The organism is Acinetobacter indicus (assembly GCF_009914475.1).
Classification (GTDB): domain Bacteria; phylum Pseudomonadota; class Gammaproteobacteria; order Pseudomonadales; family Moraxellaceae; genus Acinetobacter; species Acinetobacter indicus.
Genome location: NZ_CP045198.1, coordinates 1902060 through 2132745 on the forward strand (window position 1 = coordinate 1902060; position 230686 = coordinate 2132745).

At 46.2% G+C, this 230686-nt stretch carries 215 protein-coding genes, 5 tRNA genes, 7 pseudogenes and 1 other annotated feature (2 of these 228 only partly in view); of the genes and pseudogenes, 106 read left to right on the top strand and 121 right to left on the bottom strand.

The window, feature by feature from the left end; genetic code table 11:
* Window positions 1–794, bottom strand: the 5' portion of a protein-coding gene (locus GA693_RS09455; RefSeq protein ID WP_104484481.1) for a glycosyltransferase family 25 protein. Its footprint begins 19 nt before the window's first position; only the first 794 of its 813 coding nucleotides appear in the window; the start codon lies at window positions 792–794; the stop codon falls past the left edge of the window.
* Between the two features lie 87 nt (window positions 795–881).
* On the bottom strand, window positions 882–1652 hold the full coding sequence (locus tag GA693_RS09460) for a glycosyltransferase (RefSeq protein ID WP_075174841.1): 771 nt from the start codon (window positions 1650–1652) through the stop codon (window positions 882–884).
* Window positions 1653–1814: 162 nt separating this feature from the next.
* Between GA693_RS09460 and GA693_RS09465 the strand changes: the two genes are divergently transcribed.
* Entirely contained in the window at window positions 1815–2984 is a 1170-nt protein-coding gene (locus tag GA693_RS09465; protein WP_160240997.1) for a nucleotide sugar dehydrogenase, read from the top strand.
* A 58-nt stretch (window positions 2985–3042) separates the two neighbouring features.
* Here the strand turns inward: GA693_RS09465 and GA693_RS09470 are convergent, their stop codons facing one another.
* The 3 genes from GA693_RS09470 to GA693_RS09480 all read right to left on the bottom strand — a co-directional run bounded on the left by GA693_RS09470 (window position 3043) and on the right by GA693_RS09480 (window position 8094).
* Complete coding sequence (locus tag GA693_RS09470; protein ID WP_075174843.1) at window positions 3043–3969, bottom strand: branched-chain amino acid transaminase; 927 nt, start codon at window positions 3967–3969, stop codon at window positions 3043–3045.
* 24 nt (window positions 3970–3993) lie between these two features.
* Window positions 3994–6744 (bottom strand): bifunctional [glutamate--ammonia ligase]-adenylyl-L-tyrosine phosphorylase/[glutamate--ammonia-ligase] adenylyltransferase, encoded by a 2751-nt coding sequence (glnE, locus tag GA693_RS09475; protein ID WP_160240996.1) that lies wholly within the window; start codon window positions 6742–6744, stop codon window positions 3994–3996.
* A gap of 75 nt (window positions 6745–6819) precedes the next feature.
* Window positions 6820–8094, bottom strand: a complete 1275-nt coding sequence (locus GA693_RS09480) for a GAF domain-containing sensor histidine kinase (RefSeq protein WP_160240995.1) — start codon at window positions 8092–8094, stop codon at window positions 6820–6822.
* A gap of 778 nt (window positions 8095–8872) precedes the next feature.
* Between GA693_RS09480 and GA693_RS09485 the strand changes: the two genes are divergently transcribed.
* Complete coding sequence (locus GA693_RS09485; RefSeq protein ID WP_005180056.1) at window positions 8873–11110, top strand: NADP-dependent isocitrate dehydrogenase; 2238 nt, start codon at window positions 8873–8875, stop codon at window positions 11108–11110.
* 532 nt (window positions 11111–11642) lie between these two features.
* Here GA693_RS09485 and GA693_RS09490 read toward each other — a convergent pair.
* A tRNA-Leu gene (locus GA693_RS09490) sits at window positions 11643–11729 on the bottom strand.
* A gap of 179 nt (window positions 11730–11908) precedes the next feature.
* On the opposite strand from GA693_RS09490, the gene queA reads away from it, so the two are divergent.
* Genes queA through GA693_RS09505 form a run of 3 tightly spaced genes read left to right on the top strand, consistent with a single transcriptional unit; the run spans window position 11909 to window position 14589 of the window.
* Window positions 11909–12946 carry a tRNA preQ1(34) S-adenosylmethionine ribosyltransferase-isomerase QueA gene (gene queA, locus GA693_RS09495; RefSeq protein WP_160240994.1) on the top strand — a complete coding sequence of 346 codons (1038 nt, stop codon included), beginning with the start codon at window positions 11909–11911 and terminating at the stop codon, window positions 12944–12946.
* A 25-nt stretch (window positions 12947–12971) separates the two neighbouring features.
* Window positions 12972–14000 carry a hypothetical protein gene (locus GA693_RS09500; RefSeq protein WP_160240993.1) on the top strand — a complete coding sequence of 343 codons (1029 nt, stop codon included), beginning with the start codon at window positions 12972–12974 and terminating at the stop codon, window positions 13998–14000.
* Window positions 14001–14022: 22 nt separating this feature from the next.
* Window positions 14023–14589 (top strand): LemA family protein, encoded by a 567-nt coding sequence (locus tag GA693_RS09505; RefSeq protein ID WP_075174849.1) that lies wholly within the window; start codon window positions 14023–14025, stop codon window positions 14587–14589.
* Between the two features lie 62 nt (window positions 14590–14651).
* Here GA693_RS09505 and GA693_RS09510 read toward each other — a convergent pair whose 3' ends face one another.
* Entirely contained in the window at window positions 14652–15602 is a 951-nt protein-coding gene (locus GA693_RS09510; RefSeq protein WP_160240992.1) for a sensor domain-containing diguanylate cyclase, read from the bottom strand.
* 363 nt (window positions 15603–15965) lie between these two features.
* On the opposite strand from GA693_RS09510, the gene tgt reads away from it, so the two are divergent.
* The 4 genes from tgt (at window position 15966) to secF (ending at window position 20463) form a co-directional block, all read left to right on the top strand.
* Window positions 15966–17096: a tRNA guanosine(34) transglycosylase Tgt gene (gene tgt, locus GA693_RS09515; RefSeq protein WP_160240991.1), complete on the top strand. Its 1131-nt coding sequence runs from the start codon at window positions 15966–15968 to the stop codon at window positions 17094–17096.
* A gap of 102 nt (window positions 17097–17198) precedes the next feature.
* Window positions 17199–17528, top strand: coding sequence for a preprotein translocase subunit YajC (gene yajC / locus GA693_RS09520; protein ID WP_005180065.1), 330 nt, complete (start codon window positions 17199–17201; stop codon window positions 17526–17528).
* A gap of 53 nt (window positions 17529–17581) precedes the next feature.
* Window positions 17582–19483, top strand: coding sequence for a protein translocase subunit SecD (gene secD / locus GA693_RS09525; protein ID WP_016658621.1), 1902 nt, complete (start codon window positions 17582–17584; stop codon window positions 19481–19483).
* Window positions 19484–19491: 8 nt separating this feature from the next.
* Window positions 19492–20463 (top strand): protein translocase subunit SecF, encoded by a 972-nt coding sequence (gene secF / locus GA693_RS09530; RefSeq protein ID WP_171502396.1) that lies wholly within the window; start codon window positions 19492–19494, stop codon window positions 20461–20463.
* Window positions 20464–20511: 48 nt separating this feature from the next.
* Here the strand turns inward: secF and GA693_RS09535 are convergent, their stop codons facing one another.
* From GA693_RS09535 to cysM, 5 genes are all read right to left on the bottom strand, one after another.
* Window positions 20512–21156: a 4'-phosphopantetheinyl transferase family protein gene (locus GA693_RS09535; RefSeq protein ID WP_034597905.1), complete on the bottom strand. Its 645-nt coding sequence runs from the start codon at window positions 21154–21156 to the stop codon at window positions 20512–20514.
* A 75-nt stretch (window positions 21157–21231) separates the two neighbouring features.
* Window positions 21232–23538: a RelA/SpoT family protein gene (locus tag GA693_RS09540; protein WP_045796610.1), complete on the bottom strand. Its 2307-nt coding sequence runs from the start codon at window positions 23536–23538 to the stop codon at window positions 21232–21234.
* Window positions 23539–23569: 31 nt separating this feature from the next.
* Window positions 23570–24961, bottom strand: a complete 1392-nt coding sequence (rlmD, locus tag GA693_RS09545; RefSeq protein ID WP_160240988.1) for a 23S rRNA (uracil(1939)-C(5))-methyltransferase RlmD — start codon at window positions 24959–24961, stop codon at window positions 23570–23572.
* Window positions 24962–24967: 6 nt separating this feature from the next.
* Window positions 24968–25789: a 3'-5' exonuclease gene (locus tag GA693_RS09550; protein ID WP_160240987.1), complete on the bottom strand. Its 822-nt coding sequence runs from the start codon at window positions 25787–25789 to the stop codon at window positions 24968–24970.
* A 26-nt stretch (window positions 25790–25815) separates the two neighbouring features.
* Window positions 25816–26745 (bottom strand): cysteine synthase CysM, encoded by a 930-nt coding sequence (gene cysM / locus GA693_RS09555; protein WP_160240986.1) that lies wholly within the window; start codon window positions 26743–26745, stop codon window positions 25816–25818.
* Between the two features lie 154 nt (window positions 26746–26899).
* Between cysM and GA693_RS09560 the strand changes: the two genes are divergently transcribed.
* The 5 genes from GA693_RS09560 (at window position 26900) to rsfS (ending at window position 32819) form a co-directional block, all read left to right on the top strand.
* Window positions 26900–29710 (top strand): GacS-like sensor histidine kinase, encoded by a 2811-nt coding sequence (locus GA693_RS09560; protein ID WP_160240985.1) that lies wholly within the window; start codon window positions 26900–26902, stop codon window positions 29708–29710.
* 108 nt (window positions 29711–29818) lie between these two features.
* On the top strand, window positions 29819–30607 hold the full coding sequence (locus tag GA693_RS09565; protein WP_016658615.1) for a crotonase/enoyl-CoA hydratase family protein: 789 nt from the start codon (window positions 29819–29821) through the stop codon (window positions 30605–30607).
* 30 nt (window positions 30608–30637) lie between these two features.
* Window positions 30638–31510 carry an NAD(P)-dependent oxidoreductase gene (locus GA693_RS09570; RefSeq protein WP_005180090.1) on the top strand — a complete coding sequence of 291 codons (873 nt, stop codon included), beginning with the start codon at window positions 30638–30640 and terminating at the stop codon, window positions 31508–31510.
* Between the two features lie 36 nt (window positions 31511–31546).
* Window positions 31547–32335: a hydroxypyruvate isomerase family protein gene (locus GA693_RS09575; protein WP_075167476.1), complete on the top strand. Its 789-nt coding sequence runs from the start codon at window positions 31547–31549 to the stop codon at window positions 32333–32335.
* Window positions 32336–32417: 82 nt separating this feature from the next.
* Window positions 32418–32819, top strand: coding sequence for a ribosome silencing factor (rsfS, locus tag GA693_RS09580; protein ID WP_005180097.1), 402 nt, complete (start codon window positions 32418–32420; stop codon window positions 32817–32819).
* Window positions 32820–33066: 247 nt separating this feature from the next.
* Here the strand turns inward: rsfS and GA693_RS09585 are convergent, their stop codons facing one another.
* Genes GA693_RS09585 through GA693_RS09595 form a run of 3 tightly spaced genes read right to left on the bottom strand, consistent with a single transcriptional unit; the run spans window position 33067 to window position 35978 of the window.
* Window positions 33067–34512 (bottom strand): NAD(P)(+) transhydrogenase (Re/Si-specific) subunit beta, encoded by a 1446-nt coding sequence (locus tag GA693_RS09585; protein ID WP_005180098.1) that lies wholly within the window; start codon window positions 34510–34512, stop codon window positions 33067–33069.
* A gap of 3 nt (window positions 34513–34515) precedes the next feature.
* Window positions 34516–34839, bottom strand: coding sequence for a proton-translocating transhydrogenase family protein (locus tag GA693_RS09590; protein ID WP_005180100.1), 324 nt, complete (start codon window positions 34837–34839; stop codon window positions 34516–34518).
* A gap of 11 nt (window positions 34840–34850) precedes the next feature.
* The gene (locus tag GA693_RS09595; protein WP_160240984.1) at window positions 34851–35978 is read right to left on the bottom strand and encodes a Re/Si-specific NAD(P)(+) transhydrogenase subunit alpha; all 1128 of its coding nucleotides are present in this window, start codon (window positions 35976–35978) and stop codon (window positions 34851–34853) included.
* Window positions 35979–36823: 845 nt separating this feature from the next.
* Between GA693_RS09595 and GA693_RS09600 the strand changes: the two genes are divergently transcribed.
* Together GA693_RS09600 and GA693_RS09605 are read left to right on the top strand one after the other, a co-directional pair.
* Window positions 36824–37750, top strand: coding sequence for a DMT family transporter (locus GA693_RS09600; protein WP_005180104.1), 927 nt, complete (start codon window positions 36824–36826; stop codon window positions 37748–37750).
* Between the two features lie 147 nt (window positions 37751–37897).
* Window positions 37898–39085, top strand: a complete 1188-nt coding sequence (locus GA693_RS09605; protein ID WP_075167480.1) for an MFS transporter — start codon at window positions 37898–37900, stop codon at window positions 39083–39085.
* Window positions 39086–39110: 25 nt separating this feature from the next.
* Here the strand turns inward: GA693_RS09605 and GA693_RS09610 are convergent, their stop codons facing one another.
* Window positions 39111–39752: a hypothetical protein gene (locus GA693_RS09610; protein ID WP_160240983.1), complete on the bottom strand. Its 642-nt coding sequence runs from the start codon at window positions 39750–39752 to the stop codon at window positions 39111–39113.
* Between the two features lie 456 nt (window positions 39753–40208).
* Between GA693_RS09610 and GA693_RS09615 the strand changes: the two genes are divergently transcribed.
* On the top strand, window positions 40209–40586 hold the full coding sequence (locus GA693_RS09615) for a hypothetical protein (protein ID WP_005180110.1): 378 nt from the start codon (window positions 40209–40211) through the stop codon (window positions 40584–40586).
* A gap of 54 nt (window positions 40587–40640) precedes the next feature.
* Window positions 40641–40925, top strand: a complete 285-nt coding sequence (locus tag GA693_RS09620; protein WP_005180111.1) for a hypothetical protein — start codon at window positions 40641–40643, stop codon at window positions 40923–40925.
* 130 nt (window positions 40926–41055) lie between these two features.
* Here GA693_RS09620 and GA693_RS09625 read toward each other — a convergent pair whose 3' ends face one another.
* The gene (locus GA693_RS09625; protein WP_156189452.1) at window positions 41056–41523 is read right to left on the bottom strand and encodes a CinA family protein; all 468 of its coding nucleotides are present in this window, start codon (window positions 41521–41523) and stop codon (window positions 41056–41058) included.
* 236 nt (window positions 41524–41759) lie between these two features.
* Between GA693_RS09625 and GA693_RS09630 the strand changes: the two genes are divergently transcribed.
* Complete coding sequence (locus GA693_RS09630; protein WP_160240982.1) at window positions 41760–43175, top strand: hypothetical protein; 1416 nt, start codon at window positions 41760–41762, stop codon at window positions 43173–43175.
* A gap of 18 nt (window positions 43176–43193) precedes the next feature.
* Window positions 43194–45320, top strand: coding sequence for a catalase HPII (katE, locus tag GA693_RS09635; RefSeq protein ID WP_016658604.1), 2127 nt, complete (start codon window positions 43194–43196; stop codon window positions 45318–45320).
* Between the two features lie 118 nt (window positions 45321–45438).
* Here the strand turns inward: katE and GA693_RS09640 are convergent, their stop codons facing one another.
* From GA693_RS09640 to GA693_RS09675, 8 genes are all read right to left on the bottom strand, one after another.
* Window positions 45439–45870, bottom strand: a complete 432-nt coding sequence (locus tag GA693_RS09640) for a hypothetical protein (RefSeq protein ID WP_127801928.1) — start codon at window positions 45868–45870, stop codon at window positions 45439–45441.
* Window positions 45871–46872: 1002 nt separating this feature from the next.
* On the bottom strand, window positions 46873–48216 hold the full coding sequence (locus GA693_RS09645) for a DcaP family trimeric outer membrane transporter (protein ID WP_160240981.1): 1344 nt from the start codon (window positions 48214–48216) through the stop codon (window positions 46873–46875).
* A gap of 146 nt (window positions 48217–48362) precedes the next feature.
* A complete protein-coding gene (gene aliA, locus GA693_RS09650; protein WP_160240980.1) occupies window positions 48363–50000 on the bottom strand; it encodes a cyclohexanecarboxylate-CoA ligase in 1638 nt (545 codons plus the stop codon).
* 162 nt (window positions 50001–50162) lie between these two features.
* On the bottom strand, window positions 50163–51320 hold the full coding sequence (gene aliB / locus GA693_RS09655; protein ID WP_160240979.1) for a cyclohexanecarboxyl-CoA dehydrogenase: 1158 nt from the start codon (window positions 51318–51320) through the stop codon (window positions 50163–50165).
* Window positions 51321–51333: 13 nt separating this feature from the next.
* Window positions 51334–52116 carry a 2-ketocyclohexanecarboxyl-CoA hydrolase gene (gene badI, locus GA693_RS09660; RefSeq protein ID WP_160240978.1) on the bottom strand — a complete coding sequence of 261 codons (783 nt, stop codon included), beginning with the start codon at window positions 52114–52116 and terminating at the stop codon, window positions 51334–51336.
* A 116-nt stretch (window positions 52117–52232) separates the two neighbouring features.
* Window positions 52233–53000, bottom strand: a complete 768-nt coding sequence (badH, locus tag GA693_RS09665; RefSeq protein WP_160240977.1) for a 2-hydroxycyclohexanecarboxyl-CoA dehydrogenase — start codon at window positions 52998–53000, stop codon at window positions 52233–52235.
* 485 nt (window positions 53001–53485) lie between these two features.
* The gene (locus GA693_RS09670) at window positions 53486–54682 is read right to left on the bottom strand and encodes an acyl-CoA dehydrogenase (RefSeq protein WP_160240976.1); all 1197 of its coding nucleotides are present in this window, start codon (window positions 54680–54682) and stop codon (window positions 53486–53488) included.
* Between the two features lie 24 nt (window positions 54683–54706).
* On the bottom strand, window positions 54707–55861 hold the full coding sequence (locus GA693_RS09675; protein WP_160240975.1) for an acyl-CoA dehydrogenase family protein: 1155 nt from the start codon (window positions 55859–55861) through the stop codon (window positions 54707–54709).
* A 252-nt stretch (window positions 55862–56113) separates the two neighbouring features.
* Between GA693_RS09675 and GA693_RS09680 the strand changes: the two genes are divergently transcribed.
* The 4 genes from GA693_RS09680 to GA693_RS09695 all read left to right on the top strand — a co-directional run bounded on the left by GA693_RS09680 (window position 56114) and on the right by GA693_RS09695 (window position 60694).
* Window positions 56114–56893 carry an enoyl-CoA hydratase gene (locus GA693_RS09680; protein ID WP_407646720.1) on the top strand — a complete coding sequence of 260 codons (780 nt, stop codon included), beginning with the start codon at window positions 56114–56116 and terminating at the stop codon, window positions 56891–56893.
* Between the two features lie 42 nt (window positions 56894–56935).
* Window positions 56936–58456, top strand: a complete 1521-nt coding sequence (locus tag GA693_RS09685; RefSeq protein WP_160240974.1) for a 3-hydroxyacyl-CoA dehydrogenase — start codon at window positions 56936–56938, stop codon at window positions 58454–58456.
* 33 nt (window positions 58457–58489) lie between these two features.
* Window positions 58490–59698 carry a 3-oxoadipyl-CoA thiolase gene (locus tag GA693_RS09690; protein WP_160240973.1) on the top strand — a complete coding sequence of 403 codons (1209 nt, stop codon included), beginning with the start codon at window positions 58490–58492 and terminating at the stop codon, window positions 59696–59698.
* 141 nt (window positions 59699–59839) lie between these two features.
* The gene (locus GA693_RS09695) at window positions 59840–60694 is read left to right on the top strand and encodes an IclR family transcriptional regulator (RefSeq protein ID WP_160240972.1); all 855 of its coding nucleotides are present in this window, start codon (window positions 59840–59842) and stop codon (window positions 60692–60694) included.
* Between the two features lie 172 nt (window positions 60695–60866).
* Here GA693_RS09695 and GA693_RS09700 read toward each other — a convergent pair whose 3' ends face one another.
* The 3 genes from GA693_RS09700 to GA693_RS09710 are packed head-to-tail and all read right to left on the bottom strand — an operon-like array spanning window position 60867 to window position 63928.
* On the bottom strand, window positions 60867–61799 hold the full coding sequence (locus GA693_RS09700) for an FAD-binding protein (RefSeq protein ID WP_104498205.1): 933 nt from the start codon (window positions 61797–61799) through the stop codon (window positions 60867–60869).
* Between the two features lie 19 nt (window positions 61800–61818).
* Entirely contained in the window at window positions 61819–62571 is a 753-nt protein-coding gene (locus GA693_RS09705; RefSeq protein WP_160240971.1) for an electron transfer flavoprotein subunit beta/FixA family protein, read from the bottom strand.
* A gap of 1 nt (window position 62572) precedes the next feature.
* On the bottom strand, window positions 62573–63928 hold the full coding sequence (locus GA693_RS09710) for an MFS transporter (RefSeq protein ID WP_160240970.1): 1356 nt from the start codon (window positions 63926–63928) through the stop codon (window positions 62573–62575).
* Window positions 63929–64224: 296 nt separating this feature from the next.
* On the opposite strand from GA693_RS09710, the gene GA693_RS09715 reads away from it, so the two are divergent.
* The 3 genes from GA693_RS09715 (at window position 64225) to GA693_RS09725 (ending at window position 66349) form a co-directional block, all read left to right on the top strand.
* Window positions 64225–64992: an enoyl-CoA hydratase/isomerase family protein gene (locus GA693_RS09715; protein ID WP_104488002.1), complete on the top strand. Its 768-nt coding sequence runs from the start codon at window positions 64225–64227 to the stop codon at window positions 64990–64992.
* 64 nt (window positions 64993–65056) lie between these two features.
* Entirely contained in the window at window positions 65057–65557 is a 501-nt protein-coding gene (locus tag GA693_RS09720; protein ID WP_104499856.1) for a MarR family winged helix-turn-helix transcriptional regulator, read from the top strand.
* 93 nt (window positions 65558–65650) lie between these two features.
* Window positions 65651–66349, top strand: coding sequence for a nitroreductase (locus GA693_RS09725; RefSeq protein ID WP_160240969.1), 699 nt, complete (start codon window positions 65651–65653; stop codon window positions 66347–66349).
* 38 nt (window positions 66350–66387) lie between these two features.
* On the opposite strand, the pseudogene GA693_RS09730 reads toward GA693_RS09725, so the two are convergent.
* Window positions 66388–66907 (bottom strand): annotated as a pseudogene (locus GA693_RS09730) (CoA transferase); the annotation flags it as partial.
* A gap of 38 nt (window positions 66908–66945) precedes the next feature.
* Here GA693_RS09730 and GA693_RS09740 point away from each other — a divergent pair.
* Window positions 66946–68189, top strand: a protein-coding gene (locus GA693_RS09740; RefSeq protein ID WP_171502394.1) for an IS3 family transposase whose coding sequence is annotated in 2 segments (ribosomal slippage) — window positions 66946–67222 and window positions 67222–68189 — 1245 coding nt in all. Because the reading frame shifts where the segments join, the coding sequence is not laid out codon by codon here.
* Window positions 67221–67337, top strand: a sequence feature (AL1L pseudoknot). (Overlaps the previous gene by 117 nt.)
* 75 nt (window positions 68190–68264) lie before the next feature.
* On the opposite strand, the gene GA693_RS09745 is transcribed toward GA693_RS09740, so the two are convergent.
* Entirely contained in the window at window positions 68265–69413 is a 1149-nt protein-coding gene (locus GA693_RS09745; RefSeq protein WP_160240968.1) for a tyrosine-type recombinase/integrase, read from the bottom strand.
* A gap of 133 nt (window positions 69414–69546) precedes the next feature.
* Between GA693_RS09745 and dusA the strand changes: the two genes are divergently transcribed.
* On the top strand, window positions 69547–70569 hold the full coding sequence (dusA, locus tag GA693_RS09750; RefSeq protein WP_160240967.1) for a tRNA dihydrouridine(20/20a) synthase DusA: 1023 nt from the start codon (window positions 69547–69549) through the stop codon (window positions 70567–70569).
* A gap of 57 nt (window positions 70570–70626) precedes the next feature.
* On the opposite strand, the gene GA693_RS09755 is transcribed toward dusA, so the two are convergent.
* From GA693_RS09755 to GA693_RS09775, 5 genes are all read right to left on the bottom strand, one after another.
* Window positions 70627–71400: a tRNA threonylcarbamoyladenosine dehydratase gene (locus GA693_RS09755; RefSeq protein WP_160240966.1), complete on the bottom strand. Its 774-nt coding sequence runs from the start codon at window positions 71398–71400 to the stop codon at window positions 70627–70629.
* Between the two features lie 107 nt (window positions 71401–71507).
* Window positions 71508–72326: a TatD family hydrolase gene (locus tag GA693_RS09760; protein WP_160240965.1), complete on the bottom strand. Its 819-nt coding sequence runs from the start codon at window positions 72324–72326 to the stop codon at window positions 71508–71510.
* Window positions 72326–73300 (bottom strand): RsiV family protein, encoded by a 975-nt coding sequence (locus tag GA693_RS09765; protein ID WP_160240964.1) that lies wholly within the window; start codon window positions 73298–73300, stop codon window positions 72326–72328. Before GA693_RS09765 ends, GA693_RS09760 begins: the two co-directional genes overlap by 1 nt.
* Before the next feature lie 56 nt (window positions 73301–73356).
* Window positions 73357–74181, bottom strand: a complete 825-nt coding sequence (locus tag GA693_RS09770; RefSeq protein WP_160240963.1) for a hypothetical protein — start codon at window positions 74179–74181, stop codon at window positions 73357–73359.
* A 79-nt stretch (window positions 74182–74260) separates the two neighbouring features.
* On the bottom strand, window positions 74261–75850 hold the full coding sequence (locus GA693_RS09775) for a peptide chain release factor 3 (RefSeq protein WP_160240962.1): 1590 nt from the start codon (window positions 75848–75850) through the stop codon (window positions 74261–74263).
* A gap of 505 nt (window positions 75851–76355) precedes the next feature.
* Here GA693_RS09775 and GA693_RS09780 point away from each other — a divergent pair.
* A pseudogene (locus tag GA693_RS09780) lies at window positions 76356–78310 on the top strand (TonB-dependent receptor); the annotation flags it as partial.
* 103 nt (window positions 78311–78413) lie between these two features.
* Here the strand turns inward: GA693_RS09780 and GA693_RS09785 are convergent.
* Both GA693_RS09785 and GA693_RS09790 read right to left on the bottom strand, forming a co-directional pair.
* Window positions 78414–80498, bottom strand: coding sequence for a putative bifunctional diguanylate cyclase/phosphodiesterase (locus GA693_RS09785; protein WP_160240961.1), 2085 nt, complete (start codon window positions 80496–80498; stop codon window positions 78414–78416).
* 279 nt (window positions 80499–80777) lie between these two features.
* Complete coding sequence (locus tag GA693_RS09790) at window positions 80778–82970, bottom strand: carboxy terminal-processing peptidase (RefSeq protein ID WP_160240960.1); 2193 nt, start codon at window positions 82968–82970, stop codon at window positions 80778–80780.
* Between the two features lie 195 nt (window positions 82971–83165).
* On the opposite strand from GA693_RS09790, the gene nagZ reads away from it, so the two are divergent.
* Both nagZ and GA693_RS09800 read left to right on the top strand, forming a co-directional pair.
* Window positions 83166–84188: a beta-N-acetylhexosaminidase gene (gene nagZ, locus GA693_RS09795; RefSeq protein WP_075174639.1), complete on the top strand. Its 1023-nt coding sequence runs from the start codon at window positions 83166–83168 to the stop codon at window positions 84186–84188.
* A 97-nt stretch (window positions 84189–84285) separates the two neighbouring features.
* Complete coding sequence (locus GA693_RS09800) at window positions 84286–85140, top strand: class I SAM-dependent methyltransferase (RefSeq protein WP_075167439.1); 855 nt, start codon at window positions 84286–84288, stop codon at window positions 85138–85140.
* A 73-nt stretch (window positions 85141–85213) separates the two neighbouring features.
* Here GA693_RS09800 and GA693_RS09805 read toward each other — a convergent pair whose 3' ends face one another.
* Window positions 85214–86536 (bottom strand): alpha/beta fold hydrolase, encoded by a 1323-nt coding sequence (locus GA693_RS09805; protein ID WP_160240959.1) that lies wholly within the window; start codon window positions 86534–86536, stop codon window positions 85214–85216.
* 307 nt (window positions 86537–86843) lie between these two features.
* Between GA693_RS09805 and GA693_RS09810 the strand changes: the two genes are divergently transcribed.
* The 6 genes from GA693_RS09810 (at window position 86844) to GA693_RS09835 (ending at window position 95132) form a co-directional block, all read left to right on the top strand.
* Window positions 86844–88109 carry a glutamate-5-semialdehyde dehydrogenase gene (locus tag GA693_RS09810; protein ID WP_016658571.1) on the top strand — a complete coding sequence of 422 codons (1266 nt, stop codon included), beginning with the start codon at window positions 86844–86846 and terminating at the stop codon, window positions 88107–88109.
* A 115-nt stretch (window positions 88110–88224) separates the two neighbouring features.
* Window positions 88225–88629, top strand: coding sequence for a hypothetical protein (locus GA693_RS09815; RefSeq protein WP_005180148.1), 405 nt, complete (start codon window positions 88225–88227; stop codon window positions 88627–88629).
* 314 nt (window positions 88630–88943) lie between these two features.
* Window positions 88944–90164 (top strand): acetate/propionate family kinase, encoded by a 1221-nt coding sequence (locus GA693_RS09820; protein ID WP_005180151.1) that lies wholly within the window; start codon window positions 88944–88946, stop codon window positions 90162–90164.
* A gap of 50 nt (window positions 90165–90214) precedes the next feature.
* The gene (gene pta, locus GA693_RS09825) at window positions 90215–92353 is read left to right on the top strand and encodes a phosphate acetyltransferase (RefSeq protein ID WP_160240958.1); all 2139 of its coding nucleotides are present in this window, start codon (window positions 90215–90217) and stop codon (window positions 92351–92353) included.
* A 118-nt stretch (window positions 92354–92471) separates the two neighbouring features.
* Window positions 92472–93053, top strand: coding sequence for a hypothetical protein (locus GA693_RS09830; RefSeq protein ID WP_005180155.1), 582 nt, complete (start codon window positions 92472–92474; stop codon window positions 93051–93053).
* A 552-nt stretch (window positions 93054–93605) separates the two neighbouring features.
* A complete protein-coding gene (locus GA693_RS09835) occupies window positions 93606–95132 on the top strand; it encodes a fumarate hydratase (protein ID WP_005180157.1) in 1527 nt (508 codons plus the stop codon).
* 72 nt (window positions 95133–95204) lie between these two features.
* Here GA693_RS09835 and GA693_RS09840 read toward each other — a convergent pair whose 3' ends face one another.
* The 4 genes from GA693_RS09840 to tig all read right to left on the bottom strand — a co-directional run bounded on the left by GA693_RS09840 (window position 95205) and on the right by tig (window position 99554).
* Window positions 95205–95918, bottom strand: a complete 714-nt coding sequence (locus GA693_RS09840; protein WP_160240957.1) for a DUF2846 domain-containing protein — start codon at window positions 95916–95918, stop codon at window positions 95205–95207.
* Window positions 95919–96087: 169 nt separating this feature from the next.
* A complete protein-coding gene (gene clpX / locus GA693_RS09845) occupies window positions 96088–97398 on the bottom strand; it encodes an ATP-dependent protease ATP-binding subunit ClpX (protein WP_160240956.1) in 1311 nt (436 codons plus the stop codon).
* 27 nt (window positions 97399–97425) lie between these two features.
* Complete coding sequence (clpP, locus tag GA693_RS09850; RefSeq protein ID WP_005180162.1) at window positions 97426–98031, bottom strand: ATP-dependent Clp endopeptidase proteolytic subunit ClpP; 606 nt, start codon at window positions 98029–98031, stop codon at window positions 97426–97428.
* Between the two features lie 191 nt (window positions 98032–98222).
* Window positions 98223–99554, bottom strand: a complete 1332-nt coding sequence (gene tig / locus GA693_RS09855) for a trigger factor (protein ID WP_075167430.1) — start codon at window positions 99552–99554, stop codon at window positions 98223–98225.
* Between the two features lie 245 nt (window positions 99555–99799).
* Between tig and GA693_RS09860 the strand changes: the two genes are divergently transcribed.
* The 9 genes from GA693_RS09860 to rdgB all read left to right on the top strand — a co-directional run bounded on the left by GA693_RS09860 (window position 99800) and on the right by rdgB (window position 111571).
* Window positions 99800–101998, top strand: coding sequence for a TonB-dependent receptor domain-containing protein (locus tag GA693_RS09860; RefSeq protein WP_160240955.1), 2199 nt, complete (start codon window positions 99800–99802; stop codon window positions 101996–101998).
* A 328-nt stretch (window positions 101999–102326) separates the two neighbouring features.
* Window positions 102327–104561 (top strand): catecholate siderophore receptor Fiu, encoded by a 2235-nt coding sequence (locus GA693_RS09865; RefSeq protein WP_160240954.1) that lies wholly within the window; start codon window positions 102327–102329, stop codon window positions 104559–104561.
* A 107-nt stretch (window positions 104562–104668) separates the two neighbouring features.
* The gene (locus GA693_RS09870; protein WP_005180172.1) at window positions 104669–105352 is read left to right on the top strand and encodes a Fe2+-dependent dioxygenase; all 684 of its coding nucleotides are present in this window, start codon (window positions 104669–104671) and stop codon (window positions 105350–105352) included.
* Window positions 105349–106461: an alpha-hydroxy acid oxidase gene (locus GA693_RS09875; RefSeq protein ID WP_160240953.1), complete on the top strand. Its 1113-nt coding sequence runs from the start codon at window positions 105349–105351 to the stop codon at window positions 106459–106461. Before GA693_RS09870 ends, GA693_RS09875 begins: the two co-directional genes overlap by 4 nt.
* Window positions 106462–106716: 255 nt before the next feature.
* Window positions 106717–108414, top strand: coding sequence for a 2-isopropylmalate synthase (gene leuA / locus GA693_RS09880; protein ID WP_104471597.1), 1698 nt, complete (start codon window positions 106717–106719; stop codon window positions 108412–108414).
* Between the two features lie 84 nt (window positions 108415–108498).
* Entirely contained in the window at window positions 108499–109659 is a 1161-nt protein-coding gene (gene metX, locus GA693_RS09885; protein WP_005180176.1) for a homoserine O-succinyltransferase MetX, read from the top strand.
* Window positions 109659–110252 carry a methionine biosynthesis protein MetW gene (gene metW, locus GA693_RS09890; protein WP_160240952.1) on the top strand — a complete coding sequence of 198 codons (594 nt, stop codon included), beginning with the start codon at window positions 109659–109661 and terminating at the stop codon, window positions 110250–110252. Before metX ends, metW begins: the two co-directional genes overlap by 1 nt.
* Window positions 110249–110839, top strand: coding sequence for a tetratricopeptide repeat protein (locus GA693_RS09895; RefSeq protein WP_005180179.1), 591 nt, complete (start codon window positions 110249–110251; stop codon window positions 110837–110839). Before metW ends, GA693_RS09895 begins: the two co-directional genes overlap by 4 nt.
* Before the next feature lie 105 nt (window positions 110840–110944).
* Complete coding sequence (gene rdgB / locus GA693_RS09900) at window positions 110945–111571, top strand: RdgB/HAM1 family non-canonical purine NTP pyrophosphatase (protein ID WP_160240951.1); 627 nt, start codon at window positions 110945–110947, stop codon at window positions 111569–111571.
* Between the two features lie 195 nt (window positions 111572–111766).
* On the opposite strand, the gene GA693_RS09905 is transcribed toward rdgB, so the two are convergent.
* Window positions 111767–112648, bottom strand: coding sequence for an AEC family transporter (locus GA693_RS09905; RefSeq protein ID WP_160240950.1), 882 nt, complete (start codon window positions 112646–112648; stop codon window positions 111767–111769).
* Window positions 112649–112809: 161 nt separating this feature from the next.
* Between GA693_RS09905 and tatA the strand changes: the two genes are divergently transcribed.
* The 4 genes from tatA to GA693_RS09925 all read left to right on the top strand — a co-directional run bounded on the left by tatA (window position 112810) and on the right by GA693_RS09925 (window position 116685).
* Window positions 112810–113034 (top strand): Sec-independent protein translocase subunit TatA, encoded by a 225-nt coding sequence (tatA, locus tag GA693_RS09910; protein ID WP_005180185.1) that lies wholly within the window; start codon window positions 112810–112812, stop codon window positions 113032–113034.
* A 19-nt stretch (window positions 113035–113053) separates the two neighbouring features.
* Window positions 113054–113500 carry a Sec-independent protein translocase protein TatB gene (tatB, locus tag GA693_RS09915; protein WP_160240949.1) on the top strand — a complete coding sequence of 149 codons (447 nt, stop codon included), beginning with the start codon at window positions 113054–113056 and terminating at the stop codon, window positions 113498–113500.
* On the top strand, window positions 113497–114279 hold the full coding sequence (tatC, locus tag GA693_RS09920) for a twin-arginine translocase subunit TatC (RefSeq protein WP_005180188.1): 783 nt from the start codon (window positions 113497–113499) through the stop codon (window positions 114277–114279). Before tatB ends, tatC begins: the two co-directional genes overlap by 4 nt.
* 171 nt (window positions 114280–114450) lie before the next feature.
* Window positions 114451–116685, top strand: coding sequence for a PhoX family protein (locus GA693_RS09925; RefSeq protein ID WP_160240948.1), 2235 nt, complete (start codon window positions 114451–114453; stop codon window positions 116683–116685).
* Window positions 116686–116727: 42 nt separating this feature from the next.
* Here the strand turns inward: GA693_RS09925 and GA693_RS09930 are convergent, their stop codons facing one another.
* Window positions 116728–117510, bottom strand: coding sequence for an NRDE family protein (locus tag GA693_RS09930; RefSeq protein ID WP_160241788.1), 783 nt, complete (start codon window positions 117508–117510; stop codon window positions 116728–116730).
* A gap of 94 nt (window positions 117511–117604) precedes the next feature.
* Between GA693_RS09930 and lgt the strand changes: the two genes are divergently transcribed.
* The 9 genes from lgt (at window position 117605) to msrA (ending at window position 123807) form a co-directional block, all read left to right on the top strand.
* Window positions 117605–118414 carry a prolipoprotein diacylglyceryl transferase gene (gene lgt / locus GA693_RS09935; RefSeq protein ID WP_005180193.1) on the top strand — a complete coding sequence of 270 codons (810 nt, stop codon included), beginning with the start codon at window positions 117605–117607 and terminating at the stop codon, window positions 118412–118414.
* 83 nt (window positions 118415–118497) lie between these two features.
* Complete coding sequence (locus tag GA693_RS09940; protein WP_160232309.1) at window positions 118498–118875, top strand: hypothetical protein; 378 nt, start codon at window positions 118498–118500, stop codon at window positions 118873–118875.
* A complete protein-coding gene (locus GA693_RS09945; protein WP_160232308.1) occupies window positions 118876–119250 on the top strand; it encodes a hypothetical protein in 375 nt (124 codons plus the stop codon).
* A gap of 184 nt (window positions 119251–119434) precedes the next feature.
* Entirely contained in the window at window positions 119435–119926 is a 492-nt protein-coding gene (locus GA693_RS09950) for a lipocalin family protein (protein ID WP_005180198.1), read from the top strand.
* Window positions 119927–120127: 201 nt separating this feature from the next.
* Complete coding sequence (gene thyA / locus GA693_RS09955; RefSeq protein WP_005180203.1) at window positions 120128–120970, top strand: thymidylate synthase; 843 nt, start codon at window positions 120128–120130, stop codon at window positions 120968–120970.
* A gap of 100 nt (window positions 120971–121070) precedes the next feature.
* Window positions 121071–121583 (top strand): dihydrofolate reductase, encoded by a 513-nt coding sequence (locus GA693_RS09960; protein WP_016658548.1) that lies wholly within the window; start codon window positions 121071–121073, stop codon window positions 121581–121583.
* Window positions 121584–121612: 29 nt separating this feature from the next.
* Window positions 121613–122683: an Lnb N-terminal periplasmic domain-containing protein gene (locus GA693_RS09965; protein ID WP_160240947.1), complete on the top strand. Its 1071-nt coding sequence runs from the start codon at window positions 121613–121615 to the stop codon at window positions 122681–122683.
* A 75-nt stretch (window positions 122684–122758) separates the two neighbouring features.
* A complete protein-coding gene (locus GA693_RS09970; protein WP_005180208.1) occupies window positions 122759–123220 on the top strand; it encodes an META domain-containing protein in 462 nt (153 codons plus the stop codon).
* Between the two features lie 65 nt (window positions 123221–123285).
* Window positions 123286–123807 (top strand): peptide-methionine (S)-S-oxide reductase MsrA, encoded by a 522-nt coding sequence (gene msrA / locus GA693_RS09975; RefSeq protein WP_005180210.1) that lies wholly within the window; start codon window positions 123286–123288, stop codon window positions 123805–123807.
* A 69-nt stretch (window positions 123808–123876) separates the two neighbouring features.
* Here the strand turns inward: msrA and GA693_RS09980 are convergent, their stop codons facing one another.
* Both GA693_RS09980 and GA693_RS09985 read right to left on the bottom strand, forming a co-directional pair.
* A complete protein-coding gene (locus GA693_RS09980; RefSeq protein WP_016658545.1) occupies window positions 123877–124518 on the bottom strand; it encodes a fumarylacetoacetate hydrolase family protein in 642 nt (213 codons plus the stop codon).
* A gap of 36 nt (window positions 124519–124554) precedes the next feature.
* Entirely contained in the window at window positions 124555–125052 is a 498-nt protein-coding gene (locus GA693_RS09985) for a YcxB family protein (RefSeq protein WP_005180217.1), read from the bottom strand.
* Between the two features lie 172 nt (window positions 125053–125224).
* Here GA693_RS09985 and GA693_RS09990 point away from each other — a divergent pair, with 172 nt between their 5' ends.
* On the top strand, window positions 125225–126523 hold the full coding sequence (locus GA693_RS09990) for an SRPBCC family protein (protein ID WP_160240946.1): 1299 nt from the start codon (window positions 125225–125227) through the stop codon (window positions 126521–126523).
* 77 nt (window positions 126524–126600) lie between these two features.
* Here the strand turns inward: GA693_RS09990 and GA693_RS09995 are convergent.
* The 4 genes from GA693_RS09995 to GA693_RS10010 form a co-directional block, all read right to left on the bottom strand.
* Window positions 126601–126677: transfer RNA gene (locus GA693_RS09995), tRNA-Arg, on the bottom strand.
* A 231-nt stretch (window positions 126678–126908) separates the two neighbouring features.
* Window positions 126909–126985, bottom strand: a tRNA-Arg gene (locus GA693_RS10000).
* A 49-nt stretch (window positions 126986–127034) separates the two neighbouring features.
* Window positions 127035–127111: transfer RNA gene (locus GA693_RS10005), tRNA-Arg, on the bottom strand.
* A gap of 13 nt (window positions 127112–127124) precedes the next feature.
* A tRNA-Ser gene (locus GA693_RS10010) sits at window positions 127125–127214 on the bottom strand.
* A gap of 265 nt (window positions 127215–127479) precedes the next feature.
* Between GA693_RS10010 and rnr the strand changes: the two genes are divergently transcribed.
* The 5 genes from rnr to GA693_RS10035 all read left to right on the top strand — a co-directional run bounded on the left by rnr (window position 127480) and on the right by GA693_RS10035 (window position 133778).
* The gene (gene rnr, locus GA693_RS10015; RefSeq protein WP_104483961.1) at window positions 127480–129912 is read left to right on the top strand and encodes a ribonuclease R; all 2433 of its coding nucleotides are present in this window, start codon (window positions 127480–127482) and stop codon (window positions 129910–129912) included.
* A gap of 135 nt (window positions 129913–130047) precedes the next feature.
* The gene (locus GA693_RS10020) at window positions 130048–132087 is read left to right on the top strand and encodes a M3 family metallopeptidase (protein ID WP_160241787.1); all 2040 of its coding nucleotides are present in this window, start codon (window positions 130048–130050) and stop codon (window positions 132085–132087) included.
* Window positions 132088–132127: 40 nt separating this feature from the next.
* On the top strand, window positions 132128–132337 hold the full coding sequence (locus tag GA693_RS10025) for a YheV family putative zinc ribbon protein (protein WP_171065117.1): 210 nt from the start codon (window positions 132128–132130) through the stop codon (window positions 132335–132337).
* Between the two features lie 22 nt (window positions 132338–132359).
* Complete coding sequence (locus tag GA693_RS10030; protein ID WP_075167410.1) at window positions 132360–132776, top strand: hypothetical protein; 417 nt, start codon at window positions 132360–132362, stop codon at window positions 132774–132776.
* A gap of 63 nt (window positions 132777–132839) precedes the next feature.
* Window positions 132840–133778 (top strand): DMT family transporter, encoded by a 939-nt coding sequence (locus GA693_RS10035; RefSeq protein ID WP_160240945.1) that lies wholly within the window; start codon window positions 132840–132842, stop codon window positions 133776–133778.
* A gap of 9 nt (window positions 133779–133787) precedes the next feature.
* Here the strand turns inward: GA693_RS10035 and GA693_RS10040 are convergent, their stop codons facing one another.
* The 3 genes from GA693_RS10040 to GA693_RS10050 form a co-directional block, all read right to left on the bottom strand.
* On the bottom strand, window positions 133788–136064 hold the full coding sequence (locus GA693_RS10040; RefSeq protein WP_160240944.1) for a TRAP transporter large permease subunit: 2277 nt from the start codon (window positions 136062–136064) through the stop codon (window positions 133788–133790).
* 180 nt (window positions 136065–136244) lie between these two features.
* Window positions 136245–136817 (bottom strand): rhombosortase, encoded by a 573-nt coding sequence (rrtA, locus tag GA693_RS10045; RefSeq protein ID WP_160240943.1) that lies wholly within the window; start codon window positions 136815–136817, stop codon window positions 136245–136247.
* A gap of 55 nt (window positions 136818–136872) precedes the next feature.
* Window positions 136873–137946, bottom strand: coding sequence for a hypothetical protein (locus GA693_RS10050; RefSeq protein WP_005180236.1), 1074 nt, complete (start codon window positions 137944–137946; stop codon window positions 136873–136875).
* Window positions 137947–138135: 189 nt separating this feature from the next.
* Between GA693_RS10050 and GA693_RS10055 the strand changes: the two genes are divergently transcribed.
* Window positions 138136–138315 (top strand): hypothetical protein, encoded by a 180-nt coding sequence (locus GA693_RS10055; protein WP_127801044.1) that lies wholly within the window; start codon window positions 138136–138138, stop codon window positions 138313–138315.
* 147 nt (window positions 138316–138462) lie between these two features.
* Here the strand turns inward: GA693_RS10055 and GA693_RS10060 are convergent, their stop codons facing one another.
* Entirely contained in the window at window positions 138463–138855 is a 393-nt protein-coding gene (locus GA693_RS10060; protein ID WP_005180237.1) for a hypothetical protein, read from the bottom strand.
* On the bottom strand, window positions 138842–139099 hold the full coding sequence (locus tag GA693_RS10065) for an FAD assembly factor SdhE (RefSeq protein WP_005180238.1): 258 nt from the start codon (window positions 139097–139099) through the stop codon (window positions 138842–138844). Before GA693_RS10065 ends, GA693_RS10060 begins: the two co-directional genes overlap by 14 nt.
* 183 nt (window positions 139100–139282) lie before the next feature.
* On the opposite strand from GA693_RS10065, the gene GA693_RS10070 reads away from it, so the two are divergent.
* Window positions 139283–140455: an acyl-CoA dehydrogenase family protein gene (locus GA693_RS10070; RefSeq protein WP_005180239.1), complete on the top strand. Its 1173-nt coding sequence runs from the start codon at window positions 139283–139285 to the stop codon at window positions 140453–140455.
* Window positions 140456–140542: 87 nt separating this feature from the next.
* Here the strand turns inward: GA693_RS10070 and GA693_RS10075 are convergent, their stop codons facing one another.
* From GA693_RS10075 to GA693_RS10220, 30 genes and pseudogenes are all read right to left on the bottom strand, one after another.
* Window positions 140543–142033, bottom strand: coding sequence for a flavin-containing monooxygenase (locus GA693_RS10075; protein WP_104470060.1), 1491 nt, complete (start codon window positions 142031–142033; stop codon window positions 140543–140545).
* Between the two features lie 198 nt (window positions 142034–142231).
* Window positions 142232–142597 (bottom strand): 50S ribosomal protein L17, encoded by a 366-nt coding sequence (rplQ, locus tag GA693_RS10080; RefSeq protein ID WP_004754212.1) that lies wholly within the window; start codon window positions 142595–142597, stop codon window positions 142232–142234.
* Between the two features lie 19 nt (window positions 142598–142616).
* Window positions 142617–143624 carry a DNA-directed RNA polymerase subunit alpha gene (locus GA693_RS10085; RefSeq protein WP_005180245.1) on the bottom strand — a complete coding sequence of 336 codons (1008 nt, stop codon included), beginning with the start codon at window positions 143622–143624 and terminating at the stop codon, window positions 142617–142619.
* Window positions 143625–143641: 17 nt separating this feature from the next.
* Window positions 143642–144265: a 30S ribosomal protein S4 gene (rpsD, locus tag GA693_RS10090; RefSeq protein ID WP_016658534.1), complete on the bottom strand. Its 624-nt coding sequence runs from the start codon at window positions 144263–144265 to the stop codon at window positions 143642–143644.
* A 12-nt stretch (window positions 144266–144277) separates the two neighbouring features.
* Window positions 144278–144664 (bottom strand): 30S ribosomal protein S11, encoded by a 387-nt coding sequence (gene rpsK, locus GA693_RS10095; RefSeq protein ID WP_001040166.1) that lies wholly within the window; start codon window positions 144662–144664, stop codon window positions 144278–144280.
* A gap of 19 nt (window positions 144665–144683) precedes the next feature.
* Window positions 144684–145040: a 30S ribosomal protein S13 gene (gene rpsM / locus GA693_RS10100; RefSeq protein WP_005012957.1), complete on the bottom strand. Its 357-nt coding sequence runs from the start codon at window positions 145038–145040 to the stop codon at window positions 144684–144686.
* Window positions 145041–145147: 107 nt separating this feature from the next.
* Window positions 145148–145264: a 50S ribosomal protein L36 gene (rpmJ, locus tag GA693_RS10105; protein WP_000867907.1), complete on the bottom strand. Its 117-nt coding sequence runs from the start codon at window positions 145262–145264 to the stop codon at window positions 145148–145150.
* Between the two features lie 20 nt (window positions 145265–145284).
* Window positions 145285–146604 (bottom strand): preprotein translocase subunit SecY, encoded by a 1320-nt coding sequence (gene secY / locus GA693_RS10110; protein ID WP_171065119.1) that lies wholly within the window; start codon window positions 146602–146604, stop codon window positions 145285–145287.
* Window positions 146605–146649: 45 nt separating this feature from the next.
* Window positions 146650–147090: a 50S ribosomal protein L15 gene (gene rplO, locus GA693_RS10115; RefSeq protein WP_005180254.1), complete on the bottom strand. Its 441-nt coding sequence runs from the start codon at window positions 147088–147090 to the stop codon at window positions 146650–146652.
* 3 nt (window positions 147091–147093) lie between these two features.
* Window positions 147094–147270: a 50S ribosomal protein L30 gene (gene rpmD / locus GA693_RS10120; protein WP_005180256.1), complete on the bottom strand. Its 177-nt coding sequence runs from the start codon at window positions 147268–147270 to the stop codon at window positions 147094–147096.
* Between the two features lie 6 nt (window positions 147271–147276).
* Window positions 147277–147774 (bottom strand): 30S ribosomal protein S5, encoded by a 498-nt coding sequence (rpsE, locus tag GA693_RS10125; protein ID WP_005180258.1) that lies wholly within the window; start codon window positions 147772–147774, stop codon window positions 147277–147279.
* Between the two features lie 2 nt (window positions 147775–147776).
* Window positions 147777–148127, bottom strand: coding sequence for a 50S ribosomal protein L18 (gene rplR / locus GA693_RS10130; protein WP_005180260.1), 351 nt, complete (start codon window positions 148125–148127; stop codon window positions 147777–147779).
* Between the two features lie 14 nt (window positions 148128–148141).
* Window positions 148142–148675, bottom strand: coding sequence for a 50S ribosomal protein L6 (rplF, locus tag GA693_RS10135; protein ID WP_005180261.1), 534 nt, complete (start codon window positions 148673–148675; stop codon window positions 148142–148144).
* A gap of 13 nt (window positions 148676–148688) precedes the next feature.
* Window positions 148689–149084: a 30S ribosomal protein S8 gene (gene rpsH, locus GA693_RS10140; protein WP_005180264.1), complete on the bottom strand. Its 396-nt coding sequence runs from the start codon at window positions 149082–149084 to the stop codon at window positions 148689–148691.
* A 12-nt stretch (window positions 149085–149096) separates the two neighbouring features.
* Complete coding sequence (gene rpsN, locus GA693_RS10145; protein WP_005180266.1) at window positions 149097–149402, bottom strand: 30S ribosomal protein S14; 306 nt, start codon at window positions 149400–149402, stop codon at window positions 149097–149099.
* Between the two features lie 9 nt (window positions 149403–149411).
* Window positions 149412–149948 (bottom strand): 50S ribosomal protein L5, encoded by a 537-nt coding sequence (gene rplE / locus GA693_RS10150; RefSeq protein ID WP_005180272.1) that lies wholly within the window; start codon window positions 149946–149948, stop codon window positions 149412–149414.
* A gap of 16 nt (window positions 149949–149964) precedes the next feature.
* A complete protein-coding gene (rplX, locus tag GA693_RS10155) occupies window positions 149965–150282 on the bottom strand; it encodes a 50S ribosomal protein L24 (protein WP_005180274.1) in 318 nt (105 codons plus the stop codon).
* A 9-nt stretch (window positions 150283–150291) separates the two neighbouring features.
* Window positions 150292–150660, bottom strand: coding sequence for a 50S ribosomal protein L14 (gene rplN / locus GA693_RS10160; protein WP_001982634.1), 369 nt, complete (start codon window positions 150658–150660; stop codon window positions 150292–150294).
* 91 nt (window positions 150661–150751) lie between these two features.
* Window positions 150752–151009 carry a 30S ribosomal protein S17 gene (gene rpsQ / locus GA693_RS10165; RefSeq protein WP_005180277.1) on the bottom strand — a complete coding sequence of 86 codons (258 nt, stop codon included), beginning with the start codon at window positions 151007–151009 and terminating at the stop codon, window positions 150752–150754.
* A complete protein-coding gene (gene rpmC, locus GA693_RS10170; RefSeq protein ID WP_000849928.1) occupies window positions 151006–151203 on the bottom strand; it encodes a 50S ribosomal protein L29 in 198 nt (65 codons plus the stop codon). Before rpmC ends, rpsQ begins: the two co-directional genes overlap by 4 nt.
* Complete coding sequence (rplP, locus tag GA693_RS10175) at window positions 151203–151616, bottom strand: 50S ribosomal protein L16 (protein ID WP_005180280.1); 414 nt, start codon at window positions 151614–151616, stop codon at window positions 151203–151205. The genes rpmC and rplP overlap by 1 nt, the downstream gene beginning before the upstream one ends.
* Window positions 151556–152372: pseudogene (gene rpsC / locus GA693_RS10180) on the bottom strand (30S ribosomal protein S3). Before rpsC ends, rplP begins: the two are co-directional and overlap by 61 nt.
* 1 nt (window position 152373) lies before the next feature.
* The gene (rplV, locus tag GA693_RS10185) at window positions 152374–152703 is read right to left on the bottom strand and encodes a 50S ribosomal protein L22 (protein ID WP_001982638.1); all 330 of its coding nucleotides are present in this window, start codon (window positions 152701–152703) and stop codon (window positions 152374–152376) included.
* Window positions 152704–152714: 11 nt separating this feature from the next.
* Window positions 152715–152990, bottom strand: coding sequence for a 30S ribosomal protein S19 (gene rpsS, locus GA693_RS10190; RefSeq protein WP_001138119.1), 276 nt, complete (start codon window positions 152988–152990; stop codon window positions 152715–152717).
* A 20-nt stretch (window positions 152991–153010) separates the two neighbouring features.
* Entirely contained in the window at window positions 153011–153835 is an 825-nt protein-coding gene (gene rplB, locus GA693_RS10195; RefSeq protein WP_127801047.1) for a 50S ribosomal protein L2, read from the bottom strand.
* 11 nt (window positions 153836–153846) lie between these two features.
* Window positions 153847–154167: a 50S ribosomal protein L23 gene (gene rplW, locus GA693_RS10200; protein WP_005180285.1), complete on the bottom strand. Its 321-nt coding sequence runs from the start codon at window positions 154165–154167 to the stop codon at window positions 153847–153849.
* Window positions 154164–154766 carry a 50S ribosomal protein L4 gene (gene rplD / locus GA693_RS10205; protein ID WP_005180287.1) on the bottom strand — a complete coding sequence of 201 codons (603 nt, stop codon included), beginning with the start codon at window positions 154764–154766 and terminating at the stop codon, window positions 154164–154166. The genes rplW and rplD overlap by 4 nt, the downstream gene beginning before the upstream one ends.
* Before the next feature lie 11 nt (window positions 154767–154777).
* Window positions 154778–155416: a 50S ribosomal protein L3 gene (gene rplC, locus GA693_RS10210; RefSeq protein ID WP_005180289.1), complete on the bottom strand. Its 639-nt coding sequence runs from the start codon at window positions 155414–155416 to the stop codon at window positions 154778–154780.
* A 59-nt stretch (window positions 155417–155475) separates the two neighbouring features.
* Window positions 155476–155787, bottom strand: coding sequence for a 30S ribosomal protein S10 (gene rpsJ / locus GA693_RS10215; protein WP_005180291.1), 312 nt, complete (start codon window positions 155785–155787; stop codon window positions 155476–155478).
* 266 nt (window positions 155788–156053) lie between these two features.
* Window positions 156054–156806 (bottom strand): type 1 glutamine amidotransferase, encoded by a 753-nt coding sequence (locus GA693_RS10220; RefSeq protein WP_160240942.1) that lies wholly within the window; start codon window positions 156804–156806, stop codon window positions 156054–156056.
* 161 nt (window positions 156807–156967) lie between these two features.
* Here GA693_RS10220 and GA693_RS10225 point away from each other — a divergent pair, with 161 nt between their 5' ends.
* From GA693_RS10225 to GA693_RS10255, 7 genes are all read left to right on the top strand, one after another.
* Window positions 156968–158170 carry a PLP-dependent transferase gene (locus GA693_RS10225; RefSeq protein ID WP_160240941.1) on the top strand — a complete coding sequence of 401 codons (1203 nt, stop codon included), beginning with the start codon at window positions 156968–156970 and terminating at the stop codon, window positions 158168–158170.
* Window positions 158171–158189: 19 nt separating this feature from the next.
* Window positions 158190–159773 carry a helicase HerA-like domain-containing protein gene (locus tag GA693_RS10230; RefSeq protein WP_160240940.1) on the top strand — a complete coding sequence of 528 codons (1584 nt, stop codon included), beginning with the start codon at window positions 158190–158192 and terminating at the stop codon, window positions 159771–159773.
* 148 nt (window positions 159774–159921) lie between these two features.
* Window positions 159922–161133 (top strand): NO-inducible flavohemoprotein, encoded by a 1212-nt coding sequence (hmpA, locus tag GA693_RS10235; RefSeq protein ID WP_160240939.1) that lies wholly within the window; start codon window positions 159922–159924, stop codon window positions 161131–161133.
* 91 nt (window positions 161134–161224) lie between these two features.
* Entirely contained in the window at window positions 161225–161668 is a 444-nt protein-coding gene (locus GA693_RS10240; protein ID WP_160240938.1) for an RrF2 family transcriptional regulator, read from the top strand.
* 96 nt (window positions 161669–161764) lie between these two features.
* Entirely contained in the window at window positions 161765–162604 is an 840-nt protein-coding gene (yihA, locus tag GA693_RS10245; protein ID WP_005180304.1) for a ribosome biogenesis GTP-binding protein YihA/YsxC, read from the top strand.
* A gap of 149 nt (window positions 162605–162753) precedes the next feature.
* A complete protein-coding gene (locus GA693_RS10250; RefSeq protein WP_127801050.1) occupies window positions 162754–163701 on the top strand; it encodes a metal-dependent hydrolase in 948 nt (315 codons plus the stop codon).
* 113 nt (window positions 163702–163814) lie between these two features.
* Window positions 163815–164240, top strand: coding sequence for a VOC family protein (locus GA693_RS10255; protein ID WP_160240937.1), 426 nt, complete (start codon window positions 163815–163817; stop codon window positions 164238–164240).
* On the opposite strand, the gene GA693_RS10260 is transcribed toward GA693_RS10255, so the two are convergent.
* Both GA693_RS10260 and GA693_RS10265 read right to left on the bottom strand, forming a co-directional pair.
* On the bottom strand, window positions 164231–165475 hold the full coding sequence (locus GA693_RS10260; protein WP_160241786.1) for a dicarboxylate/amino acid:cation symporter: 1245 nt from the start codon (window positions 165473–165475) through the stop codon (window positions 164231–164233). The two genes, GA693_RS10255 and GA693_RS10260, sit on opposite strands and share 10 nt — an antisense overlap.
* 363 nt (window positions 165476–165838) lie before the next feature.
* Window positions 165839–166711: an acyl-CoA thioesterase gene (locus GA693_RS10265; RefSeq protein WP_075167392.1), complete on the bottom strand. Its 873-nt coding sequence runs from the start codon at window positions 166709–166711 to the stop codon at window positions 165839–165841.
* Window positions 166712–166997: 286 nt separating this feature from the next.
* Here GA693_RS10265 and plsB point away from each other — a divergent pair, with 286 nt between their 5' ends.
* The gene (plsB, locus tag GA693_RS10270; RefSeq protein ID WP_160240936.1) at window positions 166998–169562 is read left to right on the top strand and encodes a glycerol-3-phosphate 1-O-acyltransferase PlsB; all 2565 of its coding nucleotides are present in this window, start codon (window positions 166998–167000) and stop codon (window positions 169560–169562) included.
* 80 nt (window positions 169563–169642) lie between these two features.
* On the opposite strand, the gene GA693_RS10275 is transcribed toward plsB, so the two are convergent.
* A complete protein-coding gene (locus tag GA693_RS10275; protein ID WP_104488169.1) occupies window positions 169643–170458 on the bottom strand; it encodes an NAD(P)H-binding protein in 816 nt (271 codons plus the stop codon).
* Between the two features lie 33 nt (window positions 170459–170491).
* Between GA693_RS10275 and recG the strand changes: the two genes are divergently transcribed.
* Together recG and GA693_RS10285 are read left to right on the top strand one after the other, a co-directional pair.
* Window positions 170492–172537, top strand: a complete 2046-nt coding sequence (recG, locus tag GA693_RS10280; RefSeq protein WP_160240935.1) for an ATP-dependent DNA helicase RecG — start codon at window positions 170492–170494, stop codon at window positions 172535–172537.
* Window positions 172524–173159 carry a ComF family protein gene (locus GA693_RS10285; RefSeq protein WP_160232300.1) on the top strand — a complete coding sequence of 212 codons (636 nt, stop codon included), beginning with the start codon at window positions 172524–172526 and terminating at the stop codon, window positions 173157–173159. Before recG ends, GA693_RS10285 begins: the two co-directional genes overlap by 14 nt.
* Window positions 173160–173181: 22 nt before the next feature.
* Here GA693_RS10285 and GA693_RS10290 read toward each other — a convergent pair whose 3' ends face one another.
* The gene (locus GA693_RS10290; protein WP_171502392.1) at window positions 173182–173583 is read right to left on the bottom strand and encodes an NUDIX hydrolase; all 402 of its coding nucleotides are present in this window, start codon (window positions 173581–173583) and stop codon (window positions 173182–173184) included.
* A 2-nt stretch (window positions 173584–173585) separates the two neighbouring features.
* Window positions 173586–174179, bottom strand: coding sequence for an LOG family protein (locus GA693_RS10295; protein WP_160240933.1), 594 nt, complete (start codon window positions 174177–174179; stop codon window positions 173586–173588).
* 152 nt (window positions 174180–174331) lie between these two features.
* Here GA693_RS10295 and GA693_RS10300 point away from each other — a divergent pair, with 152 nt between their 5' ends.
* Window positions 174332–175345, top strand: a complete 1014-nt coding sequence (locus GA693_RS10300; RefSeq protein ID WP_005180320.1) for a CorA family divalent cation transporter — start codon at window positions 174332–174334, stop codon at window positions 175343–175345.
* A gap of 140 nt (window positions 175346–175485) precedes the next feature.
* On the opposite strand, the gene GA693_RS10305 is transcribed toward GA693_RS10300, so the two are convergent.
* The 8 genes from GA693_RS10305 to dxs all read right to left on the bottom strand — a co-directional run bounded on the left by GA693_RS10305 (window position 175486) and on the right by dxs (window position 184190).
* Window positions 175486–175773 carry an STAS domain-containing protein gene (locus tag GA693_RS10305; protein ID WP_045795311.1) on the bottom strand — a complete coding sequence of 96 codons (288 nt, stop codon included), beginning with the start codon at window positions 175771–175773 and terminating at the stop codon, window positions 175486–175488.
* 11 nt (window positions 175774–175784) lie between these two features.
* Window positions 175785–176417, bottom strand: a complete 633-nt coding sequence (locus GA693_RS10310) for an MlaC/ttg2D family ABC transporter substrate-binding protein (protein WP_005180322.1) — start codon at window positions 176415–176417, stop codon at window positions 175785–175787.
* Between the two features lie 18 nt (window positions 176418–176435).
* Window positions 176436–177107 carry an outer membrane lipid asymmetry maintenance protein MlaD gene (gene mlaD, locus GA693_RS10315; protein ID WP_075168244.1) on the bottom strand — a complete coding sequence of 224 codons (672 nt, stop codon included), beginning with the start codon at window positions 177105–177107 and terminating at the stop codon, window positions 176436–176438.
* The gene (mlaE, locus tag GA693_RS10320) at window positions 177107–177886 is read right to left on the bottom strand and encodes a lipid asymmetry maintenance ABC transporter permease subunit MlaE (RefSeq protein ID WP_005180328.1); all 780 of its coding nucleotides are present in this window, start codon (window positions 177884–177886) and stop codon (window positions 177107–177109) included. The genes mlaD and mlaE overlap by 1 nt, the downstream gene beginning before the upstream one ends.
* Window positions 177883–178704: an ABC transporter ATP-binding protein gene (locus GA693_RS10325; protein ID WP_160240932.1), complete on the bottom strand. Its 822-nt coding sequence runs from the start codon at window positions 178702–178704 to the stop codon at window positions 177883–177885. Before GA693_RS10325 ends, mlaE begins: the two co-directional genes overlap by 4 nt.
* A 390-nt stretch (window positions 178705–179094) precedes the next feature.
* Window positions 179095–180879, bottom strand: a complete 1785-nt coding sequence (locus GA693_RS10330) for a DEAD/DEAH box helicase (RefSeq protein ID WP_005180331.1) — start codon at window positions 180877–180879, stop codon at window positions 179095–179097.
* Window positions 180880–181336: 457 nt separating this feature from the next.
* A complete protein-coding gene (locus GA693_RS10335) occupies window positions 181337–182167 on the bottom strand; it encodes an inositol monophosphatase family protein (protein WP_034597976.1) in 831 nt (276 codons plus the stop codon).
* A 112-nt stretch (window positions 182168–182279) separates the two neighbouring features.
* On the bottom strand, window positions 182280–184190 hold the full coding sequence (gene dxs / locus GA693_RS10340; protein ID WP_005180334.1) for a 1-deoxy-D-xylulose-5-phosphate synthase: 1911 nt from the start codon (window positions 184188–184190) through the stop codon (window positions 182280–182282).
* Between the two features lie 310 nt (window positions 184191–184500).
* On the opposite strand from dxs, the gene ribA reads away from it, so the two are divergent.
* Complete coding sequence (gene ribA / locus GA693_RS10345) at window positions 184501–185103, top strand: GTP cyclohydrolase II (protein ID WP_034598236.1); 603 nt, start codon at window positions 184501–184503, stop codon at window positions 185101–185103.
* A gap of 320 nt (window positions 185104–185423) precedes the next feature.
* Here ribA and hemN read toward each other — a convergent pair whose 3' ends face one another.
* Window positions 185424–186797 (bottom strand): oxygen-independent coproporphyrinogen III oxidase, encoded by a 1374-nt coding sequence (hemN, locus tag GA693_RS10350; RefSeq protein ID WP_160240931.1) that lies wholly within the window; start codon window positions 186795–186797, stop codon window positions 185424–185426.
* A gap of 236 nt (window positions 186798–187033) precedes the next feature.
* Between hemN and hemF the strand changes: the two genes are divergently transcribed.
* The 4 genes from hemF to GA693_RS10370 all read left to right on the top strand — a co-directional run bounded on the left by hemF (window position 187034) and on the right by GA693_RS10370 (window position 191630).
* The gene (gene hemF, locus GA693_RS10355) at window positions 187034–187975 is read left to right on the top strand and encodes an oxygen-dependent coproporphyrinogen oxidase (protein ID WP_104470047.1); all 942 of its coding nucleotides are present in this window, start codon (window positions 187034–187036) and stop codon (window positions 187973–187975) included.
* 204 nt (window positions 187976–188179) lie between these two features.
* Entirely contained in the window at window positions 188180–188389 is a 210-nt protein-coding gene (locus tag GA693_RS10360; RefSeq protein ID WP_104473167.1) for a hypothetical protein, read from the top strand.
* Window positions 188390–188609: 220 nt separating this feature from the next.
* Window positions 188610–189398, top strand: coding sequence for a shikimate dehydrogenase (gene aroE / locus GA693_RS10365; protein ID WP_160240930.1), 789 nt, complete (start codon window positions 188610–188612; stop codon window positions 189396–189398).
* A gap of 408 nt (window positions 189399–189806) precedes the next feature.
* Window positions 189807–191630 carry an acyl-CoA dehydrogenase C-terminal domain-containing protein gene (locus GA693_RS10370; RefSeq protein ID WP_016658512.1) on the top strand — a complete coding sequence of 608 codons (1824 nt, stop codon included), beginning with the start codon at window positions 189807–189809 and terminating at the stop codon, window positions 191628–191630.
* A 91-nt stretch (window positions 191631–191721) separates the two neighbouring features.
* On the opposite strand, the gene hemW is transcribed toward GA693_RS10370, so the two are convergent.
* Window positions 191722–192876, bottom strand: a complete 1155-nt coding sequence (gene hemW, locus GA693_RS10375) for a radical SAM family heme chaperone HemW (protein ID WP_160240929.1) — start codon at window positions 192874–192876, stop codon at window positions 191722–191724.
* 127 nt (window positions 192877–193003) lie between these two features.
* Between hemW and GA693_RS10380 the strand changes: the two genes are divergently transcribed.
* The 4 genes from GA693_RS10380 (at window position 193004) to GA693_RS10395 (ending at window position 196673) form a co-directional block, all read left to right on the top strand.
* A complete protein-coding gene (locus GA693_RS10380; protein WP_016658510.1) occupies window positions 193004–193462 on the top strand; it encodes a DMT family transporter in 459 nt (152 codons plus the stop codon).
* 91 nt (window positions 193463–193553) lie between these two features.
* Window positions 193554–194852: an MATE family efflux transporter gene (locus GA693_RS10385; RefSeq protein ID WP_160241785.1), complete on the top strand. Its 1299-nt coding sequence runs from the start codon at window positions 193554–193556 to the stop codon at window positions 194850–194852.
* 156 nt (window positions 194853–195008) lie between these two features.
* On the top strand, window positions 195009–196307 hold the full coding sequence (locus tag GA693_RS10390) for an ABC1 kinase family protein (RefSeq protein ID WP_016658508.1): 1299 nt from the start codon (window positions 195009–195011) through the stop codon (window positions 196305–196307).
* A gap of 108 nt (window positions 196308–196415) precedes the next feature.
* Window positions 196416–196673 (top strand): type B 50S ribosomal protein L31, encoded by a 258-nt coding sequence (locus GA693_RS10395; RefSeq protein WP_005180368.1) that lies wholly within the window; start codon window positions 196416–196418, stop codon window positions 196671–196673.
* A gap of 105 nt (window positions 196674–196778) precedes the next feature.
* Here GA693_RS10395 and crcB read toward each other — a convergent pair whose 3' ends face one another.
* A complete protein-coding gene (crcB, locus tag GA693_RS10400) occupies window positions 196779–197159 on the bottom strand; it encodes a fluoride efflux transporter CrcB (RefSeq protein ID WP_160240928.1) in 381 nt (126 codons plus the stop codon).
* A 173-nt stretch (window positions 197160–197332) separates the two neighbouring features.
* On the opposite strand from crcB, the gene GA693_RS10405 reads away from it, so the two are divergent.
* Complete coding sequence (locus GA693_RS10405; protein WP_035363454.1) at window positions 197333–197665, top strand: HopJ type III effector protein; 333 nt, start codon at window positions 197333–197335, stop codon at window positions 197663–197665.
* A gap of 57 nt (window positions 197666–197722) precedes the next feature.
* Here GA693_RS10405 and GA693_RS10410 read toward each other — a convergent pair whose 3' ends face one another.
* Together GA693_RS10410 and GA693_RS10415 are read right to left on the bottom strand one after the other, a co-directional pair.
* On the bottom strand, window positions 197723–198142 hold the full coding sequence (locus tag GA693_RS10410; RefSeq protein WP_075175564.1) for a protease inhibitor I42 family protein: 420 nt from the start codon (window positions 198140–198142) through the stop codon (window positions 197723–197725).
* A 55-nt stretch (window positions 198143–198197) separates the two neighbouring features.
* Window positions 198198–198731, bottom strand: a complete 534-nt coding sequence (locus tag GA693_RS10415) for a hypothetical protein (protein WP_370459245.1) — start codon at window positions 198729–198731, stop codon at window positions 198198–198200.
* A 200-nt stretch (window positions 198732–198931) separates the two neighbouring features.
* On the opposite strand from GA693_RS10415, the gene GA693_RS10420 reads away from it, so the two are divergent.
* Window positions 198932–199480 carry a class I SAM-dependent methyltransferase gene (locus GA693_RS10420; RefSeq protein WP_160240926.1) on the top strand — a complete coding sequence of 183 codons (549 nt, stop codon included), beginning with the start codon at window positions 198932–198934 and terminating at the stop codon, window positions 199478–199480.
* A gap of 29 nt (window positions 199481–199509) precedes the next feature.
* Here GA693_RS10420 and tnpA read toward each other — a convergent pair whose 3' ends face one another.
* On the bottom strand, window positions 199510–199959 hold the full coding sequence (gene tnpA / locus GA693_RS10425; RefSeq protein WP_023274418.1) for an IS200/IS605 family transposase: 450 nt from the start codon (window positions 199957–199959) through the stop codon (window positions 199510–199512).
* 72 nt (window positions 199960–200031) lie between these two features.
* Here tnpA and GA693_RS10430 point away from each other — a divergent pair, with 72 nt between their 5' ends.
* Both GA693_RS10430 and GA693_RS10435 read left to right on the top strand, forming a co-directional pair.
* Window positions 200032–200871: a helix-turn-helix domain-containing protein gene (locus GA693_RS10430; protein WP_228718977.1), complete on the top strand. Its 840-nt coding sequence runs from the start codon at window positions 200032–200034 to the stop codon at window positions 200869–200871.
* 37 nt (window positions 200872–200908) lie between these two features.
* A pseudogene (locus GA693_RS10435) lies at window positions 200909–201369 on the top strand (IS3-like element ISAba14 family transposase); the annotation flags it as partial.
* Window positions 201370–201430: 61 nt separating this feature from the next.
* Here GA693_RS10435 and GA693_RS10440 read toward each other — a convergent pair.
* Window positions 201431–202563, bottom strand: a protein-coding gene (locus tag GA693_RS10440) for an IS3-like element ISAba14 family transposase (RefSeq protein WP_223155595.1) whose coding sequence is annotated in 2 segments (ribosomal slippage) — window positions 201431–202311 and window positions 202311–202563 — 1134 coding nt in all. Because the reading frame shifts where the segments join, the coding sequence is not laid out codon by codon here.
* A gap of 89 nt (window positions 202564–202652) precedes the next feature.
* Here GA693_RS10440 and GA693_RS10445 point away from each other — a divergent pair.
* A pseudogene (locus GA693_RS10445) lies at window positions 202653–203339 on the top strand (IS3-like element ISAba14 family transposase); the annotation flags it as partial.
* A 79-nt stretch (window positions 203340–203418) separates the two neighbouring features.
* Entirely contained in the window at window positions 203419–203994 is a 576-nt protein-coding gene (locus GA693_RS10450; protein ID WP_267313203.1) for an RNA-guided endonuclease InsQ/TnpB family protein, read from the top strand.
* A gap of 6 nt (window positions 203995–204000) precedes the next feature.
* Here the strand turns inward: GA693_RS10450 and GA693_RS10455 are convergent, their stop codons facing one another.
* Window positions 204001–204612: a hypothetical protein gene (locus tag GA693_RS10455; RefSeq protein ID WP_228718913.1), complete on the bottom strand. Its 612-nt coding sequence runs from the start codon at window positions 204610–204612 to the stop codon at window positions 204001–204003.
* A 23-nt stretch (window positions 204613–204635) separates the two neighbouring features.
* The gene (locus GA693_RS10460) at window positions 204636–205103 is read right to left on the bottom strand and encodes a Holliday junction resolvase-like protein (RefSeq protein ID WP_005180383.1); all 468 of its coding nucleotides are present in this window, start codon (window positions 205101–205103) and stop codon (window positions 204636–204638) included.
* A 119-nt stretch (window positions 205104–205222) separates the two neighbouring features.
* Here GA693_RS10460 and GA693_RS10465 point away from each other — a divergent pair, with 119 nt between their 5' ends.
* The 4 genes from GA693_RS10465 to GA693_RS10480 all read left to right on the top strand — a co-directional run bounded on the left by GA693_RS10465 (window position 205223) and on the right by GA693_RS10480 (window position 208369).
* Entirely contained in the window at window positions 205223–205867 is a 645-nt protein-coding gene (locus GA693_RS10465; protein WP_005180385.1) for a ParA family protein, read from the top strand.
* A 136-nt stretch (window positions 205868–206003) separates the two neighbouring features.
* Window positions 206004–207131: an AI-2E family transporter gene (locus GA693_RS10470; protein ID WP_162182848.1), complete on the top strand. Its 1128-nt coding sequence runs from the start codon at window positions 206004–206006 to the stop codon at window positions 207129–207131.
* A 105-nt stretch (window positions 207132–207236) separates the two neighbouring features.
* On the top strand, window positions 207237–207782 hold the full coding sequence (gene sodC, locus GA693_RS10475) for a superoxide dismutase family protein (protein ID WP_075168261.1): 546 nt from the start codon (window positions 207237–207239) through the stop codon (window positions 207780–207782).
* Window positions 207783–208069: 287 nt separating this feature from the next.
* Window positions 208070–208369: a DUF3817 domain-containing protein gene (locus GA693_RS10480; protein WP_045795347.1), complete on the top strand. Its 300-nt coding sequence runs from the start codon at window positions 208070–208072 to the stop codon at window positions 208367–208369.
* Window positions 208370–208483: 114 nt separating this feature from the next.
* On the opposite strand, the gene craA is transcribed toward GA693_RS10480, so the two are convergent.
* The 3 genes from craA to GA693_RS10495 all read right to left on the bottom strand — a co-directional run bounded on the left by craA (window position 208484) and on the right by GA693_RS10495 (window position 211879).
* Window positions 208484–209713, bottom strand: coding sequence for a chloramphenicol efflux MFS transporter CraA (craA, locus tag GA693_RS10485; RefSeq protein ID WP_160240925.1), 1230 nt, complete (start codon window positions 209711–209713; stop codon window positions 208484–208486).
* Window positions 209714–209945: 232 nt separating this feature from the next.
* Window positions 209946–210317, bottom strand: a complete 372-nt coding sequence (locus GA693_RS10490) for a hypothetical protein (protein WP_016658494.1) — start codon at window positions 210315–210317, stop codon at window positions 209946–209948.
* 152 nt (window positions 210318–210469) lie between these two features.
* On the bottom strand, window positions 210470–211879 hold the full coding sequence (locus tag GA693_RS10495) for an FAD-binding oxidoreductase (protein WP_160240924.1): 1410 nt from the start codon (window positions 211877–211879) through the stop codon (window positions 210470–210472).
* Window positions 211880–212233: 354 nt separating this feature from the next.
* On the opposite strand from GA693_RS10495, the gene serA reads away from it, so the two are divergent.
* The 3 genes from serA (at window position 212234) to GA693_RS10510 (ending at window position 215595) form a co-directional block, all read left to right on the top strand.
* Window positions 212234–213466 (top strand): phosphoglycerate dehydrogenase, encoded by a 1233-nt coding sequence (gene serA, locus GA693_RS10500; protein ID WP_005180397.1) that lies wholly within the window; start codon window positions 212234–212236, stop codon window positions 213464–213466.
* A gap of 234 nt (window positions 213467–213700) precedes the next feature.
* Complete coding sequence (locus tag GA693_RS10505; protein WP_160240923.1) at window positions 213701–214576, top strand: EamA family transporter; 876 nt, start codon at window positions 213701–213703, stop codon at window positions 214574–214576.
* Window positions 214577–214722: 146 nt separating this feature from the next.
* On the top strand, window positions 214723–215595 hold the full coding sequence (locus GA693_RS10510) for an EamA family transporter (RefSeq protein ID WP_104505691.1): 873 nt from the start codon (window positions 214723–214725) through the stop codon (window positions 215593–215595).
* Window positions 215596–215666: 71 nt separating this feature from the next.
* Here GA693_RS10510 and GA693_RS10515 read toward each other — a convergent pair whose 3' ends face one another.
* The 3 genes from GA693_RS10515 to truB form a co-directional block, all read right to left on the bottom strand.
* Window positions 215667–216125 carry a hemerythrin domain-containing protein gene (locus tag GA693_RS10515; RefSeq protein ID WP_075168265.1) on the bottom strand — a complete coding sequence of 153 codons (459 nt, stop codon included), beginning with the start codon at window positions 216123–216125 and terminating at the stop codon, window positions 215667–215669.
* 159 nt (window positions 216126–216284) lie between these two features.
* Complete coding sequence (locus GA693_RS10520; RefSeq protein ID WP_104473447.1) at window positions 216285–217052, bottom strand: sulfite exporter TauE/SafE family protein; 768 nt, start codon at window positions 217050–217052, stop codon at window positions 216285–216287.
* Window positions 217053–217088: 36 nt separating this feature from the next.
* Window positions 217089–217994 (bottom strand): tRNA pseudouridine(55) synthase TruB, encoded by a 906-nt coding sequence (truB, locus tag GA693_RS10525; protein WP_104473448.1) that lies wholly within the window; start codon window positions 217992–217994, stop codon window positions 217089–217091.
* A gap of 149 nt (window positions 217995–218143) precedes the next feature.
* On the opposite strand from truB, the gene GA693_RS10530 reads away from it, so the two are divergent.
* From GA693_RS10530 to GA693_RS10540, 3 genes and pseudogenes are all read left to right on the top strand, one after another.
* Window positions 218144–219172, top strand: coding sequence for a lipase secretion chaperone (locus tag GA693_RS10530; protein WP_160240922.1), 1029 nt, complete (start codon window positions 218144–218146; stop codon window positions 219170–219172).
* 313 nt (window positions 219173–219485) lie between these two features.
* Window positions 219486–220487: an esterase/lipase family protein gene (locus GA693_RS10535; RefSeq protein WP_160240921.1), complete on the top strand. Its 1002-nt coding sequence runs from the start codon at window positions 219486–219488 to the stop codon at window positions 220485–220487.
* Window positions 220488–220711: 224 nt separating this feature from the next.
* A pseudogene (locus GA693_RS10540) lies at window positions 220712–221164 on the top strand (esterase/lipase family protein); the annotation flags it as partial.
* A gap of 126 nt (window positions 221165–221290) precedes the next feature.
* On the opposite strand, the gene GA693_RS10545 reads toward GA693_RS10540, so the two are convergent.
* A protein-coding gene (locus GA693_RS10545) for an IS3-like element ISAba14 family transposase (RefSeq protein ID WP_223155595.1) occupies window positions 221291–222423 on the bottom strand; the annotation gives its coding sequence in 2 pieces (ribosomal slippage) (window positions 221291–222171 and window positions 222171–222423; 1134 coding nt in all).
* A gap of 118 nt (window positions 222424–222541) precedes the next feature.
* Here GA693_RS10545 and GA693_RS10550 point away from each other — a divergent pair.
* Both GA693_RS10550 and GA693_RS10555 read left to right on the top strand, forming a co-directional pair.
* Entirely contained in the window at window positions 222542–223513 is a 972-nt protein-coding gene (locus GA693_RS10550; protein WP_160240920.1) for an esterase/lipase family protein, read from the top strand.
* A gap of 63 nt (window positions 223514–223576) precedes the next feature.
* Window positions 223577–224553: pseudogene (locus tag GA693_RS10555) on the top strand (esterase/lipase family protein).
* A gap of 62 nt (window positions 224554–224615) precedes the next feature.
* On the opposite strand, the gene rplS reads toward GA693_RS10555, so the two are convergent.
* From rplS to GA693_RS10590, 7 genes are all read right to left on the bottom strand, one after another.
* Window positions 224616–224990 carry a 50S ribosomal protein L19 gene (gene rplS / locus GA693_RS10560; RefSeq protein WP_003792460.1) on the bottom strand — a complete coding sequence of 125 codons (375 nt, stop codon included), beginning with the start codon at window positions 224988–224990 and terminating at the stop codon, window positions 224616–224618.
* Between the two features lie 173 nt (window positions 224991–225163).
* Complete coding sequence (gene trmD, locus GA693_RS10565) at window positions 225164–225913, bottom strand: tRNA (guanosine(37)-N1)-methyltransferase TrmD (protein ID WP_104500704.1); 750 nt, start codon at window positions 225911–225913, stop codon at window positions 225164–225166.
* A 26-nt stretch (window positions 225914–225939) separates the two neighbouring features.
* Complete coding sequence (gene rimM / locus GA693_RS10570; protein WP_016658481.1) at window positions 225940–226488, bottom strand: ribosome maturation factor RimM; 549 nt, start codon at window positions 226486–226488, stop codon at window positions 225940–225942.
* A gap of 28 nt (window positions 226489–226516) precedes the next feature.
* Window positions 226517–226774 (bottom strand): 30S ribosomal protein S16, encoded by a 258-nt coding sequence (gene rpsP, locus GA693_RS10575; protein WP_004809941.1) that lies wholly within the window; start codon window positions 226772–226774, stop codon window positions 226517–226519.
* Between the two features lie 138 nt (window positions 226775–226912).
* Window positions 226913–227365 (bottom strand): type IV pilin protein, encoded by a 453-nt coding sequence (locus GA693_RS10580; RefSeq protein ID WP_104472458.1) that lies wholly within the window; start codon window positions 227363–227365, stop codon window positions 226913–226915.
* A complete protein-coding gene (locus GA693_RS10585) occupies window positions 227359–227886 on the bottom strand; it encodes a type IV pilin protein (protein ID WP_160240919.1) in 528 nt (175 codons plus the stop codon). Before GA693_RS10585 ends, GA693_RS10580 begins: the two co-directional genes overlap by 7 nt.
* A 4-nt stretch (window positions 227887–227890) precedes the next feature.
* Window positions 227891–230686, bottom strand: partial view of a PilC/PilY family type IV pilus protein gene (locus GA693_RS10590; RefSeq protein WP_160240918.1) — the 3' portion only. It continues 1074 nt past the right edge of the window; the window shows 2796 of its 3870 coding nt (coding positions 1075–3870); its start codon lies off the right edge, out of view — the gene reads right to left on this strand; its stop codon occupies window positions 227891–227893.

Genomic DNA, 230686 nt, shown 5'->3' on the forward strand with positions numbered 1-230686 from the left:
GCTTTATCAAGTGCCACATAACGCTTAGTCGCCTTCAAAATCACGGACAAATAGCGATATGCCATTTTAAACTGCCCAATCATCCGCCTACTTTTAAAGCCAATTTTATCTGCAGTCGACCTATATTCAGGTTTAAAGTGCTCCGACCGGCCAATCGTTGACACAAAACCTTTATTCCCCCCCAAACCATAGGCCTCCAGTTGATCCTCTTGAATCAAGGCTGCTGGTTCAACTTGAAAAGCCTTTAATTGGTAGGTACTAAAAATAAATGCATCTGCAGTAGCAGCAGGATGAGATTGTGCTTTATCTAATAATTTACGCGCACCAGCGGGAAATAAGATATACCCGCCAGTTCCCGTACGCTCTTGAAATAACGATAATAATTGATAACCATTATTAAGCTTAAACAATGGTCTTTTGCTTAAAATTTTTTTTCGGCTCCGTACTTCTAAGTTAATCAGTTCTGGATCTAAACTTAAAAATTGTCGCTCAATATCATGTAAAAGTGTTGCAATGTCTTCTACCAACACTGCATCATCTTCAATAATTAAAGCAGGTTCATTACTGTTCCATACCATATTCCAAGCTTTTACATGACTGAGAAAACAGGCCAACTCTACTTTTTTTAATGGACGCTGCCAACCAAATGCCTCTTTACCGTATTGATCTTCAGAAATATCATGAACAGATACTGCATCAAGCACTTGATAAGGCAAGTTCAATCGTTCTAGCTGCTGCTGTTGGAATACACGACGGTCTTCTGACTGAGGTAGATTAATTACAAAAACACGCATCTATTAAAACCTTAAAACAATGAATATCATTTTATAAAATTGAACGCGTCAAACACGTGACACTTCGCTATTTTCAGTCATGTGTACTTACTGCCAAGCCTCTTTAATCCAATCCGACGGCAACACATAGCGATACCATTTTCCCCCACCGCCATGAATTGCATCTGGTGGATTAATTTCGCCATGGAAAATAATAATTTTGGCACCTTCCGGTTTCACTGGCGGCTTAAAATAGGCCATCGGAATCTTTTGCAGACAATGATATTTATAACTTTTACACCAGCTCTCTGGCCAGTAGCTTAATTTTTTCTCCTGATCGACATACCAAGACAAATACGCCTGCTCATTACGGAACTTCTGACGGATCTCATCAAAATGCTCACGGAAATACGGCAATAATCCCGGGAAAGCTCCCAGTTTAAAACGATAAACCGAACTGTTGCCGGTAATTCGCCATGGACGTTTCCAGTCATGAATAATCAGAAAATCACCCGGATGGGTAAAAAATGCGTCGATATTGTCGACAATGACCACATCTAAATCCAGGAATAGCGCATTGCCTGTCAAGCCATATAAATCTGGCTCAAACGTCGACAGCTTGTTCCAGCCACGCTCAGGCGCCCCTTCTGGTAAAGCTAAAGGCGGGATCGGAAAACATTCTACTTCCGGATTAATGCCTTCAGTACGGTCAGTCAGGCAGACCATTTTAAAGTCGACTGTGGTATGGCGTTTGACCATATTGTACAAACGGTTAACGTATTCCGAACCGTATTTGGTTCCCCATTTCATGCACAGAACAACATTCTGTTCCTGCATTAAAGAAGATTGAGAGTTCATCTCTGTTTCATGTAAAGCCATGCCGCATGATCCACCTGAGCAATGGCGCCATCATATCACAGAGTTACAAATTAGCAGAATGGCTGCAAAGAAAAGCCACTGCAAAATAACTGTCAGAAAAGCGTCATCGAACTTGCACATTCAAGATGCAGATTAGAACTCATCGCAGAACAACAATAGATTATGAAAATTAGTATTGTCGGTACCGGCTATGTTGGCCTTTCCAATGCCATGATTTTTGCGCAGCAGCATGAAGTGGTGGCGCTCGATATCATTCCTGAAAAAGTCGAACTGCTGAATTATGGCATTTCTCCCCTACAAGACCCTGAAATTAGTGACTTCCTGAAAAATAAAGACCTGAATTTTAAAGCCACCCTGCATCAGGCCGATGCCTATCAGGATGCTGATTATGTGATTATCGCCACGCCTACCGATTACGACCCGCAGACCAATTATTTTAATACCGACAGTGTTGAAAGCGTGATTCAGGATGTACTGTCAATTAATCCCTGCGCCACCATGATCATCAAATCCACCGTTCCGGTCGGATTTACTGAAAAAATCAAACAGAAATATCGCAGCGGCAACATCATTTTTTCACCGGAGTTTTTACGTGAAGGCAAAGCCCTACACGACAACCTGTATCCCTCACGGATTATTGTCGGAGAACAGTCGGAGCGTGCCCGACTGTTTGCCGATATGCTACTCGAAGGCGCCATCAAAAAAGACTGCCCGGTACTTTTTACCGGTTCCACCGAAGCCGAAGCCATCAAGCTGTTTGCCAACACCTATCTGGCTATGCGCGTGGCCTATTTCAATGAACTGGACACCTATGCACAGCTGTTTCAGCTGGATACCCGACAGATTATTGACGGCGTCTGTCTGGATCAGCGGATTGGCAAATATTATAACAATCCGTCCTTTGGCTACGGCGGCTACTGCCTACCCAAGGACACCAAACAGTTGCTGGCCAACTATCACAATGTACCGAGCAATTTAATTCAGGCCATTGTCGATGCCAATGCCACCCGTAAAGATTTTATTGCCCAGTCCGTCCTGCAACGCAACCCGAAAGTGGTCGGTATTTACCGTCTGGTCATGAAAAGTGGTTCCGATAACTTTAGAGCATCGGCCATTCAGGGGGTGATGAAACGCATCAAAGGCCGTGGCGTGGAAGTGGTGATTTACGAGCCGACCTTGCAGGAAGATGAATTCTTTCACTCCAAAGTTATGCAGGATCTGAATGAATTTAAACACTATAGCGATGTGATTGTTGCCAACCGTCAATCCGATGAGCTGGCGGATGTGCTGGAAAAAGTCTATAGCCGCGATATTTTTGGTATGGATGATTAAGAACATTTTCCCAGCCAATAAAAAAGGACTCAGCTGAGTCCTTTTTTACAGTTTGCACTTATTTTACATAAGTTAACCAGTGTGCATATTTCGGATCTTTGCCCTGCACTGCATCAAAGTAGGCTTTCTGGATTTGCGTGGTGATTGGACCACGGACACCTTCACCAATCTGACGGTCATCGTATTCACGGATAGGCGTTACTTCTGCAGCCGTACCCGTAAAGAAGGCTTCATCGGCAATATAGAATTCATCACGAGTAATACGGCGCTCAACCACCTCATAACCCAAGTCTTTAGCAATGGTAATAATCGATTGACGGGTAATCCCATCCAGCGCACCACCAGCGATATCTGGGGTATGAATCACACCATCTTTAACCAGGAATACGTTTTCGCCCGAACCTTGACACACATAACCTTGTGGATCCAGCAGCATCGCTTCGTCATAACCTGAATGCGCCACTTCCTGATGGGCCAGAATCGACAGCGTATAGTTACCAGACGCTTTGGCTTTACACATGGTCACGTTTGGATGATGGTGGGTAAATGATGAGGTTTTTACGCGAATACCCTTCGCCATTGCCTCTTCACCCAGGTAAGCACCCCAGCTCCACGCTGCAACCACGGCATGAATAGTGTTGTCTGTTGCCGCAATACCGAGTTTTTCAGAACCAATAAAGATGATTGGACGTAAATAGCAAGATGCCAGTTTATTTTCACGCACCACATCAATTTGTGCTTGCTCTAAAGTTGCCTGATCAAACGGCACTTTCATTTGATAAATTTTTGCAGAATTTAACAAACGCTTTGTGTGCTCTTTTAGACGGAAAATAGCCGTTCCATTCGGGGTTTCATAGGCACGGACACCTTCAAACACACCCATGCTGTAATGCAGGGTATGGGTCAACACGTGAGTTTTGGCCTCACGCCAGTCAACCAGTTGTCCATCTTGCCAAATAAAACCATCACGATCAGCCAAATTCATGCCATAAACTCCAATTTTTCACAATTATTCACTCTCCAGCGCAAATGCTGCAGCTGGATCAATCAGTCTTTGCCATAACTTGCAAACGGTCATTCGGGTATCGTGCCAGTCGCTTGCAGACACTTGCATGGATTGATTTGCAAGGGCTAAGCGGTGGCTCTCTGCGCGTTCACGGAGATAAGCTTGAATCAGAGCAGTCGCATCGTTGCTGGATAAGCAACCTGTCTTTGCGGCATCCTCAAGGATTCGTACATTGTCGGAGTAATGGGCGAGATCTTTATTCGTCCCACTCCACGCTAACACCGCATACTGTGCCATAAATTCGATATCAACGATACCACCTGCATCCTGTTTTAAATGAAAAATTCCATCTTTTTTTTGCTCATTTGATGAACCGAGATGGTCTTTCATCTTCTGGCGCATTTTCAGCACTTCGGCACGCACATGCGCCTGTTCACGCGGCTGGGTCAAAATCCGGCAGCGTAGCTGTTCAAACTTGTCCCGAAGGCAGCGTTCACCGGCAATACTGCGCGCGCGTACCAGCGCCTGATGCTCCCACAGCCAGGCACTTTTTAGCTGATAATGCTCAAAGGCTTTCAGGCTGGTGACCAGTAATCCTGCTTCCCCAGACGGACGTAACCGGGTATCGACTTCATAAACGCGGCCATCTAAAGTCTGAGTGGTCATCAATGACACAAACTTTTGCCCCACCCGCATCGCAAACTCAAAACCGCTGATGGGTTTGAGCCCGTCGGTATCGGCCTGCTCATCCATATAATGAATAAAGACCAGATCCAGATCTGAGCCATAACCGAGTTCAATCCCGCCTACCTTGCCATAACCAATCACGGTAAAAGCCATATGATCCAGCGTACAGCGCTGGCCTTCAGCATCCAGCGGGAAGCCATGCTTTTTCGCGGTAATCTGATAAGCCAGATGCAAGGCAGCATTGACTGACACTTCAGCAATATCGGTGAGCGCATCAGAGACTTTCATCAGCGGACTTTCGGCCAGTACATCACTGGCTGCCACTGCCAGTACATTGGATTTTTTAAACAGGCGCAGTACCCGCATCTGGTCTTCGACCTGATCGACCTCAATCCGCAGCAATTGCTGACGCAAGGAATCTTCCAGATCCTGACGTTTCGGCAATTCAAAATCCATCGACAGAAATTCATCTAGCAACACCGGATAATGGGTCAGCTCTTCACAAATCCATGGACTGACGGTGGCCATTTTTACCAGACGTTGCAATGCGCCTTTGCTTTCAATCAGCATCACCAGATACACGGTACGGCGCATTACCGATTCCACCAGCGGCATCAGTCGCACCAGCGCGACTTGTGGCATATCTGACTGCAACACCGCTTCAACCAGATGCGGCCAGAAGGTTTTCAGACGCTGCACCGCTTTGGCCGGTAATTTTTTCAGCGCATGTCCATACCAGAATTCATGCACCAGATTTTTAGCCTGATCATCCAGCACCTCATTCAGGCGCTGTTCCAACTGGCTAAAGCTTTCGACCAGCGGGTCTGGTTCTTTTTCTTTAATTAAATGCTCAAACTGGTAGATAACCTTGGCACGCTTTTCATCCAGAAAAGCCATAAAATCCGGCCAGCTCGCAAAGCCTAAAGTACTAATCAAACGCTGACGCAATTCTGGCTCGGTCGGTAAGGACTGGGTTTGCTGGTCATTCAGCGCCTGAATCGCATGTTCAACCCGGCGCAGAAATAAATAGGCATCTTCCAGTTCGGCCACAGCTTTGCTGTCCAGCAATTCAGCTTCATCCAGATGATTCAGGCTGACCAGACATTGCCGGTCTTGTAGCTCCAGCTTGGACCCGCCATAAATCAACTGAAACACCTGCACAATAAATTCGACTTCACGAATTCCGCCAGCACCAAGTTTAATATCATCTTCCAGATGACGGCGCTGCACTTCGCGCTCAATCATGGCCTTCATTTCACGCATGGCTTCAAAGGCGGTGTAATCGACATATTTGCGGAATACGAACGGCCGGGTCATCTCCAGCAGTTCATCCCCTTCTTTGCCTCCGGTGACAATGCGTGCCTTGATCCAGGCATAGCGTTCCCATTCACGGCCGTGCTGGCTTAAATATTTTTCCAGCGCCACATGGCTAATCGCTAGGGCCGAACCATCGCCCCAGGGACGCAGGCGCATATCGACCCGGAACACAAAGCCATCGGCGGTGATATGGTCGAGCAGATAAATCAGTTTCTGTCCCCATAAAATACAGAACTGCTGCACATCAATACATTTACGGCCGTTGGTTTCGCCCTGCTCATCGAAGGCAAAAATCAGGTCAATATCGCTGGATAAATTCAGTTCCTGCGCACCATGTTTACCCATGGCAATTACGATCAAGTCCTGCACCTTGCCATTATAGCCTACCGGCTCGCCATGCTTGGCCACCAAGGGAGCCCGGGCAAAATCTTTTGCTGCTGTTACACAGACATCAGCAAAATCGGACAGTTCACGGGTCAGGGTGACCACATCGGTTAACTGGTTGGCATCTTGCCAGATCCAGCGAAACATCAGCCGGGCACGTAAAATCCGCAGACTACGCATCCACTCGGCTTCATCCTGAATATCCTGCAAGGTTATTTGCACGGTGTGCTGAATCTGCTGGGTGCTTAAAGGGGTTAAAAACCGGTCAACTGCATAATCTTGTTCTAAGAGGGGTTGGTGCTTGGCCAATACCTGTTCTGCATATTGACTGGCACCTAAGGTTTTGCGCAATTGTTCCGTATTCATTCACACACCCAAAGCTGACTATTTTTTCTAGTTATATCAGGAGTCTGGCTAGAGGGGAAAAGAAAATTGCGTTTTCTACATTTTTACTTTTTCGAACTGTATATCTTCCGGCATTAAAGCCTGATGCGCGCTGGTGGCCTGCGGCAAGGTCACAATAAAGGTGGTTCCTTCGCCTTCATTGGATTCCACCACAATTTCGCCTTTGTTCAGGTCGACAAAACGTTTACACAATACTAAGCCCAGACCAGTACCTTTTTCACCGGCTGTACCTTTGCTACTGGCTGTAACCGCTGCCTGGAACAGCTGTTCCATTTGCGACTGGCTCATGCCCAGACCAGTATCCTGAATATAGATGTGTACGCCATCATCTGCCTGTTCGGCGCGTAAAGTCACCTTGCCGGTACCATCTATCGGGGTGAATTTCAGCGCATTCGACACCAGGTTCTGGATAACCGAAGTAATCATATTAATGTCGGCATAGACTTTAATATCATCATCAATCTGGTTAATCAGCTGAATATTCTTTTTCACCGCCAGACTGTTCAGCACATCGCAGACAATTTTCGATGACTGTTGCAGCTTGAAGTTAATTGGATGATAGATAAAGCGGCCGCCCTCTGCCATGGCCCAATTCAACAGGCTTTCCAGCAGGTTATAGGTCGATTGCGCAGTATCATATAAATAGTCGGCAATATTCTGCACACTGGAATCATCTAGCGTTTCGCGTTCTTGTGCCAGAACTTCGGAAAAACCGAGCAAGCCATGAAACGGCGCTCTTAAGTCATGCGCAATAATCTGGAAAAATTTGGTTTTACTGAAATTCAGCGCGGCCTGCTGCTCATACATTTCTTTTAGCTCGGCATGGTCGGCTTTTAACTCCAGATAATTCACCAAATTGGTGGCCAGATCACTGAGAATTTCAATCGCCTGCAGCGAAAAAGGCTGCTCGTTCTGGTCGAAAAACAGGATCTGTCCAATAGAGCGACCATCGGACATTTTCAGATCAAAGGCCATAAAGCGTTTTGCTTCTACACCTAAAGAGCTAATACGCTCAACCAGTTGTATATAGTGAGGATGCTCGGTATGAATGCAGTCCTGACCATCAAACAGTTCGACAATCTGGATATGATCGGGTGCAATAAAGGCTTTAAAACAGTCCTGATGGGCATACCATAAATAGGGTTCGCCCTCGAAGGCCAGTGCGGAACGCTCTACCCCTAAAATTTTACGGGCAGATGATAAAAAACGCTCAATCTGATTGGTGGCAGTAAATACCCCCAATAACAGAGACAACCTGCATGCACTCAGCTGTTCAGTTTCTGAACCTATTTCAAGCAACTGCAACTTCATATCTGCTCATCCGAGATCCATTCTTATAGAATATTTAGGCCATTTTTAAAGCCGATTGCTCAGCCCGGTTAACAAACTTTAACAGAGAATATAACACCAAACCCAAAAGAATAAACCAAACTCCTTCATTAATTTGTAACCTGAAAAAATTTTAAAAAAAGGTATGTTTTCATTACATTTATTAAATAAATTCACTACTTTTTGTTTATCTCTTTTTAAACAGCAAGCTATTAACTGATTTTGGTTAAAAATAAATTGGCACATTTTATACACTTTTTTCAGTGTTATGATAGGTATGATTTCTGTAAATTCATCGGATTTTTAAGGGAATTTCCGGGTCAATTTTCACCGGATAATGGGTTTACCCCGTTACTTTAGTTTTACATCTTCTGTTCATGTTTTTGGACGATAATATATCCGCCTGATCAGTGAATCATCATCACATGATCAATCTGTCTTATTGGTATTGAAAAAATCAGGTTAATCATTCAAATCTAATACGCAGATGTGCTGGATGGAATGATCGAGTTTGAAGGAAAAAAGGCGGCTCTTTGAGTGTTTTTCTTCCCCAAACAGGCAAGTGTGGATTCAAATCAGGCACAAATATCACGAATTAAAATGCATCATTTTTCAGCGAAATGTCGTTATCACGGATATTACGTTGACTGAAAAGGCTTGAGGGTCGATACTCTCAAGGTTTTACTTAAGCAAACCGGTTCGCAGGGGCTGATTCATCACTTTCACCCCCTCAAAACTCAATCAACGCAAGGGGCTATATATGGCTGGTGGAAAGTCAACCATCATTTACACACTGACTGACGAGGCGCCATTACTGGCGACTTATTCGCTGCTGCCGATTATTGAGACCTTTACTAAGCCGGCCGGCGTAGAGATCGTTAAAAGTGACATCTCCGTGGCCGCACGCGTGCTCGCAGAATTTTCTGACTACCTCACCGACGAGCAAAAGGTCACTGACAACCTCGCAGAGCTAGGTCGTCTTACACAAGATCCAGATACGAACATCATCAAACTTCCAAACATCAGTGCTTCTGTTGCTCAGTTGACTGCATGTATCAAAGAACTTCAGTCTAAAGGCTATGCGGTTCCTGATTACCCTGAAAACCCGACCACTGAGGAAGAAAAGGCAATCAAGACCCGTTATGGCAAATGCCTGGGCTCTGCAGTAAACCCGGTATTACGTGAAGGTAACTCTGACCGTCGCGCACCAACTGCAGTAAAGAACTACGCGAAGAAAAACCCGCACTCAATGAGCGAGTGGAAACAGTGGTCACAAACTCACGTTTCTCACATGGACGAAGGCGACTTCTACCATGGCGAAAAGTCCATGACTTTAGACCGCGCGCGTAACGTGAAAATGGAACTGATCACCAAGTCAGGTGAAACCATTGTTCTGAAGCCAAAAGTTGCGCTGCAAGACGGTGAAATCATCGACTCGATGTTCATGAGCAAAAAAGCGCTTTGCGACTTCTATGAAAAAGAATTGGATGACTGTAAAGAAGCCGGCATCCTGTTCTCTTTACACGTAAAAGCGACCATGATGAAAGTTTCACACCCGATCGTATTCGGTCACTGTGTGAAAATTTACTACAAAGATGCTTTCGAAAAACATGGCAAACTGTTCGACGAGTTAGGCATTAATGTCAATAATGGTATGGCCGGTCTTTACGAGAAGATCGAAACCCTGCCAACTTCTTTACGTGAAGAAATCATCGAAGACCTGCACGCGTGTCAAGAACACCGTCCTGCACTGGCGATGGTGGATTCTGCAAAAGGCATCACTAACTTCCACTCTCCGAACGACGTAATTGTTGACGCATCTATGCCAGCAATGATCCGTTCTGGCGGTAAAATGTGGGGTGCTGACGGCAAGCCTTACGACTGTAAAGCAGTAATGCCAGAATCGACTTTCGCGCGTATTTACCAGGAAATGATCAACTTCTGTAAATGGAATGGTAACTTCGACCCACGTACCATGGGTACTGTGCCTAACGTTGGTCTGATGGCGCAAAAAGCGGAAGAATACGGTTCACACGACAAGACTTTCGAAATTCCTGAAGCGGGTGTTGCCAACATCACGGATCTGGAAACAGGTGAAGTGTTGATGTCTCAAAACGTGGAAGAAGGCGACATCTGGCGTATGTGTCAGGTGAAAGACGCACCAATCCGCGACTGGGTGAAACTGGCTGTTACACGTGCACGTAACTCTGGTATGCCAGCCATCTTCTGGTTAGACCCGTACCGTCCACACGAAAATGAACTGATCAAGAAAGTACAAAAATACCTGAAAGATCACGATACAGACGGTTTAGACATCCAGATCATGTCACAAGTCCGTGCAATGCGTTATACGCTTGAGCGCGTTGCTCGTGGCCTGGATACCATTTCTGTAACCGGTAACATCTTACGTGACTACCTGACTGACCTGTTCCCAATTATGGAACTAGGTACATCTGCGAAAATGCTGTCAATCGTACCGTTAATGGCTGGTGGCGGTATGTACGAAACAGGTGCCGGTGGTTCTGCACCAAAACACGTACAACAGCTAGTTGAAGAAAACCACTTACGTTGGGATTCTTTAGGTGAGTTCCTGGCACTGGCGGTATCTCTAGAAGAGCTTGGCATTAAAGAAGACAACGCGAAAGCGAAACTTCTGGCGAAGACTTTAGATGCTGCAACAGGCAAACTGCTGGACAACGACAAATCTCCATCACGTCGTACTGGCGAGCTGGACAACCGTGGCAGCCACTTCTACCTGGCAAAATTCTGGGCAGAAGAACTTGCTGCACAAGACGAAGATGCTGAACTGAAAGCGAAATTTGCTCCACTTGCACAAGCTTTAGCTGCAAATGAAGAGAAAATCGTGGCTGAACTTGCAGAAGTCCAAGGCAAATCAGTAGATATCGGCGGTTACTACGCGGTAGATCAAGCGAAAGTAAATGCCGTGATGCGTCCAAGCGAAACCTTGAATGCAACGCTGGCTTCATTACAAGCTTAAACTGGATTTGACTGACCTTTGTTAGTCAACTCATAAAAAAACCGGTGCTAAGGCGCCGGTTTTTTTATCTCACTACTCATTACAAGCTGAACCAATACCTATTTTCCCTCTTTAAATATTTCATGCGTACGTACGTGAACTCATTGGTATTCAATAACCTACAATAGAAATTACAATTTTAAATTATGCTTATTACTCGTTTTGAACAAGCACCTGTTATATGCAAAAAATTGAAATTAATATTGGCAAAAGCAAACAAGTATCTGTCACCATGGACTACGCAGAATATCTTCAACTAAAAGAGGACTCACATCAAACAGGGAAAACACATCGACAAATTTTCCTAGAGTCTTACCGGCTATGGAGGAAACTTAAAATATGCAATCAGGATTGATCAAAATACTCGATTAGTCATTTATTTTTTGATTGTAAATACAGTATCGAATAACAAAGCGATATGAGATAGCTATCCATAAATTTGAGGCAATAAAAAACCCCAAGTCTGAATATGCTTGGGGTTCTTTAAAATCTGTGGTCCCGAGGGTCGGACTCGAACCGACACGTCATCTCTGACAGCGGATTTTGAGTCCGCCGCGTCTACCAATTTCACCACCTCGGGAAGGTGTTGATGCGTATAATAAACTTTTTCACCCGCTTGTCAACGCTCGTCCCCCATATTTGTTTAAAAATAAATCAACCCGATTTTTTTTGTCTTATAATTAGGCAATTTCAGCGATAAAACCGAAAAACGCATATACTACGCCCAATCCTGTTATTGTTTTGCGCATTTATTTAACCATGCAACTTTCTGATTTTAATTTCGATCTCCCTGATGAACTGATTGCCCGTTACCCGCTGGAACAGCGCAGCGCCTCGCGTCTGCTGCATGTCAATGCCGAAGGTCAGTATCAAGACCATCAATTTACCGATATTGTCAATTTACTTGAAGCTGGCGACGTGCTGGTCTTAAATGACACCAAAGTCATGAAAGCCCGCCTGAAAGGTAAACGTGCTACCGGCGGCGCTGTGGAAGTGCTGGTTGAACGCATGCAAGATCAGTTTATTGCGCATTGCCATATTAAAGCCAGCAATTCACCAAAAGCCGGTGCTGAACTCTTCATTGGTCCAGATGAAGTAAAAGTCACGGTACAAGGCCGGCATGAGAACCTGTTTATTGTCGAGTTTTCCCAGCCTATTCTAGAAGTACTGGATCGCTACGGTGCCCTACCTATTCCACCCTACTTTAACCGTGAAGCAGAAGCGATTGATACCGAGCGCTATCAAACCGTATTTAATGATCCGACCAAACTGGCCAGTGTCGCTGCCCCGACTGCCAGCCTGCATTTTGATGCCGAACTGCTGGCCAAGCTTGAAGCCAAAGGCATTCAAAAAACCTTTGTAACCTTGCACGTCGGTGCTGGAACCTTCCTGCCGGTACGTACTACTGATATTGAAAACCATATCATGCACAGCGAATGGTGTGATGTACCAGCCGCCGCTGTGGAGATGATCCAGCAGGCCAAAGCACGTGGCAATAAAGTCATTTCAGTTGGCACCACGGCCACCCGTGCAGTCGAAAGTGCAGCACAGGCACACGGCGGCACACTGGCGGCCTGGACCGGTGATACTCAGATTTTCATTTATCCGGGCTATAAATTTAAAGTGGTAGACCGTCTAATCACCAACTTCCACCTGCCTGAATCAACCCTGCTGATGCTGGTGTCGGCCCTATCGAGTCGTGAAAATGTCATGCGGGCGTATCAACATGCTGTGGCTGAACGCTATCGTTTCTTTAGTTATGGCGATGCCATGCTGATTGATCAAGCTCAGTCTTAATTTTCAAACTGTAAAAGATATCGCCATGCCGCTCGATACCGTGAAACACTCCATTCATATTCGACGTAAGAAGAATCAGCGGGTATTTCGCAATATCGCTCGGTTATGGGATATAGGAAAAAAAGCGCAAAGCCATCAAGAAATTTTGGATGGTTTGCACCCTTGGCAAGATGACATCACCCTCAAGTTTGAAAATGTTTTGCCTATTTTGCTTGGTATTATAGGGGTGTTGTTCTGCTTATTGCTCTTGATTCAACCGAGCAATATTTGGCTGCAATTTTGTTTACTGATTGGTGTAGTCTGTATTTTTTGGGCATTTATTACCTATGAGCAAGACGACCCCATTGAAGAAGTTATCACTTTTTTAGAACAGGAAAGCATTGCGCAACGCTATCAACTGGCATGGCAGCAACCGCCGCAACATCTTTCCCGCACCTTACAACCCGTTTATTTGATTGCTCATTTAAAAAGTCTGTTTCCCTTATTTAATTTAGGGAATCTGTCTAATGAAATTCGCCGTTACGCCAGTACTGTTTGGCAAGATGAACAAGGCAAGCAGCATCAGGTTTTGGTGTTTGAATATCGCTATGTCAGCGAAACCCGCATTAAAGATCAAAATGGCAATGACTACAAAGTTCGTGAAGTCGTGCGCTATTTATCGGGCGTATTTGTCTTTGATGTGCAACTACAAGGTTTAGCAGTGACCTCAAACAATAAATCCTTTGGTGCGCCTTATCATGTGCCGTGGCATACCAGTGATATTTGTCTAAATCAAAAACTCAATTTTTTTGGTAGTGATGCAATTCAACTGGCGCGTACGCTCAGCCCTGCAATGGTGTTAAAACTAGATGATTTTTTTCAGCATCAACAAGGTGATTTGTTATTTCACCCTGAGCGTAACACGCTGTGTTTTTTAGGCAATCGCAACCTGTTTGAAATTTCCAGTAGAGCAAAAAATATTCAAGATATTTCCGCATTGCGTGGACACTTACGCACTTTTAAATTACCTTATTTAGAACAATTACAGACAGATCTGGTCGATTTTCTAGACTAAGAAAATCATCTTGGGGCAAAGCATGGGTATCGCAATTTTTCTTTTGGTTGTTATCATATTGGTGATTCTAGGTATCATGATTCGTAACAATATCGTACGCCACCACAACGCTACTATCCGCGCTTGGGCAGATGTGACAAGTTTTGAACGACAGAAATTAAAAACACTCGAAGAACTTGCGCCAGTGGTCGAACAATATGCAGGCATGGAAAAAGGTACTTTAGAAAAAGTGACTGAACTGCGTCAAAATATTATGAACCTAAACATCACCAATGCTGATGTTCATCAATTACAACGTGTTGAAGCCTTAAGCAAAGAATTGATGCGCAGCTTGAATGTGGTGGTCGAAAATTATCCTGAGTTAAAAGCCGATCAACTGTATTTAAAAATGATGCATGAAATTGATGAGCAGAATGAAAATGTCGGTGCTGCAATTACTATTTATAACCGCAATGTCGAACTATTTAATAATTATATTCAGGTCTTTCCTAACAACATGATCAATACGGCAACCACAGCCAAAAAACCAGTGCGCGCTTTTCGTGATAACAGTGCAGCGCAAAGTTTTGATTATCGTCCAAACTTTTAAGTTATTTTTGATAGGTCAATAAAACAGCAAGCACGAAGCTTGCTGTTTTTTTCAGATTTCAACTAAACACTTGACTGTGTCAGATACTGCACCTGATTACGCCCCTTATTTTTTGCCAAATACAATAATTCATCGGCTGAATGCAGAAAATCGACCACATTGTGATACTGCTGATTTTGATGATAGCTATTTGCGCCAATACTCACAGTGACTTGGGTGATTTCCCCCGTCTTGGTATGTGGAATTTCCAGTGCATATACTGCCTGCCTAAAGTTTTCAGCAAGTTGCACGGCATCTGCCAGCGGCGTTTCAGGCAATAGCACCACGAATTCTTCACCACCAAAGCGAGCCACAAAGTCAGATGCACGCGCAAAGTGTTGTTTAAGCAACTGCGCCACGCTAATCAAACAGTGATCACCCTGCAAATGCCCATAATTGTCGTTATAAGGCTTAAAATGGTCGATGTCGATAAACAGCATAGACAAGGCATGTTGATGACGTGAAGCTCGTTTAAATTCATTCTCTATACACTCGCTGAGCGCCTTTCGATTAGCAACCAAGGTCAGCGGGTCTTGTAAGCTCAAAGCCAGATTTTTACGACTCAATGCTTCGAGTTCCAACTCCATCTGTTTACGTGCAGAAATATCAAACATAAACCCGATAATCGCTACAGTTTCATCATTTTCACGAATCACATGCACCACATCACGAATCCAGACATAATCTCCTGTAGCGGTTAAGGCACGATAATCAGCTTCGTGGTCTGTACCTTGATCAGACAAACTCACACACATATTTACGGTCTTATCTCGATCTTCAGGATGCATCCGATCAATCCAATCTTGTGCAGTTTTCCAACTGTCTTGCGTCCAACCCAGTAAAAGCTCAATTTGTGGACCGATGTAGCTAAAAGCTTTGGTTTTCCAGTTAATCTGCCAGGGAATTGCATTCGTGGTTTCCAAAAGCGTTTTATAGAATTGGGCTTCTTTTAATGCACTGTTTATTTCACTCATAGCCCACCCTATGAATTTATTTTAATTACAATGTAACAACTTAAGTGAGCTTTGACTACAATTTGTTCTGTCTTATTGACATTTTCTTCTTCAGCTTTGACACAACCATGTAGTTGAGCAAAAATAAATAAAACTTACTCACAATATAAAATCAAAATAAAGTAAACCAATAAAGAAGAAATTACCCGCATATTCAGAAATTTACGCCATATAAGCACAATGAATTTGAGCAAAAGATTCACTCGTAATTTTTACCAAGGAAAACGTATCTCAACTGGTAATTCCGTGCATAATCTAGGAAAATAGTCCACTTTTAGCATGAACAATCAGCGAACTGTTTTTTCGCCTTGATTTGGAACATATATGAAGTTTGAGAAATTAGGTCAGTCGGGGCGCGCCCGTCGTGGTCGTTTAACTCTTGAACATGGTGTGGTGGAAACCCCTGTGTTTATGCCTGTCGGCACCTATGGCACCGTTAAGGGCATGCTCCCGCGTGATATTGAAGACATTCAAGCACAAATTATTTTAGGCAACACCTTCCATCTGTATTTGCGTCCGGGTCTGGATGTCATTAAAGAACATGGTGGCCTGCACGAATTCATGAAATGGGACAAGCCGATTCTGACCGATTCTGGCGGTTTCCAGGTCTTTAGTCTGGGTGCCATGCGCAAGATTAAAGAAGAAGGCGTTACTTTCCGTTCACCGATTGACGGCTCCAAAGTATTCCTTTCTCCAGAAATTTCCATGGAAATCCAGAAGGTTCTGAACTCAGACATCGTCATGATTTTTGATGAATGTACGCCGTATCCAGCGACCCATGAAGAAGCACAGAAATCTTTACAGCTGTCGTTACGCTGGGCCAAACGCTGTAAAGAACATCATCACAATGTCCTTGCAAATAAAAATGCCCTGTTCGGGATTATTCAGGGCGGGATGTATGAAGATTTACGTGATGAGTCTTTAAATGGTCTGCTAGAAGTCGGTTTTGATGGTTATGCCATTGGCGGTCTGTCAGTCGGTGAACCAAAAGAAGAAATGATCAAGGTACTGGATTATCTGCCGAACAAAATGCCGGAAGATAAACCACGTTACCTGATGGGTGTCGGCAAACCGGAAGATATCGTGGAAGGGATTCGCCGCGGTGTCGATATGTTTGACTGCGTAATGCCAACCCGTAATGCCCGTAATGGTCATTATTTCGTGACCGATGGTCTGGTACGGATTCGTAACAGTAAATACCGTCATGACCAGAGCCCGCTCGATCCGCACTGTGACTGCTATACCTGCAAGAACTTTACCCGCGCCTACCTGTTCCATCTGGAAAAATGCGGCGAGATGCTCGGTTCAATGCTCGGTACCATCCATAACCTGCGCTATTACCAACGCTTTACCCAAGATATCCGTAATGCCTTGGACAATGGCACTTTTGATGACTTTGTACAGGACTTTTACGCCCGTCGCGGTCTGGATGTGCCGCCTTGTCCGCAAGATTAATCTTTTCAGTATTTGCGCTGAAGAAAAAGACAGGGTAAATTGCAGAACAAGTCAATTTATTATCAATGTTATTGATTCCAGTTTTTAGTTTAGGAAAATGAAATGAGCCTTTTTATTTCTACTGCTCACGCAGCAGGTGAAGCTGCACAACAACCAAGCATGGTTGCTAACCTTTTGATGATTGCAGTATTTATTGCAATTTTCTACTTCCTGATTTGGCGCCCGCAATCAAAACGTGCCAAAGAACACCGCGCCCTGATCGACAGCCTGGGCGTAGGCAGCGAAGTGGTGTTTGCTGGTGGCCTGATGGGTAAAATCACCAAACTTGAAGGTGATTTTGCAGTGGTTGAACTGAACCGCGGCGTAGAAGTAAAAATTCAGCGTGCCAGTGTGATTTCAGTTCTGCCTGAAGGCACATTAAACAACCTTTAATCAAAAATTAGTCGTGCGCCCGCACGACTTTTTCATTTTAAGAAGAAAATTAAATGCGTTACCCAGCATGGAAATATCTACTCATCCTTGTGGTTCTGGTGGTGAGTACATTATATGCCCTGCCAAGTTTGTATCCAGATGAACCTGCGGTTCAGATTTCTGGGGCCAAAGCCGGTACCCAAATTGACCAAAGCATCGTACAAAAAGCAGAGCAAATTCTAAAATCAGAAAATATTGCCAGCCATGACAACAGCTTTACCAATAACGCAGCCCTGTTGCGTCTGGACTCAAGCGAAGCACAGCTTAAAGCCAAAGATGCATTACGTCAGGGCTTGGGTGATGATTATGTCGTGGCCCTCAACCTGGCGCCAACCACTCCTGAATGGCTACAGAAAATTGGCGCCAAGCCAATGAAACTGGGTCTGGACTTGCGTGGTGGTGTTCACTTCCTGCTGGAAGTGGATATGGACAAGGCCATCAGCCAGCGCATGGAAACCTCTGCGACTGACCTGCGTCGCCAACTGCGCGACAACAAGCTGAAATTCAACAGCCTGTCTTTGAATAACAACACCATTACCGTGCAGTTCGCCAACAATGATGACCGCTCAGCCGTAATGGACTTCTTGCGCCGTAACGGCAACGAGTTTAACCAGCAGGCACTGGCCACCACAGATGGTGCCATGTTGCGCCTGACCTATACCGACACGCGCAAGCAGGAAATTGAATCCTATGCCGTGAACCAGAACTTGACCACGCTACGTAACCGTATTAACGAGTTAGGTGTGGCCGAAGCGCTGGTCCAAACCCAAGGCAGCAACCGTATTGTGGTGGAATTGCCGGGTGTACAGGATACCGCTGAAGCCAAGCGTGTTCTGGGTCGTACTGCGAACCTGGAATTCCGTCTGGTCTCTGATCTGAATGATCAGCATATTGACCCGTATACCGGTCAGCTCAGCAGCCAGACCTTACCACCGGGCACTGAAGCCTTTGCCTTTGAATCGCTCGACAGTGGCCGTCAGTTGCTGCTGAACCGTAGCCGTATTTTAACCGGTGAGCGCGTACAGAATGCATCGAGTGGCTTTAGTCAGGATACTGGCGGTGCCGAGGTAAATATTACCCTCGACTCTGCAGGCGGTAAGCTGATGGCAGACGCGACCCGTAATGCGGTCGGTAAACGTATGGCGGTTCTGTTCATTGAGAACAAGCAGCGCATCAGCTATGTGACCGATCCGGAAACCGGCGTCCAGACTGAAGTGCGTACCCCATATACAGAATCTGTAGTGATCAACGCCGCGACCATTCAGGCAGTGTTGGGTTCACAGTTCCGGATTACCGGTCTGGATTCACCGCAAGAAGCGGCTGAACTGGCATTAATGCTACGTGCCGGTGCCCTGGCTGCGCCAATGTACTTCGTTGAAGAACGTGTGATTGGTCCTAGTCTGGGTCAGGAAAATATCGACAAGGGCGTAACCTCGACCCAGATCGGTTTTATTCTGGTTGCGATCTGGATGGTGGTGTTCTTCCGTCTGTTTGGTGTGATTGCCAACTTCGCGCTGGTGTTTAACCTGGCGATGATCCTGACAGTGATGTCATGGATTGGTGCTTCTTTAACCTTACCGGGTATTGCCGGTATCGTGATTACCATTGGTATGGCGGTCGATGCCAACGTCCTGATCTGTGAGCGAATACGGGAAGAAATCAAATGGGGAGCCTCACCAAAACAGGCCATTGTAGCCGGTTATGACCGGGCCTATAACACCATTTTCGACTCGAACTTAACCACCTTCCTGGTGGCGTTTATTCTGTTCGCAATTGGTACCGGCCCGATTAAAGGCTTCGCCGTGACCTTAATGATTGGTATTGTCTGCTCGATGTTTACGGCCATTACCGTAACCCGTGCGATTGTACAGATCATTTATGGCAAACGCCGTAACCTGAAAAAGTTGAGCATTTAAGGAGATCGATGATGACTGAGAATACTCAACTGAATCCGAAAAAATACGGCCGTCCGGATGATGAGCGCGTCATTCCGTTTATGAAGATTGCGTTGCCGGCGGCATTGCTTTCGATCATTTTAACCGCGGCCAGCATCTTCTTTATTGCCACCAAAGGCTTAAATCTGGGTCTGGACTTTACCGGCGGTATTGCCGCAGAGCTGAACTACAGCAATCCGGTGAAAGCCAGCGATGTCTCTTCTGCCCTGACGCAGGCCGGTTTCCGTGATCCGGTGGTACAGACCCTGGGTTCTGAACGTGACCTGATGGTGCGTATGCCGGTGCAGGACGAGATTGAAGTCGAAGACCTGACCCAGACCATTACCGCAGCGGCACAATTGCCGGGCAACAGCGCCGATGTGACCAAGGTTGATGTGGTCGGCGGTCAGGTCGGTAACGAGCTGTATGTGCGTTCTGCAGGTGCCGTGGCACTGGCACTGATCCTGATGCTGATTTACGTCACCATCCGCTTCGAGTTTAAACTGGCGATGGGTGCGGTGCTGTCCCTGTTCCACGATATTATCGTGACTGTGGGTATTTTTGCGATGATGCAATGGCCGTTTGACCTGACCGTATTGGCAGCCCTGCTGGCAATTATCGGCTTCTCGCTCAACGATAACATTGTAGTCTCGGACCGTATTCGTGAAAACTTCCGTAAAATTCGTGGCGCTTCGCCGCTGGAAGTGGTCAATATTGCCTTAACCGAAACCTTACGTCGTACCATCCACACCTCGATGACGCTGTTACTGGTGGTGGTGGCGATGATGCTGATGGGTGGTGATGGCCTGAAATGGTTCTCGATTGCCATGTTTGTCGGTGTCTTTGTCGGAACCTATTCTTCGATTTATATTGGTACCGCCTTTGCACTGTGGCGTGGTCTGAACCGTCAAGACTTTATTGTGCAGGTGAAGCCGGAATTTGAAGAGGAAGAAATTCCTTAATTCTTTTCCTTTCTGTACCCATAAAAGCCCATCTCCGGATGGGCTTTTTTAATGGCGAATCAGTTGCAGCTTAGGAAACTGAAATCCCTTACAGGAACGTTCAGAACGCCAGGCCACGGTCAGCATACAACCACCAATCTTCAGATGCTGATAGGCAAACGTACCCAAGCCCTCATGATGGCAGAATCCACCCTGCTGATGCGGATGAACCCCGCTATTCAGCTGGTTCAGGCTCATGCGAATACCCAGCCCTGACGCTTTCAGAACAGCCTCCTTGGTGGTCCAGACCTTAAACCAGTAATCTGTCTCCTGGCCATAAGCCTGCCACAATTCCCATTCAGCCGGATGAAACATGTGCCTGGCCAGACTCTCAAAGCGCACCTTGCGATCCAGATCTTCAACATCCACCCCAACATCTTGAAGCTGCTCGCTATAGGCCAGTGCATAATGCTGACGGCTGTGACTATGATTCAGGGCCAACTGCGGATACGCAGGCAAAAACGGCTTGCCATACGCAGTACGGTCAAAATCTTCCGAGCAGATTGGCGCGTTTAAATAGGCCGATAGGCGCTGGTTACGAAAAGCATAAATGGCCTGCTTCTGCTGCTGGATGTACGCTTTACGCTCCAGCGCCGGCTGCTGCGGTGCAATCTGTGCCAGACGGGCCAATTCTAAAATGATCTGTGCGCTCATATGTGCACGCATTCCATGCATAAACAAAAACCAGCGATCAAGATCACTGTTTTTTTCAAAGATAAGAAAGAAAGTTTAATTGCCCTGTACCAAACGACGTGCGCTGATAATCCCCGGCTGCTGCTCCAAACGTGCCAGCAGACGTGACAGTTGCGCCAGCCCTTTGACTTCAATTAACAGCTTCATATTGGCAATACCATCATTTTCGGAAATGGTATTCACCTGACGAATATTAATCTGATCGGAGAAAATCACTTGGGTCAGGTCTTTCAACAGACCACGGCGATCATAGGCTTCCACCACAATCTGCACGCTTTGACCACGGGTTGGCTGCATTTCCCAGTCGGCTTCCACCGCACGTTCCGGCTCCTGGCTGATCATGCGTACATAATCCGGACAGGCCACCTTATGGATGCTGACACCGCGATTCAGGGTAATATAACCAGCAATGGATTCACCATGTACCGGCTGACAGCACTGGGCAATATGCAGCTCGACGTTATCCAGACCATCAATCAGAATGCCATGCGCCGACAAGGTATGGCTGGCACGCGGATTCAGGGTCGGTTTTAATACCAGTTCCGGTTCATCCTGATCCAGATGCATATGCCGGTTAACCTGGTTAATCAGCGCATGCAGGCTGATTTCACCATTGACCAGACCAATCAGAATGTCTTCACCGAGTTTGACATTAAAGTGATTGCAGTAATCATTCAGGTCGATACTTTTCGGGTGAATCGCCAGACGCGACAATTCCTTATTCAGAATATCACGGCCAATTTCCAGATTCTTGCTGCGGTCCTGCTGTCTGAACCAGTGGCGTAACTTGTCACGCGCCCGCGCAGTCTTGATATAACCAAGTGAGTTCACCAGCCAGTCACGGTTTGGTTCACGGTCTTTCTTGGTCAGAATTTCGACCTGTTCACCGGTTTTTAAGGTATAGGTCAGCGGCACATAACGCTGATTGACCCGCGCGGCATAACACTTGTTACCGACTTCGGTATGTACATGGTAGGCAAAGTCCAGCACGGTCGAGCCACGCGGTAATTCTTTAATATCCCCATCGCGGCTAAACACATAAATCTTTTCAAAATCTTCAAACTCTTGCAGCTGCTCGAAGTTTTCAGTTTCATCATCGGACTTATGCGCACTGGCATCATTACGTTCCTGATAATGTTCCAGCACCGCACGCAAAGAATGCAAACGATGATTGAAGGAATGATCGGTGGTTTTGCTGCCTTCTTTATAGTTAAAGTGCGAACACACGCCAAGTTCCGCTTCTTCATGCATTTCCATGGTACGGATTTGCACTTCCAGCGACTTGTTTTCAGCAATCACTGCAGTATGCAGCGAGCGATAACCATTGGCTTTCGGATTGGTAATGTAGTCATCAAACTGATGCGGAATATGCCGCCACAGCTGATGTACGATACCGAGCGAGTGATAACATTCCGGAATGGTTTTGACCAGTACCCGCACCGCACGAATGTCATAGAGCTGGTCGAAGCTCAGGTCTTTACTCTTCATTTTTCGATAAATCGAATAAATGTGTTTAACCCGGCCGGTAATTTCCGACTCAATGCCATGCGCCGCCAGTTCACTCTTGAGCTTATCAATTACAAACTGGATATATTGCTCACGTTCCAGCCGTTTTTCATTCAGTAAAGACGCAATTTCTTTATAACGGTCCGGCGCCAGATAACGGAAAGCCAGATCTTCCAGCTCCCATTTTAACTGGGCGATGCCCAGACGGTGCGCCAGCGGCGAGTAAATGGTCAGAATTTCACGCGCGACCCGTTCCTGACGCTCTTTGGACGCAGTGGTCAGTTCACGTAAGGCATAGGTACGCTCGGCCAGCTTGATCAGCACCACACGCACATCTTCAGTGACTGAAATCAGCATTTTATAAATGCCGGTCAGATGCTCGCGCTGGTTGTTATTGAAGTGATCTTCCAGCCGTTTATTCTTTTCAATCAGCTCGGACAGCTTACCCATCGACAGGGTACCTTTGACCAGGGTATGTACGCTGTCACCGAAATGCTCACGCACTTCTTCCAGGGTCATCACCCCTTCACGCACACTGCGGTACAGCATGGCAGCCGACAAGGTATCTTCATCGACATGCAAATGCGCCAGAATATCGGCCATTTCAATTCCGGTATACAAGGTATTGGACCGGTGCTTGACTGTCGTTTCCAGCTCTTTTTGTAACGTATAGGTGGCAACTTCTTCGAGTTTTGCTAATGCTGCCCCATCTAAGATGTCACGAACCCGGTCCAGCCATTCTGCCAGATCCTGTCGTGCTTGCTCGGCATGTTCTACAGTCGTTTCCTCAGACAATTCGTTTAATCGTCCAGGAAGTTGTTCACGTACTGTGACCATACCCTACTCCTACCTCTATATACTTCATTTTCTATAAATCGTTTATTGATTTTTCTTGCTCAAATAAGGCAATCGATTCTACATGACCGGTATGGCTAAACATATCCATCACCCCGGCTTTGCTTAAACGATAGCCCTGTTGCACCAGCATCCCCGCATCCCTTGCAAGTGTAGCCGGATTACATGACACATAAACGATTCTTGCCGCACCAAATTTGGGCACATAATGCATGACTTCCTCGGCACCGGAGCGCGGAGGGTCAATCAATAATGCATCAAATCCTTGATTTGCCCAAGAATGATGCGAAAAATCTTTTGTTAAATCTTGTGAAAAGAATTTCACCTGAGTTAACCCGTTCAGCTGGGCATTTTCCGCACCACGATGCACCATTTCATCTGAACCTTCCACGCCAACCACCGTACCGTTTTCGCCGACACAGCGCGCCAAAGGTAAAGAGAAATTGCCTAATCCACAAAACAGATCCAGCACACGCTCACCTGCCTGCAACTGAAGCAAATCACATGCCAGCTTGACCATTTGCGGATTCACGGTGGAATTTACCTGGGTAAAATCCAGCGGATGGAAAGCAAATTTCAGCTCAAATTCCGGCAGTGCATAATGCAGACGCATGGCCTGATCAGGTTGATCTACACGTTGCACACTGTCTGGTCCCGCAGGCTGCAGATACAGTTGCCATTGTTTCTGTAACGCAAATTTGAGCAGTTGGTTGACATCTGACTCAGATAATTTTTCCGTATGCCGGACCAACAGGGCAATTTCCGTGTCACCCATTGCCAATTCTACATGACCAATGTCGGCTTTGCCTTTTAGACTTTGGAGTAGTTGTTTCAGGCGGGTGATTGAACCGAGTTCACGGTCCAGAATCAGACAGCGGTCAATTGAGGTCAGCCGGTTGCTCTGGCGTTCCCGGAAACCGACCACCAGTTTGTCTTTATTCGGGAAATAACGCACCCCGATCCGGGCACGGCGGCGATAATCCTCCCGGGTTGAACGTAACGGTGTCAGCCATTCATCCGGTTGAATGCCGGCAAAATGCTGCAGGTGCGACTTGAGTACATCCTGTTTTAAACGAATCTGCTCATCCAGCTGGATATGCTGCATATTGCAGCCGCCACAGACACCAAAATACGGACACGGCGGCTCGACCCGCATCTCGGCAGGTGCAGATAACAGTTCGATACAGTCGGCTTCTTCTAACCGTTTGGTGACATGATGAATCCGTGCTTTGACTGTTTCACCCGGCAAGGCGCCTTGAATAAACACCTTCTTGCCGTGTTTATCCTGCGGATGCTCAGGCTGTGAACCATAGTGTGCAATCCCGCGCCCTTCATGGGACAGCGACTCAACCTGAAAGGTATGGATCAGGGGTTGAGCTGGACGAGCGGATGGACGATGTTTCATGAGCACCTAAAGTGTGGAAGATGGGAAATCTGCAACAGTAAAGTCTGTGGCTTGTGCATTCTGGCGCCAGGCTGCAAGGAACTCGCCATGCTGTGGCAGGCTGGATAAATACTGGATGGTGGTCTGAACCCACAGGCGATGATCATCCAGCTGCAACTGCCCTTTCAGCAAGAGCCAGCGCAGATAGATCAGCCAGGTATTCAGCACATCACCTTCACAATAGCTGGTGAGTTTGAGCCATTCACCGGCGCGAATATATTCCGGCACATGATAACCGGCTTCACCGCGTTTACCCGGAAAACCCAGCAGATGCGCCATATCATCCAGTTTCTGGAAATTCCGGCCATTAAACATGGCCATCACATCCATCAAGTCAATATGCCGCTGATGATAGCGGTTCTGGTAGTTATTATAGCGCTTTTGCGTGTCAATTTCGCCCTGATCAAACAGACTTGGCGCAGACAGGCCATGATACATGGCACGATATAAAATCACCGGCAAATCAAACTGCGAACCGTTCCAGCTCACCAGGGTCGGATGACGCTTGTCAAAAATCGACAGGAATTTTTTCAGGATTTCGGCTTCGGTATACTGTTCCCGGCTAAAAGAAAACAGGGTCATTAAGCCGGTTTCATCAATCCACAGGCCGGAAATACAGACAATTTCATGCAGCGGCAAACGCTGAAAATCCATACCTGATTCCTGACGGCGCAGCTTCATCAGTGCCTGCTCCAGATCTGCCTCAGGCAAATCCAGACCATACAGATGCGCCCCCGACTTCAGGTCGGTCCATGTTTCAATATCAAATACCAACACAGGTAGACGCATAATTTTCTCTACAGCTTGACGGCGGTTTATTCAGGATCTTGAACGGAAAATAAACCGGTCGATAAATAACGGTCACCCCGGTCGCAGATAATACAGACAATCACCGCACCCGGGTTTTCTTCTGCCAGTTTCAGCGAAGCCCAGACCGCACCACCCGATGACGTCCCGGCACTGATACCTTCTTTTTGTGCCAGTTTACGCATGGTCCGCTCGGCTTCAATTTGCGGAATATCAATAATCCGGTCGACACGACTGCGGTCAAAAATGGTTGGTAAGTATTCTTCCGGCCAGCGGCGAATACCGGCAATGCTGGAACCATCTGAAGGCTGTAAACCGACAATCTGAATATCCGGATTCATTTCTTTCAGGTATTTGGATACCCCCATAATGGTGCCGGTGGTCCCCATCGAGCTGACAAAGTGGGTAATTTTACCGCCAGTTTGCTGCCAGATTTCCGGCCCGGTGGTCAAGTAATGCGCTTCGACATTGTCCGGGTTGCCAAACTGGTTCAGTACCAGACCTTTACCTTCGGCCTGCATTTGCAGGGCCAGGTCACGTGCTCCTTCCATGCCCTGTTCTTTGGTCACTTCAATCAGTTCGGCGCCATAGGCACGCATGGCATCTTTACGTTCCTGACTCATGTTATTCGGCATGATCAGTTTCATCTGATAACCACGCATGGCAGCCACCATGGCCAGTGCAATCCCCGTATTTCCGCTGGTGGCTTCAATCAAGGTATCACCCGGTTTGATCTGACCGCGCTTTTCCGCCTGCATAATCATGTTATACGCTGGGCGGTCTTTGACTGAACCTGCCGGATTGTTGCCTTCCAATTTGGCCAACACCGTGGCTTGGGTATGACTTGCAAGACGCTGCAAGCGTACCAATGGTGTTTTGCCCACATAATGATCTAATAGAAATTCATCGGCTTGGAAATCAGGGGTGGTATTACTCATTATTTGCACCTTTCTCTAGGTACGCATATTGTATGAAAAAAACCACCCGCCTGCACTCTTTTCACCAGCTTTTTCGTGAAAGTGCTTAAAGCACAGTCAGTTTTAAAATAAAGCGTGCTAAACTGCTCGGCAGAACGAATAAACTGCTTTAACCATGTCAAATATCAATAAAAAGTTATTTAAGCGCCTACATTTAAATCATGCTTATGGGCAACTGATTGCCCTGATATTTGTGCCCATTATGGTGCTGGCGGCGGTCGGTGCAGGGCTGGTTCTGACCGAAACCTCGAATGCAGCGCGCGCCCAGCAAAAGCAGATGGCGATTGCGATTTTAACCCGCTATGAAATGCCATCTGAAGTGGCCTTACAGCAGCTCAACACCTTTCCTTGGCAATATGAACAGGCACGCAGCTATATGCAGGACCTGCTCAATGAAAAGCATTTACTTCGGACTGCCATTATTGATTCCCAAGGCCGTAGCCGCCTGAGTATGGGCTATCAGGATCAGGCCGGCTGGCCCAGTTTTCCGCGCGATGCCGCCTTCTTTGGCCCCATTCAGCATAAAGACAGCCATGTCTATGGTTTACGTATTGATGAAAGCCAGAGCCAGTATGCCTGGCTGCTAATCGAGCTGGACAATCAGCCTCTGGAAATTGCCCGTTATCGGGTCATGACCGTGCTGATTGCCACTGGCCTGTTGACCCTGATGCTGCTGTTGCTGTGCCTGAATTTCTATTCGCGTCGCTGGATTGCGCCAATGTACGAAATCCGTATGCAACTGCAACGCCTGAATGCCGACACACTGGATCAACACATGGTAATTAACAGCACCGGCGAGCTGCGTTTATTGCAGCGTGATATTGCCAATGTGGTCAAGCGTCTACATTTCAGCTTTCTGGAACTAAAAGAACATACCGAACAGACCGAAGATGACTTGCGCCGCACCCTAGATACCTTGGAAGTCCAGAACATTACTTACCGTCAGGCACGTGACCAGGCGATTTCAGCCAACCAGTCCAAATCGGTCTTCCTGGCCAATATCAGCCATGAATTACGTACTCCGCTGAACAGTATTGATGGCTTTATCCATTTATTACTGCGCCAGGGTAATCTCAGCAATGAGCAGAACCTGTATCTGCAAACCATTCGCAAATCCTCGGCGCATCTGCTGGCGCTGATTAACGATGTACTGGATTTCTCGAAAATTGATGCCGGCAAACTGGAACTGGAAACCGCACCTTTTGATCTGGAAGAAGCCATTTATGATGTAATGGACATGCTGTCGCCGCTGGCCGCGCAGAAGCAGATTGCGATGGCCTTTTATTATGCTGACAACGTGCCAAAGCATGTGATTGGCGATGCCCTGCGCTTTAAGCAGGTGCTGACCAACCTGATTTCCAATGCCATTAAATTCACCCCGGATGGTGAAATTATTGTACGTGCGCGCATTGAACATGAAGATATCGGTCAGAGCATGATTCATTTTAGCGTGCAGGACAGCGGTATTGGTTTAAGCGGCACCGACCGGAAAAAACTGTTTGAATCCTTCTCGCAAGGCGATGCTTCTGTGACCCGTCAGTTTGGCGGGACCGGTCTGGGTCTGGCGATTTCCAAGCAGCTGGTACATTTAATGCGGGGCCAGATTGGCTTTGAAGACAACCAGGAACGCGCACCGACTGAAAAAGGCTCGACCTTCTGGTTTACTGCCGTATTCAGCATTGATGAGGATGAAATTATTGTGCACCCACGCTTTGCCAACAAGCATGTGGTGTCCTATCTGGCGCATCCGGCAACCGCCAATGTGCTGCGTCACTATCTGGAAAATTATCAGGTCCAGCATACCGAAACCACTTCGATTCTGGACTTATTCAGCCGACTCAATCACCTGTCTACACCGGAAGAAGACACCTGGTTAATTGTCGATCATAGCGGTGACACCGAAGCCTTACTGAAAGAAATTCGCAGCCGCTATCAGGGCAATCTGGCCATTTACGGCTACCAGATGGCGCTTGATCCAAGCATGCTGAATGAATATCGCACCCGCCCGCTGTATCAGCCTTTAAGCCGTGGCGCGCTAATCCAGTTACTAAACAATGAAAATCCGTTTGAAGATACAGGCACCGAAGTCTTTGATGGACAGGGGCTGCATGTGCTGGCGGTAGATGACCACTTGCCAAACCTGATTGTTTTAGAAGCCTTGTTAGGTGAACTGAATGTCACCACCACCAAAGCGCTGAGCGGTCAGGAAGCCCTGAATATCCTGCAAGAGCGGATTGAACAGGATGCCAAACCGTTTGATCTGGTGTTTATGGATATTCAGATGCCGGTGATGTCCGGGATTGATACCACCCGCGCCATCCGCTCGCTGGAGTCCACCCTCGACAAGCATAAACGCCTGCCAATTATCGCCCTGACCGCGCATGCGCTGGCCGATGAAAAACAGAACCTGCTGAAAGTCGGCATGGATGATTACGTCACCAAGCCAATCCAGATTGAACAGATCATCCAGATTCTGACCCACTGGACCACTGAAAACTTTAACAAGGTGCCGGCAGTGGAAAAAGCCGTGGTAATTGAAGCGCTTGATCCGCTGGTTCTTGACTGGCAGCAAAGCCTGATGCTGGCCGCCAACAAGGAAGATCTGGCACTGGATCTGCTGCGTATGCTGCTCGACAGCTTTGCCACCGAACTGCATGAAATGCAGCAGCTGATTGAACTGGAAGATTTCCCGCAACTGGAGCATGTGCTGCATCGCCTGTATGGCGCCACCCGTTATGTCGGCACCCCAAGCCTGCAGGAAGCCACCGGTTCTTTTGAGCAGTTTGTTTCGACCTTACGTAAAGAACGCCGTAAAGCCGATGATGCCTTTATTCAGGAAGTGCTAAGACGCTTTGATGAATTACAAGCCGTGATTGCTCAGGTTGAACATGCCGCCGAGCAGATTCTAAACAAGCACACGCAGTAGTCTGACTCGACTAAAGTCAGGGTCTTGAAAGATGGATGTGACTGCCCTGTCATGTATCATGCGTATCTGCATGCTATGCTCAACAGAGGAAAAATAAGAGTTTAGACCATGACCATAGTACAGGTAGAAAAAAATAACGGCATTGCCATTGTGCGACTGAATCGCCCGGAAAAACGCAATGCCATGAGCTTTGCATTATTAAAACAGCTGGTCAAAACTGCCAGGCAGCTAAAAAAAGACCGTAGCTTGCGCTGCGTCATTCTGACTGGTGAAGCCGAAGTGTTTAGTGCCGGTATTGATCTGGCCGATTTAAACAATCCGCAAAATCGTGCCTTTGCCGCCTGGGAATTACTCAAACCCGGCCAGAGCCTGTTTCAAAAAGCCTTTCTGATCTGGCAGGAATTGCCCGTCCCTGTGATTGCTGCGATTGAAGGTTACTGTTTTGGAGCCGGGATGCAACTGGCACTGGCAGCAGATATTCGTATTGCCCATCCTAAAACCCAGATGTCAATTATGGAAAGCCGCTGGGGGCTGGTACCGGATATGGGTCTGAGCCGCTCTTTAAAAGGCCTGATTGGCCTGGACCTGGCCAAAGAACTGACCCTCACCGCCCGTATTTTTGAAGCGCAATATGCCAAAGAAATTGGCTTAGTCACCCACTTAAGTGACACACCACTGGATCATGCCCAGATTCTGGCGCAGGAACTGGCGCAGCGTTCTCCGGATGCGCTGGCTGCGGCCAAACAGGTGCTAGATGCCATGGAACATAATCCACAAAAATCCTTACGTCTGGAAAAAATCTGGCAGCTGAAATTACTGCTTGGCAAAAACAGTCAACTGGCGCGTAAAAAAGACAAGCAACCTGACACCAGTTTTTTACCGCGTCAATTTAACTAAGCACAGAGCATCAAGATCGGGAAGAGAAGCATGAGTTTTGATCGCAATACGCCCATCGCCTTTCTGGGTATGGGCTTAATGGGCACACGCATGGCAGCACGTCTGATTCATGCCGGTTTTCGGGTCGCGGTCTGGAACCGCACTGCTGCTGCCTGTGAGGAACTGCTGGACATGGGTGCTGAAGCACTGGCCCTAGAAAAGATTGGTCAATATCCGGTAATTTTAAGCTGCCTGGCCGATGACAATGCAGTCCAAGCCGTTTTTGAGCAGATTCAGCCGCATTTACAGGCCAAGCAAGTGATTGTGGATTTCTCCAGCCTGTCTGTGGATAAAACCCTGACACTGGCTGAACAGGCAGCCCGTCAGCAGGTGAAGTGGATTGATTCACCAGTGTCGGGCGGCACAGCGGGCGCAGAACAAGGCACCCTGGTTATCTTTGCCGGCGGTGATGCCGCCACCATTGAAAAACTGACCCTGATTTATAATGTGCTCTCACAGCGCGTGACCCGTATGGGCGCCAGTGGCACCGGACAGGCCACCAAAATCTGTAATCAGCTGATTGTCGCGGCCAACAGTACCCTGATTGCCGAAGCTGTCGCGCTTGCAGCTCAAGCTGGGGTAGACACCACTTTACTGGCACCTGCACTGGCTGGTGGATTTGCTGACTCCAAACCATTTCAGATTCTAACCCCGCGCATGGCCAGTCATAGCTTTGAACCGGTGCAGTGGAAAGTCCAGACCCTGTCTAAAGACCTGAACAATGCCCTGACCCTGGCCGCGCATTATCAGCTGAATATTCCGGTGGCACAGCAGGCTTTGCAACAACTGCAAGCGCATCAGGCCAAAGGCTTTGCGGAAGCAGATTTATCCACGGTCATTCAACAGGTGGAACAGACCACTTAATTTCACCCTTTGCACAGGGAATGCAGGACATTGTTTATGACGAAACTTGCCGTAAATCTTTCTATGATTTTTACTGAAGTGCCGCTACTTGAGCGCTTTGCACTGGCCAGACAACACGGCTTCCAGCATGTTGAAATCCAGTTTCCGTATGAACTGAGCATTGCGCAGATTCAAAGCCAGCTAACCTTGCATGAACTGACGCTGTGCCTGATTAATGTTCCGGCCGGAGATTTAATGCAAGGCGGCAACGGGCTGGCCGGTGTGCCGGGCAAGGAAATCGAGTTTCGTCATGCCGTTGAACAGGCCATTGAATACGCGGTTGCACTCAAAGTGCCAAGTGTCAATATTCTGGCCGGCAAACAGCCCCAGGATGCCGATCTGCTGCCTTGCCTCAGAACACTGGCCGAGAACCTGAAAATGGCCAGCCATATGCTTAGCAGCCAGCAGATCCAGCCGGTAATGGAAATGATTAATGGCACCGACATGCCGCGCTTTTTAGTACAGAACATTGCCCAGGCCCAAGAGATGCTTGAAGCGGTGCAACATCCGGCGCTAAAAATGCAGTATGACTGCTATCACATGGCCATGATGGGTGAAAACGTACTGGAAGGACTGATCGAGAATATCCAACAGATTGGCCATATCCAGTTTGCCGACTGCCCGGGTCGTCATGAACCGGATACCGGCGATATTGCCTTTGCGGAAGTGTTTGACTGGCTCAAACACAGTGACTATGCAGGCTATGTGGCGGCGGAATATCGACCGAGCAAAGATTCAGCAAATTCCTTTGCGTGGAAAAACAAATACTTTGCCGAATATCAATAATTCGGCACTGTCATAGATTTGAAATTTAGGCTCAAAGCCGCTATATTAGACAATGAATAATTGTCAGGAAATTATACCCTTTATGAATTTAGAACCATCGCCCGGCGCTTCTAATTCTCACGATCTCGCAATGACTTCCCCAAACAATGACGTACACGCTTGCCTGCAAGTTGTGCGCGATGCCCTTGAAGATGTAAAAGCCAAAGAAATTGTTGAGCTTGATGTTAGCAGCATCAGCAATGTTGCAGATGCTATTGTGATTGCTAGCGGCACCTCAACCCGTCATGTTAAATCTCTTGCTGATAACGTTGCTGAAGAAGCACGTAAAGCAGGCTTCCGCCCGATTGGTATGGAAGGTGAACGCGATGCTGAATGGATCTTGATTGATCTGGGTATCGTGGTGGTACATGTCATGCTTCCAACTGCCCGTAAGTTCTACGACCTAGAAAGCTTATGGCGTACAGCACCTGAATCTGTAAACTAAGATTTCCCAAAAAGCGACCTGAAGGTCGCTTTTTTATTGAGCTAAAATCAGGACTGATCACAGCTGAATCCAGACACCGACTGATTTTTCCACTTCCCAATAGCTGAACTTAAACCTCTCGGCAGTGCTTCTCGATCTTCCCCCAACCCAAAGATTGAATCGTATGTAATAAAAGATTCTATTTAGTCACAGATATTAAAAAATCCCCCTCAATCGAGGGGGATTTTGAACGCGGGTATCGGACGTCTTAGTGACCCGTACCGTTAATCGCTTTGGTCATGTCTTCAACCACTTTCTTGGCATCACCGAAGACCATCATAGTCTTGTCGTTATAGAACAGGTCATTGTCCAGACCTGCATAACCAGTCGCCATTGAGCGCTTGATCACCATAATGGTACGTGCTTTATGTGCTTCCAGAATTGGCATACCGTAAATTGGCGAGTTTGGATCGTCTTTGGCTGCCGGGTTGACTACGTCGTTGGCACCTATCACCAATACCACATCCGTTGCCGGGAAGTCCGAGTTAATCTCGTCCATTTCCAGAATGTCTTCATACGGCACGTCGGCTTCAGCAAGCAAGACGTTCATGTGACCTGGCATACGACCCGCCACCGGGTGAATCGCAAAACGCACCGTTACACCCTGCTCTTTCAGCAAGTTGGCCAGTTCTTTCACCGCATTTTGCGCACGGCCTTGTGCCATACCATAACCCGGCACAATCACCACGCTGTCCGCATTGGACATTAAGAAGCCAGCATCATCTGCAGAACCTGAACGGTAGTTACGCTGTACCTGCTCACCCGCACCTGCGGTAGGCGCTGCCGCCCCACCCATCGCACCACCAAACAAAACGTTGATGATTGAACGGTTCATGGCTTTACACATGATGTACGACAGAATTGCACCTGATGAACCAACCAGTGAACCCGCCACAATCAGCATGTTGTTTTCCAAGGTAAAACCAATCCCTGCTGCCGCCCAGCCCGAGAAGGAGTTGAGCAGTGATACCACCACCGGCATGTCGCCACCACCGACTGGGGCAATCCAGACCCAGCCAAAGGCTAAAGCCAGTGCGGTCATGGCCCAGAACGAGGTCATGCTACCGCTTAAGAAGAAGTGAATCCCAAAGCCCAGCATGGCAATGAAAATCAGTGCCTGAACCGGTTTAACCCAGCCACCCGAAATGGTCTTGGCCCATTTTTTCGCTGCCAGTTTACCGTAAGCAAATACCGATGCAGTAAAGGTAATCGCACCAACAAAACAGCCCACGAACAATTCAAACAAATGCACTTTGCTCATTTCATGGAAGCTGACGCCATTGGCTGCCAACAGCTCTGGACCCAGTTCAACCAGCTTGTTGTTATGAATAATCGCTGCAATTGCAATTAACACCGCTGCCAGACCGACCAGTGAGTGCATCAGTGCTACGGTTTCTGGCATTTGCGTCATCGGTACGGTACGCGCACGGGCAATCCCGACAATGGCACCCAGAATCATCGCCCCCACAATCATCCAGATAACCGGATGATCCGCCACAAAGAAGGTAGTCAATACGGCAATCGCCATGGCGATCATGCCGTAACGGTTACCAGCAATCGCCGTTTTTGGCCCAGACAGGCCTCGTAAAGTTAAAATAAAGAGGACAGCCCCAATCAGGTAGAACCAATCCGCATAGTCTCGAATAAATTCCATCAATTAGCCCTCTTTTTTCTTTTGTTTTGGTTTAAACATTTCCAGCATACGCGCAGTCACTGCGAAGCCACCGAAAATATTAATACTGGCCAGGAATACTGCAATCGCACCAAGTACGCTCACCACGTTAATGCTCTGGAACTGCACATTGGCATCCACACCTAACACAGGCAAGCCGACCGTTTGAATCATCGCCCCCACGATAATGATCGAAGACAACGCATTGGTTACTGCCATCAGTGGCGTATGCAATGCAGGTGTAACCCCCCAAACCACGTAGTAACCTACGAAAATGGCCAGGACAAAAATTGTAATTGTTTCAACCATGACTGTTCTCCTTAACCTCGTTTCAACAGCACTTGGCCGCCGTGCGTAACCAGTAGGGCTTTTTGAATCTCATCTTCCTGACTGATGGCAAAGTTCTTTTCGCTATCAAAAAGGGTTTCCACAAAATTCAGCACATTACGTGCATACAGCGCCGATGCTTCAGTAGAGACCGTTGACGGAATATTTGGAATACCGAGAATTTTCACGCCATTTTCAGTCACCACGGTTTCACCACATTGAGAACCTTCAACGTTACCACCCGTTTCTACCGCCATATCCAGAATGACTGAACCCGGTTTCATCTTGGCCACAGTTTCCGCCTTGATTAAACGCGGTGCATCACGACCTGGTAACAGCGCTGTGGTAATCACGATGTCAGCATTGGAAACGGCTTTATCGACAATAATGGCCTGATCTTTGATGTACTGTTCGCCCGGCATCCAGCCATAGCCGTTTTTAGCAGCATCAGCAGCTTTTTGCTGTTCTTCTTCAGACATCGGCACGTCTAGCCATTTCCCGCCCAGAGATTCAACCTGATCTTTGGCAGTTGGACGCAGGTCAGTGGCTTCTACCACCGCACCCAGACGTTTTGCGGTCGCAATCGCTTGCAAACCGGCAACCCCCACCCCCATGATCACGACACGGGCAGGTTTGACTGTCCCTGCTGCGGTCATCAGCATCGGGAACATACGCTGGTATTCAGCTGCAGCCAGCAATACCGATTTATAACCGGCCAGGTTGGCTTGTGAGGACAGCACATCCATGTTTTGCGCACGGGACAGGGTCCGTGGCAATAATTCCAGAGCAAATGCAGACACCTGCTGTGCAGCAAATTGGTCAAGTTCAGTATTGCGGTATGGGTCAAACATTGCCACTACGGTAGAGTTAGGAGCAAGTTTTTGAATTTCTTCACCTTTCGGCGCGCGAACTTTCAAAATCATTTGACTGCCGGTATAGGCATCATCTGTAATTTTGGCACCCACGTGCTCATAGGCGCTATCGATATAGGCAGCTTTTAAGCCTGCACCACGTTCAATAACCACGCTATGACCCGCGTTGATCAACTTCTTTACTGTCTCTGGCGTTGCAGCGACACGATTTTCACCGACGACAGTTTCGGTTGGGATTCCGATCTGCATGAGCGTTCCTCAAGCTAATTTTTCTTAAGTAAACATCGCCAAAACGATGCTTCCCCTCAGGTTATGTCCTTGTTGAATTTTTGGATTCTAATTGAACTTTTTTAAATTACCACCCAATATTTATTTAATAAATACCCATATTTTGAACTGATGATTCATAAAAAGAAGGGTGGCAGATATAATTGATCAGTTTAGCTTTCTATTCTTCATGGCGCCGCTCTGGAAATAAGGTGTATAAATTTTCAGCACAGCTCCTGACTTTTTACAGCGAATTGCGTCCTGTTTTGTTTTTTCTTTCCTTAAAATTGATTGTTTTGACAAATCTTATCGTGTAGTGCCGGCTTACAACAGGCTGATAAATACCAATAATGAACGGCTTTTTCGCCGCAAAAAATGAACATCCAGTTCATGATTGACTAAAATGACATCTTAATCACAGAAGAATCCGGGAGAAATTGGTCAAAACTGCCCAATGTTCGGGCAGAAAAGTAAATCCTGCGGCAAATGCACCGATTGGCTAAATGATTTCCTGCCCGCTGATCTGGACTTAACCCATACATCTGGCTGTGAAAGCGCGATAAAAAATTAAAAGTTTTTTTATTGATCATTTTGCCTGATGATGAATAAAGCAGCGCAACTGCTTAAATTTGCGTATTTTGCACTATTTTTGTGCAACAATTGCCCGCAAGACATCAATAGATCTTTGCCTGAAATAAACCATCTTAAAATTTTCATAAAATGAGAATAAAGCCTATCTTTACACATTCATTTCTTCGAGCAGACAGCTTATACTCAACGCATGAAAATCTGGTGACACCTACCCTATTGATTAAATTGCTCTGAATATGTCCATTTCCTTGACCAGAACGCAGTTAGGTTCACTGTTTGCACTATGCGCGGCCTTTTTATTTAGCACCAAAGCTATTTTTATCAAGCAAGCCTACGCACTTTCACCTCTGGTGGATGCCACCACCTTAATGACCCTGCGGATGGCCAGCGCACTGCCGTTTTTCCTGCTGATCTGCTGGTTTAACCGGCATCGCAATACCCAGATTCAGCTGCGCGAATGGATACTGCTCGTGGCTGCCGGGCTGCTCGGCTATTATTTTGCCAGCTGGCTCGACTTTCTGGGGCTCATGTTTATTAGCGCCTCACTGGAACGGATTATCCTGTTTCTGTATCCCACCTTAACCGTTCTAGCCAGCAGCCTGATCTACAAGCAGCGCTTAAGCCTGAAAACGATACTAGCCTTGCTGCTCAGTTATGGTGGAACGGTACTGGTGATGTTACAAGAACAGCAAAACATGCCAGATGGCCATTCCTTCTGGCTTGGTGCCAGTCTGGTATTTGCCAGTGCGGTGGCTTTTGCCGCCTATTTACTGGTGACGCCGCGGCTGATCCAGAAATTTGGCAGCTGGAATTTTACCGGCCTGGCGCTAAGTGTGGCCTGTTTCGGCACCTTACTGCATTATCTGCTGGCCGTACCGGAGCCACTACAACGGCTGAGTCAATTACCGGGCAGCGTCTATGCCTATGGCATTGGACTGGGTATTCTGGTCACGGTGTTGCCAACCATTTTATTAATGCAAAGTATCGAACGCCTGGGAGCCGCTCATTCGGCCATGATCGCCTCTATCGGCCCGATTCTGACCATTGTGCTGGCCACCCTGTTTTTAGATGAATATTTAAATGCCTGGCAATGGCTGGGTTGCGCCCTCAATATCATTGGGGTGATGATGATTAGCCTGTCCAAGAAAAAGCTGATGGCCTGATCCATGATCAGTCAGCTCAGCCTGTTCCGGACTGCTGTGCATGTGTCTTGCACATGCAAAAAGGATGTTGCAAATGGTGGTCTTTGGCCGTCATGCTCAGTATTGCCGAAGATGCGATTGAATGAATTAACCTGAACTGGACCTTGTATGAATACCTCTCCCGATATTAGTCAGGATAAAACCCTGCTCTGGCTTATGGCGCTGGCTTGTGGTCTATGTGCAGGGGCCAACTATTATTGCCAGCCGCTGATTAACTCGATTCATACTTATTTTCAGGTGCCGGAATCCCAAGTCGCGCTCACGGTGACGTTTGCCCAGGTGTCCTATGCGCTGGGGCTGTTATTTATTGTGCCGGTTGGCGATACCGTCAATAAAACCAAATTCATTCCACTGCTGATGTTTCTGGCCGCGTTTGGCCTGTTTCTATGTGCTTTTTCAGTGAATCTGCCAATGCTCTGGATTGGCACCATCATGACCGGACTATTTTCCGTGGCCGCGCAGATTCTGATTCCGTTTGCCACCATGTCGGTCAAGCCGGATAAAATGGGCGAAGTGGTCGGACTACTGATGAGTGGTTTACTGGTCGGGATTTTACTGTCGACCAGTCTGGCCGGACTGTTGTCCAATTTATATGGCTGGCAGCTGATTTATATCATCAGTGGCGTGTTGATGATGGGACTGGCGATTATTCTGAAAAAACGCTTGCCACATATTCCGACGGTGCGCATGGCCTATGGCAAAATCCTGCATTCGATGCTGCAACTGATCCGCCAGGAAAAACGGCTGGTCTATCGCGCCCTGATTGGTGCCAGTGCCTTTGCCGCCATGAGCGTGCTGTTTTCCACCATTGCGGTGTTACTTGGCTCCTCTTTTGGCCTGCCAGATGTCGCAGTCGGTTTAGTCACCTTAATTGGGGTATTTGGCGCACTCTCTACCAAAAAAATTGGCAAAATTGCCGACCGGGGTCATGGCAAACTGATCACCTGGGCCGGACTCTCTTTATTGGCGGTCAGCTGGAGTTTCCTGTATTTCGGCGCGCAGTATTTATGGAGCTATATTATTGGTTTTGGCCTAATTAACCTGGGACTGGCCAGTGTGCATACCAGTAACCAGAACGTGATTTTCCATTTACGCCCCGATGCCAAATCACGCCTGAATGCAGTCTATATGACCAGCTATTTTATTGGCGGCGCCTGCGGTTCTGCACTGGGCATTTACGCCTGGCATCATGGCGGCTGGAGCATGAGCTGTCTGGTTGGTTTAACCCTGGTGCTCTGCTCGGCCTGTTTTGCCTGGTTAGATCAGCAACATCTGCGCCGCCAGCAACTGGCTTAAAACTGTATAAATCGTGCAGGCAGGTTTAAGACACCTGCACCATCGGATAATGCGGCTGGGCCGAATCAATACTGGCCGGATATTCCAGCAGAATCTGAATAAAGGATGGAATTAAGGCAGCAAATATACTGGTTGCCCCAGCCAGAATGTCACGGTTTAACAGGCTGTTATAGTTGGCACCGCCGCTGGCAAACTGGTGACGCAGACTGTCAAAACGTTTAAACACCGCCATTAGCAAGGCCACCGACTGTTTATTTTGCAAGGTCTGTTGCAGATCAATCTGCTCTTGGGCAGCGCGCTGCTGCCATTCATCGCGCGTGAGCTGTAAATGCTGATAGGCCCAGAATTCCGGATGGGTATACGGGTGCGCCAACAGGGCCTGAATCTGCTGCTGGTATTTTTCCCATAACACATAATCAATTTTTCGGGTTTCATCCTGCTGGTGCAGAAGCTGAAAAAACTGCTGTAACTGCGCAGCGGGTGGACTGGCCGCATCTTCACGGTAAATGGCCTGAAAGGCAATCCATAAACTCATAAACTTGAAATCCAGCTCCTGATCCAGACTCAGGGCTTTTTTAAACCAGCTCAGGCTGCGCTGTATTTTCAGATTAAAATGCACCGAATTTTCATTCTTTTTACTGCGGTAAATTTCCTCAACCACCAGCATCTTTGTTATCCTTTTTCTTGTCTTACTGCATCAATGTAATGGTTTTTTTATTTTGTCTCAACCTTTTGATCCTTCAATTTATTTATTACCCGTCTATTTTCCAGCACAAATAAATCCGAGTATTTTCCTTTTATTTAAATAAAATAAATAAAAAATCTGAAAGCTTAAAATATATTTAAAACACATTTTATCTAGCAGCTACTTAAAATAAAGAAATGTAAAGTTATATATAAAATCACGAAAAATGTAATTACACAAAAGATTACATTCTTAAAAATCTTATGTAGGACAGCCAATTAAAAATACTGGCTTAAAATCACCGCTTACAACTAAATAAGATGTAACAGAGCCAGGGTTTTTCATGAGATGTTTCATGTTAAAAAGAAGCTATCTGTTTTTCTCAGATGATTTCAGCGCGCTAGCGATAGCGTCGATATCTATAAAAGAGGTGTTCAAATGCAAAATCAAAACAATGGTTCAAACCAACAGCAACAGCAGCCTCAACAGCAAGGCAATCAGCAGCAGCAACAAGACCGTCTGCAGCAACAGCAACCTCAACAACAGCAAAATAACCAGCAACAAGGCAATCAGCAACGCCAGCAAGATCAACAGCAGCAACAGCCTCAACATCAGGGCAACCAGCAGCAACAACAAAACCAGCAACAGCGCCAGCAAAATGATCAGCAACAGGATCAGCTGCGCCAACAACAGCAACAGCCTGGCCAGCAACAAAACCGCCAGCAGCAACAGCAACAACCGCAGCAATATGGTCAACAACGCCATAACCAGAATGCGCAGCAGCAAAACAATCTCTTAGATGATGAAGATATGTAAAACCATTTTTTGTTTTTCACTTATTTTTATTATAAATAATCGAAGGAGATGATCATGGTCAACAATGCAAATGATCCACATGGGTACTGGCGTGACAACCATGCAGACCGTCCTTACTACAATGATTTTAAAAGAGATATCCCAGATATTGATTATGATCGGGACTTATCTTCTGCTTATGACCTCGGTACACGTGCCCGCAGTGAATATGGCACAGATCGCGACTTTGAAAGTTCTGAAGGCGACCTGAAACAGCGCTGGGAAGAGTTTAAAGCAGATTCTCGCTTAAAATGGGAACAGGCCAAGCACGCGATTAAAGATGCCTGGGATAGAAACTAGATTGCCCTCAGTCTGGTTCTGATACGGTTCAGAGTTATAGGTCATTATGACCTATAACTTTTTTATATCTGTGGGTTTTATCTCTGCAGATTTTTTATTTTGGGTTGTCTATTTGATTTATATATCCCTATTATTTTTGCTTGACCACATCAATAATACTCTGACTAATTGCTCGCGACAGCTGTTCCAGTTTTTTCTTTTTGGTGCCATTAAATACACAGCGATAATGATGCAGTTTATTCTGATACGAAATACAGTAAAAAAATGTTCCGACCGGTTTTTCCTTAGTTTCAGAGCCACCACGTTTTAATAAACCGGTACAGCCAACAAAAATATCAGAATCAATGATCTGTTTGGCTTTTAAAACCAGTTGCTCCGTTACTTCAGCAGATTCTGGAGAGTATTTTTCCAGGAATTTCTTTGAGATCTTTAAAATACTGACTTTTAAATTGGCGTCATAACAAACCAAGCTGCCATTTAAAATATCGCCTGAATTTTTATTTAATGAAAAACGATAGGCCAGATACCCTGCCGAAGCACTTTCAATAAAGGTGACTTTTAATTTCTTTTTGGCAAGTAACTGGCAGCATTTATTCATTTATACCCATCCTGAATATAATTATTCCTTCCGATTTAAACATAGCTCTTTTTCAGTGCTTTTTTCTGAAAAGTAACATTTCATTTATTTTTTAAAACTAAAAATATAACCCTCTGATTTTTATACCTATAGGTTAATTGCCCATATACATACTTTACATGAAGGCACACAACTCAGGCTTAAGTTTACAGCCAACTAGATTACTGTTTTCTAGGGTTAAATCATGGAGCAGAATAATGCCAACGGTCGTCAAACAAAGATTATTAGACATACTCAATGATGTGCCTGAAACCTATTTTGATCTGGTGTCCTTTTATTTAGATGCCGATATTGCTCCCACCGCCAAACAACAAAAAGCCCTGTTCAGTTTAAAACATGAAATTGAAACCCTGCCGTTGGCCCTACCCGATTTCCCTCGCCAGCTGGATCAGCTGGAGCACTGGATGATCCAGCATGAACAGCAAGCCCAGCTCGAATTTGAATATTATTTAAAGCGCCGTGCCTGGGGACAGCCACGCGAATATTTTCACTGCCTGTCCGATGCTTATGAGTTTCTGATCAAGATTGCCCCGACCCAGCGTGCGCAGGCAGCCTGGCTCTACAGTTTTAGCCAGCACTGGGATGACCGGCGCTATACCGAGCTGATTCAGCTGTATCTGCAAGCTCTGGCCTATGGTCACACGCAGCAGCATCAGCTGTATCAGTTCAATGCACTGCTTGAAACCCTGCAGCTAGATAACTTTGTACTCGGTCTGGAAGATGGCTATTTTCATCAGGCTGCAATTCAGCTGGCACTGGCGTACTGCCCTGCCGATTTCATGCCTTTGACCTTAGGGTTTCATATTGGCAAACACCTGTGCTCGCTGCATCAGCTGATCATTGCGCATGAACTAAAAGAACTCGGTATTCACACCCGCTGTTTTCAGCCACAGCAGCGTTCAACATCACGGCATACGCCTGTGCTACATGCCATTGCCAGTCTGGCCCCGGACGAAAAACAGCAGGCTCAATATCTGCGCCTGATTCAGCTGGGCTATGCCTTAAGCCAGCAAGGCATGAACGAAGAAAAAATCCTGCAGCGGCTGCATCTGCACGACATTATCCAGAAAATTTTCCAGCATAAAGCCCTGATGGGCAAATTCATTCATGACAATAAATGTATTTTTACCAACCGCAGCATCAACCAATGGCTGGAAACCGTCGAAGGCGTGGATGGTTTTATCCAGCAGCTGCTGGAAACCGACTGGATCCGTTTAGGTCAGGACCCGGAGCAGAGTAAATTCTGGCGTCTGATTCATCAGCAGGAAAGCCAGATGTTCGGGCTGTTTAACCGTACCGAACAGCAGTTTATTTATGACTGGATTCTGGGAGATGCCGCAGTACAGCATCCTGCCCCATCTGCGCTGCAAAGCACGTCGGACCATTTTAAAACCAGCGACCACTTTAATTATATGGCCGAGCTGGAGCTGGAAGAAATTCAGCTCAAATACGCCCAGGCCTCATCTTTTGACGACAAAATCCGGCAGCTATTGCCTTATTTGGCCCCGCATAAATCTGCCAGCGATGCCGGACGCTGGTGTACCCAGCAATACAGCCAGGCCCTTTTCCCGGCGCTGTCGCAGGCGCTCGACCCAATGCATCATAAAAGTTAATTACGGAGAACAGCAACAATGAAAAAAGATCAACAACCGAGTGAAATGGCCGGCGCAGATGCGGCAAACCGACAGAACAGTAATGATAAATCCGTTCAATTAGACCCGTATCGCAGTGATGCGACACAACAGGCGCTCACCACCAATCAGGGCGTTAAAATTGCCGATAACCAGAACAGCCTCAGAGCTGGCATTCGCGGGGCCACCCTGCTCGAAGATTTTATTTTTCATGAAAAAATGACCCACTTTGACCATGAACGGATTCCGGAGCGTATTGTGCATGCGCGTGGCACCGGTGCGCATGGTTATTTTGAAGCCTATCCGGGCAATGAAAAATATACCAAAGCCCATTTTCTAACTACCCCAGAACATAAAACGCCAGTCTTTGTACGCTTCTCGACCGTACAAGGGCCGCGCGGCTCGGCAGATACGGTACGCGATATTCGCGGCTTTGCCATCAAGTTCTATACCCAGGAAGGCATTTATGACATGGTCTGCAACAATGCCCCGGTGTTCTTTATTCAGGATGGCATGAAATTCCCGGATTTTGTGCATGCCTTAAAACCGGAACCGGATACCGAAATTCCAACCGGTGCCAGTGCACATGACACCTTCTGGGACTTTGTTTCGCTGGTGCCAGAAAGCTCACATGCGGTGATCTGGGCCATTTCCGACCGTGGTATTCCAAAAAACTTCCGTAGTATGCAGGGCTTTGGCGTACATACCTACCGCTTTATTAATGCCGAAAACAAATCGGTGTTTGTGAAATTCCACTGGACCCCGAAACAGGGTATGGCCGCCTTGGTCTGGGATGAAGCACAGAAAATTGCCGGGAAAGACCCGGATTATCATCGCCGCGATTTGTATCAGGCCATCGAGAACGGTTTCTATCCGGAATGGGAACTGGGTGTGCAGATTGTGGAGCAGGAAGATGAAATGAGCTTTGACTTCGACCTGCTTGATCCGACCAAGCTGATTCCGGAAGAACTGGTGCCGGTCATTCCGATTGGCCGGATGGTGCTCAACCGCAATATTGACAATTTCTTTGATGAAACCGAACAGGTCGCCTTCTGTCCGGCGCATATTGTGCCGGGAATCGACTTCACCAATGACCCACTGCTGCAGGCGCGGATTTTCTCCTATACCGATACCCAGCTCAGCCGTTTAGGGGGTCCGAACTTCCATCAGCTGCCGATTAACCAGGCGGTGTGTCCGTTTCACAATAACCAGCGCGATGGCATCCATCAGAGCCGGGTTCATCGCGGTCAGGCGGCGTATCAGCCCAACTCGATTGACAATGACTGGCCACGAGAAACCCCACCCGCAGCCAAAGGTGGCGGTTTTGAAAGCTATCAGGAACGCATTGACGGGCATAAAATCCGTCAGCGCAGTCCATCCTTTAGCGATCACTTTTCGCAGGTGCGTCTGTATTTCAAAAGCCTGAGCCTGCCTGAACAGAAACACGTGGTCGATGCCTATGTCTTTGAGCTGAGTAAAGTGCAGCGCAAACCTATCCGTGAGCGTGTGGTGCACAATATGCTGGCCAATATTGATGCCAATCTGGCCAAAATGGTCGCCGATAAACTCGGCATTGCACTAGATGAAAGCCAGCTGCCGCCTGATCTACCCGAGGAAAAAACCTCAGCCAAGTTATCCATGACGGCATTTTTACCGCCGAATATTGAAGGCCGTAAAATCGCGGTACTGGTACATCCCCATGCCGCCACCGACAATATTGAGCCGATTCATCAATGGGCCTTAAAAGAAAATGTGATGCTGGATTTTCTGACGCCCACCCCTGCCCCAACCACCACCATTGAAGATGACATGATTCCATCTGATGGGATGCAGCAGGCCGAACCCTCAGTGCTGTATGATGCAGTGATTGTGCTGGATGGCAACAATCTGGATGCCTTTAAGCGCGATGGTGTGGCCTGCCATTATGTGATTGAAGCCTATAAGCATCTGAAACCGGTGGTACTGTTAGGGGATAAAGCCGAGTTGCTGGAGCATCTGCGTCTACCACCAGATGAAGGCGTATTTAGCGATGCCAGTTTCCAGAATGTGGCGGAAGGCTTTAAAGAAGCGATTCGTCATAACCGGGTCTGGGCACGTGAAGCCATTGCAGAATCTATTCCGGCTTAATTGTCCTGCACTCATACAAGCTGAATCAACAAAAGGGAAGCCAATGGCTTCCCTTTTGTTTGAATAGATGGATGAGATTCAGATTAAAACTTGATGTACATAGTGCTTTCCTCTCACCTTAATCTGCAATCTGCGCCGTTTGATACCGCTCCAGCTCCTTGTCACTCGAGATCTGTGGAGGGGCTGCAATATCCAGCGGTTCTAAGCTCATTAAGGGCACTTTGATCTTCTTTCCCTTTGGGGTCTTCGGCTGATCTTCATCAACGGTAATTTTCTGAATAAATGTCGCCAACCAGAGTATAAACTCTTCTTTATTGCTGCTTTTCGGCACAATGCTCAAGTCCAGTTTCAGCTCGTTGGCATATAAAGGGTTGACCATCAGCTCATTAAAGTCGATGCAATTGACCAATAATTTAAGACGTGTTTTTTTGATTTCAGCACGCAGCTCAATCATTAACATATTTAAATCATTGATAATATCTCCTCTAAAGTCCTTATTTCGCTCGACATTTCTATAGATTATTTCAGAAAGTTTAATATACTGGGGCATACGATCATCCATTTATTATTCTGAATATAGTGATATTGAAGGATTTTACGTAATTTTATGTAGTATTTAATAGATATTTTGCAAGAAAAGCGCGTCTTGTTACATTGGAATTACATATTTTTTAAACAAATCAAAGAATAACTATAATTTGCGAACTGATTGTCAATTTTTCCAGTGAATTAATTTTATTATTTTTATTTTGCTTAAGAGGATTATATGTATTTTGATTATATATTCTAATTGAATTTAAAGATCATTTTCGGGAGTATTCATTTAATTTATAAAATAACTTAAACTTAATATCAATAATTATAATTTATATTTTAACAATATAACAGTTAAAATAGCAGCAAGCTAAAATATGGATATTCACCCGCACGCCTGCGGACAGCCAATAACAATCTTTTTTCGTCAGCCGGATTTTGTGCTACTATCTCGCCCCTGCACGCCCGGTGGATGTGAGTAAAACCCTCTACCCTGTGCTGCCCGATCTGTGCGAATAGCGCCTCAGTTTTGTTTCCCGTCGTTGCAAGGTTTGCTGTTGAATGTCAAATGTAAATACGCTTGAAAATATCCAACTGCCAAGAATTTCCGTGGCCCCCATGATGGATTGGACACCATAAAATAAATATTAAAATACAAAAACTTAAATTTAATTAAAAATAATAAGGTGTAAAAATGGTGTAAAAAATCGCTTATTATAAGAAAGTTAGTAGAGTACAAATAAAAGAAAACTAGGTTGGGAAATAATAGCGAAAGTCCTACAAGCCACGACTTCTTTAGCTAATTGATCTTTAAAAATAGGTTAAATCTTCAATATCTACACATTTCAAAATGTGTAGCAAAGACAGGGAATTCATAACTTAAAATGGCTTTGTTGCACAAAGATTTCATAACTATATGATTTTAAAAGTTTTGATTATTTTTTGATCCAAAATTAAATTTATTTAAATCAGATGCTTACATATTTATGCAACAAAGCCACATCTACATAAAATTGTTTTAAAAATCATAAATTGCTGTGAAATTCAGTCGATTATCTATACCCTTTTTATCATTAAATGTTTTACGTTCACCATACATATACTCCAGACCAAAATTCACCGGTTTCACTGGATTGTAGAATAAGTTAATCCAGCCTTCTTTTAGCTCGGAATTTTGGGTTTCATCATTACGTACCAGCTGTGCAAAGCTATTATTATCATCTGCCTTCATATAGCCAAAACCTAATGTTGAGCGGATTTTAGACGTAATTTTTTGGGTTAAACCGACACTAATGGCATCGAACTGATTAGCACGCATTTTATTATTGTCATCAAACACATATGCCATATTAGACCAAAGCAAGTTTTTGGTGTCCCCTTTAATATGATTGTAGTCAAAGCGAACCAAGGTATTTTCCGCAGCTTGATATTTTCCGCCTAATGCTACACCCCAAGCCAGGAAATCATCATTGCCTTCATGATTGGTCGCTTTTTGAGTCACAAAAGCACGTCCAGAAAGCGCTGAACCATTATCAAATTTATAATTCACGCGTCCGGTTGCTGATGGCAGTTTTAATTTCGCATCGGGGTCAGTTGTAAAATTCTGCGTACCTGTACGTGTCACCGTTTCAGCTTTCGAATCTTCCAAGCTAAAGGCCAAATTCAGATGTGGATTCACAGGGACCGAATATTTGATTTGCGGTACACGGGTTAATGACCCACCGACAGAAAGTGATGCATCTACTGTTTCAGGGAAATATTCCACAGCGTTAAAGTTAGACCATGTTTGACCCAAAAGCCACTGATCATACGTCATATAGGCATGACGAATACGGAAGGTATCGCGCCCAGCTCCGCCAAAAAAGTCCATTTCCACTTTACCTCCAATAGCATGCTCGCCAAGTTGAGGTGTTTTAAAATTAAAGCCGAAACGTGTGGCATTTAAGGTGCTTTGAAATTTATCCGAGTTTTTGTGTTCAGCCTCTGTTCCTTCCAGCGGTACAGCACTGATTAAGTTATACATCGTATTCGGACCTTTCATTTGATAGCTCATGTCCGCGCGCACATTGCCGTAGAGCTCAAATTCAGCACCGCCCTTTGTCGTATGTTTTAAAACAGGTACGACTGATTTTTGTTGTGCACCATTTTCAACCAATACAGATGCGGCTGCCATTTTTTGTTCATTGAATTTTTGATCATTGGCTTTTTGCTGTTGTTGCACCAATTCCTGCAGAGCTTGAACCTGCTGCTGCAATTGTGCAACTTGCTGCTCCAGACTCACGTTAGCATGAGCCAATGAGGTGAAAACCAATATGGATAAAGTCAAAGTGCTTTTAGCAAAAAGCTGTACATTTTTTTTCATGGTAGAAATCCCTTTATTCCCCAAATGTTTAATTCTGGATACACACAATTTTTTCAGGTCAAACAAAGCCATTGATAAATATAAAAATGATATTTATCGAATAGACTTGTTTGGATTTTGCTGAATGAAATACGTCTATGTATTTGTTAATTCTTTAATAATTCACGGATTTTGAATTTTTGGATTTTCCCCGATGGGGTCATCGGAATTTCTTCCCAGACCTCTAAACGCTCTGGAATATACTGGATTGCCAGATTATGGGATTTCAGGAAATCGATCAGATCCTTTAATACCATATGCGGTGCACCTTCTTTCAGCTTCACAATGGCACAGGCTTTTTCACCCAGCCGTTCATCTGCATACGGAATTAATGCCACGGTCGCTACATCTGGATGCAGGTAGATCAACGATTCAACTTCGGCCACCGGAATATTTTCACCACCGCGAATAATTACATCTTTTTTACGTCCGGCAATGCGAATATAACCCTGCTCGTCCAGGTAGGCAATATCACCGGTATCAAACCAGTCATCTTCACTGGTTTCATTTAAATGCGGGCGTTTCAGATAGCCACCAAAATTCGAACAACTCCGGATCATTAGTGTGCCTGATTGATGCGGTGCTAATTCCTCGCCATCATCCCCCACCACTTTGACTTCAACACCAGGAAGTGGCAGACCATCAGTATTAAATGAACGCTCATCATCATCTTCCGGACGAGTCGTAGTCACAGCACCACACTCGGTCATGCCCCAAGCGGAAATCACTTTCACACCGATGTTTTGACGCGCTTTTTGTACCAGCGTGCTTGGAATAGGTGCGCCTGCACACAGGAATATTTTCAAACTATCTAAAGATTTGTGACTATTGAGTACCGCTTCAGATAAGTCATTTAAGAATGGCGTCGAAGCCATGGTGAAGGTCGCCTGATGCTTGTGAATCAGATCAATGGCAGTATTGACCTCCCAGACATCCAGCAATACCGCTTTGGCTTTTAACAGCACTGGCATGATCAGGCCATACATAAAGCCAGTTTGATGTGCCATCGGTGATCCCATGAAAATCACATCATTCTGGTTTAAATGCAAACGCTTGGCATAAGGTACGATATTGGAAAATAAAGTGTTCGCAGTATGCATCACACCTTTGGGTTCACCTGTGGTACCTGAGGTAAACACCAGTTGTGCAATATCATCGGCTGTGATGGTGACATCATTCAGGGTATTCAGGATTTGTGGATCTTGATCCAGTCCATGGTTAAGCAATAAATTTTCAAAACTGTTCTCGCCTTCACCACCGACGACAATAATCTGTTCCAGGCTCTCAATATTTTTCTGTAATTGATCGGCCAGTTTTTCATGGTCAAACTTACGGAACACTTTCGGTACGATAAAGACCTTACTTTCCGTATGTTTCAGCATAAATGAAAGCTCACGCTCTCGGAAAATCGGCATCAGCGGATTCAGGATGGCACCAATCCGACGACACGCAATATACAATAGCGTAAACTCCCACCAATTGGGTAACTGGCAAGAAACGATATCCTGTTTCTGCACGCCTAAACGCTTCAGTCCCAAAGAGATTTTATTGGCTGTATGCAGCATTTCCCGGTAGCTAAAGCTTGTTTCAGACTGATCTTCAGTTTTATAACTGACCAAGGCGACTTTATCAGGATGTTGATGTACCGCTTCATTCAATGATTGAAGAATGGTCTTATTTAACCAATAACCTTGTTGCAACATTTTTTCCCGGCGTGGGGGTAAAAGAACCGCATCGAAATCCATTCTATAACTCCAATTTTATAATTATCTACCTGTTCTCTTGGTCAGACCGCACAATCGTCGTCAGCCCGAAAATTGCAGATACAAACTCTGCTATGCAGATGACTCAAACTTCTATTTGTGTCATCTGCAGGATTGATCACGCATCCACGTCATCGGTTTACATCAAGCTGGAACAGCTTTACGCCCAGCCTTTTTACGCGCAATAATGGTTTTCATGATCTGTGCTGTTCCATCACCAATCTGAAAGCCCAGTACGTCGCGCATTCGCTGTTCCATTACACCGCGGTCATAACCGGCATGACCAAAGGTCAGTAAACATTGATGAATCACGTCATAGGCCAGTTTTGGTCCCCACCATTTACACATGCCAGCTTCAGAGGTATGCGGCAAGTTATTATCTTTCAACCATAAGGTTTGCAAACACAATAAACGAGCTGCTTCAACCTGGGTTTCATACTCGGCTAATGGATGAGATACTCCCTGAAATGCGCTAAGTGGCTGACCAAAAGCTTCACGCTGTGCTGCATATTCCCAGGCTTCATCCAGACTGACACGTGCCACGGCTAAAACCTGCAAACCAATCAGGGCACGTGAAAAGTCAAAACCTTGCATGACTTGCACAAACCCCTTGTTTTCATCACCCAGACGGTGATTGACTGGAACCCGAACGTTATCAAAGAAAATTGAACCGCGACCAATCGCACGCTGCCCATGACAGTCAAAACGCGTGGTACTAATGCCTGGTAAATTCATCGGTACCAGTAAAGCCGTTACACCATGTGCACCATCTTCAATTGAACCGGTACGACCAAATACCACAGATGCATCAGCCTGATCAGCCGCAGAAATGGAAGTCTTTTCGCCATTAATCACATATTCATCGCCATCACGTTCGATTTTTAAACGTAAATTAGCTGCATCTGAACCACCACGTGGCTCGGTCAGGGCGATTGAAAAGATGGCTTCACCCGCCGTTAGTTTTCTGAGCCACGGTTCAACCACGTCCGGTTGACCATGTTCTGCCAGAATCTGACCATTTAAAGAAGCCAACAAATTAATATAGGAGAAACTTAAATCTGCTTTGGCCACCGCTTCATGAATAACGCCCGCAGCCAGACGCCCCATACCTTGGCCGCCATATTGTTCTGGAAGTTCCGGTGCAATAAAGCCCATTTCACCCATTTTTTTAACTAAATCACGATCAAAAATTCGGCTTTGATCACGTTCTAAAAAACCTGGAGCAATATACTTTTGCGCAAATTTTTCAACAGTTTCGGCTAAAAACTCTAAATCTTCAGAGATGTAAGGATTTTTACTCATGGTTTGTTTCTCCTTACTTAAAGAATTTACGGAATTCGGGCTGACGTTTTTCTTTCAGTGCATTAACACCTTCACGTGATTCTTCGGTGTCGTAATACAGTTTCAGTGCATACATGCCCATGCCTGCAATACCTGCCTGATGCGCAGTATCCATGTTGAAACTACGCTTGGCAATGGCAATCGCAGTCGGACTACGCTGACAGATTTCTTCAGCCCATGCCTGTACTTCGGTATCCAGTTGATCGGCTGGGACACATTTATTGGCTAAACCTATTTCAACTGCTTCTTGCCCGCTATAACGACGGCACATATACCAGATTTCACGGGCTTTTTTCTCACCGACCACACGAGCCAAGTAGGCAGTACCATAGCCAGGATCGACCGAACCCATTTTCGGGCCTACCTGACCAAAAATAGCTTTGTCTGAACAGATGGTCAGGTCACAAATCGTTGCCAGAACGTTGCCGCCACCAATCGCATAGCCTTGTACGCGGGCAATCACAGGTTTCGGTACATCTCGGATCGCAGTATGTAATTCTTCCATTGGCAAGCCAATCGTGCCACGGCCATCATAATTACCATCATGTGCAGATTGATCTCCACCAGTACAGAAGGCTTTTTCGCCCGCGCCCGTCAGTACGATGGCACCGATTTCACGGTCATAGCCGGCTTTGTTGAGTGCACGGATAATTTCATCACAGGTTTGTCCGCGAAAAGCATTCATTTTTTCTGGGCGGTTAATGGTGATCCATGCCACGCCATTTTTTACTTCGTATAAAATATCTTCAAAATTCATGATCTTTTCCTTTCCTTGAAAACTGCTTTTAACTTTTTACTTCATATATTTTTTTAGGACTTGCACATTCAGTAGTGTCCATCGCTCAGTACTTAACTCGGCGCGTTGCAAGCCACTTAACCATTCATGGTTAAACCACCAGAAACACTCAGGACTTGTCCTGTAATGAAGCTTGCGTCATCACTTAAGAAAAATGCGATAGATGAAGCAAGATCATCCGGCTGACCTAAACGGCCTAGCGGGATAGCACGAGTAAATGCTTCACGAAGTTTTTCAGGATTTGATGCACCTTCAGTTACGCCAGCTAAAAGTGCTGTATCTGTTGGGCCTGGACAAATGACATTGACCGTAATGTTATTGCGCGAATGCTCACGCGCTAAAGTTTTAGAGAAAGAAAGCAATCCACCCTTACACGCTGCATATACCGCTTCGCCTGATGAGCCCACACGCGCTGCATCTGATGCAATATTCACAATACGTCCTTGATTGCGCTCAACCATGCCTTTGAGTACAGCGTGGTGCATGTTCAGCATGCCGACTAAATTAATTTGAATCAGTTTTTCCCACTCGTCAGGAACAGATTTAATAAATGGTTTGAAGATATCCCAACCTGCATTGTTTACAAGACCATTGATTGGGCCAAGCTCGGCTTCTGTTTGCACAATCGCCTGATCAACAACTTCTTTATTGGTAATATCGCACTGCACTGCGAGTGCATTCCCGCCTGCATTTTGAATATCCGTTACCACCTTTTGCGCAGCGTCAATATTCATGTCAAATACCGCAACTTTTGCGCCTTCCTGCGCCAAGCGTTTACATGTTGCACTGCCGATACCGCCAGCACCGCCTGTTACAATAATGACTTTATCTTTTAGGCCTTTCATACCAGTATCCTTTCTTCGTGTTATTCGGAATTATGATCTTCTCATCGATAAATCTAACATAGACAAAAAGAAAATTAATTTCAATTATTCATTGTTATATTTTGCTATACGAAACTTAATTAATTCCATTCATAGAAACATATCTCATTGTTATTTATGTTTATTATTCAAAATAAAGGTTATTATTTGCAATATTTTGTTACATATCTGGATGTTATTAATTTCAAAATAATTAAACTTTAAAAATAGCGTCTTTATTTATGCATATAAGTTTTAAAATTTGACTCAAATATTAAAATATTCCGCATAATGAAATTTAATATTTTTTATAATAAAAATGTTTTAAACTGTCCAATTGGCATAAAAAAGGCACTACAACGAAAGTAATGCCTTTAAAAAAAACAGATTGAAAAATAACACTCAACTACCCATTGTGTATTTAAACAATGGATTGCTGTGTTCTTTTAAAAGTACCCCCTTACGGATCAATTACAAAATGCTGGTATACCCGTTTGCGCTCGCCCAAGAATTAATGCATGCACATCATGTGTACCTTCATAGGTATTCACGACTTCCAGGTTGACCAGATGACGGGCTACACCAAACTCATCAGAAATCCCGTTACCACCCATCATGTCACGTGCCAAACGTGCAATATCCAGTGCCTTACCGCAGTTATTACGCTTAATTAAAGACGTACCTTCAACTGATGCAATGCCTTCATCTTTCATACGACCAAAACGTAAAGCCACCTGTAAGCCAAGAGCGATTTCAGTTTGCATATCGGCCAGTTTTTTTTGAATTAACTGATTCGCAGCTAAGGGACGACCAAATTGCTTTCGATCCATAGTGTATTGATGTGCCGTATGCCAACAGAATTCTGCAGCACCCATCGCCCCCCAAGCAATACCGTAACGGGCACTGTTTAGACAGGTAAATGGACCACGCAATCCACGTATTTCAGGGAAAGCATTTTCTTCAGGAACAAAAACGTTATCCATCACGATTTCACCAGTGATCGAGGCACGCAAGCCCACTTTACCGTGAATTGCTGGAGCAGAAAGCCCTTCCCAACCTTTTTCCAAAATAAAGCCACGAATGTCACCGACATTGCCTTCAGCAGAGACTTCTTTGGCCCAGACCACAAATACATCAGCAATCGGACTGTTAGTAATCCACATTTTTGCGCCAGTTAAGCGGTAACCACCATCGACTTTTTTAGCACGGGTAATCATGCTGCCTGGATCAGAACCATGATCTGGCTCCGTCAGGCCGAAACAACCAATGTATTCACCGGTGGCTAATTTTGGTAAATACTTCTGTTTTTGCTCTTCAGAACCAAATTCATTAATCGGCACCATCACCAGTGAACTTTGTACACTGGCCATTGAACGATAACCTGAATCGACACGTTCAACTTCACGAGCAATCAGACCATAACTGACATAGTTCAAACCTGCACCGCCGTACTGTTCAGGTATGGTCGGGCCAAGCAAACCAAGCTCACCCATCTCACGGAAAATGGCAGGATCAGTCTGCTCATGACGGAACTGTTCCAGTACTCGTGGCATCAGCTTGTCCTGACAGTATGCCGCCGCTGCATCACGGATCATGCGCTCTTCTGAGGTCAATTGCTGTTCGATTAAAAACGGGTCTTGCCAGTTAAACTTTGTATTTTTCATTTTGTTTTTCCTCAATTTATCATGTTATGCAGTCGCTGCTTTGATCATGTCACGTGCAATAATAATCTGCTGAATCTGGGTGGTACCTTCGTATAAACGGAACAAACGTACATCGCGGTAAAAGCGTTCGATTGAATACTCACTGATATAACCTGCACCACCATGAATCTGTAAGCAGCGGTCTGCAACACGGCCACACATTTCTGTTGCAAACATTTTCGAGCACGATGCTTCCGTACTGATGTTTTCACCTAAATCACGGCGGCGCGCAGCATCTAATACCATGCATTTGGCTGCATAAATTTCAGTTTTAGAGTCAGCCAACATACCTTGAATGAGCTGGAAATTTGCAATCGGCTGGCCGAATTGCTTACGTTCAATGGCATAATTCAAAGCATCATCAAGCATTCGCTCCGCCATACCAGCGCTATAGGCAGCAATATGCAAACGTCCTTTATCAAGGACTTTCATCGCCGTTTTAAAGCCCACGCCTTCAACACCGCCAATCAATTGGTCTTTATGTACACGGCAATTATCAAAAATTACATCACAGGTATAAGAGCCTTTTTGACCCATCTTTTTATCAATTTTACCCAATGACAAACCTGCAGTGCCAGCTTCAACCAAGAACGCTGAAATACCTGCAGCACCTTTAATTTCAGGATTTGTACGCGCCATAACAGTAAAAGTTTGTGCACGCGGAGCATTGGTGATAAAACGTTTTGTTCCATTTAATACATAATAGTCGCCGTCTTTCACAGCTGACGTTTTTAATGCTGCGGCATCTGAACCTGAATCTGGTTCCGTTAAGCAGAATGAACCGATAATTTCACCGCTTGCATAGCGCGGCAGATATTTCCGTTTCTGTTCTTCCGTACCGTCGATCAAAATACCACTTGAACCGATCCCGTTATTTGTTCCGATTAAAGAGCGAAATGCAGCAGAAGTATGACCAAGCTCAAAAGCTACACGAACTTCTTCTTCCATGGTAATACCAAGCCCCCCAAACTCTTCTGGAATCGTTAAACCAAAAAGCCCCATTTCACGCATTTGCTGCACAATATGTTCAGGGATCGCATCTGTTTCATCAACTTCATGCTCTAGCGGTCTTAATACATTTTTCACAAAATCACGAAGCGTCGATAACAATTGCTCTAACATCTGTTCGTCACGAATCATTTTTTCTCCTAGTCCATTTTTAGGATGAGACTTCCTTTAATTATCAAAACAGGTATTAAATTTCGTTATGCGAAATACATTATCAATATTACCCTGTTCTGACAATTAAATTTGTGTATATTTATAAAAATAATTACAAAAATTCGATTTTTTTAAGATGATTTATTTTTTACTACCATTTTGATTGAACAACGAACAAATTTGACTTAAATTGTTTTGTAAATTTAATTTTGCTATACGGAATTTATAAAAGTGAATCAAAATAAAGTTGTTCAGATTGATTATGCACTTCCTGCAGTAGCGACAATAAAAATTAACCGCCCTGAAGCAAGAAATGCACTGAATACACAAGTGCGTAAAATGCTTGCCGAGGCTGTTGCCGAGCAGGTTGAAAATGACGATATCCGCGTGATTATTTTAACGGGCGGCGATGATGTTTTTGCTGCTGGTGCCGACTTAACCGAACTTGCCGAAGCAAGTTCAATGGACGTGTATTTACGTCGAACCGAACGCTACTGGCAAACCATTGCCAATTGCCCAAAACCGATTATTGCCGCAGTCAACGGTTTTGCTTTGGGCGGTGGTTGTGAACTGGCAATGCATGCCGACATTATTATTGCAGGTCAAAGTGCACAATTTGGTCAGCCTGAAATTAAAGTCGGCATTATGCCCGGTGCGGGCGGCACACAGCGCCTAGTCCGTGCAGTCGGCAAATTTCAAGCCATGCGCATGATTATGACGGGTTGCTTGGTATCTGCAGATGAAGCCTTCGCCATGGGACTGGTTTCTCAAGTCACAGCGGATACCGAGACCTTAAATACAGCTTATAAAATGGCGCAGCAAATTGCCAAGCTTCCTGCAATTGCCCTGGAGCAAATTAAAGAAACGGTTTTACTCAGTGAAGATGTGCCTTTGCATGCTGGGCTGACCCTTGAACGTAAAGCGTTTCAATTGCTGTTTAGTACTGAAGATCAAAAAGAAGGCATGGCAGCCTTTTTAGAAAAACGTAAACCGTACTATCAAGGTAAATAACAAACATCAGCGCAACATTGATTAAACGCGATTGAGGTCAACATGGAAGCACGAATCAACAACATTGGCGTAATTGGCGCAGGAATCATGGGAATTGGCATTGTTCAAATTGCCATTCAAGCCAATCATCCGGTTTACTTATATGATGCACAGCCCAATGCGGCGAAAAATGCTTATGAAAAATTAACCGCGACCTTCAGCCGACTGGTCGAAAAAAATAAAATTTCTCAAACTGAACGTGAGCAAGCTTTATCCAACTTACATATTGTCGAAGATATTCAAGAGCTGCATGCTTGTGACTTGATTATTGAAGCCATCATTGAAAAATTGGACATCAAGCAAACGCTGATGAAACAGCTTGAAAGCATTGTCAGTCCGCAATGTATATTGGCGTCAAATACCTCGTCCCTGTCCATTACTGAAATTGCCGCTGAATGCCAATACCCGGAACGGGTGACTGGCTATCACTTTTTCAATCCTGTCCCTTTAATGAAAGTGGTCGAAGTCATTCAAGGCTTACATACCGATACCCAGATTATAGAACAGCTCTCAGAACTTGCCCGCAATATGGGACATCGCCCGGTACGCACTAAAGATACTCCAGGCTTTATTATCAATCATGCAGGCCGGGCTTATGGCACTGAAGCGCTTAAAATTTTAACTGAAAATGTCGCTTCAATTGCTGAAATTGACCTGATTTTGAAAAAATCACTGGGTTTTAAAATGGGACCATTTGAGCTGCTTGATCTCACCGGATTAGACGTTTCTCATCCTGTGATGCTGTCGATTTACAACCAGTATTATCAAGAGCCGCGTTACCGCCCAAATGTATTAACACAGCAAATGCTGATCGGAAAAAAATTAGGGCGTAAAACAAACGAAGGATTTTATAAATATATTGATCAAGTCAAACAAGAACTTCCTGTTATTCAAAAATACGCAGCAAATCGTCATGGCCTAAAAACGGTTTGGCTCAGCACTGAATTTAACGATGATTTTGAAAAGCTGTCTGCATATTTAGCGCAACAAAATATTCAGATTAATCCAAATATCCAACCCGATGCCGAGGATTTAATTTTAATCGCCAATTATGGTGACGATGCAACACACAGTGCGCTGCGTTTAGGGGTCAATCCTGAACAGGTGGTTTGCATTGATATGCTGGGCAATTTTGAACAATGCCGTACTTTAATGCCTAGCCTCATCACAAAACCGCAAATGATTGAGGCTGCGCTGGATCTATTTAGCCAGCAAGACTGCGAAACCCTTGTGATTGATGAAAGCCTTGGTTTTGTCTCGCAGCGTGTGCTTGCCATGGTAGTCAATTTGGCATGCGATATGGCACAGCAGCAAATCGCCACGGTTGAAGATATTAATGCTGCGGTGAAGCTTGGACTGGGTTATCCATTTGGCCCGATTGAATGGGGCGATGTGATTGGCAAAGAAAAAATATTACGGATTCTGGAACGCATCTCCAGCATTAGCCACGACCCGCGCTATCGCCCGAGCCCATGGTTACAGCGCCGCTGCAAACTAAATGTATCACTGATGCATCAACAATAAATTTTTAAATTAAAACTTCAAGGAAAGAATAGGATGAACGCTTATATTTACGATGGTTTACGCACCCCAATTGGCCGCCATGCAGGCAGTCTTGCCAGCATCCGTCCTGACAATCTGGCTGCTTTGGTGATTAAATCCTTAGTGCAAAAAACAGGCATAGATGCTGCAGATATCGAAGAAGTGATTTTAGGCAACACCAACCAAGCCGGTGAAGATTGCAGAAATGTAGCGCGTCATGCTTTATTGCTGGCGGAGCTGCCGGTCAGTGTTGCAGCGCAAACGGTCAATCGCTTGTGCGCCAGCGGTTTAGCCGCAGTGGTTGATGCAGCCCGTGCCATACACTGCGGCGAAGGCAGTCTTTATATTGCCGGCGGTGTCGAAAGCATGTCCCGTGCGCCTTTCGTATTGGCCAAAGCTGAATCGGCCTATAGCCGTGAGGCGAAAATTTTTGATACCACCATAGGCGCGCGTTTTCCGAATCCGATCTTAACCAAACTATATGGCAATGACTCCATGCCGGAAACAGGTGACAATGTTGCAGAAACGTATAGCATCAGCCGTGAAGAGTCCGATCGCTTTGCAGCAGCGTCACAGGCCAAATATGAACAAGCCAAACAGGACGGCTTTTTTAAAGATGAAATTTTAGCGATTGAAGTTCCGCAAGGCCGTAAAGCGCCGCCGAAAATTGTCAATGAAGATGAACATCCGCGTCCTGCATCCAACTTTGAAGCTTTGCAAAAATTAAAGCCTTTATTTGAAGGTGGTGTCGTGACTGCTGGAAATGCCTCCGGAGTGAATGACGGTGCGGCAGCCCTGCTGATTGGTAATGAAAGTGTCGAAGAAAAATACGGTATTCGCCCTCTGGCTAAAATTTTAGCCTCTGCATCGTCAGGGATCGAGCCGCGCATCATGGGTGCAGGTCCTATTCAAGCCATCAATAAAGCTTTAAAACGTGCCAATCTCAGCTTAGATGACATGGATATTATTGAAATTAATGAGGCCTTTGCTCCGCAAGTTCTGTCATGTCTGAAAGGTTTAAATGTCGAGTTTGATGATCCGCGGGTCAACCCGAATGGTGGCGCTATTGCGATTGGTCATCCATTGGGCTGCTCGGGTGCGCGTCTTGCCCTAACCGCAGCGCGTGAATTAAAACGCCGCAACAAAAAATATGCTGTGATCAGCTTATGTATTGGCGTTGGACAAGGTTTGGCTATGGTGATTGAAAATACCCAGCTGAATTAAATGCATTTTTAAAATAGACATTGGGCTAAATAACAGAATTCGCTATACAGCTATCTTCAAGTCAAATCTTGAAAAAGTTTTGTATAGCGAAATTTATTGTTATTATACGTAATATATTATTTGACTAATGAATGAAACACTATGAATCATCAAGATGAGATTGCTCCTGAGCAATTAGAAAAAAAAATCAATTTAGATGAAATTCGCCTTGATCCAATTTCACATATCCATCGTGAAAATAATCCCCAATTTATTGCCTCTCTTGCACGCGGCTTAGAAATTCTGCGCTGTTTTACCGCAACCACTCAAATTCTCGGTAATCAAGAACTCTCACAATTAACCGGCTTACCCAAGCCTACGATTGCACGGATTACCAACACACTGGTTTCCCTTGGTTATTTAAAACAATTACCCAATTCAACCAAATACACATTAGATACTGGTGTTTTGGCACTGGGCTATGCATCTTTGTCAAATATCTCTGCGCGCATCCATGCCCGTCCCTATATGGAAGAAATGGCAAAATATGCGCAAGCGCCGGTAGCGATGGCAACGCGTGACCGTTTAAACATGCTGTATTTAGAGGTGGTACAGGCAGAATCGAATTTGACCATGCGTCGCCCGATTGGTTCAACAATCCCTTTACACAATACTGCAATGGGCCGCGCGTGTTTGGCTGCACTGCCTGAAAACGAACGCAATTTCATTATGGAAGCCTTATCAAAACGCCATCCAGATGAATGGCCAATGATGAAACGTGGTCTAGAACGTGCATTTCACGACTATCAAAACTATGGTTATTGCCTTTCCTTGAGTGAATGGCATAAAGAAGTCAATTCTGTTGCTGTACCTATGGTGCATCCAATTCATGGTTTACTGGTCTTTAACTGCGGTGCGCCAAGCTATTTGGTTAATCAAGAAAAGCTTGAAAATGAAATTGGGCCACGTCTAATTTACATGGTTCAAAATATTGAAGATGCGTTAAATGCGCTTTAAAAAGGCTTTTTTAATCTAGCGATGTCATTCTGTAAGTGAGATCACTCGAGACTAAGATTTGACTCACCTCAGTCTATATACATTTATTTAGCTCAATTGAATGAATAGTAACCCATTAAAAAGCCAGCCTGTTTATACAGACTGGCTTTTTAATTTAAGTCATCAAATATCTTTAAATATGAGACACCAATTCCGGAACTACAGTATTCAAGTCACCCACTAACCAGTAGTCAGCTACTGCGTTAATTGGCGCTTCTTCATCTTTGTTGATCGCAACGATCACTTTAGACTCTTTCATACCTGCCAAATGCTGGATCGCACCAGAAATACCAACAGCGATGTATAGCTCAGGCGCAACGATTTTACCAGTTTGACCGACTTGCATGTCGTTAGGAACGAAGCCGGCATCCACTGCTGCACGAGATGCACCTTGAGCAGCACCCAGCTTGTCAGCTAGCGGATCAAGGATCTTGTGATAGTTTTCACCTGAACCCACACCACGACCACCAGAAACCACGATGCGTGCAGCGGTTAATTCTGGACGTTCAGATTTCACAATTTCTTCTGAAATGAATTTAGAAAGACCCGCATCGCCAGTAGACGCAGCAGCTTCAACGCTAGCCGCACCACCATCGCTTGCTACAGCATCAAATGCTGTACCACGAACAGTTGCAACAACAACAGACTCACCAGACTCTACGGTTGCAATTGCGTTACCTGCATAGATTGGACGTTTGAAAGTTTTAGGACCTTCAACAGCGATAATGTCAGTGATCATACTAACATCAAGAAGTGCTGCAGCACGTGGAAGTACGTTTTTGCCCGTCGTTGTAGACGCCGCAAGAATGTGTGAATAACCTGTACCAATTGAAGCAACAAGCTTCGCTACATTTTCAGCCAATTGGTTTGCATATGCAGCATTGTCAGCAAGTAATACTTTGCTTACTCCTGCAACTTTTGCTGCTTGGTCAGCAACAGCTTGTACGCCTGAACCAGCAACCAATACAGTGATATCACCACCGATTTTTTGTGCTGCAGCTACAACATTTAGTGTTGCACCGTTAAGTGCTTTATTGTCGTGCTCAGCGATAACTAAAATACTCATGATTTTTTATCCTTCTGTATTAGATCACTTTCGCTTCGTTTTTCAATTTTTCTACAAGCTCGTCTACAGACTTCACTTGTACGCCAGCTTTACGCTCTGCAGGTGATTCAACTTTCACTGTTTTCAGTTTAGTTGAAGCAGAAACGCCATAATCAGCAGGAGATTTAGTGTCCAGCGGTTTTTTACGCGCTTTCATGATGTTTGGAAGTGCCGCATAACGTGGCTCGTTCAAACGCAAGTCCGTGGTAATGATTGCTGGAAGTGTCAGCTCAACAGTTTGTAAACCGCCGTCTACTTCACGTGTTACTTGTACTTTGTCGCCATCTACTTTTACTTCAGAAGCGAATGTACCCTGGCCAGCACCCATTAGAGCGCCAAGCATCTGACCCACTTGATTCGAGTCATCATCAATTGCTTGCTTACCCAGAAGGATCAATTGTGGTTGCTCAGCGTCTACAACGCCTTTCAGAATTTTAGCGATTTCCAGCGCACCTAGTTGGCTGTCATCAGCTTCAACCAGAATACCGCGGTCAGCACCCAGCGCCATTGCAGAACGGATTTGTTCTTGCGCTTCTTTAGGACCAATAGAAACAACAATGATTTCTGAAACAGTTCCTTTTTCTTTTAAACGAACCGCTTCTTCCACTGCGATTTCACAGAATGGATTAATTGACATTTTAACGTTAGTTAAGTCAACACCACTGTTGTCCGGTTTAACACGAACTTTAACGTTGGCATCAACCACACGTTTTACAGCAACCACAGCTTTCATATTACGCTTCCTCAGCTTTTAAATTAAAATTGGTTTTACTCTGTACTTGCACCATATCTGCACGCTTATTATTAATCAGAGATAAAGCCACAGCGCCAATTAAACCTGCTAAAGCAATCACAAAGAAGTTTTGCTGAATCGGTAAATTTAAAGCCACAATAAAACCAATTAATAGCGGTGCACCAATTGCGCCTAAACGCCCAACACCTGATGCCATACCAATTCCTGTTGAACGGATCACGCTTGGATAAAATTGACCGCAGTATGAATATGCAACGATTTGCGCCCCTGTTGAACAAGCGCCCACAACGGCAATAATGAAATACAGCATGCTAGTCGACATAGGCAAGGTCATTAAATACAGAAAAACACTGCCCAAGGCATACATAATGACCAGTACCCATTTAATGTGGAAGCGATCTGCTAACCAACCGCCGCCAACTGCACCAACAATTGCGCCAATATTCAGAGCGATTACAAAAGTAAGTGCTGAACCCAATGAGTAGCCTGACATTGCCATTAATTTGGTGAGCCAGGTGCTTAACGCATAAACCATAAACAGGCAGGTAAAAAATGCCACCCAAAACATCAGCGTACTAAAAGCACGTCCGTCACTGAATAACAGCCCCACTGTCGGTTTTAAATTACTATTTGATGAACCATTGACAAAAACCGCATCCGCAGGGAATTGTGCTTGCGGTTTAATTTGCTCTGCAATCTTACGCAGTTCGGCCTGTTTATTGTGCTTCACCAAATAAACCACAGATTCTGGCATAGATTTTAAGATAAAAGGCAGCAAAACGACCGGTACACCTGCCGCATAGAACACCACCTGCCAGCCATATTGCACAATGAACTGCTTGCCTAAAACCGCCGCTAAAATTCCGCCTACGGCATAACCCGAAAACATCAATGAGGTCATGACATTACGCACTTTTTTCGGTGAATATTCCGTCATTTGCGCAACCACATTCGGCATTACGCCACCAATGCCTAATCCCGCAATAAAACGCACAATACTGAATGTCACAGGATCATCAGTTAAACCTGCTATCGCAGTAAAAGCACTGAATAAAAATACACAAATGGCAATGGTGAGGCGGCGGCCAATTTTATCGGCGAGACCACCAAAAAAAATAGCGCCAACCATCATTCCAAATAGCGCTGAACTCGCCATAAATCCGGCCGTTGAAGCACTTACATTCATTTGTTCCATAATCGAAGGTAAAGCTGCACCTGCAACAGAAATATCATATCCATCGATAATAATAATCAGCATGCACCACATTAAAACTTTGGCATGAAAACCGTTGAATTTAGCTTCACTCGCTAAACTCTGCATATCGACTTGACTCATCAATCAACTCCTTGATTGTTATTGTTGTTTTAGTTCATTACTGTTTTTAGCACTCTGTCAGCCATACACATCCAATTGCATTCTGGATATTTCTGACAGAAATCAAAACCCGAACTTGTTGAATAAACAGCCAGATCAGATTAATGAATGATTTTTTTTATGTCAATGCTATTACATATATATAAATATAAAACCCTTATAAATGGCTTATTTTAAATTTATTTATATTTAGATATTGACATAAAAGCGATTCAGCCTATGCTTTTTATAAATCTGATTTTCCAAGGAAATGGAACATGCCTGCTGAACTTCACTATGAAAACAATATTGCGGTTATTCGATTGAATCGCCCTGAGGCAAGAAATGCATTGAATGCAGATATGATTGAAAAATTACAGGAAATCGTATCCGAAATTTCAGCACTGAATCTGCGTGCAGCCATTTTCACGGGTGAAGGCAAAGCCTTTTGCGCAGGTGCAGACATCACAGAATTACTGAATAAAAGTCCCGCAGAACATCTGCATAAAATACAAACGGGTCAGGCCTTATTCCAGCAAATACACGAATTAAAATTTCCAACACTGGCCAGTATTCATGGCATGGCTTTGGGCGGCGGACTTGAACTGGCTTTGGCCTGTACATTTAGGATTTGCAGCCCTGCTGCCGGTCTTGGGCTTCCTGAAATAAAACTCGGTTTAATTCCTGGCTATGGCGGAACACAGCGCTTACCGCGTTTAATTGGCGTATCAAAAGCGCTTGAAATGGTTGCCAGCGGCAAAATTGTGTCTGCAGAAGAAGCCTATAACATCGGCTTGGTGAATCAAATCATCGAAATGCAAGATCCGATTGAAAGCGGAAAAACGTATTTAGATTCATTGGCAATGCAATTTCCAGCAGCGATTCAGCAAATTATGCAAGCGGTTCAATCCGCATCCGATTTAAATATCCATCAGGGGCTCGAATTGGAAGCTGAACTCTTTGTAGAATGCAGCCAAAGCGCTGATGCTGCTGAAGGCATACAGGCGTTTTTAGAAAAACGGGCAGCGAATTTTGCTCAAAAATAGCTGTACTTATGTTCTGAGCCGATATACTAGCTGCAAATATCAATAGAAAATGTGCTTAATCACCATGTCTGATTCAAAACTTGGAATTTACGATCCATCTTTATATACGATTCATAATCGGCTGTTTTTTCGATTATTTCAGGTAGGTAATAGTCTCGATCGCCAATGTTTAAATGAACTCGGTATTTCACCCGTGCATTGGGCAGTGATGGGTGCACTTTCGCGCCCGCACCTCAATGATGCAGGCATGTCATTTTCTGATTTAACCGAATATTTAGGGATTAGCCGGCAAAGTTTAGATAATGTTTTAAAACGATTAGAGCGTGAAGGCAGTGTACAGCGTGTCATCTCTCATCAAGACAAACGGGCTAAAAATGTAGCGCTCACGCCATCCGGACAACAAAGCTGGCTTGGCTTACAGGAGCAATTTTTTCAGTTCTATCATCAAGCCATGTCTGGCTTTGCCTTGGATGATTTAGCCAGTTTAATCCACTTACTCAACAAGTTGAATACGGGCCTCAAACAGATCCACCTTGCACAACCTGATGCTGACACGAATGAGTAGGATTTTTTATTTCTAGCGATGCCTAAGGCTTTGGACTGATAAAATTTAAAAAGTTAAAAAAAATCAAAATATGAAGATTAAAAGGAGTTTCAAATGCAGCAACATACCTTGGTCGATCAAGCCATTACCTCAAGGCATTCTGTACGTGCTTTTAAAAATACCCCACTTGATACACAGACCATCAAAGATATTTTAAATATCGCCTGCCGTGCACCCTCAGGCAACAATATTCAACCTTGGAAAGTGTATGTCGTGACTGGCCAAAAACGCAATGAGCTGATTCAGCAGGTCTGTGCAGCACAAAGCCAGATTTTTGAACAGCCTGAAATTGCGAGCCTTTATCAAGAAACGTTTAAGTATTATCCTGAGCAATGGACGTCGCCATTTATTGAGCGCCGCCGTGAAAACGGATGGGGACTTTACGGTTTGCTAGATATTAAAAAAGGTGAACAGCAGAAAATGCAGCAGCAACATTTACGTAATTATCAGCTATTTGATGCTCCCGTAGGCCTATTTTTTACTTTAAGCACGACTTTAGAAACTGGCTCAAAAATGGACATTGCGATGATGATTCAAAATGTCATGATCGCAGCCAAAGCACGTGGAATTGATAGCTGCCCTCAAGCCGCATGGAATCCATTTCATCAAATTGTAGCCAAGGTTCTTGGCATTCCGGAAAATGAAGAATTGGTTTGCGCTGTGGCATTGGGATATGCAGATCAAACTCAAGCAGTGAATCAATTACATACACCGCGTGTTCCTGCCGAAGAGTTTGCTGTTTTCTGTGATTAAAATCAGAAGATTAAAAGGCACATAAGGTGCCTTTTACTTTAGCCTTGTTGAACGATATTTTTATGCTTTAAAGCTTTCAATTCATCTTCAGAAACAAAACGGTTTAAAATTTTATCTTTATCCTCACCCCAATAAAGGAGGTGCTTTAACATATTGGACTGGTATTTCAGACAATTTAATGGGTAAACCAATCGAAAGATAATCGGAACCTAATGGATGCTCCATCCTGACGAGCATTTTACGGGATATCACCTGCTCTTCTTCTAATGCTTGCTTTAAATCATTAATCATACCAACCGGAACCTTCACCGCGTGAATACGTTCAACCCAATATTGTGCGGGTTGAGTCATAAAATGCTGCTGCAATAACGCAGTAATTTCTTCACGATGGGTCACACGGTCCTTATTTTTTACAAATTTTGGATTTTGAGAAAGTTCTGGCAAGCCAATACTGTCACATAACATCTGAAACTGCTGGTCATTACCGCAAGCGATAATAAACTCACCTCGCTTCGCCTTAAAAACTTGGTACGGGACGATATTGACTGAACCGTACCGGGTTTGTCGGAGACTCAATATTCTGAGAGACTATTCCGATGAAAAAACCAAACTATACCCCCGAAATTAGAGAAAGAGCGGTTCAATTACTAATTGAATCTGAAAAAGATTATCCTTCTACTTGGACAGCAGTTTCCGCAATTGGTCCTAAAATTGGCTGTACTCCTGAAACACTACGTGTTTGGTATCAAAAATACTTAGATCAACAAAATCCCGCCAAAGTACAACAGGTATCTGACCAAGAAAAAATGAAGCAAATGGAACGTGAAATTAAAGAATTAAAACGTGCCAATGAAATTCTACGTAAAGCAGCCGCTTTTTTCGCCCAGGCGGAGCTCGACCGCCCACACAAATAATGGTGGATTTTATCCATAACAATAAAGATCGATATGGTGTTGAAGCGATTTGTAGAATTTTACCAATTGCAGCTTCGACCTATTATCGGGCTTTAGATCTCGTTGATAACCCAGAACATCGAGCGAAACGTGCTCTGCATGATTTACATCATGCAGAGCAAATCAAACGTATTTGGAAAGAAAGTTCAGGTCGGTATGGTGTACGTAAAGTCTGGCAAAAACTGAAACGTGAAGGCTATGTGATTGCACGCTGTACTGTTGCTCGATTAATGAAAAAGCTAGGTATACAAGGTGTTTGGCGAGGTAAGAATAAACAAACGACCCGTAGCCGAGATGACCAAAAACGAGCACCTGACTTGGTGAAACGGAATTTTAGAGCTGATCAGCCTAATCACTTGTGGGTTGCTGACTTTACCTATATTCAAACAAATTCAGGCTGGGTCTATACCGCCTTTATTATTGATGTGTTCTCACGAGCAATTGTTGGATGGAAAGTATCTACACGGATGAATACAGATATGGTACTCGATGCACTTGAGCAAGCATTGCACGATCGAGGCATGCCAAAGAATGTGATTCATCATTCCGATAGAGGTGTTCAATATCTTTCTATTCGCTATACCAATCGTTTAGAAGCTGCAAATTTACGAGCATCAGTCGGTACAACTGGTGATTCATACGATAATGCTCTGGCTGAAACGGTGAATGGCTTATACAAAACAGAGGTGATTGAATCATTGAACAGCGTTATCCGCCATGCAACCAAGAAAAGAAAAATCTTCCCAACTGATGATTCCGTGAAAAAGGTGGTATATTTAGCAATTATGGCAGCAAGCAAAAAATGGACGATGCCTATTCAGAATTGGAAAGCTGCCATGAATCGCTTTAGTATCATGTTTGAAGAGCGTGTAACCAAGTATTTTTAAAACTGTATTTACACAGAATTATTTACACCCTCGCTGTCTTTGATAAGCAATATTCAGAGGCATCCAAAGATTTTGCTACGTTTCATCGATGAGGCGTAGCACCTCCTCCAACTGTAATATATTTCTTCTCGCTTTCACTGATACATAACGCTGTAAACTCCCCCAAGAATCGTGCAAACTTACTTTCTGAATTTCAGGAATAGTAAAACTCTGTTCAGCTAATCGAGTACAGCCTTCATGTCTCAAGTCATGAAATCGTAAATCTTCAATCCCCAAAATTTTACAAGCTTCTCTAAACTCTTTACCCAAACTTTTGGGATTCAAAGGCAATAACAAATTTTCATTATGTCCAAGCTTCAGCATCCGGTCACGGACTTCTGAATGCTTTAATCTCTTAATTATTTCCTTAGAAGAATCAAGAACATCAAATGATTTGTGATTGCCTTTAGAGCCATTCGGATTCTTTAGATCATGCACTTTCCACGTTGAATGATGTGGGTCATAATCTCGAAGATACAATCGTGTTAATTCAGCTTCACGTCTGCATGAGAAAATTGCAAACCACATAATCAAATGCATTGGGTATTTAGAGCCATAACGATTTAACTTCCATCGTTCTGCAAAATACTTCGTCAATGCAATCAATTCATCTCTTGAAGGCAGTCGGTCTCTTTTTTGACTGGAGGATATTTGACGTGTTTTTCTTAACTGAGCAGTAGCCTTATCAAAGCTATTTAAATCAATGTCCATTTCCCACATCACCGCAGCATGAGCAAGGACTCCTCGGATATGCAATAATTCATGTTGTTGTGTACTGGTAGCTATTGGCTCTAGCCCAAGACTAGGTATACCCGCTTTTCTTAAAGCTACATGCTCAGCCAAATGTACTGATTTTATTTTTGTGATAATATTTCTCGCAATTGGCAGCTTCTTAATTAAGAGCAGAGAATAGCGTTTCGTCCTTCCGTACTCGCTCCCGACTTCATCCAAATATTTATCTATGGCATCTGATAAGGTCAGATCAATCAACTTTTCTTTGCCAAGCAAAATATCAGGATTTTCTTGAATTTCGACTTCTCGTTTCTTAATCCAGTTTTCAGCTAATTTCTTTGAGTGAAATGTTTTACTTTCAGAAAAAGCAGGAAAGCCCTTTCGAGTGATTCGAATCGCAGCACGATAGTTAACTTTACCATCTGCACCTTTCCTTGCTGTAATTGACCCCATAATTTACACCAAAAGCTATTTTTCCTATTATGGTGTAAAATTTGGTGTAAATGAAAACGGATTCACCCACCTAAACACAGGTTCAAACAGATTCTCGCAGGTTGCAGAATATAGATTAAAGGTATGATTTTTAATGACTATTAACAAAAACATTGAAAACACTCAATCTCCGAGAATCAGTGTTGCCCCGATGATGGACTGGACCACCCGGGATTATCGTTTCTTTGCGCGTCTGTTTAATCCAAACGTGATTTTATACACAGAAATGGTCACCACCGGCGCCATTATTCATGGCGATGCCAAACGCCATCTGGAGTTTAATCAGGAAGAACATCCAATTGTGCTGCAACTCGGCGGCTCCAATTCTCAAGATCTGGCCACCTGTAGCAAAATGGCGCAAGACTGGGGCTATGATGAAGTTAACCTGAATGTCGGCTGCCCAAGCGACCGCGTGCAGAACAATAAAATTGGCGCCTGCCTGATGGCCGAGCCTGATCTGGTGGCAGAATGTATCGCAGCAATGCGTCATGCGGTGGATATTCCAGTGACGGTTAAACACCGGATCGGGATTGATGACATGCATTCGTATGAAGAAATGCTGCATTTTGTCGATACCGTTGCCAAAACCGGCTGCAATAATTTTATCGTGCATGCCCGGATTGCACTGTTACAAGGCCTATCACCCAAAGAAAACCGTGAAGTGCCGCCTTTACGCTATGAAGATGTTTACCGTTTAAAGCAGGATCGCCCGGAGCTGATCATTGAAATTAACGGCGGCATTAAAACCCTGGCAGAAACACAGGCACATTTACAGCATGTCGATGGGGTGATGATTGGCCGCGAAGCCTATCACAATCCGTATTTACTGGCCGAACTGGGACATTTCTGGAATCTGCCCCTCCCGGACCGTTTCGAGATTATGCAGCAGATGATGCCATATATCGCACAGCGCGTGGCTGAAGGTGCACCGCTGTCGATTATCACCCGTCATATTCTGGGCCTGTTCCAGAACTTGCCAGGCGCACGCAAATGGCGTCAGGCCTTAAGTGGCGGCAATGCCAAAACCTTAAAAGATGTGGAAGTGGCCATTCAGAATATTCAGGCCGCGATGCAGCGTACTGAAAACTATCTGCAGGAACACGCTGTTCAGCCTTAAAAGATCAACAAAAAGCCCTCAATTGAGGGCTTTTTTTAGAATCAGATCGTAACCGGATTATGCCTGTTTGGCTTTTAGCTGATCGAGTTTTTTCAAAACTTCGGCCACCGCCACCATCGCAAAACTGGAAGTAACCACCACCGCCGAACCATAGCCACCACAGCGCAGCCCGGCACTGGCACAGACATCGGCACTGGAAAACGGATTATCAATTGAATAGACGCAGGTAATCCCGAACTTCTCTTTCGGCTTTTTACAAATGCCTTTGCTACGCAACTGGGCACGCAGTTTGGCCAGCATCGGGTCCTGTTCGGTTTTAGATAAATCGGCCACACGAATTTTCAGCGGATCGAGTTTGCCGCCGGCACCACCAGACACAATCAGCGGCACTTTATTAAAGCGGCAATGCAGCATCAGCGCCAGCTTGGCTTTGACATCATCAATACAGTCCAGCACCACATCGGGCGTATGCGCCAGCAGGTCTTTGACATTGTCCGGGGTCAGGTAATCATCAATCAGGTTGATCTTGATGCGTGGATTAATAGCACGGCAACGCTCGGCCATAATTTCAATTTTTTCATGGCCCAAAGTGCTGCTCATGGCCGGTAATTGCCGGTTGATGTTGGAAGCGGCCACCACATCCATATCCACCAGGGTCAGCTCACCAATACCAGTTCGTGCCAAGGCTTCAACCGCCCAGGAACCGACCCCGCCGATACCAATCACCATGACATGACTGTTGGCATAATACTGAAAGCTGTCCTCACCATAAATTTTGGCAACACCGGCAAAACGGCGGTCATATTCATCATCTTGGAGCAGTTCAGTCATTGCACAATCAAATCTTATACAGGAGGGCTTATTTTAACGGTTTTTTCACATGGCGTGTGAGATTGGAGGATTTTTGCACGGCGCAACATCAGCGAGAGATTTAAATTTTAGGCCAGATGTAAAGCCTGTAACGAATTCTGCCAGATCATCTCAGCCAGTGCTGTCTGCTCCATCTGCAGGCTTTGCGCCAGTCCTTCAAGTACATAAGGCAAATTGGCCGGCGTATTGCGGGTGCGCTGCTCGGTCGAGGACTGGCAGCACAGCGGTGTCATATCCGGACAATCGGTTTCCAGCACCAGATGTTCTGGGCCCAGCTCCTGCACCACCCGATGCAGTTTCTTGGCATTCGGATTGGTAATTTGTCCGGTCACGCCAATTTTAAAACCCAGTTTGATAAAGGCTTTGGCTTCTTCAACACCGCCACTAAAGGCATGGGCAATTCCGCCATAGCTAAAATTCTGCTGTTTTAGCAGCGCCAGCACATCGGCATGGGATTTACGAATATGCAGCAATACCGGACGCTGAAACTGCCGTGCCAGCTCCAGCTGGGCGGTAAAATACTTCTGCTGTTTCTGATACAGCTCGGGCTGTTTATGCTGCTTTAAAAAGGTATCCAGGCCAATTTCACCAACCGAAACGCAGTCCTGTTCACGCAATAACTGTTCTAAATCCAGCAGATGTTGCGGCTGATGCTGCTCGATATAAAACGGATGTAATCCCGGTGCCAGATGGCTTCGCGGCGCCTGGCTTAAACGGTTCAGCCATTGATGGGTATTCAGTAACTGCTGAAAACGCGACTGCACAAAGCCAATTAAAATCAGCTGTTCGACACCCGCCTGCTTCGCCTGATAGGCCAGTTGCTCCCGATCGGCATCAAAATCCGCCACATCAAAGTGGGTATGGGTATCAAACAGTGCCAATGCCATTAGATGGTTTTCGCGTCAGCGCTGGACGCAGCTGCTGTAGTGGCTTCGCTGGCTGGCGCTTCGGGTGCCGGCAAATACGGTTTTTTCAATACCTGCTGTAGCTCTGTATAAGGAATCATCAGCCGTGGCAAACCGACCACATACGGACCAATTTCATATTCAGCATATTGCAGAATCAGGCCCTGCTGCCCCAGATAGAAATTATCCGACAGCTTGAATTTCCAGGCCTGCTCGTACTCGGCAACATTATTGGCCAGTTTGCTGTCTACCACCCATTGCTTAAAGGCGTCATAGGCGGCAGCTTCCAAAGCGGCTCGTTGCTTCGGCTGCAAGATGTCAGCCAGTTTGACCTGCTTTTTCTGCTCCAGATCAAAATTAAAATAGGTTTGCGCAGTAGCGCCATGTGCACCGCCCAGATAGCTGCTGCTATTTACCACCACGGTGGCCAGTGGCCCTTCCGAATTTAAAATTTTTGGTTTAATCATCAGGCTAATCTGATGATTGGCACTCAATGCCTTGATTTCCTGATCCAGACTTAAGAAGGCCGCAATAAAGGGCTGCACCTGCTGTTCCAGTTTCTGTTTTGGCGTTGGAATTTGCGTCAGTGCCTGTGCCGAGGAAGCTGGCTCTGCCGCAGAGGCTGGTGCTTCAACATTCAGAGGTTTATCTGCCGGAGCAATTTCTAGGGTCTGGTTCAGTTCTTTAAGAATGTACTGATCAATCTGCTCATCGACAAAAGGCTGGTTACTCTGCAAACGCTCAACAGAAAGCTCGGGGCAGTTTTTACCTTCACATTCCGGCAAGTTCAGCTGCAGCTTTTCCGGCTCGCCAATCAGTTTTAGCGCCTGCTGTTCAACTTCTGCGGCCTGCGCCTGCTGTTCCTGTTTCGGTTCATTATTTTTGGGCTGACATGCGGTCAATGCCATGGACACGGCCAAGACACTCATCACCCATGCTGTTTTTTGCTTTAACATTGAATAACCTTTATTGCCTTTTGTGCATCCCAGATTCAAAGCGGATGTTCTGATTATTAAAACATGCGCGAATAAATTTCAGCTTTTACAACTTGTTGAGTTTGTGCTTTCGTTAAGTAAATATCAAGCTGTGTTCCATCTTTCACAATTTCATGGGTGCGATAATGCAGCCCCATACCTTCATGATCAAAGAACCAGTCGGCCTGTCCCCAATATAAGGTTTTCGGTGCGGTATTTTGCACCTCTGTACTCTGTTCTTTCAGCCATTGCTGATAGGCCTGCTGCACGATTGCATGCATCGCAGTTTGCTGCTCGGGCTGAATAATATCCAGTGCGGTTAAAGCCTGCTGCTGTTGACGATCAGCCACGAAAAAATAATAACGCTCTTTAACTTTTACCGTTTCCTGATGACTATCCACCCCTATCTGCAATAACACATACTGGTTACGCTGATAGGCCAGCCGGGTATACAGCGCCAGTTCATAGGCCGGATTTTTGGCAAACTCGGCCTGCCAGGAATCAGATTTTTTCACATAGGCATTCACCGCCTGCTGCAGGCTCATGTCCTGTTTCAGCCCGATCTGGTCCTGAATCACCTTGGCCTGACTTTTGGCAATCCACTGGTTCAGCCATGGATCCTGCGTCTGAATGGTTTGAATATCCAGATCAATACAGTTTTTCTTTTCACAAAATGGCAAAGCAATCTCTGCCGGCTGCTGCTTAATCTGCAGGAATGGCAGCACCTCAGCCTTTTCCTGTTGGAAGATATTTTTTTCAGGACGTGCATCTTCAGCCGATTCATTGTTCTGGGAAGATGAGTCGCAGCCACCCAAAGACAGTGCCAGCACGGCACAAGCAATAAAACTGATTTTTGTTTGCATTGTTGATCTCTCTTCCTGAAATTTTCCTCATCCTAGAAAAACAGCTTCACGAAGAAGCTGTTTTAACGGCGATAACCCTTTAGTGTTCGCGGGTGTTACTGAACACGATGTCCGGATAACGCTCCTGCATCAACTGCAAGTTGACGCGGCTTGGCGCCAGATAAGTCAGATGACCACCACCATCCACCGATAACTGGTCATGGGCTTTTTTCTTGAACTCGTTGAATTTCTTCTCATCTTCACAAGAGACCCAACGTACCGTGTTGATGCTGACCGGCTCGTAAATACAATCGACCTTGTATTCTTCTTTCAGACGATAGGCCACCACTTCAAACTGCAGCACACCGACCGCACCCACGATCAGGTCATTGCTGTTTTGCGGCATAAATACCTGGGTCGCACCTTCTTCCGACAGCTCTTTTAAGCCTTTTTGCAGCTGCTTCGATTTTAGCGGATCTTTTAAACGTACACGGCGGAACATTTCCGGTGCGAAGTGCGGAATACCGGTAAACTGCAGGTTTTCACCTGAGGTGAAGGTATCACCAATCTGGATGGTACCGTGGTTGTGCAGACCAATAATATCGCCCGGCCATGCTTCTTCCAGATGCTGACGGTCACCGGCCAGGAAGGTTAAAGCATCAGAAATACGCACGTCTTTACCAATACGCACATGCTTCATCTTCAGACCTTTTTCATATTTGCCTGAACAGATCCGCATAAAGGCAATCCGGTCACGGTGTTTCGGGTCCATATTGGCTTGGATTTTAAAGACAAAGCCCGTGAAACCTTCTTCAGTCGCTTCGACCACACGGTCCTGAGTCGGATGTGCTTTTGGTGGTGGCGCATAGTCGCTAAAAGCATTCAGGACATGGTCAACCCCGAAGTTACCCAGTGCGGTTCCGAACAGTACCGGGGTTTGACGCCCCGCCAGGAACTCTGCACGATCCAGCGGTTCATTGGCCATTTGCACCAGTTCTAAAGATTCTTCAAATGCCGCCCAGGCCAGTTCACCGACTTTTTCACGCAGGTCAGCATGGTCATAGCCATCACGCACTTCAATTTCAGGAATAGTCGAGCCAAAACCGGCTTTATAGACGTAAAATTTTTCTTCCAGCAGGTTAAACACGCCAGCAAAATCACGCCCGGTGCCCAGCGGCCAGGTAATTGGTACACATTTAATTTTCAGGACGTTTTCAATTTCATCCAGCAGCTCTAAAGGCTCACGGATTTCACGGTCCATTTTGTTGACAAAAGAGATAATTGGCGTGTCACGCATACGACACACCTCCATCAGTTTGATGGTCCGGTCTTCGACACCTTTGGCCCCGTCAATCACCATAAGTGCCGAGTCTACCGCGGTTAAGGTCCGGTAGGTATCTTCCGAGAAGTCTTCGTGCCCCGGGGTATCGAGCAGGTTGATCATCTTGTCTTTATACGGGAACTGCATGACCGAGGTGGTAATCGAAATCCCACGCTCTTTTTCCATTTCCATCCAGTCCGAGGTCGCCGCCCGATCCGATTTACGACTTTTCACCATCCCCGCCACCTGAATCGCCTGCCCCCATAACAGCAGTTTTTCTGTCATGGTGGTTTTACCGGCATCGGGGTGGGAAATAATCGCAAAGGTCCTGCGCGCCGCGACTTCTTTCGCGAGTTGATCTTTAAACATAAGGGAAATCTTCAATATATACACAGTTTGCGACACACATTTTCATGTGAATCCAAGCCGTGAAGGGATAACTTAAAATTGGCGCAATTGTAGCAGATTTCAGCCAACAATCATTAGAGCACTTGGGCCGGAATCGGTTTAAATTTTAAGTGGAAAATAAAAGTATCTGGAGATCGCGACTTTGCGATAAAAGTTTTCAAAATCACCATCTATTTAGTTTTAAAAGACTTAGGCTTTTCACCGCAGAACAGAACTCCCCATATTTCTTTATCATTTGGAAAAATCAGGGAAAATCAGCATCCTCTCTGCGGATATTTTTGATTTAAATATCTCATTAAAGCCAATTAAATAACAATTATTATCAATAAAGAGTGATATTCAATATCATTTACAGCAGACTGTTTATTCCCCACACTGCATGCACTTTTTTCGGGGTCCATCCAGAGCATGTTATGAAATCTTCTCTTTTTTTGCTGTCTTCACTCAGCTTGATGACAGCGCAAGCCTTAGCCTGAAAACGCAAGTAGAGCAAGCCTCCACCGCCAGCAAAGGTATGGTACCACTGAAAGATATTCCTCAAATTGTGAATGAGGTTCCGCAACAAGTCTTAAAAGAACAGAATGTGACCTCCCTGCAAGGCGCATTGCAGAATGTGACCGGTTTAAGTTTTAGTGTCGGAGATGGCCAGCGTGATCAGGTCATGATTCGCGGCTTTTCGGCTATTTCCGATCAGTATGTCGATGGGGTACGCGATGACGCGCTGTATTATCGTGATCTGTCAAGTAGAACGGGTGGAAGTGCTAAAAGGGCCCGGCTCGGTGTTATATGTCCGAGGTTCAGCAGGCGGCCTGCTGATCAACCGGATCAATAAAAAGACCCTGGATGAAGCACTGCATGAAATCAGCCTGATCGGCAGCAGCCTGGGGCAAAAACGTGCCGAACTTGATTTGGTCGAGGTCCTCAATGACCAAATCAAAGTCCACCTGACCGGTGCACTTGAACACTCAGATGGCTACCGCAATCAGAGTTTCGTCAATCGGGAAACTGTAGCACCGTCTGTACAATGGGATATTTCAGATCGAACCACTCTGCTCTTGCAAGCCGATTATCTGCACGATGACCGTTTGGCCGACCAAGGCTTTCCCATGGACCCGCTGACCGGCACGTACCAATCCAAAAATATTCTATGGTGCCTCCAACGCAAAAGATGTGGGCAATGTCGATACTGAAGTATCCAGCCAGACGATTACGCTAGAACATCAGTTCAATGATCAGCTGAAATATCGCGGTGTCGCCCGGCATTATAATTATGCCTTGGACCGGGAATACAGCAACGCCAGTCCAGCAGCAGATCAGATCACGCTTAGCCAGATTAAACGCATGCGCGATGAAGATGGCATCTTCTTGCAGAATGAATTATCTGGCGTCTTTCATACTGGTCAAATCAAACACGACACCTTAATCGGCACGGAATACAGCCAGCAGCACAAAGATGAAATATTCTGGTTAGGGTCAAAAGCCACGACCGATTTGTATGATCCGGTCTTGCCGCACTGGTCACCGGTCGATACCTCCGCCACTCCAAGAGTCAATACCGCCAGCGAATTTGAAAATTATGCCGTCTATGTACAAGACCTGATCAGCCTGAATGAACAGCTCAAGGTTTTGGCCGGGGTACGTTATGATCATCTTTCCCAATACAGGCATGATCAGAAAAATAACAGCAGCATCCAGCGCGATGACCAGACCCTCTCCCCTCGCCTGGGCGTGGTCTATCAACCGACCAAAAATTTATCCTTATATGCCGCCTATAATCAGTCGTTTCAGCCACTTGCAGATTCATTCGTGTTTTATAGCAACAGTGCCGACCTGAAACCGGCCAAAACCAGAAACCTGGAAGTCGGGACCAAATGGGACATCAATGATCGGCTGAATATGACCCTGGCCGTATTTGAAATGACGCAGAGCAATATCCAAAATAAAATTCCGGACAGTAATCCGCCGCTGGCGATGCTGGCTGGGGAACAAAGCACGCAAGGCGTTGAAGTGTCCTTGACCGGTCAGCTCAGCGATCAATTATCCCTGTTGGCGGGTTATGCCTATATGGATGGAAAAATTGAAAAATCGACCATCGGTCTGGCCGGCAAACAGGCCGCATTAACGCCCAAAAACAGCGCCAATCTCTGGTTAAAGTATCAACTGGATGAACACTGGTTTGCTGCCGTGGGTGGTCGGGCAGAATCCTCCCGCTTTAGTGCGCCGGACAATAAAAATGTCTTGCCAGGCTATGCGGTTTTCAATGCCGCGCTGGGTTATCAGACCGCGCAGTATGATGTAACACTAAATCTGAACAACCTGTTTGACCGTGATTATTTTGTCTCAGGACATGGTGAGGGGAACGATTCCAATATGATGGGCGACCCACTGAATGCACAGCTCGCGCTTCGTTATCGTTTTTAATATGTGGGGTAAATGGATGTCATCTGGCATCCATTTTCAAACCATTTTTTCTTGCACCATCGACCGTGATTTTTGAAACATCTGGCTATCTAAAAACAGTACCTTAATCAGACCCGATAATTTCATTTTGTACTTGCGGCAAGTCTTCCAAACGCTCGACCTCAACCGGCATCGACAGCAAATAACCTTGTAATTGCTGACAACCCAAACGCGCCAGAATTTCGGCCTGTAATGGCGTTTCCACCCCTTCTGCGGTAACCGTCAATCCCAGTTTGGTCGCCAGCTGGATAATACTTTCCAGAATCATTTCTTCTTTGGAATCGCGATACAGGTCTTTAATAAATGCGCGGTCAATTTTTAGCTCATCCACCGGCAGGTCTTTTAAATACAGGAAACTGGAATGGCCCGTGCCAAAATCATCAATCGCCAGTTTCACGCCCATTTCTCTTAAGCGCCTAAAACTGCGAATACTCGATTCCACATGATGCATGGCAGTGGTTTCGGTAATTTCAATCATGAGATGACTCGGGTCAATCGCATAACGGCAGAATAAGGTTTCCAAGGTACTAAACAAATGTTTATGCTCGAACTGCACCGCCGACAGATTGACTGCCAATGGAAACAGGTTCAGTCCCTGCTGTTCCCATTGCTGAATCTGTTTGCAGGCCTGCTCGAGGGCCCAATAGCCCATCTGGATAATCAGGCCGGACTTCTCCGCACCTTTAATAAACATATTCGGGGTCAGCAGACCATGCACCGGATGCATCCAGCGAATTAATGCTTCAACGCCACAAATCTGCTGGGTGCTGGTGGTAAATTTGGGCTGGTAAAACAGAATAAACTGCTGTTCATCGACAGCTTTATATAAATCATTTAACAGCTTGGTCTGGCTTTTGGTTTCCTGCTGGTCAATGCTGTAATTAAACACCGAATAGGTGTTACGGCCCTGATATTTTGAAGTCAGCATGGCGGCATCGGCATTCATCAGTACATCTTGCAGGTTGTTGCCGTGCTCCGGGTACATAGCAATACCAATACTGGCCGAAATATTAATACTCTTGCCGGCAATCAGGAAACTGTCCTGTACACTGTGCAGCACATTTTCTGCCGCCTGAATCGCATCCTCAACCGTGGCCTGCTCCAGCACCAGCAAGAATTCATCACCGCCGATTCTTAATAATTTTTCCTGTGATTTGAGCTGCTGATGCAGTCGTGTGGTCAGCTGAATCAGCAACTGATCACCAACATGATGGCCAAATACATCATTCACCGCCTTAAAACGGTCCAGATCAATATATAAAAACGCGACATTCTGCTGATTGATGCGCTGGGCGCTAAACAGCAAATGCGCATATTCAGCCAGATATAAACGGTTGGGTAATTTGGTCAGATTGTCCTGCACCGCCTGATTGGCCAGCTCACGGTTAACCAGCGACAGCTGGCGGTTACGTTCTTCCAGACGCTGCTCCAGCACGGCCACACTAAAGGCGGCAACCATCACCAGACTGGTCACAAAAATCACGGTAAACAGCAAGATGCCATTACCGGTTTTATAGATCGCATCCAGACGTTCTGTATCAATCGGATAGTAAGACACCGAGGCCATGCCGGTATAATGCATCCCGACAATGGCCAGCGACATCATAATGGCAATCATCACCTTATAGTGACGATGGTAAAGCAAGGTATTTTTAAAACGAAACGCCAGCCAGAAGGTCAGGCCGGAACCACTAATGGCAATGAGCACCGAAAACACCACCAGTAGCGGATCATAATAGGTCCGATGATTCTCTACGACCATGCCCAGCATACCGGTATAGTGCATGCCGGAAATGCCGAGTCCCATTAACACCGCCCCAATCACCAGACGGGCAAAAGGCAGGGTGGGTTTGGTGGTCAGCCAGATGGCAAAGGTGGAAGCAATAAAGGCAATAACGCCAGAAAAAATGGTTAGCGGCAGATTAAATGCGTAATTGGCTGGTAACTGGCAAGCCAGCATCCCGACAAAATGCATGCCCCAAATAGCAACGCCAAGGCATAGGCCACTGAGCAAGAGCATGGCTTTTTCAGATTTCTGGCGGATTCCCCCGAGCAGGAACTGCTGGGTTGAAATAGCCAGATAACTGGCCAGAATTGCAACCGCAATTGAACCTACCACCAGGCTAAAGTCATAGTGAATATGAACCATAAAAAGCTTCCGTATAGGTTATTTTTTTGTTGTTACTATACTCAACGCTAAATACTCATGAATTTTCCGCTTTAAAAGATAACAATAAAACAAGGAATTAAAACTCAAACTAGAATCTTATACTATCGCATTGAGGTCAAGCCTAAATGCGGTTTTTCCGCCCTGAAAACCGTCATTTTTCATGTTGATTTGCCGGCTCATCTGCCTTTTGAGCCATTCAACTCAAGCGCATCAAAAAAGGCCAGTACATCTACCGGCCTTTTTCTCACACCCAAGGTCTTATTTGGCTGTGCCTGATTGTAACTGACTATAATCCAGTAACACATTGGCCGCTTCGCTCACAAAGACTTCTTCTTCCGGCAGTGGTGGACGCTGGTTGGCTTTCATTTTGGCCCGTGACTCGGCTTGCGCTTCCAGTGAGGCCTGATAGCTTTCCCAGTTTGGATACGGCGCCAAACCGGTCGCCTGACGACGCATGTTTTCAGCAGCTAAGGTTTTTCGTTCCAGCTCAATCAGCTCGGCACGGCGCTGATCTAAATCCAGTACCGCCGTTTTGCGCTCTTCGGCCTGTTTGGCAATATTTTTACGCTCAGTCAGATACTTGAACTGCGGATCAATACTGACCCGGGTCTGCGAAGATTTGGCCAGTTGCGGCACATAAGACTGCACCACGCCCTCACGTTTAAATGGTGCGGTGGCAATGGTGTCCCACTTCAGCGCATTCTTGGCCTTACGCTCACCAAATTCTTCATTGTAGATATCTACCAGTTTAATGTCCGGAATCACCCCTTTGTTCTGGGTACTGCCGCCGGTAATCCGGTAGAACTTACGCTGGGTGAGCGTGGCCTGACCATAGGCCAAGGTATCCAGCTGCACCTGTGCTGTCCCTTTACCGGTGGTTGTGCTACCAATCACAATACCGCGCTCATAATCCTGAATCGCGGCTGAATAAATCTCGCTGGCAGAAGCCGAAGCCAGGTTAATCAGGACTGCTAGCGGGCCGGCATAGGTCTGTTCGCCGCCATCATTGTCTTCAAACACGCTCACGTTGCCATTGCCATCACGGATTTGTACTACCGGACCCGATTTAATCACCTGACCCAGCATACGTGCCACCTCTTCAAGTGAGCCGCCCGGGTTATTGCGTAAATCGACAATAATCCCGTCGACATTTTTGGCAGCTAGCGTTTTCAAGGCATTGTTGGTGTCTTCCGATACCGAACGGTATTCCACTCCGGCACGGCGCGCCCGATAGTTCAGATAAAATGATGGAATTTCAATCACGCCATAGGTATAGGTTTTGCCATCACGTTGAATTTGCGCGGTTCGGTTACGCACCCCGGCATCTTCTTCCTGAATAATGTCACGTACCAACGTCACGGTACGTGCCTGACTCATCGAGGCACCCGGACCGAGTAAACGCAAGGTCACTTTGGTGCCACGTTTACCGCGAATCAGACCGACCACTTCATTGCTTGGCCAGCCAATCACATCCACAATTTTCTCGCCATCCTGACCGACACCAATAATCCGGTCGCCAGATTTGACCTGACCAGATTTACTCGCCGGTCCGCCTTCAACAATGGTTTCAATCTTGGTGTAATCTTCATTGCTGCGATCCGGACGAATCGACACCCCAATCCCTTCCAGCTGCAAGGTGGTCTGACGGTTCAGCTCCATTGCATCAACAGGCGGGAAATAGTTGCTGTGCGGATCATAGGTCAGCATCATCGCATTTAAGGTTTTGTCCAGCACATCGTCGCTTTTCAGGCGGCTCATGCGTTCCAGCTGACGGGTATAACGCTTGGTCAGGGTTTCCACCGGCGTCATATCTTCCGGGCCGGATAAATCTTGCCCATTGGCCAGTTCTGGATTTTCCTTGAGGGCTTTTTGTTTGGCCTGCTCTTCTTCTTTGCTGATAGTCAGGTTAATCAGCTGGGACACTAGCATTTTTTGCCAGTGGGCTCGCTGCTCGGCCTGGGTCTTAAAGAACGGTGCTTTTTCACGGTCCAGCTCAATGGTGACATTCGGCTGTTTTAAATTCTGCGGTTTTTTCAACTCGGCCAGCATAAACTGATAGAAGGCCTGCATGCGTTCACGATAATGCGCATGAATCTGATACGGGCCCGATAAATCACCGGCTTTTAAGGCGGCCCCAAAATTGGCGCCATATTTTTTCTTGTACTGTTCGACTTCATTGGCCAGGAACAAGGTGTGCTCCGGGTCCAGACTGTCAATATAGAAATCAAAAATGCGATTGGAGGTGTTGCTGTCTAAACGCTGGTTTAGGTAATGCTGACGGTCAACCAAGGTCGCTAACTGGCGTGACACCAAGGCCTGTTCCCGGGTTGGAACAATGGTATTGGAAACAGCAGCAGTATTATTGGCAGCAATGGCTTCGTTGATTGCGTGACTAAAGAAGAATCCCCCAGTTGCCACGGCAACTGCACAAGCTATCGTTTGAAGTTTCATAAATAATGTGTATTTCCTTGGTTTTCGACCAGTAGTACAAGGTTGCTTAGCGACGAATCAAGCAGATTCAAAATCTTAAACAACTTAATCTGTTTATGTCGTGTAGTTTTATCATATTCTGTGCTGACAAAATGTAGCAAATCATTGCAGAATTCAGGTATTGTTTTTCGATAAAAATTTGAATCCGGAACCGATATGATTGGCGCATTGATGCTCGACATCGCTGGCACAGCACTTACTCAAGAAGATATTCAACTCTTACAAGCTCCGCAAGTCGGTGGCGTCATTTTATTTGGTCGAAATATTGAATCACCGCGGCAGGTACGCGCCCTGACCGATCATATGCGTCAGGTACGTCCGGATATTTTAATTGCAGTCGATCAGGAAGGCGGCCGGGTGCAGCGTTTAAAACAGGGTTTCACCCTACTGCCGGCCATGGGCCGTTTTGGCGAGCTGTATCAGCAGCAGCCGGAACTGGCGGTCGAGCTGGCTGAACAGTGCGGCTGGCTGATGGCCACCGAAGTATTAGCGGTCGGTATTGATTTCAGTTTTGCCCCGGTGCTGGATTTAAATGACATCAGCGATGTCATTGGCGACCGCAGTTTTGCCCGCAATATGGACGATATTATCGTACTGGCACGCGCCTTCTTAAGTGGCATGCAGCGCGCTGGTATGGCCACCACCGGCAAGCATTTCCCCGGTCATGGCTCGGTCAAGGCCGATTCGCATGTGGCCGCTGCGATTGATTCACGTTCTTATGCAGAGATTCAGCAAAAAGACATGCAAAGCTTTATCCAGCTGCAAGCCCAACTGGATGCCCTAATGCCTGCGCATGTAATTTATGATCAGGTCGATCCGAACCCGGCCGGTTTCTCTCCGTACTGGATTCAGACCGTGCTACGTCAACAGCTGAATTTTGATGGCGTGCTGTTCTCGGATGATTTAAGCATGCAAGCCGCTTGTGTGGCAGGTGGTGCCGATGCCCGCATTCAAGCGGCCTTAAACGCCGGTTGTGACATGGGACTGGTCTGTAATGACCGTGCCGCCGCCTGTCTGGCACTGGAAGGGATTCAGAATTTACCGTTACCAAATCAGGCCCGTTTAGCACGTATGCGCGGCCAGATTCCAGAAATTCAAATTGGTGATGTACTGGAGCTCGGCCCGGAATGGCAGGCAGTACGCGACCGTATTGTCCGCTTTAAAGACAGCGGCCAGTAATACCGACAAAGGAACAGGACAAGCTGTTCCTTTTTCTTTATGCTGCAAATACATAAATCCAATCCCCCGAATAAATAAAAAGAATAGAGGACCTTGCATGAGCCAACCGCTTTCCGAACATCGCCATATATCCTTTACTGCCCACTATACCGGCTATATCTGGTTTCAAATGGGCATCTCGCATCCGGTGTTTGCCACCTCAAAAGGCAAGTTTCTGGCCAAACTGGTCCATCCGCTGGAAAGCTGGGCCGAAAAATATGTCGGTGGCAGCATGCGCACCACCCTGAAAGAACGTCACACCATTATTGACCAGCAACTGACCGAGCTGATTGCCCGCAACCCTCGCACTCAGGTGCTGGAAATTGCCTGTGGCCTATCCCCGCGGAGCTGGAATTTCCGCCAGAAATATCCGGAACTGAATTACCGTGAGCTGGATTTACCGGATATGGCCAAGGTAAAAACCGCCGCCCTGCAACAGTTAGACCAGCAGGCGCCGGAAGTCTTGAGTGCCGATATTTTCAGTGAAGAATTTGCCCAGATTTTTCAGCATTTTGACCCGCAGCAACCGCTGGTGATTATTAGTGAAGGCTTAATCAATTATTTCGACAAGCCGATGCTCAGCAAACTGCTACATGGGATTTATCAATATGGGCAACATTTTCAGGAACTGCACTACTTGAGTGATATTTATCCTGAACCGGTGAAAAATAAACTGGCCAGCTTTATGTGGACCAGCAGTAAATTACTGAAAGTCATGTCTCGCAGTGCCTTTAGTTTTCATTTTCAAAGTCCGGGCGAAGTTCGTGATTTTGTCAAAGCCAGCGGTTTTGAGCGGGTCGATATTCTGCAACCACAGCACTATTTCCACACTCCGGACCTGCCCGCCCCTGAAGAACATTTGGGTGATATTGTTTGGGTGCTGCACGCCTGCCATAAACAGCCCAGTGCCTAAAAGAGAGTTCTGAGCCTCATCAGCCCATAAAAAAACAGCGCCTTTGCGCTGTTTTATTTTTACACATCTCAATTTAGGCAATTGCTGCCAGACAGCCTTTTTGACGCTGGATATAACGCAGCAAACGCTCGGCAATATCAAAGCTGCCATGTTTTAACAAGGCGCGAATCTGCTGATCTTGCACTTCAAAAATCAGGCACTCAATCTGGAAACTACCCTCTTCATCTTGGAGTGTCAGGGCCAAATCACGCTCATACTGCGCAGCCCGTTCTGCCTGTCCGTCTTCAAAACGTAGCAATACGCCAAAAAAGTTCAGATCGACAATTTCCGTGGCAAAGCTTAAATCGGAATGACGGTGCGTTAACTGACTAAATGGCTGTTGTACAGCAATGCGTTCTTCTCCACGGCGCTCCATGGTCAAGAGCTGGGCACGGGTCATGGGGATAATACCTTCTAACGACTGAATCGGCTCATCTCTTAAAAAGGTGGCAAACAGGCGCATGGTTTCTTTACGGCGCTGCAACTGCGGCACATGATCAGCATTGGCAATCATGGCAAACTCCATGTCCGGACATTGCAGGGCAAAATTGGCATTTTCATGTGGCAAGGTAAAACTGTCATACTGGCCACAGGCCACCAGCACCTTGCACTGCGGAATAGGAACGTGAGTCAGGCGCAGCAGACGATTACAATTAATATCATAGCGTTCCTGCTCGGTGGCGGTGAACTCGGCCATCTGCCGGAAGAACAGCCGCTTGGCGGTTGGCGACATGCGGGTCGCTTCCAGCTTGGCATGATTGACCAGATATAAAATCACCGCCTGACCAAACTCATCCATACGCTGCTCTTTCATTAAATGCAGCGATTCTTCCAGCAGCATACGCCAGCTTTTCCGGGTCTTTTGCATGACACCCATCAGAATCATGCGGTCTATCAGTTCCGGACGCTGATGCGCCAGGCAAGATGCCACCACCGAACCAAGGGACATGCCCAATACCGCGACCTGACTCAAGCCAACGATATCCAGCCAGCGACCGAGCATGGCTGCCAGATCTTCCAGCTCCAGCGTACCGGCAGATATGCCAGTATCGACATTGCTGATTTGCTGGTTGGCGCCCATGGAAGGTAAATCAATCAGGATAATCGGGCCGGCATCAAACAGTTGTTCAACACAGTATTTATAGGAGTTAAAATTCTGAAAAGCGCCCCCGATAATCACCATCGGCGTCATGTGCAAGGTGTCTGGGCGAGCAATCGCCATGTATTCAATCTTCCAACCGTCAATCCAGGTTGTACGCGCTGGCTGTTTGAAACTGTGCTTATCGTAAAGATCAAAAAAACCAAAGTGAGCACTTGACTGCCCGACTTCCGAGTCCATTTGGATAATGGAATTCATATTCCTTTCCTCCATTCTCGCGCTTATTTTTATTGTGCAAGAGATGATTTCTAAAATTGAGCAAAAATCGCATCCTGCTCTTTCATTGTTATTTGTATGACTTCAATGTCCATCGTGTTTCATTCTATACAGGTGTCGTTTTGACACGCAACCTCTTCTGCAACCACTTGTCTGCTTTTAAACAGGAAACAATTTCAAAATGTTTAGCGCTTTTCCGGCTTTCCTGCGGAAAATTCCATCAAACTGCTTCATTGTCCCGACCTAGACTGTTAATATCGAGGAGAAATTTCTAAGTGATCAAACCGCTATGCACGAGTCTATTGAACAATATATGCAAACGGTAGGACAACAAGCGCGCCAAGCTTCCGCAGTTCTGGCAAGTGCTTCTACCCAAACAAAAAACCATGCTTTATCTGCTATTTACACTGCACTTGAAAACAGTGAAACAGCAATTTTAGCTGCCAACCAGGTTGATATGACCAAAGGTCGCAACAACAATCTGGATAGCGCCCTGCTTGATCGCTTAGAACTGACTCCCCCGCGCTTTAAAGGCATGTTACAGGGCCTGAAAGATGTAATTGGCCTGCTTGACCCAATTGGTGAAATTACCGATATGGCCTATCGTCCGTCGGGCATCCAGATTGGCAAAATGCGAGTACCTTTGGGCGTGGTCGGCATGATTTATGAATCACGTCCGAACGTGACCTTAGAAGCAGCTTCGCTGGCGCTAAAATCAGGCAATGCCATTATTTTACGTGGCGGTTCAGAAGCGCTGGAATCGAATAAAGCCATTGCCGAAGCCATTCAGCACGGTCTGAAAACTGCAGGCTTGCCAGAAACGGCGGTACAGGTCATCAATACCCCAGATCGTGCTGCTGTAGGCCAGTTAATTACCATGTCGGAATATGTCGATGTGATTGTGCCACGTGGCGGTAAAGGCTTAATCGAGCGCATCACCAATGAAGCCCGTATTCCGGTAATTAAACATCTGGATGGTAACTGTCATGTCTTTGTCGAAGCACAGGCTGACTTGCAAAAAGCCCTACCGATTGCCCTGAATGCCAAAACCCATCGTTATGGCGTCTGTAATGCCATGGAAACCTTGTTGGTGGATGAAGCCATTGCAGATGAGTTTTTACCGCGCATTGCCGAGCTGTATGCGGAAAAACAGGTCGAGCTCCGTGGCTGCGCCGAAACCCAGCGTATTTTAGGCGACAGCGTTCAAACGGCTACCGAAGACGACTGGTATACTGAATATCTTGGTCCGGTTCTGGCCATTAAAGTGGTATCGGGTCTGGATGAAGCGATTACCCATATCAATAAATATGGCTCGCATCATACCGATGCCATTATTACTGAAAACTTCAGTCTGGCGCGTCAGTTCCTGGCCCGTGTTGATTCCAGTTCAGTGATGATTAACGCCTCTACCCGCTTTGCCGATGGCTTTGAATACGGTTTAGGGGCGGAAATTGGTATTTCTACCGATAAAATCCACACCCGCGGCCCAGTCGGTCTGGAAGGTCTGACCTCGCAAAAATGGGTGGTGTTTGGAGATGGCCAGATTCGCCAATAACTCACTTTTCTAAAGATATGAATGTTCAGCCTTTGCGGAGGCTGAACATTTTTCTGCTGTTTTCCCTGTCTATTCCACCGTACACTGTCTTAAGAATGAGAATAAGAGGTGGACAATGTTCTATTATTTAATTGTGACCACATTTGTTCTGGCACTGCTGGTGTCATTTGTGGTGATGCGTATTTTTTCCAGTTCCATTAACCGTATTCTGGCGCGTATTATTCATGATCCGATTCATGAAGCCTGGGCCAGATATACCAAATTTGCCGGCATGGTGGTTGGAACATCCTCCGGAATCCGGATTTATGACATGGAAAAATACATTACCCCGCTCACCTATAGCGAAAACGACCAGAAAATTATTATTGAACTGACGCAGGAACGCTGGTTTCTGGAAATTTACCGCACCTTAATTGAAACCCTGCAAGGCTTGGCCTGGATGATGCTGGTATTTTTTATGGTGGCGCTATTTGCCTATGTGATTGTGCGCTGGTCGGAAATGAAGTATCAGAAACCTTGAATATGAAGGAATAAGAAATATTTTCAAACAGTTCTGTCAGATGCTTTGATTCAAGGCGTGTTATGGTAAACAGAAGAACAACGCGACTGGACATGACTACTATTTTATTAATAAATGAAATCTATCAACCGATAAATTTTAGTTATTATTCCCGAAAGGGTCGATAGTGCTTAAGTCTAATCTCCTAAAGTCTATCTAGAAGCGATACCCATCCCATGATAAAAATTAGTTATTGATCAAGATTGCACCGTGTTGGAACAGGTGCAGATCAATACGGGATACAAATATTTCAATTAGAATTCGGGTAAAACAACGTGTCTACAACTGTATTAGTAATTAACTGCGGATCTTCTTCAATTAAATACGCGCTTGTTTCTGAACGTCGCGAAGACCGTATTTTTGGTTTGGCTGAGAATTTAGGATCTGCCGAGGCACGTATTAAAGGGATCACTGTCGGAGGTGAACCGCTCGAACTTTCTATTCCGCACGCAGATCATGAAAAAGCCTTAGAAACCATTTTATCGCGCTTGTCACAATACAATCCTCAAGCGATTGGCCACCGTGTGGTACATGGCGGCAGCTTGACCAAAGCCGAGCGCTTAACCCCAGAGATTATTCAACGCATTCGTGAAGCAACCCCACTGGCACCGTTACATAACCCGGCGCACCTGGTAGGCATTGAAGCGACCATGCGTTTATTCCCTGAATTACCTCAGGTTGCTGTATTTGATACCGCATTCCACCAGACCATGCCAGCACATGCTTATCGTTATGCTGTGCCAAAATTCCTGTACACCGATCATAACGTACGTCGTTACGGCTTCCACGGCACCAGCCATGCCTATGTTTCTGAACGTGGTTCAGAACTGGCCGGCAGCCTGAAACAAGGCGGCTGGTTAACAGCGCACCTGGGCAATGGTAGCTCGACCTGTGCCATCTGGAACGGTGAAAGTGTAGATACCTCTATGGGCCTTACCCCACTTGAAGGTCTGGTGATGGGTACCCGTAGTGGTGATGTAGATCCATCTTTACACACTTTCCTGGCCAGCAACCTGGGTTGGGATATCTACAAAATTGACAAGATGCTGAACAGCCAAAGCGGTCTACTCGGTTTATCTGGCCTCTCTAACGATATGCGTACCCTGATTGAAGCTTCTGAACAAGGCAATGAAGATGCAGCTCTGGCGATTGAAGTATTCTGCTACCGTTTAGCGAAATCTTTAGCAGCCTTAAGCTGTGGCTTACCGCGTCTAGATGGCCTGTTCTTCACAGGTGGTATTGGTGAAAACTCGGCTTATATCCGTGAAAAAACTCTGTCTTACTTACCACACTTCGGCTTTAACTTTAGCAAAGAGAAGAATGACAGCCTGAAACGTGGCACCGAAGGTCGTATCGATAACGGTACTGGTCCACAAATCTGGGTGGTTCCAACCGATGAAGAAGGCCGTATCGCCAAAGAAACCAGCGCGGTGGTGGAGTCTGAGTTGGGAGCAACTCCGGCAAAAAAGTCTGAATTAGAAACTGCGATTGCTTAAGCAATCGCAGTTTTACCCTGTTTACTTTTGGCTGATTTGAATAATACCTTATGAAAACAATTCTACTTGTCCCGACTGGAGAAGGTGTTGGTCTAACATCTGCATGTTTAGGTCTGGTGTATGCTTTGGAATGCCAGGGCATTAAACCCGGTTTCGTCAAACCTTTCTCTCAAGAATTACAGCCTGAAAACGAACGGACGACAGCGCTGTTTGAGCATGTCTCTAAAACCAAAACGGTTCAACCCATTCCTTATGCACAGGTGGTGCATCAACTGAGCCATGACCAGCAAGATGAATTGCTGGAAGAAGCGGTTCGTTTACACCGTGAAGTGGCCAAACAGCATGACCTGATTATTGTCGAAGGTCTGTTACCGAATTTCCGTGACAGCTTCGCAGATGACCTGAATGCCCTGCTGGCTCAAGCCCTAGATGCACAGGTAGTGATTGTTAGCGGTGCCGACATCAACAATCCGCTTCGTTCTGCTGAACGAATTGAACACCAGATTCGTAACTTCGGTGGTGCAGAATCGAACCGTTTACGTGGTGTGCTGTTTATGCGTACCAAAGGTTTGCCAGAAGATTCTGCGCAAATTCCTGTGACGATTGATCCAAACCTGCGCTTACTGTCAGACACCAGCAAGTTTGTGGCCAGTATTCAGCAAACTTATAGCTACATTGGCACAGAAAAACTGCCAGTGATTGGTCTGGTGCCATTTAGTAACACCCTGAGTGTGCCGCGCCTGTCTGATCTAGCAGCGCATATTTCTGCCCAGTGGATTCATGAAGGCGAAGCCAATACACGTCGTGTGTTACATAGCAGCCTGATTACTTCGAATATCGAGCATGAACTGCACAAGTTTGTGGCCGGTGAACTGATTATTACCGCAGCTGACCGTACCGATGTACTACTGGCCAGCAGTCTGGCCAACAGCAATGGCATTCCTTTAGCAGGCTTAGTCTTAACCGAGCAGCATCAACCGAATGAACAGGCCTTAAATTTCTGTCAAACTGCCATCAAGCAAGGTTTGCCAGTATTACATACCCCTTTAACCACCTTTGAAACTGCGCAACAGCTCTCGATTTTCGGTAACGAAATTCCGGTCGATGATATTGAACGTGCCGAACAGGTGACCCGTTTTGTGTCCAGCCATATTGATCCGGAATGGTTAAACTCGTTGATTAGCGGTGCGCATAGCCCACGTTTATCGCCTTCTGCCTTCCGTCATGAGCTGGTACAAAAATCAATTGCAGCGAAAAAACGCATTGTTTTACCTGAGGGTGATGAGCCACGTACAGTTCAGGCTGCGGCCATCTGCCAATCGCGTGGTATTGCGCACTGTATCTTGCTGGCCAAACCTGAAGCCGTAGTTGAAGTGGCCAAAGCCCGTGGTATTGAATTGCCGCATGACTTAGAAATTATTGATCCGGATCTGATTCGCGAAAACTATGTCGAGAAAATGGTTGAGCTGCGTAAAGGCAAACTTAACGAATTACAGGCACGCGAACAGCTTCAGGATACGGTGGTTTTAGGTACCATGATGCTGGCACTGGATCAGGTTGATGGCTTAGTTTCAGGTGCAGTACATACCACGGCCAATACCGTACGTCCGGCCTTCCAGCTGATTAAAACTGCACCTGAATATTCACTGGTATCTTCAGTATTCTTTATGCTGCTGCCAGATGAAGTTTATGTGTATGGTGACTGTGCGATTAACCCGGACCCGGATGCAGAACAACTGGCTGAAATTGCCATTCAATCTGCTGACTCGGCCAAAGCCTTTGGTATTGACCCGCGTATTGCCATGATCTCTTACTCAACCGGAACTTCAGGTGCCGGTGCCGATGTAGAAAAAGTAGCGCAAGCGACTGAAATTGCCAGACAGCGCCGTCCAGACCTGCTGATTGATGGCCCGCTGCAATACGATGCTGCATCGGTTGAAAGTGTTGGTCGCTCTAAAGCGCCAAACTCTCAGGTGGCTGGTCGTGCCAATGTGTTTATTTTCCCTGATCTGAACACGGGTAATACCACTTATAAAGCAGTACAACGCTCTGCCAATGTGGTGAGTGTTGGCCCAATGTTGCAAGGTTTGAACAAGCCGGTAAATGACCTGTCACGCGGTGCATTGGTCGATGATATTGTGTTTACCATTGCTCTAACTGCAATTCAGGCTGAACAGCAGTCTGCTTAAACAACTGTTTTTAACAAGCTCCGCTTCACCCACCCTGTCGAAAGATAGGGTGGTTTTTTAATTTAGACCAGACGTATCAAATACATCTCATTTTCTGTATAGGTTAGGTGGTAATCACATGCCTTTAACATTAAAAAATAACAACGAAGTTTTTAAACAGATCTTTGAAATCGCCAATCAATTTGACAAAGAGCAAGAAAATTATCTCATTGCGTATTCCCATTTTTTAAATTATTTCAAAAAAACAGATGTACTTACCTTGGATGACATTGTTATCGGCATCAGCTTTACCTATTCGTGGATGCCGACTATTTTGAAAAAAATTGATTTAACTGCAGCAGATGATCTGATCAAAATATTTAACAAAGCAAAACAAGGTCATCAATTAACAGTACCAGAACTTCAAACACTCAAAAGTGCATTCAATAACTCTCTTGTCGGTGTATCTAAATTGTTGCACTTTATTCATCCTGAACACTATGCGATTTGGGATAGCCGTGTATTTAGATTCTTAAGCGGCAACGAACCCCATAACTTCGCATTTAAACGTCCTGAAACTTATCTGGAATATCTAACGCTTCTGGACGAATTAAAAAATGAGGCGGTTTTTGAAAGTTTTTATCGTTTAATGCAAGACAAAGTGGGTTATCAGATTTCAGCATATCGAGCTTTAGAACTTGCCTTCTTTAAAGGAGGATAAAGCAAAGCTATAAACAAATTTTGAGAATTGAGAATTGAGAATTGAGAATTGAGAATTGAGAATTGAGAATTGAGAATTGAGAATTGAGAATTGAGAAAAATATTATTTTTATCAGCCTAAAATGAAAAAAGAAGATAAAGCTTAAGCTTGATCTTCTTTTTGGCCATACATCCAAGTTGCAGCGATATATACACAAAAGCCCGCAACCATCAAAATACCTGTTGTCATCTTTAAGGTCTCGTTTTTGGATGTGACAATTATGCGAAAGTTTTATGACAGTTATATGACAAAGCTGAAATATTTAAATTTTATTAAATAATTAAAATTCAACAACTTAATAAAATTTCATCTAAACTTAAGCTGTAATATGACATTAATTTCAGCTCAAATATGACAAAACCACCCGCCAAATACAGTAAAAATCACCCAAAATCCCGTGTAAAAGCACCACTATAAACTTTCGGCCAATCCACTTCTAAAACGCCCACAATGCCGTCATTTTGTCTTATAATTTAGCCCGCTAGCTATCAGCCCGCTCAAGAGAATTTTGATATGACAACTATTATCAAGCAAGATGACTTGATCACATCGGTTAAAGATGCGCTTCAGTTCATTTCTTACTATCACCCACAAGATTTCATCCAAGCGATGAGCCGTGCGTATGACCGTGAAGAAAACAAAGCTGCAAAAGATGCGATTGCACAAATCTTAATTAACTCTCGTATGTGTGCAGAGGGTCACCGCCCAATCTGTCAAGATACCGGTATCGTCAACGTATTCGTTGAAGTGGGCATGGATGTTAAATTTGATTTAACAATGAGCTTAGACGACGCGATTAATGAAGGTGTGCGTCAAGGTTACCTAGAAAACTCAAACGTCCTTCGTGCATCTGTACTTGCTGACCCTGCATTTGGTCGTAAGAACACCAAAGACAACACCCCTGCGGTGATCTACCACAAACTGGTTCCAGGCAACAAAGTCGACATTACTGTTGCAGCCAAAGGTGGCGGTTCAGAAAACAAATCTAAACTGGCAATGCTTAACCCATCTGACTCAATTGTAGATTGGGTACTGAAAACTGTTCCAACCATGGGTGCAGGCTGGTGTCCACCAGGTATGCTCGGTATCGGGATCGGTGGTACTGCTGAAAAAGCCATGATGCTTGCCAAAGAAGCACTCATGGAAGAGATCAACATGGACGAACTGCTTCGTCGTGGTCCACAAAATAAACTTGAAGAACTTCGTATTGAAATCTTCGAAAAAGTAAACGCACTCGGTATTGGTGCACAAGGTCTGGGCGGTTTAACCACTGTACTTGACATCAAGATTAAAGATTACCCTTGCCACGCTGCGGGCAAACCAGTCGGTATGATTCCGAACTGTGCTGCAACACGTCACGCACACTTCACTTTAGATGGTTCAGGCGTTGCCCATATTCAGGCACCACGTCTTGAAGATTATCCTGAAGTTACTTGGGACTCATCTTCGTCTAAACGTGTTGACCTCGACAACATCACCCAAGAAGAAATGAACTCTTGGCAACCAGGCGATACACTGCTGCTAAACGGTACCATCTATACCGGCCGTGATGCTGCACACAAACGTATGGTTGACATGCTCAACAACGGTGAAGAATTACCGGTTGATTTAAAAGGCAAGTTCATCTACTACGTAGGTCCTGTTGATCCAGTGGGTGATGAAGTGGTTGGCCCTGCAGGTCCGACAACAGCGACTCGTATGGACAAGTTCACTCGTCAGGTGTTAGAAGCGACTGGTCTTTATGGCATGATTGGTAAAGCAGACCGTGGTCCTGCTGCCATTGAGGCGATTAAAGACAACAAAGCAACTTACCTGATGGCTGTCGGTGGTGCTGCGTACCTGGTATCTAAAGCAATCCGCGAAGCTGAAGTAGTTGCTTTTGAAGACTTGGGTATGGAAGCGATCTACAAGTTTGTAGTAAAAGACATGCCTGTATCTGTCGCAGTTGACGTAAACGGTACTTCTGTACACGCGACTGCACCAAAAATCTGGCAAGCTAAAATTGGCAAGATTCCAGTGGTTGATGCCGCTGCTGGCTAATGAATGCTGTTGAAGCGATTAAAAAAGCACCCAAATCTGGGTGCTTTTTTTTATTTCTCGATTCAAGCATTTTTACCAGGTGCGTGGGTCCCACAATTTAAATGGCTTAGTCAACTGCACATCGCTGGCCGGGTCATAATCGGCATGTTTGATTTTTTGTGCCTTAGAGCGAATTTTACCGGTGCTCTGGTCTTCAGCCACAAAATTATAACTGTGCGATTTCAATTGAGTAAAAGCAATTTCATTGAGGCCTACCGTTTCCGGCATCATGATTAAGGGACCAGAAATCGTGCGGCGGGTACTGCTATTTTCTTCATCATATTTAATAAAATAGGACTTGCCTGCTTCAACGGAAAAATCCAGATACTTCGGCTTTTGGAAATGCTGCACACCTAAAGGACGGCTGGTAGATAAACGATAATCCCCGGCTGGCAATTCAATCCAGTAATAATGATTATGCAGCAGGCTTGGAATGCGTTCGCTATTGATAAATAGGCTGGAGGCTACAATTTCCTGACGGTTCCAGCGTGAATCCGGACGATATAAATACACCACAGCGGCCTGATCATGCTGCGGCTGAATGGCTTGAAAGCGCTGGCCTAATTTCTGATTGACCCAACCGCCAATGGTAAACATGCCAAAGCGGTACTGTTCCAGCAAACTCGGCTTTTCGTTCTGATCAATAGCTTTTAACGTAGAGGTGGGCGGCAGCTGCGCCTCGGTTGACGACTTCCCATGACAGCCAGCCAATGCGACAGCCAGAAATACGATTGATATAGCACGCATGAACATCCCTCATTCCTTCGTTTTTATTTTTACACTTAACACTTTTTCAATATTTTTATTGGGTTGGGCATCCAGGCCCTGATGCAGAGATTAGCACTCTGTCTTATTTTTTCAAATAAAAAAACGTGCGAAAACCGTTGATTTCCGCACGTTTCTGACGAATAGCGTCTTAAGCCGTTTTTGAATTCACGACTTTTAAATCGGCTTTCGGCTGTTCTACCACAGCTTCTTTGCTTTGACGTTCCGCTTTTAATTCTGGCTTGGCCTGATCATTAATCACTGCTTCAGTGATGATGACCGTGCCTACATCACTACGACTTGGCAAGTCATACATGATTTCAAGCAAGGCATTTTCCAGAATTGAACGCAGACCACGCGCACCTGTATTACGCTCCAAGGCTTTTTTCGCCACTGCACGTAATGCGGCATCATCAAAGATCAGGTCGACATTTTCCATCTCGAACAGATATTCGTATTGACGCGTCAAGGCATTCTTCGGCTCGGTCAGAATCTGCATTAATGCGTCTTCATCCAGCTCATCCAGCGTTGCAATGACTGGCAAACGGCCAATAAATTCCGGAATTAAACCGAATTTCACCAAATCTGTTGCTTCAACCTGACGGAACAGTTCAGACAGCTTTTTACTTTCATCCTTGTTACGTACTTCAGCGGTAAAGCCAATACCACCTTTTTCCTGACGTTGCTGCACAATTTTCTCTAGACCCGAGAATGCACCACCACAGATAAACAGGATGTTGGAAGTATCAATCTGGATAAATTCCTGCTGCGGATGCTTGCGGCCACCCTGCGGCGGAATAGACGCCACTGTGCCTTCAATCATTTTCAGCAAGGCCTGCTGCACACCCTCGCCCGATACATCACGGGTAATCGACGGGTTTTCAGACTTACGGGTAATCTTGTCGATTTCATCGATATAGATAATGCCTTTTTGCGCCTTTTCGACATCGTAATCGGCTTTTTGCAGCAGCTTCTGCACGATGTTTTCTACATCTTCCCCCACATAACCGGCTTCGGTTAAGGTGGTGGCATCGGCCATGGCAAACGGAACATCCAGCAAACGCGCTAAGGTCTGTGCCAATAAGGTTTTACCCGAACCGGTTGGACCCACCAGCAGGATATTACTTTTGGCAATTTCGACTGCATCATTGGTTTTCTGACCGTTATGCGTGACTTTCAAACGCTTATAGTGGTTATAAACTGCCACCGATAAGGTCTTTTTCGCCAGGTCCTGACCAATCACATATTGATCCAGTGCAGCGCGAATTTCATGCGGTTTTGGCAACGGACGGGCGGCCCAGTCACTCGACTCAACTTGTTGACTGGTCTGAACCAGATCCAGGCATACGTCCACACATTCATTACAGATATATGCGTCCTCGCCTGCAATCAGCTTCCCGACTTCAGACTGCGTTTTACCGCAAAATGAACAATGTTTTTGTCCTTGAGGATGTTCGGACATATTCTCTCCAATTTAAATCTTTAAAACTTATGGACGCTTAGATAACACTTCGTCCACTAAACCGTATTCTTTGGCCTGCTGTGCAGTCATAAAGTTATCACGGTCGGTATCTTTGGCCACTTTTTCATAGTCCTGGCCACTGTGCTCTGCCATCAAACGGTTCAAGCGCTCTTTAATGAACAGGATTTCACGCGCATGAATTTCAATATCAGAAGCCTGACCACGGAAACCGCCTAAAGGCTGGTGAATCATGACCCGGGCATTTTCCAGGCAGTAACGTTTGCCTTTGGCACCGGCATTCAGCAGGAATGCACCCATGGACGCTGCCTGACCCATACAGTAAGTCACCACATCTGGCTTGATAAACTGCATGGTGTCATAAATCGCCATACCGGCTGTGACTGAGCCACCTGGCGAGTTAATGTATAAATGAATATCCTTATCTGGGTTCTCTGCTTCTAAAAACAACATTTGCGCCACAATCAAGTTGGCCATGTTGTCTTCAACCTCACCCGTTAAAAAAATCACCCGTTCACGCAAAAGACGTGAATAAATATCAAAAGAACGCTCACCACGAGATGATTGCTCAACGACTACTGGAACCAATGCGTTATCAATTGATGGAACATACATACGTTTATTTATTCCTAAATTCTTGTGAGTTCACCCATGATCACAATATGAGGGATAATCATCTAAATTGCAAAATATTCACCCACAATTCATGGATATTTTTTGCATAAGCTTTGTAAACTTTAAAACCATCCAAGTTTTTATATTATATAAAAAAGGCGCCTTAGGCGCCTTTTTTACTTCAGCTGAAATTAGCCTTGTTGACGAGCTTGTTGCTCTTTCAATAAGTCTTCGTAGCTGACTTGTTTGTCAGTCACTTTTGCAGCCGCAAGAATGTGATCAACCACCTGGTCTTCTAACACAACTGCTTCAATTTGAGCACGTTGCTGTTTGTCATTTTTGAAGTATTCAATTACTTCATTTGGATCTTCATAAGAAGATGCCATGTCTTCGATGTAAGCATCAACACGTGCAGCATCCACTTCAAGTTTCGCGTCTGCTAAAACTTTGCTCACCAATACGCCAAGTTTTACAGATTTTTCAGCTTGTTCTTTGAACAGTTCGTCTGGAAGCATGCTTGAGTCAAATGCTTTCGCACCTTGCGCACCAAACTGCTGCGTGAACTGTTGGATCATTTGTTGACGTTGACGGTCAATTTCTTGCTTAACCATAGATTCTGGAACTTCGATTTCGTTCGCAGCAACCAGTGCATCAAACGTTGCACCTTTCACCTGGTTACGAAGACCGTTTTTCACTTCACGTTCCATGTTTTTACGAACGTCAGCTTTTAACTTTTCAACGCCTTCTTCTTCAGTTAAACCAAAGATTTTTAAGAATTCAGCATCAACTTCTGGAAGTTTTTGTTTTTCAACCAGTTTTACATTGATTTTGAACTGAGCTGCTTTACCTGCCAGCTGTTCAGCTTGGTAGTCTTCCGGGAAAGTTACATCAATAACTTTCTCTTCGCCTTTTTTCATGCCCACGATGCCGTCTTCAAAGCCCGGGATCATACGGCCAGAACCTAATACCAGTTTGAAGTCTTCAGCAGAACCGCCTTCGAATTTCTCGCCATCTACTGTGCCTTCGAAATCAAAAGTCACTTGCATGTCTTTTTTCGCCATGCCTTTGGTTTCAGCCCAAGTTGCGCGCTGCTTTTGCAGGTTTTCGATCATTTGATCTACATCTTTGTCGCTAACTTCAGATGCTTTACGCTCAACTTCCAGACCTTCGAATTTCACTTCAACTTCTGGATAAACTTCAACAGTCGCTTCATATACTAAAGCGTCGTCTTTCATTTCAGTTTTTTCAATATTTGGCATACCAACAGCATTGATTTTTTCTTGTTGGATTGCTTCAAATACGGTGTCACGAATGATGTCGTTTACAACTTCTTGATAGATACCCGCGCCATATTCACGACGTACAACGTTTACAGGCACTTTACCTGGACGGAAGCCGTTAATCTTCGCAGTTTTAGCTGTGCGTTTTAAGCGAGCTTCGAACTGCTCGTTAATACGGCTCGTCGGTACAGATACATTTAAACGACGGGCAACGCCCGAAACCGCTTCAGAAGTTACTTGCATGGCTTCCTCGATATTTAGTAATAACAGTTTTTAAAAAAGTGCCATATTATATGACAACATTTAAAGATATACAAAATAACAAGCGATCAGAACAATTTTTCGGCTTAAATTCTTCATATTCCCTTCGCTATTTTTATCTATTGTCTAATATTTGTTGCAAATGATAAGTACTATCATTAATATTCAATGGTTTTTAACTCATATTTTTAACTATTCTTCTTATATCCCAATACTGGAATTCGGTTATGCGCACCTTTAACCTTCGCCCGCTTTCGCTCGCGATTCTTGGAATTTCTGCTAGTTCCGCATTTGCAAATACAACCACTGAAACTACAGCCGACCCGACACATCAATTATCTACGATTGTGGTCTCTGCGGCGGGTTTTGAACAAGATATTAAAAATGCACCTGCTTCTATTAGTGTGGTCACAAAAGAAGATATTGAAAAGAAAAATGCCACCAGTATTGCTGATTTGTTAGTTGATGTACCTGGTATTGATATTCGTGATGGTGTAGGCAAAACCTCCGGCTTAAATATTAAAATGCGCGGTTTAGGTAACGAATATTCTTTGATTTTAATTGATGGACGTCGCCAAACCACCTCTTCTGATGTTGCGCCTAATGGTTTTGGTGAATCATCAAATGGTTACCTACCGCCTCTTTCATCAATTGAACGTATTGAGGTCATCCGTGGACCAATGGCAACCCGCTATGGCTCAGAAGCGATGGGTGGTGTAATCAACATCATCACCAAAAAAGTCAGTAATGAATGGAATGGCAATGTCACGGTTAGTGGCAATGCAATGGAACATAATGGTGAAGCTGATTCCTGGAAAACTAGCGTTGTTGTTAATGGTCCGATTATCAATGATCGACTTGGTATGCAACTACGTGGCTCATATTTAGACCGTCAACGTTCAGAGCGAGTACCTGGCTCAACAGGTCGTGATCCACGCCCAAGTAAAGCAGACAATTATGATGCAGGTGCTAAGCTTACTTACCAGTTAAATGATACAAATACTTTATGGATAGACGGCTTCCATTCCAGTCAAAAATATAAAAATGAAGACAACCGTTTAGGTAATATTGATAAACCTAACAAAGCAAATGGCTATAAAGATGAATTAGAGTTTAACCGTACACAAGTTTCTGTAGGACATGATGGTGACTATAGTTTTGGTCAATGGAAAACTTATGTTAGCCATACTGAAACAGAAACTATAGGCCGTACGATCCCTAATGGCACCTTCCCAAACAATGCATATGAAGGTCAAGATCGTACTTTAGAAAATACAGACTTAGTTGTTGACTCACACATTGTCATGCCTTTGGCAAATCACACCGTGACTGCAGGTGCTGAATATAAAGATGCAACAGTTGCTGATGATATTGCAGGTATTGGCCAAGAATTCTCTAAAGATTCTTGGTCGTTATACGCAGAAGATGAGTGGGCATTACGAGATAATCTCCGTTTTACCTTTGGGGGACGTTACGAAGATCACTCAGGTTTTGGTGGACAATTTAGTCCACGTGCTTACTTAGTTTGGAACACCAACGATATCTTCACTGTGAAAGGTGGTGTGAGTACAGGTTATAAAGTTCCATCTCCAAAAGCTTTACATGACGGAATTATTAACTACAGCGGACAAGGTGAAACTCCGACTTTAGGCAACTCAAACTTAAAGCCTGAAACTTCGATTAACTATGAATTAGGTTTTAATTTCCAACCTAGTGATCAATTAAATCTAACTGCAACAGCTTTCTTTAACCAAATTGAAGACAAAATTATATCTTCACGATTCAACTGCCCGGCCTCTCCTGAATGTGCCAATTTAGCTACAGGTGTGACCGAATACACACAAAGTGCCAATGCAGATGAAGCTGAAACAAAGGGTTTAGAAGTTAGCCTAAATTATTCAATATTGCCAGAATGGGATATTAAAACAGCCTATACGCTGATGGAAACTGAGATCACCAAAGGTAAAAATAAAGGCGCTTACTTCAGCAACGTACCAAAACACGCGCTGAATATGACCTCGACTTGGCATATTAACCCTGCTTTAGATATCTGGTTACAACACGAATATCGTTCAAGTAAAGACCGATTCCAGACCCAACCCAAAACACCAGCATCTGGACTTGGTTCTTCAGACTATCAAGAGTCTTTGATTTTTGGAGATAAATTTGCAGGCTATAACGTGTTTAACTTAGGTGCAAGTTATACAGTGAATGATCAGATCCGAATTAATATGGCGGTAAATAACTTATTAGACAAAGATTTTACTGAAGACAATCAAACCTACCAATATGATTCAACTGATAAGAACGGTAATCCAATTATCGCCAGCGCAACTGCTTACAAATACTTAGACATTGCCTCTGGTATGTCTGGTACTTACCTCCCAGGCCGCAACTACTGGTTGTCTATTTCTTATGACTTCTAATCCTGATTTCACATAAGAACCCAAAACCCTGCCCCGGCAGGGTTTTTTAATTCCAAAAACCGATCAAATTAAATCAAAAATACGATTATTCAAATATTCTTATTGATTTATTTCATTAAATGCGAGCAATCCATAAATATTTTCTTGATTGTTTAGCTTGTTTTAACCAACTTCCATATTGTTACTGAGAATTATTATCACTAAAATTCGCATTACTTATTGAACGCATACAACATACAATAAGTCCATCATTACTCTGCATTTGAACTGCGCACTCAAATCATTGTGGTAAGGGAATTTTGTCATTCATATCAGGAAATACACCACCATGGCACAGATTAAGAGCCGAAAACATCAACGCACTGCATCATTCGTTGCCCTTGCAGCCACCCTGCCGCTCATGGCACATGCAACCACAGCAACCGAAGAAGTCACCCAGCTTCCTGAAATCACGGTGAAATCTCAGGCTGAAAATAAATATAAAACCAATCAGCTCAGCTCCGCGAAACAGACCCAGCCACTGGTCGATACCCCACAAACAGTTTCTGTTATTAATCAAACCTTATTAAAAGAACAAGGCGCGACGTCACTGGTCGAAGCGCTACGCAATACCCCGGGCATTACCTTACAAATGGGTGAGAACGGCAATACCAGCGCTGGTGATACCTTCCAGATGCGTGGTTTCTCTACCCAAACCTCTACCTATGTCGATGGCATCCGTGATTTGGGCGCAGTCAGCCGCGATGTATTTAACCTGGAACAGGTTGAAGTCGTGAAAGGCCCGGCCGGTGCCGAAGCCGGTCGTGGTTCGGCATCCGGTTATATCAACCTGGTCAGCAAACTGCCACATCTGCAAAACAGTAGCGAAGTCTCTGCCAGCTACAATACCGCAGAAAATGCCCGCCTCTCGGCCGATATCAACCAAGCCATCAATGACAATACCGCTTTTCGTCTCAATGTCATGGGACAAGAAGGGGGCGTGCAAGGCCGTGATGTGCTCGAAAACAATAGCTATGCCATTGCCCCATCTGTTGCCTTTGGCCTGAATACTCCGACCCGCCTGTATTTATATTCACAGCACGTCCGTCAACGTAATATCCCTGATGGCGGTATTCCAACCATTGGTATGGAAGGCTTCTGGAATGCCAATCCGGATATTGCCCAAGCTGGCAAGGTTAATCGTGAAAACTATTATGGCCATGTAGATGATTACGAAGATGTCGATGCCGACATGTTCACCGCGAAAATTGAAAGTGATCTGGCAGATAATCTAAAACTGACTAATATCACCCGTTTGGGTCAAACCCAGATGAACCGAGTCCTGACCGGGATTAACACCATTTCTGCACATGATTCGACCAATCCAGCCGACTGGACCATCAGCCGTTCACGTCAGGGGGTTGATCAGGAAAATAAAATTCTGGCCAACCAGACCACTTTAAATTTGAACCTGAAAACCGGTGCTATTGAACATGATGTGGTAGCTGGCCTGGAATTTTTAAAAGAGCAGCAATACACCCGCAATCTGGCCACCCAAATGCCGGATGAGCCTGCAGTATCCACCACTGAAGCCAACCTGTATAACCCAAACCCCAATGATCCAATGGCCGACCTGATCTATAACGGTGCTTATAGCGATGGTGAAACCCAGACGGCTGCGGCTTATCTGTTTGACACCTTAAAATTTGGCGAACGCTTCCAGTTAAACGGTGGAGTACGGGTAGATTATTACGAAACTGACTATCAAGGCCTATCCTTACCTCGCGGCACAAATGCCCTTGTAGCTTCAGATATCAGTGCACATGACACCCTGCTGAGCTGGAAACTTGGCGGTCTGTACAAACCAACTGCTTACAGCAGCGTTTATGCTTCTTATGGCAAATCCTTAACCCCACCGGGCAGCACCAACTTTGTGATGTCTGAGTCGGGCATTAACAGTGCAGCGGCAGAACCGCAAGAAACCCATCATTATGAACTGGGTAGCAAATGGGATCTGCTTGATGGTCGTCTAGCCCTCAATGCCGCAGTCTATCGCACGGAAAATGAAAACCAGTTTACCCAGGATGCGATTACCCAGGAATCCATCCAGGAAGGTAAAACTATTGTCGATGGGGTTGAGCTGAGTGCAGTCGGCCAGATTACCGATGCCTGGAATATTTCTGCCGGTGTGGCGCATATGAAAACCAAACAGGAAGATCAGCAAAGTTTCCGTGACAATGTCATGACCCGTACCGATAGCGTGCGCTGGTCACCGGAATGGACCGCCTCATTATGGACCACCTATGACATTGCCGGCTTTAAACTGGGTCTGGGTGCACGTTATGTCGATGAGCAAAAACGTGTCGTCACCGACAGCACTGCTCCAGCCAATATGCCAAGCATTCCAAGCTATGTGGTATTTGATGCCATGGCCGGTTATCAGTTCAATAAAAATGCCTCACTGAACCTGAATGTCTATAACCTGGCAGATGAAGAATACATCAGCACCTTGAACAACGGCGGTTCGCGTATGACGCTTGGTCAGGAGCGCAGTGCCAGCCTGACCTTTAACTATAAGTTCTAAGTTTTATTTTGTTCTGTTGAAGCAGCATTTATCTGAAATGCTGCTTCATTTTTTATTTGGCTATATGATGACAGACAGCGCTCTGTCTGAAGGATGATTCAAGTCTCATGATGCTGCATGTTCCTCAAGTTCTCAGTAAAGCGGCCGTGGCTGATATTCGTCAGCAGCTTAACCAGCATACCGCCTGGATTGATGGCCAGCACAGTGCCGGGCCACAGGCAAAAAAAAGCAAACACAATCTGCAATTTGACCCACAGCATCTGGTGTATCCAGCGCTGGCTGAACAGATTGAACAGGCACTGAGACAGCATCCGCTGGTACAATCTGCGACCTTAGCCAAACATATTCTGCGGCCAATGTTTAACTGCTATCAGCAGCAAGGGACGTATGGCAATCATGTCGACAGCGCCGTGCATTATTCGGCTGCACATCAGCAGCTGATTCGTACTGATGTTTCCATGACCTTATTTTTGTCTGAACCGGAAGAATATCAGGGCGGTGAACTGGTGATTGAAGACACTTACGGGGCTCATGAAGTCAAGCTGGATGCCGGTGATGTGATTCTCTATCCCGCCACCAGCCTGCACCGGGTAGAACCGGTCACTGCCGGGCGGCGCATTGCCGCCTTTACCTGGGCACAAAGCATGATTCGCGATGACTGGCAGCGCAGCATGCTGTTTAATCTGGATATGACCATTGGCCAACTGCGTCAGCAACTTGGCGATAATGAACAAGTGCTGCAACTGACCGCGCATTATCATAATCTGCTGCGTCAATGGGGCGAACTATGACATCTGCCCAGCCACTGCCGCCACTTACCCAGATTCCAGCCTATCTGCAAACCATTGCTGACTATGAAGCTCAGGCCAGCAAACATTTAACGCCGGCCACCTGGCACTATTTACAAGGCGGCGCCATGGATGAGCGCAGCCTGCAACAGAATCTGGACCAGTTTCAGCAGCTGCAACTGCTGCCCAGAATGCTGCGTGACCTAAGCCAAGGCCATACCCGCTGCGAACTGTTCGGGCAGGAATTTCCCCATCCAATTTTTCTAGCCCCGGTTGGCCATCAGCAACTGTTTCATCCACAGGGCGAACTTGCCACTGCCCTCGCAGCAGAAGCAGTGGGCAGTAATCTGGTCCTGAGTCATTTAAGTACTACCGATCTGCGTGAAGTTGCGCCAACAACCTCTCTTAAATGGTTTCAGCTGTATTGGCAAGGCAATCGCGAACAATCGCTGGCACTGGTGCAACTGGCAGAGCAACAACAGTTTAAAGCCATTGTGGTGACCGTCGATTCACCGCATAGCGGCGTTCGTGACCGTGAACGTCGGGCCGGTTTTCAAGTGCCGGCGCATCTGCCTCATCCGCATCTATCTTCCTTTACCTCCCCCACCCTCACACCCGGGCAACACCCCCTGTTTGATGGTCTGATGCAACAGGCACCGACCTGGGAAGATATCGCCTGGCTGGTACAGCAAACGTCTTTACCGGTGCTGCTCAAAGGCATTGTGCATCCTGAAGATGCTCAACTGGCATTGCAATACGGTGTACAGGGACTGGTCATTTCCAATCATGGTGGCCGGGTGCTAGATGACTGCATTAGCCCACTGACAGCTCTACAGATGATACGCGCACAACTGCCGGCAAATTTTCCCTTAGTGCTGGATGGTGGCATCCGCCGCGGCTCCGATATTTTTAAGGCGCTGGCCTTGGGCGCATCCGCCGTGCTGATTGGCCGGCCGTATATTTATGGTCTGGCAGTAGCCGGTGCGTTAGGTGTGGCGCATGTGATTAAAATTTTGCGGGAAGAACTGGAAGTGACCATGGCTTTAATGGGAACGGCGCGCCTGCAAGAGATCAATAGTCGCTATATTTTTCACAAAAACCAGATCCAGTGAAATTTTTTATCTCCACAACCTTTAATGATGCAAATTAAGAGAATAATTTCCACTTCAGTTGGCTTATATTTATCTTAGGAATTTGCAAGACCGCGAACGGTACCAGCCAGGTAGCAACTCTTTCTGAAAATGTGGACTGATCCTAATATTTTCCGGAAATACGCTTGTAAATTGATACCATAGATACCATCTATATAAGTAGTACGTTGCTTTTTTATAAGCTTAAGCAACCCATGCTTCACAAGGAGTTACCTCATGATGTTGGCTGATCCAAGTAAAAAATATCGTCGCATGTATCAACGTGTTGACTTGCCAGACCGTCAATGGCCGAACAACGAAATTACAAAAGCGCCTATCTGGATGAGCACCGACCTGCGTGATGGTAACCAGGCAATTTTCGAACCAATGAGCATTGAACAGAAGTTCAAAATGTTCCAGATGTTGGTGAAAATTGGCTTTAAGCATATTGAAATTGGCTTCCCGTCTGCTTCACAAATTGACTTCGATTTCACCCGTAAATTGATTGAAGAAAACCACATTCCAGATGATGTGTATATCGAGGTTTTGGTTCAGGCACGTGACCATTTGATTCAGCGTACCTTTGAAGCATTGGAAGGTGCAAAACGCGCGATTGTGCATATCTATAACTCCAACTCGCCAACTTTCCGTCAAAAAGTCTTGAATGTTGATGTCGCGGGTGCCAAACAGTTGGCCATTAACGCCGCTGAAAAAGTGAAAGAATACGCAGCGCAATATCCTGAAACCGACTGGATTTTCCAGTACAGCCCGGAATGTTTCACCGCAACCGAATTGGAAGTGGCTAAAGACGTCTGTGACGCCGTGACTGAAATCTGGGAAGCTTCTCCTGAAAACAAAGTCATCTTAAACTTGCCTGCGACTGTAGAAGTTTCGACTCCAAACGTATATGCCGACCAGGTCGAGTGGATGCACCGCAACATCAAACGTCGTGATGGAGTGATCATCTCTGTTCACTGTCATAACGACCGTGGCTGTGGTATTGCTGCCTCTGAATTGGCGATTATGGCCGGTGCAGACCGTGTTGAAGGTTGTGTGTTTGGTAACGGCGAGCGTACCGGTAACGTTGACGTGGCAGCAATTGCCTTGAACATGTACACCCAGGGCGTGGCACCAGAATTGGATTTCTCTAACATCAACGAAATTATTGCGACCGTAGAAGAATGTACCGGTTTACCTGTGCATCCACGTCATCCATATGCCGGTGATTTGGTCTTCACGGCGTTCTCGGGTTCACACCAGGATGCGATTAAAAAAGGCTTTGAATACCAGAAAAACGAAGAAATCTGGGATATGCCTTACTTGCCAATCGATCCGAAAGACTTGGGCCGTGACTATGATGCCGTGATTCGGGTGAACTCGCAGTCAGGTAAAGGCGGGATTGCTTACTTGTTAGAATCGAACTACAACGTGGTGTTGCCGCGTCGTGTACAAATCGAGTTCTCGCAAGTGGTACAGCAAGTGACCGATGAAGAAGGCACTGAAATTTCAGCACAGCAAATCTGGTCATTGTTCCAGCAAACCTATATCGATGCCAAAGATTCACATTATTCTGCCAAGGGCTATAAATTGTCTGATGACAATGGCAAACAGGTGATTGAACTTGAAGTGGTGGTGAATGGCTCGACACAGCAGTTGCGCGGTGAAGGTAACGGTCCGATCTCGGCCATTTTGGATGCCTTGCAGTTACCAATTGATGTCTTGAACTATGAAGAACGCGGCATCAGCTCGGGTGCCAATGCCAAAGCCTTGGCCTTGGTTGAGTTGCAGGTGAAAGGTACCGGTAAATCTGCCTTTGGTGCCGGGGTGCATGACAACATTGTGACTTCATCCATTGAAGCCATTATTGCCAGCACTAACCGTCTGATTGATCAGGGCGTATTAAGCAAAGAACAATTGGTTGCTGCTGCCGTTTAAGCACATAAAGTACTTTAGAAAGGATACCCCAAGTGGTATCCTTTTTATTTATTCATTCTAAAGATTCTAAGGCGAATTATTCCTGTGTCTTTCCCTGCTAACTCTGTGGGTGTCGTAACGCCACAACAGTTTCAATTTGAAGAGCCGTTAGAGCTGGAATGTGGACGCATTCTGCCACGTTTTGAACTGATGGTTGAAACTTACGGAAGCTTGAATGCCGACAAATCCAATGCCATTTTAATCTGCCATGCCCTGTCCGGGCATCATCATGCGGCGGGCTATCATCATGAAGATGATAAAAAGTCTGGCTGGTGGGACAGCTGTATTGGTCCGGGCAAAGCCATTGATACCTCTAAATTCTTTGTGGTGGCACTGAACAATATTGGTGGCTGTCATGGTTCGACCGGTCCAACCTCACCCAACCCGGAAAATGAAAACCGCCCTTATGGTCCGGATTTCCCGCTGGTGACGGTGCGTGACTGGGTCAAAACCCAGGCCATGCTATCAGACCGCTTAGGCATTCAAAAATGGTATGCAGTGATTGGCGGTTCTTTGGGGGGCATGCAGGCCTTGCAATGGTCGGTTGATTATCCGGACCGTCTGGAAAAATGTGTGATTATTGCCAGTGCGCCAAAACTGTCGGCACAGAATATTGCCTTTAATGAAGTCGCGCGTCAGTCGATTCTTTCTGATCCTGATTTTCATCATGGCCGTTATCTGGAACATGACAGCTATCCAAAACGTGGCCTGATTCTGGCGCGGATGGTCGGACACATCACCTATCTGTCTGAAGAAGCCATGAAGCAGAAATTTGGCCGTGACCTGAAACTGGGCAAATTCATGTACGGTTTCGATGTCGAGTTTCAGGTGGAAAGCTATTTGCGCTATCAAGGTGAACAGTTCAGCCGTAACTTTGATGCCAACACCTATTTAATTATGACCAAGGCGCTGGATTATTTTGATCCGTCGCGTGAATACGAACAGTCGCTGGTACAGGCCATGGCCCATACCCAATGTCAGTTCCTGGTGATTTCATTTACCACCGACTGGCGTTTCTCGCCTTCGCGTTCGCAGGAAATTGTCGATGCGCTGATTAGCAACCATAAACCAGTCAGCTATTTAGACATTGATGCCGAACAGGGCCATGACTCCTTCCTGTTCCCGATTCCTTTATATGTCAAATCTTTAAGAGCATTTTTGGGAGGTGCTGAACACCTCAAGGCGACCCCGCAGGAGGCTGTGTAATGCGTATTGATCAGCAACTTGCCGAAAAGTGGATTAAACCCGGTTCCCGCGTTTTAGACCTTGGTTGTGGTGATGGTGAACTGCTGGCCCACATGAGTAAAAAGCACAATATTCGTGCTTACGGCCTGGAAATTGACCAAGAAAAGATTGCAATTGCCGTCAGTCGGGGGTTAAATATCATCCAACAAGACTTAAACCTCGGTTTAAGCCGCTTTGCCAACCAGTCTTTTGACTATGTGGTCATGGCACAAGCCTTGCAAGCTGTAGATGCACCTGACGTATTATTGCGTGATATGGTGCGTGTCGGAAAACAGGCGATTATTACCTTTCCGAACTTTGCCCACTGGAAGACCCGTTCTTTCCTGGCACTGAAAGGGAAAATGCCGGTTTCAGAAGCTTTGCCGTATATGTGGTACAACACCCCGAACATCCACCTCTGTACTTTCCGTGATTTCGAAGCACTCTGTGCTGAAAACAATATCCGTATTATTAATCGACTCGCTGTGAATGGGGATCAACAAGTTAGTTTACTCAGTAAACATATCCCGAATCTGTTTGGTGAAGTCGCAATTTATCGAGTGAGCGCTCTATGAAAAAATTATTATTAAGCACGACGCTACTGGTTGGACTTTTTAGCCTGCAGGCGCATGCAGATTACGTGGCGCCAGGCAGCTCGGTATCGAGCCAGGCCGCCCAGTATTCGGTGATGGACATTCAGGGGCTGATTAAAGCCGCCAAAGCCGGTCAGGCTGGTGCGCAGTTCTATCTGGCAACCAAATATCTGCATGGCCAAGATGTCGCTAAAGATGAACGTCAAGCCTTTGCCTGGTATAAAGCCGCTGCCGATCAGGGACTGTCTTCAGCCCAATTGAACGTAGGCCGTATGCTGGCTGATGGCATTGGCACCAAAAAAGATGAAGTCCTGGCCCGTCAGTATTTTGAAAAAGCGGCCAGTCGCGGTGATAACCGTGCCAGCTTTAACCTGGCGATGATGGAAGAGAAAAAGAAAAACTATATGGGCGCTTATCAGTGGTATGAACTGTCTACCCGTGATGGCATGCTCGACAATAAAGTAATTTCTTTATCTGAAGGCAAAAAAACGGCCTTGGCCGCCAACCTGACCCAAGAACAGATTCGTCAGGCACGTGACCGTGCCGACAAATGGATTCAGGCACAATAAGCCAGGTTCAAAAACACTAGCACCTTCGGGTGCTTTTTTCATGCCTGTAGTCTGGTGGTTTTCGGTTAAACTAGCCGGCATGTTTTCAATCATGAGTAATTCGAGATGACTGCACCTGCTTGGCTCTCTCAAGGCACCCTGGTTCTGGCCAGCAATAATAAAGGCAAAATTGCGGAATTTGAAAAACTGTTTGCAGAACTGAATTTACCGGTTGATGTCATCCCGCAAGGCCAGCTCAATATTGAAGATGCCATTGAAGATGGTCTGAGCTTTGTTGAAAATGCGATTATTAAAGCGCGTCATGCCTCTAAAATTTCTGGCAAGCCTGCGATTGCTGATGATTCTGGGATTTGCGTACCGGCACTGGGCGGCGCACCGGGAATTTACTCTGCCCGTTATGCTGGCGCACATGGCAACGATGCTGCCAATAATGAAAAACTGCTGGCAGACTTACAGCCTTTACGTAAAGACGGAACCGCTATTGAAGGCATGTTTGTCTGTGTTCTGGCCCTGGTGCAGCATGCCGAAGATCCTTTACCACAAATTTTCCAGGGCATCTGGCAAGGTGAAATTCTGGATGCACCACGTGGTGCAAATGGTTTTGGTTATGATCCACTGTTCTGGTTACCGGAGCTGGGTATTTCCAGCGCCGAGATGAGCAAGGAAGAAAAAAATAAGATCAGCCATCGAGGTCAGGCGATGCAGCTGTTTAAAGCAAGTTTGGAGAAGTAACATCCTTTTAAAACTCCTCCCTTTGAAAAAGGGAGGCTGGGAGAGATTCTTCTATACATCTTTCTTCTGACGCTAAAATATTGCTCATTTCTACAAAGGGTTTCCGTAAATCCCCCTCTTTAATAAAGAGGGACTTTCAAAAACTTTTATACCCTCTCTCTAACTCTCTCCCAAAGGGAGAGAGAACTTTTTGATTTATAAACCCGGCACCACCGCATGCACCACCACGCCATATACGCCAATCAAAATCGCACTGGCAATCGTTCCTGAGGCAATATATTTGGCAGAATCACCGGTGCCCTGATAATGGGTTTCTAGTGCCACAATATTGGCAGCCGGTGGCAGCAGGAAAAACATCAGCATGACGGCATAAATCAAGGTCTGCTGCGGAATGGGTAAACACCAGTACGCCACAGCACATAGCAACAAGGCCAGCGGAATACGTGCGACCAGTAAACCCAGGCTACGCTTTAAGTCAGCCCAGCCAATCCGAACTTTACTCAGCCACATCCCCAGCACGCACATGCCGGCAAAGGTCACCAGTACTTTATTGCTTTGGTAAATCACTTGTACCCAGGTCTGATGTTCAAACTGGCTCACATCCCAAAAAGATAGAATACCCGCCAGACTCAGGGCAATCACCGGCGGTGAAAGCAGCACATTTTTAACAATAAACTTTAATTCTTGCCGGGTTTGGCTCACCGCCATCACCGCACAGACATTGCCAAATAAGGATCCGCCAATATACAGCGCCACAATAATACTGCTGGCCGCAGGTCCAAACAGGGCCAAGGCAAAGGGAAAACCCAGCCAGGCCCCATTTAAATAACTGAAGCACAGTGCGATCAGTTTATCTTTTTGCAAGACATAAAAGACTGCAAAGAAAAGGATGGAACTGATCAGACTAAAACCAATCAGCCACAAGCTGCCGTCCTGATAAAACACCATGTTGTAGATAATCAGTAACGGAATAAACAGCCGGGCCAGTAACATCGCTAGCACCGAACGCAACGGCTTTAAATACGCGACCCCGAAGTATCCAATCAGAAATGAAATTAACGGAAGCAGCAGCGCCATGCGGGTACACAGGAAGGCAGAAAAGTGGTGATTATCCTAACATAATTGATGGCACAACATGCTTTTAGCCCATCTGCTGTCTTTGAATCGCAATATTCCTGTCACCTCGCTGTCATCTAGACCTGTTGAGATATGTCTTGAATTAAAAAGAGGTAAATATTATGGCTGGTTTATCGATCTGGCACGTTCTGATTTTTGCAATTGTGGTGATTCTTCTGTTTGGTACATCTAAACTGAAAAACTTAGGCAAAGATGTGGGCGGTGCGGTTAAAGACTTTAAAAAATCAATTAAAGATGATGAAACGACCACTGCGGCCCTAAACGAGCCACGTACCATTGAACATCAAGCGACATCATCTGATGTTAACACGACTGTAAAACAATAATTTTTCAGGTAATTTTGTTATGCTCAATATTGGAATGGCGGAGCTGCTGTTTTTCGGCATCATTGCATTATTGGTGCTGGGTCCAGAAAAGCTGCCTGAAGCTGCACGTTTTGTTGGAAAGTGGTACGGCAAAATTAAACGTACCATCAGCAATGTGCAAAATGATATTGATCGGGAACTTCGACTTTCTGAACTGCGTGAACAGATGCAACAGGAAATGGCACGTATTCAGGAACTTGAGCAAAAAATGCAGTCTCAGATGCATGAGCTAAAACAACAAAAAATATTCGCGGAAGAACAACCGAACCAGACCGCTGCAACGGATAATAAAAATTTGCCGACGCGTTATACCTTTATTGCCCCGCAACCTTCGCTGTTGCTGCGTCCTCAGCATCAACCGCTAACCGCGACTGAAGCTATCCCTCCGACCACATCACAATTTACCGATTATAAGGTGGCTGTATGAGTCAAAGTTCTCCTTCTCAATTGCCAGCGGCGACAGTGGGCGAGCAAGCTGCTTTAGAAGAAATGCCGATCACCAAACATCTGGTGATTCTGCGCAAGCATTTATTTAAGATTGTGGGCCTGGTTATTGCACTGTTTTTCTGCTTATTGCCTTTTGCCAATCGCACCTATCAGATTTTATCTGAACCGCTGCGTGCGCAGTTGCCGACTTCATCGACCATGATTGCTACCGATGTCACGGCCACCTTTATGGCACCGTTTAAGCTGAACTTTTTTGTGGCGTTGATGATTGCGATGCCGTTTATTATTTATCAGCTGTGGGCTTTCGTAAAACCGGCCTTATATGAAAAAGAGAAAAGTCTGGCATTGCCATTGCTCATAAGCAGTATTGCCCTGTTCTATATTGGGATTTCATTTGCTTACTTTATTGCACTGCCGTCAATTCTGCACTTTTTCATCAGTGTGTCACCGGAAACAGTTGCCCCGATGACCGATATTAATAGTTATCTGACTTTTTGTTTGAAGCTATTTTTGGTGTTCGGATTTACCTTTGAAATTCCGATTATTACCCTATTGCTGATTTTAATTGGTGTGGTTAGTACCCAGCAGCTGGTCGAAAAACGTCGCTTTATTATTGTCGGCTGTTTCTTTGTTTCGATGTTTGTTACCCCACCGGATGCGCTGTCGATGATTATGCTGGCCATTCCAATGTGGATGCTATTCGAATTGGGCTTATTTGCTGGCAAGCTGATTGAGAAGCGTCGGCTGACTGCAGAATAGGTTTTTACAAGCCTGATTAAAAAAGAGCAGCTCCGGCTGCTCTTTTTTATTTTAATAAAACATTGTTCTCATTTAACTTTTTTGAAATATTTTCTTCAAGGTACTGTCATATTGACTCGCTAAGTTGTTAGCAACTTTAAAACAACTCAGCTAATTTTGCTAGGGAACAACATGACTGATCAACATTACCTTGATGAAAATTATGATATGAACGATTCGGGGAACCCAGAATTCTTTGAATTATTAAACAAACAAATGAATCGTCGCGATTTAATTAAAAAGACTGCAGGTGGGGCTGTCGCAATGACACTGGCTGCAAGCTTAACAGGTTGTGGTAGTGATGATAACGATAACAACAATAGTGTACCTCCAGCGACAGGAGCACCGAATCCGGATGTAGATTTAACGACGCGTCCTTCATCACTTTCGTTTACGCCAGTTGAAAAACATACTCGCAGTGAATTTACAGTACCTGATGGGTATGATTTTAAAATTCTTCATGCGGTAGGCGATCCACTGAATTCACGTCTTCCAGTCTGGGATGAAAACAGAATTCCAAGCGGGATCTCTTATGACCGCCGTGTAGGTGATAACCATGACGGTATGACCTTCTTTGGTATGAATCCATCTACCTTAAAATATGATGCCAATGAATCAAACCAAGGTTTATTGGTTATGAATCATGAATATCTCCAGCGTTCTGACCTTCACCCTCGTGGTTCAAGCTTCAGTGCCTCAAGCATTACTGAAGATGAAGTATTCCGTGAAGTGAATGCGCATGGTGTATCTATTGTTGCAATCAATAAAAACCCGGTAACCCAAGCAATTAGTGTAGATTTAGACTCACCATTTTCATCATTTAACCGCCGTATTACTGCCGCAACTGTAATTGATTTTGCCGGTCCAGTACGTGGTACTGATCTGGTAAAAACTGCATTTAGTACTGATGGTACATCGACACGCGGTACAATTAATAACTGTGGTAATGGTTATACACCTTGGGGAACTTACCTGACCACAGAAGAAAACTTCAACCAATATATCGCTCGTCAAGGCGATGTACGTGATGCTGAAACTGAATATGCAATTGGTACCCGTTACCGTATAGGTTCAAATGCTTCAGGTTATAACTGGCAAAGTATTACTGATCCGCAACTGACCGCAGACAAAACGTTATTCAGTCGCTGGAACAGTATCGTCAGTGGCACCAGTGCAACACGTGACTTCCGTAACACAGTCAATACTTTTGGCTGGATTGTAGAAATCGATCCATTTGACAACCGTCAACGTCCAGTAAAACGTACTGCTTTAGGTCGTTTTGCGCATGAAGACTGCCGTGTCAGCCGCGCGATTCCTGGCCAGCCACTTGCTTTCTATATGGGTGATGACTCTACTGGCGAATATATCTATAAATTCGTATCAGATGAAGTATGGGATCCTAAAGATGTCAACGGTGGTTATGCCGCTGGCGACAAATATATGAACAGAGGTAAATTCTACGTTGCTAAATTTGACTTTAATGAAGCAACGGGGGAAGCCACGGGTGAATGGTTAGAACTTTCTATGTCTAACCCAAGTATCACGGCTTATGACCGTTATAAGTTTAAAGACGAAGCTGACATTTTAGTTCACGCACGTATTGCTGCCGATGCTGCTGGTGCAACCAAAATGGACCGTCCGGAATGGGTTGCAGTAAATCCAGAAAATGGCGAAGTTTATGTTACTCTGACCAATAACTCTTCACGTGGCAGCAGCTATCCAACAGATGCAGCAAACCCACGCCGTTATGCCGATGATGATGATGCATCAGGTCGCTTACGTGGCAATATCAATGGTCACATCATTCGTTTCCGTGAACCGGATGCTGATGTTACCGCAACAACATTCACTTGGGATATCTACCTGTTCGGTGCAGAGTCTGACTCTATCGAAGGCGTTAACCTTTCTGGCTTAACTGATGCCAATGACTTCTCTAGTCCGGATGGTATGTGGTTTGACCCACGTGGTGTGCTTTGGATTCAGACTGATGATGGTGCTTATACAGATACTACAAACTGTATGATGCTGGCATCGTTACCAGGTGCTGTGGGTGATGGTTCTGTACAGAATGCCAAGTCTGGAGATGGAACTCAAAAAACACCTACAGGTGCCATTTTAGATGATTCAAAATTACGCCGCTTCCTGGTTGGGCCTAAAGGCTGTGAAATTACCGGGGTAACCATGACACCTGACTACAAAGCGATCTTTGTCAACGTACAGCACCCAGGCGGTACTTGGCCTGCAAACCAGCCGGGTCATCTGATCAGTACCGGCCGAGGTTCACGACCACGTTCTGCAACAGTTGTAATCACACGTAAAGATGGTGGTGTCATTGCAGGTGAAACTTTAGAACCATCTAAAGCTTAATCCTTCTTACACTTAAAAATACCGGCTTAATGCCGGTATTTTTTATTTCTGTAATGGAATATTCAGCTCCACGATCTGTCCGGCGGTTTCACCCTGCTGGCTTTTCTCTAACCAGTGCCATTGCTGAGCATTTAATCTTAAAATATTGGAACAGCGTGTACCATACGCCGGACTCTGAATAAAGGTCGAAGACAATAACTCTTCCAGCTCGACAGAAATACCGGTTTCTGGCAATAAATCTGCAATCACCTTGCGTTCATCTTCCAGAATATCCCAGGCAGCATGCTGCAGATCTACTTCTGGCATCCGGGCTTGCTGTAACATCGGTAAAAATTCCTGGGTAAAGCGTTTACGCAAATGCCCGGTTTTTTCCCAATGTTCACCCATTAAGCCATTGGACACTACATGTACCCCTTTGGCCAGCACTTGCGGCGCTTCCCCTCGATTGCTCATATACACCGCCTGTTCCCGGTCGCCGACAAATAAATTAAAGCCGGCATAGTCACACTGGCGCGGCTCCAAGGCTTGTACAAAGCGAATTGGACTTAATTCAGATTCCAGAAAATCCTGAATCAGATGGCCGCGTGAGGTCGGATAATTGTGCTGATCCTGTCCATTACGAAAATTGGTAACAATGGCCCAGCGGCCTCTGGCGGTCACGCCCATCCAGGTGCCACCCGACTGCAAGTCCTGTCCGGCATAAATCGGGCTATTTTCCCAGGCATGCAACGCCGCAGTCGGACGCTGATAAAACTCATCACGGTTTGAAATTAAACATAAAGGCAGCTCATCCAGAACCTGCCAGGCAAAGGCCACAATACACATAATTTCCTGCTCGCTATCTTTACACATTGAATGTACAACATTTTTCATCTTATTCAGCTAAAATCTGTGCAAAACAGAATGACAAGGAACAGGAATGCTGACCTATCCAAATATTGATCCGGTGGCGATATCGCTGGGTCCCTTACAAGTCCACTGGTATGGACTAATGTATTTACTGGCCTTTTTATTTGCCTGGGGTCTGGCCACCTATCGCGCCAAGCAGCGTGGCTGGACACCGGACATGGTTTCGGATCTGATCTTTTACGGCGCGCTGGGTGTGGTCATTGGCGGCCGCGTCGGTTATGTGTTCTTTTATGGCTTTGAGCAGTTTCTGGCCAATCCGGTGTGGCTGTTTCAGGTCTGGACCGGGGGCATGAGTTTCCATGGTGGCTTCCTTGGGGTCATGCTGGCTATGCTGTTCTGGTGTAAAAAATACCAGATGACCTGGTTCCAAACCCTGGACTTTATTGCACCCTGTGTCCCGACCGGGCTAATGTTTGGACGTATCGGCAACTTTATTGGTGGCGAGTTATATGGCCGTCCGGTCAGTGATCCGAACTTTGCACTGGGCATGATTTTCCCGACCGATCCACTACAGCTGGTACGTCATCCATCACAGTTGTATCAGGCGCTGTTTGAAGGGCTGCTGTTATTTATTCTGCTGTGGTGGTTCAGTTCCAAACCGCGTCCACGTATGGCGGTTTCGGCACTGTTCCTGATTGGTTATGGTCTGGCGCGTTTTGTGGTGGAATTCTTCCGCGAACCGGACAATGGTCAGCTATTTATTGCCTGGATGAGTAAAGGCCAATTCCTGAGTCTGCCAATGATTCTGGTCGGTCTCTGGATGATGTGGTACGCCTACCAGAAAAAAATCTATGACTGGGGCCCACAGAAAAATAGTTAAACCGGAGCGAGGCATTGGCCTCGCTTTTTTTATGCCATTTTTGCTAAAGTGCATGCACCCTTGCACAATTCATCTGGTGGGCTATGCTCGAATTCTGGTTTAATCCCAACGTATCCGTACTGCAAAAACTCATGCTGTTTATTCTGATTGCAGTGGTCACCGGCGTTTTATACTGGATGCAACCGCTGGCCTATGATGCCATCCTGATGTTTATGGGCACCGGAATTATTTTTCTGATTTGCCGTTACTGCAAAATTCATTTTGCGGCACAACGTCCCACCAGTTTACTGTATCGTCTGCTGACCTGGATTCCGATTGCCCTGCTGTTGGCACTAATTTTCATGAATATGCAACAGGGTGAAATTTTATTACCGGGCGCACAAGGACTTGGCTTTATGGCTCTGGCAATTTGTCTGTTCTCGCCACTGTCATTGCTGCATCAACATCAGGATCAGGCATAAATGCTCAGTTTCTGGTATTCCGCGCGTTGTCATCGTCAGCTCAAACTGATGATCTGTATTGGCACCTGTCTGCTGATTTATCTGGCTTCGACGCAGGCACAGCTGCCGTCATTTTGGGTCATCCTCAGTCTGATTCTGGGCATGGGCTTACATCTGCTGTATCAATGGATCGACAGTCGTTCCTGGCCAGGACATCAGCGCAGGCTGATGTACGGGGGATTAAATCTGGCACCGCTGCTCCTGCTGGCCGTATTGCTGCTGTTTCTACCGAAAATGCAACTTTGGGCCATGGCCTTGCAAGCACTCGGCTTTATCTTGGTAGGACTGTTTATGGTGTCGATCTACCAGCAACGTGCCAAACGGTTTGACTCCTAAGCTTTATTTTCCTGTCCAATTTTTTGCATTTTAATAACCTGTGTAGCAGTTGCTGCACAGAAAACCGGGCTGAATTTACACTGCATACATGCCGAAACAGGAGCGCTAACAACAATAACCCGAATCCCGTTCAGCCTGCTTAGAATAACTGCAGTCTTTATGAAAATAATTCAGGAAGTTGTTTATGAATTCAGAACTCAACACCATTTCCGGTTTTAACCTGCAACGTTATTTGGGCACCTGGTACGAAATTGCCCGTTTGCCAATGCGCCATGAACCCGAAGACAGTACCGATATTTCCGCCACCTACAGCCTGAATGAAGATAGCAAAGTGCGTGTGCAAAACCGCCGTCTGGATGGTCAGGGTCAACTAGATGAATCGATTGGTGAAGCCACCCCGGTCGATGCTGAACATGGCAAGCTGGAAGTCAGCTTCTTGCCAGAAGGCCTGCGCTGGATTCCGTTTACCAAAGGTGATTACTGGATTTTAAAACTTGATCCGGAGTATCAGACCGCACTGGTCGGTGACCCGAGCCGCAAATACTTATGGTTGCTGCATCGTCATCCACAGCTGGATGAAGCCACACAAAATGAATATCTGGCGCAGGCCAAAAGTCTGGGTTATGACCTGAGTGATCTGATTTACACCCCGCACACCGGTCGGCCAACCGCATAAGCTGCCGCTATTTTGCTGAGGCATCTTTTTTAAGATGCCTTTTTTAATGATGATGAATATTCATCTCGGCCCGGCATCAATGTTATGATGGCTGCACTTTTATGTGCTCATTTAAAGCCAAGATCTTCAATACAGCCAGCCTTTTGCGCTGCAATGAAGGTCGACACAGGAGCCACATCACTATTTGATTGAGAGAATTTCATGCGCCAATATCTTGACCTGTTACAACATATCCTTGACCACGGCGGCGACAAAGGCGACCGTACCGGCACGGGAACCCGTTCTGTATTCGGTCATCAGATGCGCTTTGATCTGTCTCAGGGTTTTCCGCTGTTAACCACCAAAAAAGTGCATTTCCGTTCAATTGTGATTGAACTGTTATGGTTCCTGAAAGGTGATACCAACGTTCAGTATCTGCAGGACAACAAAGTTACGATTTGGGATGAATGGTCAACGGCAGAACAGACGGCGCGTTTCGGCCGTCCTGAAGGCGAGCTTGGTCCGGTATATGGCCATCAGTGGCGTAACTTTGGCGCCAGCAAAAATGCCGATAACAGCTATAATCAGGATGGTTTTGACCAGATTTCCTGGCTAATCAATGAGATTAAAACCAACCCGAATTCACGCCGTTTAATTGTATCGGGCTGGAATCCGCAGGAAGCCGGTCAGGTGGCATTACCACCTTGTCATACCCTGTTCCAGTTTTTTGTTCATAACGGCAAACTCTCTTGCCAGCTGTATCAGCGTAGTGCCGATGTCTTCCTGGGTGTACCATTCAATATTGCCAGCTATGCGCTGCTGACCCATATGATTGCCCAGGTATGTGATCTAGAGGTTGGTGATTTTGTCTGGACCGGCGGCGATACCCATTTATATGCCAACCATTTTGAACAGGCACAACTGCAACTCAGTCGTGAACCGCTGGGGCTGTGCCAGCTGAAACTGAACCCGGACGTCAAAGATCTGTTCGCGTTTAAATTTGAAGATATTGAAATTGTCGGTTATGAGTCACATCCGGCAATTAAGGCCCCGGTAGCGGTTTAAAGCCAATTAATTCCGGACAAATGCCCCATCCCCCTTTCATCGAGGGGGATTTTACATTTTAATAGGGTTAATTTTTCGCATGAGATATGGATGAAACAGCATGGCATTTCAAGGTTTAGAAGTTGTACACGTGGTGGCCATGGATCAGCAGCGCTGTATTGGAAAAGCCAATGATTTGCCATGGCATATTTCTGCCGACTTAAAACATTTTAAGGAAATTACCCAGGGCGGCGTGGTAGTGATGGGCCGTAAAACCCTGGAATCAATGGGTCGTGCCTTACCGAAACGTGTCAATTGGGTGATTACCCGAGATCCAAATTGGGCCTTTGAGGGCACCAAAGTCGCCTATTCAATTGAAGAAGCTTTAACTCAGGCCGTGGCTGATGTGCAGGCTTCAGAAAAGCCGGACAGTATTTTTATTATTGGCGGTGGTGAAATCTTTAAACAGACCATGGATATTGCCGACCGTCTGGAACTGACCCATGTCGAGCTGGATGTACAGGGCGATGCACATTATCCGGAAATTCCGGCAGCGTTCCAGAAAGTCAGTGCCGAGCAACATTTGGATGACAAAACTGGCATTGCATTTGAGTTTGCCAGCTACCGAAAATAAAGCTTATTTTTCTGAATGAATTCATCAGCATGCAGACACCCCAACAGCCCGAACTGGCACAGCGTTTGATTCAAGGCAGTTTGCATGGCCTGTTTAGCCTGTTTGTAATTGGCAGCTCGATCTGGCTGGTGCTGATTTTGTGGTTTCAGCAGCCGTTTGGACTGCTGTTTAGCCGGATCCTGATTGGCCTGTGGATTGCCTTTGCCATGAGCATTCTGGGCATCTATATCAGCCGGCATCTGATTAGCCGTAAACTGGATGTGCTGATTTATCTGCTGGTGTTTCTGTGCAGCCAGCTCTGGTATTTTGGCCTGCCACCTCGCCAGGACCGCGACTGGAATCCCGAAGTGGCGCAGCTGTTACATTCCGAGCGTCACGGCGATCAGGTCATTCTGCACAATGTGCGTAACTTTAACTGGCACAGCGATGGTTCCTACGAGCAGCGCTGGGAAAGTCGCCATTATGACCTGAACCAGATTCGGGGCGTCAACATCATCACTTCCTACTGGATGGGACCACAAATTGCCCACACCCTGGTCAGTTTCGATTTTGCCAATGCCGCACCGCTGACTTTTTCGATTGAAATCCGCAAAGAACGCCATGAAGAATTTTCTTCGCTGGGCGGATTCTTCCGCAAATATGAACTGAGTCTGGTGGCGGCGGATGAAAAAGATATTATCTATACCCGCAGTAATATTCGCGGTGAACAGGTCTATTTTTTCCCGCTGAAGATGCCGCAAGAAATGCAAAAAGCCCTGTTTCTGGAATATCTGACCAAAGCCGATGAACTGGCACAACAGCCCAAATGGTATAACACCCTGACCAGTAACTGCACTACCCTGGTCTTTGACATGGTGCAGGCAGTATCCAACCAGACCTTGCCCACCGATTATCGCCTGCTAGCTTCGGGTTATTTACCCAATTATTTGTATGATTTACAGGCGCTTGATCAGAGCTTGAGCATTGAAAGCTGGTATCAGCGCGCTTATATCAATCCGCGTGTGGAACAGCCGGGCCAGCTGGATAGTGCACAATTTTCAGCACTAATCCGGCAGGGTTTGCCCGCGCCATCCGCTCCTGGCGCTCCGTCAAATCAATGATACAATTTTAACTGGCGATCAAATTTAAAATTGGTTTAGATACATCCATCAGCTTTAAAATAAAGAGAAATCCATATGCTTAAACATCTTGCTGCCGTTGCCCTTTTAGGTTCAGCCCTAGTTTTTAGCGGCTGTGAAACTTTACCAACCCCGGGTGCTACCGTTGAAACTGCCAATCTTGTCCAGCTGCAAAACCGCACTTGGATTGTGACCCAGATTGGCAATACCGCGGTTCGCACCGAACCGACTGCCCACAATATTCCAAGCCTGCAATTTGATAGCGCCACCCAACGCGTTAGCGGTGCCGATGGCTGTAACCGGATTATGGGCAGCTACAGCGCCGGCCGTGACACGCTAACGCTAAGCCAAATGGCTGGCACCCGTATGGCCTGCCTCAACAGCAATGGCATTGATCAGAAATTCAATGAAGCACTGGCCAAAGTGACCCATTATCAGGTCTTTGGTAAAACCCTGAAACTGCTGGATCGTTATGGCAATTTGCTGATTCAGCTGGAAAGTGCCGTACAACCGCGTTAATACTGCACCGGCCTGCACCTTTGCAGACCTTTTTTATGAACGATTGAAAACAGAAGGCTGACCCTATGCAACAGGCAATTTTTGGTGGTGGATGTTTCTGGTGTACCGAAGCGGTATTTCTCCAACTGCGCGGTGTGGCCAAAGTGGTGAGTGGCTATGCCGGCGGCCAGATGGACAATCCAAATTATGAAGCGGTGTGCAATGGTGATACCGGCCATGCTGAAGTCATTCTGATTGATTTCGATGACAGTCAAATCAGCTATACCCAGCTGTTAAATGTGTTCTTTGCCACCCATGACCCGACCACGCTTAACCGTCAGGGCAATGATGTCGGCAGCCAGTATCGTTCGGTGATTTATTATTTAAATCCGGAGCAGCAGCAACAGGCCGAACAGATGATCCAGCAGCTCAAGGCAGAAGGCATCCCTGTGGTCACCGAAGTGACCGCTGCACCGCGTTTTTATCCGGCAGAGGCCTATCATCAGAACTTCTTTGCCAATAACCCGACTCAGGGCTATTGCAACTTTGTAATTCCACCCAAACTGATGAAGCTGCATAGCAAGTTTCAGGATTTACTCAAAGACTGAAACCAGGAAGGCTCGAAAAGCTCAATAAAAAAGGACTGCAATTGCAGTCCTTGTCGTCTGGGGAGGCGGTTAAGCCTGAACAAAAGTGCTCCAGACAAATTCCCGGGTTTTGCCCTGCAAACGCATACTTAACTGGTCATTGGCCTTTAAGGCACCCACCCCGGCCGGAGTACCGGTCATTACCACATCGCCCGGCTCCAAACTAAAACTGTGGCTAATTTCAGCCAGTAGCGCACCAATTTCAAAAATCAGCAGCGCGGTATGCCCCTGCTGACGCAGTTCGTCATTAATATGCAGCGTATAGTGCACATCTTTCCAGTCATTAATTTCTGCAACATCGACCCAGTCTGCCAGTACACAAGCCCCATCAAAGGCTTTGGCTCGTTCCCATGGATGGCCTTTCTGTTTCAGTTCATCCTGCAAGTCACGCAAAGTGAGGTCCAGCCCCAAAGTCACCGCCCCCACGGCCTGCAAGGCTTTTTGCGGATCGGTTTCTGCCTTTAAGGGCTGGTCAATACGCAGGCTGAGTTCACATTCATAATGACAGCTGCCCCAGGCCGGATTCCAGGCAATCCCGGCAGATAACGGACGCAGGCTGCTCGGCGGTTTGATAAACAGCACCGGACGATCAGGAACCGCATTGCCCAGTTCTTTGGCATGATCCGCATAACTGCGACCCACACAGACAATTTTCGATGGACGTGTATTCATGATCTTCCCTCTTATGATGTGATGGTTTTAACAGGCTTATTTTTTAAAGGTATTTTCAAACAGGGTCTGATCGGCTGTGCTTTCAAACACGCGTTTTGGCACAATAATCACCATGCGGTTTTTCAGCTCAATCATATAGGTCAGCTTGCCTGAAGCAAAATTCTGCACTTCGTTATAGTGCACCACTTTGTCACGGCCATTGGCAGAAATCTCGGCATAATCCTGATACAGCGCAATGCCCTGTTCGCTTTTTCCAAACTGGTATTTGACAAACTGACGCTTAAACATCATTGGCAGGAACCAGTAACGCATCAGCATCTGTAGCACCAGAAAAAATACCCCCAATGCCAGATAGTAACGGCCCACGCCATCGAGGCCCAAATAAATGCCCCAGGCAATAATCCCGACACTAATTAATGGAGTAATAAAACGGGTAAACTGTTTTTTACCAAAGGTGGCCAGAGCAAAGCCATCCTGAGATTCTTCCAGATTTAAAAAATAACGTAGCGACAAGGCAGGCTTGAGTTCCGACATCGGCTCATCATCAAATCAGTTAAATTACGCTAAATATTACACCAGAATAGGTGATTTCCTTATTCTTTTTCTCGCCAGTGCTGTCATGATGATGCTGCAACCACCATTCAAAAAATAACCCTATTCAAAACGGGATGATTCGCTCACCTCCACAGCAAAAACAGGATGTTTTATGCCACAGACGCACACCCGATTGATCGCCCTGCTTTGCAGTCTGCTGCTGCCGGTTTCTGCCTGGGCCAGTTTAGTTCGCTGGACAGGAAAAATGCCAGGCAGTTTACAAGGCTATGGCAGCAGTGCCGAGCAGCTGGCCGCGCTGACCGGAGATGGAATTCTGATTTATGCGCATGCCGCGCAACCGATTCAGCTGCCAACTTTCGCATCTACAAAACGTGGCAAATTTTATAGCGCTGCGGTGGTGCTGCCAGTGCCCAGTCACAAAGTTGCGGCGCTGCTCAGTGATTATTCAGGCTATGCCCAGCTGTTTCCGACCTTAAAAAGCGCCAAGATGCTGGAGCAGCGCCAGCACATCAGTCAGGTCAAATACCGGATTCATATTCCCACGCCCATTCCGGTGCTGAACTTTAAAGACGATGTGATCCTGCAACATCAGCTCACCGACAACAGTATTGAAACCCTGGTGATTGACGCACCCATTCCGTATGGCGCCGGAAAAATAGAATGGTTTGCCTTGTCGGCCCATCAGACGCTGGTCACGGTCACGCACTGGGGAGATTTGGCGCAGCCCAAAGGCTTTTTATTTCGTACCATCCTGAATGCCCTGCCCGATGCCAAACTGGGCCTGCCGGCCGGCACCAATGCCTTTATTCTGGAAGCACTGCAACGTAAATTTAAAAGCACAACACCCCGAGCCTTACCCGCCGGCGACGTACCAGCCCCTGAATTAAGTGTCAGCCAGATGAACAAAATCCGGCAGATCAGCCAGAAATCACAAGAACCCGTATCCTTTATTTTACCGGCCTATCAGGTGTCCTATGGTGCAAAGCAGGAAATCATGCGTTTTAGCAGCAGCTATCAGTACTATGCCCAGCCGGCCAGCAAGCTAAAACCCTGGCTTGAACCGCAGGCCTACCAGCACCTGTTTCCACGGCAAATTAAAAAAGTTCATATTCAGCAGCCCTCTGCCCGGCAGCTGGATGCCGACTATAAAATTTCGGTCGGACTGGGCGTGATTCAGATTCCGTTTGATTTTAAACTGCGTTTTCAGGCACAAGGCGCTCTGGAGCAGCAGTTTCAGGCGGTGGGGGGAGATTTACGCTATGTGCAAGGCGGCATGCAGATTTTGCCGCAAGCCGAGGGCAGTTTACTGAATGTGACCAGCGCCATGAACATTGATGCGCAGGCACCGTTTTTATTACGCGCCATGCGCAGTATGCCGTATCACGAGTTGCTGCCGGCCTTGGGTGGCAATACCGTGCTGACCTTAAAGATTCAACAGAAGATCAAATAATGCGGGAATGTTTTAGTAAATTATAGACACAAAAAAACCGCAACATGTGCGGTTTTTTCAGAATTCTTTATCAAGATTGGTGCGCTCAGAGAGATTCGAACTCCCGACCCCTTAGTTCGTAGCCAAGTGCTCTATCCAGCTGAGCTATGAGCGCGACGTCTTGATGGGGTGCATTATACGGGCTTTTCGGTATTTGTTAAGTCTTATTTCATAAAAATGCAACCAAATGGATAGATATTGGACAAATCATGTATTTGTGCGCTGATTTTATACAGGTTTTAAATTGCAATTGAAATTGTAACAAATAAGGAAGCCAGCGGATGCAGCTGAGTAGCCAAATTGCAGGCACAAAAAAACCGCAACATGTGCGGTTAATTGTTCAAGTTGGTGCGCTCAGAGAGATTCGAACTCCCGACCCCTTAGTTCGTAGCCAAGTGCTCTATCCAGCTGAGCTATGAGCGCGTCACTTGTGTCGTCTATATTAGACTGCGTTATTTCCTGGTTTACTTATTGGTGCGCTCAGAGAGATTCGAACTCCCGACCCCTTAGTTCGTAGCCAAGTGCTCTATCCAGCTGAGCTATGAGCGCGACATAAGTAAAGTGGCGGTGAGAGAGGGATTCGAACCCTCGATACAGTTGCCCGTATGCGTCCTTAGCAGGGACGTGGTTTCAGCCACTCACCCATCTCACCGTAACGTGCCGCCATAATACAAATTTAACTGTAGCACTGCAAGCGCAGTCACTCTATTTTTTGCAGTTTTTTGCTCAATTAAATATTTTTTAAACAATTTATTGCTTCTAGCCTGGCATTTTCTGCAAATTTATGGGGAATGTGATTTTATCTACTCGCAATCATCTTAAAATAAAGACTTAAAACACATTATTGCAATCATTTACGTGCAGTCTGACGCTGCATGACTTATGCTAAACCTATCTTCTGACTTGAAGCCAAAGACATGATGAAAAACTGGGTCGATCCTGAAGCAAAAGCTGAAGCCGAACGTTACGATAATCCGATTCCAAGTCGCACACTGATTCTTGAAAGTATTGAAAAACTGCAACAGGCCCAGTCGCATGCCGACTTGGTTGAATATTTTGAAATTGCCGATCAGAAAAGTATTGATGCCCTGAGCCACCGCTTAATTGCCATGGTGCGTGATGGCCAGCTCATGAAAGACGGATTCAAGTTCCAGCTTGCCGCCGAGCAGCCTACCCATGAAGCCACGGTCTACATTAATAGCAAGGGTCTCGGTTCTGCCCATATTGACGGACAAAATGACATCCTGCTACCCGAGCGTGAATTGCGTCTGGTGTTTAATGGCGACCGCGTTAAAGTGCGCCAGACCTCGGTCGATCGCAAAGGCAAAGCCTGGGGCTTTATTACCGAAGTCCAGCAGCGCCGTGTGAAACAGATCATTGGCAAACTGTCGATGTATGACGGTGAATATTTTATTCAGCCGGGCAATCCGAACAGCCATCAGCCGGTGACTTTAGAAAAAGAGCTGGTTGAACACGCCAAACTGAATCTGGGCGATTCAGTTCGCGTTGCCATTGATGACTATCCAAGCCGTGAAGAATTTGCCACCGGCCATGTTGTACAGTCGATGGCCGATAAAGCCGATACCGAAATCATCATTCCCCAGACTATTTTAGAGTTTGGTTTACCATATGAATTTCCGGACAATGTCTTAAAAGATGCCGACAGTTTTAAAGAACCGTCAGCCAAAGACCGTGAAGGCCGGGTCGATTTACGTGATTTAGCTCTGGTCACCATTGACGGTGAAGATGCCCGCGACTTTGATGATGCGGTGTATGCAGAAAAACGTCCAGGGGGCGGCTACCGCGTAGTGGTCGCGATTGCTGATGTCAGCCACTATGTCCGCACGGGCAAACCGCTGGATGATGAAGCCCAGGAACGCGGCACTTCGGTCTATTTCCCGCATTTTGTCTTGCCGATGTTGCCAGAAGCCTTATCGAATGGCTTATGTTCGCTGAATCCGCAGGTAGATCGTCTGTGTATGGTCTGTGACCTGAACCTGTCCCGTGCCGGCCGGGTAACCAAATTCGAATTCTATCCCGCGGTAATGCATTCCAAAGCCCGTCTGACCTATACCCAGGTGGCGCAATATTTTGACGGCGACAGCGCTGCCATTCCGGAAGACCGGGATGTACGCAAATCGCTGAATACCCTGTTCCAGCTGTATCAGGTACTCAAAGGTTTACGTGCCCAGCGTCATGCCATGGAATTTGAAACTGTCGAAACCTATATGACCTTCGACGAACTCGGTGGTATTCAGGAAATCCTGCCGCGAACCCGTAATGATGCGCATAAACTGATTGAAGAGTGCATGTTGCTGGCCAACGTGGCGGCGGCAGAATTTGCGCTCAAAAATGATATTCCGATGCTGTACCGTGTGCATGAGCCACCTGAGTTTTCACGGATTCAGAAAGTTCGTGAATTTGTAAAACTGCTGGGACTGAATTTCCCGGAACAGCCAACCCAGGCCGATTATCAGGCCGTGATTGATGCCACCAAAGACCGCATTGATGCGCCAAGTATTCATGCGGTGCTGTTACGCTCGATGATGCAGGCCTATTACGGCGCGGCCAATGCCGGCCACTATGGTCTGGCCTATGAAGCCTATACCCACTTCACCTCACCAATTCGTCGTTATCCGGATCTGCTCTTGCACCGTGCCATTAAGGCGCATCTGGCCCAGAAACCTTATCCGATTTCGGGTGCCGCGCTGGATGATGCCGGTGAGCATTTCTCGCAAACTGAACGCCGTGCCGATGAAGCCTCCCGCTCTGTGACCATGTGGCTGAAATGTCATTATATGCAGCAGCATTTAGGCGAAGAATTTGTCGGGGTGATTTCTGCCGTGACCGAATTTGGTCTGTTTGTCACGCTGAAAGATCTGTATGTCGATGGCATGATTCACGTCAGCCAGCTGGGCGATGACTTCTTTATGTTTGATCAGGCCAGCCAGTCACTGGTCGGTCAGTCACGCGGTCAGACCTTTAGTCTGGGCGATGAAGTCAAAGTCAAGGTGGCCGGAGTCAACCTGGAAGAACGCAAGATTGATTTCGAGCTGGTCAAACAATTGACCCATGCCGGTCGTGCGATCCGCAGCCGTGCACCACGCGTGGCCAAAGCCGCGCCGCGTGCTGAAGCCACCGAAGAAATCTTTCATGATCGTCCAGTCAAGCTTGCCGTGAGTGAAGATGGCGAACAGCCGTTGAAGAAGAAAAAGGCCAAATCCAAGCCGAGTTCTTATGGCAAAAAGCCGGCGAAAAAAGTCACCGCCAAGGCTGAAAGCAAAGACAAGGTCAAGAAAAAAGCCAAAGTGAAAAAGAAAAAGTCCAATGCCAAGTCCAAGCTGGACTAAGCAGCCCGATCAGAAACAGAGCGCCACGGCGCTCTTTTTTGTATGAAGTTGAGCAATTCTGTACACACCGCTTGATTTCCCACGCTGGAGGCCCTACATCTATTGCTAAGACAGGACTTCAACATGGAAAAAGAAATGACATTAGAACAGGCAACCCTGCCAGTATCCCAGTTTGACCAGATTACGCTGCCCCAATTAAAACAACAGGTTGAACAGACCATTGCCCAAGGGCAGGCCTTTTTACAGCAACTCCAAGACATTCCAGCCAGTAGCGATGCACAGTTGCAGGTTCTGGCACAGGTCGATCATCTGGAAAACCAGATGAGCGAAAGCTGGGGCGTACTCTCGCACCTGAATGCGGTGATGAACAATGCCGAAACCCGTGAAGTCTATCAGGCACTGTTACCCGGCCTGAGCGAATACTATACCCAGCTCGGTCAGCACACGGTGCTGTATCAGACCTATCAGCAGGTTCATGATGCAGTGACGTTTAATGACTTACCCGCAGCGCAACAAAGCGCAATTAAACTGGCGCTGCGTGACTTTAAATTGTCAGGTGTGGCCTTGGAAGGTGAAGCGAAAAAACGCTATGCGGAAATTTCAGCGCGCCTGTCGCAGCTGTCCTCTGACTTTTCCAACCATGTACTGGATGCAACACAGGCTTACTTTAAACCGCTCACAGAAGCACAACTAGCCGGCCTGCCTGCCAGCAGTGTGGAATTACTCAAGCAGTATGGCCAGCAACGTGAGCTGGAGCAGCCGGTTGCGACGCTGGATTTCCCGTCCTATCTGGCCATTATGACCTATGCTGAAGATCGCAGCCTGCGTGAAGAGTTATATAAGGCTTATACCACCCGTGCTTCTGACCAGTCGGCCGATCAGGCCTTTGACAATACCGCGGTGATGGAAGAAATTTTAAGCCTGCGTCAGGAAATGGCCCAGCTGCTCGGCTTTAACAACTATGCCGAACTGTCATTAGCCAGCAAAATGGCACCAAGTGTCGAAGCAGTTGAGCAGTTCCTGGTTGAGCTGGCCGAACATGCCCGTCAGCCAGCTGAACAGGAAATTGCCGAACTGAAAGCCATTGCCGCAGCAGATGGCATTCAGCAGCTGCAACCCTGGGATACCAGTTTCTATTCAGAAAAACTGAAACTGGCCCAGTTCAATCTGTCTCAGGAAGCACTGAAACCGTATTTCCCGGCGCCGAAAGTGGTTGACGGCTTATTTAGCATCGTCAAGCGTCTATACGATGTCGATATTATCGAGCGTGAAGCACCGGTCTGGCATCCAGACGCCCGTTATTTTGAACTGCAAGATCAGGGTCAGGTAATTGGCGGTTTCTATTTTGACCTGTATGCCCGTCAGGGCAAACGCGGCGGCGCCTGGATGAGCGGTTTCCGTTCGCGCATGCAGCAAAGCCAGGGCCTGCAACAGCCAATTTGCTATATGGTCTGTAACTTCACCCCGCCCGTGGGGGATCAGCCGGCCTTACTGACCCATGATGAAGTACTGACCTTATTCCATGAATTTGGGCATGGCCTGCATCATATGCTGACGGAAGTCGACAACATTGCGGTGGCCGGCACTCACGGCGTAGCCTGGGATGCGGTGGAACTGCCAAGCCAGTTTATGGAATTCTGGGCTTGGGACAAAGAAAGCCTGGATGTACTCAGTCAGCATATCGACACACAGGCCACCCTGCCGGATGATTTACTGCAGGCGCTGCTGAATGCGCGCTTCTTCCAGTCCGGCATGCAGACCCTGCGCCAGCTGGAATTTGCCCTGTTTGACCTGAATATTCACCGCATGACTCCGGCCTTGACCGCCAGCCAGATTCAGGATGTGCTGAATGAAATCCGGTATAAATATGCGGTGGTGCCAACCACCGATTACAACCGCTTCCAGCATAGCTTCAGTCACATCTTCGCCGGGGGCTATGCGGCCGGTTATTATTCCTATAAATGGGCCGAAGTTTTGGCCAGCGATGCCTTCGATCGCTTCGAAAATGAAGGAGTATTTAACACCGACACCGGAAAGCAGTTCAGGCAGTTTATTCTAGCAGTTGGCGGAAAAGATTCAGCACTTGACGCGTTTATCAATTTCCGCGGACGCGAGCCAAAAATAGATGCATTATTGCGTCATCAAGGTTGGACGAAGCCAATTAAAAACGCTTAAACTAGGGCCTTAATTTGAACACAGGATCAGTATGATGACCATCAAACGTCGTTTCATTGCAGGCGCAAAATGTCCAAAATGCCAGGCTATGGATCGGGTGGTCATGCTGACCTCAGGTGATGATGAATGGATTGAATGTATCGACTGTGGCTATAGCGAAAATCGCCCAACCCATGTCGATGAACCTCAGCCACCGGCAGCGCCTGATGAAGTGGGTGTGATTCAATTTAAACCACGTCATCCTAAGTAAAAAAATTAAGGTTCATTTATTCATGACGCTTGATCAGAGAAATAGCTCAAAACTATTATGGGCCATTATTGGGGGCCTGATCGTAATCGTACTTGTGGTGCTGTCTTATCAATGGATGAGCCAAAACCAGAGTGCAGAGGTAACACCTGAAGCCGAGCTGCTAAGTCAGCCGGCCGCACCTGCGGCTAAAGCCAAAGCAGAACCAGCGGTGCAGCTGGAAGAAGTACCACAGCAACTGGTGAGTGAAGATATTCTGAAACAGCCGGTTGCTACCAACGCGACCCTGGCCAAAGAAGAAATGGCCAAACTGGAAGATCTGCAGGCACAGCTGGATGATCAGGCCGCGCTGCTCAATGCCCAGCACGCCGATGCTGATGAACTGATTCGCCTGAAAGAAGAACAGATTCAGCTGCTCGAAGCCCAGCTCAAACAGCAATAATTATGACCGGCAGTCTGCGTTAAATCGGCTAGAATACATCCTTATTCCTCGCCCGGATTGATGATGACTGCCTCCACGCCTCAGCATGATCTGATCAAAGCCATTGGCTTACTCACCCTCTCTGCTTTTCTGTTTTCGCTGATGGGCGTGTGTATCCGCTACGCCTCGCATACGGTCGACAATGCCACTATTGTGTTCTTCCGTAATTTTATTGGCCTGTTTATTTTTCTGCCACTGCTGTTCAATAAAGGCCTCGGCTTTTTTAAAACCCGGCGTCTGTGGATGCATACCTGGCGTAGTGTGGTCGGTCTGCTGGCGATGTATGGCTTTTTCTATGCCATTGCCCAGCTTAAACTGTCCAATGCGATGGTGTTTACCTATTCTTCCCCGATCTTTATTCCGCTCATTGCCTGGTTATTCCTGAAAGAAAAAGTCAGTGCAGCCATGCTGATCGCCGCCCTGTTTGGACTGATGGGCGTACTCTGTGTGGCCAAACCGGATGCCGGCCTGTTCAATCATCTGTCGATTATTGGTCTGGGTGCCAGTTTTCTGGCTGCAATGGCCTTTGTCACTGTGCGCGCCCTGACTCAAACCGAACCACCAGAACGGATTGTGTTTTATTTCTGCCTGATTGGCACCCTGATTTCAGTCATTCCAATGTTCTGGCTATGGCGAAGCTATCAATGGAGTGAACTGGGCCTGCTGATCAGTGCCGGGGTGCTGGCCAATATCAGCCAGATTTGTATGTCGCGGGCCTATAGTCTGGCGCCCGCTGGTCAGATTGGGCCGGTAAATTATATTGCGATTATTTTTGCCGGCATCTGGGGCTTTTTGTTCTGGCAGGAATTGCCCGATCTGTCCAGCCTGCTCGGCTTTGGCCTGATTTTAATTGCGATTTTACTCTGTGCAGCCCGCTGTTTAAAAAAGCCAGTCCTACACAGGCGCCATAAAAATACCCTGACCTTTCGCAAAAGATCAGGGTATGGTCATCATCACGGTTGAACGGCTGGCTTACTGATACCAGCCAAACAGTTTAAAGAAGTATGGTACATAGGCAATCATCAGCATCGCTGGCAGCATCACCAAGATCGGCAGAATCCAGCGCTCAAAACGATAGTAGAAGGATTTGTGGCGCACTTCGGCATCTGCCGCCGCCACTTCTTCATCGCCAATCGACTGCCTCGCCAGCAAGTGGTTCAGCGCGACCGGCGGGGTGATATAGCCCATTTCAAAGCCAATCAGGGTAATCATCCAGAAATGCACCGGTTCAATCCCATACTGGTAGGCCACCGGTGCAACCGTGGCAGAAATCAGGATGACCGCACCAAACGGGTCCATAATCATGCCGACCAGTACCATCACCAGTACAATCAGGCTAATCACAATAAAGGTACTACTGATATCAGTCGGGAAAGCCTCCATGATTTCAATCCGTTCCAGGAAGCCGCCGACACTGACCGATAAGGCCATCAGAATCACCAGCGCGCCAATATGCCCCACGGTTTCACTAATGGAAATGTGCATCGACTTCCAGAAGCCAACCTCACGCTCCGGCTCGGACACCGCCACGCTATGATCCGCCGACATGCCAGTATCCTCAGTTGCAGTATGTACGCCATCGCGGTATTCCACACCACTGACTGCACTGGCGGTCGCCAGCGCCGGTTGCGATGAATCGGTATATTTTGCTGTCAGGCTTTCATCCCAATGACCTACTGGTGGAATTGGCGCCGGTTCATGCCGCAATTTATCAAACAGGACAATTAACAGCAGAATCACAGGCATCATCACCGGCGCGGTAAATTCGTTCAGGTTGGTGTCCAGCGCATATTTGTAGAACATCCAGATCAGCACGAAAATAATCACATACGGCACCACCGCACCCATGGCACGTAAAGATCGTGGTGCAGCCACAGCTGGTGAAGCAATCCGGAACTTACTTTCAGCAAAGAACAGCGATACCACCAGGAAAATTGTTGTAGTCAGCAGGAATACATACACGCCATAGTGGTACAGCACATCGGTGGTGACTTCCTTGTTTAAAGAGGCAACGACCACAATCAGCAGACATGGACGTAATACCACCCCCATCGAACCGGACAGTGCCGTTGCTGCCAGAGCAAACTGACGGCGACCGCCAGCATTCCAGACTTCTTTATAAATGATGGCACCGGCCGCGATCACGAAAATCCCCGAGGCACCGGTATAGGCTGTCGGTAATGCTGCACCAATCAGGATTAACCAGGTCAGGGTTTCTGGTGCCAGATTCCATGGCCGCATGATGTTCAGGAATTTATCCACCACACGGGTCTGCTTCAGCAGCATACCGGCCCAGATAAACAGCGCCAGATTCAGGAAGATGCTGGAGAATTCCACCAGCTGGCCCAGGTAAATCCCCTGCCCCATTGGATAATCCATGAAGAAGGTAAAGGCAATACCGGTAATAATGGCCATATAGGCATACAGCGGTACACTCAGAAAAGCCAGACCTAGACTGCCGCCTTCTCGCGTTGGTGCAGGCGGACGAACAAACTGCCATAAACTGATGAGGGTCAGCGCACTAAACAGGATCATCCACAACCAGTAAATGATCTGCATTTCACCGGTCATCGGTACCCCGGAATTCAGCACCGAACGATACTGGCTATAGGCCGAGAATGCCAGAAAGGCATTGGCCACGGTCATGCAGGTGGTATATATCCGATAATCAATTCGTGTGGCAGGCCCACGCAAACCAATATGATGGGTTTTTAAAGTGGCACTAATCGCGGCAAACACCACCATCAACACCAGCAGCAAGGCACGGTTTTCAGTACCAAATTTAAAGATGCCAAAGAAGGTGGTTTCTACACTGCGATAGGTGCGTAAACTTGGATGCGCCTGCATATGCTGCACAGCCTGGTCATAGAACACATATTTTTCTTCACAGACCTGCTGCGCGGCCATAATTGAGGCACGCACATCCGATTCAGACGGGGTTCCAAAAATATCAGCAAATTCATCGGCCGCATTGGCTTTCATTTGTGCCTGCACCTGGCCGTCAATATCCGGGTTGCGGTCACAGTCAGGGGCACTTGGTTCAGCGCGCAAGAATGAATACTGCATACCAGTGGCAGGATCACCGTATAGACGTTCGCCCATACGCAACAGCTGGCCGTGAATCATCTCACCGGTTCCAATGATCAGCGTCAGCAGCAGCAGCACCAGAATCACAAAGGCAGAAATCCATTCTGTCCATATATATCTGAGCAGATCCAGTCCGGATCTGCGTTGTCCTTGATTTGACATATTTTTTCCTGTTTTTTTATTTTCGGAAACGGCAACAGGGCCGTATTTCGCGCATCCTGTAGCAAGCAGCCATCCTGCTGCTATTCAAATCTTGTTTTCATTCTTTTCGAATGTGCATCAAAGTACATTCATTTAAAATGACAATATTCATTTTCTTTTTGGTAGAAATGGTCAACCGGATCACTTTTTCAAGCTGTAGGTATAGATCAGGTAGACTATCGCCAATCCCGCACCCCAGATCACGCCCAGCAAATGTGCCTCGACCAGTACCGGGCTACCAATCAGCTCGGCCGTTTCCTTACTGCCAAAGGTATTTTCCCACAGCAGTTTGGCCAGAATCAGCAGCAATACCAGCGCAGCAAACCGGCGTTCTTGAGCATCAAGCAGATGCACTACTGCCACCGCCATATAGGCTCCATGCAGCACCCCAGACAGGCCGGCATAGGCTTCAATATGTGGAAACAGGACATAGAAACTGAAACTGATGGCCGGAGGTAATAGTAATAACAGGCTGACAAAATGCCAGGTTTTGACCCGCGGAAAAATAAAAGGCAAACAGGCAAAGGCCAGAATATTCAGCAGATAATGCACCCAGCCCACATGCACCCAATGCGCTGTCCACAAGCGCCAGAATTCTTGTAACAGAGCAGGACGCCAATAAATAAAATGATCCGCAAACACCTGCAAACAGGCCGCCAGCGACATAAACACGGCAATAAAAATAATTTTCTTACTGAAAAAATGAAGTGTCATGTCGTTGTCCCTGTTGAATCTTTTAAGTATAAAGCGTCCTCCTCGTAGCGACTATTTACAGATTGTTGAGTTCCGTATCTGGATCAGCGCTTGTATCTTCACCAAATAAATCATCCAGTTCAGACGCATTGTCCTGCTCATCCCAGAAACGGCTCATGCCATCATCGGCAGTACGTACCCCGGTATTTTCAGTCCAGTAACGGTCTGAAATCCCCTGCACCATGGTGGCAGCCATGCTGTCAATTAGCTTGAATTGCGGGTTAATTGGTTTTTCTTCGGTGCGTGCAGCCGCAAATGATTTTAGCGCATCACGAATCTTGGCATCATCGCCGCTGGCCTGCGCGGCCACTGCATACAGGGCATGCGACAGGCGCACACCTTTCTGCTCACCAATTTGCATCGACTGTTTCAGGGTCTGATACGGCTCCGGTTTGCCATCTCCCGCACCTGGCAACAAGGTCCAGATCACGGCACGGGTGGCTTGTGGTGCACCCCAGAATTTTTCATTGTTCAGACAGGTCATGCCACGCTCGACCACGGCAGCAATATCTTTAGGCACATGCACCGCACCGCCAGAGTTAATATCATTGGTCATGGCCTGTAAACCGCTGATCATGCCAAGCAAATATACGGTCTGATCAATATCGCTATTCATTTTCGGGCAGCCTTCACCCAGTGGTTTTCTGTATTTCTTTTCCCAGCGATTCTGAAATAACTGATAACCGGTATATTGGCGCTGTGCCGCAATGGCCGCCCAGCGTTTCTGTTCAATCCGGGCATCTTGCGCTTCACTGACCTGTCCGGCTTTTGAAGCACGCAAATAACGCAGCTCGGCATCCAGGGCACGGTTTTCCGCACAGATACCGGCGGCTGAATACATTAGCACCGCAACCCGGGTCGGGTCTGCACCCATATCTTTGGTGGCCATAATTGCAGGAGTCAGGGAATTACCACTGCTACAGACCATTTCGGCATCATCCATAGCCAGAATGGGAGGAACAATATGTTTTTCTGTAAAACCTAAAGCCACATTGGCACCGGTTTTCACCACTTGTGAACAGCCGGAAAGAAGTGTTGTTGTGAATGCAATAACCGCCACACCCTGGCAGATTTTTTGGACTTGCGACATTTTCCTGTCCTCTATAATTGTGTTTATGTCCATGGCAACAAACATATCAGATGCATTATCTGAATAAAAGAGCATTTACTCTAATCTGAGAGCTGTACTTTGACATGAAAAGCGGGCAAGAAAATTGACTGAATTTGCAGGAAAGCCAAATTTTAGGCAAAAAAAAGTAGCATTGCGACGGTTCAGCACATGCTACTTATTAACTGGAACCCAATTACGGGCATTTTATTGGTGCAATTCGTTCCTTCAGCAAGCTTCCTCATCATCCAGCCACAATTGAACACAATTGCGATGACCAGAAACATTCACGTGGCGATCACCCTGGCGATTTCCCTGTTTGCTGTTGGTGTCTTTAATATATCTGGATAATTTTCAAACACAAGAGGCTTTTGTCCAACAATCGGTATTTTTTGCCAATTTACCGTGACTGTGTAGGACAAATAAAATGATAGACTTTATAAATTTATTTAAAATCAATATCTTATTTTTATATTAAAATATACAACTGTCTGACAATTAGATGGTTTTTGCCAATGTTTTTAAGGCTTTCCACTCTGCAAACGAAACTTGGTCACGCCAGATGACTGCAGATTTGACCGGTGCATGATGAAAATACAGCACCAGATACAGCTGATGATCCAGAATATGCTCGAGCAGACCGCGTTGAATCTTGGAGCCAGAATTAAATTGCAGACTCCACTCTGCCCCATCTAAATGCGCCAAGGCGGTTAATTGGGAGCGTCGCTGAAACCCGTAATAACTGACAGCCGCCAGGAGCAGACCTAGCAGCCAAAGCAGCGGATGTAATAATTGAAAACTTAAAACAGAAAATAGAATCAGCAGGCTCAGCTGAAACAGCAGCGCCAGACGGCTCGGTTTCAGCTGAAAGTCGCGCTTAGCCGTGGACATAGTGTTTTAATTTACGGATCAGCTCGCGCATTTCCGGGCGTGGCGGTTCAGACACTTCCATAAACCAGTCCAGTAAATCCGGATCTTCCTGTTCAACCAGCGCCGCAAACGTGGCTTTTTCTTCCGGATCAGCGGTTAAATAATAGTTTTTCACATAAGGATCAAAGTAGACATCAATTTCCTTTAAACCGCGACGGGCACGATAAATCACTTTACGCTCTTCTAAGCTAATGTCTTCACTCATGGTTTTGTCCACATCATATTGATATCGCAATTAGTTTAACCCAGCCCAGAAAAAGTTTCGATGAATTTATCGGACTGACCAAAACCGCCAGCAAAAAGCCAGAAATGATGTTTCTGCACATTGTACTGCCGGCTCAGTTTGCTTTAGTTTCAAGGCATAAAAATAAGTGAAGGAACTCTAACCATGCAATCTGCTGCAATTCGCCCACTCAACAACATGTTGCCACGAAAATTATTTCAGAGTGAGCATGAGGCATTCCGCGATACGGTGCGCAAATTTTATGAAAAGGAAGTTTTGCCGAATACGGAAAAATATGAACAGCAACAGCATGTAGACCGCGATTTATGGAACAAGGCCGGTGAACTGGGACTGCTGTGTACCACCATGCCAGAGCAGTATGGTGGCTCTGGAGTAGATCGCCTCTACAGCATGATCCTGATTGAAGAACAGGCCTATGCCGGCGACTCGGCCACCGGCTTCTCGCTGCATTCCGATATTGTCGCCAACTATATTCATAATTTTGGCAACGAACAGCAAAAACAGCACTGGTTGCCGAAAATGGCGACAGGTGAAGTGGTCACCGCCATTGCCATGACCGAACCGGGCACAGGCTCAGATTTACAGGCAGTACGCACCACGGCAGTTTTAGAGGGCGATGAATACGTCATTAACGGCTCTAAAATTTTTATTACCAATGGCTATTTATGCGATATGGCGATTGTGGTGTGTAAAACTGGCAATAGTGACAAAGGTTCTGCCAACCTGTCGCTGATTATGGTCGAGGCAGATCGTGCCGGTTTTAGCAAAGGTAAACCGCTGAATAAAATTGGCATGAAAGGTCAGGACACCTGCGAGCTGTTTTTTGACAATGTCCGGGTACCCAAAGAAAACCTGCTCGGCATGGAAGGCATGGGCTTTATCATGCTGATGAAAGAGCTGGCCTGGGAACGCATGATTGTGGCGATTATCTGCCAGGCTGGTGCCGAAGCAGCCTTTGCGCATACCCTGCAATACACCAAAGAACGTAAAGCCTTTGGCAAACCGATTGGCGCCTTTCAGAATACCCGCTTTAAACTGGCGGAAATGCGCACTGAAATTGATTTCTGCCGCGCCTATCTGGACCGGTGTATGGAACTGCAGCTCGAAGATCAGCTAAGTGTTGATGCAGCAGCGGCGGCCAAATACAAAATCTCGGAGCTGTTTTCCAAAGTGGTGGATGAATGTCTGCAATTGCATGGCGGCTATGGCTATATGCTGGAATATCCGATTGCCCGTGCGTATTTAGACAATCGCGCCAACCGGATTTATGCCGGTACCAATGAAATTATGAAAGAGCTGATTTCCCGCTCCCTATAACGCATTACAAGCGTAGAACCCGATATAAACAACAAGGAAGCTCAATTGAGCTTCCTTTGTTCATTGCACGATCATGATGATGTGTGCTTAAGACACCAGTTTAGGTTTACGTGCAGACTCACTGACTGCTTTACGGAACTTCAGCACCGGATCAGCAAATGAAGCCTGTTTTAAATCCTTACGGTCTTTCAGGTAATTATTGCTCACCCGCCAAGGCGCATGTTTACCCTGCTTTGGCATCACATTCGCGGCACGGGCAATATAACCCGAAGTTAAACTACCCATCACAGTGTCTTCCATCAACTCTGAAGGATCACCTTCCGCAATCACTTCGGTATAGCCTTGCTGATCCATATGATTAATCAGACGGCAGATATAATCCGCAGCAATATCAACTTTTAAAGTCCAGGAGGCATTGATATAGCCAATAATCATGGCCATATTCGGCACATCGCTGACCATCACACCCTGATACAGCATATGTTTCGAGGTATCCAAAGGCTGATGATCAATGGTGGCTTTAACCCCGCCTAAAATCTGAATTTGCAGACCGGTAGCCGACACAATCACATCTGCGTCGAGATGTTTGCCAGATTTTAACTGGATGCCCTGTTCGGTAAAGGCTTCAATCTGGTCGGTTTCAACACTGGCCTGCCCTTCACGCAGCACTTTAAACAAATCTCCATCTGGCACCACACACAGACGCTGATCCCATGGATTATAGCTCGGGCTAAAGTGTTTCATATCCACTTTGCCTTTCAGCTGCATCTCAATTGACTTTAATAAAAATTTACGCAGCAGCTTCGGCTGTTTCTGTGCCAGCGCATACACACCGCGTTGCATACCAATATTTCGTGCCCGCGTCAGCTTATAAGCCAGCTCCTCCGGCAACACCTTGCGCATGTTGTTATAGATAAAATCTACCGATGGAATGGAAGCAATATAGGTCGGTGAGCGCTGCAGCATGGTGACATGCGCTGCACCGCCTTTGACCATTGCAGGCACCAAGGTAATAGCGGTAGCACCACTGCCAATAATCACCACTTTTTTACCAGAATAATCGAAGTTTTCCGGCCAATGCTGTGGATGAATAAAAGTACCTTTAAATGCCGACTGATTCGGGAAATCCGGCTGGAAGCCCTGATCATAATTGTAATAGCCGGTACACCCCAGAACAAAATTGGCGATCCAGGTCTGTTTTTTGCCCTGTGCATTTTCAATCACGACAGACCATTTCTGGCTCTGACTATCATAATTGGCAGACAGTACCCGATGCTGGAAATGAATTTTGGATTTCAGTTGATACTCTGCAATCACTTCTGACAGATAGTTCTTAATTGAAGCGCCATCAGCCAGAATACTGTCTTGCGTCCAGGGCTTGAAATTAAAGCCAAAGGTCGACATATCCGAATCGGAACGGATACCTGGATATTTAAATAAATCCCAGGTGCCACCAAAGCTCTCACGACGCTCGATAATTTCAAAGGTGCGCTGCGGGCAGTGTTTGGAAAGATGCGCGGCCAGACCAATACCAGAGATGCCCGCACCCACAATTAGAATATCAACATGCTTGTCCATTTTGTTTTTATACCTGTTCAACGTTCTGTTTTTATTAAAGCACAAATTTGACAATACTCAATGTCAAGTTTAATAAAAAGCGATAAAATTTATATCAATTCGGGACACAACAGAAAAATTGTCTGACAACTGGCCATAAAAAAAAGGCCGGTTTAAAAAACCGACCTTTTTTAGAACAACTGAACTGCTCTTGCGAAATTATTTAACTTCGCGATCTACAAGTTCAACGTAAGCCATCGGTGCAGCATCACCTGCACGGAAGCCCGCTTTAAGAACACGTAGATAACCGCCGTTACGTTCTTTGTAACGAGGGCCAAGAACGGTAAATAATTTACCAACAGTTGCTGCATTACGAGTACGAGCAAACGCCAAACGACGGTTTGCAACTGTATCGTTTTTAGCTAAAGTGATTAAAGGCTCAGCAACGCGGCGAAGTTCTTTCGCTTTAGGCAAAGTTGTTTTAATTAACTCGTGCTCAACTAAAGCATTGGTTAAGTTTTGGAACAACGCCTTACGGTGGCTGCTGGTACGGCCTAATTTCACACCACTATTACGATGACGCATGGTGAATAGTCCTACTTAATTAACGGCTACGATAAGCGAAGCGGTCGTCCATGCGGAGACTAGCTGGTGGCCAGTTCTCTAAACGCATGCCGAGCTGCAAGCCTTTCGATGCCAGAACATCTTTGATCTCAGTAAGCGATTTTTTACCCAGGTTAGGTGTTTTAAGTAACTCAACCTCGGTGCGCTGTACAAGATCACCAATGTAGTAAATATTTTCTGCTTTCAAACAGTTAGCAGAACGAACAGTAAGCTCTAGATCATCTACTGGACGAAGCAAAATTGGGTCAACTTCTTCACGAGGTTCTTGAGCCACAGGTGCCTGATCTTTCTGAAGGTCAACAAAGATTGCAATTTGTTGTTGCAAGATTGTTGCCGCTTTGCGGATTGCTTCTTCAGGATCAACAGTACCGTTGGTTTCAAGATCAATGATCAGCTTGTCAAGGTCAGTACGTTGTTCTACACGCGCATTTTCTACGATGTAAGACACACGTTTGATCGGGCTATAAGAAGCATCTAACTGTAAACGACCCACTGGGCGAGTTTCGCCTTCTGGGAAACGTGAGTCAGATGTTTCATAACCACGGCCTTGAGCCACTTTCAAACGCATTTTTAACGCGCCTGATGCACTTAGAGTGCCGATCAAGTGTTCAGGGTTAACCACTTCAACATTGTGCGGTAAACGAAGGTCAGCTGCAGTAACGTCACCTGGACCTTGTTTTTCCAATGTCAAATAAGCTTCATTTTGATCGAATAGCTTAATAGACAATCCTTTCAGGTTCAGCAAGAGCTCGACGATGTCCTGCTGCAAGCCTTCTAAGGTACTGTACTCGTGCTCAACACCCTCAATTTCAACTTCAACCACAGCTGCGCCAGGTAAAGAAGAAAGAAGGATGCGACGTAAAGCATTACCAAGAGTATGACCAAAGCCACGCTCTAATGGTTCCAGAATAACTTTTGCCGAGGTCCCGCTAACCGCTTCGACCTTGATCGCTTGCGGAGTTAGAAACTCATTTGCAGTACGCGTCATTATTGCTACCTCAAGGATTATTTAGAATACAATTCTACAATCAAGCTTTCGTTGATTTCAGCAGGTAAATCAGAACGATCTGGTGCAGCTTTGAACGTACCTTCTAATTTAGCGTGATCAACTTCCATCCAAGAAGGGATACCACGTTGAGCAGCTAATTCAATTGCGTTTTTGATACGTAATTGTTGTTTAGCACCTTCGTGAACTGCGATCACGTCACCAGCTTTAACTTGGATAGACGCGATGTTAACACGACGGCCATTCAAAGTAATGCTACGGTGAGATACAAGCTGACGAGCTTCTGCACGTGTAGAACCAAAACCCATGCGATAAACGACGTTATCAAGACGGCTTTCAAGCAATTTCAACAAGTTTTCACCTGTTGCGCCTTTAACACGAGCTGCTTCTTTATAGTAATTACTAAATTGACGCTCTAAAACACCGTACATACGACGTACTTTTTGTTTTTCACGTAATTGTAGTGAATACTCAGATTGTTTGCCGCGCGCTTGGCCATGTTGACCAGGAGCTTTAGCGTGTTTTTTAGTTTTGACGTCAAATGGTTTAACGCCAGATTTTAGTTGCAGGTCTGTCCCTTCGCGGCGAGAGAGTTTGCATTTTGGACCAATATAACGAGCCATGAATGTTTCTCCTTACACGCGACGTTTTTTAGGTGGACGGCAACCGTTGTGAGGAATTGGAGTCACATCGGTAATGCTGTTAATTTTATAACCCACTGCACCTAATGCACGAACCGCAGACTCACGACCTGGACCAGGACCTTTTACAAGGACGTCCAAGTTTTTCAAACCGTAATCTAAAGCAGCTTTACCAGCAACTTCAGCAGCTACCTGAGCAGCAAACGGAGTTGATTTACGTGATCCACGGAAGCCTTGTCCACCTGAAGTGGCCCAAGCCAGTGCATTACCTTGACGATCGGTAATAGTCACAATGGTGTTATTAAAAGAAGCGTGAATGTGTGCAACACCTTCAGAGACGGTACGGGTGACCTTCTTGCGTGTGCGAGTATCTTTAGCCATCTTTTAGCTTCCAGAAATCTTATTTCTTAATTGGTTTGCGCGGACCTTTACGGGTACGTGCGTTAGTTTTGGTGCGTTGACCACGGACAGGCAAGCTGCGACGATGACGAAGACCGCGGTAGCAGCCTAAATCCATTAAACGTTTAATGTTCATGGAAATTTCGCGACGTAAGTCACCTTCGGTCGGAACCTTAGCAACTTCTGCACGAATCGCATCAAGCTGAGCGTCATCTAATTCACGGATCTTAGTGGTAGTAGCGATACCAGCAGCAGCTAAGATGTTCTTAGCAGTGTGGCGACCAATACCAAAGATGTACGTTAGAGAGATAACAGCATGCTTGTTATCCGGAATGTTTACACCGGCAATACGAGCCATTCAATTTTCTCCAAAAAGGCAGTTAAGATAATCAACCGCCCCACAAAAATCTTGAGGGGCGGATAATAACCTAATTAGCCTACTGAAATCAACAGGTCTTGATCAGATTAACCTTGACGCTGCTTATGACGAGGTTCTGCGCTGCAAATTACGCGGATAACCCCATTACGACGGATAACTTTACAGCTACCACAAATTTTCTTTACAGAAGCTTGTACTTTCATGATGAAACCTCTAAGTGCGCTTATCCCTTAGGATGAGCAGTCGTTTTTCTCATTAACGTTTGATTATCGTACTGGTGCGAGGTGAGATGTGCTTGAAGCTGAGCCATAAAGTCCATCACGACTACCACAACGATCAATAATGAGGTACCACCCAAATAGAATGGAATACCAAACGAGCTCTGCAATACCATCGGCATCAAGCAGACCACTGTGATATAAATCGAACCAATAAAGGTCAAACGATTGAGAATATGATCTAAGTAACGAGCAGTTTGCTCACCTGGGCGAATACCAGGCACATAAGCTCCGCTGCGTTTCAAGTTCTCTGACACTTCTTTCGGACTAAAAACTAGCGCGGTATAGAAATAACAGAAAAAGATAATTAACGCACCAAAGAGCACCAAATACAATGGCTGTCCAGGCGACAATACGAGTGCCAGATCTTGCAAGCTACGCTTGATAATCCCTGCATCAGGATCCGCACTTCCTACCCATTGACCCAGACTGGCCGGGAACAACAGCAGAGAGCTGGCAAAAATTGCCGGAATCACACCTGCCATATTAATTTTTAATGGCAAATGGGTTTGCTGTGCAGTAAATACACGACGACCTTGCTGTTTTTGAGCATAGTTTACCGGAATACGACGTTGCGCTTTCTCGATAAACACAATGGCTGCCAGTACCGCCAGTGACAACAGACCAAAAATCACCAGACCAATCAGGCTGGTTTGACCATTATCGACTGAAGATAGCGATTGCAAAATCAGATTTGGCAATCCGGCAACGATACCGGCGAAGATGATCATGGAAATACCATTGCCCACCCCACGTTCGGTAATCTGTTCACCCAACCACATCAGGAACATTGTACCCGCCACCAGCGAGGTGACTGCCGGAACGTAAAACGCAAGACCTGACGTTAAGGTAATCCCTTGACTGATCAGACCTGCACACATCCCGATTGCCTGTACTAAGGCAAGGAACAAGGTACCTTGGCGCGTATATTGATTAATCTTACGCTTGCCCTGCTCGCCTTCTTTCTTTAAAGCTTCCAGCGAAGGAACCACGGTTGACATCAGCTGCACGATAATCGACGCAGAGATGTAGGGCATGATCCCGAGAGCAAGAATCGACATTCGCTCTAATGCACCACCCGAAAACATGTTAAACAAACCCAGGATAGTACCTGAGTTTGCATTAAAAAGATTTTCAAGTGCGGCATTATTAATGCCTGGTACTGGAATATGCGCTCCTAGTCGAAATACCAATAACGCACCAATGAGAAACATCATTCGGCGAATAATTTCACGATATTTCACGTGAAATGGTTGGCCTTTCATCATATGTACATGACCTGAAGAACTAGGAGACATAGACACTGGAGATTACTCCTCGACTTTACCGCCAGCAGCTTCAACAGCAGCTTTAGCGCCTTTAGTCAATGCAACACCTTGAACAGTGAAAGCACGAGTAATTTCACCAGAAAGTACGATACGCGCACGGATCATGTCTTTACGCACAACGTTCGCCGCTTTTAAAGTTTCTAGGCTAACGATGTCGCCTTCAACTTTAGCAAGCTCAGATAAACGTACTTCAGCAGTTTTTAAAGCGATTTGGCTAGTGAAACCGAATTTAGGTAAACGACGATATAACGCAGTTTGACCGCCTTCGAAACCTGGACGTACGCCACCGCTCTTACGTGATTTTTGACCTTTGACACCACGGCCACCAGTCTTACCTACGCCAGAACCGATACCACGGCCCAGACGACGGTTTTCACGTTTAGCACCTTCTGCAGGTGCAAGTTCATTTAAACGCAGAGTCATGGCTTATTCCTCTACACTAACCATATAGTAGACTTGGTTGATCATACCACGGTTAGAAGGCGTATCTTGCACTTCTACAGTATGACCAATACGACGCAGACCTAAACCTTTCAGGCAAAGCTTGTGATTTTTCAAGCGGTGCGATGCAGATTTAGTCTGGGTAACTTTAATCGTTTTCATGATTGATTACCCTTGAATTTGTTCTACAGTCAGACCACGTTTCGCAGCGACTTTCTCAGGAGAAGTCATATCACGCAGACCGTTGAAAGTCGCGTTTACTACGTTCGCAGCATTTGTAGAGCCATAACATTTTGTTAATACGTTACGCACGCCAACAGCCTCTAGAACTGCACGCATAGCGCCACCAGCAATTACACCAGTACCTTCAGAAGCAGGTTGCATGTAAACGCGGCTTGCACCGTGACGAGCATGAATAGGATGCTGAACAGTACCGTCAACAAGGTCAACAGTAATCATGTTGCGACGAGCAGCTTCAAGTGCTTTAGAAATAGCAGCTGGAACTTCACGCGCTTTACCACGACCAAAACCTACGCGACCATTACCGTCACCCACAACAGTTAATGCTGTGAAAGAGAAGATACGACCACCCTTAACAACTTTGGCAACACGATCAACGGCTACCAGCTTTTCAACAAGACCTTCGTTTTGTTCAACTTTAGCCATGATTAGAACTCCAAGCCGTTTTCACGAGCAGCATCAGCCAAGGCTTTGATACGACCATGATATTTAAAACCAGAACGGTCAAATGCAACTTTAGTTACACCAGCTGCTTTCGCACGTTCTGCGATTAAAGCACCAACTTTCTTGGCAGCTTCAACGTTACCAGTTGTACCAGCACGTAAAGTAGCATCTAAAGTAGAAGCTTGCGCTAAAACTTTGCCACCATCTGCTGAGATAACTTGAGCATAGATGTGACGCGGAGTGCGGTTTACACACAAACGAGTCGCACCCAATGCACGGATGTGCAAGCGTGTGCTTTTCGCACGACGCAAACGGGATTGTTTCTTTTCGTTCATAAGAACCTCGCGCCTTATTTCTTCTTAGCTTCTTTACGAAGTACAACTTCGTCAGAATAACGAACACCTTTACCTTTATATGGCTCTGGTGGACGGTAACCACGGATCTCAGCTGCTACCTGACCTAATAATTGCTTGTTAGCAGATTTCAGGATGATTTCAGTTGCAGTAGGAGTTTCTGCAGTTACACCTTCAGGAAGGCTGTAATCGATTGGATGAGAGAAACCAAGGTTAAGGTTAACAACAGTACCTTTAACCGCAGCTTTATAACCAACACCGATCAGTTGTAACTTACGTTCGAAACCTTCGTTCACACCTTTTACAAGGTTGTTTAATACAGCGCGAGCAGTACCAGCTTGCATCCAAGCGTCTTTCGACTCTTTTACTGGAGCAACTTGAAGAGTACCATCTTCCTGTTTTAGCTCGACCAGCGCATGCAGGTTGAAAGACAATGTACCTTTGCTGCCTTTCACTTCGACCTGCCGGCCGTTCTGAGTAACTGTTACACCGTTAGGTACAGTTACTGGGGCTTTAGCCACACGAGACATGAGGAATCACCTATTAAGAAACAAAAGCAATAACTTCACCACCAACGCCCGCAGCACGTGCAGCGCGATCAGTCATGATGCCTTTGCTTGTAGAAACAATTGCAATACCTAAACCTTGCTTAACGCTTGGAAGTGCATCTTTACCGCGATACTGACGTAAACCAGGACGGCTTACGCGTTTCACAGTTTCGATAACTGGTTTGCCTTCGAAATACTTTAATGTCAAAGTAAGAGTTGCTTTGCCTTCAACGTCAGCAACTTCTACATTGGCAATGTAACCTTCTTGTTGAAGTACGTTTGCAATCGCAACTTTCAACTTAGAGTTAGGCATAGAAACAGTTTGTTTCTTCGCCATTTGTGCGTTACGAACACGAGTTAACATGTCGGCAACGGTATCTTGCATACTCATTCTAGTCGCTCCTTACCAGCTTGCCTTAACAACGCCAGGTACATCACCTTGCATTACTGTGTCACGTAATTTGTTACGGCTTAAACCGAACTTACGGAAGTAACCATGAGGACGACCAGTTAAACCACAACGGTTACGAAGACGCACTGGAGACGCATTACGTGGTAATGCTTGTAACTTCATCATCGCTTCGAAACGCTCTTCGTCGCTTGCATTTACGTTTGCAATAACAGCTTTTAATTCAGCACGTTTTGCAGCGTATTTAGCAACAGTAGCTTCGCGTTTCAATTCGCGATTAATCATACTTTTCTTAGCCATATCGACCTCTTATTTGAACGGGAAGCCGAATGCACGCATAAGCGCACGGCCTTCGTCATCGGTGCGAGCAGTCGTAGTGATGGTAATATCCATACCACGAATACGATCAATCTTATCGAAATCGATTTCAGGGAAAACGATTTGTTCTTTAAGACCCATAGAGTAGTTACCACGACCATCAAATGATTTCGCAGAGAAACCACGGAAGTCACGGATACGAGGGATCGCGATAGAGATCAAACGGTCTAAGAATTCGTACATGCGTTCGCCGCGTAAAGTAACTTTACAACCAATCGGCCAACCATCACGGATTTTAAAACCTGCGATAGATTTACGAGCTAACGTAAGAACTGGTTTTTGACCAGCGATAGCTTGCATATCAGAAAGAGCACCATCAAGGAGTTTCTTGTCAGCAGCAGCTGCACCAACACCCATGTTGATAGTGATTTTAGTGATGCGAGGGATCTCCATCACATTCTTAATGCCCAATTGTTCTTGTAATTGAGCTTTAAGTTCGTCGTTGTAACGTGTTTTAAGTCTGGCCATTGCCTATTTCAACCTATTACTTCGCTACCGCCACTGATTCACCATTTGATTTGTAAACGCGAGTTTTCACGCCGTCAATCGTTTGGTAACCAACACGGTCAGCCTTTTGGGTTGTAGCATTAAAAATTGCCACGTTTGAAATATGAAGCGAAGCTTCCTGAGTTACGATGCCGCCTTCAGCGCCAGTAACACGGTTCGGCTTTTGATGCTTCTTAACCAGGTTAAGGCCTTCAACCTTAACGCGGTCATTAGAAACTGACAAAACAGTACCCTGTTTGCCTTTTTCTTTACCTGCGATCACGATTACTTGATCGCCTTTTTTAATCTTAGCCATGATTGCCTCTTATAGAACTTCAGGAGCCAATGAAATAATTTTCATGAACTGTTCAGTACGAAGTTCACGAGTCACTGGTCCGAAAATACGAGTAGCAATCGGCGCTTTGTTGTTGTTCAAAATAACGGCTGCGTTATCGTCGAAACGAATCACAGAACCATCTGGACGACGGATACCGAATTTTGTACGTACAACTACAGCATTCATCACGTCACCTTTTTTAACACGTGCGCGTGGAATTGCTTCTTTTACAGTAACTTTAATAATGTCGCCAACAGAAGCATAACGACGATGTGAACCACCAAGTACTTTAATACATTGTACGCGGCGAGCACCACTGTTGTCTGCTACGTCGAGCATCGTTTCGGTTTGAATCATTGCCCTACTCCAAAACCGAGCATCACCGGTCACAATTTCGAAAGGCTCAAAGAGTACTCGAAATTGACCGATGATGCAACAAGAACGTTAATTACTCAGCAGCTGCTTCAACAACTTCAACTAGAGTCCAAGACTTAGTTTTAGAAATTGGGCGGCTTTCTTTGATGGTTACAACATCACCGATTTTAGCGGTATTGTTCTCATCATGAGCATGTAATTTTGTTGAACGGCGGATTGATTTGCCATACAACGGGTGTTGAACACGACGTTCAATAAGCACAACAATAGACTTGTCCATTTTGTCGCTTACGACTTTGCCGGTTAACGTGCGGACTGTTTTATCACTCATTGTCCGTTCCCCTGTTTTTCGGTAAGGAGTGTCTTAATACGAGCAATAGTTTTACGAGCGACTTGCACTTCGTGCGATTTGCCCAATTGACCAGTTGCTTTCGCCATACGAAGACGGAATTGGTTAAGCTGTTGCTCATCAAGCAAAGCTTTCAACTCTTCTACCGATTTTTCACGTAGATCTTTAGTTTTCATTACATTACCGTCCGAGTCACGATAGTGGTTTTAAACGGAAGTTTAGCAGCAGCAAGCTTGAATGCTTCAGTTGCTAATTCATCGTTCACACCTTCCATTTCGTACAGGATCTTACCTGGTTTGATTTCGCAAACCCAGTATTCCACGTTACCTTTACCGTTACCCATACGAACTTCTAATGGTTTTTCAGTAATTGGTTTGTCCGGGAATACACGGATAAAGATCTTACCACCACGTTTAACACGACGGCTGATTGTACGACGCGCAGCTTCGATCTGACGCGCAGTCATACGACCACGTTCAGTCGCTTTAAGTGCGATAGAACCGAAAGATACAGTGCTACCACGGTGCGCTAGACCAGTGTTACGGCCTTTTTGAACCTTACGGAACTTAGTACGTTTAGGTTGCAACATGGATTATTCTCCTTTTTCAGCAGAACGATCATTGCGACGACCACGACGCTCTTGACCTTCACCACGACCGCGACCGCGTTTAGCTGGACGTTCTTCAGCTGGAGCTGGGTTCATGACTTGTTTCATGCCGCCCAAGATCTCACCACGGAAGATCCAAACTTTAACACCAATCGTACCGTAAGTCGTTTCAGCACGCATAGTCGCGTAGTCGATGTCCGCACGAAGTGTATGTAGAGGTACACGACCTTCACGATACCATTCTGTACGAGCGATCTCAGCACCGCCTAAACGGCCAGAAACTTCAACTTTGATACCTTTGGCACCAGCACGCATAGTGTTTTGAACCGCACGCTTCATAGCACGACGGAACATTACACGCTTTTCTAATTGAGAAGCGATTGCTTCAGCAACCAGACGTGCGTCCAAGTCTGGACGATCGATTTCGTTGATGCTTACTTGCGCTGGAACACCCATAATGTTGGTAAGTTCGCGCTGTAATTTCTCAATGTCTTCGCCTTTTTTACCGATAACGATACCAGGACGAGCAGTGCTAATAGTTACTTTAGCAGCGCCTGTCGGACGTTCGATAAGAATATTGCTTACCATTGCGTTCTTAAGTTTTTTAGTTAAAAACTCACGAACTTGAAGGTCTTTAAGCAAGTATTCAGCGTATTGTTTCGGATTCGCATACCAGTTAGCGTTATGACGTTTCACAACACCTAGGCGGATACCGATTGGATGAACCTTCTGACCCATATCAAACCCCTACCTTAACGGTGATGTGACAAGTACGCTTAGTAATACGATCTGCACGGCCTTTAGCACGTGGCATAATACGTTTCAGGCTCATGCCTTCATCAACGTAGATCGTAGAAACTTTAAGGTCGTCTACATCTAAACTGTTATTGTGTTCAGCATTTGCAATTGCAGATTCCAACGCTTTTTTAACCAGTACAGCAGCTTTTTTGTTGCTGAAGTTCAGGATGTTAAGCGCATGCGCAACAGATTTGCCGCGAATAAGGTCTGCAACCAAACGTGCCTTTTGTGCCGAGATAGCGGCACCGCGTAATTTAGCAGTTACTTCCATCATAGCACCTATTAACGTTTAGACTTCTTGTCAACACCGTGACCACGATAGGTACGAGTTGGCGCGAATTCACCTAGTTTATGGCCAACCATGTGTTCAGTAACGATTACTGGAACGTGGTTACGACCATTGTGTACAGAAATTGTTAGACCAACAAAATCCGGAAGAATCATCGAACGACGCGACCAAGTTTTGATCGGCTTACGAGAGTTGCTCGCAACAGCCGCTTCAACCTTAGCGAACAAGTGCGCATCGACGAATGGGCCTTTTTTCAATGAACGAGGCATTAGTCAGATTCCTTTACTTGTTACTTAACGCGACGGTCGCGAATAATCATCTTAGTCGTACGCTTGTTGGTACGTGTCTTGTACCCTTTAGCTTTTTGACCCCATGGGCTTACAGGTTGAATACCTTTGTTACGCCCTTCACCACCACCGTGTGGGTGGTCAACCGGGTTCATCGCCATACCACGTACGGTAGGACGAACGCCACGCCAGCGTGAAGCACCTGCTTTACCAAGTGAACGCAAGTTGCTTTCTGAGTTAGAAACTTCACCCAATACAGCACGACATTCAACGTGTACTTTACGCATTTCACCAGAACGTAAACGAACGATAGCGTAAGAACCGTCACGACCCAACAACTGAACTGAAGTACCAGCTGAACGAGCTAACTGCGCGCCTTTACCGATTTTAAGTTCGATGTTATGAAGTGTAGAACCGATAGGCATGTTGCGAAGTGGCAAGCAGTTACCTGGACGAATTGGAGCATCGTTACCAGACTGTACTTTATCACCAGCACGTAAGCCTTTAGGCGCAATAATATAACGACGCTCACCGTCAGCATACTTCAGCAGTGCGATGTGTGCAGTACGGTTAGGATCGTATTCAATACGCTCAACTACAGCAGGAACGCCGTCTTTGTTACGTTTGAAGTCAACGATACGGTAGTGCTGTTTGTGGCCACCACCAACGTGACGAGTCGTAATGTGACCGTTGTTGTTACGACCACCAGTACGTTTTTTAGCTTCTACCAACGGAGCATATGGCGCGCCTTTGTGAAGGTGATCATGAACCACTTTCTCTACAAAGCGACGTCCTGGAGACGTTGGCTTACATTTTTGAATAGGCATAATTTTCGTCCTTATTCCGCTGCGGTTTCAGCGGTATCGCCCAAGTCAGCCATTTCAACATCTTGGCCAGCTTTCAGGGTGACGTATGCTTTTTTAACATCAGAACGACGTCCGATAGTTTTACCAAAGCGTTTAGTCTTACCTTTAGTGATAGTCGTGTTAACTTTAACAACTTCTACACCAAATAATTGTTCCACTGCTTTTTTGATTTCAAGCTTGTTTGCATTTAATGCAACCTTGAACACTTGAACACCAGCAGTTTCACCTAAAACTTGTGCTTTTTCTGAGAATACAGGTCCTTGTAGGACTTGATATAAACGTTCGTTGTTCATCCGAGTTCTACCTCAATTTTCTTAGCAGCAGCAACAGACATTACAACTTTATCGAACGCGATCAAGCTAACAGGATCGATTGCAGTAGCGTCAACCACATCAACGTGTGGAAGGTTGCGAGCTGCAAGGTATAGATTCTCATCTACAGCTTCAGTAACGATCAATGCGCGAGTTGCATTCAAGTCGTTCAGTTTTGCAAGCAATGCTTTAGTTTTAGGCGCTTCAACAGCAAACTCTTCAACTAATACAAGACGATCTTGGCGAACAAGTTCAGCTAAGATACATTGCATTGCACCGCGGTACATCTTACGGTTCACTTTTTGAGACCAGTCTTGTGGACGAGCAGCAAAAGTTTTACCACCGCCAACCCAGATTGGGCTACGAATAGAACCAGCACGAGCGCGGCCAGTACCTTTTTGACGGAATGGCTTTTTACCACCGCCAGAAACGTCTGCACGTGACTTCTGAGCTTTAGAACCTTGACGACCACCAGCTAAGTAAGCTGTAACAACTTGGTGTACAAGCGCTTCGTTAAATTCACGGCCGAAAGCTACTTCAGACAATTCAACAGCAGAGCCGGAAACAGTTTTTAAATTCACGTTATTTCCCCTCAGGCCTTGATAGTAGGACGAACAGTTACGTCGCCACCAGTAGCACCAGGAACCGCGCCTTTAACAACTAGAACTGAACGCTCTGTGTCGATTGCAACGATTTCAAGACCCTGTGTAGTTACGCGTTCAGCACCTAAATGGCCAGCCATTTTTTTGCCTTTGAATACGCGACCAGGAGTCTGGTTTTGACCTGTAGAACCTAGAACACGGTGAGAAACAGAGTTACCGTGAGTAGCGTCTTGAGTACGGAAGTTCCAACGCTTAACACCACCTTGGAAACCTTTACCTTTAGATGTGCCAGTTACGTCAACGATTTGACCAACTGTGAACAAATCTACAGTAAGCGTACCACCAACTTCACGACCTTCAAGCTCAGCTTCTGTAACGCGGAATTCTTGAACCAGACGACCAGCAGCAACACCCGCTTTCGCAAAGTGACCTTTCTGAGCGTTAGTTACGCGAGATTCGCGACGTTCACCAGTAGTGATTTGAATCGCTTGATAACCATCAGTTTCAAGCGTTTTGATTTGTGTGATGCGGTTAGGATCAACCTCAATCACTGTAACAGGTACAGAAACACCAGCATCTGTAAAGATACGGGTCATACCGCACTTGCGACCGACTAAACCAATAGCCATGTGCATAAACCTCTAAAAAAGCGGCTTAATTAACTTAGAGCGTTAATTAACCGAAAGCCTTAACCCAATGCGATCTGAACATCAACACCAGCTGCAAGATCTAATTTCATCAATGCATCTACAGTTTTGTCTGTAGGTTGAACGATATCGATCAAACGTTTGTAAGTGCGGATCTCATATTGGTCACGCGCATCTTTATAAACGTGCGGTGATGTAAGAACGTTGAAGCGTTCGATGCGAGTAGGCATCGGGATTGGACCACACACTTGTGCGCCAGTACGCTTAGCGGTTTCTACGATCTCTTGAGCAGATTGATCAATTAAACGGTGATCAAAAGACTTAAGACGGATACGAATTCTCTGGTTAGACATACCAGTTAACTCCAAGCCAAAATATATAAAGAATCACTCTTGACGCATCTCACCCCACTAATAAAGGCAAGTGTCAAGAGCAGTGAAATATCACTAAGGTCGTGATCGATGCCACGACTGTAACGATAGTTAACCACTTTCTTCGCGGTTAACCCCCTTAATATCAAAGGGTCGCCCATTATAACGATTGTTTAATGCATAAGCAAATCCTTTTGTGGCTTTTTACATCATTTTTCAAATATTTCGACAAATCAATTGTTTAATAATTATACAGCCCACCGCTGCGCTGCAGTTTGCTGTAACACATAATCTATCGCCTGATTTAATATCTGATTTCCTTGAATAAATTTATTTTTATTGGCGCGCTGCAGCTGCTCTACCGATTGCACATAAGGTCCCTGAAACAGGGCCAGCTCTTCTTCATCTTCCAGGAATAATTGCAGGCTTTCTGGCGTGGTTTCCGGGTGAAACTGAAAGCCCAGTACATTTTTGCCAATCTGATACATCTGATTGCGACAGGCATCATTTTCGGCCAGATGCACAGCCCCTTTGGGAATCTCGAAGCTTTCACTGTGCCACTGCATGACATTAAACTGCTCCGGCAACTGAAAATAGTCTGGTGGCACATGACTAACCTTGCGTACCTCGTGCCAGCCCAGCTCCTGTACAGGATTGCGACTGACGGCCGCGCCCAGCGCATTGGCGATCAGTTGCCCACCCAGACACAGACCAATGGCCGGTTTTCCCATGGCCAAATAACGCCTGAGCCAGCGTTTTTCCATTTTTAACCAGGGGAAATTGGCTTCATCATTAACGCTCATGGTGCCGCCCATGACAATTAACAAATCGACCTCCTCGATCTGCGGCAGCGCTTCAATATCCAGTGCTGAATCAACCGGCAAGGCAAAAAATTCTGTGGCACTGATCTCTGCATTTAACCGTTTTAAATGCGTATAACAACTTCCAAATCCTTCACCAGCAATATGCTGAAAATAATGTACTTTTAAATGCGACGCCATGCGCTGAAACCTGTTGTTGTAGCTATGCTTTTAGGTTTTGCAAAAATGAAGCCAACTTTAGCGCCGAGTGTTCAAAGTCAAATAAATACAGCCAGATATGGCACAACTGATCCTTTTCTCTTAAGCTAAATTCAATTGATTGTCCTGATTTGAGCGAAGTCGTGAAAAAAAATCCGCAAACCGAACTGATTCATGCACCACGAAAAGCCCCTCAACTGATTTCTACGGTTCAACCTCCCCTCTATCGTGCATCGACGATTATTTTTAACAACACCGATGCACTGTTTAATCGCCACTGGACTGATGCCTATGACTATAGTTATGGCACGCATGGCACGCCGACGACCTTTACGTTAGGTGATCACATCGCGCAGATCGAAGGCGGTCTGTATCACCTGCTGGCGCCGAGCGGCCTCTCTGCGATTAATCTGGTCAATTCCTGCTTGTTAAGCCAGGGTGATGAGGTCTGGGTTCCGGACAATATTTATGGTCCGAATATGGAGCATCTGCGTAATCTGCAGCAGCGTTATGGCATTGCCGTCAAGGTCTATAACCCGTTGGAGGTAGAAAGCTTTAGCCCAAGCGATAAAGCCAAACTGTTATGGCTCGAAGCGGCTGGTTCGGTGACACTGGAGTTTCCGGACTTAATTGGTCTGGTAAAAAAAGCCCAAGCCCATAATATTTTGACTGCGCTGGACAATACCTGGGGCGCAGGACTGGCCTTTAATGCCTTTGATTTTGGCGAGGACCACTTAAGCGTAGATCTGACCGTGCATGCGCTAACCAAATATCCAAGCGGGGGTGGCGATATTTTAATGGGCTCGGTGGTGACGCGTGACCAGAAGCTCCATCATCAATTATTCCGGATGCATGCCATTCAGGGGATTTGTGTCAGCGGAGATGATACGGCGCAAATCCAGCGCAGTCTGGCCTCCATGCAGCTGCGTTACCAGCAACAGTCACAATCAGCACTGACCTTGCTGAACTGGCTAAAACAGCAAAAAGAGCTGGTTCAGGTCCTGCATCCGGCTGATCCGGACAGTGCCGGTCATGCATATTGGAAGGACATCTGCAAAGACGGTCACAGCGCCGGACTGGTTAGTGTGATTTTTGATGCGCAATACAATTTAAACGATATTCGGGCATTCTGTGATGCATTAACCCTGTTCAAGCTGGGCTTTAGCTGGGGCGGGCCGGTCAGCCTGGTAATGCTGTATAACCTTAAAGAGATGCGTGTGCTTGAGCATAAACACCTAAAACAAGGTTTGCTGGTGCGTTTCTGTATAGGACTGGAACATCCGGATGATTTAATTCAAGATATAGCGCAAGCATTACAACATTTAAAGCAGCATAAAAACGAATAACAACGAGGATCAGTACAGTATGGGTACACCAATTACCATTGCCAAAAAAACCCGTGATACCACACAAGCGATAGTCTTACATTCCCAGCTTGCCAACCGTCATGGCCTGATTGCTGGGGCAACAGGTACCGGCAAGACCGTAACATTAAAGGTACTGGCAGAAAGTTTTTCCCGCATTGGTGTCCCAGTCTTTCTGGCCGATGCCAAAGGCGATGTTTCCAGTCTGGCGCAGGCTGGTTCCAGCAATCCCAAATTTGATGAACGGATTAAAAGCCTGGGTATTGACAGTATTCCCTTTGCTGCCTCGCCGGTGGTGTTCTGGGATTTATTTGGTGAACAGGGCCATCCAATTCGCACCACCATCTCCGAAATCGGACCGCTACTGCTAGCCCGGATGCTGAATTTAAATGACACCCAGGAAGGTGTACTGTCGGCAGTGTTTCGGATTGCCGATGATCAGGGCCTCCTGCTGATTGACTTTAAAGACCTGAAAGCCATGCTCAGCTATGTCAGCGAACATGCGGCAGAGTTAAAGGCCGACTATGGCAATTTATCTCCAGCCAGTCTGGGCGCGATTCAGCGCAATTTACTGGCACTGGCCGATCAGGGCGGTGATCTGTTTTTTGGCGAGCCCAGCCTGAATATTCTGGATTTCATGCAGACCGATGCCCAGGGACACGGCAACATCAACCTGCTGGCTGCAGACAAGTTGATGCACACCCCGAAACTGTATGCGACCTTTTTATTGTGGATGCTATCAGAGCTGTTTGAACAGTTGCCGGAAGTTGGTGATATGGACAAACCCAAGCTGGTGTTCTTCTTTGATGAAGCGCATTTACTGTTTGACAATGCCAGCCCGGCCCTGCAGGAGAAAATTGAGCAGGTAGTCCGCCTGATTCGCTCCAAAGGCGTCGGAATTTATTTTGTCACCCAGAATCCGCTGGATTTGCCTGAAAGTGTACTGGGACAGCTCGGCAACCGGGTGCAACACGCCTTGCGCGCCTTTACCCCGAAAGATCAGAAAGCGGTCAAAACCGCTGCCGAGACCTTCCGTGCCAATCCGGAGTTTCAGGTAGAACAGGCCATTACCGAACTGGCCGTCGGTGAAGCTTTAATTAGCTGTCTGGATGAACAAGGCACGCCGCAGATTGTAGAGCGCGGCTGGGTGATGCCGCCCTACTCCTCGTTTAGCCCGATTAGCCCTGAACAGCGCAAGGCACTGATGAGCCAGAGTATTGTCGCCGGTGTATATGAGCAGAGTCTGGACCGGGACAGTGCCTATGAAATGCTGCAACAGAAAGTAGCGGAACGCCAGCAACAGGCTGAACAGGCCGCGCTAGAACAGCAACGCACCAAAGAACAGGAAGCTTTAGCCAAGCAGCAAGCCAAAGAACAGGCTGCTTTGGCCAAACAGCAGGCGCGGGAACAGGAACGTCTGGACCGCGAACAGCAAAAAGAAGCTGAACGCACTGCACGACAGCGTGAAAAGCTGACTCAGGATATTGTCGGCACCTTTGCCAAGAGTGCAGCCCGAACCTTAGGCGGCAGCACCGGACAGAAAATTGTCCGCGGATTATTAGGCTCCCTGTTTGGCCGAAAATAATCAAAAAACCGATAGGAACAGCTTTCATTATGGGATATTTTTATATCCCATAATTTTTTATGGTTTTTTAAAAACAGTGCTTGCACTGGCGTTTTATAAAATGTATTTTAAATACATCTTATAAATAACCAGCCATGAGAGATCAGCCATGACTCCACAGCAAATTGACCTTGTAAAAGCAACTGTTCCTGTTCTACGTGAAAATGGTGTGGCCCTGACCAGCTATTTCTATAACCGCATGTTGGGGAATAATCCGGACCTTAAAGAAACCTTTAACCTGGGTCATCAACGCAGTGGTGCGCAGGCGCAGGCACTGGCAGGTGCGGTACTGGCCTATGCAGAAAATATTGAAGATCCATCAGTACTGGCGCCAGTAATTGAACTGGTCGCACACAAGCATGTCAGTCTGAATATTCAAGCTCCGGACTATAATATTGTCGGTGAAAACCTGCTGCACTCCATCAGCGAAGTGCTGAATATTTCCATGGATGATCCACTGATTGATGCCTGGGCCGCCGCGTATGGCCAGCTTGCAGAAGTGTTTATTAATACCGAACGTGCCATTTACGAGCAGCATCAGCAAACTCAAGGCAGCTGGTTAGGCTGGCGTAATTTCAAAATCGCCAAGAAAGTGGTAGAAAGCGACGAAATTACCTCGTTCTACTTTGAACCGGTCGATGGTGGTGCCTTACCAAAATATGAAGCCGGCCAATACATTTCAGTACGTGTTTTTGTCCCTGAACTGGACCTGAAACAACCACGTCAATACACGCTGTCAACCAGCCCGCAGCAAGACTACTTACGTATTTCAGTGAAACGCGAACCGGGTAATGGCGCCGACAAGATTGCAGGCTGGGTATCTAATGCGCTGCATCAGCTGCCAGAAGGTGCAGAACTTGAAATTTCAGCGCCAACCGGAAACTTCTACCTGATCGACAGCAACAAACGTAATGTGTTCATCAGTGGTGGTGTTGGCTTAACCCCAATGATTGCGATGCTGAACCAGCTGGTCACTTTAGATGTGCCACAACCGGTGACCTTCATTCATGCCTGCCGCAGCAAACAGGTACATGCCATGAAACAGCATATTCAGGAAATCAAGGCCAAATATCCACGTATTCATACCTTTACAGCCTATGAATTCCCGAATACCGAAGATGTGTTAGGTCAGGATTATGATGTGGCCGGTCGTCTGGACCTGAGCACCATGGATGCTGCCTTATTACCGGAAAATGCTGATTACTACCTGTGTGGCCCAATGCCATTCATGGCCGAGCAGCAAAAAGCCTTACTGGCACGTGGTATTAAAGCCGAACAGATTCACAGTGAAGCGTTTGGTACGGGTGGTGTACGTCACTAAAACCCCACACGTGTAAAACATAGGAGGGCTAGTCTGCTTATGGTAGACTAGCCTTCTTGTATTTCAACTTTGAAAAAATATTTGTGCGATCATGCAATTAAATAAATTCACCGACTATGCATTACGTATTCTGCTGTATATCTCCCCACCGCGAGATCTGCCGTATACGATTGCGGAAATTGCGCAGGATTTGCATGTTTCCCAAAACCATCTGGTTAAAATTGTGCATTTCATGGGCAAACAGGAATGGCTGATTACCACCCGCGGTAAAGGGGGCGGCCTGCGTTTAAATCCGGATGCACGGGCACTGAAGCTGGGCCAGATCGTGCGTATCTTGCAACGTGAAACCCAGATTGTGGAATGTAATACCCCGCCGTGCGTGCTGCGCAGTCGCTGTGGTTTAAAGGGCATTTTAGATCAGGCACTGGAACAGTTTTATCAGAGTCTGGACCAGTACACCCTGTCCGACGTATTAGATACTCCTGCACCGGCACAGTGGAGCACACAATCGCCAATTCAGCTGATCAATCTCTGAGTCAGATAACTTTTGCACACGGCTACAGCAAAGTTCGCGTGTCTGCGCGAGTTGATCTATAATACCGCTTTGTAAAAGCAGTGATGAAGTTAAGTTATGCACCATAGCAGAGGAAAATCGAAAAACACTAAGGCCGCTAATGCGCCGAAGCAAAAGATTAGCTATGAGAAAAAGGCTGATCCTGCGATTACCGAATACGCCGTTCGTGCCCTGAACTGGCTACGTAAAGCCGAATTCCTGATGAGTGCGCCAAAGCTGAATCTCTGTGTAGAAGATAGCGGCTATGAGGTGGCCTTTGCCGGACGTTCCAATGCTGGCAAATCCAGTGCGATTAATGCCCTAACCAACCAGAAACAGCTGGCACGTGCCTCGAAAAAACCGGGCCGTACCCAGATGATCAACTTCTTTAGTCTGGGCAATCCGGAGCAGCGTCTGGTCGATTTACCGGGTTATGGTTATGCTGCGGTACCCGAATCGATGAAAATTGTCTGGCAAAAAGAACTAGAAAACTACCTGATTCATCGCAAGAGCTTACAGGGTCTGGTCTTGCTAATGGATATTCGCCATCCACTGCAGCATTTTGATGTGATGATGCTGGAATGGGCTTATTCCCGTCATCTGTTTGTACATGTTCTGCTAACCAAATCCGACAAGCTGAATCGTGGCCCGGCCAATAAAGTCCTGCTGGAAGTAAAACAGCAGCTGAAAAAGATGAAGCTGGATTTCTCGATTCAACTGTTCTCCTCACTCAATCGTCAGGGTCTGGAAGAACTGGCCAGTGTAATGGCCGGTCGTCTGAACTTTACCCTGGAACAATCGCAGCAGTTTGATCTGGCCAGCATTCCGGAAGCCACGGCAGATGAACTGGAAGCAGAAGAGCTGCCGGATACAGAAGCTGTTGAACAGCTGACTGAAACGGCCGCCAAAGAGCCATAAGCTTTGCAACAACTCAAAACTGTCTGACAATAATTTACATCTATTGATATTGGAATGTCCCCTATTGCTAGTTTCAATGGGGGATATTTTTTTCATACTCATGCTGAGCATAATTTGAACCGCATCACATTTTAGAGGTGCAATACAGCATGAAAAAACTCCTCGCACGTTTTCGCCGTGCTGCCCGTGGCTCATCCATTGGCTACTTTATTCAACCGCGTAAAGTCCGCTTTGAATGGCAGGACACCCCCATCGACTGGATTCCGCAGCAGCCTTTTGCCAGTTATTTTATTAACGAAATTAACATGATTCTGCCGGCCGGCGAGTTCTGGTTTTGCCGGCTGTACAACAAGGTTTTGCCGCAGATTCAGGATGAAAAACTAAAACAGGATGTGCAGGCCTTTATCCGCCAGGAAGCCATGCACGCCCAGGCGCATAACTCGGCCAACAAGGATTATTTAAGCGAACGCCAGATTGATATTCAGCGCAATATCAGCCTGATGAACGGACTGTTTAACCAGTTACTGGCCGATCGGCCTTTAGGTCTGCAATTGCCGCAATGGAGCGAACGGCACTGGGATCTGTTCCGTTTAGGCATTGTTGCCACGGTAGAACACATGACCTGCGTGCTGGGTAAATATGCGCTGTATAACCGCGAATGGCAGCGTCAGGGTGCCGACCCGGCCATGCTGGATCTGGTCAAATGGCACGGCGCAGAAGAAATCGAGCATCGCACCGTGGCCTTTGACCTGTACCGGCATTTGGGTGGCAGTTATCTGGCCCGTTATTATCTGAGCCTGCTGGTGATTGCTGGAGTAATTGGTCTCTGGGTCGATGGCGCGGCGCATATTATGCGTCAGGACCCGCGTTATGCATCAATCCGGCCGGCCCTGTATAAACCGTGGATCTGGCGGGAATGGTACCGCACTGCACAGGCCAATAACGGCTTATTGCCCTCACCATTCTGGCTGGTATCACAGCAGCTGGGTTATTTAATGCCGTGGTATGACCCGCTGCATGAAGCCAAAACCGAAGATGCGCTGGCCTATCTGCAAGCCTCCCCGGCGGCACAGCGCGCCCAGCTTAAAGTCGCGTAAAGCATCCACCTGGTGCAGAATTGCAGAGATACAATTGCCCGACACAGGCAGCACTGTGTCGAGCCAGATTTCCGCTAAGATAAAAATCAGACTTGAGCAAAAAGGCAGGAACAATGCGCGCATCTTTGAGTGTGATCACGCTGGCTGTGCAGGATTTAGACGCAGCTTTGCGCTTTTATCAGCAAGGTTTGGGCTGGCAGAGTGAAGGGATCGTTGGGCAGGAATTTGAACAGGGCGCGGTGGCGTTTATCGCACTGGATTCAGGCCTGACACTGGCACTGTGGCCACAGGCTGCCTTGGCGCAGGATAGCGGCCTGCCCCTGAGCCGTTTTTGCCCGACCCAAATCAGTCTGGGGCATAATGTGCATAGTCCGCTGGACGTAGATCAGGTGATGCAGCAGGCCGAGCGTGCCGGTGCCACCATTGTCAAACCGGCACAAGCCACCTTTTATGGCGGTTATGCCGGTTATTTTCAGGACCCCGATGGCCATCTTTGGGAAGTGGTCTGGAATCCGTGCTGGGAAGATACTCAGGATTGAGTTGCGATCTGATCATCGCGGGTATAACGGTCAACCACCACACTAATCATCATATCACCCTGGACATTGACTACGGTACGTACGGTATCCAGCAAACGGTCAATCGGCAGTAAAATGGCAATTGCTTCTGCCGGCAGACCGACCGATTGCAGCACCATAATCATGGTGACCATGCCGGCACTTGGAATTCCCGGCGCGCCCAAGGAGGCAATCATGGCGGTGGCACAGACCACCAGCTGCTGGCCCAAGGTCAAATCCAGCCCCATTAAATTGGCAATAAACAGCGCCGCAGCGGCTTCATATAAGGCTGTGCCATCCATATTCAGCTGTGTCCCCAGCGGAATTACAAAGCCAGCTGTTTGCGGGCGCACCTTCAGGTTTTCCTGGGCACATTTCATCGAAAGCGGCATGGTGGCCGAACTGGAACTGGTGGCAAATGCAGTAATTAAAGCAGCGCGGGTTCCTTTAAAGAAGGTCACCGGATTCATTTTTCCAAATAGCCATAGCAGTAGCGGCAGTACCACCAGACCATGAAAAATCGTGGTGCCGGTTACCACTACGGCAAACTCAGCCAGACGGCTGAGCACGGTCACATCTTCGGTGGCAATCAGCTTGGCCAATAGCGCAAAAATCCCCAGCGGTGCCAGTTTCATCACCCAGCCGATCATCAGCATCATGATGTCAAAAAACTGATGACTAAGCCGGCGCACAGTCCGGAACTGCTCACCGCCTTTGACCAGCGCCACCCCGACAAATAAGGCAAACACCACCACCGCCAGCACATTGCCCTCGGCAAAGGCCTTAAACGGATTAATCAGGGTGTTTTGAATAAAATTGGTGAAGAAAGACGACGGCGTTAAGGTATCTGGCGTCTGATGCTGGCTCATCGCGTCCTGGAATAAACGCACATCTACACCTTTGCCGACTTCAAACAGATGCGCACAGGCCAGACCTAAAATGAGTGCCAATGTGGTGGTGGTAACACAGCACAGCAAGGTAATTTTCCAGACCCGGCTCAGCTGGCCAGAAGCCTGCAGGTTGGATACCCCGACTACAATCGAACTGAAAATCAGGGGAATCAGCAGCATTTTCAGCAGGCCGATAAAAATACTGCTGGCAATACTCAGGCCATATAAGCTGCCGTCATAAAATGCGCTGCCCGGCAACAGGTTCAACAAAAACCCGAATAGAACCCCTAAAATTGCGGCCACCAGAATTTGTGTATTTAAGCTCATGGGTGCATATATTGTGATGTCATCTTGCTTGGCACTATGCCATGCGAGCTGCGCTGAATCGAGCATTATTTTGTCAAAAGCAAATCCAGCTCAGGAAAAAAGCCCGGTGCCAGAAAAACTGGCATAAGATGTGCTTTATCAGTGCATTACCTTGTTTTTAAGACTAAAAGAGTAACCTCATGAAAAAACTCGCCCTTATTCTTGCACTAATTTGTAGCACCTCTCAGGTTTTTGCCCATTCTTCGGGCAACAGCAAGGCACAAGGCTGCCATAAACATGCACCAAGCGATTTGCCGCATTGCCATTGAAGGTAGGATAAAAAAAGCCGAATCGACTGATTCGGCTTTTTTTATTGATATTGGTTTACTGGGTTTCAATTTCGCGTAGGCGAATTAAACCTTCCTGGGTGGTGCTACAGACCAGCTCACCGTTTTGCCACATACGGCCAAAGTTCAGGCCACGCGAACTGTTGCTGATGGTGGCTTCCATGTCATATAGCATCCAGTCATCGACCCGGAATGGCTTATGAAAATACATGGCATGGTCGATACTGGCACATTGCAGACTTGGCGACAGATAACTCAGGCCATGCGGACGCAGCGCGGTGGTCATCAGGGTAAAGTCTGAATAAAAGGCAGCAATGGCCTGATGCAAGGCAATTTCATCCTGCTCCGCTGCAATCGGGCTATGTGTACGGATATAGTGCGCATAAGACGGCGCTTCCGGCTGCGGCTGAAACGGATTGCTTGGATTCACCGGGCGGATTTCCACATGACGGTCACGGGTAAAGCTGGCGCGAACGTTTTCTGGAATAAATTCGACAATGCTCTGCACCAGTTCTGCTTCATTTTTTAACTGTTCCGGTGCCGGATATTCAGGCTCGGAAATCTGGTAATTCAGCCCTTCTTCTGGCGCAGCAAAAGATACCATACACATAAAGATGGTCCGGCCATGCTGGATGGCTCGTACCTGACGGCTAACAAAGCTCTTGCCTTCACGAATCCGGTCCACTTCATAAATGATCGGTGCGTTGACATCGCCACCAAACAGGAAGTAGGCATGTAAGGAATGCGCCGGACGGTCGGTGGTATACGAGGCCGCACGCAGCGCCTGGCCCAGCACCTGTCCACCGAACACGCGCTTACCGACCAGATTGCGGCTGATGCCTCGGTAGATATTTTCTTCAAGTTTTTCCAGGCTAAGCAGTTCAACCAGTTCCTGAGTCAGTGCATTCATGCGGGGAAACCTATGTCGGGATATTTAAAAATCAAAACAAGCAAAATAGAAACAGCTCAATCTTGCCTATTTTGCCATATTTGTCGACTAAAACACTAAAGTTTAACTGACTGCCCTGTCACGGCTCCCGTATAATGCACCGCACTAAAAATACGATTTTTAACGATAAAATTGAGCACTAAAGATAGAATTTGTCAGAAAATGTCAGGCTATTTTTCGCTACAATTAGATTCATTATTTTTCCCTCAGATAATCTGCGGTACTGGTCATTGATTTAGGAGTTGGTATGTCCAAGAGTGGTTTTGGTCAAATTTATCGTCAGCTTTCAAGCAAACTGCTTGATCTGGTGGTAACCCCGCATGTACTGGGCGAGGTTCCTGCCGAAGCAGCAGCGACAGACCATTCAGAACAGCCGATCCAGAAAATTGTCTGCTATGTGCTACAGAACCATTCCCGCAGCAATGCCCTGGTCCTTGATGGTGAAACACGCCGCTTAAAGCTGCCGCCCGCATTAGACCCGATGCAGATTGGCCAGCACAAGGAAAAAGCTTCGATTCTGTTTCTACAGCACTATGATGAAAACAATCTGCTAAATCCGCCGCCGCACGCCTTTCCGCCGCGTTTGCTGCGTCTGATTGAGCTGCTGGAGCGGCACCCGGAACTGGATATTGAGCTGATTCCGGTCACGGTCCTCTGGGGCCGCGCGCCAGATAAAGAAGATTCCTGGCTCAAACTGCTCCTGACCGATACCTGGGCCACGCCGGGCACCGTCAAGCAGCTGGTCAATATTGGCCTGCATGGTCGCCAATCCTATCTGGAATTTCATGAGGCACAGTCTTTAAGAGCGATGGTGCAGACCGCCAAGATGCAGGCACCAAACCTGTCGCCGGCGACCTGTATTATTAATACCTTAAATAATTATTTAGACAGCCAGCGCGAAGTGGTATTAGGTCCGGATTTATCGGATCGCCGTAACGTCATGCACAGTCTGATTAAAGCGCCGGATGTACAAGAAGCCATTCGCCGCGAAAGCATCCGCAGTAAAATCAGCATGATTGAAGCCGAGCGCCGTGCCATTGGCTATTTAAATGAAATCGTGTCGGACTATTCCTATGCCGCCATCCGCTTTGCTGAAACGGCGCTAACCCGTTTATGGACCCAGCTCTATGATGGCGTCGAGGTGCATAATTTCAGCACCGTGCGTGAACTGGCCAAAGACTACGAAATTATTTATACCCCGTGCCATCGCAGTCATATCGACTATTTATTGCTGTCTTATGTGATTTATAAACGCGGCATGATGGTGCCGTATATTGCGGCTGGCGATAACCTGAACATGCCCTTTGTCGGTCAGTTATTACGCGGTGGCGGAGCCTTCTTTATTCGCCGGACTTTCCGTGGCAATGGCCTGTACACCACCGTATTTAAGGAATATCTGTACAGCATTCTGTCGCGCAACACGCCGCTGGAATACTTTATTGAAGGCGGCCGTTCACGTACCGGCCGCTTGTTGCCACCAAAAACCGGTATGCTGGCCATGACCGTACATGGACATTTACGTGGCCGCGCCAAACCGATTGCCTTTGTGCCAACCTATATTGGCTATGAACGCCTGATGGAAGGTTCGACCTATGTCGGTGAAATGCAGGGTAAACCGAAAGAGGCCGAATCCATTGTCGGTATTCTGAAAACCTTGAGAAAAATCGAGCGTATTTTTGGCAAGGTGCATGTGAATTTTGGCGAGCCAGTGTTTTTAGATGACATGCTAAAACAGCATGGCGCCGAGCAGATCAGTATCGAAAAAAATGACGATCCGATTCCGCAGGAAGTATCCGATGCGGTAAACAGCTCGGCCTATGCGATTCTGGAAAACATTAACCGCGCCGTGGTAATTAACCCGGTATCGCTGTTATCGCTGATTTTGCTGGGCACGCCAAAACATACCTTAGATGAAGCGATCTGTATCAAGCAGCTGGATACCTATCGTGACCTGCTTACTGCCCTGCCTTACGATGAGCGCACCCACATCACCCCGCTTTCAGGCAAGGAAATTATTGCCTACGGTCTGAAGCTGAAACTGATCAAACGTGTACAACACGTTCTGGGCGATATTATTGCCATTGAAGACAATCAGGCGGTGTTGCTGACCTACTTCCGCAACAATATTCTGCATGCCTTTGTCCTGCCATCTCTGGTAGCGGCACTGGTTGAACACAATGGTTCGATCAAGCGCGGCGATCTGATTAATGTAATTCGCACGCTGTATCCGTTCCTGAAAGCCGAGCTGTTCCTGAAATGGAATGAAGCAGAACTGAAACAGCAGATCTGTGCCTATGCCGATGGGCTAATTCAGGCCAAGCTGATTAGTGAAGATGCTGAAGGGAATCTGCTTTCTCCGGCACCGAACAGTGAAGATCATAACCAACTGGTGGTGCTGGCTGCGCCGGTGATGCAAAGCCTGGAACGCTACTACATGACCCTGGCGCTGATTACCCAGCGTGGTTCGGGCAATATTTCCGCCCGTCAGGTTGAAGAACTGAGTCATCTGGTGGGTCAGCGTTTATCGGTGCTGTATGAGTTCAACTCACCGGAATTCTTCGATAAGGCCCTGTTCCAGAGCTTTATTAAAGTGCTGACCCAGCAAGGCTATATCAGCACCAACAGCGACAATGCCATTGTCTTTGATGAGAACTTTAGCAATGTGGCGCAGTATGCCAATCTGGTGCTGGATGATGTAACCCTGCAAATGCTGCAACACATCACCACCTTTAGCGATGAAGAACTGAAAGATGCACTAGATGCACTAGCCGCACAGCAAGCCAAACGTCGCTTAAAACGTAAAAAGAAATAAAAAACCGTCCATAACCCGTATCTTTGCCTTCGTGCAAAGGTGCGGGAAATATAAGCCATCCTCAATAAAATTAAAAATTCTTAGTTCACATCCGCTTGCTGTAACAGGGCCAGATAATCCTGAAAACAGTCATCATGCTGTAACTTAAAACCACTGTCCTGCATCCGTTTCGGTCGAATCCGCTTGCCGGTTTCGTGCGGACTGGTCAGGGTTAATAACGGCCGATGTAGCTGCTGCTGAAACCATTGCACCACTTCATGCAGCAGTTGCGGCTGACCATTACTGACAATATAACTCTCCTGCAGATGTTCCACGTGAATCATCTGTGCCAGAAAACGCGCCAGATCATCAATATGAATCCGGTTAGACCAGTGCCGGTTTGGATATTCAGTGAGCGTGTGCGCCAGCTTGACCATCCTTGCGATTGAGCTGCCATAAATACCGCTGGGCCGGATAATGGTGCAACGCTCCGGATAAGCGCTTAAATAGGCCTGCTCCATCTTGAGCAGAATGTCTGCCTGTGCATCTGGCGGCTGAAGCAGTGTGGTATCCTCAATCCATTCCCCGGCATTTTGTCCATACACCCGGGTCGATGACACCACCACCATGCGCCGCACCGGATGCGCTGCCAGCGCCGTTACAATTGGTTGCACCGAATCCAGATAGGTCTGCTGATAGGCCTCCGGCGTACTCTGCCCCGGACTGAGCAGCACATAGACCCAGTCAATGGGCGCCAGCTGGCTTAAATCCAGCTGCTGCACATCCTGAATCAGATGCGTTGCATGCACATCACTTTTCCGGCTGCGGCTAATTGTGGTAATTTGGTGGCCGGCTTGAAATAGTTGTTTAGCCACACGTGCAGATGTTTTACCATAACCGATAAATAAAATATGCATAACCCACTTGCTCATTACCATTGTTGAGGGGACATGGCCGCAGTCCATCAATTACAAGGCGTTGGCGCTGCTGCTGCCGCGTTACTGGAAAAACTGAATATTTTCACCACAGATGACCTACTGTTTCATCTGCCGCGTGATTATGAAGATCGTAGCACGATCATTCCGATGAACCAATTGAACGTCGGCCGCAGCTATTTACTGGAAGGCATTGTCAAAGGGGTCGATTTCCCACCCGGCAAACGCAAGTCGATGGCAATTCTGCTGGATGATGACAGCGCCAAAGTCACCTTACGTTTTTATCATATTTATAAAGGCCTAACCGACCGTGCCAAAGTCGGCAACCGCCTGCGCGTGTTTGGTGAAGTCCGGGTCGGCGCACGTGGTCTGGAAATGTATCATCCGGAAATCCAGCTGATCAGCGAGCATACTCCGCTGCCGAAAACCCAACTCACGGCGATTTACCCAAGCACCGAAGGGCTGACCCAGCCCAAACTGCGCGACTATGTCAAACAGGCGCTGAAACAGCACAGTGATGATCTGCCGGAACTGTTGCCGGAAAAATTTACCAACGGCTATGCACTGAAACAGGCGCTGGAATATATCCATGAACCGCCAACCAGTGCCAATATGCTGCAGCTTGGTCAGGGTTCGCATCCGGCCCAGCAGCGGCTGATTTTTGAAGAACTGGTGGCACATCAGGTCAGTTTATTGACCCGCCGTGCTTATATTCAGCAGATTGAAGCGCCAGCTTTTGCGCCCAGCCAACATCTGGCCAAGCAGTTACTGGCCTGCTTACCGTTTAGCATGACCGGCGCACAAAAACGAGTGTCCAAGGAAATTATCCAGGACCTGAAACAAAACAAGCCGATGCTGCGGCTGGTACAAGGTGATGTCGGCGCCGGCAAAACACTGGTGGCGGCGGTGGCGGCCTGTCATGCACTGGAAGAAGGCTGGCAGGTGGCGCTGATGGCACCGACTGAGATTCTGGCTGAACAACATTATTTAAACTTTAAACGCTGGTTTGAACCTTTGGGACTGACCGTATCCTGGCTCTCTGGCAAACAGAAAGGCAAGGCCCGCGCCAGCGCCGAACAGATTATTCAGGATGGCAGCGCCCAGCTGGTGGTCGGCACCCATGCGCTGTTTCAGGACAATGTCGAATTTGCCAAGCTGGGACTGGTGATTATTGATGAGCAGCACCGCTTTGGGGTCGATCAGCGGCTGGCCTTAAGAAACAAGGGCCTGAATCACATGACTCCGCATCAGCTGGTGATGACCGCCACCCCAATTCCACGTACGCTGGCGATGTCCGCCTATGGCGATCTGGACACTTCCATTATTGATGAGCTGCCGCCGGGCCGTACCCCGATTCAGACCGTGACCATTCCACTGGACCGGCGCGAACAGGTACTACAGCGTATTGCCAGCAACTGTGCCGAAGGCAAACAGGCCTATTGGGTCTGCACCCTGGTCGAACAGTCAGAAACGTTGGATGCGCAAGCTGCCGAAGCGACTTTTGCTGAAATCAAGGAACGCTTTCCGGAACTGAATATTGGTCTGGTGCATGGCAAAATGAAGGCTGATGACAAACAGGCGGTGATGCAGCAGTTTAAAGACAACCAGCTACAATTGCTGATTGCCACCACCGTGATTGAAGTCGGCGTCGATGTCCCGAATGCTTCAATTATGGTGATTGAAAATGCCGAGCGTTTAGGGCTGTCGCAATTGCATCAGCTGCGTGGCAGGGTCGGTCGGGGCGCCAAAGCCAGTTTCTGTGCCCTGCTGTATAAGCATCCGCTGTCGCAAAACGGCCAGGAACGGCTGCGGATTTTAAGAGAAAGCAATGATGGCTTTGTGATTGCCGAAAAAGATCTGGAACTGCGCGGCCCCGGGGAGTTGCTGGGCACCAAACAAACCGGCGATATGGGCTTTCGGGTGGCCAAGCTGGAACGCGATGATCATCTGCTGAATCAGGCACATTATGTGGCCCAGCAGATGCTGAAAGATTATCCCGAGCAGGCCGAGGCCCTGCTCAAACGCTGGCTGCCGGAAGCACCACGTTATGCCTATGTTTAAGCTGCTGGCGCATAGCCGTACGCTATTACAAAAATTACTGCCCTGCCAGCTCTGTGGCAGTGCGGCCCAGCAGCAGTACCGGGTCTGTGCAGATTGCTTGCAGCAACTGCCATGGTTAAAAGCAAACGTCTACCGGCAGGAAACCGAGATTCAGGTGGCCTGTCATTATCGTTATCCAGTCGACCGGATGATTCAGCAATTCAAATATGAGCAGCAACTGCATTATCAGTCTTTACTGGCGGGCAGCCTGTGTGAATTGACCTATCCACGGGTACAGGCCATTGTCCCGATGCCGGTGGCAACCGAGCGACTGGCAGAGCGTGGCTATCATCATACCCTGCTGCTGGCTCAGGTGCTGGCACGCCATTTACAGCTACCAATCTGGCAACCGGTTGTACGGCGCCATCAACACAGTCAAAAAGGCTTAAGCCGCTTGGAACGACTGGAAAATCTGGACCAGCAATTCCAGCTGCGACCCGATGCCGGCCGGCCTTATCGCCGGGTATTAATTGTCGATGATGTGGTCACCACCGGCAGCTCAATTCGTGCACTGAAACAGCAGCTGGAGCAACTTGGCTGTCACAAGGTCTATGCGGTGTGTATTGCCAGTGCCGATGGTTAAATCATCTGAAAAACAGCCAGCCTTAAGCCGACTGTAACAGATGCTGTTTCACCCAGGGAATCACCACTTCTGTGGTTAACGGTGCCAGACGTGTCGTCTTATCCTCCAGTTCAATCCATTTCATTTCCGCAATTTCTGCCTGAACCTGCGGGTCCTGATCGAGCTGCACATAATAGACATAACTGACCAGACGATGATCCGGCTCATTGGCTGTAGCGGTTTCAAAACGGCCAACAAACTGTTTAATCTGGGCCTGACAGCCAATTTCCTCCGCAATTTCCCGGCAGATGGTCTGCTCCGGTGGCTCATTGCTTTCCAGCTTGCCGCCAACCTGCATAAAACATTGGGTGTGCTGTTTGCGTACCAGCAGCAATTGCTGCTGCTCGTTCAGAATAATGGCCGCAGCTACGGTAATGGTGTTCATATTTATTTCACCAAGGCCTGACGGTCGGCCATACCCCATTTCGGTTCAGGTGCCTGAAAGCGTTCAAACTGGCTTAAAATCTCATCCATAGAATCAGACACAATTAACGCCTCGGTAAAACGTGCATGGGTAAAGCCCTTGTCAGTAGTCATGCGAATAAAGCACAGCAGATCATCATAAAAACCTTCAACATTTAAAAAGGCATTCGGTTTTAAATGAATTCCCAGCTGGGCCCAGGTCCACTGCTCAAAAATTTCTTCCAGCGTACCGGCACCGCCCGGCATGGCAATAAAGGCATCGGACAGTTCTGACATTTTGGTTTTACGCTCATGCATATTTTTTACCACATGCAGCTCGGTTAAACCGGGATGGGCCAGCTCGCGATCAACCAGCGGCTCCGGAATCACGCCAATTACGGCACCACCGGCCTGCAAGGCACTGTCTGCGACCACGCCCATTAACCCGGAGCGACCACCACCATAGACCAGGGTTTTGCCCTGTTTTGCAATCGTTTGCCCGACCAGCTGCGCCGTGTCCACAAAAACCGCATCGGAACCTAAAGCCGAGCCACAGAAGACTGCAATTGAATTTGTCATTTTTTCACCATGTTCAGCGGCTATGATGCCGCAAATATACCCTTGAGCTGGTTTTTTAAATAAATTAGCACTTCAAACAGTGTTTTTAATCAAATCCTTGTCTAAAATACACCCATCAATAAAACCCATACTGCGCAAGGGAGAAAAGACTAATGCTTGAAGCCTTTTACGCCACAGAGCGCGGTAGTCTGGAAGATGCCACCATCAACGGCGGCTTCGACCTGCATCCAGAACTGGTCTGGATTGACCTGATCGCCCCTTCACAAGAAGAACAACAGTGGGTCATGGACGCCTACCGGCAGGATTTACCCACCTTAAAGTCCCTGGAAGACATTTCCTCATCTGCCCGATTTTACCGTGATGATGATGGGGTTTTACACATCAGCACCTATTTTTTAACGAAAAATAAAAACTATCAGGTCGATGATGAATCGGAAGAAAATTCCAGTATTCTCGCCACGGTACAAACCGTTGCCTTTATTTTAAACCGGGACCGTCTGCTAACCCTGCGCGGTGAAAAACTGGTGGCCTTTCGTGCTTTTCGGGCCCGTGCACGACGCAATGATTATGAAATTGATTATAAAGACCCGACCTGGGTGCTGCTCGGGCTGTTAGAAGCCAAGCTGGATGAACTTGCGGATATCTTGGAAGATATCCACAAGGACCTGGAAAAATACTCCACCGAAGTGCTGAATAACCGCCACCGGGAAATGATTTTAGACCTTGATGACATGATTACCCGGCTGGCACAACTGGAAGATATGCTTGGAAAAGCCCAGCTCTGTCTAATTGATTTACGCCGAGTACTGACCTTTTTAGCCCGTCCACGTGCTTTGGGCAGTCATATTTATGATGCCGATATCCGTGAACTGAGTGAAGATGTACGCTCGCTGGTCGAACACGACGCCTTCCTGTTCCAGAAAGTACGCTTCCTGCTCGATACTACTTCGGGTTTCATTAACACCGAACAGAATGACACCATCCGTCGCTTCTCGATTTTACCAAGTATGCTGGCACCGCCAATGCTGGTGGCCAGTGTTTATGGCATGAACACCGACGTACTGCCTTTTGCCAAAGGCACCACCAGTTTTATTATTGTCAGTATTATCCTGATTGGCTTCTTTATCGGGCCGCTGATTTACTTCAGATGGAAGAAATGGATTTAATGCGACACGTCCTCTCTCCCTGAGGGAGAGAGTTAGAGAGAGGGCTGGTTTCGCTAATCTTCTATCCCTCCTCACCTCCCTTGAGTCAAGCGAGAAACTTAATGCCATAAAAAAAGCACCTCGGTTGAGGTGCTTTTTGTTTAAGCGCTGAGCTGTAAATCATCCTGCAAATGACAGGATTGAATAATCTTCATCATTTTTTCCGGGACGGCTTTAAAGACCAGCCCTTGCGCATCCGGGGTCTGTCTTAACCAGCGTACCAGCACGGCCAGTGCCAGGGTACTGCCCTGCTCAAGTTCGGCCAGATTCACCACCACCGGGGCGGGCTGCTGTTGAATCAGCTGCAAGCCCTGCTGGTAATACTGCTCGGCATTGTTAAAGTCAATTTTCCCGGAAACTCGCAGTTCCTGATTTACATATTCAATCACAGCACGTCCTATTATTTTTTATCAACCGCAGCTTCTGCATCTGGTTTAAAGGTCGCAATCGCTTTATCAATATTGCCGCCATTACGTTTGACGTTGGCTGCAAACTGGTTACGGAACTGCAGACCTAAATCAATCCCGGATACGTTGATGTTACGGATTTTCCACTGATTGCCTTTATCGACCAGCTGGAACGATACCGGAATTTTCTCGCCTTTGTTGTTAAAGTCGATGGTCACTACCGGGTTCTTGCTGTTGCTGGCTTTATACGGACGTAAGGTATAAGTCTGGTTGCTGAATTTCGCAAAGGCTGAACCGTAGTTTTCAATCAGGGTTTCACGGAAATTCTTTTCAAACTGGGCACGCTGGGCAGCCGAACTGTACTGATTGGTCGCATAGGTTCCCATCACAATACGGGTAAAGGCTTGCGAATCGATATACGGATCAAGGTTCTGGCGCACAATGGTTTTCACCAAGGCCGGATTATTTTGCAGTTTGGCATGATCGGCTTTTAAACGCGAAATCAGGCCATCCGCCACTTTCTTGATAAATGCGGGAGGAGTTTCGGTTGGTGCAGCAAATGCACTACCTGCCACCAGCGTGGCCAAAACACTTGCGGTCAAGGTTTGTTTGAACAATGTCTTCACTAAAATTTCTCCTCTCAATTACTCAACAAATGACACTTCTGCATCTGTTGTTTCAGCGGATGTCTCATCTGCCGGGTTATCGGATGATGACTTGTTGCCTGCGCCGCCGGTTACAAACTTGGTCACAAGGTCTTCAATTTCCATGGTGCTTTGGGTATTGCTGATTTGATCACCACGTTTTAAATAATTCAGACCACCACCCGGTACAATCTTCAGGTACTTCTCACCCAAAAGACCATTGGTTGCTACCATTATGTAAGCATCTTCATCGATATTGGTGATGGAGGTCATGTTATCCAATAGTTGCTTTTCCATTGCTTTTTGTTGCGCAGGATCGGCTTCGCTGTATTCGCTGCTGTAACGCAACTCTTCCAGAGCATATTGTTGCACCTGTTGTAACTGTTCCTGATTAAAGGTGGTCAGCTCACCATCCAGAATCATGGTCACAGTGGCCAGACGCGTCACCGGGTCTAAAGTAATAGATTCAACCTGCCCGACTTTAACCCCACTTAAGGCCACTTTGGCACGTGGTTTAATCCCGTTAATATTGTCAAACGTTGCAGTCATGGAATAACTGTCCTGAATGGTGGTGCCCACCAGACCACTGACCCGCATCGCCAGGAAGAATAAAGCAATACCAAACAGAATGACAAAAACACCGACGGCCAGCTCACTAGTACGTGATTTCATTAAACACCTCCGAACATGACCGCAGTCAATACGAAATCAAAACCTAAAACACAAAGCGATGAATACACCACGGTACGCGTGGTAGATGTCGCGATACCTTCAGACGTAGGCTCGCAGGCATAGCCTTGGTAGACCGCAATCCAGGTACAAATTAATGCAAAAACAAAACTTTTAATAATGGTGCCGTTAAAGATATCTTTATAGAACTGCACGGTGCTTTCCATACCGCTCCAGTAAGAGCCTTCATCGGCGCCTAAAAAATCTACCCCAACGAATTTACCGCCCATAATGCCGACTGCAGCAAAAATCACGGATAGCATCGGCAAGCTGAAAATACCGGCCCATAAACGTGGCGAGATGACCCGTTTTAAAGGATCCACCCCGATCATTTCCATACTGGACAACTGTTCGGTGGCTTTCATCAGGCCAATTTCAGCAGTTAAAGCAGAACCGGCACGGCCAGCAAATAACAGGGCCGCAACCACCGGTGCCAATTCACGCAGCAAGGTTAAGGCCACAGCAGTACCCAGCATGGCTTCACTGCCGAAGGTCACCAGAATGCTGTACATTTGCAGGCCCAGCACCGCCCCAATAAATAAACCCGACACCACAATAATCAGCAGTGACATCACCCCGACGCGGTACATCTGGTAAATAAACAGTTTCACGCCAATCCAGGTTGGCATGGAAAATAAAATCTGGAGCAGCATTAATGTGGCAACGCCTATACCACGTACCCGCTCAATCACACGGCGTCCTAATGCAGCAATCGCATTCATGCTGAATGCACCTCATGACTTAAATAGGGTTGATGGCTAAACTGATAGTCGACCGGGCCTTCAACTGAACCGGTTAAGAACTGACGTACAAAAGGCGAGGCATGCTGCTTTAATTGTTCTGGGGTGCCTTCACCCTGCACTTTCCCTTCCGCCACCACATAAATATAGTCGGCAATGGAGAAGGTTTCAGCCACATCATGCGACACAATAATGGTGGTTAAATCCAGCGCTTCACGCAATGAACGGATTAAACGGGTCAATACACCCATCACAATCGGGTCCTGACCGGCAAAAGGTTCATCGTACATAATCAGTTCCGGGTCCAGCGCAATGGCACGCGCCAAAGCCACACGACGGTTCATCCCGCCAGACAGTTCAGACGGCATGAGCTGCTCGGCACCACGCAAACCCACCGATTCCAGCTTTAAAGCCACCAGTTCGGCAATAAGATGTTCGGGTAAACGGGTATGTGCACGAATCGGGAAGGCCACGTTTTCATAAACCGTCATATCGGTAAACAAGGCACCGCTTTGAAACAGCATGCCCATTCGCGCCCGTGCTGCAAACAGCTCCTGACGTGACATTTTCCCGATATTCTTGCCATCGAGCAGCACTTCACCCTGATCCGGAGTGAGCTGCCCGCCAATTAAACGCAGCAAGGTGGTTTTACCCGTGCCTGACGGTCCCATAATTGCAGTAATCTGCCCACGTCGAATTTTTAAGCTGACATTGTCGTAAATGACCCGCTCCCCTCGTTTAAAGCTCAGGTGATTGACTTCAATCAGTGCTGGCGCCTGTAGAGGTGTCTGATTATTCATAGCTGAGGATTTTCCTGCATTTTTTCAGCATGCATACTATAAAGGATTGGAGAACAAATTGTTATCTATGAAATTCTTTTAAACTGTGTACAAGTTGTACGATTTTATTATGGTCTAATTTGAGCGTAGAAACAAAGAGATGCAGCTTAGGCAAAAGTTCTGTAAATAAAAAAGATGAGGTTACAGAGCAGCAAAACCAAAAAAATATATGGCATAAGCACCTCTTTCATAGATGACACACCGGGCAGTTTGTGCGAATGATAATGAGACATCGCTTAATATATTCTTAAATAAACTTGAACCAGTATACATTTTCCTCACCAAAATTCAAATTTTCTCGCATAAAAAAACCGGTGCAAGCACCGGTTTTCTGAATTCGCTCAGTTCAACTTAGTCGTTGAATTTACGACGGCGGTCACCACCTTCACGGCGTGGACGGTCGCTGTTGAATTCGCGACGTGGACGGTCTTCACCGAATGAACGCGCTGGACGGTCGCCAAAATCACGCTTAGGGCGGTCACCGAAAGCACCTTCACGACGCGGTTTGTAGTCTACGCGGTTGCCACGGTTGTCATCATTGCTGTCAAAACGTGGACGCTCATTGAAACCACCTTCGCGACGCGGACGGTCACTGTTGAATTCACGGCGTGGACGGTCATCGAAAGAACGTTGTGGACGGTCGCCAAAGCCACCTTCACGACGTGGACGATCGCTGTTGAATTCGCGACGTGGACGGTCATCGAAAGAACGCTGTGGACGGTCGCCAAAGCCACCTTCACGACGCGGACGATCGCTGTTGAATTCACGACGTGGACGATCTTCGCCAAATGGACGCTCGCCACGTGGTTTGTCATCGAAGCTGCGACGTGGACGGTCATCACCGCCTTCACGACGTTTGAAGTTGCTTTCGCCTTCAAAACGACGGCCACCGCCGAAACCACCACGGCCACCGCGACCACCGTCACGTTTACCACCACGACCGCCGTCACGACGTGGACGTGCTGGAGGTGGAGATGGCTCTAAACCTTCAATTTCAGATACTTCTAAACGTGCATCTAAGTAATCTTCAAGCGCACGAATTTTACCGCGTTCACGGTAAGTCGCCAAAGTAATCGCTTTACCAGTACGACCGGCACGACCAGTACGGCCAATACGGTGTACATAGTCTTCGTTCTTCATTGGCAGACCGAAGTTAATCACGTGAGAAATAGTCGGTACGTCCAGACCACGCGCTGCAACGTCAGTTGCAACTAAAATCTTGGCACGACCTTCACGAATGCTGCGTAAACGGCGGTTACGAACGGTTTGTGGCATTGCACCATGCAGCGCAACAACTGAGTGACCTGCTTCAGCCAGTTCTTCAGCCAGCATATCGGTATCTTCTTGGGTAGAAGCGAATACAACGGCCTGATCAAGATCCTGTTCGCTCAACCAGTGCGTCAACAGTTTTTTCTTGTGCTCGAAACCATCAGTCCAGTGCAGCGTTTGAGTGATGTCCGTATTGGTAGAGTGACCGGTTTCGATCGCAATACGTTCTGGCTCATTCATCATACGTTCAGCAAGCGTGATGATACGTGGTGCAAATGTCGCAGAGAACATTAAGGTCTGTTCGCGGTTTGCAGCCAAATCACTGATTGCTTCCAGGTCTTCAGAGAAACCCAGGTCCAGCATACGGTCAGCTTCGTCAACGATTAACGCATTAACTTTGTCGAGTTTGATTTGACGACGGTTGACAAGGTCAAGTAGACGACCTGGCGTCGCTACAACCACTTGTGCACCTTTTAACTGTTGAATTTGTTTACCAAAAGGCATACCACCCATGATCGCAGCAATACGAACACCTTTCATGTGACGTACAAATGCAATCGCGTCCTGGCTCACCTGTTGAGCAAGTTCACGTGTTGGGCAAAGTACCAGAATAGATGGCTGAGTAATGGCTTTCATACGTTCTTTAAACGGAACGAATGTGTCCTGGTTTGCAAGTGCGTTCAGCGTTGGGAGAAGGAACGCTGCAGTTTTACCCGAACCGGTTTGGCTTGATACAAGAAGATCTTTACCTTCTAATGCCGCAGGAATTGACTGTTCCTGTACAGGCGTAGGCGCAGTAAAGCCAAGAGCGTCTAACGCTTGTTGTAAAGTTTCGTGTAGAGGAAAATCAGCAAAAGTTTTGCTCATAGAGTATTTCACCCGAGAATTGGGTGCTCCATAATAATAAAGTCAAATGGACATCGGCAAAAAGCGGCACAGCATTGAACGCTGAAAATTTAAGAATTCAGCGGCGATCCGAGTAACGACGATGTTGATATAACGCACGCATGATTACGGCTTAACCTGAAGGAATCGCTTTAGCGATTGGGGCGCGAGATATCGTCCTCTCTTTGGACCGCACGCGCATACACAATGATTAGAAGAGAAATGTTCAGGTAATGAACGGAAATTAAGTGCGTGGGCGGATTATAGCAGGATTATTTTAAAAGTCATCTAATTTAATCAACTTTTGCGTTAATTTCTGTACCAGTCGTTAAACTTGAATTAAATCAAGCACAAATAACAGGCAAAAAAAACAGCCCGACTGGGCGGGCTGTTTTTTAAGGCTTGGGAGCAAGCCTTGTCATTTCACTCAATGCGTCTATTATTTTGCCGCGTCGCCCCAGGCAGGTACTACTGCCTTCATTAAAGGCTTCAGCATTTTCATAGAACACGCAAGTACCTGACCATTGTCCATAGAATCGCTGCCACCACGTGCATCCACTACAGTACCACCAGCTTCTTTGACGATTAACTCGCCCGCTGCGATATCCCACGGTTTTAGGCCCAGCTCGAAATAGCCATCTAAACGGCCAGCTGCCACATAAGCCAGATCCAGCGCAGCAGAACCTGCACGGCGATATTGCGCACCAGCTTCAGTCACGTTCAATAATGATTCGAAATGGTTTTTGGCATACGACACCACTTCACCATTACGTTTGGCGCGGTAAGCATGACCCACAGCCAGGAACGTATTCTCCAGGCTGTCTTTAACATTCACGCGGATACGGCGCTGATTAAGCATGGCACCACGACCACGGCTGGCAGAGAACAATTCGTCTTTGACTGGATCATAGATCACGCCGTGCTGAGTCACGCCTTTGTGCTGAACAGCAATAGAGATACAGAAATGCGGAAAACCGTTGATGAAGTTAAGCGTACCGTCTAAAGGATCGATCACCCAGCACCAATCGGCGTCATGACCTTTACCTTCTTGCAGACCGAACTCTTCACCCAAGAAACTGTGATTTTTATAGCTTTTACGTAGGGTATCGATGGTCAACTGTTCCAGGTAACGGTCAACACGCGTTACTGGACCATCAATTCCTTTTTCTTCGACTTGTAGATCGAGTTTATGACGATTCTGATGCGCTTTTAAAAGCTCTTGACCAACTGTTTGAGCCGCACGCGCAGCCATCACCACCATAGGTTCCATTGAACACCCACTACAAATTTGAAGATACTGATAAAGAATAATGCATAAAAGCCCCAACATTTTAGCAAATATTGGGGCTTTTGGGGAATAAATGTTTCTAAAATTTATTGCTTCAGGATGAAACGCTCTCGGTCAGCTTGTTCCAGGCCTGGGTCATGGCCTGCTCGATACCGGCGGCATCAAGACCGGCCTGCTGCAACATCTGGCTATGTGTGGCCTGTTGCATAAAGCTGTCATCCAGGCCTAAGTGAATAATAGGCTTGACCAGCTGAGCCTTGGCCAGATATTCACTGACGGCACTGCCCGCGCCGCCCATCACTGCATGTTCTTCTACGGTTACAAACAGCTGGGTGTTTTCAGCCAGGCGTTCAATCATGGCTTCATCCAGCGGTTTCACAAAACGCATGTTCACCACTTGCACGGCAATGTCATGCCGGGCTGCAAATGCCTGTGCTGCTTCAATGGCCGGATAGACCCGGCTACCAAAGGCCAAAATGGCAATCTGCTCATCCGACTGTTCATTAAAACGCGCCACAATTTCTGCCTGACCAATCTCCATCAGGTTCAATTGCTGCTGAATTTCGACTCCAACGCCATTACCGCGTGGATAACGCACCGCTGCCGGCCCCGGATAATGATAAGCCGTGTGCAGCATCTGGCGGCATTCATTTTCATCTTTTGGCGCCATAATCACCATATTCGGTACGGTGCGCATATAGGCGTAATCGTAGGCACCGGCATGGGTTGGACCATCTTCACCGACCAGACCAGCCCGGTCGATACCGAAGGTGACATCCAGATTTTGTAGCGCCACATCATGAATCAGCTGATCATAACCACGTTGCAGGAAGGTCGAATAAATTGCGACCACAGGTTTTAAACCTTCACAAGCCATTCCGGCGGCCAAGGTCACGGCATGCTGTTCAGCAATGGCTACGTCAAAGAAACGCTCCGGATATTGCTTGGCAAACTGCACCATGCCCGAACCTTCGCACATGGCCGGGGTAATCGCCAGCAGACGTGAATCTTGTGCAGCTTCATCGGATAGCCATTGGCCAAAAACATCGGAATATTTAGGTGCCGCTGCTGCAGACGCGCTGCTGTTGATTTTACTAATTGCGTGATATTTAATCTGGTCCGCTTCTGCCGGGGCAAAGCCTTTGCCCTTTTTGGTATAAACGTGGATTAAACGCGGGCCTTTACGCTTTTTCAGTGCCTGGAATACATTGACCAGCTGATCAACATCATGGCCATCAAAAGGACCAAAATAATCAAAACCAATCGCTTTAAATAAATTATCAGCCGCATCGGTTGCAGCACAATGCAAACGTGAGGTGTAGTTCCACTCGGGATGTGGCTGGATATAGGCCTCGCCAGCAGCATCAATATGCACGCTTTCGCCGCGCTGCCACAGCGCCGCCAGATGTTTGGCAAAACCACCGGTGCTGCAGGAAATTGACATATCATTGTCGTTTAAAATGACCATTAAATCGGCCTGATGCGCCACCGCATCATTCATGGCTTCAAAGGCCATGCCGGCGGTCATGGCACCATCACCAATAATTGCCACCACTTCACGCTGCTGCTGCTGATAACGGCTAGCCAGCGCCATGCCCAAACCGGCAGAAATCGCGGTGGATGAATGTCCGACGCCAAAGGTATCAAATTCAGATTCTTCACGGGCCGGAAACGCGGCCAGACCATCTTTGGCTCGAATGGTGGTCAGCTGTTCACGGCGTCCAGTTAAGGCTTTATGCGGATAAGCCTGATGACCGACATCCCAGATCAGACGGTCATGTGGCGTATTAAACGCATAATGCAAGGCCACAGTCAGTTCGATGACCCCTAAATTGGCACCGAAATGCCCGCCACTTTGCCCTGCTGCATACAAAATGAATTGACGTAACTCATCTGCCACTTGTGCTAACTGGCTTTGCGCGAGTAAACGTAATTGTTGTGGATGATCTATGCTATCCAGCAACGGTGTTACAGGGCGTTGAGTCGGTATTTCTGTATACAACATATGTGGCAAAGCCTTCTAAAGCCTGGCAAAACCTAAGCTAGGTCAAGGGGGAGTTACTCGATCATATAGTCGAATTGTACCATCTTCAATCAGCCACATTTCTAGCGATGTAGTTTTGAGCAATGATTTCAGTCGGGCAGTGTTTAGGTGGCGTAGATTATCCTGAATAACCTTGCTATTTATCAACTATTATCGTTCGCTTTCTACAAAAAAGAAAATCTTCTGCAGAAATTCAGCAATCCTATTCTACTAATGTCTGAGCATTAGGCTATACTTTAACGCATTCATGAACAATTTAACGGGTAAAACTGTGCCTATAGAATTTGTCGCAACGTCAAGACTACCAACCGCTTTTGGTGAATTTAAAATTACTGTATTTCAAGATCCGAAAACTGGCGAAGAGCATGTTGCACTGTCTAAAGGTCTGGAACAGGCCCCGACCGAACCGGTACTGGTTCGTGTCCATTCCGAGTGTTTAACCGGGGATGCCTTTGCTTCATTAAAATGTGACTGCGGCCCGCAATTACAGGCCACCCAACGCCTGATTAATGAAGCCGGACAAGGGGTGATTTTATATTTACGTCAGGAAGGACGCGGCATTGGCCTGACCAACAAGATTCGCGCCTATGCCCTGCAAGATCAGGGACATGACACGGTAGATGCCAATTTAATGCTGAATCTGCCTGCCGATGCCCGTCAATATGATATGTGCAGCATTATGCTGGATCATCTGCAAGTCAAAGCGGTGCGGTTAATTACCAATAACCCGCTGAAGATTGAAGCGCTCCGTGAGCAAGGGATTAATGTGGTGGATCGCGTGCCATTAACGGTGGGTTTAAACCCGTTTAATGAGCAGTATTTAAAGACCAAACATGAGCGTATGGCACATATGTACCAAAAAGATGACTTCTAAGTCATCTTTTTAGTTTTAAAACAATTCTTCTCAGATCTAAGGAATCCCATACCCGATATTGATTTAGATGACCGGCGACAGGGAGGTCGCCTTTCCGCTTATCTCGATTAAATGGCTTCTTTTTTAAACCATTTCAAATCAGCAGACTACCTGTATCAATAACATTGCATTCTGCACGAAGGTTTTTCTTTGTTACTTTGACGGGGCAAAGCAACCAAACCCCTTTATTTCACTGATATGGCATCCCTGCCATACAGTGAAATGGCGACCTCCCTGTCGCCGGGTCATGTGATTGAATGCTGAATTGGATAAGATAAAAATTAAATCGTCATTGAGAAAATACGGGTACTCGGTACTTTACGTTTTAAACGCAAATCAAACGCCATACAGATATTACGTACAAACGGTTTGCCCTGCTCCGTAACCTGTAAATGATCCTCAAACAGCGTTAACAAGCCATCTTCCTGCATTTCTTCCAGCTGCTTGAGCACCTCAGGCAATTCCGGGAACTGCATCTCTGGCTCGGCCCATGAGGTCTGGAAGCTGCACATCAAATTCAGGATATGCCGGCGAATCATCAGGTCCTCAGCGGTCAATACATGCCCGCGAAATACCGGAATTTCATTCTGTTCCAGTCGCGCATAATAATCTTCCAGGGTCTTTTCATTTTGCGCAAAGCTGTACCAGCTATCACTGATCGAAGACAATCCCAGGCCAATCATCAGCTGGGTTTTGGAAGCGGTATAGCCCATAAAGTTACGGTGCAGACTGCCCTGCTGAAAAGCCTGATACATGGCATCACTTTTCAGGGCAAAATGATCCATGCCAATTTCATGATAACCATGCGCCAGCAGTTTTTTCTTGCCCTCTTCATACAGGGTACGTTTCAGTTCATCTTTTGGCACATCATCATCTTTAAAACCGCGCTGGCCATTGCCTTTAATCCACGGCACATGTGCATAACTATAAAAGGCCAGACGGTCCGGATTTAACCGGGTAGTCTGCTGAATGGTATTTAAAACATCGTCCAGATTCTGAAAAGGCAAGCCAAAAACCAGATCATGCGAAATTGACGTGTAGCCAATATCACGCGCCCATTCGGTCACACGCTGCACATGTTCATAAGGCTGAATCCGGTGGATGGCTTTCTGGACCTTTTCATTATAGTCCTGCACGCCATAGCTGACCCGGCGAAAGCCCAGATCATACAGCGCTTGCAAATGTTCACGAGTGGTATTGTTCGGATGGCCTTCAAAACTGAATTCATGCTCGGGCGCCACTGTGGCTTTGCCCAGAATGCCCTGAATCAGCTGCTGTAAATGGGCTACAGAAAAGAAAGTCGGCGTGCCGCCACCCAAATGGATTTCTTTAATCATCGGCTGGTCTGGCAGCAACTGGCAATATAAATCCCACTCTTTCAGCACCGCCTGAATATACGGTTGCTCCACTTCATGGCGTTTGGTCACGCGCTTATGGCAACCGCAAAAGGTACATAAACTTTCGCAAAAGGGCAGATGAATATACAGGCTGATGCCTTCGCTGGCATTGGATTCAGCAAACGCGCGTTGCAGGCTCTGCTGCCAGGCCTCACGAGAAAAACTGGCCTCTTCCCAATACGGTACGGTCGGATAACTGGTATAGCGGGGTCCCGGAACATTGTATTTTTGTACGAGAGAACTGGCCGGTTTCAACATCTACATTGCTCCACTGCAATTGACCCTATGAGGTAGGCACAAGGCCCATATTCACTATTGTGCGGAGCTTAAAACAGGAATTCAACCTAGCCTTTTGGTCGGGAATCGGGAAGCTCATGCTGTTGCCTTTTTACTTAGATCAGCCATGCGCAGCGTACAGCAGCCCTTCCCCTCTTAATTTTTTTACCAATCTGTGCTTTGATGTACTTATTGTTTTTTTATTCATGAGTGTCATCATGCAGCATCCAACCTCCGCTGATATTCAACGCGTACGTGAATTTCTTCTCGATTTACAGGCGCGCATCTGTGCCGCGTTAGAACAACAGGAACGGGCCGGCGGCGGTACGGCTGAATTTGTGATTGATGACTGGCAGCGCCCTGAAGGGGGCGGTGGCCGTTCCCGGGTCTTACAAAATGGCAGCGTGATTGAAAAAGGCGGGGTGATGTTCTCGCATATCAATATCTCCAAACTACCTGCCTCAGCAACCGAACGCCATCCTGGCATTGCCGGTGCCAAAGCGCAGGCCATGGGTGTATCTCTAGTGATTCATCCAAAAAATCCAAATGTCCCAACCTCACATGCCAATGTGCGTTTATTTGTGGCCGAACCCGAAGGTCAGGACCCGATCTGGTGGTTTGGCGGTGGGTTTGATCTGACCCCGTTTTATCCGAATGATGAAGATGTCCTGTCCTGGCATCAGACGGCACATGACTTATGTGCGCCCTTTGGCGAGCAGGTCTATGCCGAACATAAACAGTGGTGTGATGACTATTTCTATCTGAAACATCGCGATGAACAGCGTGGAGTGGGCGGCCTGTTTTTTGATGATTTAAACCAGTGGGATTTTGACACCTGTTTTGAATATATTCAGGCGGTGGGCAATGGCTATCTGGAAGCGATTTTGCCGATTTTTAAACGCAATCAGGATAAACCTTATACCGAAGCGCAGCGTGAATTCCAGCTCTATCGTCGTGGCCGCTATGTGGAATATAACCTGGTCTATGACCGTGGTACGCTGTTCGGCCTGCAAACTGGCGGCCGAATTGAATCCATTCTGGTCAGCTTGCCCAACCTGGCCGGCTGGAGTTATCGCCCGGAATGGGATGCCGATTCCGCAGAGAAAAAACTCACCGACTATTATTTAAAGCCGCATGACTGGCTACGCGAACTACAATAAGTTTCTAAAAAGCTACCGCAAATAGCGGTAGCTTTTTTCTTGCAACACACGCTTGCAAGGTGCATACATTTAAATATATTTGCATACACTTTTTCGCCAACTCTTCATAAGACTTTCATTTAAAGCGAGTAGACTCTATAGTCTTGGTTTAATGTGTCTGGCAAAAGATGGAATTGAGCCAGTATCGATTTAAGGAACGCTCCCATGCTGCAAAATTTCATTGCTCAACACAAAGGCCTGCTGTTCTGGCTGATTCTCAGTATTCTAGTCTGCTCTCTCAGCATTACCTTTATTTTCGAACATCCTTTAAGTGACAGCCTGTCGATTGTGGCCAGTGTTTTTGCCCTGATTGCTCTGGTTTTTACTTCGGTCTTACTGGTTTTAGACACCATTCTCGATATCTGTAATCCTTAAGCCGTCACAGGTTTACAGATCAGACTGCTTTATTGATCTTTTTATTTTTCTCTATTCAATTTTCTCTTCTTTTTTTACCTTATCCCCCCTTCCCTGCCCGACACCCGATTGTGTCGTTTTGCTTATTGGATTTATTCCAATTGTTCATCATTTACAGGCTTTAGCCCCTGCCCGATTTGGCGTATATTGATGAGCATTTCAGCACATGGATCATGTGAAAATGCGCAAACAATTTGCCGTTGTGGGCAACCCGATTGAACAGTCCCGCTCTCCAGAACTGCATCATGCCTTTGCCGAAAAAACCGGGGTTGATCTGGTCTATCGCAAACGCCTGGCACCGCTGGATGGTTTTGAAGCCAATATTCGTGAATTCTTTGCCGAAGGTGGGGTGGGTATGAATGTCACCGTGCCGTTTAAAGAACAGGCCTTTGCCTTGTGTGATGTGCTCAGTGAACGGGCCAAAACCGCCAAAGCTGTAAATACCTTATGGATGCAAGATGGCCAGCTGCATGGGGACAATACCGATGGCCAAGGGCTGGTCGATGCCATTCGGGCGCTGAACTGGAATTTGAACAATACCGAAATTCTGATTATTGGTGCCGGCGGCGCCACCCGTGGCGTGATTTATCCGCTGGTTCAGGCCGGCGTCAAAAAAGTGGTGATTGCCAACCGTACTCTGGCGCGCGCCGAACAGCTGGTGGCTGATTTGCAGCAAGCCGTACCACAGGCCGAACTGTCTGCCATTGGTCTGGATGCCCTGGCTGGCGAGTTTGACATTGTCATTAACGCGACATCGGCCAGCTTGAGTGGCGATGCCTTAATCCTGCCGGATGCGCTGCAATTTCAACATGCTTATGAAATGGCTTATGGCAAGCCCTCCAGTTTTCTGGAACAGGCCAAGGCCCGTCAGATTCCAACCTCGGAAGGCTTTGGCATGCTGGTTGGACAGGCAATTGAATCGTTTTCAATCTGGAATGGGGTCAAACCCGATTTAAAAGATTTTCTTTAAAATCTGCGATTTTTCCCGGAAAAAGAACCGATCTTGCACGGTTCTTTTTTATGGCTGAGATTTAGGCTGCACAATTAACCCGCATTATGATTGGATTTAATGACACAAATATGGCAACCGTTTTGCCCAGATTTAAACACCTTGCCGGCCATTAGGCTTTGGTCCTAGATCATGCTCACTTATGTTTTATTTTGTTATAATTTAAATAAATAGAATACAAAAAACAGTGGTGACAAGGGCAGGATTTTCTCCTAAATTAGAACTGATCCCACGTCTATAAGATTCTATTGATTCGCTTTTCTGACATTTTTAACTGAATTCAACATCAATGTATTTTGATGCGCAGTGTGAATAATCAAACTATCCGATCAGATAATCCAAAACTATTTTTAAATCAGGATTAATGTTATGCCAGCATATAAAGCGCCTTTACACGACATTCGTTTCTTAATGAATGAAGTGTTTGACTATCCAGCACATTATCAAACTTTGTCTAACGGTGAAGCAGCAGATCCAGAAACAGTCGACATGATTCTCGAAGGGGCGGCTGATTTTTGTGAAAATGTCCTCTCTCCTTTGAACCAGACCGGCGACCAGGAAGGCTGTCATTTTGAAAATGGCGAAGTGAAAACGCCAAAAGGCTTTAAAGAGGCTTATGACCAGTTTGTGCAAAGCGGCTGGCAAGGTCTATCTTATCCTGAACAGTACGGCGGTCAAAACCTGCCAATGTCGTTAAACCTGATCAAATCTGAAATGATGGGCACAGCCAACTGGTCATTCCAGATGTATCCGGGTTTAAGTGTGGGCTGTATCAACACCATTATCCAGTACGGTACAGACGAACAAAAAGATACCTATCTGCCGCATCTGGTGGCAGGCACCTGGTCAGGAACCATGTGTTTGACCGAGCCACAATGTGGTACTGACTTAGGTCAGGTGAAAACCAAAGCGGAACCGCAAGCCGATGGTACTTATGCCATTTCAGGCACCAAAATCTTTATTTCTGCCGGCGAACATGACCTGACCGAAAATATTGTCCATATTGTCTTGGCGCGTTTACCGGATGCTCCGGCCGGTACCAAAGGTATTTCCCTGTTTATCGTACCGAAATTCCTGCCATCTGCAGACGGTGGCGTGGGTGAGCGTAACCCAGTGACCTGTGGTTCAATTGAACACAAAATGGGGATTCGCGCGTCGGCAACCGCGGTGCTGAACTTTGACAATGCGGTGGGTTATTTAATTGGCGAACCAAACAAAGGCCTGCATGCCATGTTCACCTTTATGAATACTGCCCGTATTGGTACCGCGATTCAGGGGATCTGTCATGCGGAACTGGCCTTCCAGGGTGCTTTACCGTATGCCAAAGAACGGATGTCAATGCGTGCCCTGTCCGGTAAAAAAGATCCGGAAAAAGTGGCCGATGCCATTATTCACCATGCCGATGTGCGCCGTATGCTGCTGACGCAAAAAGCTATTGCTGAAGGTGGTCGTGCCATGATTTATCATGCCGCACAAATTGCCGACAAAATGACCGATGCACTGGAGCGTGGCGATACCGCTGCCTTTGAACAGCATGATGATCACCTCGGTTTCTATACTCCAATTCTAAAAGGCTTCCTGACTGAAATGGGCTATGAAGCCGCCAACCACGGCATGCAGGTTTATGGCGGTCATGGTTATATCAAAGAATGGGGCATGGAACAGATTGTACGTGACTCGCGTATCTCAACCCTGTATGAAGGCACCACCGGTGTACAGGCGCTTGACCTGATTGGCCGTAAAGTACTGCTGACCTCAAAAGGTAAAGTGATTCGTGACTATACCGCAGAAATTCTGAAATTCTGTGGTCAGCACGCCCGTAATAAATACATGCGCCGTTTTGCCTGGGACTTAACCAAGCTATGCGCGCAGTGGAATGCCCTGACGGTACGCATCATGCTGGCGGCACGTAAAGACCGCGACATCGTCTCAAGTGCCTCTGTCGACTTCCTGATGTTCTCGGGTTATGTGATGATGGCTTACTTCTGGGCACAGCAGGCGGCCGTTGCATCGGCCAAACTGGCATCGAATGATGGCGCAGAAACCCCAGAATTCTACAAAGCGAAAATCAAAGTGGCAGATTTCTACTTTGAACGCTTATTGCCACGTACCCAAGGTCATGCCGAAGCGATGGTCAATCCATCTAAAACCATGACTGCATTAGCACCAGAACATTTTAGCTTCGACTACTAAGTCAAAGCCCCAAAAAGAAAAGACCGCGCAAGCGGTCTTTTTTATGGATGCTGTAAAAACAGTGAATATCCTAAGCGAAGGTTTTGGATTGTTATAAAAACTCTTCCAGCACCGAATTTAAAAACACATGCCCCTGTTCAGTACAGACCAGCCGGCTGGCATCTTCCACCAGCAACTTGCGCTGACGTAGTGAGGTTAATACCGGTGCCAAATCATCCAGACTTAAACCGGTACGTTCTGCATAAAGTTTCGCATCGACGCCGGCATTCAGGCGCAGTGCATTCATCATAAACTCGAACGGCATCTCCTCAACGGTAATCCGTTTGAACTGTCCATGCTCGGCCGGCACCTTGGCCAGATAATCTTTTGGCAGACGGGTTTTCTGGAAACGGTATACCCCATCTGGTCGGGTGACTTTGCCATGTGCGCCAGCGCCAATCGCCAGATAATCGCCAAATTGCCAGTAATTCAAATTATGTGCCGAAGGTCGCTCCTTCCGCCATGCCGACACTTCATAATTGATAAAACCATTGGCCTTTAAATAGGCCTCACCCTGTTCCTGAATCGCTTCCAGCACCTCATCGACCGGTAAAACCGGCTGGGTGCGGAAAAATACGGTATTCGGTTCAATGGTCAGCTGATACCAGGAAATATGGGTCGCGCCCTGCCCAACCGCCAGCTTTAAATCATTTAAAGCCTGTTCCAAAGTCTGCTCCGGCAAACCATGCATCAAATCAACGTTAATGCGCTGAAAGCCGGCCTCACGCGCCAAGTGAATCGCTGAAAGCGCATCGCTCTGGCTATGAATCCGGCCCAGTTTTTTTAGATGATCGCTATTAAAACTTTGTACCCCAATTGACAGGCGGTTAATTCCCGCTGCCAGATAACCGGCAAAAGGATCATGTTCAATGGTGCCCGGATTGGCCTCTAAGGTAATTTCGCAATCGTCTTGAAACGGCAACAGCGCTTTAAGCTGTGCAAACAGCCATTGATAGCCAGCTGCTGAAATCAGCGATGGCGTCCCCCCACCAATAAACACACTGTGAATTGCACGACCCTGGGCAAATTCCAGCTGCGTATTAAAATCGGCGACCAAGGCTTGTAAATAGTGCTGCTCCAAATCCAGTGACAGTTTGCCATCCGGGACGGCATGCGAGTTAAAGTCACAATACGGACACTTGCGCACGCACCACGGCATGTGAATATAGAGGGACAAGGGCACAGACGCAGGATTCAATTCAGCCAAGGAACAAGCTCAAAAACAGCAAAGGAAGATGCATATTTTAACATGACTGCATCAGGACACCGATAAAATCTCACAGCGAATACCGCTACACTAGAAAAAATTACAGAAGAATTAGCGTGTTAGAATGATGAAAATATCTTCGCAATTACTGCTTTTAATGCCGCTGGCCATGGGGATCGGGATTGCCATGACCCTGCAAACCGCCATCAATACCCAGCTACGCGAATATTTATATTCTCCTTTGCAGGCTGCCCTTTTCTCGTTTTTGGTTGGTACAATAGTGCTGGCTATTTTGGTGTTTTTTCAACAGGTTCCCAAACCCAATCTGCACGAGATCGTCCATTTGCCCTGGTATATGTGGCTGGGCGGTGTGTTAGGGGTCTATGCCATCAGTTTAAGTATTTATGCAGCACCGAAACTCGGCTATCTCACCCTGACCGGTTTAATCCTGTTTGGTCAGATTGCCATGTCGATGCTGGTCGATCATTTTGGTGTCCTGGGCACAGAAAAAGCACCCATCAACTGGCAACGTCTTCTGGGTGGCGTGGTGATTTTTATAGGTGTGCTTCTCACTTTACAACGCTAATCGCTCTGTTCTAAGCACATGATGAATATGGGTAATAACTGTGGCTACGCTTGGCAGCACACGTTTTGAATTAAAACAACTGTTCCGTTTAATGATTCCGATTCTGGTGACGCAATTTGCCCAGGCCGGTCTGGGGCTAATTGATACCATTATGGCCGGTCAGTTTTCACCGACCGATTTAGCCGCAATTGCAGTCGGTGTGGGGCTGTGGCTTCCGGTGATGCTGCTGTTTAGCGGCATCATGATTGCCACCACGCCGCTGGTGGCCGAGGCCAATGGTGCGCGTACACCGGAAAAAATTGCCACCATTGCCCGGCAATCGTTATGGGTGGCGTTTATTTTGGGCTGGATTGCCTGCCTGATTTTACAGCTGGCACCGCTGTTATTGCCGCTGCTTGGAGTACCAGAAAGCCTGCAACCGAAAGCTGGACTGTTTCTGCATGCCATTGGGTTTGGTATGCCGGCGGTGACCATGTATGCTGCGCTACGTGGCTATTCCGAGGCGCTGGGTTATCCACGGCCGGTAACGGTCATCAGTCTGCTGGCGCTGGTAGTACTGGTGCCACTGAACCTGATCTTTATGTATGGTTTAGGGCCGCTGCCTGAACTGGGCAGTGCCGGCTGCGGCTTTGCCACGGCCATTTTACAGTGGCTGATGTTTATTACCCTGGCGCTGTACATTTCCAAAAGCAGCGCCTACCAAAGCACCCAGATTTTCACCCGCTGGGAACCCATCGACCGTTACTGGATGAAACGGATTTTAATGCTCGGCCTGCCGATTGGTTTGGCAATTTTCTTTGAAGTCAGTATTTTCAGTACCGCGGCCATTGTGATTAGCCCCTTAGGGGAAACACTGGTGGCGGCGCATCAGATTGCCATGTCGGTGACCTCACAGCTGTTTATGATTCCAATGTCTCTGGCCATTGCACTGACCATCCGCATTGGCACCTATTATGGTGAAAAGAACTGGGCTGCCATGCGCCGTGTACAATATTTGGGGCTGATTACCGCAACCCTGCTGGCCTTTATGACCATGAGTATTATGTGGCTGTTCCGTCCGGAAATTATTTCGATTTATACCTCGGATGTCGATGTGGCACAGGTGGCGATGTATCTGCTGCTGTTTGCAATTGCCTATCAGCTGATGGATGCCTGGCAAATCAGTGCAGCCGGCTGTTTGCGCGGTATGCAGGACACCAAAGGCCCAATGTGGATTACCATGCTGGCCTACTGGGTCATTGCCTTTCCGGTCGGGGTGTATTTTTCCCGCTTTGGCAGCATGGGCGCCGCCGGGGTCTGGGTCGGCCTGATTGTCGGCTTGAGCGTGGCCTGTGTACTGTTATTGATCCGGTTGTATATGAACAACCAGCGCCTGAGTCAAAGCAGCTAAGCGATTCGCCTCTCATCATCTTTAGCCGGCTATTACCGCCGGCTTTTTGATGTGCAATATTTAGTGAATTTGCTTATTAACAATTTAAAGTAGGCTTTTCACCCAACTGCCGGTATGCTCAAGGCAGATAGTCAAGATGATCTTAAGGAACCTCGCATGGCAAAAACGGCTAGTACACCGGGTCGTCGCTTTATGAAACTGGCCAGTATGACCGCCAGTATCGCCACCAAAACTGTTTCCAATTCAATTAAAAACTTTTCTGCCGATGATGAGCAGAAAAATGCCGCACGCAGCAAACTGTTTCAGGATATTGGCATCCAGATTGCCGATACCTTGGGAGAAATGAAAGGCGCGGTCATGAAAGTGGGGCAAATTGCCTCGCAATATAAAGATATTTTCCCACCGGAAGTGGCACGGGCCATCAGCAAATTACAACGTCAGGCACCGCCGATGCCTTTTGCCGAAATTCAGGCACAAATCGAAAAAGAACTGGGCAAGCCCCTCGCGCAGATTTTCCAACATTTTGATGAAACCCCATTTGCCGCCGCGTCCATTGGCCAGGTACATAAGGCAATTTTGCCGACGGGTGAACAGGTGGTAGTGAAAATCCAGTATCCGGGTGTCGATGAAGCCTGTGAAAGTGACCTGAAACAGGTGCGTCTGGCCTTGCGTTTAATGGGTGTGTTAAAAATTGACCGCAAATTGCAGGACAAACTGTTCCAGGAAATTCAGGACAGTCTGGACAATGAGCTGAACTACCAGATTGAAGCACAAAACCTGGAAGTGGCGCGTACCTTCCATCAGGCGCTGGACAGTAAAATTATTATTCCGCAGGTCTTTAAGGACTATTCGACCCGGCATATTTTAACGTTAAGTCTGGAACAGGGTGACAGTATTGAAACCGCCAGCCAGTGGCCACTGGCGACCCGGAATGAACTGGGACGCCGGCTGTTTCGCGCTATTGGTCAGGAAATTTTCTATCTCAAGCGTTTCCACTGTGACCCGCATCCGGGTAACTTTGCCTTCCGTGAAGATGGCAGCGTGATTATTTATGATTACGGCGGTGTGAAGACCTTGTCCAATGACATTGTGCAGCATTTTAAAGCGCTGATTCAGGCCGGCCGTGCCCAGAATATTGCCTTAATGGAACAGGAACTGACTGCCCTGCACTCCCTGTCCGAGCAAGGCAAATTCCCGCCAGAACTGTATCAGGCCTGGCTGGAAGTGCTGATGCGCCCTTTGACCACCGATTATGATTTTGCCGAAAACTCGGCCCATCATGATGGTATGGAACTGATGAAACCCTCGTTAAAATATTGGGATGTATTCAAGCCATCACCCGATACCTTAATGGTCAACCGCACGGTGTCGGGTCATTACTGGAACCTGATTCATTTAAAAGTGCATGACAATTTAAATGATCTGTTTGAAGAACTGGTTCCACCACACGCTTAAACCATATATTAAAAACCACACTGAGCCCGAATGACCCATTCGGGCTGACTTTACTTTTTATTTGTTACGTTATAACATTACATTATTCAGCAAACATGAGGAATTGTTATGCGTCCAGAGATCCATCCCGAATATCAGGAAGTGCTGTTTCACGACACCAATGCCGATGCCTATTTTATTATTGGCAGCACCCTGAAACCGCAGCAGACTAAGGAATATCAGGGCAGAATCTATCCCTATATGACCTTAGATATTTCCAGTGCTTCGCATCCGTTTTATACCGGCGAGCAGCGTCAGGCCAGCAATGAAGGCCGTGTTGCCAGCTTCAATAAACGCTTTGCCCGTTTTAAACGCAGTAAGGACTAAGCCACGCAGTAGAAAAAAATTGGCATACACATCTTTTATGAAGTCTAGACCTTTATCTCCAGCTAGGCTTCATTTTTTATTTTATACAATTGATTTCCCTGTTTTTTATTTCGTATTTAATAGCGCCTGAAACAGATAAAAACCCACCACCAGGCAAAGCACACCCAAAATCACACTTGAGATCACATACATTAATGCCACACTGGTGTGTCCCTGTTTCAGCAATTGAAAAGTTTCCAGTCCAAAACTGGAAAAGGTAGTAAAGCCACCTAAAATCCCGACCATTAGAAACAGTCGCAGCTCCTGTTGTAGTACCGGGAACTTTTGGCTGAAGGCAAAAAATATTCCTGCAGCAAAACAGCCAAGCAGATTCACCGACCAGGTCGGCCAGGGAAATAACACACCGGGCTTAAATAGCCACAGACTCAGGCCATAGCGCAGACTCGCCCCAATTGCTCCACCCAATGCCACCCAAAGCCAATTCATGTCGTGTTGATTCCCATGTGTATAACTGCCATTTTATCCACAAGTTGGGCCAAAGCGCAGATTTTTTCATCTGCCGGGTGCAAAAATTGAGGCCGAAATAGGCTAAACCCCTGTGAAAAAACATGCTATTGTCGCAGGGCTTTTACCAATTTTTTCTATGGATTGAGAACATGATGGCTCAAGATTTATTGGCCCAGCTGCATGCAGGCAAAGCGAACTTTGCCGATGTAATTGCCTATATTGATGCACGTTATACCCACACGCCAACTGCGTTTAGCAATGGCCAGCAACACAATGCGGCCACTGAAAACCAGGGCAGCGCCAAAGTGCTGAGTTTTGCCAAATTAAATGGTTTAGATCATGCGCAAACCTTAAGCCTGTTTGCTGAACACTATGCGGCGGTACTGGCCACGCCTGAAGCCACCGATCACCAGAATATCCGCCAGTTTATGCAGCAAGGTTGGGCTGGTGTACAGTTTGAAGGCGAAGCGCTGACGGCCAAATAAGCCTTTAAAACGAAAAACCTCTAAAACAGAGGTTTTTTTATGTCTGATGTTCAGGTTTTAAGCTACGCGCACCCGGCATTTCCATTCTGCCAAGGGAAGCGGCTCTCCCGCCCTAGCCTGTTTTAAATGAATGAGTCCTTCACCCACCTGAACCGCGCGAAAACGAAAGGTTTTTTCTCCAGCGGCATTTAACTGCGCGGAGTCATGCTGAGCATTTTCTGTATCCGCGTGTAGATACAAGGTTTCCAGCTTAAAGATGGACGGATGTTGCATCACCGACCAGTGATAGCCGGTGGCTGGATTTTCTGCCAGACGCAATTCCAGGGTTTCCCCGATCTTTAAGTTTAACAGTGCCGGACATTGCTGATCGGCATGATAAACATGAGTACCATCGACCGGGGTGCTGACGCTGCCACAACCGCTGAGGGCCAACAGCCCCAGCCAGCTACAGAGAATGAGTGTCTTGCTATGATTCATCCACCTATGATTCATCAACATTCCCCTGGTGCTACATTTTACCGGTCAGGCCACATTAACTGCGTTTTACTTTTTCAATCCACTGGATTGAACTGACCCGAAACACTTCACAGGCACCATCACCTGTATCGGTCGGGGTGAGTGACGACGTCCAAACCATATCTTTGTCTTTAACTTCCACCAGTTCCCCGCTTAAACGCACCAGATCACCACGTTTGACCTGTTTAATCTGTTTGGCAATGTTCGGATTGGCTGGAATGATGTGCATATTGGAAACCATCTGCATGGCCTGCTCTGCCGGCACCGGCAAACGATCCATCTTCCAGTTTAAATAGCGGTCGTACTGATTTACCGTAATATGCCGGGCAATTTCCGGCTCTGCAAACAGGCCCCAGCTCACGGCATAATCAATCGGAGAAAACTTGGCCTGCTCATCATCGGTATAGGTTTTTGAACCTAAAATCCGGAAATCGCCACGAAAGGACTGCAAGACCGAAATCGACTGATCGGCAGATGCCGGCGCTAACCCTTTGGCAATATTATAGTCGACCGATGCCATGGCACTGGTCTGTAACAAGGCGGCCGTCATAAACGAAATAAGTCCAAAGCGCAGCTTCATGAGAGTCTCAGATCCTTCAGTCAGAACAGATATATCTTTGATATTAATCGATGTTGATCAGCAGAAAATAAAGAAATGGTAAGAAAATGGTTATCTTTGGTCTCATTTTTGTCTTTGCCTGCGCGGCTCAGTTAAAATAAACATAGATTAAATAAAAATATGTGATTTCAATGCTTTATAAATTCTATCAACAGCATATTTTCCCACACCTGCTGAATCAGGTGATGCAGACGCCGAGCCTGATGGATTTACGCCGTGAATTGCTGCTGCCAATTGAGGGTGAGGTACTGGAGATTGGCTTTGGCACCGGGCTGAATTTACCCTTTTACCAAAATGTCGATGTAGTCTATGCGCTGGAGCCAAACCTGGAGATTTTCCAGCTGGCCGAAACACGGATTCGTGACAGTGCCATTCTGGTGGAGCATCTGGCTGGCAAAGCTGAGCAGCTGGATTTTGCCGATAATCGTCTGGAGCATGTAGTATCAACCTGGACCTTATGCAGCGTGCAACAGATTGAACAGTGTCTGGCCGAAATTTATCGGGTACTGAAACCGGATGGTTGCCTGCATCTGGTCGAGCATGTGCTGCATCCTGAAAATTTATATATTCAACGCTTGCAGCATCTACTCACGCCGCTACAAAAACGGCTGGCGGATGGCTGTCATCTCAACCGCGATCTGGCGCTGCTGTTACAGCAGGCCGGTTTTGAACAAAACTAAGAGCGCATTCTCGCTCTTTTAAGGGCGAGTTAGCTCTTTTTTAATGACATGGACTTTTTAGCATTTTTTTCTGACGTTGGTGTTCTTTGTTCTTCAATGTATTTTTTCACTACATCCAAACTTGCGCCACCACAGGATACAGCGCAGTAACTAGGCGACCAAAAGTGATTGCCCCATAGTTTTTCCTTAACTTCATCCCAAAATGAACGCCTTAAAACATAAGAACTTTTCCCTTTCAGTTTTCCAACTAGGTTGGAAACTGAGTGCTTTGGATGAACACTTACAAGCAGGTGGATGTGATCATCTTCACCATTAAACTCAATAAGCTCACAATCCATTTGCAAACAGGTTTCTTCCATAATCTCTTTTAGGGAGGAAAGCATGTCTTTTGTTAATACATCTCTTCTGTATTTCGTAACAAATACTAAATGAACAATGTTTTTATAAATGCATGATCTACCTGTTCTCCACTCGTACATCTTATCCTCATACTAGATTTACTTTAACCTTATTTTAAGCTAAAATAACCTCAACACCTAGAGGTTTTTCAATTGCTAACAGGCATCCAATTAAGAGCATACCCAACACAACATCAAAAGCTGATTTTAAGTCAGTGGATGGGTTGTGCTCGTTTCGTTTGGAATGCCAAATGCGATGAGGATAAATACTTTCGAGGATTTGCCCGTAAGTTTGCAACTTTTGATCACTATTATGAAACCCAAGATCAAAAATACGCTCACTTTAAATCAGATGAGATTAGTTCATGGCTTGCAAACTGCCCTAGTACAATACAAAAGAACTCAACCGTTAATTGGTACAACACACTCAAAAAATCTATTAAAGGTTTATGTGGGCGACCAAAACGTAAAAAGAAGACAGATAAAGGTTCGATTCATTTAACCTCTGATTTATTCGAGTTTCGCACGGAAAGAAATAAGCGCAAGCTATATATCGGTGGTAAAAAATTTAATATAGGCTCATTAAGTTTTAAGGCTCATGCTAACTTTAAAGAACCGAAATCCCTTTATATTCGCAAAGAGCGTGGTCAATATTTCGTTTCTTTCTGCTATGAAGATGGTGTTGAGATTCAAGAGTTTGACGGTAAGAAATTCGATGCTAAAAAATACGCCAAAAGACAGTTAGATCATTTGCAGGGCATGGACGAAGAACAACTACAAAAAATAGTGGTTGGTATAGATCGTGGTGTCACCATTCCTGTTCATGCAGGCTATGAAGAATTTGATTTCTCTAAAGAACAAAAGAATCATTTAACAAAAGCAGATCGCTACATTAAGCGACTGCAAAGAAAACTCGCTCGACAAGTAAAAGGCTCAAACCGAAGAGCTAAGACTAGAGATGGATCCGTAAATTTGAACAACTCCTATAAGTGATATTCTGCTCCTCAAATGATGTTATAAACATCAATATATGGAGTATTTTATGGCACGTAGACCAAGAAGAAATCATTCAAATGATTTTAAAGCTAAGGTAGCACTTGCTGCGATTAAAGCAGAAAAAACACTTGCTGAATTGAGTGCTGAGTTTGATGTTCATCAAAACCAAATTATTGACTGGAAAAATCAATTGATCTCAGCTTCCTCGCAAGCTTTCGATCAATCAAAAGCTCCAACAGAACCACCCATCGATCTAAAAAAACTACATGCAAAAATCGGTGAGCAGGCATTAGAAATTGATTTTTTAGAAGGTGTGTTGAAGAAACTGGGCCGCTTCAACCACAAAAGTTAATCGACGACTCACTTCAGATTTCAGTATCTAAGCAAGCTAAGCTGCTGAAAGTCTCCCGTGGTTGTTATTACTATCGCCCAAAACCTGTGAGTGCATCAGATCTGAAGCTGATGCGATGTATTGATGAATTACATATGCAATATAGAGGTGGTCCCACTTGTTTGAACAACTAAAAGCGTATTTATAAGTGATATTCCGCTCTAGTTAAGCCACCTTGTTTTGTTGGGGTAGCTGATCATAGTAAAACTCATTTGGTGTCATTTTGTCTAGACTCGAATGAGGTCGTTTCAAATTATAAAACTCAAAATATGCACTTAATTGCTTTTTCGCATCTGTGACACTGCTATAAGCTTTGAGATACACCTCTTCATATTTAACGCTCCGCCATAATCGTTCAACCATCACATTATCTACCCATCGACCTTTACCATCCATACTGATTTGAATGCCATTTGATTTCAATACATCAATAAATGCATCACTGGTAAACTGGCTGCCTTGGTCTGTATTAAATATTTCAGGTCGACCATATTTTTCAATCGCTTCATTTAAAGCCGAAATACAAAAATCCACCTCCATACTAATCGATACCCTATGCGCAAGTACCTTGCGGCTATGCCAATCAATCACAGCACATAAATAAACAAAGCCTTTTGCCATAGGGATATACGTTATATCCGTAGACCACACTTGATTACTGCGCTGAATAGCCAACCCTTTGAGCAGATATGGATATTTACGGTGAGCTTGATTAGCCTGGCTTAAATTTGGTTTGCAATATAACGCCTGAATACCCATTTTCTTCATTAAAGTACGTGTATGACGTCGTCCTATATGATGTCCTTGACGATTCAACAAATCACGCATCATACGACTGCCTGCAAAAGGATATTGCATATGTAATTCATCAATACATCGCATCAGCTTCAGATCTGATGCACTCACAGGTTTTGGGCGATAGTAATAACAACCACGGGAGACTTTCAGCAGCTTAGCTTGCTTAGATACTGAAATCTGAAGTGAGTCGTCGATTAACTTTTGTGGTTGAAGCGGCCCAGTTTCTTCAACACACCTTCTAAAAAATCAATTTCTAATGCCTGCTCACCGATTTTTGCATGTAGTTTTTTTAGATCGATGGGTGGTTCTGTTGGAGCTTTTGATTGATCGAAAGCTTGCGAGGAAGCTGAGATCAATTGATTTTTCCAGTCAATAATTTGGTTTTGATGAACATCAAACTCAGCACTCAATTCAGCAAGTGTTTTTTCTGCTTTAATCGCAGCAAGTGCTACCTTAGCTTTAAAATCATTTGAATGATTTCTTCTTGGTCTACGTGCCATAAAATACTCCATATATTGATGTTTATAACATCATTTGAGGAGCAGAATATCACTTATAGGAGTTGTTCAAATTTACGGATCCATCTCTATATCCTTTTGCAGGCAGTCGTATGATGCGTGATTTGTTGAATCGTCAAGGACATCATATAGGACGACGTCATACACGTACTTTAATGAAGAAAATGGGTATTCAGGCGTTATATTGCAAACCAAATTTAAGCCAGGCTAATCAAGCTCACCGTAAATATCCATATCTGCTCAAAGGGTTGGCTATTCAGCGCAGTAATCAAGTGTGGTCTACGGATATAACGTATATCCCTATGGCAAAAGGCTTTGTTTATTTATGTGCTGTGATTGATTGGCATAGCCGCAAGGTACTTGCGCATAGGGTATCGATTAGTATGGAGGTGGATTTTTGTATTTCGGCTTTAAATGAAGCGATTGAAAAATATGGTCGACCTGAAATATTTAATACAGACCAAGGCAGCCAGTTTACCAGTGATGCATTTATTGATGTATTGAAATCAAATGGCATTCAAATCAGTATGGATGGTAAAGGTCGATGGGTAGATAATGTGATGGTTGAACGATTATGGCGGAGCGTTAAATATGAAGAGGTGTATCTCAAAGCTTATAGCAGTGTCACAGATGCGAAAAAGCAATTAAGTGCATATTTTGAGTTTTATAATTTGAAACGACCTCATTCGAGTCTAGACAAAATGACACCAAATGAGTTTTACTATGATCAGCTACCCCAACAAAACAAGGTGGCTTAACTAGAGCGGAATATCACTTATAAATACGCTTTTAGTTGTTCAAACAAGTGGGACCACCTCTACTAAACATCGAATTGCGGTGCATCACTCTAAGAAAGCCAATATTCGCAAGGACTTTGCTCATAAGACAAGTCATAGCCTAGTTAATGGTTTAGCTAAGGTATTTATCTTTGAAAAATTAAATACCAAGAGCATGACTAAAAAGCCTTTACCAAAGATCGATGAATCAGGTCGATTTATTCCTAATAAGGCTAAAGCCAAAGCAGGCTTAAACAAATCTATCCTGAACGTGGGTTGGCATAGAATTGCATCATTCCTAGCTTACAAAGCAGTTAAGCTAGGTAAAGCGGTATTTACCATCAATGCTTCTTATACAAGTCAAGAGTGCGCTTTATGCGGTCACACTCACCCCGACAATCGCAAAAGCCAAGACAAGTTTAAATGCGTGAGTTGTGGACACATTGACAATGCAGATCACAATGCATCAGTTGTTATTAAGAACAGGGCGATTAATTTAATTTTAGACAGTGGAACGCTGTTGGATGACAATCATTTGTCATCTAGTGGGCGCAGAGGTGTTCGTAAGACGACTAAGGGTGTTAAAGCCCTTTTTCGCAGTACCAATGAAGCGTCAAAAGAGATGTGTGCAACTTAGGTTGCACTACGGAAACTCGGTTGCTTTAGCTCCGAGTAGTTCATGCTGCTGCACCCGTACTATCCGGCAATTGTTCGCTGGTAGCGGGTAATGGTTGATCTGAAAATACTGCCCCGTGCTGACTGAACGCACCTTGACCCACTCGCCGCGCAGCACTATACGCTGCCCGGCTTTAACACGGCGCAGGCGCTGAGCAATCTGTTCGCTGGCAGCAATGGCGCTGATATTGAGCGTGTTGGCAATCACCTGTTGTGCTGCAAGCGGGCTAGTGGACGCCACCTGAAACTGATAGCAGCGCTGGGTCTGTTCAAAATCGACCGTTTGGGCCTGCTCTGATGAACTAAACACGTCTTTGGCCAGCAGCAGATCAATATTGCTGACATAGGCCAGATCATTAAAATGTCCCACCACCGGCGCAGCCGGATGAATCACCCGCCGGTCCGGACTGTAGTAGCGTTTTGCCACGACCTGATACTGCCCGGAAAAATGTCCTTCAGTTTCCAGCGCAAAGTTCTTTAACACCCCTGACTGCTGTAAATGTGGGATGGCACGAAAATATTCCGACCACAGCCAGATCATCAGGGCCAGTCCCGCCAGGCTGAGCAGTATTTTATTCACAAGAAAGTTCGGTCATCAAAAAATTAATCCTCGAAATCAATTCGGATGGTTTCAAAGCGCAGTCGTCCCTGCTGAATGGCTTCGGCAATGGCCTGCTGGCCTTTGGTCAGGCGCGCGCCGCCACTTTTAATATCAATTAACACCACCTGAATATCCTCAGCCCGGCCATCGCCATCCCGAAAGTCGGTATAGCCATCAAACACAATATAATCGACCGGATCGCCCAGAAATTTGGCATCGCTGGGCAAGTATTCAAATTGCGGCATAATTGGTGCCATCTGCTCGGCCATTTTCCCTTTGAGCACCGCGCGGCTGGTATTGACGCTGCGCTTTTGGGCCTGCGCCAGTGCCTGCTGATGTTCCAGCTCCAGCTCGGCAATATACTGTTCATATTCGGCCTTAATCCGGCCATTGCGGCTATGACTTAAAATGATGGTGGTCAGCACCACTCCTATTGCAGCGCCTATAAGCATTGCCATCCATATCGACATGGGGTTTTCCTGATTTTTTAAAATTTGCAAGCAGCGCTACGACTTTTGTCAACGGTCATCTCCAGCACATCAAACAATGATATGCTAGGGATGAGCAGAATAAAATCTTTAGTAGGGTCATGAAAACAATCTTAGTCGCCAATCAAAAAGGTGGATGTGGAAAAACCATTACCGCCATCAGTTTAGCTTCCGCCTTAGCCCAAAAAGGATATAAAGTCGCCCTGGCCGATGCCGATAACCAGAAATCTGCACGACAATGGTTAAAACAGCGTCCAGAAAGCGCCGCTCCCATTCAGAGTCTGGACTGGCGTCATGAAAAATCGGTCGGTGATGCGCCTAAAAATATCGAATACCTGATTATTGATGCGCCGGGGGCATTATCTGGTGATCAGGCCGAGCAGCTGATTAGTGAAGCACATGCGATTATTACCCCGCTGCAGCCCTCCTTCTTCGATATTGATTCGACCCGTCGCTTTTTAAAGCATTTGCAGGAAATTAAACGGATTCGTAAAGGCAAGGTTCAGATTTTACTGCTGGCCAACCGGGTCAAGGCCAACAGTGCCAGCTCCAAAGAAATTCGTGATTTCTTTGAAAAAATTGAACAGGAACCGGTGGCCTGGATTTCTGAACGTGCTGCCTATGGTCAACTGGCGATGCAGGGCTTAAGCGTATTTGATAAAACCCAGAAAAATTACCTGACCATTCAAAATCAGTGGCAACCTGTCCTGAATGCGATTATTGATGATCCGGCCCAATGGTTCTAAGCGCCTAAGCGATTAAACGGCTTTTGCCTTTCCACTCCCGCTTCAATATTTAACAGAACTTACGCAGCGTTCATTTGCGAGCGCTGGGTTTTCAGTTAATATGCTTCAAGACCTTAGGAATGAGCCAGTGAACTCAGTGCAACAATACGCGCCCACTTTACAAAAAGTCTTGCTATTTGGACTATTTTTTGTCCTGATTTTTTTGAGCTTTCATGTCCTCAAATACTTTATTGTTCCTGTAGTTTGGGCCACTATTATTGCCTATATGACTTGGCCGCTGTATCAGTCGGTACAGCGTATGTGCGGTCCACGGCCGACCTTAAGTGCCACAATTATGATGATTCTGGTGACACTGGTAGTCGGTATTCCGTTGACCTTTGCGATTTTTATCTTGCAGCACGAAGGTCGTAACCTGTATTACGAATTACAGAAACAGGTCTTTTCCGGACATTTGAATGTGCCGGATTTTATCCGCGATCTGCCCTTTGTCGGTAAAGAAATTAGCCGTTCCTTACGTGAAATTAATGAAGATCCGAACAGCATCATTAATTCGATTTCAGTCTGGATTCAGGGCCATCTGAATTATGGCCGTTTCCTGCTCAGTGAAATTAGCCGCAATTTAATTAAACTCGGCTTTGCCATGCTGTCGCTGTTCTTCTTCTATCGTGATGGCCAGACCATTTTAAATCAGGTCAGTAAAGCGCTGGAAATGGTGATCGGACCACGTGTACACCATTATTTAGATACCATTTCTGAAACCACCCGTGCGGTGGTTTACGGGGTTGGCTTGACTGCAATTGCCCAGGCACTTTTGGCCGGGGTCAGCTACTTTGTGGCCGGGGTGCCGAACCCGATGGTGTTGACCATTGTCACTTTCCTGTTTGCCCTGATTCCGTTTGGCCCACCGCTGGCCTATGGCTCGGTGGCGCTATGGCTGTTCTCTCAAGGACAAACCATTGAAGCAATTGGCGTAATGGCCTGGGGCGTGTGTGTGGTCAGTACCGCAGATAACGTGATTCGTCCGCTGGTGATTTCCGGCGCCACCCAGATTCCATTCCTGCTGATCATGTTCGGGGTTCTGGGCGGTATTGCCAGCTTTGGTCTGATTGGCCTGTTTATTGGTCCGGTGATTCTGGCAGTCTTGCTGGCAATCTGGCGTGAATGGCTGCATGAAACCAATGAAGCCGAGGCCATGATGATGCCAAAAACCACCATGGCCTATGACCTGCCCGATGATCAGGGACCGGCTGCACCAAAAGGCTAAATTTCATTAAGAAACTTATACACGCCTGTACGCAAACTGCATTGTGTTGCCTCCTGAGCCTTGTTTGAATGAAGCCACATATTCGAATAAGACAGGATGCAAACCATGACCCCACTTTTTAAACTTGGTGCTTTATGTGCGTTTACCGCGCTGGTCGGAGTCGGCTGTACCACCACACCCGATACCGTGATTGGCGCCAGTAAAAACGTTGCCGTTAATGCGGTCTCTGCCCAAGGCATTGGCGCCCAGCTCGGTGAAGTCCAACTGACCGATAGTGCTGCAGGTCTGGTTATCCGTACCAATCTGACCCAGTTACCACCGGGTCCACATGGTTTCCATATTCATGAAAACGGCTCCTGCGCCCCAGCAGAAAAAGACGGTAAAATGCAGGCTGCACTGGCCGCAGGTGGCCACTTTAACCCGAATCAGGCACCCAACCATGGCAATCCATTAAGCGGCCATCTTGGTGATTTACCGGTCCTGAATGTGGCAGCCGATGGCACGGCACGTGTCACCCTACTGGCGCCGCGTCTGAAATTACAGGATGTACAAGGTCTGGCGCTCATGATTCATGCCGGTGGCGATAACTATGCCGATACGCCAAAACCGTTAGGCGGTGGTGGTGACCGGATTGCCTGTGGCGTGATCTAAACCTTGATGCGGATAAATCCCGACTTATCCACAGTTTTCTGATTTTTAAGGCACTTATCCATAGCGATGAGTGCCTTTTTCTATGCCTAGATTAAATAGCAATCTGAGGCTACAAGATTAATTATCAGGCTTTTATTTCAACATCAACAGCTTAGCAAAAACCAAGTCCTACAGTCCGATTTATATTAAAAAACAAAAACTTAAAACCGGGCCGTGCACTAAAAAGCATGGCCCTCTGCGCCAATATTCGCTACACTGCAACTAGATCTATGGAGAAATTGCAGAGTATGAACATCCAAAGCTTGCGCGTGGTGGGTTTTTTAGAAGGTTTATCTTTTCTGGCCTTGCTGTTTATTGCCATGCCACTGAAATATATATGGGGTAACCCAATTCTGGTGAAATACGTCGGCATGGGCCACGGTGTGCTGTTTATTGCCTTTCTGGTGGTGCTGTTCGTGGTCTGTGAAAAACAGAAATGGTCAATTCAGGTGTTTTTAATGGGCGTGATTGCTTCAATTTTACCGTTTGGCCCGTTTATTTTTGATGCCAAACTGAAGAAAATGGCACAGCCGCAGGTCGAAGTGTAACTCCAGACTCATCGATCAATCAGGCATTCACCAGATTACTATCTGCTGGATGCCTTTGTTTTTTGGCCTTTTAACCACATTATCCTATTGATAAATGCCAGATGATCAGCCCGCTTAAAACTGACCGCTTTCGGCACGTTCACGCATAATCTGTTTCAGACTCAGCCGCGGATAAGCAAACCACAAGGCAATTAGGGCAAAACAGCACAGGCTATAAGTCCACAGTTCAAAATGACTGTAGAGCATGCGCACCAGTTCAATCACCACAAAAAAGCTCAGCATCATTAGCACAGAAGCAGTTGCGGCCACCGTCCCTTTCGACACTTCGGACGACATCAGGGCAAAACGGTAAATAATTGAAAAACTGATACCCTCGCCAAAGCTGATTAAAGTCATACCCAGAATCAGACACCAGATCAAATAATCCGGTATGAGCAGACCAAGAATTAACAGCAAGGTGCCGACCAACATGAGTGGCAAGCCCATCAGCACAGTCTGTCCCAAAGCAAAACGGTCAATGATTTTCAACAATAATAGATTCCCGGCAATCAGCCCGCCCAAGACCGGAAATTGGGCCAGACCATATTGCAGACTGCTCAGACCGAGCTGTTCCACCAGCATCACCGGCGACAAGGCAATCCATAACATCAGCGGCATGCTTAAGAGCGGCAAGGCAAAGGTCATGGTCAGAAAACGGCGGTTTTTCAGTACCTGTTTAAAATCATCCCAGATATAGCCAATCGGCTGTTTTGGAATACTGAGCTGCTGCTCCGGCATTTTGGCTTTCAGTCCGAGCCAGCTTACAGCCGCCAAGGCCGCAATCCCGATAAAGCCCCAATGCCAGGACACATGCTCGATCATAAACGCACCCAACACTGGCCCCAGTAGCGGCGCCAGCAGCGATACATTGGCCATGAGTGCCATGACTTTAATTGCATCGCGTTCGGCAAAACTTTCCTGAATGGCGGCATAGCCCACCGCAGTTATTACCGACAGGCCAAAGCCCTGCAAAAAGCGCAGCAATAAAAAGCTTTCGATGTTCTGGGTCAATAAAATCAGCAGGCAGGTCACCACAAAAAACAGTACCCCACCCAGCAGGACTTTTTTACGGCCTAAACGGTCCGATAAAGGGCCTAAAATGGCCGCGACACAGGCACCGCCGAGCAGATAAAACGACATCGAAGAGGCTGCCCAGGAACTGCTGACGCCAAAATCCTGGGTAATGGCGAGCATGGCCGGCTGTACCAGATCATTGCCGATATAGACAGAAAATTCGAACAGCACCAAAGCCAGCGGAAACATTAAGGTGGCGCGGGAGAGCGTTGTAGTTGGAGTGGTTTGCATAGCGCTCAAAAGCCTGCCAGATCAGCAGGCTGCAATCATAACAATGGGCGCAGTGTAGCAGAGTTTATTTTTAAAATCTGTGACTTTTCTGATGGGGAAATGCTGAACTTCCGGCAGCAACACTTAGCTAAAGCAGCTGAACGAAACCAGTATAAATCCCCGGTTTTAAAAACAGAAAAGCGTAGGGTTTAGCTACGCTTTTCAATCAAAATCATTAAAAGATTCAAGCGGATTAAGGACATACAGCCTTCTGGAAAGTCTTGGTATTTTTGCCGCGCAGACATTGATAGCTCTTTTCAGTTTTCACTTTTTCCCAGTCGCCATTGACCAGTTTAAAACTGTAAATGGTACGAATCGAGCGTACCGAATCATCCATTAAACCGGTTTCAGTCACTTTAACCTGGGCCGCAGTCGGTGACTCGACATTATTAAAGAATTGACGCAGCTCGACTGTCGCCAGCTGTTTACGTAAATCTGGACGCTCTTTTAACACCTGTGCCAACGGTGTTTCGGCAGATGGTGTCACTTTAGACACAATATTCTGGGTGGTGGCACATCCTGTAACAGCAATTGCCAGTCCTGCCATTGCAGCGAAACGAAACATAACTCTATCCAAACTGATTCAACACTGTAAAAATGATGCCGGCTTTTTGCGCTTAACACTATGCACAGAATGTAATTTGAGCGAGAGTGCACATGATAAGTGCCATAAAAAAAGCGCATCCGGAGATGCGCTTTTTCGTTCTATTGGCCTGATTACAGGTCGAATAATTTACCCGGGTTCATAATCCCATTCGGGTCAAAGACCTGTTTCAAGGCTTTCATATATTCGATTTCTTCAGCAGAACGCGAGTATTCCAGATATGGCTTTTTGGTCATGCCAACACCGTGCTCTGCAGAAATTGAACCGTCATATTTTTTCACAGTATCAAACACATACTTGTTCACCACCTGACATTTGGCAAAGAATTCATCTTTGCTTAAATCGGCAGGTTTCAGGATGTTCAGGTGCAGGTTACCATCCCCAATATGACCGAACCAGCAGATTTCAAAGTCTGGATAGTTCTCGGCCACAATCGCATCAATTTCTTTAATAAATGCCGGCACGTGGGTAATCAGCACTGAAATATCGTTTTTGTATGGAATAAACGGCGCAATCGATTCCGAAATATCTTCACGTAAACGCCATAAGCTTTCGACCTGATCCAGGCTTTGGCTGAGTACGCCGTCCAGCACCCAGCCCTGTTCCATACAGTGCTCAAAAATTTCCATTGCCTTGTCCATAATCGGTTCAAATGGCGCTTCAAATTCAAGCAATACATAGAATGGACATTCGGTTTCAAACGGACGCTGTACATGACCATTGGTCAGTACTTTCTGCATTGCCAGTTCACCAAAGAACTCAAATGCAGTTAAATCAATTTTGGCCTGGAAAGCGTGCAGCACAGGCATCACTGCATCAAAATCCGGTACACCCAGCACCATCACTTGCAGGTCTTGCGGTTGACGTTCCAGCTTGATTTCCGCTTCAGTGACGAGGCCTAAAGTCCCTTCACCACCAATGAATAAGTGTTGCAGTGCATAACCGGTGGCGTTTTTGATCATGCCTTTGTTTAAACGCAGCACATCCCCTTTACCGGTCACCACGGTTAAGCCCAGCACCCAGTTACGGGTCATGCCGTATTTAATGACTTTAATACCACCAGCGTTAGTACCAATGTTACCGCCAATTTGTGATGAACCGGCAGAGGCGAAATCGACCGGATAATACATCCCTTGCTCTTCGGCATAGTTTTGCAGCTGTTCAGTCACCACACCAGCCTGTACCCGTACCATGCGGTCTGCCGGGAAGAATTCCAGAATCTGGTTCATCTTGTCCATGCTGACCACGATTTCACCGTTGGCCGCTACCGCACCCGCAGAAAGACCGGTACGACCGCCCGATGGCGTGACTGCCACATTGAACTGATTGGCAAGTTTCACAATCGCTTGCACCTGCTCAGTGCTCGATGGAAAAACGATGACGGATGGGTTTGGATCAAAGTGCTTGGTATGATCTCGACCCCAATTCTGGAGGCTGTCCGCATCAGTTTTAATACGGTTTTCACCTACAATTGCAGTCAATTGGGTCAATAACTCTGGGGTTAAAGCGACTGGAGCATTCATCGTTTGCAGACCTGGCAAGAATTAAACAAGAAGAGATTTATCCAGACTGGTGCTGTACATTTTAAAGTCATGCCAAAGCACAGTAAAAGATAAAAAACGGGCAAGAAACCAACAGCCTGAGGCCGGTTTTTGCCGTCTGGGGCTATTATAAGCGATTTTTCTGTAAAACCTGAGAAAAACCATCATTTTGATAATATAGCTTTGAAAATACAGAGTTAATTCAACCAAAAATGAATCCTGCGTTTATATTTTCTACAGAAATAGCAGACCGATCAGCCATAAATGGAATGTATCTCCTGCCCGCTCCTATGATATGATACTGCCACTAAATTTGGCCTTTGTAGCGGAGCCGTAATGAGCCAACATCTTTCACTACCTAAAGATAAAATTCGTTTCCTGTTGTTAGAGGGCGTTCACCAAAATGCCATCGACACGTTAAATGCTGCCGGATATACCAACATCGACTACCGTAAAACTGCGCTTGAGGGTGAAGCGCTGAAAGAAGCGGTCAAAGATGCACACTTCATTGGTATTCGTTCACGTACGCAATTAACTGAAGAAATCTTTGAAGCTGCGAACAAGCTGATCGCGGTTGGCTGTTTCTGTATCGGAACCAACCAAGTCGATTTAAATGCAGCCATGGTACGTGGTATTCCAGTATTTAACGCACCATATTCAAATACCCGTTCTGTTGCGGAACTGGTCCTTGCTGAACTGATTCTGCTGCTTCGTGGCGTACCAGCCAAATCGGCATCATGTCACCGCGGTGGCTGGGAAAAATCTGCAGCGGGTTCTTTTGAAACACGCGGTAAGACTTTAGGTATTGTGGGTTACGGTTCAATTGGTTCGCAACTGTCTGTGCTTGCTGAAAGCCTGGGTATGCATGTGATCTATTATGATGCAGTGACCAAACTGCCAATGGGTAATGCACGCCAGGTCGGTTCTTTGGCTGAATTGCTGGCCAATGCAGACGTGGTATCGCTACACGTGCCAGACGTTCCATCGACCCGTAACTTTATGGGCAAAGAACAGTTTGCACAAATGAAAGAAGGCGCGATCTTCCTGAATGCGGCACGTGGTACCTGTGTCATTATTGAAGATCTGGCAGATGCAATTAAATCAGGTCATCTGGCTGGTGCTGCGGTTGACGTATTCCCGAAAGAGCCGAAAGCCAATGGTGAAGAGTTCGTTTCTCCACTACGTGGTCTGGACAATGTGATCCTGACCCCACACGTGGGCGGTTCAACCATGGAAGCGCAAGCCAACATTGGTCTGGAAGTGGCTGAGAAATTTGTGGCTTACTCTGACAAGGGTATGACCCTGTCTGCAGTGAACTTCCCTGAAATTGCCTTACCATTGACTGAAGGTAAACACCGTTTACTGCACATTCATAAAAACATTCCAGGCGTATTGTCTAAAATCAACAACCTGTTTGCTGAGCAAGGCATCAACATTTCGGGTCAATCTTTAATGACCAAAGGTGATGTCGGTTATCTGGTGATGGATGTGGATGCAACTGCATCACAAGAAGCACTGGATATGCTGCATGATGTTGAAGGCACTATCCGTGTACGTGTTCTGTTCTAATTTCAATTAGACAGTAACACCCAAAACCACAGCCCTTGCGCTGTGGTTTTTTTATTTCCCGCTTTGAAAACAATACGCAATCCTTATTTCATGTTCTTTTGAAATCGTGCATGAGCCTTGTTTTACCTGCTGGCCACTTACGCAGTCACGACATGGAAGCGTCATCTGTTCATGCTATGCTAGCGGCTATTGATCTGATGATCGCCCTACTCTCCCAACCAGCCCATTTCAGTTATGTCGATACTTCAAAATGCGCCGCATCTCCGCGCTGTGCTGTTGTTGCTGATTGCCATGCTCAGCCTGCAAAGCAGTGGCTCGATGGCCAAGCTGCTATTTGATCAGTTTCCGATTCTGACCGTTTCAGCCATGCGGCTGCTGCTGAGCGCGCTGGTGCTGATGCTGATTTTTCAGCTCTGGAAAATTCAGCCCAAAGCCATTCGCTGGCCAGCGATTTTCAGTTACGGTGCCGCACTGGCCGGTATGAACATGCTGTTTTATCTGGCGATTGACCGCCTGCCGCTGGGCATTGCGGTATCATTTGAATTTATCGGGCCGTTAAGCGTGGCGCTGTTTTATGCCCGGCGCAAATTCGACTTTATTTGGGTCGGCCTCGCCATTGTTGGGCTGGTGCTGTTGTTTCCTTTTGATCAGACCGCGCAGCCGCTCGATGGTCTGGGCGTGTTGTTTGCCTTAGGCGCCGGTGCCTGCTGGGCCTTATATATTGTGGCCGGACAGAAACCATCGGGTGTATCCGGGAATCATACGGTCTGTTTAGGTATGCTGGTCGGTACCCTGATTTTATTACCCATTGCTTTATGGGATGGCCTGCCTGTTAGCGTATTTGAACCGGGCAATTTCATCTATTTTATTGCCTTGGCAGTTCTGGCCAGCGCCTTGCCCTTTAGTCTGGAAATGATTGCACTTCGCAACCTGACCGCACTCAGTTTCGGTACACTGATGAGCATGGAACCGGCCATTGCCGCGCTCTCCGGTTTTGTCTTTTTGGGCGAACAGTTGCTCTGGAATCAATGGCAGGCCTTAAGCACCATTATTGCCGCCTCCATTGGTTGTACCTATACCGTGCAGCAGCGCAAACAGCAGTCCAGTTAAGTAGAGTGGATCTGGCCAGACTGAGCCTCCTGCTGTGTAGTGCTGGAATTTATTTTGACCGGCTACTCATCAAAATTTAAGCAAATTGCTATAATCAGCAGCATCTCCCCAATATGCTGACACCTTCCGGTGTTGGTGGTGCGCTTATGCAAAATGCTCAACTGCTGTCGGTACTGTTCATGGTGCTGTCCATGACCTCGTACCAGATTAGTGCCTCCTTTGCCAAACAACTGTTTGAGGTGCTCGATCCGCTTACCGTGACCATTTTACGGTTGTGCTTTGCCGCCATTATTATCTGCCTGATGTTCCGTTCCTGGAAGATTATTTCCCGGCTGTCCTTTTTAAAATGGCGGGATCTGCTCTGCTATAGCGCCGCTTTATGTCTGATGAATGTGCTGTTCTATATGTCGCTGGGCAAATTGCCACAAGGGATTGCGGTTGGTCTGGAATTTATTGGCCCGCTGGGACTGGCTCTGCTCTCGATTAAACAGCGCAGTGATTATATCTGGGTGCTTTTGGCGATTTTGGGAATTGCGCTGATGGTGCCTTGGGGACAGGCCAATAGTGACAATTTTTCAGTCTTTGGTGCCCTCTGTGCGCTGGGTGCCGGCTTTTGCTGGGCCCTCTATATTTATTTCGGGCAGCGCGTGGTACAGCAGAATATTGGCATGCATGCCCTCACCATTGCCATTAGTCTGGCTGCGCTGACCCTGTTACCCATTGGTCTGTATCACAATGCCGCGGCCCTGGTTGATACCCAGTACTGGGGCAAAGCCATCGCCATTGCCATTTTGGCCACCGCCATTCCGTATGCACTGGATCTGAAAGCCTTGCAGCATTTAAGCAAGCTCAGCTATGGCACCCTGTCCAGTTTATCGCCGGCACTGGCCGCGCTAACCGGCCTGGTGTTACTCGGTGAACAGATCAGCCTGTTGCAATGGGTCGCGCTGTTCTGTGTGATGCTGGCCTCCGTAGGCGTGACTCTAAGAGCCAGCCGCAAAAAAACCATCAGCCCTTAAGCAAAAAGAAAGATCAAACAAGATGAATAAAAAAAGATGGCCAAGAGAGCCATCTTTTTTAAGTCCTGAATTTAGACCAGACTGTCTTTTTGAATGGCTTTATATTTGCCGTATTCATTTAAATACTGTTTGGCCAGCTCGGTTTTCTGGCGTTCTTCCAAAATTTTCCCAGCCTGCTGGAAAAAGCCATGTTCTTCTTCCTGCAAATGATGATGCACTTTTTCAGACAGCTGCTTGGCAATCGCCAGCCAGCCCGGATTGCTAAATTCGGTTTCGGTCAGTTTTTCCAGCAGCTCATCCATTTCATGATGTTCTGCCAGCGCATGCCGGGTAATGTTCAGCCCGGAATCGGTCATCATTAGTGGAATATAAAAATAACGGTCTTCGGCCACAGCATGGGCGAATAATTCATTTTTCAGTTGATCAAACAGCTCGCGGCGTTCTGGTGTATCCCCCGAGGTCTGGATTAAACGCTCGGCCAGATCACGCTGTATTTCATGGCTTTCACGCAGTGCTTCAAAAATATTCATGTTGTTATTACCCTTTCAAATGCCAAAATTTAAACACCCGACAACGGGTTGCATCATTATTGTTAAGCAGACAGGTCAGGCTAAGCATTCACTATACGCCAAGCCCGTGCGACGGTTCCTGCAGCAATTTGTATGGGAAATTTTAATAATGAGAATGATTTACAACCAGAACATCTGATAGGCCATGCGTACAATCAGCACACTAACCAGGATCAGAAATACAATCCGGATAAAGCCGCTGCCATATTTAAAGGCCAGACGCACCCCGACCAGAGAACCGGTAATATTGGCCAGCGCCATCATCGCCCCGACCATAAACAGCACATGCCCCGTGGGAATAAAGAAACTCAGCGCTGCCAGATTGGTCATAAAATTGGCAATTTTCGACAAGGCCGAGGCATGCAAAAAATCGACCTGTAAATAACGAATAAAATAGAAAATAAAAAAGCTGCCCGTGCCGGGGCCAAAAATACCATCATAAAAACCAATCAGCACACTGCCCAACGCCGCCAGGAGCAACATTTTGCGGTTTAAAGTCTGCTGCACATGCAGCTGGCCAAACTGCTTTTTCATGAAGGTGTAGATGGCAATCACGATCAGCATCAGCAGCACAAAGGGCCGCAAAATATCGGTCGGAATCATTGACACGCAGGCTGCGCCAACGAAAGAGCTGAGAAAGGCACATAGCCCGATCACGCCCAGCAATTTCCAGGACAGCTGCACTTTGCGTAAAAAAGAAAAGGCCGCCGAAGCAGTGCCACAAATGGAAGCCAGTTTGTTGGTGCCAAACACCGTGGCCGGCGCCAGTTGCGGCATTGCGCCCATAATCGCCGGAATCTGGATCAGGCCGCCACCACCAACCGCGGCATCAATTGCACCGGCACAGAAGGCAAAAATCACGAGGCTGATGACGATTTCAATATCCATATCGGGGCAATCCTGTGGCCTCAGTGCAGATGAAAATTAGAGATTCAAGACCCGTTTTGGTACCAGACGTTTTTTATCGGTAATTTCCGCCAGCCCTAAACATTTCTCGCCCTCAAATACCAATACCTGAGTTGCCGCCGCATGGTCAATATTACTTTCCATGCCGCGACAAAAATATTCGGCCCGGCCTTCTGGCACCTGTACCTGTGGAAAATGCTCAATCGGGGCATAAACCGGCAGCAACAGCGCTTCACGCTCGGCTTCGCTCAGGCTTTCCAGATAGTCCAGGGTGTAGCTTGGGATCAGATCAAAATGCCCGGTCTGAATACGGTGCAAATAGGTCAGATGCCCATAGCTGCCGAGCGCCTTGGCAATATCTTCACCGAGTACACGAATATAGGTGCCTTTGGAACAAGTCACATCCAGGGTGATACTATTGTCAGTAAACCCTAGCAGCTCCAGCGCATAAATACTGATGGGACGCGCATCCCGTTCAATTTCAATGCCTTTACGGGCCAGCTCGTATAAGGGACGGCCTTCTTTTTTCAGCGCTGAATACATCGGTGGCACCTGCTGAATATCGCCAGTAAATTGCGTCAGGACGGTTAAAATATTTTCTTCAGTCAATGCCGGTACCGCAGCCTCTAACAGCACTTCACCTTCAACATCACCGGTGGTGGTGCTGTGTCCCAATTGAATGGTGGTCTGGTAACGCTTGGTTGAATCCAGAAGAAAATGCGAAAACTTGGTCGCCTCGCCCAGACAGATTGGTAATAAACCAGAGGCCAACGGATCTAAAGCACCGGTATGTCCGGCTTTTTGCGCACGATACAGCCAGCGCACCTTTTGCAGTGCAGCATTGGAGCTGATACCCAGGGGTTTATTCAATAAAAATACGCCATGCACAGGACGACGCTGAATTTTAGGAGAAGATGCTTTCATGGCAAAAATCGGACAATTCTAAACTGCGCCATGGTAGCAATCTGAGCACAAGCTTTACAACTTTTCTATAAAACAATGTCATTTTTATGGCATATTGAGGGCGAACTGAAAACCTAAAATAAATACAATGGAAAAACAGGTGCATAGGAATGCAAAAACATAAATTATGGCTCTGGTTGGGCCTGATTACCGTGGCAGTGATGGGCATTATTTACTGGTTAATTCCCCATTCACCACCATCCCCCGGTCATGCACAGGCCGCCACAGCGCGTACATCTGCAACCTCGTCTCTACCCGTGAGCAGTCCAAACAGCTCTGCAACCCTGTCCTTTTTAAGTCCCAGTCAGCAGGATACTGAAATTAACTGCCAGTTACAGCTCGACTCAGGTAACCGGCTGATGGTCAATGAACAGACCCGTAACTGTTTTGAATATTTTATTACCCAATATGGCGAGAAAACTCTGGAGCAGATTCATCAGGATTTTCAGCGTTATATCGCCCAGACCCATCAGGAGCCGGCCTTGGGACAAATTCTGGATTTATGGCAGCGCTATCTGGATTATCGTGAGCGCCTAGGGGAATTGCAGCCGCCACAACTGGATCCGGACAGCCCGCAATATTATCGCAGCATTTTTACTAGCATGAAAAACCTGCGTCAGCAGTTTTTCTCGGCCTATGAAATTGAAGGATTATTTGGCACAGAAGATACGTACCACGAATACACACTTGATCGCATGCAAGTTCTTGCTGACAAGAAATTGAGCGAAGCTGAAAAAGCACAACGGCTAAAAGATTTATTTGAACAACTACCCGAAGATTGGCAAGAAAATCTAGAACAACTGAATAAATTGGATGATTTGCGTAAACTCACTGCAGACATTAAAGCCCGTGGTGGTTCAAGTGAAGAAATTCGCCAAATGCGTCTGAATCTGGTAGGTCCTGAAGCTACACAACGTTTAGAAAACCTAGATAGCGAACGTGCCAACTGGAAGTCTAGTGTTAATAACTACTTAACGGAACGAGATGGTATTATGAAAAGCGGCATGAGTGATGCAGCCAAACAGCAAGCCGTACAAAAGCTACGCCAACAACACTTTAAATCACCAGAAGAACGCTTACGTGCTGAAACGTTTGAGCAAGTACATGATCAAGGAGGCAAACTGCCCTTTGCAGATTAATTCATAACTTTAAAAAAGGGACATAAATTGTCCCTTTTTTGTATGCAAATTTTTCTCAATTCAAGTGCAGTTTTTCAAATTCATTAAAAATCAAAGCGTTAAATATTTATATACATTTGTATATAAAACAATATTTTAGCATTCATCGAAATGCTCGTTACTGTCCCAAAATGACATGGTTTTTAAGCCCTAGCATGAAAAAATAACTGCTCCAAAAACAAGCACTTTTTATTTGTAATAAGTGGCTTAAATAACATGCCCTTGCGGATGAGCATCGGCTAGAAAACAAGAATATAAAACATAGGAATTGTTTATGAAAACCTTCATAAGAACAACACAGGCACTTGCTTTGTCGACTCTAGCGATTGGGCTCAGCATGCATACTCAAGCAGCAGGTAGTGCAAGCCAAGTAACAGCAAAAGTCACTTCAAATTATGCGAAAACCAAATACCCAATTTTAATGGTTCATGGCTGGCTCGGTTGGGAACGCATTGGTACCAATACCATTGGTTTAGATTATTGGTATCAAATTCTGCCAGATATGGCACGCAATGGTTCTACTGTATTTGCAGCTCAGCTTTCACCTGCCAATACTACTGCACATCGTGGTGAAGCCCTCATTGCCCAAGTTGAAGATGTCATGGCAATCACAGGTCAGCCAAAAGTGAATCTGATTGGTCACTCGCATGGCGGCCCTACAGTCCTTTATGCAGCACAAGTAAAACCAAATGCAATTGCTTCAATCACTGGGGTTGCAGGAACTTATCATGGCTCTAAAGTTGCAGATGACATCCAAAATAATACGCTGACCCGTACAGCATTTAATATTCTAGGTGATTATATTATTGGACCATTAATTGCCTTAGGTCAGCTCAAACCTGAACTGGAAATTGACTTTGATGCATCGATGAAGTCCCTCACACAAACAGGTTCAAAAACCTTTAATGCAACGGTTGCACAAAATGCCGTGAAAGATGGCGTTTTAGCAGCGACTGAAAACTGTAATAAAAACCTAAAACCACGTGACAGTAAAGGCATCTATTACTATTCATGGACAGGTGTGGCGCAAGCGACCAACGCCTTAGACATTGATACGATTTTAATGCAACTTGGGCCATTGTCGTATGGCAGTAAAGACAATGACGGCATGGTGGCACGTTGCAGCGCCTTCATTGGTAAAGTCATTAAAGATGACTACAAACTTAATCACACCGATCTTGCCAACATGATGTTTGGCTTAAAAGGTCTATTCGCACCAGATCCTGTCGCGATGTATCGCCAACATGCCAACCGCTTAAAACTACAAGGTTTATAAGCAAAATGCCTTTATATTACGCGATATAAAGGCATTGTTTTTTTATTGCGCTCGCCTCAGGATGAACAATGAAAATATTTCCATTCTTGGCATTGGCTTTAGGGGTGGGTGCAATCTCATCCACAAAAGCCAGCACTGCCTTACAAGCCTATCAAGCATCTTTTGTACTCTCTAGCTATGCGAAAACGAAGTATCCTATTGTCTTTGCACATGGCTTTAGTAGTTTGCTCGGGCATAGCATGAATGTTCTTACTCAGAATCAATATCCTGTTGAGATCACCGCGGCTTTAGATGCAATGCATCCAGAAAAAATACAACGCTTTAATGCGCTGTATGGTTCGAGTGCTATTCCGAAAGATTGCAACAGCCAAGGGACTAAAATCACATCAAATGGGATTCATCATTACTCATGGATGGGCAATCGCCAAGTCACCAATGCAGTCGATGTCATTGAATCCACCGTCGTTACCTTGGGTGGTAGTTTCCTGAAAGTCAGCCCCAATGATGGTGCATTGCCTCTTTGCAGCGGACGCTATGGACACATTATCCGTCAAGATTATCAACATAATCATTTTGATGAAGTGAATCAGTTCTTCGGCATTATTGGCACTTTTGCACAAGATCCTGTGGCCTTGTATCGCCAACATGCCAACCGTCTTAAATTACAAGGTTTATAAACAAGCATTACATATATCCAACCATAAACCTACGTGGATTGTTTAGATTGAAATCAGGCTGGGACAGAGGTGGTCCCACTTGTTTGAACAACTAAAAGCGTATTTATAAGTGATATTCCGCTCTAGTTAAGCCACCTTGTTTTGTTGGGGTAGCTGATCATAGTAAAACTCATTTGGTGTCATTTTGTCTAGACTCGAATGAGGTCGTTTCAAATTATAAAACTCAAAATATGCACTTAATTGCTTTTTCGCATCTGTGACACTGCTATAAGCTTTGAGATACACCTCTTCATATTTAACGCTCCGCCATAATCGTTCAACCATCACATTATCTACCCATCGACCTTTACCATCCATACTGATTTGAATGCCATTTGATTTCAATACATCAATAAATGCATCACTGGTAAACTGGCTGCCTTGGTCTGTATTAAATATTTCAGGTCGACCATATTTTTCAATCGCTTCATTTAAAGCCGAAATACAAAAATCCACCTCCATACTAATCGATACCCTATGCGCAAGTACCTTGCGGCTATGCCAATCAATCACAGCACATAAATAAACAAAGCCTTTTGCCATAGGGATATACGTTATATCCGTAGACCACACTTGATTACTGCGCTGAATAGCCAACCCTTTGAGCAGATATGGATATTTACGGTGAGCTTGATTAGCCTGGCTTAAATTTGGTTTGCAATATAACGCCTGAATACCCATTTTCTTCATTAAAGTACGTGTATGACGTCGTCCTATATGATGTCCTTGACGATTCAACAAATCACGCATCATACGACTGCCTGCAAAAGGATATTGCATATGTAATTCATCAATACATCGCATCAGCTTCAGATCTGATGCACTCACAGGTTTTGGGCGATAGTAATAACAACCACGGGAGACTTTCAGCAGCTTAGCTTGCTTAGATACTGAAATCTGAAGTGAGTCGTCGATTAACTTTTGTGGTTGAAGCGGCCCAGTTTCTTCAACACACCTTCTAAAAAATCAATTTCTAATGCCTGCTCACCGATTTTTGCATGTAGTTTTTTTAGATCGATGGGTGGTTCTGTTGGAGCTTTTGATTGATCGAAAGCTTGCGAGGAAGCTGAGATCAATTGATTTTTCCAGTCAATAATTTGGTTTTGATGAACATCAAACTCAGCACTCAATTCAGCAAGTGTTTTTTCTGCTTTAATCGCAGCAAGTGCTACCTTAGCTTTAAAATCATTTGAATGATTTCTTCTTGGTCTACGTGCCATAAAATACTCCATATATTGATGTTTATAACATCATTTGAGGAGCAGAATATCACTTATAGGAGTTGTTCAAATTTACGGATCCATCTCTGACTGCCTAAAACAACAAGAGGAAACAACAATGAAATATGGATTAATCACTGCTGCTTGTATCGCAGCCATGACCATGACGACGGCTCAAGCCAACAGTACGCAAGCCAAACAATATACTGCCAAAGCATCGACACAGTATGCCAAAACCAAATATCCAATAGTATTTGGTCATGGTATGGCAGGTTTTATTCAAATTGGTAGCGATCCTTTCGGTTTAGATTATTGGTATCAAATTCTGCCAGATTTAGCGCGTAATGGTGCCAATGTTTGGGCAACACGTGTTTCGCCATTTAACTCTTCAGAAGTTCGTGGTGAGCAGTTGAAACAACAAGTGGAAGAAATTTTGGCGATTACCGGCGCACAGAAAGTCAACTTAATCGGCCATTCACATGGTGGACCAACGATTCGCTATGTGGCAGGTGTCATCCCAAATAAAGTTGCATCTTTAACTTCTATCGGTGGACCACATAAAGGCTCACCCGTTGCCGATTTAATTTTAAAAGCTGAAGGCACTGTTGTTGAGGGTCCATTGGTAGGTGGCGTGAACCTTGTATCCAAAGCCATCACATGGGCACAAGGCTTAGATCCAAATAGTTTCCCTCACAATTCACTTGAAGGTGGACGCAGTTTAACTGCTGCGGGTTCCGCAGCCTTTAACCAAAAATTCCCAATTGGTATGCCAACAACGAGTTGTGGTGAAGGTAGCTATCAAGAAAAAGGCATTTATAACTATTCGTTCACAGGCGTAGGTCAAGTGACGAATCTACTAGATCCTGACTCTGCGCTCAAAGTGACTGCACTACTGATTGATGGTGGCAAAAACAATGATGGCTTAGTGTCGCGTTGCAGTGCCAAATTCGGTAAAACCATTCGTGATAACTACAACTGGAACCACCTAGACGAAGTCAATATGGTCTTTGGCTTAAAAGCCATGTTTGCTCCAGACCCTGTGGATGTTTATCGTCAACATGCGAATCGTTTAAAACTACAAGGGCTATAAAGCTCAACTCATTAAAGCCCTGCATTGCAGGGCTTTTCTTTGCATTCATGATTGGGATATTGCATGAAAATTAAAACAATATACTTCACCATAGCTGCCCTACTCTTTAGCTCATTCGGTACTGCTTCAAATTTACAAAAAGCACAAAGTAAAAACGTGATCTCTAACTATGCCAAAATGCAATACCCCCTCGTATTTGCACATGGCATGATGGGCTTTAATCGCATTGCTATGGATGTTTTGGGCATGGATTATTGGCATCAAATTTTGCCTGATTTAGCACGTAATGGTTCAACCGCTTTTGCTGCCCGCATGTCACCTTTTAATTCATCAGAAGTCCGTGGCGAACAATATGTCGAACAGCTCAAAGAAGTATGGCAATTATGGGTGCTAAAAAACTCAATTTAATTGGACATAGCCACGGTGCCCATGCAGTGCGCTATGCAGCAGGAGTCATGCCACAACATGTCGCTTCTGTTATGACAGTCGGTGGCGCCAATCAAGGCACAATCGTGGCATCGGATGTGATGAAATTTGCCAGTCAAACTGGTATCTCTGATTTACTAAATACCCTGATTAGTAGTTTTGGCGCTGTGATTATGTGGGCACAGGGTTTGGATGCACATGCTTTTCCGCATAACGCTTTAGCTGCAGGTCATAGCACTTCTATTGAAGGCACCGCTGAATTTAATCAACGTTTTACGCTTGGGTTATCTTTAAAGCATTATGGTGAAGGCAAATATAACGATCAAGGTATTGCGCTATATTCAATTATGGGCAACAAACAAATGACCAATGCATTAGATTTCAGTGATGCCGCGATGAAGGCACTGGATTTGATCTCTGCTTCTAAAGCAAGTGCAAATGATGGCATTGTCTCGGTCTGTAGCGCCAAATTTGGTAAAACCATTCGGGATGATTTTCCATGGAATCATCTCGATGAAGTGAATTTACTGTTCGGTTTAAAAGGTACTTTTGCTCCAGACCCGGTCGCGGTCTATCGCCAGCATGCCAACCGGCTCAAACTGCAAGGTCTATAAACCAGTCTACAGCCATAAAAAAATGCGCCATGGGGCGCATTTTTTCAACGAGATAAAACTGATTAAGCTTCAGTTTTACGCGCTGGTAACTTTTCACGAATACGTGCAGCTTTACCAGACAATTCACGTAGGTAGTAAAGTTTAGCACGACGAACGTCACCACGACGTTTCACTTCGATTTTAGCAACGATTGGAGAGTGAGTTTGGAATACACGCTCAACGCCAACACCGCTAGAAATTTTACGTACGGTGAACGCAGAGTTCAGACCACGGTTTTTCTTCGCAATGACAACGCCTTCGAACGCTTGTAGACGCTCACGGTCACCTTCTTTAACTTTTACTTGAACAACTACTGTGTCACCTGGTGCAAAAGCTGGGATGTCTTGTTTAAGCTGAGCATTTTCTACAGCTTGAACTAAAGGATGCTTACCACTCATGGGGTATCTCCAATATGTGTGGGTCAGAAGAGGTCTGAGATCCACTGGGGCTAGAGGCTAAAGCGCATAGACCCGATTAACTTTCCCTTTATGCTTGACCGCTTCAAGACATAAAGAGCCTATTTAAATACTCAGTCTAAAGACCAAGCTTTTCATTGCGCCCGAAGCATAAATTAAGATTTATGTTCTGGCAAATCTTTTAGCCATTTTTTCTGCTGTTTGGTCAGTTCCACTTGTTCAACCAGTTCAGGCCGACGCTCAAGTGTACGCTGATAACGCTGCAAAAAACGCCATTTTTCAATATTTGCATGATGACCTGATTTCAGTACCTCAGGCACATCCAAACCTTCAAAATGGTCAGGCTTTGTGTATTGTGGGCAGTCTAACAGACCATCCACAAATGAATCTTGTACATGGGATTGTTCATCAGACATGGCACCCGGAAGTCTCCGGATAATACTGTCTAATAACACCATCGCAGGCAGTTCACCGCCCGATAACACGTAATCCCCAATCGACCATTCCTGATCGACATATTTCTGGATTAAACGTTCATCGACACCTTCATAACGGCCACACAGCACAATTAATCCGTCATATTGGACAAATTCTTGTACAGCGGGTTCATTTAAGGTTTGACCTTGTGGTGACATATACACCACGGGTACGTTGACCGCACCTGCTTCATGAGCAAGTTCTTTGGCACGGCGGATTGCTTTTGCCAGTGGCTCAGCCATCATTACCATACCGGGACCACCACCAAATGGACGTTCATCCACTCGTTTGTAGTTACCCTCAGCATAATCGCGAGGATTGATACAATGAATTTGCATCAACTCACGTTGTGCTGCGCGCCCGCTAATACCGAAACGTGTAATCGCTTCAAACATTTCAGGAAAAAGCGTAATGACTGCAAAAAACATCGCAGACTCCCGTATTTCCAAAAATATTAGTAATCTACGCCCCAATTGACATAAATACGACCTGTTTCGAGATCAACGCGTTGTACCACATCTTTATGCCATGGAATCATACGCTCTTCGCCATCGATACTGTCGGCAGTTGCGCGAACCACCATCACATCGTTAGCACCTGTTTCAAACAGTTCGTGGATTTGACCGAGATTGACTTCCTGTTCCTCATCATCCAGACCTAACACGGTTAGACCTTTTAAATCAGACCAGTAATACTCATCCACACCTGCTTGCGGCAGTTGCGATTTTGAAATCCAGATATTTGCACCAACCAGACCGTCTGCTGCAGTGCGATCACTCACACCTTTTAAGCTGACAACCAGGCCTTTGCCATGTGGTTTCCAACGTTTTACATCGACAGTTTGCCAACCTGCTTTGGTCTCAATGTACCAAGGCAGGTAGTCAAACATGTTGCTCATAGGTTCTGTATTGGAATAGACCCAGAGCCACCCATTTAATCCATATGCTGAACGTAGCTGTCCAATCTGAATACGATCTTCGGGTACATTCTGTGTTGGTGTCATGGGCTACCTACTACTTAATTCTTTAAAATTATGCAGCAGCTGCAGCTTTCTTCGCTTGAGCAGCTAAAGAAGCAACACGTTCAGAAGGTTGAGCACCTTGTGCTACCCAGTGAGCAAAACGGTCAGCATCTAAACGAAGTTTTTCTGCTTTACCTTGCGCTGTAGGGTTGAAGAAACCGATACGTTCGATGAAACGACCGTCACGTGGATTGCGGCTATCAGTTACAACGATTTGATAGAATGGACGCTTTTTAGCACCACCGCGAGTAAGACGAATAACTACCATGATACAACCTTATAGTTTTTACGGATTATCCCTGTACCGACCATCGATACATTTCAAACCCCTTTCATAGAGGGCAGTATTTTACGCGAAGTTTGCCCTGAATGAAAGATCAAAAAGTGTTTATCCGCAGTTTTGAATTTATTCATCCCAGCTTGATGTTGCAGATAAACCAGTTTCACAAAGTACCGTAGTCGAATTATCTTTTGACCAAAATCTTCGACCTAGATGATCTAAACATAACACACCTGTACCTGCTTGAGTTGTATTTACCCGTGGACTAGCAAATAGAGTCCACGAATCAGATGTTAGTACACCAGCATTACTTGGACTAATTGTAATATTATATAAAGGTTCATTGAGAGGAAAAGAGTTAGAAACTCCTAAGTCAGCTAGATTGGCATTGGTATATCTATAATTAACAGATTTATAATTTGTGAGTTTTCTCGCAACATCAAGCATTTCTGTTTTGACTTCTGCTCGTTTTGTTTTGCGAACATAATTTTGATATGAAGGATATGCTATTGCAGCTAAAATCCCGATAATTGCAACCACAATCATAACTTCAATAAGTGTAAATCCTCTAGTCACCATAACTCCCCCCCTATTCCACAACTATTAGTTGTCAGATTATTCGCTTGATTTTTACACTTAAGCCCTTCGCTATTCATCAAATAGTTAAAGCTTCTGGAGCCAACCAATTTATTATTGGTATTCTTAGTCGTAACCATACTCCATGTATTAACACTGCCAAGAGTCTGCGTTTGTGGATCACTACAAGCTCCCGTGACCAAGGGCTGAGCAGGGTTTCCAATTTGAATTAAACTGATCGTATATCGAATTTCATTCCCTGTCGCCCCAATTGGAAGTGTTAGCGATGTTCGATTTGCTGCCCCACCATAATAATCTGCCAAGTCAAAGCATCGATATGTGAAATTTTTAGCTTTATGTTTCTCAAGAAGCTCTGAGATCTTCAGCATTTCTTCAGTAACATTTGCCTCAGCAGCTCGTCGGACTTGATTTTGATACGAAGGAATGGCAATCCCAGCAATTACTGAGATTACCACGACAACAATCATCAATTCGATTAACGTAAAACCGTTATATTTGATCATTGTCCTACCTCTTTTCAAACCAACGAGTCGGATTCAATTTACGTGTACATTGCCAATTACCAATGCCACTCGTATTGCTCGCAAGAGTAAAGTTTCCACAACTATTATTTCCTGTTGTACCACCATTGTTTGCTAATGCAATACCTTGAATCCCCTTGCCAATGACATTTGCATTTTTCCAACCTGCACCGTCACGCTCAACACGAAACCCTGTTTTCTTTTCACGCATTATATCAATAGCGCCTGTATCTGTGACACATACTCCAAATGGTAAACAATATTGTTGTCGATCTGTCTCACCGACAACCCTTGGCAAACATGGGTCTTGTGGTGTAATACCAGTACCTTCAGGATCATAAACTGGAATAAACAAATTATTTCCAATCGCTAAAGGCTCTTCAAATGCTTTAAGACCACCTGGCTTTCTAAATGTTCCATTGGCTAATTCAGCACCATTAGCTGTAGTATCCCAACTCCAAGAAAGCGAACGGTACCAGCCAAATTTTGGTGCAGTCTCATTAAAATATTGACTATATGCGGTGTTGGTTTCTGTTAATGCTACCTGTGGATTGGATAATAAGTCTTTAAGGGTTAATTCACGGGTAAGCAAACGGTTCGATAAAGGTACATCCTCTTCACTTGTAGTTGCAGTGTAATCAGTAGTTAACTCTCTATTAGTAATCAGGCTGTCATTAATAAAATCTAAGTCAAAAATTCCGTAAACTTTATTTACTGGACGCCCGCTTAGTGCAATATTCGGTGACAATCCATCTCGCCCCTCTGTTGGAGCAACATCTAATGGGGTACTACGATCACCTGATGCTGCACCTACTACAATAAATGTCTTACTTGATGTAGAACCTTGTTCATCATGAATTGTTAAGGTCACTGGTTCATAAAAACGTGGGTTATCACCATTGGTAATTGATGTTCCATCTGTATTTGTTGCCAAATTAGCAAGTCTTGTTGTGCGTACACCAAAAGATTCACCTGCTTTTTCATGATAATTATCTAGATCAATCCTAAAAATTTGCCCACCCAAATCACCAAAATACAGATGATCTTCAAAACCATCACCATCGCGATCCAAAGCACTGACACGTGAGACAATACTATGCTTCATATGAGTATTATCTGCATCTGAATCATTATTACTTGCCCAGAATAGGCGTTCTCCTGTATCGGCATCTACCACGTAAATCGCGTTACCTTTAGCCCTAGTCTTAGTAGAACAGTTATCTGTATCATTTTCAGTTGCAGCTGAAGCTAGTTTAAATCTTGGATTTTCGTAACACATATCATAACCACCACCCACAACCATGGCTCTTTTAGGCTTTCCATTTATACGAAGATTAATTAATGTAGGTTTGGACCAAGATTGCCCCATACGACTAAAATCACTTAAGTCTGGACCAATTCTAAATTTCAACTTTGGTTTTTTAGGATTAAGAACATCCAGAGCATAGAAACTGTTCCCTCCCATCCTTAAACCACCATATACGTTCATTTTTGTCGCCACAACTTGCGCATTTGGATGAGTTCCTGAAGTACGATAAGTTGCATCAACCACCCAAGGTGCATCTACACCATGTGCTGGTGCTGGAGTACCAGATCCTTTTTGAACTAAAGCACTAGAAGCTCTTTCATCATTTAAAATTTCAGCAGGAACAAATACCATTTGCTCTTCACCAGTAAGAGAATCAACGATATGCAATCCTCCCTCCATTGATCCATATAAAACCGATTGCTGACGTGCTCGCACAAAATTCCCATCATCCAATGGAATATCTTGAGTTAATAGTTCACCAGAACTAGAAATCACGCCTGAATATGTCATTTGAACAGGGAAAGAGTGAATAATGCCGCCCATACTGATATATGGAGATCCTTCATAACTCACCTCATCATTTTCAGGTAATTCTTCTAACGCTGTATCTACTTTAAATCCTAAATAGTTAAGTAACTTAAGTCGCACAGATACTGGAAATTGTGAGAGCACACTTTGACTTCTAAATTGATTTAAAACAGTATTTTTAGAAATTCCTGTATCCAAATTCGGCACTCGAAGTAATGGAGTAGGTGTCACTGTTCCTGTAGTCTCATCTCGAGTTTCTAATGGAACCAAGATATTACCATTTACATCTTTTACATCTGTGACCAAGTTACGTAATGTCGATTGCTTAGTTTCAGTTGGCATAGGCAACATTTCATATGTCCCACCAACTTGAATCAAACCACCATCATTCTGTAATAATGAACCCCACAAATTTTTAGTATTGGTTGCGAAATTACCAATTGCATCAAAGATATTAATATTACGATCGACCAAGACGCCATCTTTCATTGTATATTTCTTGAGATTTCCCGCCCAAGTTAACAAGCTAGGTTGAGCCGGATTAGGCTCTAACATACGCAAGTAACCTACATTTTGTAATCCATTTGGATTTAAGGCATCAATCGGAACAGACAAAGCACCTGTCGGTAGAGGAGATAGAGGATCCGTTCCCAAATTATCAATAAAGTTTAATACACTTTTGGTAACATCATTTGCCGAAGTTGCTGTATAAAATCCACCATTTCCGTAACCACTTTCAGGATTACGCCGAGTTGCATTAAGATTGAGTGTTAAGCCATCGGCTTGATAGTATGAACAAGCATCACCTTTTAAATTAGAGCCCAACTTACATGCATTTCTTACATCATCATTAGAGAGATTGTTAAAGCTGTTACTATAACCAACAAATGCTGTTTGAATTTTAACACCAGCTGGATTAGCTCCTGAATATAAGCGCTTAGCAAA

Coding starts and splice junctions, on each gene's coding strand:
- GA693_RS09460 (WP_075174841.1), bottom strand. CDS start 1,652: ATGGCTTTACATGAAACAGAGATGAACTCTCAATCTTCTTTAATGCAG.
- GA693_RS09465 (WP_160240997.1), top strand. CDS start 1,815: ATGAAAATTAGTATTGTCGGTACCGGCTATGTTGGCCTTTCCAATGCC.
- GA693_RS09470 (WP_075174843.1), bottom strand. CDS start 3,969: ATGAATTTGGCTGATCGTGATGGTTTTATTTGGCAAGATGGACAACTG.
- glnE (WP_160240996.1), bottom strand. CDS start 6,744: ATGAATACGGAACAATTGCGCAAAACCTTAGGTGCCAGTCAATATGCA.
- GA693_RS09480 (WP_160240995.1), bottom strand. CDS start 8,094: ATGAAGTTGCAGTTGCTTGAAATAGGTTCAGAAACTGAACAGCTGAGT.
- GA693_RS09485 (WP_005180056.1), top strand. CDS start 8,873: ATGGCTGGTGGAAAGTCAACCATCATTTACACACTGACTGACGAGGCG.
- queA (WP_160240994.1), top strand. CDS start 11,909: ATGCAACTTTCTGATTTTAATTTCGATCTCCCTGATGAACTGATTGCC.
- GA693_RS09500 (WP_160240993.1), top strand. CDS start 12,972: ATGCCGCTCGATACCGTGAAACACTCCATTCATATTCGACGTAAGAAG.
- GA693_RS09505 (WP_075174849.1), top strand. CDS start 14,023: ATGGGTATCGCAATTTTTCTTTTGGTTGTTATCATATTGGTGATTCTA.
- GA693_RS09510 (WP_160240992.1), bottom strand. CDS start 15,602: ATGAGTGAAATAAACAGTGCATTAAAAGAAGCCCAATTCTATAAAACG.
- tgt (WP_160240991.1), top strand. CDS start 15,966: ATGAAGTTTGAGAAATTAGGTCAGTCGGGGCGCGCCCGTCGTGGTCGT.
- yajC (WP_005180065.1), top strand. CDS start 17,199: ATGAGCCTTTTTATTTCTACTGCTCACGCAGCAGGTGAAGCTGCACAA.
- secD (WP_016658621.1), top strand. CDS start 17,582: ATGCGTTACCCAGCATGGAAATATCTACTCATCCTTGTGGTTCTGGTG.
- secF (WP_171502396.1), top strand. CDS start 19,492: ATGATGACTGAGAATACTCAACTGAATCCGAAAAAATACGGCCGTCCG.
- GA693_RS09535 (WP_034597905.1), bottom strand. CDS start 21,156: ATGAGCGCACAGATCATTTTAGAATTGGCCCGTCTGGCACAGATTGCA.
- GA693_RS09540 (WP_045796610.1), bottom strand. CDS start 23,538: ATGGTCACAGTACGTGAACAACTTCCTGGACGATTAAACGAATTGTCT.
- rlmD (WP_160240988.1), bottom strand. CDS start 24,961: ATGAAACATCGTCCATCCGCTCGTCCAGCTCAACCCCTGATCCATACC.
- GA693_RS09550 (WP_160240987.1), bottom strand. CDS start 25,789: ATGCGTCTACCTGTGTTGGTATTTGATATTGAAACATGGACCGACCTG.
- cysM (WP_160240986.1), bottom strand. CDS start 26,745: ATGAGTAATACCACCCCTGATTTCCAAGCCGATGAATTTCTATTAGAT.
- GA693_RS09560 (WP_160240985.1), top strand. CDS start 26,900: ATGTCAAATATCAATAAAAAGTTATTTAAGCGCCTACATTTAAATCAT.
- GA693_RS09565 (WP_016658615.1), top strand. CDS start 29,819: ATGACCATAGTACAGGTAGAAAAAAATAACGGCATTGCCATTGTGCGA.
- GA693_RS09570 (WP_005180090.1), top strand. CDS start 30,638: ATGAGTTTTGATCGCAATACGCCCATCGCCTTTCTGGGTATGGGCTTA.
- GA693_RS09575 (WP_075167476.1), top strand. CDS start 31,547: ATGACGAAACTTGCCGTAAATCTTTCTATGATTTTTACTGAAGTGCCG.
- rsfS (WP_005180097.1), top strand. CDS start 32,418: ATGAATTTAGAACCATCGCCCGGCGCTTCTAATTCTCACGATCTCGCA.
- GA693_RS09585 (WP_005180098.1), bottom strand. CDS start 34,512: ATGGAATTTATTCGAGACTATGCGGATTGGTTCTACCTGATTGGGGCT.
- GA693_RS09590 (WP_005180100.1), bottom strand. CDS start 34,839: ATGGTTGAAACAATTACAATTTTTGTCCTGGCCATTTTCGTAGGTTAC.
- GA693_RS09595 (WP_160240984.1), bottom strand. CDS start 35,978: ATGCAGATCGGAATCCCAACCGAAACTGTCGTCGGTGAAAATCGTGTC.
- GA693_RS09600 (WP_005180104.1), top strand. CDS start 36,824: ATGTCCATTTCCTTGACCAGAACGCAGTTAGGTTCACTGTTTGCACTA.
- GA693_RS09605 (WP_075167480.1), top strand. CDS start 37,898: ATGAATACCTCTCCCGATATTAGTCAGGATAAAACCCTGCTCTGGCTT.
- GA693_RS09610 (WP_160240983.1), bottom strand. CDS start 39,752: ATGCTGGTGGTTGAGGAAATTTACCGCAGTAAAAAGAATGAAAATTCG.
- GA693_RS09615 (WP_005180110.1), top strand. CDS start 40,209: ATGCAAAATCAAAACAATGGTTCAAACCAACAGCAACAGCAGCCTCAA.
- GA693_RS09620 (WP_005180111.1), top strand. CDS start 40,641: ATGGTCAACAATGCAAATGATCCACATGGGTACTGGCGTGACAACCAT.
- GA693_RS09625 (WP_156189452.1), bottom strand. CDS start 41,523: ATGAATAAATGCTGCCAGTTACTTGCCAAAAAGAAATTAAAAGTCACC.
- GA693_RS09630 (WP_160240982.1), top strand. CDS start 41,760: ATGCCAACGGTCGTCAAACAAAGATTATTAGACATACTCAATGATGTG.
- katE (WP_016658604.1), top strand. CDS start 43,194: ATGAAAAAAGATCAACAACCGAGTGAAATGGCCGGCGCAGATGCGGCA.
- GA693_RS09640 (WP_127801928.1), bottom strand. CDS start 45,870: ATGCCCCAGTATATTAAACTTTCTGAAATAATCTATAGAAATGTCGAG.
- GA693_RS09645 (WP_160240981.1), bottom strand. CDS start 48,216: ATGAAAAAAAATGTACAGCTTTTTGCTAAAAGCACTTTGACTTTATCC.
- aliA (WP_160240980.1), bottom strand. CDS start 50,000: ATGGATTTCGATGCGGTTCTTTTACCCCCACGCCGGGAAAAAATGTTG.
- aliB (WP_160240979.1), bottom strand. CDS start 51,320: ATGAGTAAAAATCCTTACATCTCTGAAGATTTAGAGTTTTTAGCCGAA.
- badI (WP_160240978.1), bottom strand. CDS start 52,116: ATGAATTTTGAAGATATTTTATACGAAGTAAAAAATGGCGTGGCATGG.
- badH (WP_160240977.1), bottom strand. CDS start 53,000: ATGAAAGGCCTAAAAGATAAAGTCATTATTGTAACAGGCGGTGCTGGC.
- GA693_RS09670 (WP_160240976.1), bottom strand. CDS start 54,682: ATGAAAAATACAAAGTTTAACTGGCAAGACCCGTTTTTAATCGAACAG.
- GA693_RS09675 (WP_160240975.1), bottom strand. CDS start 55,861: ATGATTCGTGACGAACAGATGTTAGAGCAATTGTTATCGACGCTTCGT.
- GA693_RS09685 (WP_160240974.1), top strand. CDS start 56,936: ATGGAAGCACGAATCAACAACATTGGCGTAATTGGCGCAGGAATCATG.
- GA693_RS09690 (WP_160240973.1), top strand. CDS start 58,490: ATGAACGCTTATATTTACGATGGTTTACGCACCCCAATTGGCCGCCAT.
- GA693_RS09695 (WP_160240972.1), top strand. CDS start 59,840: ATGAATCATCAAGATGAGATTGCTCCTGAGCAATTAGAAAAAAAAATC.
- GA693_RS09700 (WP_104498205.1), bottom strand. CDS start 61,799: ATGAGTATTTTAGTTATCGCTGAGCACGACAATAAAGCACTTAACGGT.
- GA693_RS09705 (WP_160240971.1), bottom strand. CDS start 62,571: ATGAAAGCTGTGGTTGCTGTAAAACGTGTGGTTGATGCCAACGTTAAA.
- GA693_RS09710 (WP_160240970.1), bottom strand. CDS start 63,928: ATGAGTCAAGTCGATATGCAGAGTTTAGCGAGTGAAGCTAAATTCAAC.
- GA693_RS09715 (WP_104488002.1), top strand. CDS start 64,225: ATGCCTGCTGAACTTCACTATGAAAACAATATTGCGGTTATTCGATTG.
- GA693_RS09720 (WP_104499856.1), top strand. CDS start 65,057: ATGTCTGATTCAAAACTTGGAATTTACGATCCATCTTTATATACGATT.
- GA693_RS09725 (WP_160240969.1), top strand. CDS start 65,651: ATGCAGCAACATACCTTGGTCGATCAAGCCATTACCTCAAGGCATTCT.
- GA693_RS09745 (WP_160240968.1), bottom strand. CDS start 69,413: ATGGGGTCAATTACAGCAAGGAAAGGTGCAGATGGTAAAGTTAACTAT.
- dusA (WP_160240967.1), top strand. CDS start 69,547: ATGACTATTAACAAAAACATTGAAAACACTCAATCTCCGAGAATCAGT.
- GA693_RS09755 (WP_160240966.1), bottom strand. CDS start 71,400: ATGACTGAACTGCTCCAAGATGATGAATATGACCGCCGTTTTGCCGGT.
- GA693_RS09760 (WP_160240965.1), bottom strand. CDS start 72,326: ATGGCATTGGCACTGTTTGATACCCATACCCACTTTGATGTGGCGGAT.
- GA693_RS09765 (WP_160240964.1), bottom strand. CDS start 73,300: ATGTTAAAGCAAAAAACAGCATGGGTGATGAGTGTCTTGGCCGTGTCC.
- GA693_RS09770 (WP_160240963.1), bottom strand. CDS start 74,181: ATGCAAACAAAAATCAGTTTTATTGCTTGTGCCGTGCTGGCACTGTCT.
- GA693_RS09775 (WP_160240962.1), bottom strand. CDS start 75,850: ATGTTTAAAGATCAACTCGCGAAAGAAGTCGCGGCGCGCAGGACCTTT.
- GA693_RS09785 (WP_160240961.1), bottom strand. CDS start 80,498: ATGGTTCATATTCACTATGACTTTAGCCTGGTGGTAGGTTCAATTGCG.
- GA693_RS09790 (WP_160240960.1), bottom strand. CDS start 82,970: ATGAAACTTCAAACGATAGCTTGTGCAGTTGCCGTGGCAACTGGGGGA.
- nagZ (WP_075174639.1), top strand. CDS start 83,166: ATGATTGGCGCATTGATGCTCGACATCGCTGGCACAGCACTTACTCAA.
- GA693_RS09800 (WP_075167439.1), top strand. CDS start 84,286: ATGAGCCAACCGCTTTCCGAACATCGCCATATATCCTTTACTGCCCAC.
- GA693_RS09805 (WP_160240959.1), bottom strand. CDS start 86,536: ATGAATTCCATTATCCAAATGGACTCGGAAGTCGGGCAGTCAAGTGCT.
- GA693_RS09810 (WP_016658571.1), top strand. CDS start 86,844: ATGCACGAGTCTATTGAACAATATATGCAAACGGTAGGACAACAAGCG.
- GA693_RS09815 (WP_005180148.1), top strand. CDS start 88,225: ATGTTCTATTATTTAATTGTGACCACATTTGTTCTGGCACTGCTGGTG.
- pta (WP_160240958.1), top strand. CDS start 90,215: ATGAAAACAATTCTACTTGTCCCGACTGGAGAAGGTGTTGGTCTAACA.
- GA693_RS09830 (WP_005180155.1), top strand. CDS start 92,472: ATGCCTTTAACATTAAAAAATAACAACGAAGTTTTTAAACAGATCTTT.
- GA693_RS09835 (WP_005180157.1), top strand. CDS start 93,606: ATGACAACTATTATCAAGCAAGATGACTTGATCACATCGGTTAAAGAT.
- GA693_RS09840 (WP_160240957.1), bottom strand. CDS start 95,918: ATGCGTGCTATATCAATCGTATTTCTGGCTGTCGCATTGGCTGGCTGT.
- clpX (WP_160240956.1), bottom strand. CDS start 97,398: ATGTCCGAACATCCTCAAGGACAAAAACATTGTTCATTTTGCGGTAAA.
- clpP (WP_005180162.1), bottom strand. CDS start 98,031: ATGTATGTTCCATCAATTGATAACGCATTGGTTCCAGTAGTCGTTGAG.
- tig (WP_075167430.1), bottom strand. CDS start 99,554: ATGCAAGTAACTTCTGAAGCGGTTTCGGGCGTTGCCCGTCGTTTAAAT.
- GA693_RS09860 (WP_160240955.1), top strand. CDS start 99,800: ATGCGCACCTTTAACCTTCGCCCGCTTTCGCTCGCGATTCTTGGAATT.
- GA693_RS09865 (WP_160240954.1), top strand. CDS start 102,327: ATGGCACAGATTAAGAGCCGAAAACATCAACGCACTGCATCATTCGTT.
- GA693_RS09870 (WP_005180172.1), top strand. CDS start 104,669: ATGATGCTGCATGTTCCTCAAGTTCTCAGTAAAGCGGCCGTGGCTGAT.
- GA693_RS09875 (WP_160240953.1), top strand. CDS start 105,349: ATGACATCTGCCCAGCCACTGCCGCCACTTACCCAGATTCCAGCCTAT.
- leuA (WP_104471597.1), top strand. CDS start 106,717: ATGATGTTGGCTGATCCAAGTAAAAAATATCGTCGCATGTATCAACGT.
- metW (WP_160240952.1), top strand. CDS start 109,659: ATGCGTATTGATCAGCAACTTGCCGAAAAGTGGATTAAACCCGGTTCC.
- GA693_RS09895 (WP_005180179.1), top strand. CDS start 110,249: ATGAAAAAATTATTATTAAGCACGACGCTACTGGTTGGACTTTTTAGC.
- rdgB (WP_160240951.1), top strand. CDS start 110,945: ATGACTGCACCTGCTTGGCTCTCTCAAGGCACCCTGGTTCTGGCCAGC.
- GA693_RS09905 (WP_160240950.1), bottom strand. CDS start 112,648: ATGGCGCTGCTGCTTCCGTTAATTTCATTTCTGATTGGATACTTCGGG.
- tatA (WP_005180185.1), top strand. CDS start 112,810: ATGGCTGGTTTATCGATCTGGCACGTTCTGATTTTTGCAATTGTGGTG.
- tatB (WP_160240949.1), top strand. CDS start 113,054: ATGCTCAATATTGGAATGGCGGAGCTGCTGTTTTTCGGCATCATTGCA.
- tatC (WP_005180188.1), top strand. CDS start 113,497: ATGAGTCAAAGTTCTCCTTCTCAATTGCCAGCGGCGACAGTGGGCGAG.
- GA693_RS09925 (WP_160240948.1), top strand. CDS start 114,451: ATGACTGATCAACATTACCTTGATGAAAATTATGATATGAACGATTCG.
- GA693_RS09930 (WP_160241788.1), bottom strand. CDS start 117,510: ATGTGTATTGTGGCCTTTGCCTGGCAGGTTCTGGATGAGCTGCCTTTA.
- lgt (WP_005180193.1), top strand. CDS start 117,605: ATGCTGACCTATCCAAATATTGATCCGGTGGCGATATCGCTGGGTCCC.
- GA693_RS09940 (WP_160232309.1), top strand. CDS start 118,498: ATGCTCGAATTCTGGTTTAATCCCAACGTATCCGTACTGCAAAAACTC.
- GA693_RS09945 (WP_160232308.1), top strand. CDS start 118,876: ATGCTCAGTTTCTGGTATTCCGCGCGTTGTCATCGTCAGCTCAAACTG.
- GA693_RS09950 (WP_005180198.1), top strand. CDS start 119,435: ATGAATTCAGAACTCAACACCATTTCCGGTTTTAACCTGCAACGTTAT.
- thyA (WP_005180203.1), top strand. CDS start 120,128: ATGCGCCAATATCTTGACCTGTTACAACATATCCTTGACCACGGCGGC.
- GA693_RS09960 (WP_016658548.1), top strand. CDS start 121,071: ATGGCATTTCAAGGTTTAGAAGTTGTACACGTGGTGGCCATGGATCAG.
- GA693_RS09965 (WP_160240947.1), top strand. CDS start 121,613: ATGCAGACACCCCAACAGCCCGAACTGGCACAGCGTTTGATTCAAGGC.
- GA693_RS09970 (WP_005180208.1), top strand. CDS start 122,759: ATGCTTAAACATCTTGCTGCCGTTGCCCTTTTAGGTTCAGCCCTAGTT.
- msrA (WP_005180210.1), top strand. CDS start 123,286: ATGCAACAGGCAATTTTTGGTGGTGGATGTTTCTGGTGTACCGAAGCG.
- GA693_RS09980 (WP_016658545.1), bottom strand. CDS start 124,518: ATGAATACACGTCCATCGAAAATTGTCTGTGTGGGTCGCAGTTATGCG.
- GA693_RS09985 (WP_005180217.1), bottom strand. CDS start 125,052: ATGTCGGAACTCAAGCCTGCCTTGTCGCTACGTTATTTTTTAAATCTG.
- GA693_RS09990 (WP_160240946.1), top strand. CDS start 125,225: ATGCCACAGACGCACACCCGATTGATCGCCCTGCTTTGCAGTCTGCTG.
- rnr (WP_104483961.1), top strand. CDS start 127,480: ATGATGAAAAACTGGGTCGATCCTGAAGCAAAAGCTGAAGCCGAACGT.
- GA693_RS10020 (WP_160241787.1), top strand. CDS start 130,048: ATGACATTAGAACAGGCAACCCTGCCAGTATCCCAGTTTGACCAGATT.
- GA693_RS10030 (WP_075167410.1), top strand. CDS start 132,360: ATGACGCTTGATCAGAGAAATAGCTCAAAACTATTATGGGCCATTATT.
- GA693_RS10035 (WP_160240945.1), top strand. CDS start 132,840: ATGACTGCCTCCACGCCTCAGCATGATCTGATCAAAGCCATTGGCTTA.
- GA693_RS10040 (WP_160240944.1), bottom strand. CDS start 136,064: ATGTCAAATCAAGGACAACGCAGATCCGGACTGGATCTGCTCAGATAT.
- rrtA (WP_160240943.1), bottom strand. CDS start 136,817: ATGACACTTCATTTTTTCAGTAAGAAAATTATTTTTATTGCCGTGTTT.
- GA693_RS10050 (WP_005180236.1), bottom strand. CDS start 137,946: ATGTCGCAAGTCCAAAAAATCTGCCAGGGTGTGGCGGTTATTGCATTC.
- GA693_RS10055 (WP_127801044.1), top strand. CDS start 138,136: ATGCTACTTATTAACTGGAACCCAATTACGGGCATTTTATTGGTGCAA.
- GA693_RS10060 (WP_005180237.1), bottom strand. CDS start 138,855: ATGTCCACGGCTAAGCGCGACTTTCAGCTGAAACCGAGCCGTCTGGCG.
- GA693_RS10065 (WP_005180238.1), bottom strand. CDS start 139,099: ATGAGTGAAGACATTAGCTTAGAAGAGCGTAAAGTGATTTATCGTGCC.
- GA693_RS10070 (WP_005180239.1), top strand. CDS start 139,283: ATGCAATCTGCTGCAATTCGCCCACTCAACAACATGTTGCCACGAAAA.
- GA693_RS10075 (WP_104470060.1), bottom strand. CDS start 142,033: ATGGACAAGCATGTTGATATTCTAATTGTGGGTGCGGGCATCTCTGGT.
- rplQ (WP_004754212.1), bottom strand. CDS start 142,597: ATGCGTCATCGTAATAGTGGTGTGAAATTAGGCCGTACCAGCAGCCAC.
- GA693_RS10085 (WP_005180245.1), bottom strand. CDS start 143,624: ATGACGCGTACTGCAAATGAGTTTCTAACTCCGCAAGCGATCAAGGTC.
- rpsD (WP_016658534.1), bottom strand. CDS start 144,265: ATGGCTCGTTATATTGGTCCAAAATGCAAACTCTCTCGCCGCGAAGGG.
- rpsK (WP_001040166.1), bottom strand. CDS start 144,664: ATGGCTAAAGATACTCGCACACGCAAGAAGGTCACCCGTACCGTCTCT.
- rpsM (WP_005012957.1), bottom strand. CDS start 145,040: ATGGCTCGTATTGCCGGTGTAAACATTCCGGATAACAAGCATGCTGTT.
- rpmJ (WP_000867907.1), bottom strand. CDS start 145,264: ATGAAAGTACAAGCTTCTGTAAAGAAAATTTGTGGTAGCTGTAAAGTT.
- secY (WP_171065119.1), bottom strand. CDS start 146,604: ATGAAAGGCCAACCATTTCACGTGAAATATCGTGAAATTATTCGCCGA.
- rplO (WP_005180254.1), bottom strand. CDS start 147,090: ATGACTCTGCGTTTAAATGAACTTGCACCTGCAGAAGGTGCTAAACGT.
- rpmD (WP_005180256.1), bottom strand. CDS start 147,270: ATGAAAACGATTAAAGTTACCCAGACTAAATCTGCATCGCACCGCTTG.
- rpsE (WP_005180258.1), bottom strand. CDS start 147,774: ATGGCTAAAGTTGAACAAAACGAAGGTCTTGTTGAAAAGCTGGTAGCC.
- rplR (WP_005180260.1), bottom strand. CDS start 148,127: ATGAACGAAAAGAAACAATCCCGTTTGCGTCGTGCGAAAAGCACACGC.
- rplF (WP_005180261.1), bottom strand. CDS start 148,675: ATGTCTCGTGTGGCTAAAGCCCCAGTAACTGTACCTAACGGTGTAACA.
- rpsH (WP_005180264.1), bottom strand. CDS start 149,084: ATGAGTATGCAAGATACCGTTGCCGACATGTTAACTCGTGTTCGTAAC.
- rpsN (WP_005180266.1), bottom strand. CDS start 149,402: ATGGCTAAGAAAAGTATGATTAATCGCGAATTGAAACGCGAAGCTACT.
- rplE (WP_005180272.1), bottom strand. CDS start 149,948: ATGGCCAGACTTAAAACACGTTACAACGACGAACTTAAAGCTCAATTA.
- rplX (WP_005180274.1), bottom strand. CDS start 150,282: ATGGCTAAGATTAAAAAAGGCGATCAAGTAATCGTGATCGCAGGTAAA.
- rplN (WP_001982634.1), bottom strand. CDS start 150,660: ATGATTCAAACCGAAACGATGCTCGACGTAGCAGACAACAGTGGTGCT.
- rpsQ (WP_005180277.1), bottom strand. CDS start 151,009: ATGAGTGATAAAACAGTCCGCACGTTAACCGGCAAAGTCGTAAGCGAC.
- rpmC (WP_000849928.1), bottom strand. CDS start 151,203: ATGAAAACTAAAGATCTACGTGAAAAATCGGTAGAAGAGTTGAAAGCT.
- rplP (WP_005180280.1), bottom strand. CDS start 151,616: ATGTTGCAACCTAAACGTACTAAGTTCCGTAAGGTTCAAAAAGGCCGT.
- rplV (WP_001982638.1), bottom strand. CDS start 152,703: ATGGAAGTAACTGCTAAATTACGCGGTGCCGCTATCTCGGCACAAAAG.
- rpsS (WP_001138119.1), bottom strand. CDS start 152,990: ATGCCTCGTTCATTGAAAAAAGGCCCATTCGTCGATGCGCACTTGTTC.
- rplB (WP_127801047.1), bottom strand. CDS start 153,835: ATGCCTATTCAAAAATGTAAGCCAACGTCTCCAGGACGTCGCTTTGTA.
- rplW (WP_005180285.1), bottom strand. CDS start 154,167: ATGAACAACGAACGTTTATATCAAGTCCTACAAGGACCTGTATTCTCA.
- rplC (WP_005180289.1), bottom strand. CDS start 155,416: ATGGCTATTGGTTTAGTCGGTCGCAAGTGCGGTATGACCCGTATCTTT.
- rpsJ (WP_005180291.1), bottom strand. CDS start 155,787: ATGTCTAACCAGAGAATTCGTATCCGTCTTAAGTCTTTTGATCACCGT.
- GA693_RS10220 (WP_160240942.1), bottom strand. CDS start 156,806: ATGGCGTCGCATTTAAAAGTACATTATTTTCAGCATATTGCTGGTGAA.
- GA693_RS10230 (WP_160240940.1), top strand. CDS start 158,190: ATGGGTACACCAATTACCATTGCCAAAAAAACCCGTGATACCACACAA.
- hmpA (WP_160240939.1), top strand. CDS start 159,922: ATGACTCCACAGCAAATTGACCTTGTAAAAGCAACTGTTCCTGTTCTA.
- GA693_RS10240 (WP_160240938.1), top strand. CDS start 161,225: ATGCAATTAAATAAATTCACCGACTATGCATTACGTATTCTGCTGTAT.
- yihA (WP_005180304.1), top strand. CDS start 161,765: ATGCACCATAGCAGAGGAAAATCGAAAAACACTAAGGCCGCTAATGCG.
- GA693_RS10250 (WP_127801050.1), top strand. CDS start 162,754: ATGAAAAAACTCCTCGCACGTTTTCGCCGTGCTGCCCGTGGCTCATCC.
- GA693_RS10255 (WP_160240937.1), top strand. CDS start 163,815: ATGCGCGCATCTTTGAGTGTGATCACGCTGGCTGTGCAGGATTTAGAC.
- GA693_RS10260 (WP_160241786.1), bottom strand. CDS start 165,475: ATGAGCTTAAATACACAAATTCTGGTGGCCGCAATTTTAGGGGTTCTA.
- GA693_RS10265 (WP_075167392.1), bottom strand. CDS start 166,711: ATGAATGCACTGACTCAGGAACTGGTTGAACTGCTTAGCCTGGAAAAA.
- plsB (WP_160240936.1), top strand. CDS start 166,998: ATGTCCAAGAGTGGTTTTGGTCAAATTTATCGTCAGCTTTCAAGCAAA.
- GA693_RS10275 (WP_104488169.1), bottom strand. CDS start 170,458: ATGCATATTTTATTTATCGGTTATGGTAAAACATCTGCACGTGTGGCT.
- recG (WP_160240935.1), top strand. CDS start 170,492: ATGGCCGCAGTCCATCAATTACAAGGCGTTGGCGCTGCTGCTGCCGCG.
- GA693_RS10285 (WP_160232300.1), top strand. CDS start 172,524: ATGCCTATGTTTAAGCTGCTGGCGCATAGCCGTACGCTATTACAAAAA.
- GA693_RS10290 (WP_171502392.1), bottom strand. CDS start 173,583: ATGAACACCATTACCGTAGCTGCGGCCATTATTCTGAACGAGCAGCAG.
- GA693_RS10295 (WP_160240933.1), bottom strand. CDS start 174,179: ATGACAAATTCAATTGCAGTCTTCTGTGGCTCGGCTTTAGGTTCCGAT.
- GA693_RS10300 (WP_005180320.1), top strand. CDS start 174,332: ATGCTTGAAGCCTTTTACGCCACAGAGCGCGGTAGTCTGGAAGATGCC.
- mlaD (WP_075168244.1), bottom strand. CDS start 177,107: ATGAAATCACGTACTAGTGAGCTGGCCGTCGGTGTTTTTGTCATTCTG.
- mlaE (WP_005180328.1), bottom strand. CDS start 177,886: ATGAATGCGATTGCTGCATTAGGACGCCGTGTGATTGAGCGGGTACGT.
- GA693_RS10325 (WP_160240932.1), bottom strand. CDS start 178,704: ATGAATAATCAGACACCTCTACAGGCGCCAGCACTGATTGAAGTCAAT.
- GA693_RS10330 (WP_005180331.1), bottom strand. CDS start 180,879: ATGAGCAAAACTTTTGCTGATTTTCCTCTACACGAAACTTTACAACAA.
- GA693_RS10335 (WP_034597976.1), bottom strand. CDS start 182,167: ATGGAACCTATGGTGGTGATGGCTGCGCGTGCGGCTCAAACAGTTGGT.
- dxs (WP_005180334.1), bottom strand. CDS start 184,190: ATGTTGTATACAGAAATACCGACTCAACGCCCTGTAACACCGTTGCTG.
- hemN (WP_160240931.1), bottom strand. CDS start 186,797: ATGTTGAAACCGGCCAGTTCTCTCGTACAAAAATACAATGTTCCGGGA.
- hemF (WP_104470047.1), top strand. CDS start 187,034: ATGCAGCATCCAACCTCCGCTGATATTCAACGCGTACGTGAATTTCTT.
- GA693_RS10360 (WP_104473167.1), top strand. CDS start 188,180: ATGCTGCAAAATTTCATTGCTCAACACAAAGGCCTGCTGTTCTGGCTG.
- aroE (WP_160240930.1), top strand. CDS start 188,610: ATGCGCAAACAATTTGCCGTTGTGGGCAACCCGATTGAACAGTCCCGC.
- GA693_RS10370 (WP_016658512.1), top strand. CDS start 189,807: ATGCCAGCATATAAAGCGCCTTTACACGACATTCGTTTCTTAATGAAT.
- GA693_RS10380 (WP_016658510.1), top strand. CDS start 193,004: ATGAAAATATCTTCGCAATTACTGCTTTTAATGCCGCTGGCCATGGGG.
- GA693_RS10385 (WP_160241785.1), top strand. CDS start 193,554: ATGATTCCGATTCTGGTGACGCAATTTGCCCAGGCCGGTCTGGGGCTA.
- GA693_RS10390 (WP_016658508.1), top strand. CDS start 195,009: ATGGCAAAAACGGCTAGTACACCGGGTCGTCGCTTTATGAAACTGGCC.
- GA693_RS10395 (WP_005180368.1), top strand. CDS start 196,416: ATGCGTCCAGAGATCCATCCCGAATATCAGGAAGTGCTGTTTCACGAC.
- crcB (WP_160240928.1), bottom strand. CDS start 197,159: ATGAATTGGCTTTGGGTGGCATTGGGTGGAGCAATTGGGGCGAGTCTG.
- GA693_RS10405 (WP_035363454.1), top strand. CDS start 197,333: ATGGCTCAAGATTTATTGGCCCAGCTGCATGCAGGCAAAGCGAACTTT.
- GA693_RS10410 (WP_075175564.1), bottom strand. CDS start 198,142: ATGAATCATAGCAAGACACTCATTCTCTGTAGCTGGCTGGGGCTGTTG.
- GA693_RS10415 (WP_370459245.1), bottom strand. CDS start 198,731: ATGACGGCCGCCTTGTTACAGACCAGTGCCATGGCATCGGTCGACTAT.
- GA693_RS10420 (WP_160240926.1), top strand. CDS start 198,932: ATGCTTTATAAATTCTATCAACAGCATATTTTCCCACACCTGCTGAAT.
- tnpA (WP_023274418.1), bottom strand. CDS start 199,959: ATGTACGAGTGGAGAACAGGTAGATCATGCATTTATAAAAACATTGTT.
- GA693_RS10460 (WP_005180383.1), bottom strand. CDS start 205,103: ATGTCGATATGGATGGCAATGCTTATAGGCGCTGCAATAGGAGTGGTG.
- GA693_RS10465 (WP_005180385.1), top strand. CDS start 205,223: ATGAAAACAATCTTAGTCGCCAATCAAAAAGGTGGATGTGGAAAAACC.
- sodC (WP_075168261.1), top strand. CDS start 207,237: ATGACCCCACTTTTTAAACTTGGTGCTTTATGTGCGTTTACCGCGCTG.
- GA693_RS10480 (WP_045795347.1), top strand. CDS start 208,070: ATGAACATCCAAAGCTTGCGCGTGGTGGGTTTTTTAGAAGGTTTATCT.
- craA (WP_160240925.1), bottom strand. CDS start 209,713: ATGCAAACCACTCCAACTACAACGCTCTCCCGCGCCACCTTAATGTTT.
- GA693_RS10490 (WP_016658494.1), bottom strand. CDS start 210,317: ATGTTTCGTTTCGCTGCAATGGCAGGACTGGCAATTGCTGTTACAGGA.
- GA693_RS10495 (WP_160240924.1), bottom strand. CDS start 211,879: ATGAATGCTCCAGTCGCTTTAACCCCAGAGTTATTGACCCAATTGACT.
- serA (WP_005180397.1), top strand. CDS start 212,234: ATGAGCCAACATCTTTCACTACCTAAAGATAAAATTCGTTTCCTGTTG.
- GA693_RS10505 (WP_160240923.1), top strand. CDS start 213,701: ATGTCGATACTTCAAAATGCGCCGCATCTCCGCGCTGTGCTGTTGTTG.
- GA693_RS10510 (WP_104505691.1), top strand. CDS start 214,723: ATGCAAAATGCTCAACTGCTGTCGGTACTGTTCATGGTGCTGTCCATG.
- GA693_RS10515 (WP_075168265.1), bottom strand. CDS start 216,125: ATGAATATTTTTGAAGCACTGCGTGAAAGCCATGAAATACAGCGTGAT.
- GA693_RS10520 (WP_104473447.1), bottom strand. CDS start 217,052: ATGGATATTGAAATCGTCATCAGCCTCGTGATTTTTGCCTTCTGTGCC.
- truB (WP_104473448.1), bottom strand. CDS start 217,994: ATGAAAGCATCTTCTCCTAAAATTCAGCGTCGTCCTGTGCATGGCGTA.
- GA693_RS10530 (WP_160240922.1), top strand. CDS start 218,144: ATGCAAAAACATAAATTATGGCTCTGGTTGGGCCTGATTACCGTGGCA.
- GA693_RS10535 (WP_160240921.1), top strand. CDS start 219,486: ATGAAAACCTTCATAAGAACAACACAGGCACTTGCTTTGTCGACTCTA.
- GA693_RS10550 (WP_160240920.1), top strand. CDS start 222,542: ATGAAATATGGATTAATCACTGCTGCTTGTATCGCAGCCATGACCATG.
- rplS (WP_003792460.1), bottom strand. CDS start 224,990: ATGAGTGGTAAGCATCCTTTAGTTCAAGCTGTAGAAAATGCTCAGCTT.
- trmD (WP_104500704.1), bottom strand. CDS start 225,913: ATGTTTTTTGCAGTCATTACGCTTTTTCCTGAAATGTTTGAAGCGATT.
- rimM (WP_016658481.1), bottom strand. CDS start 226,488: ATGACACCAACACAGAATGTACCCGAAGATCGTATTCAGATTGGACAG.
- rpsP (WP_004809941.1), bottom strand. CDS start 226,774: ATGGTAGTTATTCGTCTTACTCGCGGTGGTGCTAAAAAGCGTCCATTC.
- GA693_RS10580 (WP_104472458.1), bottom strand. CDS start 227,365: ATGGTGACTAGAGGATTTACACTTATTGAAGTTATGATTGTGGTTGCA.
- GA693_RS10585 (WP_160240919.1), bottom strand. CDS start 227,886: ATGATCAAATATAACGGTTTTACGTTAATCGAATTGATGATTGTTGTC.